Genomic DNA, 230686 nt, shown 5'->3' on the forward strand with positions numbered 1-230686 from the left:
TCCAAGGCCCGCCGCAACCAAGCCGAGCGCGGCGAATCCCTCGCCGGCCTCAGCCGCGAGGAGAAGCGCGCCCGCAGGCAGGAGGCCCGCGCCCACGACGACCGGGTCTACGCCGCGTCGAATATCCTGATGCGTGAGAACCCCGCGTACGCGCAACAGCGCATGGTCTGGATGGCGTTCATGGTGGTTGGCGTCGTGTTCATCCTGATCGCGTTCGCCCTGCTCGCAACCGTGGGTCCGCAGGCCGATACGACGTTCCAGATCATGCAGTACGGCGCCGTGGGCATCGCGTACGTAGCAGTGATCGGCGGCTTCATCTTCGATTTCGTGAAGATCCGGCCCATCCGCAACGAGGCGCGCTCCAAGGCTGAGGGTATGACGGACGCCCGCCTGGACGCGGTTCTCGAGCGCGGGGCCAAGGCCCAGGAGGCCAAGCGCGCCGCGAAGAAGGAGAAGCGCGCGAGCAAGTAAGGCGGTGGACTGCGGTGTCGTCGCAGACCCTGAGCTGTGGCGACACCGCTTGCCCACACGGCGTGCCGGGGGACGCATGCCGCAGCGGGCATCGTGCTTGCGGACCTGCGACGAGCGGCACCGTGGCCGGAGTGCGCCGCCACCGGCTCACCGCATTAAGCGCCTGCGGACCCCATCGTCAGGATCCGCAGGCAAACCCCGAAAGGATGACAGATGATCGAAGCAGCTCTGACCATCGAGGACGCGCGCAGGGGAATGAAGTCGCTTGCCCCGCAGATCGGGCGTTATGCGGACCTCATCGTGCGCAAGGGTGTTAATGTCGCACCCGGCCAGGAGGTTGTCGTGCAGTGCCCGGTTGAGCGGGCCGATTTCTGCCGGATGGTGGTGGCGCGCGCGTATGCGGCGGGTGCCTGCCATGTGACAGTGATCTGGGCCGACGACGCGGTCTCGCGCCTTGAGTATGAGAACGTGGAGACCATCTGGTTCGAGCAGGTCCCAACGTGGAAGCGCGAGCAGCTCGACGGCCTTGCGCGTGCGGGAGCATGCTTCATCTTCATCGAGGGGGCCGACCCCGAGGCCTTGAAAGGTATCGATCCGGCGAAGCCGGCTGCGGCGTCGAAGGCCCGCAACCTCCAGTGCCGCGATTTTCGCCGCGGACTCGATTTCAACGAGAACGCCTGGTGCATCGCCGGCGCCCCGGTGGCTGCCTGGGCGCGCCACGTCTTCCCCGGCTGCGATGACGAGGTCGCCGTCTACCAGCTCTGGCGTGCGATCCTCGCCGTTGCCCGTGCGGCGGGCGAGGACCCCGAGAGCGATTGGGAGCTCCACGACGCCACATTCGAGAAGAACCTGCACCTCCTGAACGATCGGCACTTCAAGGCGCTGCACTACACGGCCGCCAACGGCACGGACCTCACCGTGGGCCTCACCGACCGGCACATTTGGGCAGGTGGAAAAGGGGAGACGGTCAAGGGTCGTCCGTTCTTCCCGAACATCCCCACGGAGGAGGTCTTCACCTCGCCGCATTGCGAGCAGGTGGACGGCATCGTGCACTCGGCCCTGCCGTTGGTGCACCATGGGACGAAGATCGACCGCTTCTGGCTGCGTTTCGAGGCGGGTCGCGTGGTCGATTTCGACGCCGAGGTGGGACGCGATGCCCTGAAGAGCATCCTTGACACCGACGACGGGGCGAAGCGCCTGGGTGAGGTGGCGCTGATCTCGAAGAACACGCCGATCCGCGAGAGCGGGACCCTGTTCTACTCCACGCTGTACGACGAGAACGCCAGCTGCCATGTGGCGCTGGGCATCGGGTTCCCCGAGTGCTATGAGGGCGGCTTCGAGATGTCAGCCGAGGAGCTGCGGGCGCGCGGGGTGAACACCTCGAGCACGCACGTGGACTTCATGATCGGGACGGACGACCTCGACATCATGGGCATCTGCGCGGACGGCACCGAGGTGCCCGTGTTCGTGAACGGGCAGTGGAGCTGGGAATAGGGTTCGCTCGCGATGCCGTCTACCGCTCATGCCGGATGGCGTGCGGAGCAGCTTCCGGGCTCTCCGTGCCCGCGAGTGCTTCGCGGAACGCGTGAGCATCGGGCAGATAGATCGCCTCGAAGCGGTCTCGCGCGGTACGTAAGGTGTCAACGAGGTAACCGGGCTCATGGTCAAACTCGCGCAGACCCCGCAGATAGAAAGGCTTCAGGTCCTCGGTGACGATGAACGGGGCGCATCCGAACCTCAGGCACTCCTTGAACATGATGAGGCGTCCAACGCGCCCGTTTCCGTCAGAGAAGGGGTGAATAAGTTCGAAGTCACGGTGGAAGCGGGCGATCTCAGCGATGGGGTCACTCGCGTGTAGGGAGGATTCCCAGCGATCGACGAGGTCGTCAACGAGGGCGGGAACCTCCTCGGGGGCGGCCGTCTCGATGAAGCCCGCGCCTGAGGCGATGCCGTTGGGCGCAAGTTTGTAACCGCCGACGTTCATGACGGGTGTGGACTCGTCGGACGTGCCCCGCTTGAGTTTGCTGTGTAGGTTTCGAATAAGCTCCGGAGTGAGTGGGTCGCAGACATGGTCGAGCAGTTCGTCCACCACGCGGAAATGATTCCTCGCCTCGACGAGGTCGTTCACGGATCCGTGCCCTGCGAAAGCGCCACGCTCAAAGACGAGAACGGTCTGGTCATGTGTGAGGGTTGAGCCCTCCATGTGGTTCGAGTTGTAGGCGAAGTCGCACTGCACGGCCTTGTACACGCCGCCATCGACGTGGTGATCGCGCTGGTACTTCAGCACCTCTATCAGCCAGTCCATAGGGCCCTCCCGACGTATGACCTCGCCGCTTCATTCTACCCTGTAGGATGGACCGGGTTAGATGGTTCTCCGAACACATCGGTCTCGTGGCCTCTCCCACCCTGAGCGTCCGATTCCATGCGTTCAATAGGACTGTCGTAGTCCCCGTCATCGGCGGAGGTGCTGTGACTCGCAGGCTCCACAAGCGAGCTCTGACGCCCTCATTCCGGAACAGTACGATGAACAGGTGTTCTGAAAACGGAACAGGGCGCCCGAACGAGCGCCCTGCCTGCGGTCTTAAGGGTGGGCCGTCAGGGGATCGAACCCTGGACCTTGGGATTAAAAGTCCCCTGCTCTGCCAGCTGAGCTAACGGCCCGCGCGGTTGATTGTATCACGCACGGCGTTTGATACCGGGATCATTGCGGTTGGCGGCTGCACAGGGTCCCATGAGGCCACATATATATAAGGGCAATCGCTTTCGGGGTGGGGGTCCGACGGGATGCCCTCCGAATGCGCGGTTCCATGCCGGGCGATCGCTTCGACGGCGGGCGTCCCAGCAGGGTGCCCCCTCGATGCACGGTATTGCTCCAGGCCGTCGCGTCGCCCCAGCGGCGGGGGCCCGACGGGATGTTCCCTGGATGCACGGTTTTGCGTTGGTTGACCGCCTCGGCGAAGACTATACCGATAAGAATGCCCCCCCCCTCGATGCGCGGTTTCGCGCCGGAAGCTGTCTCGGCGATGCCCGCCACCGCAGGATGCCCCCCCTGAATGCACGGTTTTTGCGGCCACTTTGCAGGATGTCCTCCGAATGCACGGTTTTTGCCCCCGATTCGTCGGGGGATCGGGTCCGACCGTCGAGAGCACGCAGTTCGGGGCCTCGCGGGTAAAACGTCGGCGTACTTTTCAGCTGAAAAACCGTGCATTCAGGGGACATCTTGAAACAAACCCCCTGAAAAACGTGCATCCAGGGGACATCCTGCAAAAAAGCCATGCAAACCGAGCATCCAGGGGACATCTTGCAGATTCCCGGATGGGACAGGGCCGAATGCGCGGGATCTCGGACGACCCGGGGATTTCGGGATGGCGCGTCGGCCCGCCGAGAACCCGGGGTGTCGAGATAACGCGTCGGCCCGCCGAGGGGCTATGGATTGTGGGATAACGCGCCGGCCCCGGATGGGACGGGGGCGTGCGCAAGGCCACAGGCGAATAGGACATCAGCTATCTGCGCGGCGTCCCTTGCCGTATTATTAATGTGTGCGGATCGCGGGTGCCACCCACCCGCGTCTTCAGAGCAGCATGGCACTTCAACTGGCTTTCCAGCTGCGAGCGCAAACGGGCCGGCTAGGCCGCGTCGCTTTGCAGTTCGGTTTGCCCCTAGGAAAGGAAGCTCGCAATGCACGACGTCCACCAGCTCCTCAACACTTGGATCGACCACGTCAGCGACCCTGAGTTCCTCGCCGAGCTGACGGCCATGCGCGACGTGGGCGACGAGGCCACCATCACTGATGCCTTCTTCCAGGACCTCGCCTTCGGCACCGCGGGCCTGCGCGGCACCATCGGCGCTGGCACCAACCGCATGAACGTCTACACCGTCGGCCGGGCCACCCAGGGCTTCGCGAGCTACCTCACGGCGACCTTCGAGAACCCGAGCGTGGCCATCGCGCGCGATTCCCGCAACAAGGGCGAGCTCTTCGTCAAGACCACGGCATCCATCCTCGCCGCCAACGGCATCAAGACCTTCCTCTACCCGCGCATCTCGCCGGTCCCCACGCTGTCCTGGGCCGTGCGTTACCTTGCAACCTCGGGCGGCATCTGCATGACCGCCTCCCACAACCCCGCGGCGTACAACGGATACAAGGCATACGGCCCCGACGGCTGTCAGATCACCAGCGAGGCCGCGGCTGCTATCTCCGAGGCCATCGCCAGCACCGACACCTTCAACGGGGTCAAGACCATGGACTTCGATGAAGCGGTTGCGCGCGGCCTCATCGAGTGGATCGACGACGCCGTGCTCGACGCCTACTACGATGCCATCCTCGCCACCTCCGTTTCCGACCTCACGCCCGAGCAGACCGCCGAGGCCCCGCTCAAGCTCGTGTACACGCCGCTCAACGGCACGGGCCTCATCCCCGTCACGGAGGTGCTCAAGCGCGCCGGCATCACCGACATCACGGTCGTGCCCGAGCAGCGCGATCCCGATGGCGACTTCCCCACCTGCCCGTATCCCAACCCGGAGATCCGCGAGGCCATGCAGCGCGGCATCGACCTCTCCGAGCGCGTTCACCCCGACCTCCTGCTCGCCACCGATCCAGACGCCGACCGCGTGGGCGTAGCCGTCAAGAACGGCGACGACTACCTGCTGCTTTCCGGCAACGAGATGGGTGTCCTGCTGCTCGACTACATCTGCCGCATGCGCGCCGAGCGCGGCGAGGACCTCACGCGCAAGGTCGCGGTGACCACGATCGTCTCCTCGGCCATGGTCGATGCCCTTGCCGATCACTACGGTTTTGAGCTGCGTCGCTGCCTGACGGGCTTCAAGTACATCGGCGACATCATCACGGCGCTCGCGGATGAGGGCGAGGCGGATCGCTTCATCTTCGGGTTCGAGGAGAGCTACGGCTACCTCACGGGCGATCACGTGCGTGACAAGGATGCCGTGAACGCGTCGTTCCTGATCTGCCAGATGGCCCAGTATTACAAGCTGCAAGGGAAGAACCTCGCCGATGCCATCGCCGATCTGTACGAGCGCTACGGCAGCTACCTCAACAAGACGATCTCGCTGGCCTACCCGGGTGCCGAGGGTGCGGGCAAGATGGCAGCCATCATGGCGGGCCTGCGGGAGAACCCTCCGGCGGAGATCGCCGGCATGGCGGTTGAGACCGTGGTGGATTACGAGCCCGGCGTGAACGGTCTTCCGGCAGCCAACGTGATCGAGTTCGACCTCGCGGGCGGAAACAAGGCGATCGTGCGGCCGTCGGGCACCGAGCCCAAGATCAAGCTGTATGTGTTCGCGAAGGGCGAGAACGCCGCTGTAGCCGGTGCGCTGATCGAAGAGATCGAGGCGGCGGGGCGCACCTTGCTTTCATAAAATCACCCCGATTATAGTTCGGTGTAGATATTGCATAATGGGCGCTTTTAAAAAAGCGTCCATTATTTTTTCTCGCTTAAGGGACTGTGTGATTTACATCTCTTTAAATACCAGATAGGTTCACGTATGCGGGCTCAATCTCCATGTTGGATGATATAGTGTAATAAGCTATATGGAGTTGCTGTGTCTACACGATAGGAGCGAAGATGCACAACCGGAAACACACCACCACGCCTCCTAGGACACTTGTGAAGAGCGGTATCTCGCTGCTCCTCGCGATCTCGATGACCACGATGTCGTTTCCCCTGACATCGGTCGCCGCGTTCGCGCAGGATCAAACAGAGCGGGAGGCGCCCGTCGCAACGACGGAGGCCTCTTCGAACACTGCGGATAACGCCACTCCTGAGGAGCCGGCTGCCGGCGACCAGGCCGCACCCGCTGAGGGCACGGCTGAGGAGAAGGCGGATCAGGCCTCTGACAATGAGGGAGCCACCTTCCGCTCCGCCCCGGATACGGAGAGCGACGAGACGGAGACCGATGCTGCCGATCCCGCCGCGCTGACTGAGATCTGGGTCAGCTCGGAGGGTAACGACGACAACGACGGCTCTTCGGCCGATCAGGCGTTCGCCACCATGAAGAAGGCCCTTGAGGTGCAGGCGGCGAACCCCTCTGTTGCCGTTATCAACCTCCAGGGAACCTTCGGCAGCTGGGATGCGGTCACCATCCCCTCCGGCGTGACGCTCAAGGTCGCGGCGGACACGACGATCACGGGTGCTGCCAGCAAGAACGGCATCACGCTCGCGAGCGGCGCCAAGCTCACCGCTGGCGAGCACACGCTGACAATGAGCGGCTTTGCTACCGCGCTTGTTGTCAAGGCGGGCGCCGAGGTGAACGACGGCCACTATGCGCTTGATGGCAACACGGTCGGCTTCAACCTCCAGGGCTCGTTCAAGGGTACGGGCCGCGACCAGCTCGTTGTGACCGCAGTGAACACGCAGGTCAGCCCCTTCACGGGTGTCGACGTTTGGCTGGAGAACTGCACGGTCACCGTCCAGGCGAAGAACGAGGGTGGCGAGCAGTACGGCGCCATCAACCTGAAGAACGCATCCCTGACCACCCGGGGCGTGTGGTACTACGTCGACCCTTCGAACGGCAAGGGCGGCATCCACATGGATCACTCGGATTTCTATGTGTACAAGGCGACGGGGTCTAGCGCCTACAAGCAGTCCATCGCGATCCTCGGGGACTCCTATCTGAGGAACGGCTCCACGCTGACCGGCGACGGCGCGCGCATCACGCTCTCCGCGAAACTCACCGTGGATGACTCCAAGGTTGTCGTCAAGAACAGTACGCGTGGTGGGTTGAACATCAACTACAAGCCAGCCACCGCGATCTTCACTAACTCGACGCTTGAGACTTCCAACATGAGGTTCGTTCCCTCATACGGCACGGGCTATACCGACGGGCCTGCCTACATGGAGTTCCGAGGCAATAGCGTGGTGAACACTGACGCGAAGGATAAGGACGCCGACAACGGTGGTGCGCAACGCTCCAACGGCAGCACCTACGTGGTTACCGGTGGCTCCTACCTGGTCAAGTACGATCCCACCTACAACCACGATGTCACAACGCCCACCAACGGCACGGAGAACGGTGACGAGTGGCTCTCCTACTTCACGCTCGCTGACACCTCGGTGATGTCCCTGTCTCCCATCAACAAGAACGGCGACGCCTACACCTACCCGGTTGCGAATGCGTCGGCCGACGGCAAGAAGCACGTCTTCACGCCTGCCGCCACGGTGACGGTCAAGCTGAACAACGGCAACGCGACGTTCGCCGACGGCACGACGGCCGACAAGTCCTTCTCAACGATTCGCGGCTACAAGCTCCCCGATGTCGAGGGCAACGATGCCGCCGCCTCCCTCGGAACGCCCGCAGACAGCAAGGGCGTCACCTTCCTCGGGTGGTTCTACAAGGACGCCTCCGGTGTCGAGCACGAGTTTGATTACGCGAACACCGTGTTCAGCACGGACACCGAGGTCTATGCCAAATGGGACGCCAAGACGGTCGTCTACCACAACGGTGCGGGGGCGAGCTTCATCCAGAGCATCGAGTCCGATCAGGATAGCGCCACCGTGCTCTCCTTCGAGGACGTCGCGAAGGCCAACAAGGACTTCAACATCCCCGGCAAGCAGTTCTCCAAGTGGACCGCTGCGCCCGATGGCTCCGGCGACGCTGTGACCGCCGGCTCGACCCTTGCGTTCGAGAACGGCGTGACGCAGCTCGATCTCTATGCTCAGTACAACGCCGACACCTATCGCGTGGCCTTCTCGGCCAACGGCGGCACCTTCGGGGCCTCCAGTGTCTTCAAGACCAATCCGGATATCTTCACCATCGAGCAGGATCCCGTGCGCGGCGGCGAGGTGGCTGTGGTCAAGGCCGGTGCCACCTACAACCAGAAGCTCTCCGAGCTGCTCGGCAACTTCGCACGCGGGAAGATCACGCCGAAGACGGCCGCTGCAACGAAGACGGGATTTGTGCTCAACTCCGATGAATACTGGAGCGCCTCTCCCGCCCTGGGTGGAAGTGGTCTTCGCTTTGATGACTATAAGCTCTTTGGTCTGCTGACCATGTCCGGCGAGAACCCCGCTTTCACCGCCGATACCACTTATTACCTCACGTGGAAGAACGACGACAAGGTCAAGTCTTTCGATAACGAAGGCACCATGCTCGCCGATCTCTGGGGTTCTTCTGAGCTCGGTCAGGACAACAGCACCACGCTGCTCCGTCAGGGGGCTGCCGACGGCAAGACCTTCAGTCTGACGGGCGCGGTGGACGTTGCGTCCATCAAGCAGCAGATGAGCGACATCGAGTCTCAGTTCTCGGGCGTTGATCCCGCCGATATTACCCTCACGGGCACGACATCCCTCTTCAAGGCTGTGCTCACGCTTCCCGAGGGTGTCAATGCCCCATCGAAGCTCGACAAATCTCAGGTCCAGGCCACGGGCCTCGGCGACCTCTTCGAGGTCAAGGGCACCGAGGTGCGGGGCAAGAAGGTCACGGTCACCTTCGGACTCAAGAAGGCCTACACCTCTTATGAAGAGCTCAAGGCCGCTGTCCTCGGCACGGGCACGAGTGATGCTGCCAGCACCATCGCCGATGCGATCACGCTGACCGTTCCTGGGTTCAGCCTGGACAAGAGCAAGGTCTCGAACGGCCAGGAGCTCACCGTCACCGGTACGGTCGATGGTTCCTTCAACTCTGTTGCGAGCGCGGGTGAAAAGACGCTCCGCTTCAACCTCACCTGGAAGGGTACACAGGTCCCGGCTGGCAAGGATGTCCGCGCCAAGGACGATACGTCCATCCAGCAGACCATCCTCGTGAAGAAGGCTTACGAGACTGATATTCCGGCCGATATGCTCGTCTACGTGCAGCCGGATGGCGCCACGGCCGAGCAGCAAAAGCAGGCGGGAACGGACACCACCCACGGCGCTCCCGCTGGCGTCTATGCGGGCAGCACGGTGAACCTCACCGGCACCGTTGACGCCAAGACGGTCAAGCAGCAGATGGAGGCCATCGAGGGAGAGTTCGGCAATCCGACGGACTTCTCGTCCATCGCGCTCACGAAGCTGTCCTCCCCGTTCACCGCCACCTTCACGGTGCCTGAGGGTCTGACGCTTCCGGAGGACCTCTCGCCCGAGACGGTCATTCCGGCCGGGTTCGCCGATACCTTCGCGGTGACGAAGATCGAGTCCACCCCTGACGGGCGCAGCGTGTCCGTGACCTTTGCCCTCAAGGGTGGTATCGAGAACTATCAGCAGCTCAAGACCGCTGTTGATGCCCTGGATGACACCATGAAGCTCACCGTTCCCGGCATCAAGGTGAACGATGATGTGCTCGATGGAACCGAGCTTCCCATCAAGGGCACGGTCACCGGCTCGTTCGACGCCGTGGCGACCTCTGCCGACGGCACCGAGAAGGACTTCTCCTTCACCTGGACCGGTACGCAGATTCCTGATGGCAAGGACTCCAAGGCCGCTGATGACAAGGTCATCCAGCTCACGCTGGCTACGCCCGCGCCCCAGGACGCGGATCTGCCGGCCGACATGCTTTCCGGTGCCGACACCGAGCACAAGGCCGCCCATGCAGCCTTCGCCGGCTCGACGATTCCCCTCACGGGTGCCGTGCGTATCGACGGCGTCAAGAAGCAGATGGAGGCCATCGAGGACCAGTTCGGCAACCCCGACGGCACCAAGATCGCGACCGACATCAAGGGCTTCGGCTTCACGGCCACGATGACCCTCCCCGAGGGGATGGAGCTTCCCGAGGACCTCTCGAAGGATATGGTCGTCTTCGAACAGGGCGAGGGCGTGGAGACCTTCGAGGTCACGGATGTGAAGGCTGAGGGCCAGAAGGTCACGGTCAAGTTCGGGCTGAAGGACGCCTCCAAGCTCGACACCTACGCCAAGCTCAAGGAGGCCGTGGGCAAGGCGGGCGTCGAGAAGGGCACCTGGCTCAAACTCACCGTCCCCGGCGTGACGATCGTCGACACGGTTGCCGAGGGAGCCAAGCTCACCGCCGTGGGCACCGTTTCCGGCTACTTCAAGGCGGTTGCCACCTCTGAGAAGGGCACCACCAAGGCATTCTCGTTCCGCTGGAACGGCACGCAGTGGGAGGACGGCAAGGACGCCACCACACCCGCCGATGACGAGAGGATCACGTTCACGGTCCAGGTCCCCAGTGCTCCGCAGCAGAGCGACCTCCCGGCCGACATCCTCTCCGGCAACGACACCGAGCACACCTCGATCTACCAGGTGTACCCGGGCCGCACCCTCGACCTCACGGGTGCCGTGCGTATCGACGGCGTCAAGAAGCAGATGGAGGCCATCGAGGACCAGTTCGGCAACCCCGACGGCACCAAGATCGCGACCGACATCAAGGGCTTCGGCTTCACGGCCACGATGACCCTCCCCGAGGGGATGGAGCTTCCCGAGGACCTCTCGAAGGATATGGTCGTCTTCGAACAGGGCGAGGGCGTGGAGACCTTCGAGGTCACGGATGTGAAGGCTGAGGGCCAGAAGGTCACGGTCAAGTTCGGGCTGAAGGACGCCTCCAAGCTCGACACCTACGCCAAGCTCAAGGAGGCCGTGGGCAAGGCGGGCGTCGAGAAGGGCACCTGGCTCAAACTCACCGTCCCCGGCGTGACGATCGCCGACAGCGTCAAGCCCGGCGAGAAGCTCGTGGTCCGCGGCACGGTGACGGGCCTGTTCAAGGCCATCGCTACCTCGGCTTCGGGAACCACGCAGCCCTTCTCCTTCACCTGGAATGGCGTGCAATGGCCTGACGGCAAGGACGTCGACGCCGGCAGCGATGAGGCGATCCGCTTCACCGCGATGATTCCGACCGCGATGCAGCTCGGCCTTGATGCCGACATGCTGATCGGTAATGACACCACGCATGACGCCACGCCCGAGGTCACCGCTGGCTCCACGGTGGATCTCACGGGCCTGGTCAAGATCGACGGCGTCAAGCAGCAGATGGAGGCCATCGAGGCCCAGTTCAGGAACCCCGACGGCACCGCCATCAAGACGGATATCAGGGACTTCGGCTTCACGGCCACGATGACCCTCCCCGAGGGGATGAGCTTCCCCGAGGACCTCGACAAGTCCAAGGTCCGCGCCGACGGGTTCGAGGACACCTTTGAGGTGACGGGCGTCGAGGTCGACGGCCGGAAGGTCACGGTCACCTTCGGCCTCAAGGACGCCTCCAAGCTCGACACCTACGCCAAGCTCAAGGAGGCCGTGGGCAAGGCGGGCGTCGAAAACGGTACGGCGCTGACGCTCACCGTTCCCGGGGTCAAGATTGCAAGTGATCTCGAAGCGGGCAAGGTGCTCACCACCACGGGCACGGTCACCGGTGAGTTTGGGGCCGTGGCGACTTCCGCCTCCGGCAAGCGCGAACTGTTCCTCTTCACGTGGACGGGTACGCAGCTCAAGGGCGGTGAAGACAAGATCGACGCAGACGGTATCAAGCTGAGCGTGAAGGTCACGGCCGCTCCGGTCGAGACCGGAACCGTCATCGTCAAGTACGTGGACGAGAACGGCAAGGAGATCGCGAAGAGCGTCGAGCTCTCCGGCAAGGTCGGCGACGCCTACACCGCTGAGCAGCTCACTATCGACGGCTACACCTACGTGCGGCTCGCCGATGACTCCGCGCCGCTCGCCGGCACGTTCGCCAAGGATCCGCAGACGGTCACGCTCGTTTACAAGAAGAACGAGCCTGGCAAACCTGGCAAGTCCAACACCAACAAGCAGGGCAAGGGCAAGAAGAACGGCAAGACCCTGCCGCAGACGGGCGACGTGACCGCTCTGGTTGCGATCCCGACCGCGGCAACCGGCCTGGCCGCGCTCGCCGTGGCGCTGCGTCGCCGCCGCAAGTCGGGTGACGCGGAGTAACGCGCACGGAACTATCCGTTCGAGTGACGGGGCCTGTGGTGATGAGCCGCAGGCCCCGTTCTTGTTGTCGTCAAACCAAATCGCGCGACGGCCGCCCGGAAGCACATGCCAACAAGACCCCTTGACATAGTCCGAAATCAGACCATACTGAGATAGTCCGAATTCGGATAGAAGTCATAGCCGCTCCGATGGCCCCTGATGGCCCCGCCCCACGTACATCCCACGGGAACAGGAACCGCCCATGGCCCTCACCAACATCACCGCAGTCAAGGAGCTCGCCCAGCTCTACAACGCCTCCGACAGGCTCTATGCGCAGTTCGCGCGCAGCTGCGGCCTCTCGAGCTGCGCCTACTGGATGGCTTACGAACTCGTTTGCGCCGGCGGGGAGGCGCCGCTCACGGAGATCACGGCGGCGTGGGCATACAGCAAGCAGACCATCAACTCCGCGCTCAAATCCCTTGAGTCCCAGGGCCTCGTGACCCTTGCGTTCTGCGCGGGGAGCAAGAAGAACAAGCGGGCGAGCCTCACCGACGCCGGTCGGAAATTCGCTCAGGAGCAGATCGAGCCCGCCATGGCCGCCGAGCAGCGGGCGTTCGACGCGATCGCCCCCGAGGAGGGGGAGGAGCTCCTCACGCTGCTTAGATCGTACACGGCATCGCTCAACGATGAGTTCGCACGGATGACGGCAGGAGATGAGTCATGAGCCAGCAGGCCACTGCGTTGGATACGCCAAACGCAAACGAGGACGAATACCGCATGGGGGCATCGCTCACCCTGCTCGCGCGGTTCGTGCGCCCGTATGGAGAGCTGGTCGCCGCGACTCTGCTCGCCCTCGTGCTCGACCTCGGGGGCATGCTCTTCGTCCCCACGGAGCTCGCCTCGATGATCAACACGGCCCTCAATCAGGGCGGCCTCGACGAGCTGATGCGCCATGGCGCGACTATGCTCGCGGCGGCGCTCGTGGGCTCGGGCGGCGCCGTCACCACGAGCCTTCTCGCCGCGCGCCTCTCCGCCAAGGTCGGCCGCGACATCCGCGTCGCGATCTACGAGGCGTCGCTCGTGTTCTCGGGGTCGGATTTCGAGCGGTTCGGCACCGGTTCCATGATCACGCGCACGCTCTCGGACGCCACGGTCATCCAGCAGACCCTGCTCATGGCGATCCTCATGATCATGCCCGTGCCCATCATGACCGTCATCTCCGTCGTCCTCGCGTTTCGGATCGACGTCGTCATGGGCTGGATCCTGCTCGCCATCACGGGCACGGTGCTCGTCATCACGATCATCGCCGTGCGCATCTCGGCACCCATCTTCACCCGCCTCCAGGGCTTCATCGACCGCATGAACGCCCGCCTGCGCGAGGCGATCACCGGGGCCCGCGTCATCCGCGCCTTCGGGAAGGAGGCCTCCTCGCGCGAGCGCCTGGACGGTACCTTCACGGAGTACGCCGAAAACGCGATCAAGGCGAACCTCCTGTTCTCCACGGCTGATTCCATGACGTTCTTCCTGATGAACAGCGCGGAGGTGCTGATCATCTGGCTCGGTGCCGACCGGGTGGGCGCCCAGGCCATGCAGATCGGATCCATCACCGCGCTCATCGAGTACGCCCTGCTCATCATGTTCTTCATGATGATGGCCCAGTTCGCCCTGCTCTCCGTGCCGCGCGCCCTCGCCTGCCTCGAGCGGGCCCGCCAGGTGCTCGAGGTCACCCCCGAGATCGCCGATCCTGCCACCGCGCCCGGTGCGGCACGCGCCGGGGCCCCGGCGCACGGGCTCGCGGACACCTCCCAGAGCGGTGCGCCGGTGGCCGCTTTCGACCATGTGAGCTTCCGTTTCCACGATGCGAGCGAGGACACCCTGCACGACCTCAGCTTCGAGCTGCGCCGGGGAGAGGTCACGGCCATCATCGGCAACACGGGGTCGGGCAAGTCCACCATCGCGCGGATGCTGTTGCGCTTCCACGACGTCACGGAGGGCCGGCTGCTGTTCGGGGGCGTCGACGTGCGAGACCTCACCCAGGACGAGCTGCGCAGCCGGATCTCGTATGTGCCGCAGAAGGCCTGGCTGTTCTCAGGCACCATCGCCGAGAACCTGCGCCATGGCGCGGCCGACGCCACCGATGAGCGGCTCTGGCACGCGCTTGAAACCGCCCAGGCCGGGTTCGTGCGCACCTTGCCGGACGGCCTGGAGTCCCGTGTCGCCCAAGGGGGCACGAACTTCTCCGGCGGTCAGCGCCAGCGTCTCGCGATTGCCCGCGCCCTGGTGCGCGACGCCGACCTCTACGTGTTCGACGACTCGTTCTCCGCGCTGGACTTCAAGACCGACGCCGCCCTGCGCCACGCGCTCAAACCCGAGCTCGGGCGTGCGGCGACGCTCATCATCGCGCAGCGGGTGGGCACCATCCGGGACGCCGATCAGATCGTCGTCTTCAAGGACGGCAGGCTCGTGGGGTTCGGACGCCATGATGACCTGATGGACAGCTGCCCCACGTACCGGGAGATCGCGGAATCGCAGGAGCGAAAGGAGGAGAACCATGGCTGATCAGCGTGAGCACGAGGATCTGATGAATGCGAACGAGGCCGCTGTGCCTGAGGACGAGGAGCGCATCCCCGCCGGGATGGCCTGGCGTACGGCGGCGAACCTGTGGCGTGCCGCCGCGGGCATCCGCTGGCGTCTCGTGGTGGCAGTCTGCTCAACCCTGCTCTACGTGGCCTTCAGCCTCGCCGCCCCCGTCTATAGCGCGGAGATCATCGACCTCCTGTGGGGCTGTATACAGCGTTCCTTCGCGGAGGGGGTGCCCTTTGCGGTCACTCTCGAGGACGGGGGCCGGCAGATCCTGATCTACCTTGGCATCTGGACGGCGGCTTGGGCCTTCTACTCCGTGCAGGTCATGGTCATGTCGGGCTTCGCCGAGCAGCTGAACCTCGCCCTGCGCAGCCGCATCGCCGAGAAGCTCGGACGGCTGCCGCTTTCCTACTTCGACGTGCATCAGCCGGGCGATACCATCAGCCGCGCGACCAACGACCTCGACAAGGTCTCCGAGGTCCTGCAGCGCGGCCTGCTGCAGCTCATCATCGCGGTGACCACCCTGGTGGGCGCCCTCATCATGATGGCCTCCTTCAACCTGGTCCTGACCGGTGTCTTCGCCGTCAGCGTGGTGGGGGCCTTCGTCGTGACGCGGTTCGTGGCCGCGCGTACCCTCGCGGTCTCCACCGAGCGCCAGGAGGCGGTCGGCACGCTCACGACGCGCATCGAGGAGGCGTACAGCGGGCGCGCCGTCATCAAGGCGTTCGGTCGCGAGCGGGCGAGCCTGCGGGAGATGAGCGAGGCGGCCGACGCGCTCGCCCGCACGAGCGCCGTCGCGGACTTCATCACCAACGCCGCCGGGCCGGCCGTCCGCTTCCTCGTGCGCCTGTCGCTCGTGGGCATCGGCGTGCTCGGAGGCGGGATGCTCATCGCCGGCCAGCTCACCGTCGGCGTGTTCCAGGCGTTCTACCAGTACGCGAACCAGGGCAGCGAGCCGCTCACCCAGGTCTCGATGACCTACAACATGCTGCAGGGCGCGCTCGCCGCCGCGGCGCGGGTCTTCGCGCTGCTCGACGAGGACGAGGTCGTGCCCGATCCGGCCGAACCAGCGACGCTGCCGGTCGGCTCCGCGGGCCGCGTCGTCTTCGAGCATGTGCGCTTCGGCTACGATCCCGCGCACCCGCTCATGCGCGACGTGTCGTTCACGGCCGAGCCGGGGCAGAAGGTCGCCATCGTCGGCGCCACGGGCGCGGGCAAGACGACCCTCATCAACCTGCTCATGCGCTTCTACGAGATCGACGGCGGCCGGATCCTGCTCGACGGCGTGAGCACCCGCGAGCTCACCCGCGCCGACCTGCGCCGCCGCTTCGGGATGGTGCTGCAGGACACCTGGCTCTTCGAGGGGACGATCGCCGAGAACATCGCCTACGGCCGACCCGAGGCGACACGCGAGGAGGTCGCCGCCGCCGCTCGCGCGGCGCGGGTCGACTTCTACGTGCGCACGCTGCCGGACGGCTACGACACGGTGCTCTCCAACGACGCGGAGAGCATCTCCCAAGGCCAGCGCCAGCTGCTCACGATCGCCCGCGCGATGCTCTCCGATCCGGCGATCCTCATCCTCGACGAGGCCACCTCGAGCGTGGACACCCGCACGGAGCAGGCGATCGTGCACGCCATGGAGACGCTGATGTACGGGCGCACGAGCTTTGTGATCGCGCACCGGCTCTCGACGATCGTGGACGCCGACCTCATCCTGGTGATGGAGGCCGGGACCATCATCGAGCAGGGCACGCATGAGGAGCTGCTCGCGGCAGGGGGTGCGTACGCCGAGCTGTATCGGAGCCAGTTCGCCTAACCCCCGGGGTTCATCGAGATATGCTACTTTTTTAGTGTTCATTTAGTGCTACACTCGAAGCGCTACACATCGGACCGTCGGTGGGGTGTCGCCAAATCCCGACCACGCGGCCCCAAAGAGGGAGGGGTGATGTAGATGGACTGGTTGAGCGACCCGGTCATGCTCGCGCGTATCCAGTTCGCCATCACGGCGTTGTTCCACTTTATTTTCGTCCCGACGTCCATCGGCGTCGGCCTCGTCACCGCCATCATGGCGACGAGGTCCTACCGCTCGGGTGATCCCGAGGACGAGGCGGCCACCCGGTTCTGGGTGCGCCTCTACACGGTGACCTTCGCCGTGGGCGTGGCGACGGGCATCACGATGGAGTTCCAGTTCGGCACCAACTGGGCCGACTACTCCCGTTTCGTGGCCGACATCTTCGGCGCCCCGCTCGCCGCTGAGGCCCTCTTCGCCTTCTTCCTCGAGTCCGTGTTCATCGGCATCCTGATCTTCGGGCGCAACCGCGTCTCCCGCCGCATGTACATGGTGAGCTCCTGGCTCGCCTGGGGTGGCTCCGCGCTCTCCGCGCTCTGGATCATCATCGCCAACTCCTGGATGCAGACGCCTGCCGGTTTTGAGATCGTGTCCGGCCCTGAGGGCTCCAAGGCGCAGATCACCGACTTCCTCGCGGCGGCCCTGAACCCCTCCACCCTCCCGCGCTACTTCCACGTGCTCGTGGCGACCCTCATCATGGGTGCCCTCGTGTGCGTCGCCGTCGGTGCCTACTACCTGCTGCGCGGCCGTGCTGAGAAGATGGCCCGCGGCTTCGTGCGCGTTGGCGTCATCATGGGCGTCGTCTCCGTCGTGCTGATGCTCCCGGCCGCCCACTGGCAGGCGAGCACCGTCGCCCGCACGCAGACCTCGAAGCTGGCCGCCATGGAGGGCCAGTACGAGGAGGGCCCGGTCGACCTCTCCCTCTTCGGATGGGTTGATGAGGCGAATGAGCAGACCTACGCGCTCAGCATCCCGGGTGGCACCTCCTGGCTCGCCGACGGCGATCCGTCGGTCAGCTACCCCGGCCTCAACGACTTCCAGGCCAGCGAGCGCCCTGACCTCGTGAACGTGATCTTCCAGTCCTACCATGCCATGGTCGCGCTTTACGGCGTCCTGATCCTCGTGGTGCTCCTCGGCATCCTCGTGCTGCGCGGCGCCTTCTCAGGCAAGAAGTGGCCGCTCGTGATCCTGTCTCTCGGCTGGATCGCCGCCATCCTCGCGATCGAGACCGGCTGGCTCGTCACGGAGTTCGGCCGCCTGCCGTGGATCGTCTACGGCGTCTTGAAGATCGAGGACGCGGCCTCACTCGCCGTCCCGGCCGGCCAGGTGCTCGCCACGATCGTCCTCTTCCTCGCCGTCTACTGCCTGATCTTCGTCTGCTGGGTCCGCTTGCTCCGCCGCACGCTCGAGAACGGCCCCGAGGCCTTCGAGATCGGTGGCATCGAGGACGCCAAGGTCGAGGTGCACGCCCCGTCCTACTTCGGTGTCGCAGGTGATGCGGCGGCAGATGCCGCTGCCAAGAAGGGAGGCGCATCCGCATGAGTCCGCTCGCATTCATCTGGTTCCTGCTGATCGGCGTCCTGATCTCCGGATACTTCATCCTCGATGGCTTCGATCTCGGTGCCGGCGTGCTCTATCCGCTGCTCGCCAAAGACGAGACCGAGCGCGCCGTGATCCGTCGCGCGATCGGTCCGGTGTGGGACGGCAACGAGGTGTGGGTCCTCACGGCCGGCGGCGCCCTCTTCGCCGCGTTCGGCCCGGCGTACGCCACGAGCTTCTCGGGCTTCTACCTGGCCATCATGCTCGTGCTCTTCGGCCTCATCCTGCGCGCCGTCGCGCTCGAGTTCCGCGCGCACGACGCCGCCTGGTCGAGCCTGTACGACATCCTGTTCACGGTCGGCAGCTTCCTGCCGGCGCTCCTCTACGGCGTGGCCATCGGCAACGTCGTAGGCGGGGTGAACCTCAACTCCCATGGCGACTTCGCGGGCTCCTTCTTCGACCTGCTGAACCCCTTCGCCCTCTGCTGTGGCCTGCTGGGCCTCTCGCACATGCTCGTGCAGGGTGCCGGCTGGATCGCGCTGAAGGCCCCGGCCAGCTCCGATCTGGCAACCCGCGCCCGCGATCTTCGCTCCAAGCTCGCGGTTGCCGAGATCGTGATCTTCGCGCTCACCTCGGTGGTTCTCTTCGTGGCCGTCGTGCCGAGCGGGGTCGAGATCCGCGCGCTCGCCGTCATCTTCGCGCTCGTCTTCCTCGCGGCCATGATCGCGAACCTCAAGGCCCCCTCTGACCTGCTGGCTCAGATCTTCGCCTCCCTCGGCTGCGTGGGGCTCGTCGGTGTCGCCGCGTCGACCCTCTTCCCGAACCTGATTCGGGCGACCGACCCGGCGTACTCGATCACCATCTCCGGGGCCGCGAACAGCGACCTGACGCTCGCCATCATGCTGGGCATCGCCTGCATCGGCGTCCCGCTCGTTCTCGTGTACCATGTCATCGCCTACCGCATCTTCCGCGGCCGGCTTGAGCGGGAGGACCTGACCTACTAGGCCGTGGCCTGCGGGCATGGGTTCGTCCGCAGGCGCTTCCGCGCCTGAGTTCAACGTAAGGGGACCCCGTGTTCGACAGTTCGGTGTTCAAACTTCCCGGGGCGGGCAGGACGGCGGTCCTGCTCGCCTTTTTGTCACTTGCGAGTGCGCTCACGGCTGTGATCCAGGCCTGGGCCATCTGCACGGTGCTCGTTGGCCTGTGGCATGGGGAAGACGCGGGCGGTATGACCGGCNTGGTGGCGGTCGCGGTGATCGCCGTCGGTGCCATGGACATCCTCTTCGCATGTTGGCTGCTGCTCGAGCTCTTCATCTGCGTGGCTGTCGTGCCCCTGGTGGCGCTCGCCGTCGGCGCGGGCGCGCGCCTGCGCCGCAAACGGGCGACGGCCGGGCTGTATCGGAGTCTGACTGATGCCGTTCTCGGGGCTGCGGATGTGGCGTTCGCAGACCGGACCGCCGACGTGCTGGCGCGGTTCTCCCGGGAGGCAGCGGCGGTGTCTGCCGAGGATCGGCGCCTCGCCCGCCTCGATCGCGCGCAGGGGCTGCTGGTGCGGGCCGTGCTCGCCGTGGCGGCCGTGAGCCTCGTCTTCTTTGCCGCCCGGGTCCTCTCCTTCCAATCGGATGCGATCCTCGCTGCGGTGATCTGCTTCTTCCCGTTGGTGGAGGCCGTGTCGCCCGTGTCCGATGCGATGGCCCAGCTGCCTGAGCACGCGGAGGAGATCAGGCGCCTTGCCGACCTGGATGACGGCGAGGGCCGAGCCGGCACCAGTGACCAAATAGGGCCCAATGCCCCAGGTGCTGCCGGCGTCCACAGCGCCTCCGATGCTCCGGCGGTTACCGATGCTGCCGGCGTTTCGGCGGTTACCAACGTTCCGGCGACTGCCGGCACCGCGGGCGATGCCGGCTTCCAAACTGCTGCCAACATGCAGAACCCTGCCAGTGCTCCAGAGGTCTCCACGAGCAAGGCTGTCGTCGGCGGACAGGTCTCTGCCGGCGCGTCGGCCGCCGCTGGCAACGAGATAGTTCCCAATACGGAAGACGATAGAACCCCGCTTTCCCCGGACAGGGGCGTGGATTCAGATCTCGCTGGCACGGTCCCCGCCGTGCGCCTGCGTGGCGTCACCTTCACCCATGTCGGCGCTTTGCGGCCGGCGGTTGCAGGCCTGAGCTTCGACTTGATGCCTGGGGAGAAGGTGGCCCTTTTGGGGCGCAGCGGTGCGGGCAAGTCGACGCTCCTCTCCCTGATCCGGGGCGATCTCATTCCGGGCACCGGGGAGGTCGAGCTCTTCGGCGATCCGCATCCGGGAGCTGATGCCGCCTGCGGGCTCATCGGCGTTATCAATCAGGATCCGCATGTCTTCAACACGACGGTCCTCGACAATCTGCGCATCGCCCGGGCGGATGTTTCCGAAGATGAGGCATGGCGGGTCCTCGATCGCGTGGGCCTGCGCGAGCGCATCGAGCGGTTTCCCGAGGGCGTTATGAGCGTCGTCGGGGAGGAGGGCCATCTGCTGTCTGGCGGTGAGCGCCATCGGCTGGCGCTTGCCCGCATCCTACTCGCCGACACCCCGATCGTGGTCCTCGATGAGCCCTTCGTGGGCCTTGACCCGGCAACGGAGGGCTCCGTCCTCGACGCCGTCCTCGATGCGCTCGCCGATCGCAGCCTGCTTATGGTGACCCATCACCTACAAGGGGTGGAGCGCATGGATCGCGTGGCATTTTTGGAAGACGGGCAGTTTGCCCTTATGGGGATGCCGGATGACCTCGCGCGGACGAGCGCGCGCTACCGCAGGCTCCTCGCCGCCGACCGGGGCCTCGCAGGGTAAGGAGTGCCGACAGGGCGGCTTGCGTGTGAGGGCTGCCTGCTGGGGGCTGGTGTCGACCTCGCGCTCCTGCTGGATCCCGCCCACGCGCTACGGTTTTCTTCCACCGGAACGCTGGGGTGCTTTGAGCCGCTATCAAGTACCTCGGGAAAGATACGGACCTGTTTCCAGCCTGGGCGGTTCCCGGTCTGCTGATCGTCGGGCCCTCTTCGTTGCGGCTGAACCTCCCTGCTTTGGTACGGGTTGCATCCGTGCGAGGATAAACCTCGTCAGTTTGGTACAGGTTTTCGAGTATCGCCTGAGTAGAGAACAGAAATCCGATCCATTTACCTGGCATTCTCGTGTTCGATCAGACGGCTGTACTTCGCAGACCCCTGGAAACCTGTACCAAACTGTGCAAGTTTGAACGTGATCGCCCTAAACCTGTACCAATGCGGGGAGGTTTGACCAAGACAGCTGCGGTTCGTGTCTTCGCGCACGAGAACAGGCACCGGTTCATGGGGTCACGCATAGGCTGCGGCTGCGTATAGACGGCAGTACCCGCCGCAATGGCATGCAGTAGCCGGCCGGGTCCATTGTGCTGCGTTACGCCTGCGTGTCCGAGCTGTCGTCTGCAGCGCGCGTGTTCTGCGCACTGAGCTCGCGCACCAACGTGGTGAGCTCCCGCATCTGGGCTTCGAGCTCAGCGATCCGGTCCTCATTCTGCTCGATCGCCGCGCGGTTTGAGCGGCTCTCCTCGCGCACGGGGTCAGGAAGGTTCTCGTGATGCAAGCGGGCGGCGTCCGCGGCTTCGACCACGCGCTCCCCGTTGCGGCGCACCACGCGACCGGGCACGCCCACCACGGTGCTCGCGGGCGGCACGTCCTTCACCACGACGGAGTTCCCTCCGATGCGCACATCGTCGCCGATATGGATGTTGCCGAGCACCTTTGCCCCGGTGCCCACCGTGACGCGGTCGCCCAGGGTGGGGTGGCGCTTGCCGGACTCGTTGCCGGTGCCGCCGAGCGTGACGCCCTGGTAGAGAACGCAGTCGTCGCCGATGACCGTGGTCTCGCCGATCACCACGCCCATGGCATGGTCGATGAAGAACCGGCGGCCGATCTGCGCGGCGGGGTGGATCTCCACGCCGGTCATGAAGCGCGTGATCTGTGAGAGCACGCGGGCGAGGCCGCGGACGCCCCGGCGCCAGAGCCAGTGCTCGAAGGTGTGGGCCCATTTGGCGTGGAGGCCCGGGTAGGAGAGGAAGATGATGACGCCCGACTGCGCGGCGGGATCGTGCCGCTGCACCGTCTGGATATCCTCGCGTATGGTGGAAAGAACGCTCATCGCAGCCCTTCGGCGACGTGGGCCCTCACCCACGCGGACACTACGGAATGGGTTCCCATGGTAGGTCTGCCCTTCGGTAAAGTCTAGTGGTTCGCTAGGAATAATGCGGTGAGGTTACGGTCAAATCTGCCAGCCTTTTGATGCGGGTTTTGCGGCTAGCTTTCCCGGGGTCATGCCCGGCTCGGAACCTTTTCGCTTTGGTGCAGGTTTCGCGATCCCGCGATCAAACCTCTTCAGTTTGGTACAGGTTTGGAGGGCCTCGGCGAAAACCTCCTCAGTTTGGTACAGCTTTTTGCCGAGCGTCAAAGTAGATCGCTTGAGCGCGCAGCTTTGAGCGGGCGTTCTTATGGGCAGGATCCTTTGTGTGCTTGGCCGCAGATAGAAAACCTGTACCAAACTGAGGAGGTTTGCTCGCGGCGTCGCAGAANCGAGTTCTTCCTCGGCCGCGACTGGTCGGGATGGGCGCCGGAGGCGTTCATCGGGGAGCTCGGGCGCTACATAGGCTGGTACAACTCGGGCCGCCTCAAGGCGTTCCGGGGCGGGGGCCGGACCGTCTACGACACGATAGACGGCAGGAGGGCGCGGCCGGGCCTCGCGGCCTAGCCGTGTACGGAAAAACGTCCGCACCCCCAAACCTGTACCAAGGCGGGGAGGTTTTCACGTAGCGGTGAAAACAGGTGCGATGAGCCCATAGTCCATGCGATATGGCCAGGGGATCCTAGGCATTGTGAAGACTTGAGAACAACGCCCGCGAGGGTTGAGACCTCTATGAGACTTGAGAACAACGGCCGCGAGACTTTAAGACCGATGGCGGTATTCCGAAAATTGCGAAGGCCTGAAAACCAGCTCCATCAGAACAAGAAGGAGACCTTGAAGGAGCAAGAAAAAAGTGGTGGAGGTTAGGGGGATCGAACCCCTGACCTCAGGCTTGCAAAGCCCGCGCTCTCCCAGCTGAGCTAAACCCCCACGCTAGTAATAAACACCCCAGCGGCGACTCGGCTCTCGCTGGGGTGTTTATTGCGAAAGAAGTGGTGGACCTGACAAGATTCGAACTTGTGACCTCCCGGTTATCAGCCGGACGCTCTAACCAACTGAGCTACAGGTCCATCGCTCGAAAGATACTAACCTAGGAGCTCTCAGCAAGTCAACACTTTTTTCTGCGACCTCGTTCCAAAAAACGAAAAGAGGGTACTATAGCGTATCGACTCGTAACGACCCATACCAGCACAGGGAGGTACTGCATGATTCGCGTCGATATCGAGACCATCATCATGGCGGGCGGCCCTATGCCTTCTGTCATCGTGTTGCGTGAGCGCGACGACAAGTCGGCCTCTGAGGCTCCACTGCGCGCACTTTCCATTCAGACCGGCGCCTTCGAGGCGGCATCCATCGGCCGCGGTATCGATCGGCCCGCAGGTGAGCGTCCCATCACCCACGACCTCATGACCGACGTCATCTCCCGCCTCGGCGGCAAGCTCGAGCGCGTCGAGATCGACCGCGTCGACGCGCCCGTCTTCTACGCGAGCCTCGTTATGGCGCCGCCTGTTGAGGAGCCTGCTCAGGAGCCGTCCACCCCGGAATCTGAGGAGATTCGCATAGACGCCCGCCCGAGTGATGCCCTCGCCCTCGCGGTGCGCGCGAACGCGCCCATCTACGTTGAGGACGACGTCATGAACCGCGCGGGTAGCATCAGCTACCAGGCCGAGGGCGATGCCGAGGAGGAGCTTGCGCGCTTCGATGCGTTCGTCGAGAGCCTCTCGCCCGACGATTTCTAAGACGACTTCTAAAGGACGTGATCCAGATGCCGGCAGGAGCCGAACCCGATATCGTCTCACCAGAGCTCGACGCCATGGTGGGGGACCTGCTGGGGTCCCTGCTCGACGCCCTCGCAGAGGGCGAGGACCCCGGCGTGCTCCTCGCCGTCGAGGACGAGCAGGCGAACCGCTATGAGGCGTCCTTCACCGAGGACAGCATCGAGGTCTGCCTCCGCGCCGCCCAGCAGTTCGTGTCCCAGCACGCGGGCGGCGTCGCAAGCGACGGCGTCGGCGCCCTCGAGCGTTATGCGATCGCCTACCTCGGTGCCATTGAGGATGGGGATGGCGGCTACCTCGATGCCATCCTCGCAAGCTTCTACGAGCACGGTCAGGAGAGCGGGTACTCCGCCTACCTGCTCGTCGATGGCATCGGGGCGGGGGATGACTTCACCTGGGGGGATCCTGAGCCCGCCGGTGCCGAGGATCCGCTGATCTAATTCGTCTTCGCGGTCGTCATTCCATGGCAACCGTGTGGTGAGTCCCCCGCTCACCCGGCTCTCAACATCCGTTCACCGAAAACCCGCTATCATATGCACGTTTGATTCATCACATTCGCTATGCAGATACGGGGAACACCATGCGGGTAGAGAACCTTCGCGATATCGCTATCATCGCCCACGTCGACCACGGCAAGACGACCCTGGTCGATAAGCTGCTGCGCGCCGCCGGCGCCTTCCGCGCGAACCAGCAGGTCGAGGAGCGCGTGCTCGACTCCAACGACCAGGAGCGCGAACGCGGCATCACCATCCTGGCCAAGAACATCTCCATCGAGTACAAGGGCGTGAAGATCAACGTCATCGACACGCCCGGCCACGCCGACTTCGGCGGTGAGGTCGAGCGCGTGCTCCGCATGGCCGACGGTGCCCTGCTCTTGGTCGACGCCTTCGAGGGGCCCATGCCACAGACGCGCTTCGTGCTGCGCCACGCCATCGACACGGGCCTCTCCATCATGATCATCATCAACAAGATCGACCGCCCCGGCGCCGATCCCGAACGCGCCTACAACGACTGCCTCGACCTGATGGCCGACCTCGGCGCCACGGACGAGCAGCTTGAATTCGCGATGGAGCATGTTGTGTACGCGAGTGCGGTGAACGGGTACGCGCGCCTCGATCCGAACGACGGCAATGACGACATGTACCCCCTGCTCGACATGATCCTGGAGGACCTCCCCGCACCTGAGGTCGACCCCGCCGGCCCGCTCGCGATGCAGTGCGTGACCATCGACCACTCGAACTTCGTGGGCCGCATCGGCATCGGCCGCGTGTACTCCGGAACCGTGCACCACGGCGACACCATCCTTGTTGTGAAGAACGACGGCTCCACCTCCACCGCGACCGTGAAGCAGCTCTTCACCTTCGACTACCTCGGCCGCACCGAGTGCGACGAGGTCGGCGCCGGTGACATCGCCGCGGTGGTGGGCGTTGAATCCACCGATATCGGCGACGTCTACACCGACCCGGAGAACCCCGTCTCCCTCGAGCCCATCGAGATCGACCCGCCGACGCTCTCGGTCATCTTCGAGGCCTCGACCTCTCCGCTCGTGGGTCGCGATGGCGACATCGTCGGAGCACGCCAGCTTAAAGAGCGCCTTTTCGCCGAGCGCGAGAACAACGTGACAATGAAGATCGAGGAGCTCGAGGACAAAAGCGGCGTCGAGGTCTCCGGCCGTGGCATCCTGCACCTCTCCGTCCTGATGGAGACCCTCCGCCGTGAGGGCTTCGAGTTCCAGGTGGGCCGCCCGCGCGTCCTCTTCAAGAAGGACGAGGCCGGTCACACCGTGGAGCCCGTCGAGCAGGCCGTCGTCGAGTGCCCGGACGAGTACGCGGGCAAGGTCATCGAGGTCTTCGGCAACGCCGGCGGCACGATGACGAACATGACCACGGGCAAGACGGTCACGCACATCGAGTTCAAGATCCCCACCCGCGGCATCATGGGCCTCAAGAACCGCGTCCTGAACGTCACCCATGGCGAGGGCGTCTTCTACCACACCTTCCTCGAGTACGGACCCTACGCCGGCGAGATCGGCGGCCGCAACAACGGCGCGATGATCTCGATGACGACGGAGAAGGCTGTGGCCTACGCCCTCGGGACCCTGCAGGAGCGCGGCTCGCTCTTCGTGGAACCGGGCACCGAGTGCTACGAGGGCATGCTCGTCGGCGAGCGCAACCAGCCGGGCGATATGGTCGTGAACATCGCGCGCACCAAGAACCTCGGCAACCAGCGTTCGAGCACCGCGGACATCTCCGTGCAGCTCGTGCCCCCGCGCACCTTCTCGCTCGAGGAGGCCCTCGAGTACATCATCGACGATGAGCTCGTGGAGATCACGCCGAAGAACATCCGCATGCGCAAGCGTCTGCTGAACGCAACGGACCGCAAGAAAGCGGCCGTCCGCGCGATGAACGCGGCGAAGTAAATCCGCTGACCAGCATGGTTTCTGAGAGCGCCCGCGGCATCGTCGCGGGCGCTTTTCTATGGAGCGGATGATGGTCCATACGGCCGCTTGGCATAGCGTTGGGAGCTCCATGCCAAGCGTGATCAGGAAAGATCGAGGGGCGCCGCGGGCAACCAGACGCTAGCCGCGGGGCAGGGGAGGTCGGCCGCGCGGAGGATCACTCAGTCTTGATATCGATGATCGTGCGCGAGCCGGGGAGATAGGTGACCGTGGCCCAGGTCCAGCTGTCATCCCAGTTGTCGTATCGCGATTGTGAGATCGTGAACCACTGGTGCGTGCCGTCCGCCTCATCGCCGGCCAGGCTGTAGAGGACGGAGCCCTCCTCGCCCACCTCGTAGTCAACCTCGAGGTTTGTCACCCGCACGGTGGGCGGATCGAGGAAGTAGGGGATGTCCTGAAGCGGGGCGATGACGAAGAACCAGGCGCTGCTCACGACGACGAGGGCGAGCGAAACGAAGAAGAACAGCATGCACCCGATATTCGGCCTTTCCGAATCCTTATCCTTCGCAAGCGCGTAAATGGCGTAGATGAAGAACGCTGTGATGCCGATGCCGGCGGGGATGGTGAGGAGGCCGGTGATGGCCGCCGGCCATCCCTCGACGAAGCCTCCGAGGAATTTGACGAAGGCGAGTGCCAAGCTTATCAGGCAGATGGCTCCTATGATGATCTTCTTGCGTATGCCGTGGGGCCTCGAGATCGGTGAGTCAGCGGCATCGGGGTTCTCGGCCTTCCAAGCCTTGACGAGGTCCTCGAAGTTGAGCCCCTTTCCCTCGTTGCGCTTGAGGTACTCGTGGACGCTCTCTCCCGGTTTCCGTTCAAGGTCAAAGGTATCGTCTGAATCTTCGCTGCTCATAGGGACACCTCGTGGTTCTGCATGATGGTGTCTCCATCGTAGGCGAGCCTTCGCGCATCAAATGTCAGCGGACGGTAAAGCTATGACGTATGATAACGTGCGAATCCCATGATCGATCCCTCTCAGCTGCCGTGCGCCCCCCGGCCCCTCGACTGGCGGCGCAGCTCGCGGCGCCGTTTGCGACGGGTTGCCTCCTCCTGGCGCCGACGCTCGTCGATCTCGGATTGCACGCGCTCCCGCCGCTCATCAAGGGCCTTCTCGGAGCGCACCGGGGTCTCGCTGCGGGAAACGGTCTCTATGGACTTCGAGCCGATTCGCCGCAGGGGACGGGCCATGCGCTCGAGGTTCACCTCGGTGGGGGAGACGATGTTGTAACGCAGCGAGACCCATCTGAGCAGCATCGTGACCGCGGTACCGACCACGATGGAGAGCATGCGGGGGGCATGGAGGGACTCGATCATCGTGACGAAGCAGGTTGCGCCCGCCAGGCCGGCGATCGCGTAGAAATTCCCCTGCTTGAAGATGTAGGGGACGCGGTTCACGAGGACGTCTCGGAGCATGCCGCCGCCCACGCCGGTGAAGAAGCCCATCATGACGCAGGCCATCGGATCGAGGTCGTAGCGGAGGGCCTTGTCGGCGCCCATCACGGCGAAGAGCCCCACGGCGAAGATGTCGAGGATCGCGATGGCGCGGTCGGGTTTCTCGACGAGCCCGGGGAAGACGAAGACGATCGCGGCCGACGCGATGGAGATGGGCAGGGCGAGCGGCTGGTTGAGCAGGTAGACATCGCCGCGCTGGAGGATGATATCGCGCAGGAGGCCGCCGCCAAGCCCGCAGACGACGGCTATGCCGATGGCTCCGATGAGATCGAGCTGGTCCTTGCGGGCGCTGAGCGCCCCGGCCCCCGAGGCGACCACGACGGCGAGCATCTCGATGGGGAGCGGAATGTCGACAAGCGGGGGGAGTGATCCCGCAGCGACGGCCGCGATGATGATCGGGACAGCGACGCTTGAGAGCATGGGCCCATCCCTTCCTGACCGCGGCACTTGGGTTCGATCCGCTATCTTACACGGTCATGTGCGATTCCCACCAGATGGAATATCACCCTTGCGCAGGCTATCGCTTCCGGTACAATAGCCTGTGCACTTCACGGAGAGTTGTCCGAGTGGCCGAAGGAGCACGATTGGAAATCGTGTAGGCGCCAAAAGCGTCTCCGGGGTTCAAATCCCCGACTCTCCGCCAGCACTTCCTCGCGATCCCCGATCGCGTCATCCCAACGGAGGGGTGGCAGAGTGGTTGAATGCGGCGGTCTCGAAAACCGTTTACGGGTACTCCCCGTACGAGGGTTCGAATCCCTCCTCCTCCGCCAGAATCTTTGAGGTCCCCGGCTCAGCTGTGGGGCCTTTCGTTTTTTGTGCACGTGTATCAGCAGATGAGCAGTGCGGCGTTCCCGGGTTCCACCGCCCTCCGCCCTTGCATACACCGTGCTCGCTCCGACACGGCATCCGCTTGCGCAGGTAGATCGATCCGGCAGGTATTAAGGTCGGCTTAAATGACGGAATCACGGTCTTGTATGGCTGTTTCGTGGATACACTGAAGTCACTCAGCTAATGGAGGAGCGCCATGACAGAACAGACACCCGCCGGCACCGTCGAGCTCGAGCTGACGGATTCCCTGTGGACCGCCCTGAACCACGCGTTCGAGGACGCACAAGCCTGTCTCACTCGAGACGGCGGGATGATGCCGTTCACCGTCATCTGCACCTCGGATGGGTTTGAGGTGGCCGATCACCCCGGTGAGGATGTCGAGGAAACCTACAACTCGGTTAAGACCCTGCTGGCGCGGGAGCTGCCCGAGGCTTACGTCTTCTCCTATGACGGGTACCTCGACCTCGATGAGGGCCGTCGTGACGCGGTGATATGCGAGGTCGCACGCCGTGGGGATGCCGCGGCTTCGATGCTCGCCCTCCCCTATACGCGAGATCCCGAGGGGACGTTGCGGTTCGCCGAGACGTTCTCAAGCGTGGGCAGCGGCCCGGCACTGTACCCGAGCGGCACCAAACCGATCGTCTCCGGGTTGGTGCAGCTTGCCGCTGAGCGAGAGGCGGCGGCGCGGACCGCTGCCCAAGACGTGCAACCCGCCGGTTCTTCCGACGAGATTAAGGAGTAGACATGGTGTCTCAGAAACCGAGCTTCAGCGCCTCCTGGCGCCTGCTCACCCGCGACAAAGGCTGGATCAAACCTATTCTGGTACTCACCTTGGTGGGCATGGTCCCCATCGTGGGGCAGATCGCCATCCTCGGATACGGCCTCGAGTGGGCTCGACTCACCGCATGGGGCGTGGAGGCCGCGCCGAAGCAGTCGCGGGCCGACTACGGCAAGATCATGCACACGGGCTTCTTCAGCGGTCTGGTCATGCTCAGCATGTCCTTCGTCGTCGCCATCCTGGACATCATCCTGTTCGGGACCGGGATGGCCGGAGCCGCCTTCCCGATGCTGTCGGGGGTCTCCATGTTAGGCACAGACCTGCCGTTCCTGGTCATGGTGCTGGCCCTTGTGATCAACCTGTTCCTCGGCGTCTTCGTCTCCGTGGCCACCATGCGCGCCACCGTCTACGACAAGTTCTCGGCTGGTTGGCGCCTGGATCGGATCTTTGAGATGATCGGGAAGGATGTAGCCGGATTCTTCCGCATCTACCTCGTCACGTTGATCAGCGGTCTCATCGGATGGGCCTACTCCATGATCATCGGCGTTCTGACGGCGGCCGTGTTCTTCGGCAGCTTCATGGGAGCCGCTGCGGTGGGCGGGTACTCGATGATGGGCATGAGCTCTTCGTATGCCGATTCGATGATGCTCGGGAGCCTGTTCTCGATGGGCTCCGGACTTGCGATGATCGTGGTCATCTTCGGTGTGATCCTGCTGTTCATCGGTGGCGTGATCGGTACGGCGATGCAGCTGATCTCGCTGAACGCGGTGGGGCAGTGGTTCTCCCGCTTCGATGTTCAGCGCTGGGGCCTCTCCGGTGATCCGCTGCCCGACGGCGTGCCCCTGCCCATCACCGTGGATGAAAGTGGACGCCCGGTCGAGCCTCAGGCCTCCTCTGCCGCCGCACCTGAGTCGCCGGCCACGCCTGTTCCCCCGGTGGAGCCGGTGACCACCCCGATCGCCACCCCCCAGACCCCGCAGGCGGGCGAAACCGCTCCTGAGAGCCCGATCTCGGACGCCGCTCATGATGAGGCGGCAGGCCCCGTCGTGGGCGATGGGGTAGCAAGCGTCGAGCCGTACCAACCTGAGGACGCCGCGCCCGCCGCACAGGAGCCGACCCCGCTCCCCGCGGTTTCCGAGGGCAAGCCGGCTGATGAGGACGATCCTGTCTCCTCTACCTCAGATGCTGAGGTGGCAGAGAGCGACCCCGCACAGGGCGAAGATGATGAGGATGCTGCTCCGGAGCAGGATGCGCTCGAAGATAAACCTGACGCCGCGGAGGCTGAGTCATCCGTGGGTGAGGCGGGTTCGCCCGATCCTGAAGATGGCGACGCCGAAGCAGGTGACGCTGCCGACAACGCCACCTCTGAGTCAAGCAGCCTGTAAGACGCGCGGGTACGGTATCTATCTGCGGGTCTGTGAGATGACCGTCTGAGGTTCTGCCCCCGCCCGGATGGGTGAGGCAGCCCCTTCGGTCGCGATGATAACGATGCACCATGTGCCCCTGCGAGGGTCCCGGACGGTCATCCGCCCGGGGCCCTCGCCGTATGGGATCACAAAGTGCGGAGGTCCGCCATCATGAGGATCAAGTGAGTCAGCACCTGGGCACCAAGCCCTGAACATGTGTGGATCTCCCGTATCCGGTGTGCTGAGACCATGACGGTATGACTACCAAGCACGCTCTCTACCTGCGACGTTAAGAACAAGGGAGATCTCCGTGCGGATGCGCTGACATACTGCACAGCATCCCTGTCAGGTCCTGCCGATACGATGGGTACACAAGCGATATCAGGCAAGTATGGAAGTCATGAGGTCGTACCTGCGGGTTCTCTTGCGTGTGCAGGCAGGAGCATCTATACTGTCCCCCGTCTTTTCCTGCTCCGGGCGCACCTTCACGACCCGGGGCCTTATGCCCAGAGGAGGTGACACAATGAAGGCTTATGAACTGCTGTATTTTGTTGACCCGGCACTCGACCCCGAGACCCGTCTCGCGGTGATGAAGCGCATCGACACCACGATCGCTGAGGGCGCTGGCAAGGTCGACAACGTTGACGAGTGGGGCAAGCGCAAGCTCGCCTATGAGATCGACAAGCTCACCGAAGGTGACTACACCCTCATCAACTTCCATGCCGATCCGGCTATGATCGCCGAGCTCGACCGCGTGCTCCGCATCACCGACGCCGTGATCCGCCACATGATCGTCCGTCGCGACGAGGTCGCGGAGTAATCAGGCACTGAGAAGTCGGGCGCCCAGCGCCCAGAGTGAGAGGTAGTGAGTTTGTATGAGCATCAACCGAGTGGTTATCTCCGGTAACCTGACCCGCGATCCCGAGATGCGCGCTACGGCGAGCGGCACCCAGGTCATGTCATTCGGCGTGGCCGTGAACGACCGTCGTCGCAACCAGCAGACCGGTGAGTGGGAGGATTACCCCAACTTCGTGGACTGCACGATGTTCGGCACCCGCGCCGAGGCCGTCAGCCGCTATCTCTCGAAGGGATCGAAGGTCGCGATCGAGGGAAAGCTGCGTTACAGCTCCTGGGAGCGCGACGGTCAGCGTCGGAGCAAGCTCGAGGTCATCGTCGATGAGATCGAGTTCCTCTCGCGCGGCCGGCAGGCGGCGCAGGGCGGCTACGCCCCGCAGGGCGGCGGCTACGCTCCCGCTCAGCAGGCCGATCCGTACAGCGCCCCCGCCCCGCAGCCGGCACCTGCACCTGTGCAGACGCCTCCTGCGGTCGATATCTACGATGAGGACATCCCGTTCTAGCCCCCGGCTCGAACGGGCATTCATCAACACACGAAAGGTATTTTGACATGGCTAATGATTATGCAGCACGTCAGCCGCGTCGTAAGTACTGCCAGTTCTGCAAGGAGAACACCGAGTTCATCGATTACAAGGACACGCAGCTTCTCCGTAAGTACATGACCGATCGCGGCAAGATCAAGCCGCGCCGCGTCACTGGCGCTTGCACGCAGCATCAGCATGACATCGCGAACGCGATCAAGCGCGCTCGCGAGATGGCACTGCTCCCGTACACCGTCCCCGTGGTTTCCTCCCGTGGCAACCGCAACCGCGACTAGGGAAGGAGAGCAGCATGAAAGTCGTTCTTCTTGACGAGATCAAGGGCAAGGGCGGCGAGGGTGACGTCATCGACGTCGCCCAGGGATACGCCGAGAACTATCTCATCCCCAACAAGCTCGCCGTCGCTGCCACCAAGGGCAACCTGAAGCAACTCGAGGAGCGTCGTCGCAACATCGAGCGCCGTGAGGAGGTCCGCATCGCCAACGCGAATGCGACCAAGGAGGCCCTCGAGGGCAAGTCCGTCACCGTCGACGTCAAGGTCGGCGAGGAGGGCGTCCTCTTCGGTTCCGTCACCGCTCCGCTCATCGCCGACGCGATCCAGGCCCAGCTTGGCATTGAGGTTGACCGCAAGCGCGTCGAGCTCGGTAAGCCCATCAAGCTCGCCGGCACCTATCCGGTCGATATTTCCCTTTACCGCGAGATCCGCGCCACCGTGGTTGTCATGGTTGGCACCGAGGCCCTCGAGGCCGAGGAGGAGGCCGCTGCCGAGGCTGAGGAGACCGCTGAGGTCGAGGAGGCCCCAGAGGCTGAGGCCACCGCTACCGAGGAGACCGCTGAGTAACAGCATTGTCCTCGTAGGTTTTCTGGAACGGCCCGGACGTCCATGGCGTCCGGGCCGTTCCCTTTTTTGGAAAAGTTATGTCTTTCAACAGCTTTCAGCGGGGATGCCGGGAAAACGCGCTTTACAAGATCGGCTTGAAAGCGATCGACCACATGTTCGATTCACCATCAAGACGCTGCGGTTTTATAGTCTCAAGTACAGATTGAACCAATCTACCTGCTGTTTCACTGTTTCTCCATGAAATTGGGCTGAAAAGGGAGTGGGAAGGGGGTGTAAAGGAGGTGAAAAGACCCATCTCGCATCAACCTGTGGAAAACCTCGCTCGCACGGCCTGAAGATTGTGGAAAGTGTTGAAACTCACCGTTTGGGCCGTTGCGGCATGGCGAGGTTTTCCCATGCTCCCGGGAATAGCGTTTTGGGGCGCACAACCCGTTTGACGAAGTCCCAGATCACCGTTTCCAAGCAAGTTGTCAAGAGTCAGTTTTGTCATCTGGGCGGATCAATCGGATGATGGGCCGGCCTTGACAGCCGACCGAGTTACGGCATCGACCAACCGCGCCCGCGTGGCCGCATCCGCGGCTGCCGATGCGATACCATGGGAGGCCCGATTCGGCGGCCACGCGACATGCCCCCTGATGAGGGAGTACACCGATGCAACAAGGAGCGCAGATGGAGACGGTGAGCGATTACGCATGGGCCCCCTCGGGTGTGACGGAGCGCGGCGCCCGCCTGCAGCCCCCCAATAACATCGAGGCCGAGGCGACGGTGCTCGCCGCCATGCTGCTCTCAGGCGAGGTGGTCGAAGAGGCCATCGTGTTCCTCCTGGCCGATGACTTCTACCGCCCGGTGCACCGGACGCTCTTCTCTGCCATGCATGACATGTACGACCAGAGTCTCCCCATCGATTCGATCTCGCTCATCGACTACCTGAAATCCATCGACAAACTTGAGGCGGTGGGTGGTGAGGCGTACATCCTCGATCTCATCGGCAACACACTCGCCCTGGTCAACTGGCAGCATCACGCCAACATCGTGCGCCGCGACGCCATGCTGCGTGAGATCATCGGCGCGACCAACCAGATCAACGCGCTCGCCTACGATGCCCCCACCGACACGAAAGAGGTCATCGAGCGCGCCGAGAGCATGCTGCTGTCGGTCACCGCCCGCGAGGTCAGAAGCTCATACAAGCCCCTGATCGATTTCATGCGGGAGGCCTATCTCGAGGCCGAGGAGGTCGCACGGGCGGGCGGCGAGGCCCAGGGGGTTCCCACAGGCTTCCCGAGCCTCGACCGCATGCTCCTGGGCCTTCGCGAAGGGCAGCTCGTCATCATCGGTGCCCGCCCCGCCGTGGGAAAGACCTCGTTCGCCTTGAACCTCGCCCTGAACGCCGCCGCATCCGGGTACGCGGTGGGCTTCTTCTCGCTCGAGATGAGCGGCAAGGAGATCGCCCAGCGCTTCATCTGCGCCCATGCCCAGGTCAACATGTCGAACTTCCGCAGCGGCAACATCTCGCCGCAGGAGTGGGTGAACATCAACGAGGCGACCGAGGAGCTCTCCAAACTCGACATCCTGATCGACGACACGCCTGGAACCACGGTGACGGAGATCCGCGCGAAGGCGCGGCGCATGCTCCACAACAAGGAGAAGGCCATCATCATCCTGGACTACCTGCAGCTGGTGAGCCCGCCCGCGGGCCGTCGCGCGGAGTCGCGCGCCGTTGAGGTGTCGGAGATGTCGCGTGCCCTGAAGATCATGGCCAAGGAGCTCAGCGTGCCCGTTGTGTCCCTCTCCCAGCTCTCCCGCCAGGTTGAGAGCCGCACCGGGAAGCGCCCCCAGCTCTCGGACCTGCGTGAATCCGGCTCCATCGAGCAGGACGCCGACATCGTCATGTTCCTCGACCGCTCGAGTTCCGAGCAGGAGGCCGCTCGCGACGACCGTCCGGACGAGGGCATCACCCGCATCGTGCTCGCGAAGAATCGCTCCGGCCCGATCGGCGACGTGGACCTCGTGTTCATGCCCGCCTCGACGAAGTTCTTCGAGCTGGAGCGCGAGGATTAGCGCCGACCCCGTCGCGCACGAGCGGGGCCATCCGCCTCTCCTGTGCGCGGGCAGTTTGCGGTTCGGCGCCCGCCGCGCCGCGCTGTTGGTCGAAATGGGCTGGAAAACATACTCGCGACTGCCTCTCCTGGCAGAAAGCCTTCGGGACCGCCTCGAGATGATGTTTTCCTCCCATCTTATGCAGGTGGCCTGTGTTCCGGAGCCCGGTGCACCGACCTGTTGGCTCACAAGTGCCAGAGAACCTACTCTCGACCATACTTCCAGGCAGGATGCCCTTGGAGCCGCCTCGAGATGACGTTTTCCTCTCATCTCGTGCAGGCGGCCCGTGCTCCGGAGCCCGGTGTGGCGGCTCGCCGGTTCGCAAAGGGCTTTAAAACCTCTTTTCGACGGTGCCTTCATGCATATCACCTAAAAAACCGCCCCGAGAACATGTTCTGCTCTCGTCCCGTGCGTGCCCCCCATCCCACACAAATGCAAGTAACGTTAGAAACACATCGGCCTCATCCCGTGCGCACCCCCATTCTGCGTGCGCGCCTGTATCCTGCGGTGCCCCGCGACCCGGGTACGGCGACCGGGTTGATGGAGCCAACGCCGGCAGCCAACATCCGGCTACACTGCCCGGCACCACAACATCGCGCTATATCCCCTCAAGTTTGCGGCTTTTTCCCGCAGGCGCCCATCGCGGCGCGAACCCTGCCCCGACGGGCCCTTAGGGCCCTATAATGGAAATGTTGGGGAGTCGCGCCAGCGGCTTCCACGGCCTGTGCAATGAGCGAGGAGATTCCATGGCATCAACGGTATTGGTCGGGACCCAGTGGGGCGATGAGGGGAAGGGCAAGATCTGCGACCTCATCGCGCCCGAATTCGACGGTGTGGTCCGCTATCAGGGCGGAAACAATGCAGGCCACACCATCGTGACCAATGGCAGGAAGTACGGCCTCCACCAGATCCCTTCGGGCATCATGTATCCGAACTGCATCTCCGTCATCGGCAACGGCTGCGTTGTGAACCCGGCCGTCGTGATCGAGGAGATCGAGATGTTCGAGGCCGACGGTATCTCGACGGCGAATCTCAAGATCTCCGGCAACGCCCATCTCATCATGCCGTACCACATCGCGCTCGATGGCGCCTGCGAGGAGCGGCTCGGCACGAACCTCATCGGCACCACGAAGCGCGGTATCGGTCCGTGCTACCAGCACAAGATGGAGCGCATCGGCCTGCGTGTTCAGGACCTGCTTGATCCCGCCCTCTTCCGCGAGAAGCTTGACCGGGTCCTCGCCAAGGTGAATCCCGAGCTCGAGCTCCTCTACCAGAAGCCCACCTTCTCCGCCGATGAGATCTGCGCCGAGTACCTGCCCTACGGCGAGCGCCTCCGCCCCTACATCACCGAGACGGGCAAGCTCCTGAACGACATGATCGACGAGGGTAAATCCCTGCTCTTCGAGGGGGCCCAGGCGACCCTGCTCGATATCGACCACGGCACCTACCCGTATGTGACCTCGTCGAACTGCACCGCAGGCGGCGCTGTCACGGGATCGGGTGTGGGCATGAAGAACATCGACCGCGTCCTCGGCATCATGAAGGCCTACATCACGCGCGTCGGCTCGGGCCCCATGCCCACGGAGCTCGACTATGAAACGAACGAGGATGGGCGCACCCTCACCGAGGTGGGCGCCGAGTACGGCGTCACCACCGGCCGCCGTCGCCGCTGCGGATGGTTCGACGGCCCCATTGCTACCTACTCCGCCCGTGTGAACGGCCTCACCGACATCGCCCTCACGAAGCTCGACGTGCTGTCCTCGTTCAAGACCATCAAGATCTGCGTCGCCTATGACTGCGACGGCGTGCGCTACACGACCGTGCCGGAGCACGAGGGCACGTTTGCCAGCGCGGTCCCCGTCTTTGAGGAGATGCCGGGCTGGGAGTGCGACATCACGGGTTGTCGGAGCTTTGACGATCTTCCCCAGGCGGCCCGCGACTACGTGGCGCGCATCGAGGAGATCGCCGGCGCCCGCGTGTCCTTCGTGGCGGTCGGCCCTGATCGCGAGCAGACCATCAATCGATCCTGGACCCCGGTCCGTTAGCGTCCGATCACGTTAACCAGAGGAATCGACCAGAGGAGTCCCATGAGCGAGTCCAACCAGATGAACATCCTGCTGCTTGGGAGCGGCGGCCGTGAGCACGCCCTCGCCCTTGCCCTCGCTGCGAGCCCCCGATGCGCCGAGCTCTTCATCGCGCCGGGCAACGGCGGCACCGTCGAGGTGGGGGAGAACGTGGCGCTCGATGCGGAGGATCCCGCCGCGGCGGCCGAGTTCGCCCGGGAGACCGGATGCGGCCTTGTGGTGATCGGTCCCGAGGCACCGCTTGTGGCCGGAGTGGCCGACGCGGTGCGGGCCGCGGGCATCCCCTGTTTCGGACCGGGTGCCGAGGGCGCCCAGGTTGAGGGGTCGAAGCGCTTCTCGAAGGAGCTCATGGACCGCGCCGGCGTCCCCACGGCGGCGTACGCGTCCTTCACCGATGAGGGGGAGGCCCTCGCCTACGTACGCGCGCAGGGTGCTCCGCTCGTGGTCAAGGCTGACGGCCTCGCCGCCGGCAAGGGCGTGATCGTCGCCACCGGGCTCTCCGAGGCGGAGGACGCGGTGCGCTCCTGCTTCGGCGGTGAGTTCGGCGCGGCCGGCGCCACGGTGGTCATCGAGGAGATGCTCACCGGCCCCGAGTGCTCGCTCCTCGCGTTCACGGATGGCGTGACCGTGCGCCCGATGTCCACCTCGCAGGATCACAAGCGCGCCCTTGAGGGTGATCTGGGCCCCAACACCGGCGGCATGGGCGCCTACAGCCCCGTGCCCATCGTGACCGATGAGGAGCACGCCGCCATGGTCGCGGCCATGGAGCGCACGGTGGAGACCCTGGCCGCCGAGGGCATCGACTACCGCGGATGCCTCTACGGCGGCTTCATGCTCACGCCCGCCGGCCCGAAGGTGCTCGAGTTCAACGCCCGCTTCGGCGATCCCGAGACGCAGGTGGTCCTTCCCCGTCTTGAGAACGACCTCGTCGAGGTCATGCTCGCCGTTGCCGAGCGCCGCCTGTCCGAGGTCGAGCTCTCCTGGCGCGACGACTGGGCGTTCACCGTGGTGCTGACCAGCGCCGGGTATCCGGGGAGCTATGAGAAGGGCAAGGTCATCACCGGTGTCGAGCGCGCCGACGCCCTGCCGGACGTGACCGTCTACCATGCGGGCACCGCGCTCACGGATTCCGGCGACCTGGTGACCGCCGGTGGCCGCGTGCTCGCCGTCACCGCTCTCGGTCCCACGTTCGAGGCTGCCCGCGATAGGGCGTACGAGGCCTGCGAGCTCATTGATTTCGAGGGAAAGACCCTGCGGCATGACATTGGCCTGCGCGCCCTGCGGGGACGTGACGCCTGGGATGCGTAAGCGCCCGCCAGGGATTGCGCGTGCGATTCGCCTGAGAACGGGCATCGCGGGCGCGTAGCACACGGAGAAGGGATGGAAGCCATGGCTGAGGAGCACATAGACGCTGAGATCGTCGAGGACCCGCGTGGCGCGGGACAGCCGGTGGATGAGGCTGCCCTCGTGCTCGGCGACGACGATCCCGCTGACGCCGCCCTGCACGAGCGGATCCTCGGGGAGGAGCCCGCGTGGCACGGAAACATCCTCGACGTGCGCACGGTCAAGGTGGAGCTCCCCAACGGCCGTCTCACCACCCGTGACGTGGTGCGCCATCCCGGCGCCTCCGCGGTCGTGGCTCTGACCGACACCGGCAAGATCGCGCTCGTGCGCCAGTACCGCACCGCCGTCGACCGCGTGACCGTGGAGATCCCCGCCGGCAAACTCGATCCGGGCGAGGATCCCCAGGTCTGCGCCGAGCGAGAGCTACACGAGGAGACGGGCTTCAGGGCCGGCCGCATTCGCCATCTCACCAGCATCCTGACGAGCTGCGGATTCTGCGATGAGATCATCCACATCTACATGGCGACCGACCTGCGCTTCGATGGGGCCACGCCGGATGAGGACGAGTTCGTGAACGTCGACCTCGTCCCCCTGTCAGAGCTCATCGACGCCGTGCTCGACGGCAAGATCGAGGATGCGAAGACCGTGGTGGGCGCACTCGCCTGCGACGCGATAGCCCATCGGCTTGGACTCGAGACGGAGTAGCCGCGCGGCACCGGGCCGCTACTGTGAGATATAAGAAGGAGCATATGTTCAAGCGTTTCCTGTCGTATTACAAGCCTCAGCTGCACCTCTTCATCGCCGACACCGTGTGCGCCCTCGTGCTCGCCGGCATAGACCTCTCCTTCCCGATCATCCTCCGCTCCCTCACAAGCGGTCTCTTCGCGGGTCCCGCCGCGGGGATCCTCGATGCCCTGCCGTTGATCGCCGGCGGCCTGATCCTGCTCTACCTCGTGCGCACGGGCTGTCGCTACTTCGTCTCCGCCCAGGGGCACATCATGGGCGCCCGCATGGAGTCGCGGATGCGCGAGGATCTGTTCGACCAGTACGAGCGCATGAGCTTCGCCTACTTCGACCGTCATAGCTCGGGCGATATGATGAGCCGCGTCGTGAACGACCTCTTCGACATCTGCGAGGGAGCCCACCATCTGCCCGAGTGGATCATCATCTGCACGATCGAGATCGTGGGGGCCTTTGTGATCCTGTTCACGATCTCCCCGGTCCTCGCCGCCGTCATGGCGCTCATCACGGCCGTCTTCGTCGTCGTCATGGTCCGTCAGAATTTCGCGATGCGTGCCGTCTACTCCGATAACCGCGTGAAGATCTCGGGCGTGAACGCCCAGCTCCAGGATTCGCTTGCCGGAATGCGCGTCGTGAAGTCGTTTGCGAACGAGGAGACGGAGCGCGCCAAGTTCCGCCATTCGAACGAACGATACCTCTTCTCGAAAGAGGCGATGTATCAGGTCATGGGTCGCTATCAGGCCACGAGCGCGCTTATGACGGGGTCACTCTACGCGTCGATCATCATCCTCGGCGGATACCTCATCGCAACGTCCCAGATGACCGCTGTGGACCTTGCGACCTTCGCTCTCTATATCAGTCTCTTCGCCACGCCGATCGAGACGCTGGTGAACTCGACCGAGACCTTCCAAAAGGCCATCGCGGGCTTCCGCCGCATGGACGAGGTGCTCGCCACGATGCCCGATATCGTGGACGCGCCGGACGCCCGGCCGCTTGAGGTGAGCGCGGGCGCGATCGAGTACCGTGACGTGTGCTTCTCCTACGAGGATGCCGAGCCCACCGATACCGGGCGCGAGCGCCCCACCATCGACCACCTGAACCTCTCGATCCCCGCGGGGCGGACCCTCGCCCTCGTGGGCCCCTCGGGCGGGGGGAAGTCGACCACCTGCGCCTTGCTGCCGCGTTTCTACGACGTCCTCGCCGGATCTATCACGATCGACGGTCAGGACGTGCGCGCGGTCACGCAGGAGAGCCTGCGCCATGCGATCGGCCTGGTCCAGCAGGACGTGTACCTGTTCGACGGCACGATCGGCGAGAATATCGCCTACGGACGGCCCGGTGCGACCCAGGACGAGATCGAGGACGCCGCGCGCCGCGCGCACATCCACGAGTTCATCGCGAGCCTGCCCGAGGGTTACGACACCGTGGTGGGGGAGCGCGGCAGCCGGCTCTCCGGCGGTCAGAAGCAGCGCGTCGCCATCGCCCGCGTGTTCCTCAAGAACCCGGCGATCCTGATTCTCGACGAGGCCACAAGCGCCCTCGACAACGAGAGCGAGGGGGCTGTGCAGCGGGCCCTCGCCGAGCTCGCCCGCGACCGCACCACGATCGTGATCGCCCACCGGCTCTCGACGATCAAGAGCGCCCACGCCATCGCCACCGTCGAGCATGGTCGCGTGGTGGATCTGGGCACCCATGAGGAGCTCCTCGCGCACGGGGGCACGTATGCCCGGTACTATCGTATGCAGTTCGAGGGCGTGCACGCCCCGGAAGCCGAGTAACGTCGAAGGAACGCGATGGCACAGAAGCCCCACCTGACAGATGATGAGATCTCCAGCCTGTTCTCCGCGCTCGATGACTCCGGTGTGGTCAGCTCGTCGAGCCGGGGCGCTGAGGACCGCGCACGGGCGCGCCGGCTGTTCGACCCGCTCTCCTCGAACAACCCGTCGGGGTCTCATGCCGCCGAGGCCATCACGCGCACCGCGGGGGCCGTCATCATCGGCGTCCTGCTGTTCATATTGATCCTGCAGGTCGTGTACGGTGTGAACCGGCGTCTCAACACCGCGAACCTCTCCGAAACCGCCGACAAGGAGACCGTCTCGCATGCGCTCTCAAGCGGTGTGGAGTGGGGTAACGGGTTCACGCAGTTCCCTGAGACCTTCCAGGTTGAGGAGGCGGACGAGAAGACGGGTGTGGTCGAGGTCTCGGTGACGGACACGACCTCGAAAAACGAGCTCGAAGTGCTCTCGAACTCCCAGATCCAAGCCGCCGCCCTCGCGACGAACGCCCTGTTGAACGACAAGATCAATCGCGTGGTCTACAACGTCTACGTGCTCACGGACCGCAGCGGCACCTATCAGACCGACGGCCTCTTCGGCCTGATCAAGGCCTCGGGCACCCGTCGGGCGGTGCTGACCTTCGTGTGGACCAAGGAGCAGTCTGAGCACACGAGCTATATCGATTGGCAGCTCAAGATCATCGGCATGGACGACAAGACCGCGGAGAAGATCCAGGAGCAGGTGAACTCCGTGAGCTCGCTGATCGACAACTCGACGATCAAGCAGAGCGAGATCGAGGACGAGCGCGAGGAGCGGCAGCGCGAGCTCATGCTGCACGGGTCGGAGATATTCCGCGGGTCGGGCGGGACGGCGCCCACCAGCGACACCGCCGCCTCGACGACGGACGCGAGCAGCGCGACTGGGACGGATGCTGCGGCCTCCACTGCTTCATGAGTGGGATTATCCAAGTAACCCGGTGAGGTAACAGGCGGGAAACCTTGTGGCCCGCGACGGGGTACCGGCGGAGGTCGTGCTATCCTGTGCGCTTGTACGCTGGTCCATAAGTCCGCGGATGAAAGAAGGATTCCCATGTCCAACCAAATCACCAGCCAGGATTCTGCCGTTTTGTACGAACGCCAGGGAGGCTACATCCCCCGTGTCGCTGCCGTGCACGATATGTGCGGCTACGGGAAGTGCTCACTCGGAGTGGCGATTCCGGTGCTCAGCGCTGCCGGGATCGATGTCTGCCCCGTGCCCACGGCGCTCTTCAGCGCGCACACCAAGTTCCCGGTGTTCTATATGCACGACACGACTGAGATCCTGAACGACTACCTCGACGCTTGGCAGCAGGAGGGCATCGACCTCGACGGCGTGTACTCGGGATTCCTCGGGTCGGCTGAGCAGGTCGCGGTCATCAAGCGCCTGTACCGTGAATATCCACATGCCTTGCATATCGTCGACCCCGTCATGGGCGACGGCGGGCAGAAGTACCCCACCTACACCGATGAGATGTGCGAGGCCACACGTGGTCTGGTGGATGGCGCGGATGTGCTGACCCCGAACCTCACCGAGGCCTCGATCCTCACGGGCATCGCCTACGAGGGCCAGGACGTGAGCGTCGAGTTCGTGCAGAAGAATGTTGACGCCCTGCTCGAGCTCGGTGCGAAGGCCGTGGTCATCAAGGGTGTGGTGCACGAGGGCGAGGCGGTGATCCGCAACTATCTGGCTCTCGCCGACGTGGACGGCGGCAAGGTTGATGAGGTTCAAAGCGAGCTGCTGCCCTACATGCTGCACGGCACCGGCGACCTGTTCGCGAGCGGGCTCACGGCGGCGGTGTACAGCGACCGCACCCTGCATGAGAGCGTCGCGTTCGCCGGCGACCTGGTACGCGATGCGATGCGCATCACCCGTGAGCAGCCCGATTACGAGACGCGCGGTGTGAGCTTCGAGCCGGTCCTCGGCAAGGTGACCTCGCTGCTGGCGTAAGGGATCTGGTTGATACCTGGCTTCCGCCGGCATTGTTCCCGGCGGAAGCCACGTTGTCGATGCGCGGGCGAAACGTGGGGAAGCTGGTTTTTGGTATGGCTGTTGTGGTAGATGGATCAACGCCGACCAGTGCATCGGCTTCGTTTGGTGGGTTCACGCCAATTGAAGTGACGGGTGTGATAGAGACTAACCCGCCTGCCAACTGGCGCCCTGGTTACGGTAAATGACCTGGTCACGGTAAATGGCCGACGCCGTCTGGTGCAGAGGTCGCGATTGATGGGTCCATACCGGTTGGGGCCCGAGCGCGCTAGAGGTTCCATGCCGATTGAGGCGGCAGCCATGATAGATGTCTTCGCACTGTCAAACTTTAAACTACATTCGTAATTAAATTCAATATAATGAATTTAATACTTTATTTTGTAAGTATATTGGTTCATCCATTTTGGGGACTGGACTGCGATAGTAGAAAATGTCAGATCTGAGTCGCTTGGTCCCATCCCAAGCGTTCAAGTACGCCGATACCCCAAATTAAACCGTACATATCAAAATTTATGTTCATCGGAACAAGCGCAGTGACAGGCGGAGACGGCCGTGTCAGTCCCCGATGGCCTGTTTTGCGTCGTGTATGGACTCAGATCTGACATTTTCTACTAGGCACTAGCCGACAGCGCTTAGATCTCTCAAGATTGCATATATTTAATTATTCAATTTGGACGAGACCACCACACTCCTGCCAGTGTTGACAGCAGGACGGTCAGCGTGAGGGTTGGCTTGACTGCTACATGGCTCCACGGTGTCGAATGATAGAAAGCAACCCTTGATGCGCCGTGTTGCCTCAGCGTCATAATGGGATGCCGTGCGGACACCTCATGCAGGCGCCGTTGCAAGAGATGGGTCCATAACCAGCTGCATTCATATAATGAGCACCAAAATTGAATAAATATAGATCAAAGTAAGCAAATAAGGAATATTGATCTCTTTGATCAGATTCTGTGTTGAGGAACACTAGAATGCCATGCAGCCAGTCGGCCTTTAAGCCGGTACCGAGAGACCGACAAGGAGAAAAGATGGCACTGTATGATGACCTGCTCGCGAGAACGAGCAAGGGCGCTTCCGCACCCGCCGTCCTCATGTTGGAGGACGGGACCGTGTTCCACGGCCGATCCTGCGGAGCCCAGGGCACAGCGATCGGCGAGGTCTGCTTCAACACCTCGCTCGAGGGCTATTTCGAGGTCCTCACCGACCCGAGCTACGCGGGCCAGATCGTTACCATGACGTATCCGCAGATCGGCAACTACGGCATTGACCCTGCGGACACCCAGCAAAGCATTGCCCCCACCTCGCCCGCCCGCCCGCACCTTCGTGCCCTCGTGGTGCGCGACGCTTGCGCAGTGCCGTCGAACTGGCGGTCGAGCATGAGCCTCCCTGACTACCTGAGGAACAGCGGTATCGTCGCCATTGAGGGCATCGACACCCGCGCCTTGGTGCGTCACATCCGCGACCACGGGGCCTGCAAGGGGATCGTCTCAACGGAGACCTCAGATGGCGCGGCGCTCGCCCAGCGCCTCGCCGATGCGCCGAATCTGGTGGGGGAGAACCTCGTCGCCGGCGTCTCCTGTGACGCTCCGTACACCGCTTCGGCTGATGATCTGCTGGCACCCCACGCTTTCGCCTCGAAATCTCCTGCTCCCCGCACCTACCACGTGGTCGTCTACGACTGCGGCGTCAAGCGCGGCATCTTGGAGGGTCTCGCCCGCGTCGGCTGCGAGCTGACCGTGGTCCCGTGGAACACTCCCGCCGAGGACGTCCTCGCATTGAGGCCCGATGGCGTCTTCCTCTCCAATGGCCCGGGAGACCCGGAGGCGGTCACGGACACCTTCAACCAGGTGAAAGACCTGATCGGCAAGGTTCCCGTCTTCGGCATCTGCCTCGGGCACCAGATGATCTCGCTCGCCGCGGGCGCGCGCATGGAGAAGCTCGCGTACGGGCACCGCGGTGGCAACCAACCCGTCATGAACCTGCTGGCCGGCCGTGTTGAGATCACGTCTCAGAACCACGGCTTCGGCCTCGTCTGGGAGAGCATGGGCCCGCTCGTGCCCGAGCTCTCGGGAGGTGTGGCCGAGCACCCTGCCGACGGTGACCTGAGGTACTGGTCGCGTCGCCGCATCGCGCCCGTGGTCATGAGCGCCCGGTTCGGGCGTGTTCGTCTCACGCATGTCAACCTGAACGACGGAACCGCTGAGGGTATCCAGCTCCTCGATGCCCCGGCATTCTCCGTGCAGTACCACCCTGAGGCCTCACCCGGCCCTACGGACGCCCATTACTTGTTCACCGCCTTCACGCGGCTCATGGAGGGCGATCCCGACTACCTCATGATCGATATCGCCGCCGACCGTCTCGCTGGCTGGCGGTTCGCAGGCAAGGGGGCAGCTCCTTCGTATCTGGCCGGTACGCCGTCCCGGCACGCGATCCAGAATCCCACGTCCCCGGCCTGCACAACCCCCGTCGACACCGCTGCTGAGGAGGTCAGCCATGCCTAAGCGCACCGATATTCACCGCATCCTCGTCATCGGGTCCGGACCGATCGTCATCGGCCAGGCCTGTGAGTTCGACTACTCGGGCGCGCAGGCCTGCAAGGTCCTGAAGGAGGAAGGCTTCGAGGTCGTCCTCGTCAACTCGAACCCGGCCACGATCATGACCGACCCCGGCCTCGCCGACCGCACCTACGTCGAGCCCATCACCGCCAACGGCATCGACCGCGTGATCGAGCGCGAGCGCCCCGACGCCCTCCTGCCCACCCTCGGCGGCCAGACGGCCCTGAACGCCGCCGTCGAGCTCGCCCGCTCCGGCGCCCTCGAGCGCCACGGCGTCGAGATGATCGGCTGCGACCTGGCGGCGATCGAGCGCGGCGAGGACCGCAAGCTCTTCAACGAGGCCATGGCGGAACTCGGCCTCGAGGTTGCACGATCCGGCTACGCCTATTCCGTGGACGATGCCCGCGCGGTCGCCGCGCGCCTCGGCTACCCCTGCGTCCTGCGGCCGAGCTTCACCCTCGGCGGCGCGGGCGGCGGCATCGCGCACGATGAGGACGAGCTCGTGTCCATCGTCTCCCAGGGCCTGGAGCTCTCCCCGGCCCACGAGGTGCTCGTGGAGGAGTCCATCATCGGGTGGAAGGAATACGAGATGGAGGTCATGCGCGATGCGGCCGGCAACGGCATCATCGTCTGCTCCATCGAGAACCTCGATCCCATGGGCGTCCACACCGGCGACTCAATCACCGTCGCGCCCGCGCAGACCCTCTCCGACCTCGAGTACCAGCGCATGCGCGCCGCCTCACTCGCGATCCTCGAGAAGGTGGGTGTCGAGACCGGCGGGTCGAACGTGCAGTTCGCCGTCAACCCCGAGACGGGCCGCCTCATCGTGATCGAGATGAACCCGCGCGTGTCGCGCAGCTCGGCCCTGGCCTCGAAGGCGACGGGTTTCCCGATCGCCAAGGCCGCGGCGCGTCTGGCCGTCGGCTACACGCTGGACGAGATCGTGAACGACATCACCCAGGCCACGCCGGCCTGCTTCGAGCCGTCCATCGACTACTGCGTGGTCAAGGTGCCCCGGTTCGCCTTCGAGAAGTTCAAGGGCGCCGATGACACGCTCACCACGCGCATGAAGGCGGTGGGCGAGATCATGGCCATCGGGCGGACCTTCGAGGAGGCCTTCGGCAAGGCGATGCGCTCGCTCGAGGACGGGCACGTGGGCCTCACGGAGACCGGGATCGGATCACTCGAGAGCATGGACGACGCGACGCTCGAGTGCGCGGTCGCCCGCGCCGCCGACCAGCGCATCCTCCATGTCGCCGAGGCCCTGCGCCGAGGGTGGACCCTGGACCGCGTCCATGAGATCACCGGCATCGATCCCTGGTACCTCGCGCGCATCGCCGACATGATGGCCGTCCGCGGGGGGATCCGTGGTCTGCGCGTGGAGGACATCGACGCCGACGCCATGCTCCTCATCAAGCAGATGGGGGTGAGCGACGCGGAGATCGCCCAGCTCACGGCTGCGGATGAGCGGTTCGTGCGCGCGTACCGGCACGGTCTCGGCGTGCGGCCGGTCATGAAGTCGGTGGACACCTGCGCTGCCGAGTTCGAGAGCCTGACGCAGTACCACTACAAGACCTACGAGCGCGCGGTGGGGAATCAAAACGAACCGCAGCGCCCGTCCCGCGCCCTCAGCGAGGTGGCTCCCCGGACGCGTCCGAAGGTCATGATCCTGGGAGCGGGACCCAATCGCATCGGGCAGGGGATCGAGTTCGATTACTGCTGCGTGCATGCGAGCTACGCCCTCGCGGCCCGGGGTTTCGAGACGATCATGGTCAACTGCAACCCCGAGACCGTCTCGACGGATTACGACACGAGCGACCGCCTGTACTTCGAACCCCTCACCTACGAGGACGTCATGGACGTCATCGATGTGGAACGTCCCGACGGTGTGATCGTGACCCTGGGCGGCCAGACGCCGCTCAAGCTCGCCCGCGCGCTCGAGGAGGCCGGCGTGCCCATCATGGAGACGGCGCCCGAGGCCATCGACCTCGCTGAGGACCGCGAGCGCTTCTCCGCCCTCCTCGATGACCTCGGCATCATGTACCCGCCGGCGGGCATGGCGACCTCGTTTGAGGAGGCTCGCCGCGTGGCCGCCCGCATCGGCTACCCGCTGCTCGTGCGCCCGTCCTATGTGCTCGGCGGCCGCGGGATGATGATCGCCTATGATGCCGACCACCTGCGGGCGTATATGGACGAGGCTGTGCGGGTCTCACCCGATCACCCGGTCTACCTCGACCGGTTCCTCGAGGGGGCGATCGAGAGCGACGTGGACGCCCTCGCGGACGGCGAGGACGTCTACATCGGCGGCCTCCTCGAGCACATCGAGGAGGCGGGCATCCACTCGGGCGACTCCGCCACCTGCCTGCCGCCGTTCTCCTTCAGCGAGTCCCTGCAGGAGCGGCTTCGCGAGACGACGTGCCGGATTGCGCGCGCCCTCGGCGTGCGCGGCCTCGTGAACGTGCAGTATGCGATCAAGGGCGATACGATCTACGTGATCGAGGCGAACCCGCGCGCGAGCCGCACGGTGCCGTTCATCTCGAAGGCCACGGGCGTTCCGCTCGCGAAGGCGGCGGCGCGGATCATGGCGGGCGAGCGCCTGGCCGATCTCGGGCTCCCCGACGACCGGCGTGACCTCGATTGGTTCTGCATGAAGGAGGCGGTTATGCCCTGGGGCCGGTTCCCGGGGGCCGAGGTGATCCTCGGGCCGGAGATGAAGTCGACCGGCGAGGTCATGGGCATCGCGCGGAGCTATCCGGAGGCCTACGCGAAGACGCAGCTGGCGATCAGCTACCGTCTGCCCGACCCATCCGCAGGCAAGGTGTTCATCTCCGTCTGCGACCGCGACAAGCGGCATATCCTCGCCGTGGCGCGCATCCTCAAGCATCTCGGGTTTACGATCTGCTCGACGGCCGGCACGGCCCGGGTGCTCAGAGGGGGCAACGTCCCCTGTGAGCTCGTGGGGAAGATCAGCGGTCCGCACGGCGGCAGCCTGCCGAACGTGGGCGACATGATCGCCGCGGGGGAGATCGCGCTGATCATCAACACGCCGTATGGACCAGGCTCGCGCGGTGACGGGTACCTGCTCCGCACCGAGGCCATCCGGCGCGGCGTGACCTGCGTGACCGCGCTCTCGGCAGCGAACGCCCTGGTGTCGGCTGTGGAGGCGGTGCGCGAAGACGAAGACGGGCGTGCGGCGGCCGCGCCGGGTCCGGCGCGGGGGATGGAGATCGTCGCCCTGCAGGACCTTCCCCAGCTGCACCTGTAATCGGGTCATGCCCTGAGGTCACCTGCGTCGAGAGTTGTCTGCACCGGTGGCCGCCCGCGTTGGGAACTGCCTGCGCTGGCGGCCGTCCGCGATGGGAGGCGCCGCTCCGACGCCGATGCTGCTCGCGCCGATGCGTATACAGCTCCACCACCGGCGCCCGCCGCATACGAGCGGTCTATCTCGGAAGACGGAAGAGGCGCGGCTGTGGTGCGCATGCATGAGCAGACGTTGACGCTGGGCGCGGATCCCCCATCAAACGCGGGCACGGCGCAGCGCGCCGCCAACGCAGTGGCGGGCGGGACCCGAGACGCAATCCTTTTATGGAAGATGTCCTCTCGGCCCCGCGCCACGTTATGGGCGGCAGTGGGTACACGGCTATACTGTGGCCAGCATCACCTACCGCATCTCAGCGTTTGGAGGAAACATGACCGAATCCGAGAAGTCCCCGCTGGTGGGCATCATCATGGGTTCCAAGTCCGACCTGCCCGTCATGGAGAAGTGCACGGAGGAGCTCGAGGCCCTCAGCGTTCCCTATGAGCTTGTCATCGCGAGCGCCCACCGCACCCCCGATAAGGTGCATGAGTGGGCCGCCGGTGCCGCCGACCGCGGCATCAAGGTCATCATCGCCGCCGCCGGCAAGGCCGCCCATCTCGGCGGCGTCGTGGCCGCGTTCACCCCGCTCCCGGTGGTGGGCGTCCCCATGAAGACCTCCGACCTCGGGGGCATGGACTCCCTGCTCTCCATGGTGCAGATGCCCTCCGGCGTCCCGGTGGCCTGCGTCGCCATCAACGGCGCCAAGAACGCGGCCATCTACGCGGCGCAGATCCTCGGGGCCACCATGCCCGAGTTCCGCGCCGCCATTGACAACCTCAAGCGTGAGATGGCCGAGGCGTAACACCACCCCTGTGAACCCACCTGAAGGGAACCCCGATGACCCGTTTCCGCAAGACCGATGGCGCCTCGACCGGCGGCCAGGGGGGACGCCATTTCAGCTCCTCCCCGTCACCCGTCAATCCGCCCCGAGCCTCCGTTCCCCCGCAGCGCACCGTCTCCGTGCCGCGAGTGCAGCCAGTCCAGCCTGCGTATGGAGGCTCCCCGCGCGGTACGCGATTTGCGACGCCGGCCGCCGACGGCAAGGGGCCAAAGCAGAAGAAGCCGCGTCGCGCCCGCGACATCATCTCCACCGCGCTGATCATCATCGGCGTGCTGCTGCTCGTGGCCGCCGGTGGCATCTTCATCCATGCGCAGCTCGGGTATCAGGAGGCTCAGTCGACCTACAAGGAGCTCGAGCAGTACGCCGTCTCAGATGGCACGGGCGACAACGTGCCGCAGGTGAACTTCGATGAGCTGGCCAAGATCAACCCCGATGTCGTGGGCTGGGTCTACGTGCCGAACACGCCGATCAACTACCCGGTGGTGCAGACGGACAACAACGAGACCTACCTCTACAAGCTGTTCGACCTCTCGGGCAACGGCTCGGGCAGCATCTTCATGGACATGGACGACACCGCGCCCGGTATGATCGACCAGCAGACCACTATCTACGGCCATCATATGTACGACGGCAGCATGTTCAAGTACATCGATGACACCCGGCAGCAGGATGCCTTCGATACCGTGACGACGGTCTACTACATCACGCGTGATGCGACGTACAAGTGCACGCCGCTCTTCACGATGCAGGTGGAGGACACCTACAACGACGCGCGTGTGAACAACTTCACGGAGGAGGGGCACACGCTGACGGACTACCTGCGCGACGGCCTCTCGCAGGCCAAGGCCAAGGCGTCCGACGCTGAGACGCGCATCGAGTCCGCTGACAAGGTCTTCACGCTCGTGACCTGCGCGGGCGAGATCATTCCGCGTACGATGCGAGCCGGTATGGTGTGCACGATCGACGAGGTGACGCCGCGCGCCTCGTAGCACACGCTGTTCTGTCGCCGACCTCGGATCAAACGGTATCTGGGCCGGGGCCGATGAACCCTTCGGGCGTGGCTTCACAAACGCCCTGCGGGTTCATCGGCCCCGGCTCTCGCCGGTGCTCTACACTTGCCCGGATTTCGCCGCTGCCCGCTCATACCCCCCCCGCCCAGCCTTCGCCGCCGTCCCGCTCATGTCCCTGCGGGCTCATCGACGCGGTCTCTGCCTCTGATTCGCAAATGCCCGGCGGATGCACCGGGTTCAGCTCTTGTCGCCTCCATCTGCAAGCGACTCGCTCAAGAGCGGCCGTGGTGGAGTTGGACTCCCGTGCGTTTTGCGCCCGATGGCCAAAACACTCAACTTCTGGGGCATCATGGGCGCTGAAGCGAGAATGGAATGGCTTCAAATCAGCAAATTCATCGGTGAGAGTGCCTCTAATCTTCCAAGTAACTATATATACATGTGCAAATCACTGTTCAGGGAACTGATCATGCCCCAGAAGTTGATGATTTTGACCATGGCTGCGGAAATCCGTGGCATGGGGCTGAACCCACCGCGCGGCGCGCGTCGGCGTCGCCCGCGCGGCGTGGGCGACGTGGTACGGTTGTGATGCCGTGCGGTGCAGGGCACGTCTGGTGCGCCGTCAGACTCACGCACGTAGTTTGGACCGCGCAGCGCAGTTGAGATGAGGTGTTGCCAGCAGTGTAGAGGCGCTAGCACCCGAGGCGGATGGGCCTCACACGTGGTCGGCGGTGCTCACGCGGCTGGATTCGCGCGGCACGATCGTCATGCTCTGGAACCGATGCTCCATGAACGCGTTGTCGTAGTGCTCTGCGTAGAAATGCTCGATGGGCATCGTCGGCTCCACGCCCGACACCCGCTCGAACCAGCAGTCGAGGGCGCCGAGCGTCATGAGGCCGTTGACGATCATGAGGGCCGCGCTCACCGAGGTGAGGGAGTACCGCCAGCGCCAGGGGATCAGGTTGATGACCTTGAGGAGCCGCGGCAGGCAGAATCGTATCCACACAAAGCCGAGGAAGCCCCAGATGCCGGCGAACAGCGTGCTCGTGCGTCCGTCGAAGAGGACGGCCACCGGATCGGGGAAGAGCCCAAAGAGGGTCGCGTGCTTGTAGTCCCAGGCGATCGCGCCGAAGGCGAACTGCATGAACCAGCTGACCAGCACCTCGAAGCCGCCGCCGATGATGGCGCTCACCAAGAAGATCACGAGCGGGTTGGCCCGGTAGAAGCGGTTCAGGGCGATGGTCATGAGCAGGGCCCCGAACCCGTAGATCGGGGAGAACGGGCCGTAGAGCAGGCCCGCGCGATCCTGATAGACGCCGGGATCCACGACCACCATGTGCCAGATGACCTCCAGCACGAGTCCGATGACGCAGCAGACGGTGAAGACCCAGAAGAGGTTGAAGAAGTTCAGCTTGATATAGCCCTCGCCGCTGATATCGCGTCCGAGCAGGCCCTCCTCGGCGGCGACGCGATCCTGCATGTCTGACAGCCTGCGCTCAAGCTCGCGCTCCTGCCAGAGCGAGGGGTCCACGGTTGTGGTGAGCGCGGTGAGGATGACCAGCTGAACACCGGGGGCGATGAGTTCGAGGGTGATGCCCTTGACCATGATATCGGTGATGACCTGGCCGATGGTGACGACGATGAGCACGCTCGCCCACAATCCTGCGTTGCGCCGGCGGTTGCGGATGAGCGACCAGCCGAGGACGATGAGCCCAATGGCGGCGATACCCGCGAGGACGGCGCTGGTGATGCTGATGACCAGGGAGATGATGGGGTCGTTGCCGAAGTTCAGCTTATCGGGGACGGCGATGAGGGCGATGATCGTGAGGGTGTACAGAATCGCGAGGATGGGGGCGGTGATGATGCCGTCCAGCAGGCACAGCGCCCCGTAGACCTTCACGAACAGGGGTATCTTTTTCTCCTGCTCAGGGGTTGGCTTGCTGAAGTCGAGATCGTTCCCGGGGAGATCGTAATCGGGGTTGATCTGATCCATGGTGCTCCAATCCTTCCGTCCCCTGTCGTCACAGAACTAGAATAAATCAAGCTACCAGGTATTGATTATGGTCATGGGCAAGAGCAGCCTATGTGTTGAGCGGCGATTGGCCGCCGGGTGTGCGAGATGGGACGATTGAGATCTTTGGTGAGACGACCTGCGGCCTGCGCGATGCATGGACAAGAGCATGATGGATACTAAGGTAAAGAGGCTTGAAGACCTACCGGCTGCGCAACGCCTGGGCGCAGGGGTTTAAGGCAAGCGGCCTGCGTAGCGTCTGAGTGCAGAGTCGTAACGTCTGGGTACAGAGTATGAAGATGCGCGGCATGCGTGACGTATGGATGCGAGCGCGGCTCCGCTTGATCTCCCAAACCTGACGTCCAGATAGCCGCCTGACACCCGGGACGGCTCGGGATGGGGCTGGATTTCGGGATTCGGCGGCTTCAAGACCGTATTTTTTGGTGGCGTAGTAGAAAATGTCAGATCTGAGTCCCCGGGGTGTCGTGAATAACGGGACCTGTTGAGAATTGAACATATATTGATATGCATATGCCCCATAGGGAGGCAACGCGACTTCAGAATGCACATTTATTGTTGTTAGATCTATGGCAAAATCAACGGTAAATGGTGCAGATCTGACATTTTCTACTAGGCCATTGCAGCCGAGACTGGGATCAACCGCAGCCGAGAAAAAACTATGCATCATTTTGCTGTATCACCGTGTATTCATGCACTTCATGAGAGCGTCACCCGCTGCGGCGGCTTCATGCCATAATGGGTCGTCTGCCACATCATCCGGCTGAGAGGATGCCATGTCTCAGGAAACCACGCGCGCCGCTGCGCTCGCCGCCGAGCGGGCTCACGCCGTAGCGGCAACGATCGACGAGCTCGACCGCGACGAGCTGCACGAGGAGTGCGGCGTCTTCGGCGTCTGGGCGCCTGCGCGCGACGTTGCCCGCCTCACGTACTTCGGCCTGCGCGCCCTGCAGCACCGCGGTCAGGAGTCCGCCGGTATCGCCGTGGGCGACGGCGGCACGGTGATGGTCCGCAAGGACCTGGGCCTCGTGGGGCGGGTCTTCACCAACGCCGACCTGAGCGCCCTCCCCGGCGAGCTCGCGATCGGCCACGTGCGCTACGGCACCGCTGGCGCCAAGAGCTGGGAGGCCGCGCAGCCGCACCTCTCCACCATCAACGACGTCATCATCGCACTCGCGCACAACGGCACCCTCGTGAACACCGACGAGCTGCGGCGCCAGCTGATCGAACTCGGCGTCCCCTTCCTCTCCAACTCGGATTCCGAGGTGGCCGCCAAGCTCATCGGCTACTTCACCCAGCGCACCAACCACCTGCGCGAGGGCATCCGGAAAACCATGGAGCTCGTGCGCGGCGGCTATGCCATGGCGCTCATCAACGAGGAGGCGCTCTACGCCTTCCGCGATCCGTACGGTATCCGGCCCCTGGTGCTCGGCCGCCTGGTTGAGCAGGGGCTCGATCAGGTTGACCCGGCATCGGTGTCGGCGATGCCGGCCTCCGAGGGCGCCGCATCGAAGCGCTCCGTCGAGGAGACGCTCACCGTCGCCGACGGCTGGGTGGTAGCCTCCGAGACCTGCGCCCTCGACATCGTCGGCGCCGAGTACGTGCGCGACATCCGCCCCGGTGAGATCCTGCGCATCAGCTCAAAGGGCCTCGTGTCCGAGCAGGGTGTCCCCGCGGCGCCCCAGAAGGCGAACTGCATCTTCGAGCAGGTGTACTTCGCACGCCCTGACAGCATCATGGACGGCAAGTCCGTGTACGCGTGCCGCTACGACATGGGCCGTCAGCTCGCTCGGGAGGCGCCGGCCGACGCCGACCTCGTCATCGGCGTGCCCGATTCCGGCCTGCCGCCCGCGGAGGGGTTCGCGTATGAGAGCGGCATCCGATTCGGCGAGGGCCTTATCAAGAACCGCTACGTCGCCCGCACCTTCATCGAGCCCACGCAGGAGCTCCGCGCCATGGGTGTGCGCATGAAGCTGAACCCGCTGCGCGACAACATCGCCGGCAAGCGCCTCGTCGTGATCGACGACTCCATCGTCCGCGGCACCACGATGGTGCAGCTCGTCCGCATGCTCCGCCAGGCGGGCGCCCGCGAGATCCACGTGCGCATCAACTCCCCCGAGGTCATCTGGCCCTGCTTCTACGGCATCGACACCGATGTCCAATCCCAGCTCATCAGCGCGAACAAGAGCGTCGAGGAGATCCGCGAGCTCATCGGGGCCGACTCCCTCGCCTTCCTCTCGGTTGACGGCCTGCGCACCTGCCTGCCCGAGGGCGGGTACTGCGACGCGTGCTTCACGGGCCTCTATCCCGTGGCGATCCCCGAGAGCTTCGGGCGCGAGAAGTTCATGGAGGGCTATCGGCCGCGAAGTCTCTCCGAGACCCCGGCGGTCTCTGAGGACGCCGTAGCACGCAAGGACCAAGACTGCAGCTGGGAGTTGCGTCATCAGGATTAACCCCAAGCTCATATACGGTGAGCTGCCGTTTCCCATGCTAGTATGAAATCCGTCCGCACCGCGCGAAGGAGAGGCCATGACCGAGACAGCCAAGCATGTGACCTACGAGGACGCCGGGGTCGACACGGCCGAGGGTGGCCGCGCGGTCGACGCCATCAAGCAGATGGTCGCCGAGACCAGTCGTCCCGAGGTCATCGGCGGTATCGGCGGATTCGGCGGTCTGTTCTCCGTCGCCGCCCTCAAGGACATGGAGGACCCAGTCCTCATCTCTGGCACCGACGGCGTGGGGACCAAGCTCGTGCTCGCCCAGCTGCTCGACCGGCATGAGACGGTGGGCCAAGACCTCGTCGCAATGTGCGTGAACGACATCCTCGCGTCCGGCGCCGAGCCGCTCTTCTTCCTCGACTACGTTGCGATCGGCCACATCGAGGCCGCGCATATGGCCAAGATCGTGAAAGGCGTGGCCGACGGCTGCAAGCTCGCGGGCTGCGCGCTCGTGGGCGGCGAGATGGCCGAGCACCCGGGCGTCATGCGGCCCGAGGACTACGATCTCGCCGGCTTCACGGTAGGCGTCGTGGACCGCCCGCGCATGCTCGATCCCAAGAACGTGCGACCCGGCGACGTGATCCTGGGCCTGCCGAGCACCGGCATCCACTCGAACGGGTACTCGCTCGTGCGCCGCGTGATCGGTGTCGACGGCATTCTGCCGGGCACACCCGAGGCGACGGAGAAGCGCGCCGAGCTCGAGGTCCCGCTTGCTGAGCTTGGAGGCTCGTCGCTGGCGGACGCCCTGCTCGCCCCCACGCGCATCTACGTGAAACCTGTGCTCGAGCTGCTGCGTGGCGGCGCTCCGGTGCATGCGATCGCCCACATCACCGGCGGCGGCATCACCGAGAACCTGAACCGCGCGCTCGCTCCGGATGTCGATGCCCTCGTCGAGCGCGACGGCGCCTCGATGGGCTGGGATGTTCCGCCGGTCATCACCCATATCTGCGAGCAGGCCGGGCTCACCCCCGACGAGGCGTGCAAAACCTTCAACATGGGGGCGGGACTCATGATCATCGTGGCCCCTAAGGACGAGGCTGCGGTGCGTGAGGCGCTCATCGCCGCAGGTGAAAAACCGTTCCGCGTGGGTGCCTGCGTTGCGGGAAGCGGGCGGGTTCGCTACACGGACCAGGTGTAGGGCGCGCATTGAAGGCTGGCTTCGGGGGCACGCCGTGCCGCCTGAGCAGCCCGCGGCCCCTGGCTGCGGCCGGCGATGCGGCCGATGGGACCGGTTGCCCGCCGTACGGTTCGGTAGAGCCGGGATCTTCCGGTGGGCCGGCTGCGTGGGCCGGTGCGGGCCGGATCGTCCCAGCCAGGGCAATGCAAGGCATTGAAGGCACTGAAGATGGGAGCAGAGGATGACCACCCTCGACGACGAGTATCGCAGGCTGATCGAGGAGGCGGGGCTTCCGCCTGAGGCCCTGCCGAGCGACGCGTTCTTCAGCAGCGCGGCCGAGCGCGAGGTCGACCGCGCCAAGGCCGAGGCTGCGCCTGCCGCAACGACGGCCCCCCAGGCCTCCGCCCTCGAGTCCCTTGCCGCCTGGGATGGTCGCTGGGCGTCGCTTGCCGGCATTCCCGCTGGGCACCTCGACAGCAACACGCTTCAGGACGGCGTGGCGGCGCTCAGGTCGCAGGGCGGTGATCCGGGCCCGATGCCCATCGGCGTGCTCATCTCCGGATCGGGCACCAATCTGCAGGCTCTGATCGACCGCATCGCGGACAGTACGCTGAACGCCGAGATCAAGCTCGTCGTCGCAAGCCGTCCCTCGGCTGCTGGTCTCAAGCGCGCCGAGGACGCGGGCATCCAGACCCTCACGCTCTCGAAGGACATCTACGCCGACCCCATCGTGGCCGACGAGGTCATCGCGAGCGAGCTCTACCGCGCCGGCGTGGCCTACGTGGTGATGGCCGGTTATATGCGCAAGGTGCATGCGCCGCTGCTCGCCACATTCCCGAACCGCGTGATCAACATTCACCCGGCGCTGCTGCCGAGCTTCACGGGCGCGCATGGCATCGCCGACGCCTTCGAGCGCGGCGTGAAGGTGACCGGCGTGACCGTGCACGTTGCGAACGCGGCGTACGACCAGGGGCCGATCATCGCCCAGGAGCCTGTGCGTGTTGAGGAGAGCTGGTCGGTCGATGAGCTCGAAGCGCGTATCCATGAGGTTGAGCATGAGCTCTACCCGCGCGTCGTGCAGATGCTCGCCGACGGCCGCGTGACCGTGCGCGAGGATCTCACCGTGGGGATCGCGACGGCATAAGCCAGCTGCAGCTTCCCTTCGAGGTCTCGCTCCTCATGGATCTCGAGGATCTCGAACGGCGCGCTGGGCGGGGAGGGGAGGTTCTTCCTCGTGAGATCACGGCCCTGCTCAACCGATACGGGACCTCGTTTGACGAGCTTCCCCCGTATCTGCAGGAGGCGGTCGACCGCGTGGACCTGACCGAACTCTGATTCCGTTCGGTGTTTGCCATGGTCAGACTGATGCCGGTGGAGCGTTCGCAGCCCCCATGGCTGCGCCTGCGCATGGTCTGAGCGGATTCTCCGAAGAGCGCGGAGAATCCGAGCACGTTGCCCCGTGATGCGCCCTGTCAGTCACCGCACGATGGTTTTTCGGGATGTTCTCCCCGCTCATCTTGGGTTTTACAACCTGACGTCCGCGGGTGTGCGACAATACCGGGCGTATGCGTAAAATCCGAAAGGAACGTCCATGGCAAGCACTAAGCGCCCGAACAAGAAGAGCATGAAGGTCAAGCGCGAGACGGCCGAGGAAGCCGCCGTCACGCCCGGCGCACGCCGTCGCAACGCGAAGGCCCAAGCCAAGAAGACCCTCTCGAAAACGGCGAAGATCGTCCTCGTGCTGATCGGCGCCGCAGCCATGCTTCTTTCGGTGACAGCCATGGCCTGCTCGGGCGTCCTCAACCAGTGGAGCTCGAACAACAGCTCGAGCTATCAGCTGACCGGCGGCGTCGCGGCCACCGTCAACGGGGTGAATATCACCGAGGACACGGTCACCAAGCAGATCATGAGCGCCCGCACCTCAAGCGGCAGCACGGACGACGCCGCCTGGGCCCAGTACCTGGTCAACCAGGGCCTCACCCCCGAGAGCTACCGCGAGCAGGTCATCAACAGCCTGGCCCGTCAGTTCCTCCTCACCCAGGCCGTCAAGGACGAGAACATCACCGTCTCCGACGACGATATCAACAGCGCCTATGACAAGGCGGTGGAGCAGTACGGCGGCGAGGAGAGCTTCAAGAAGCTGATCACCTCCATGGGTTACACCGAGGATAGCTACCGCAGCAGCATCCGCTCAAACCTTGAGCAGCAGAAGCTCCGCGAGACCGTCGCCAACACCCAGGACCCCACCGACGAGGAGATCCTGAGCTACTTCAACGCCAACATCTCCACCTACAACGACGCCCGTCGCTCATCAAACCTGCTGATCAAGGTCGATTCGAGCGCGAGCGACGAGGACAAGGCGGCCGCCCAGCAGAAGGCCCAGGAGATCCTCGACAAGATCAACGCCGGGGAGATCAGCTTCGAGGACGCCGTCAAGGAGTACTCCGATGACACCGGCTCCAAGGGTGACGGCGGCGACGTGGGCTGGGACAAGCTCACGAGCTTCGTCACCGAGTACCAGACCGCGCTCTCTGCGCTTTCGAAGGACCAGGTCAGCGGTGTGGTTCAGACCTCGTACGGCTACCACATCATCAAGTGCACCGACACCTTCAAGCTCGATGGCGAGGCCACCTCGATCGACCAGCTCCCCTCCGAGTTCAAGACCTACATCTCGAACGTGGTGAAGACCCAGGCAACCAACACGGCGTACAACACCTGGATGGACGACTACGTGAAGAAGGCCGACATCAAGATCAATCCGATGCCCGAGAACGTCCCCTACAACGTGAGCCTCGACGGCGTGACGGCGAGCACGGGTACGTCCACCACGACCGACGCCACGGCGACGACCGACCAGAGCACCGAGTCCACCGATTCGACCAGCAGCGCGGAATAAGGAGAAGCCAGCATGAAGAGGGATGAGCTGCAGCAGCAGATGGTCGCGGCCATGAAGGCCAAGGACAAGACGAGGCTGTCCATCATCCGCCAGGTCATGGGCGAGGTGAAGAACATCGAGGTCAACGAGAGGCGCGATGCCACCGAGGCCGATGTCGACAGCATGATCAAACGTCTGATCAAGCAGACGGGCGAGACGCTCGAGATGTCCGAAAAGGCGGGCACGGATGCTGAGCGCACCGAGACCCTCGCCGAGCAGGTGCGCATCCTCGAGAGCCTGCTGCCCGAGCAGGTGTCGGGGGATGCCCTCGTGGCCTTGATCGAGCAGATCATCGCAGAGACGGGGGCCTCCACCAAACGCGACATGGGTCGTGTGATGGGCGCCCTCACCCAGGCCACGGGCGGCAACTTCGACAAGCCCGCCGCGGCCCGCGAGGTGGGTGCCCGCCTGTCGTAGGGTCAGGATGCCATCGGGCCCCCCATACGCGGGGACGGCCGGGCGTTCGCTGAGCGCGTGGGGCCTGGGCGCCAGGGGTCCTGATCGATCGGATGGGGCCCGGCAGCCCTCTTGTTGAGGCCTGCGCGCGGGGTGAGAAGCATGCGCGAGACGATTGGAACGCTCCCGCCCCCCAGCGTTACCATTTTGAGGCAGCTGGCCGTCCTGGAGACAGGGTGACCGGCTACCTTTATAATTGGGGCATCGCAAGCAAGCGTGAGAAGCTGCAACATATGTGCCACCACCCCGGGTCAGCCGCGTGCGACCATGAGCAATGCTGAGACGTAAACGGGGTAGATTTTTGTCGTGCGTCGGCGTTGTCCGTCCACCTGGCAGCGCAGCTTCAGGGAAGGAGACGAATATGGCGGATATGATCCAAATCAAGGGGTTGAACAAGTACTTCGGCGACCTCCATGTGCTGAAGGACATCAACCTCACCGTCAAAGCGGGTGAGAAGCTCGTCATCCTCGGGCCATCGGGTTCGGGCAAATCGACCCTGATCCGATGCGTTGATTTCCTCGAGGAGCCTACGACAGGCGAGGTCGTCATCGACGGCACCCCGCTCACCAAGAAGAACCACCTGGAGATGGCCCGCAAGTACTCCAGCATGGTGTTCCAGCAGTTCAACCTGTATCCCAATATGACGGTGCTCGGCAACCTCACGCTCGCGCCCATCAAGCTGCAGAAGAAGAGCAAGGAGGAGGCCACCAAGACCGCCCTCGCCGCGCTCGAGCGCGTGGGCCTCGCCCACAAGGCGGGCGAGTTCCCGCAGAACCTCTCCGGCGGCCAGCAGCAGCGCGTCGCCATCGCCCGTGCCATGTGCACCAAGCAGCCGATCATCCTCTTCGACGAGCCCACGAGCGCCCTCGACCCCGAGATGGTCCAGGAGGTCCTCGACGTCATGGTGGAGCTCGCGCAGGAGAACATCACGATGATCTGCGTCACGCACGAGATGGGCTTCGCACGGCAGGTGGCCGACCGCGTCATCTTCATGGACGACGGCCAGATCATCGAGGAGGGCACGCCCGCCAACTTCTTCGATAACCCGCAGAACCCGCGCAGCCGGGAGTTCCTGGCGAAGATCCTGCATTAGGGGGGGGGGTGCGCATGACATCATCTGATATGAAGAAGGGCGCGGCCTCACGCCAGCTGATCGCCGAGGCGCATCGTCCCGTGCTCACCCGTCGCGGGCTCCTCGGATTCGCGGGTCTCACGGCGGCGTCCGCCCTGGGCCTCACTGCCTGCGCGCAAGGGTCGTCGGCCTCCGGGTCCACCTCAGGGTCCAAACTCGCCACCATCCAGGAACGCGGCTACCTCGCGGCCGGTGTGAAGAAGGATGTCCCCGGCTACGGGTACTTCGACCCCGCCTCAGGCACGTACGAGGGCATGGAGATCGATCTGTGCTACCAGGTGGCGGCCGCGATCTTCGCGGTGAGCTACGAGGATGCGCGGGCGAACAGCCTGGTGCAGTTCACCGACGTGACGCCCAAGACCCGCGGCCCCCTCATCGACAACGACCAGCTCGACATCATCTGCGCCACCTACACGATCACCGACGAGCGCGAGAAGTCCTGGGACTTTAGCGAGCCGTACCGCACCGACTACATCGGCCTCATGGTGAAGAAGCGCGCGCAGATGACCTCGATCGCCGACCTCGACGGGAAGATCATCGGCGTATCTCAGGGATCCACCACCCAGAAGAACATCGAGCAGATGCTCGTCGACCGCTCGATCGACGCCGAGCCGGAGTTCCTCGCGTTCTCGGGCTACCCGATCATCAAGAGCTCGCTCGACGCCGGCAACATCGATTGCTTCGCCATGGACCGCTCGACGCTCTCCGGCTACATGAACGACACGGTCGAGCTGCTGCAGCCCGAGATCGAGTTCGGTGAGCAGCGCTACGGCATCGCCACCAAGAAGGGAAGCGACCTTTCCGACGTGGTCGATGCGACTGTTCTCGCCTGCCTTGACTCCGGATGGCTCGACGAGGAGATCTCCGCATGGGGCCTGGTCTAGTAGGCCGGCCGGAGAGGAAGGAACCAGATGCTAGAAGGTTTGTTTGATCCCACCCGGTGGGAAGCGACGTTTGGCGCCATGGACACGTTCTGGGCCGGTTTCGCCGTCACCTTGCAGGTGGTGGTAGCGGGTCTGGCTTTGGCTCTCGTGCTCGGCACCCTGCTTGGCGTGCTCTCAACCTCGCGCTCGCGTGCGCTGCGCGGCATCACCCGCGTGTATGTCGAGCTGTTTCAGAACACCCCACTGCCGGTGCAGGTCATGTTCATGTACATGGCTGGACCGCAGCTCCTCGCCTCGCTGACGGGTGCCGCGGATCCCGTGCGCATCGCCCCGTTCGCGCTCGGCTCGCTCGGCGTGGGCCTCTACCATGCGGCCTACATCTCCGAGGTGGTGCGCACCGGCATCGAGTCCGTGCCGCGCGGTCAGATGGAAGCGGCGCGCTCGCAGGGTTTCACGCGTCCGCAGGCCTACGCCTACATCATCCTGCCGCAGACGTTTCGGGTGATTCTCCCGCCGCTCTGTAACCAGGCGCTCAACCTCGTGAAGAACACCTCGGTGCTCGCCCTCGTGGCCGGCGGCGACCTGATGTACCGCTCTGATAACTTCGTCGCCCTCTACGGCTACCTGCAAGGTTACATCGTCAGCTGCTTCCTGTACTTCATCATCTGCTTCCCGCTCGCCCTGCTCGTGCAGTTCCTGGAGCGCCGCTCCAAGCAGCGCCCGCGTGCGAAGGAGATCCCGGGGCTCGCCGATCTGGCCGCCGCCTCGGCGGGGACCGACGGGAAGGAGGCGTAAGAAATGGAGATCTTCACCGCGACCAACCTCATCTACATCCTCGGCGGCTTCATCAAGACCATCGAGATCTCGGTGCTGGCGATCATCTTCTCGCTCATCCTCGGCACCGTCTTCGCGATCGCGAAGCAGTACGGCCCGCGCCTGCTGCGCATCGTGGCCAGCGCTTATATCGAGCTGTTCCGCTGCACCCCGAACCTGCTGTGGATCCTGTTCATCTACTTCACCGTGCAGGGTTCCGACATCTTGATCTCGGTGCTCGCGTTCACGCTGTTCACCTCGGCGGTCATGGCCGAGATTGTGCGCGGAGGCTTCAACGCCGTGCCTACGGGCCAGTTCGAGGCGGCCCGCTCGCAGGGCTTTGGCTTCTGGACCACGATGGTCTACATCGTGCTTCCCCAGACGTTCAAGACGATCATTCCCGCCCTGTTCTCCCAGTGCACGACGGTCATCAAGGACTCCTCGTACCTGGCGGGCATCAACGTGGCGGAGTTCATGTACACCACGAACGTTGTCATGGCGCACGCCGTGGACCTCAGCCAGGTGATGCTGCTGTACGGATTCGTGTTCGCCCTGTACTTCGCGCTGAACTTCGGGATCTCGCTTGCGGTTCGCGCATACCAGCGGCGTCAGGTTGCCGCATAGAAGAAGCTTCGCCGTCTACGGACGGCGTGAGGAGGTAGACATGGCACTGTTCTTCAAGAGGCGCGGGAGCGATGGAGCTGCCGGCACGCAGGCGGCGGGCAGCGCCGACCAGCCGGTGATCATCACGATCGCGCGCGATTTCGGCGCCGAAGGGCACGAGATCGGCAAGATGCTCTCGATGGAGCTGGGGATCCCGCTCTACGACAACGAGCTGCTCGTGCGCTCATCGATCAGGAACGGGGAGTCGATGGACAGGCTCGCGGCTTTTGACGAGCGCATGGCCGAGGAGTTCGTGGCCTTCCTGCCTGATCGCGTTGATTCGCGGAGCCTCTCCGACAAACTGTTCAGCTCCATGACGCAGGTGATTCACGATCTGGCGGCCACCAAGAGCTGCATCATTGAGGGGCGCCTGTCCGATTACCTGCTGCGGCGCAATCCCAACCATATCGCGGTGCTCGTGACCGCCCCGTTTGAGGACCGCGTCGAGATCGTGCGGGCCAAGCGCGGGCTGAGCCGCCGGCGCGGAGCCAAGCTCGTACGTGACATGCAGAAGGCGCGTGAGCTCTTCTACAAGCGGTACTCCGCGGGCAAGTGGAAGATGACCGACGGCAAGGACCTCGTGGTGAACCGTGCGAAGCTCGGGCGCCAAGGCTGCGTCGACGTGATCGTCGCGGCATACCGCGCGAAGCTGGCCGCGCTGGGGGTTGATGCGGATGGTGCCGGTATCAGTGGTGGCGTTGCAGGAGCTGTGGCTGGAGCGGTACCCGACGCGTCAGATGTTGTCGAGGCGCCCGCGACGACGGAAGCCTTCTTTGAGCAGCGGGAAGACTGAGCTCGAGTTGGATGCCTGCAAGTGGTACCGCAAGATGTCCCTTGGGTGTACGGCTGGACGACTGAAAGCGATCGGGATGCAAGACGCCCCCTGAATGCACGGTTTTAGAGGGTTGGTAAACAGGATGTCCCTTGGATGCACGGGCATTCAGGGGACATCCTGCATTCTGGGTCACATCGACTTGCAAACATGCAGTCCAGCGGGATGACCACATTCACAGGAACGCGGAATCGAGTCGAAATACCGTGCATCCAGAGGACATCCTGCTGGGGGACCAGCGAGGCGCTATAGGTAACGAGGCGTTACAGGTGCATGGCCCTAAAAGATGGAACCCCACCAAAAAAGCCGCCGAACGTGCATAGCTCGATGACCAAAACAGACCAGGAAACCTTTTCAACAGGTCAACTACGCGAATAAAAGAGGCCGCCGGGCACGCAGCCCGACGGCCTCAAAAAGACCAGGAAACTCCCCGGTAAACCCTACTCCGCGAGCAGCGTCTCCGTGATCGAGTGCGCGGCCTTCTTGCCGGCGCCCATGGCCAGGATGACCGTCGCGGCACCGGTCACGATGTCGCCGCCAGCCCAAACCTTGGGGTCGCTCGTCCGGCCGTCCTCGTCGGCCTCGATGAGACCCCAGCGGTTCGTCTCAACATCGGCACAGAGCGTCGCGAACGGGTTCGCGCGCGTGCCGATAGCGGTGATCGCCACGTCGCAGGGGATCTCAAACGCGGAATCCGGCACCGGAACCGGGCGACGGCGCCCGGAGGCGTCCTCCTCGCCGAGCTCCATGCGCTCGAGCTTCACGCTCGCCACGAAGCCGTTCTCATCGGCCGTGAACTCAAGCGGGTTCACGAGCTCGAGTATCTTGACGCCCTCCTCCTTGGCATGGTGCACCTCGGCCAGGCGCGCGGGCATTTCGGCCTCGGTGCGGCGGTAGGCGAGCGTCACGCTCTCGGCGCCCAGGCGCAGGGCCGTGCGGGCCGCGTCCATCGCCACGTTGCCGCCGCCGAAGACCACGACGTGCTTGCCGTGCTTGATGGGCGTGTCGTAGGTGGGGAAGTCGTACGAGTGCATGAGGTTCGTGCGCGTGAGGTACTCGTTCGCGCAGTAGACGCCCGGCAGGTTCTCACCGGGGACATACAGGAACCGGGGAAGGCCGGCACCGACGGCGAGGTACATCGCATCGAAGCCCTCCTCTTCGAAAAGCTGGTCGGCGGTGAAGAGGCGGCCGGCCACGGAGTTGTACTCGAAGTGGACGCCGAGCTGCTCCAGGCTCTCGATTTCGCGCTTGACGATCTCCTTCGGCAGGCGGAACTCGGGGATGCCGTAGGTGAGCACGCCGCCGCCCGTGAAGAAGGCCTCGAACACGGTGACCTCGAAGCCCTCGCGCACGAGCTCTCCCGCGCAGGCGATGCCGCTCGGGCCGGAGCCGATCACGGCCACCTTCTTGCCGTTCTTCGGCTTGCACTCGGGCGCCTGGCCCACCTCGTCGGCCATGTCGCCGAGCATGCGCTCGAGCTGACCGATGGCCACGGGCTCGCCCTTGCGGCCAAGGATGCAGCGGCCCTCGCACTGGTTCTCCTGCGGGCACACGCGGCCGCAGACGGACGGGAGCAGGTTGTCGCCCTTGATGGTCGAAAGCGCGCCGGCCCAGTCCTCCGCGCGGATGCGCTCGATGAACTGCGGGATGTGGATGCCGACGGGGCAGCCCTCCATGCAGAACGGGCGCTTGCAGTCGAGGCAGCGGTTGGCCTCGGTGATGGCATTCTCCTTGGTGAAACCGGTGTCAACCGGACGGAAGTCGCGGGCGCGCTCGGCGGCGGGCTCCTCGTTGGGAGCGACGCGCGGGTCGCGGCTCGGACGGTACTTGGTTACCTCTGGCATGCGCAGGACCCCTCTTCCTCATGATGATGGACGGACTCGGCTTCCTCGGGCCGGTAGGTGGCCTGCCGGCGCGCGAGGTCGTCCCAGTCGACGAGCGTGGCGTCGAAGTCGGGGCCGTCGACGCAGGCGAACTGCGTCTCGCCGCCCACCTCGACGCGGCAGCAGCCGCACATGCCCGTGCCGTCGACCATGATGGGGTTGAGGCTGGCGGTGATCGGGATGTTGTGCTCGCGACAGGTGAGGGTCGAGAACTTCATCATCGGGACGGGGCCGACGCAGAAGACGGAGTCGATCTGGTCGGTCTCACATAGGCGGCCGAGCGGGAGCGTGACCACGCCCTGCTCGCCCATGGAGCCGTCGTCGGTGGTGACGAAGAGGTTCTTGAGGGGAAGGGCGGCGAACTGCTCGAAGAGGATCATGAGGTCCTTGGAGCGGGCGCCCATGATGACGTTGACCTCTTTGCCCTCCTCGCAGGCCGTGCGCGCGACCGGGTAGGCGATAGCCAGGCCCACGCCGCCGCCGACGATGGCGACGCGGTCGCCCTCGATCTCGGTGGGTTTGCCCAAGGGGCCCGTGATGTCGCGGATGTAGTCGCCCTCGTTGAGCTCGGAGAGGCAGCGGGTGGTCTTGCCGATCACCATGAAGATGAACTCGATCCAGCCCTCCCCAGCGTCCCAGTTGGCGAAGGTGAAGGGGACGCGCTCGCCCGTCTCGTCGATACGCACCATGAGGAACTGGCCGGCGTGAGCCGCGCGGGCCATCCTCGGAGCGTGGACGCGGAACTCGAAGACCTTCTCCGAGAACTGCGTCTTCTTCAGGATTTGAAACATAAAACCCCTCTCTTGTGCCAGGGCTGGATGGCGTGCCAGGAGGTTTCCCGGTGGCCGTGCCCCACCTGCAACCCGTTGCCGCGCACCATGGCGAATGATGCACAGTAAGGGTTTAAGTATATCGCAACGGTGCAGGTGCGAGGTTGTATCGCCGGGTGGGCGGTATGGGGCCGCAGGCGGTTTTATGAGGGCGTTTGACAGGGATTATGTGGCAGAGGGGAATGGGTGGGGCATGGCTGAAACAGGATCGCAATCAGGACCACGCATGCACGCGGGCAGTCCTAGCGTATGTGGACGGCGGATGACCGCGGCGAGTCTCAGAGTGGGAATGGTGGGGCAGTTCTGGCGTATGAGGGTGGCGGGATCTGATGTGAACCGTAGTGGTTTCGCGACGGGGCAGTCCAAGCGCATACTGATGCCGGTGCTAAGCGTCTGTTGTATCTGCAGCGTGTGTGGACGGTTCCGTGGCTCGTGTTTCACGGGAAACGGGGAGATTTAAGGTACTTGGCCAGCACCGCTTCGGTTAAGCATGCGCTTCGCGCCGTTCTTCCGGTTCAGATGGGCAGGTTCTCCCACGCTCTTGAACGTGATTCTCTATTATTTGGATTTTTATGTAAATTTATCTAAATAAAGCAATCAGATAGCAAAGCGCAAAATGAAAACTTCCAGAAGTGCGGCAGTAAAATGGAATCGACTGAGTAGCCCGTGAACTTCCAAGGCGTTTTCTCAGAAAATCGGAGGCGAAATTCCGCCTCTACTGAGCAGATCCGAATTCACTGCCGCACTTCTGGAAGTTTTCAACATGGTGGAGTCTTGTATAGGGGCGAAGCTCTGCGCAAGGTGATGAGTTGTAGCGCATTCGCGGGGTAGATGCTCTGCGGCCCGATTCTGAGCAGAGAAATGCGTGGGGCTGAGCCAGCGAACCAGCTGATCCCAGCATGCAGAAGTCGCTGCTGCATACAGGGCCAGCCGGTATCTCGCTTTAGTGCTTCCCGTTGCTGCCTGCCGATCCGTTCACGTGGTCGCGGGCGAAGACCACGCCGCGCGTGACGGCCAGCGCGGCGGCCTCGGCGGCACGGGCGCAGGTGTCGGCGAACTCCTCGGCCTCCTTGGGACGGAACTGCTTGAGCACGAAGTCCGCCACGGCCATGCGCCCCGGGGGATCGCCGATGCCCACACGGACACGGCTGAAGTCACGGCTTCCGAGCTTGTCGATGATGGAGCGCAGCCCGTTGTGCCCGGCATGCCCGCCGCCGACCTNAATAAGAGACGGGTCCGCCGCTCGTGTTCATGTACGACTGCGGTTTCACGAGCCCCACGTCGCGCCGCCCGTCCTCCGCGGCGCCGTCGCGCACCCTGATGACGGCGCCCTCGGCCCCGAGCTGGGTCTTCCAATATGAGACGCCCGCCTGCCGGGCGAGCTCGTCAACCGCCTTGAATCCGGCGTTGTGGCGGGTCTCCGCGTACTCGTCGCTCGGGTTGCCGAGGCCGGCGACCAGGCGGATCGTTCCGGGCTGTGCTGCTGCCATCGCGTGCGCTTCCTTTCTGTTCGCGTGCCCTCCATCATATCCCAGCGGTCCGTCTTTGCCGGCAGGCCGCAGGATTAACGCCCCGGGCCCCGGGTATAGGTGCACAGGCGACATCTGAGAGGCGAGATACACGGCAACCGAGAGGAGGTCCCATGCAGCGGCATATCAAAACACAGGTCATCGGCCATGGGACCGTTGACGGCGCGGGCGTGAGCCTGGTGCGCGTCCTGGGCAGCGAGACCGTCCGCGAGTTCGACCCGATCCTCATGCTCGACTCGTTCGACAGCGAAGATCCCGCCGACTACACGGCCGGGTTCCCGCTTCATCCGCATCGCGGCATCGAGACCATCAGCTACGTGTACCGCGGCAAGATGAGGCACAAGGACACGCTCGGCAACGAGGACACCGTCTCAGATGGCGAGGTCCAGTGGATGAACTCCGGGTCGGGCATCCTGCACGAGGAGCAGATCCCCGCGGCGGACTGCCTGCTCGGTGTCCAGCTTTGGCTGAACCTCCCGGCCGCCGAGAAGATGAGCTCGCCCACCTATCAGGCCCTCCACGCCGAGGATATCCCCGAGGTGGAGATCGAAGGCGGTCGCGTCCGCGTTCTTTCGGGCAGCTTCGGCGAGGTCACGGGCCACGTGAGCGGGCATCTCCCCTTCACCTACTTGGACGTGCACCTCAAGGACGGCGCGGCCCTCGAGATCCCGACCGCACCCGACGACTCCTTCATGGCGTTCACGCTCAAGGGCGATGCCCGCATCGACGGCGCGCTCGTGCGCGAGAAGACCGCGGTGAAGCTCACGGACGGCGACAGCCTCGTCCTCGAGGGCGTCGGGGAGGGCTCGCAGGTGCTCGTCATGGGGTCCCGCGCCCTCAACGAGCCGGTCGCCTGGGCCGGGCCGATTGTCATGAACAGCCAAGCGGAGCTGCGAGAGGCCTTCGACGAGCTCGATCGCGGCGAGTTCATCAAAGAGGGGCTCACGATCTGAAGAACGGCCCGCCAGCCGGAGTCCCAGCTGGCGGGCCGTCGTCGCTTCATGCGCGGCGCATACCGTCCATGCGAGCGGGAGGGCCAACCGGGCCCCGGCGCTTACATCGCGAAGTCGCCGCCCACGATCTTGGAGACGGACTGCTCGTTGTACACGGCCGAGATCGCGCTCGCGAACTCCCCGGCCACGGTGATCGTCTTGATCTTGCCGCCGATCTCGACGGGGATCGCATCGGTGACCACGCACTCGACGATCGGCGCGTCGTTCAGGCGCTCGATGGCGGGGCCGGAGAAGATGGCGTGCGTGGCGCACACGTAGATGTCGCCGGCGCCCATCTTCTTGAGCTCGCGCACGCTCGCGCAGAGGGTGCCCGCGGTGTCGATCATGTCGTCGTTGATGACGCAGGTCTTGCCCTCGATGTCACCGATGATGCCCATGACCTCAGCGGCGTTGTGGCGCGGACGGCCCTTGTGCGCGATGGCCAGGCTGCAGCCGAGCATGTCGGACAGCTTCTTGGCCGCCTTGGCGCGGCCCACATCGGGGGAGACCACGACGAGGTTGTCGGTGTCGAAGTCCATGTTGTTGTAGTAGTCGGCGAACAGCGGCAGCGCCGAGAGGTGGTTCACCGGGACATCGAAGAAGCCCTGGATCTGGCCCTGGTGCAGGTCGAGCGTGATGATGCGGTCGATGCCGGCGCGCTCGAGGAGGTCGGCCACGAGGCGCGCGGTGATGGGCTCGCGCGGACCGGCCTTGCGATCCTGACGGGCGTAGCCGTAGTGGGTGATGACGGCCGTGATGGAGCGGGCGGAGGCACGCTTGGCGGCATCGGCGGCGATGAGGACCTCCATGAGCATGTCGTTCACGCGGCCGGAGATCGACTGCACGAAGAACACGTCGGCGCCGCGGATGGACTCGTCGTAGCGGGCGTAGATCTCGCCGTTGGCGAACTGCTCAAGCGTGATGGGCGCCAGCTCGACTCCGAGCTCGTGCGCGATCTTCTCCGCAAGCGGACGGTTGGATGAACCCGAGAACACGCGCAAGCTCTTGCTGATGCAGAGGTTCTTTCTGGGATCGTTTGTCGGCATAGCCCCTTCTTCTCCTTCTGGTAGGTGCCCAACTTCTTGCCGTGCGGCCGCGTTCACGACCTCGGGTCACTCCTTCGCGCGCTTCGCGTCGGCGTAGCCCTCTATGATGCGCTGCTCAGAGCGCTCGAGCGCGAGCGCCCCGTCAGGGACATCCTTGGTGATGCAGCTCGAGGCGCCCACCAGCGCCCCGGCTCCGATGCGCACGGGCGCGACCATCATCGTGTCGGAGCCGATGAAGGCGCCGTCGCCGATGACCGTCGCGTGCTTGCGCGCGCCGTCGTAGTTGCAGGTGATGGACCCGGCGCCCACGTTGACGCCGGCGCCCATGGTAGTGTCGCCGATATAGGAGAGGTGCGGAACCTTGGACCCCTCACCGATGGTCGATTTCTTGATCTCCACATGCGTGCCGGCCTTCGAGCCGGTGAGCATGTGCGTACCGGGGCGCAGGTAGGCGCGGGGGCCGCAGGTGACGTCATCCTCGAGCGCGACGTCGATGGCCACGGTCTCGTCGATGACGCAGCCGTTGCCGGCGCGGACGTTCGTAAGACGCGCGTTGGGGCCGAGCTGGCAGTCCTCGCCCACCTGGGCGCGGCCGATGAGATGCGTCTGGGGCCAGACGACGGTGTCGCGGCCGATCTGCGCATCCGGGGAGATCCAGGCCTGCGCGGGGTCGATGAACGTGACGCCCTCCGCCATGAGGCGGGCGTTCACGCGGTCGCGGGCAATGGCCGTGAGCTCGGCGAGCTGGGCGCGGGTGTTGACGCCCAGGCCGTCGCGGTAGTCGTCGCAATGGTAGATGCCCACCCGCTCGCCGGCGGCCTTCAGGATCTCCACCATGTCGGGGAGGTAGTACTCGCTCTGGGCGTTCTCGCTCCTGATCTGCCCGATGTGCCCAGCGAGGAGCGCCCCGTCGAAGGCGTAGCAGCCGGCGTTGCACTCGAGGAGGCACTCGGCCTGCTCAGGCGTGCAGTCCTTCTGCTCGATGATGCGGACGATGGATCCCTCGGCGTCGAGCTGGATGCGACCGTAGCCGAACGGGTCCGGCGGGGTCATGGTGAGGACGCTGCCTGCGACGTCGCCCTCGGCGATCGAGGAGGCGAAGCGGCGGATGGTCTCGGGCTGGATGAGCGGGAGATCGCCGTTCAGGACCACGACGGGCCCCTTGTTAATGCCGGTGGCCTCGAGGGCGATGCGCACCGCGTGGCCCGTGCCCAGCTGCTCGGCCTGCTCGACGGTCTCGACGGGGATGGGGGAGTCTGCGTACGCGTCTGCCAGCAAGGCGCGGACCTCGTCCGCGTGGCAGCCGACCACGACGACGATCCGCTCGCAAGCGGCCTCGATCGCGGCGTCCACAACCCAGTTGATCATCGGTTTTCCCAAGATGGCATGGGAGAGTTTGGCGTGCTTGGACTTCATGCGGGTGCCCTCGCCGGCGGCGAGGACGATGGCGGTTGCGTCCATATGATCCCCTCGGTGGATTTTTCAGAGTCACTCTGATGATAGCGCAGGGCCTGCAGCGGGAAGGCGGCGCAGCCCGTGCACAGTGAACGCCCACGTCGCATGTGCCGGCTGCGTGAGGACGGGCTGCGGGGACCACGTGTTCCCGGGAGGGTGCGCGGATTTGGCGGCGTTGGGGTCGGCGGCGGGCTCGTCGAGGGCGCTTGGGTGGGGTCCTCGATCACGCAGATTGGGCGGCACTGCCACCAGCTGGACGGCGCGCGGCAGCGTCCTCGACCGCACGGGCCTGGGGCCTCGTCCTGCCAACCGAGGGCTTGATGTTGAATGCGGCATGGCTGCGCGGAGTCCCGGCGTCGCCGGCCCCGGCGGGCGGGGAGGCATCGACGCTACAATGTGGGCACAGGACAGCGCACCTTCATATGAGTGCGTAGGGATGATCGGAGGCGGGATGGGCCAGGCGAGGATGGTGACGCGCCGGCAGGCGCTGCGGATCGCGGCTGCCAGCGCGGTGGCCGGCGTGGCGGTCACCACCTGTGCGGCCCGGGCCCATGCCGACGAGGCCGTCCCCGATGAGGCGTCCACGTTCACCGCGACCTATACCGCGTGGCCGGGCTACGCCAGCACCATGGCCGAGAGCCTGGTTCCCGGCGCGGTGCCGGTTGCCGCACCGGCGTCGGGCGATGAGGCCTGGCGCTTTGCGGGCGCAGAGGGGCCGATCGCTCCGCTCGCACTTCGTCAAATCGGGCAGACCACCTTTGCCTGCCTGGTTGCCGGCGGGCGGATCATGAAGGTTGATGCCGCGACCGGCACCGTGTCCGCCCAGGTCGACCTGCCGTTCCCCGCGGGAACCGCCCCCCGCGCGGTCTTTGCGGATGCCGTGCTCGTGACAGCTCTCTCCCAAGGCCGCCTCGCTGCCTTCGATGAGGACCTGAACGCGGTGTGGACGGCGTCGGACACGTTCGAAGACGGCGCCGGTGGAGATGCGGCCTCTCCTGTGCTGGCGGCGGCCGGCGGCCTGATCTACTCCGCTCTCGCGGCTGATGAGGGGGAGGCCCGGAGCATCACGCTTGCGGCGCATGCGGATTTCGATGGGGCGGCGGCCTCGTCAGCGCAGCTGGCCCTTTCGGCGTCCGGGATCGCCGCCCCGCCGCAGCTCGTAGCCCAGGACGGTGTCGTTTTGCTGAACGACGGCATCTCGACGGTGAGAGCGGTGGGGGCCGTTCGCGACTGGCTCTTCGCCGACATGCCGGCGGCAGCGGTGGCCGAGGACCCCGGTTGCCTGCGTCTCGCGAATTCGCTGTATGCGCAGGCTGGCCGCAACGTTGCATTCGGGGTGTTCTCTGACGGCAAGGCTGCTCGGGCCGTGGTGCTCGGCGGCGGGGGCGAGGCGGCCCCCGCCTCCGCAGGGCTGGTGGGGTCGCAGGACGGCTCGGCGGCCGAGGGTTCGTCGACTGCCGTAAGTTCGAGCGGTGATGCCGGCACGCCGCTGCTCGCCGTGTCGGCCTCGCTCGATCTCGGGACGGGCATCCCTGCCTGCGACCCGGTCATCTTCGCTGACCGGGCCCTCGTGGTGTTGGCGGATACGGAGGGTGCGCACACCCACCGTGCCCTGCTTCTTGCCCTGCCCGCGGCTGCGGGGGACGATCCGGTGTTCGAGGCGGAGGTTGACCTGCCTGGTCTCGCTGCCCCGCTCGCACCCGTGCCGGTGGCCACGGCCTGGGGCGCCCGTGCCTCCGAGGCCACCGCGGAGCTGCTCATCGTCGATGCCGCAGGCGGAGTCGTCTCCGTGGAGGTTGACGCGCCCGCGGGCAGCTCGCCTTCCCTGCGGGCCGCGCGGCTTCGCGACCCCGGCACCGCTTTGGACACGGCGTCTTCCCCGCTTGTCACCCGTGAGGGCACGGTGCTCCTCACGGCCCCCGGCGATGCAAGCTCCTCGGATGCGCCGTCTGTCCTCGCCCTCGCACCGGACGCATCGCGGGCTGCGGCAACGCCCGTGGGGGGAGCCGCCGGGCTTGACACCATCGGCTCCCTGCTCACCGGCGCGGCACTCCCCAACGGGGCCGGTATCGGCGTAGGAGCCCTCGTGCTGGCTGCGGGGTTCGGCGCCTATGCGTTCATACGCAACCGGGGCGGACGGGCGACGCAGGATCAGGGCCTTGATACCTGGCGGGCCCGCACCGGGGATGCGGAAGGGGCGAACTCCGCTGGTCCGCGCACCCCCGATGCCCGGGGCCGCCGATGAACGCGCCCGATCGCATCACGGCTTTCGCCACCGCCCACCCCGCGGTACCGGCGGCCTATCTCACGGTCACGCTCGGCCTCACGATGTTCAGCGTGCAGCCCGTGCTCATCGCCCTCTCGCTCGCCGGGGCCCTGGTCTACGGTTCCTGCTTGCGCGGCCTCGCGTCCGTCCTCGCGGCTCTGCGCTGGCAGCTGCCGCTGATCGCGCTGATCGCGCTCGTGAACCCGCTGTTCTCGGCGGCCGGCCTGACTGAGGTCTTCCGCATCGGGCCACGTGCGATCTACCTCGAGAGCATCTGGTACGGATGCGCGATGGGCGGCCTCTTGGTGACGAGCGCGCTGTGGTTTCAGGCCGCGGCGGAGCTGCTGCCCTTCGACCGCGTGATGGCGCTCGCGGGGAACGCGGCCCCGGTGGTGGCGCTCATGGTGTCCATGGTCATGCGGCTGATTCCCCGGTTCATGCGACAGGGGCGGTCGATCCTCACCGTGCAGGGCGTGGTGTCGCGGGGGCGGGGTTCGCTCGTTGCCTCCACGCGCTCCCGCCTGCGCGCCTCGAGCGTGCTCATGGGCTGGGCGATGGAGGATTCGCTGGAGACGGCCGACGCGATGCGGGCGCGCGGCTGGGGCGTCGCCCGCCGGCGGACCACCTATGCGCGCCATCGCTTCACCGGGGCGGATGCCTTGCGGCTCCTGGCGCTTTTGGCCGCCGCCGCGGCCATGGTCGGCCTCGCCTGGCTCGCGTCGTCGCAGTACCGGTTCTTCCCGACGATGAGCGCCCTCGTGCCCTGGTGGGGGTATGTGCCGTATGCGCTGTGGATGCTCGTCCCCACGGCGCTGCACGTCTATGAGCGGGGGAGGTTCGCATGAGGGGGGAGAACAGGGGCTCCGTGCCGCCATGCGGGCAGGTGCCACCCGATCGGAGCGGTTCCACGTCCGGGGCTGGTTTTGCGTCTCCGCACGGGCAGGCTTCCCCCATCGCGGAGCACAACGCAACGGGGGAGACGATTCACATCTCGGGCCTCTCGTTCACCTATCCTGGGGCTGCGTCCCCGGTGCTGCATGGCCTCGACTGGACGGTGCCTGCCGGTGCTTTTGCCCTGGTGGTTGGCGGGACGGGGTCGGGGAAGTCGACCCTGCTCTCACTCCTGAAGCCTGAGATCGCCCCGGCGGGCGTTCGCACGGGCGATGCGCGCGTGCTCGGGGAGCCCTTGGGTTCGCTTGCACCCGCGGCCTCGGCGTCGGGGATTGGCTACGTGTTCCAAAACCCCGATAACCAGCTGGTGTGCGAGAGCGTCTGGCACGAGATGGCCTTCGGTCTCGAGAACCTCGGCGTCCCACAGGGGGAGATGCGTCGCCTGGTGGCCGAGACCAGCTATTTCTTCGGGATGGAGGACTGGTTCCGGAGCCGGACCGACACGCTCTCGGGCGGGCGCAAGCAACTGCTCGCCCTCGCCTCCGTCCTCGTGATGCAGCCGCGCCTGCTGCTGCTCGACGAGCCCACGGCCCAGCTCGACCCCATCGCGGAGCGCACCTTCCTGCACGCGCTGTTCCGGGTGAACCGCGAGCTCGGCTGCACCGTCGTGGTGGCGACACACCGGCCGCAGGCGATGGTGCCGTATGCCACCTGCGCGTTTGAGCTTAAGGAGGGGAGGATCGGCCCGGTTGCGGACATCTCCGCGCTTGAGGAGCGACCGGCGTTGTTCGAGGGCGATAACGTGGCGCGCGGGGGCGGGCGCCAAGATGCGGCTTCTGCATGTGGGGCCGCAGACGTCGGCGCATCCTCCGTATCGGGTACCGTAGGCGCAGGCATACCATCTGCACCGGCCGCATCCAGACCGCCCGCCGCTGTGAATCCCCAGCGTTCGGAGCAGGCCTCCCCATTCCAGGCATTCGCAAACACTCGGCGGCGCGCCCAGCCGGCCGTCCGCCTCGCCCGCGCCTGGTTCCGCTATGGGCGCGATGCGGACTGGGTGCTCAGGAACCTCGACCTCACGGTGGCCCCCGGCCGCATCCATGCGCTGGTGGGTGGCAACGGGAGCGGGAAGTCCACCTTGCTCTCCCTCATGGCCGGGGCCCGAACGCTCTCCAAGGGATCGCTCTCCTGCGCGGCCTCTGCCCGGGCCCTCCTGCCGCAGGATCCGCGCGCGGTCTTTGCCGAGGAGACGGTGGCGGACGAGCTGATGGAATGGGCGCGGATGGCCGGCTGCGGGCAGCGGAGTGCCGACGCGATGGCCGACCGCATGGGCCTCGCGGACCTGATGGCCCTGCACCCCTATGACCTCTCCGGCGGTCAGCAGCAGCTGCTTGCCCTGGCGAAGCTCACCCTCACCAGGCCCGGTCTGCTGCTGCTCGACGAGCCGAGCAAGGGGCTCGATCTCGCCGCGCGCCGCACGGTCGCCCGCCTGCTCCGTGAGCTTGCCGATGCCGGCACGGACATCGTCCTTGCGACCCACGACCTCGATTTCGTGAGCCAGGTGGTCGACGACGTGTCCATGGTCTTCGACGGCGAGATCGCGTGCACGAGTCCCCGGGAGGAGTTCTTCGCAGGCAATGTCTACTACCGACCCTAACAGGGATATGCGGTGCGTTTCCGCCCGAACTTCCACCAGAGGCGGGAGCGACGCTTCTGCTCAGAACGCCGCTCGGAACGAGCAGGACCCTCCTGCCGCCGCGTGTGCTGTGAACAGGCAGGAGACCCCAGCCCCAGCTGCCTTCCTGGGTGAAAAGAGCGCCTCCGTTCCGGCTCACGCCCAGGACGTCCCGGGAGCTGTCACCCCGGCTCCCGCCCTCCTTGGCCGCACGCTGCGCGCCCTCGAGGCGCCCCTCCTCCTCGCCGTGCCTGCGGTCATGGCGGCCGCGCTCCTCACCAACGCATCGAGCGCCGCGGGGTTCATGCTCCTCGTGGTGGCCCTCGTGATCGTCTTGTTCTTCGCGGGGTACGAGTCATCGCGTCCGGCGCTCCGGCAGATCATGCCGACCCTTGTGCTCGCCGCCCTCGCCGCCGCCGGTCGGCTCCTGTTCGGGCCGATTCCCGATTTCAAACCCGTGTCGGCGATCGCCATCATCGCCGGGGCGACCTTGGGTCCCCGCAACGGCTTCATGGTGGGGGCCCTGGCGGCGTTCACGAGCAACTTCTTCCTCGGGCAGGGTATGTGGACCCCTTGGCAGATGTACGCCTGGGGCGTGGTGGGCTATCTCGGCGGCGCACTCGCACAAGCAGGGGTTTTCACGCGACGCGATGGCGACGTGAGGTTCTGGGCGCTCATGGCCTGCGGCCTCGGCTCGGGCCTCGTGTACGGGGCCGTCATCAACGCCTACGACATCATCGGGTTCGTACGGCCCCTCACGCTCCCCGGCGCCCTCGCCCGTCTCGCCGCCGCGCTTCCCTTCGACCTCACGCACGCACTTGCGACTTGCATCTTTCTGGCCGCGCTCTATGCACCCTGGGTCAGGCGGATCGAGCGTTTGGTGCGTAAATTTAACCTGCGTGGGTAGGATAAAGCCAGAGAAACTGACAAAACGCTGTTTTTGACCGCGTTTCGGCGGCCATGTTCCGTGCCGCCGCGCATCCTCGGAGGTCCTATGCACGGAGATACCGTACTGCTCATGACGTTCGTCCTCGCGCTCGTCGCCGCGTTCGTCGGCGGGCTGGTCGCCCGCATGCTGCGCCTGCCGCCCATCGTGGGATACCTGGTCGGTGGCCTCGCGGTGGGCCCGTTCACCCCCGGCTTCATCGGCGACTCAGACGCCATGAGCCAGCTCGCCGAGATCGGCGTCATGTTCATCATGTTCGGCACCGGCCTGCACTTCTCGCTCAAGGACCTGAACGAGGTCAAGGGCGTCGCCGTGCCCGGCGCCATCCTGCAGATCCTCCTCGGCACCGCCGCCGGATACGCCCTGGCACAGGCCTTTGGGTGGTCGTCTGAGGCGGGCATCATGCTCGGCCTCTCGGTGTCCATCGCCTCGACGGTCGTGCTGATCAAGAACCTCACGGATGCCGGTTTGTACCAGACCGAGGGCGGGCGCATCGCCACGGGCTGGCTTATCGTCGAGGACCTCGCCACGGTGGTCATCCTCGTGGTGCTCCCGGTGATCTTCGGCGCGCAGGAGATCGCCCCCGCCGAGCTCGCGAGCGAGATCGGTATCGCGCTGGCGAAGACCGCGGCCTTCGTCGTCCTCATGCTCGTCGTGGGATCGAAGTTCCTGCCGTGGCTTCTCGCCCGCATCGCAACCTTCTGCCCCCGGGAGCTTTTCCAGCTTGCGGTCATCGTGATCGCGCTCGGAACGGCGATGCTCGCTGCGGTGATCTTCGACCTCTCCGTGGCCCTCGGCGCCTTCCTCGCCGGCGTGGTGGTTTCGAGCTCCAAGCTCTCGCATCGCGTGGCGGCCGAGGCCATCCCCTTCCAGGACCTCTTCTCGATCATCTTCTTCGCCTCCGTGGGCATGATGGTGAACCCGCAGACGCTCATCAACAACCTGCCCCAGCTCATCGCCCTGGTGCTTCTGATCATGGTCGGCAAGTGGCTCATCAACATGGCACTCGGCGTGCTGTTCTCCGCCGGCCTCAAGACCTCGCTCACGGTGGGCGCGGGCCTCTCGCAGATCGGCGAGTTTTCCTTCATCATCGGTCAGGTGGGCATGGCGCTCGGTATTCTCACGTCGGAGCAGTACAGCCTGATCCTTGGCGGCGCGGTGGTCTCGATCGCGCTCAACTCCTTCGTGTTCAAGCTCGAGGCCCCGCTTGAGCGCGCGGTCCGCTCCGTGCCCGCCCTCGCGCACCTGTTCGAGCGCCACGTGCGCCAGTTCGATGCGCCGGATGAGGGGCTCGGCGATCACGTGGTCATCATCGGCTACGGGCAGTCGGGCGCGAACGTGGCCGAGGTGCTCAGCGACCTCGAGGTACCCGTGCTCGTGGTGGAGCGCGACCTGCTCACCGCCGAGGAGGCCGATGAGGCCGGTATTCCCGTCCTCGTGGGTGACGCGGCGAATTCCGAGATCCTCTCCCATGCTCACCTTGATCGGGCGCGGGGCCTGGTGATCACGATCGGCGCGGATAGCTCGGCCATCAAGATCGCTCAGGCGGCGCGGCAGGAGAACCCCAAGCTCTCGGTGTCCGCGCGCGTGGGCTCCGAGGACGCCATCGGCGCACTTGTTGAGGCGGGTGCGAGCGAGGTGGTGCGCCCCGAGCTCGAGGCAGGTATCGAGCTGTTGCGCCATACCCTGCTTGACCTGGGATTCAAGCCGCGGCAGATCCAGGGGTACATTGACGATCTGCGTGAAAGTGGATACGAGGCGCTGGACGAGAACGCCCGTGCCAAGCGCACGCGCGCCTTCGAGCGCATGATGACGACCCTGTCTGAGGTTGAGATGAGGTGGGCCGTGGTGGGCGAGGGCCCGGCGGTGGGCAAGACCCTCGCCGAGCTGAACCTGCGTGTCTGCACGGGAGCCCAGGCTGTGGTGGCACGGCGCGACGGCGAGATCTACCCGATCGTGGATGCGAACGCGCCCTTGCAGATCGGCGATACCCTGGGGCTCATCGGCACGGCAGACCAGACAGCTGCGGCCGAGGAGCTTCTGGAGGGTCGGGGATACGCGGCAGCTCATGGGGCGTAAGGCTGACGCCGCGCCCCTGGACCACGCGCTTTGTCACACGTCCTGTCCCAGCTCCTACGGGACGTTTTCTTATCCTCATGGACGAAGTGAAGTACCTACTGTCCTGACACAGCTCCTATGGGGCGTCTCCATGCTGACCAGGCGATCACGATTGTGAACGGTTCTACCCCAAAGCCTTGCGGGGCGCTGCTGGCGCAGCACTCCCGAGCGCTTTGCTTTCTCCTCGCGCCCTATGTTGCTCACGGGGCGTGAGGCCCTCATTCTCAATGCAAAAAAGCACATGGCGTCCGTGCCGCATCAGGATTAGCCGCCGCTTCCCCCGCATGTGTTTTCCAGGACGCGTCCAGATTTGAATGGTGTTTGGGCTTTGGTCAGGGCTCGTGTAGTAGAAAATGTCAGATCTGAGTCTATACAGGGCACCAAACACGTTTCTTGAAGCGTAGTATGGCGGGTTTTGCCCATAGCGGTGTTGTGAACAGAGCCGATTAGATACACATTTATCGTTTTTGTCATTGAATAAGCTGTTCGTCAACGCGAGGCACGGCGATTCGAAGCTTGGTTTGACGCAGATCTGACATTTTCTACTAGCGGATTCCCACGTCGAAAAACCAAGTTCCATAAAATAAAGTATAAATATCAAAAAATTTATAATAATAAATTTTAGGTAAAACGAGGCTATAGAGAAGGACTTCATCGGCTCACGGACGGGTCACCGCCCCTAGTCCGACTCTCTGCGGGCGCTGAGGAGCGATTGGTTGAGCCAATTGAGAACAGCATGCCTGTTGCGACTCTCTGTAGACATGGGGAGCAATAGGGCCGCTCGGCAGAGTAGCAGCGTGGAGCGTGGCCGGCAAAAAGCGGGCCCGCCTGAGCGCGGCCCGCTTCATTCGCACGATAGCTTCGAGCAACTGGCTACAGCTCGATCTCCAGCGTGACGGGGCAGTGGTCGGATCCGAAGATGTCACTCCTGATACCGGCCGCGCGCACCCGGTCAGCCACGGCATCGCTCACGAGGAAGTAGTCGATGCGCCAGCCGGCGTTGTTCTTGCGCGCGTTGAACCGATAGCTCCACCAGCTGTAGGACCCCTCCTCATCAGGGTGCAGGGAGCGGAAGGTGTCGGTGAACCCGGCGTCAAGCAGTTCGGTGAACTTGCCGCGCTCCTCGTCGGAGAAGCCGGCGTTGCCCCGGTTGCTCTTGGGGTTCTTGAGGTCGATCTCCTCGTGCGCCACGTTGAGGTCCCCGCAGGTGATGACCGGTTTTCCGGTCTCCTGCTCAAGGCCGCTCAGGAAGGCGCGGAAGGCGTCGTCCCAGGCCATGCGCACGTCGATGCGGGCGAGCTTGTCCTGCGCGTTCGGCGTGTACACGTCCACGAACCAGAACCTCCCGAACTCGAGGGCGCAGACGCGCCCCTCGCTCGCGGCGGCGGCCACAAGCTCGGCACCCTCATCGGCGGCATGACCGAGCACGGCGTCGGCATGGCGGACGGAGAGCGGTTCCTCGCGGGTGAACACGGCGGTACCGGAGTAGCCCTTGCGCTCGGCGTAGCTCCAGACCTGATGGTAGCCGGGCAGCTCGATCTCAACTTGGCCCTCCTGCAGCTTGGTCTCCTGCAGGGCGAGGATGTCGGCGTCGAGCTCGGTCGCGATCTCGGTGAAGCTCGGCTCTTTCTTCAGCACGGCGCGCAGGCCGTTCACATTCCATGAGGCGAAGGTGTATGTCTTTGACATGATGCTCCTTACAAGGGAGTGGGGTTCATAGACGCGTTCCATGGTACCGGAACACGCGGGTGAACAGGCAGCCCTATACTGAGGTCACCGACTGAAAGGGGCTGGCATGACCAGGGCTATCACGGAAGAGCACGAGGCTCAGCAGGCGTTGCGCGAGCTGTTCGAAGGGCACGGGCGCGTGGTCTTCTTCGGCGGAGCCGGTGTGTCCACCGCGAGCGGGATCCCCGATTTCCGCAGCGTGGACGGGTTGTATCACCAGAAGTTCGCCTACCCGCCCGAGACCATGCTCTCGCACGGGTTCTTTGAGCGCCATCCGAAGGAGTTCTTTGAGTTCTACCGCACGCGGATGATCGCGCCCGACGCCCGGCCGAACCGCTGCCACCTGAAGCTGGCTGAGCTTGAACGGGAGGGTTCTCTCGCCGCCGTGGTGACGCAGAACATCGACGGCCTGCACCAGGACGCGGGGTCGAAACGCGTCTGGGAGCTGCACGGATCGGTGAGACGCAACATCTGCCAGAGGTGCGGGGCGGTGTACGACGCCGCATGGATCCTTGCCCACGGGCATGAGGATAAGCATGGCGTGCCCCGGTGCTCGGCGTGCGGGGGCCTGGTGAAGCCGGATGTGGTCCTGTACGAGGAACCGCTCGACGAAAACGTGCTTGAGGGAGCCATCCGTGCGATCGCGCAGGCAGACGCTCTGGTCATAGGCGGGACATCACTGGCGGTCTACCCGGCGGCGGGGCTCACGGGGTATTTCCGAGGCGATGAGATCGCGATCGTGAACCGCGATGCCACGCCTCAGGACGCGACTGCCGACCTTCTCATTTCCTACGACATCGCGCGCGCGTTTGATTTCTAGCGTGTGCACCGCCGGCGACGCGGGAGCGCTGGTAGGCGCGGAGTGCGCAGAGTGGGGGCGGCACGGGCCACTTCGCCTGCTTCCGCGGGCAACGGTTGTCAGCAGATCGCCCGCGGATATACGCATTTCGCTGTGCCGGCGGGCTGTGTCGGGTGCCCCGTCGGTAAGCCGTTCGTCAAGATCGGGACGGCTGCGAGACGATGCCGCGTTCGTCGTCTATGCTCGCAGAAAACCGAGGAGGCGAGGCGATGATACGGGACACCAGGGCGGATCGCGCGTACTTCGACCGCTATATCGGCGAGAGCGAGGCCCACATCGCACAGATGGAGGCAAAGCTGGTCGCGCCTGCGAGCGAACGCGAGGGCATGGGCCTGCGCCGGGGGATCGCCTCCGACCGCCTGAACGTCATCCGCGCTCGGTATTCGCGCGGCGACGACCTCGAGGAGATCCGACCGGCCGCTCTTGAGGCAATCATCTCGCAGATCGATTTCCTGCGGAAGACGGGTTACGGGGGATCCATCGAGCTGGCGTCCATGGCGGTGCTTTTCGGGGTGGACGCTCACTGTGCCGATGCGATCGCCGGTGCGATGGGGGCGGCCGGCAATCTTGACCGGGTGACCGCGGCCATCCTGGCGTCAGTGGGGTCTGAGGTGGAGTCACCGTGGCATAACCTCGTCTGGCCGCGCGGGTTCACGGAACTCGCGGACGCCCTTGAGGCGGGGCCTGGCCCGGAGGCCATCGGCCTGATCAAGAGTTACCTCGTGGTTTGGTACCGGCGCAACCAGGGCGCGGGGTGGGCCGGGTCCCACCGCGACCTCCCCCGCATGCTCTACGCCGGCTACTGGAGCTGGGAGGCCGCGGCGGTGGCGCGAGGACTTGGCCTGGCAGGGGAGCCTTCGCTCGTCCAGTCTGTAAACTACCCAGCTGACCTTGCGGTCTTCTTGTCGATTGATCGATAGAGCCGGGTGTCACGAGATGGATATGAGAGCAGGGGAGCGCGGGGCGGAGGGCGTTTCATGAGGGATCGTAGGGCGAGCAAGGAGTATTTCGACCGCTATATCAGGGAGCATGAGGAGCGAATCGCGCGCTATGAGGCCAGGATCGCCGAGCTTGAGCAGGGCGGTGAGATCTGGGAGGGCCTGCGCTGGGGCGTGCGCACCGACCGCCTGGGGATCATTCGCGTCCGCTACTCTCGTGGCGATGACCTTGTGAAACTGCGGCCCGCCGCGGTCGAAGCGGTCTCCGCGTTCATCGGCCATCTCGGGGGCATGGACTACGGGGATTATGCCGAGGTGGTTTCCCTCGCGGCGCTTTTCGGTGCCGGTGCCGATATCGCCAATGCCATGGCGCGGGAGATGAGCGCCGCGGGAGCCCTCGATCGGCTGACGGGTACGATCCTTGCTTCCGCTGGATCGACGGTGGCGCCTCCTCTGGGCCGCGTCGAGTGGCAGTACTTCAATCCCGAGCTGTTCGAGGCCTTGGAGGCGGGTCCGGGTCCGCAGGCGATCGGCCTGGTTAAACGGTATGTCGCGCGATGGCCCCGCATGAACGTGTACGCCGGCTGGACGGGTTCCCACGGGGACCTCGAGCACACGGTCTACACCGGTTACTGGTGCTTCGAAGCTGCCGCTCTGGTGCGCGGGATGGGCCTGGCCGATGCGTTCCGTTCCATTCGATCGACGAACTTCCCAGCTGACCTGGCATGCTTCCAGCCCCTTGGATAATCCGGGGTGGGCCGGAATGGCAGATAGGGGCTGCCCGGTGCTCCGGGGCGCCCAAGGTCGTTTTTGCATTTTCTTGAGCTATACATAGGCCGGGTTGGGCCCGCTGAGTACAAAAAAGAAAACCGCAGTTCAGGGATGGTGCGTTTTTGCGAGCTATGCATAGGGGCGCTCACAGCGCGGCCCTTCCGGGCAAAAATCTATGCATAGCTCAAGAAAACGCAAAACTTGACCCGGTGCAAATGGGACCGCGCGACGAAGCCGCAATCCTCAGGCCATGACAACGTTCCCGCAACGGCCCCCACGAGGAGGTGGTCCGGCGCCCCCACCCAACCCCCAGGACATGGGAGCTTTATGGCTCCCATCTCGGCTCTTCGCAAGTCCTATACAATAGATAAGATCGGACGCGCTCGAAAGGAGCCTCATGGCGAACGACAGCAAATCATGGCGGTGCGGTAAGTACGAGCTCACCTTCGACAGGCCGCGCATCATGGGTGTGCTGAACGTCACGCCCGACTCCTTCTCAGATGGCGGCGAGCACTCGGACACCGAGGCGGCGATCGCCTACGGCCTCAAGCTGCTCGACGAGGGCGCCGACATCATCGACGTCGGCGGCGAGTCCACCCGGCCGGGCTTCACCCCGGTCACCCCTGATGAAGAGGCCAAACGCGTCCTCCCGGTGGTGCGTGCCCTGGCGCAGAAAGGCGCCATCGTCTCCATCGACACGCGCCATGTGGACGTGGCGAAGGCCGCGGTGCGCGTGGGCGCGAGCATCGTGAACGACGNGGAGCAACCGCCCCGGCCGCCCGCAGCGCCCCGGCGCCAAGCCGTCCGGCTCGGGTGGCCCGCAGCTTCCCGGCAACCCACGCATCAACCTGATCTCGCTTTTGATCGGCATCGCGCTGATCGCGTACCTGATCTACAACATGAGCGGGTCGTTCTCGTCCGGCCCGAAGCCCGTTGAGATCGCCACCAGTGACTTCATCACCGCGGTCAAGGAGGACCGGGTGCAGTCGACCACCTATACGGTGGTCACCGGCAGCGTCGAGGGCTCGCTCTGGCAGAGCGACAGCGACAAGGGCGACGCCTCGAAGCTCGTCACGTTCAAGTCCACCTACGTGGGCTCCGACTCGCTCGCAGAGCTCATGGCCGAGCACCCCGGAACCGTGTACAAGGCCGACCCCAAGGATCCGAACTTCCTCTCCGAGCTGCTCATGGCGGTCCTGCCCACGGTCCTGCTCATCGGCGTCATGATCTACTTCCTGCGCCAGATGATGGGCTCCAACAACCGGGCCATGCAGTTCGGCAAGACCAACGCCAAGACCAACGAGGCCACGCGTCCCAAGGTCAAGTTCAAGGACGTGGCGGGCATCGACGAGGCGGTCGAGGAGCTTGAGGAGGTCCGCGACTTCCTCGCCGACCCGACGCGCTACCGGTGCCTGGGCGCGAAGATCCCCCGTGGCGTCCTGCTGGTGGGGCCTCCGGGCACCGGCAAGACCCTGCTCGCCAAGGCCGTCGCCGGCGAGGCGGGCGTGCCGTTCTTCAGCATCTCAGGCTCCGACTTCGTCGAGATGTTCGTCGGCGTGGGCGCCTCCCGCGTGCGCGACCTGTTCAAGGAGGCGAAGGCCCAGAGCCCGAGCATCATCTTCATCGACGAGATCGACGCTGTCGGCCGCCAGCGCGGCGCCGGTCTGGGCGGTGGTCATGACGAGCGCGAGCAGACCCTGAACCAGCTGCTGGTCGAGATGGACGGCTTCGATGAGAGCGAGTCCGTGATCCTCATCGCGGCCACGAACCGCCCCGATATCCTCGATCCCGCGCTGCTGCGCCCGGGCCGCTTCGACCGCCAGGTGACGGTCGACCGTCCCGACGTGGCCGGCCGCGAGAAGATCCTGCGCGTGCACGCCGCCAACAAGCCGCTCGAGCCCGGCGTCAAGTTCGAGACGCTCGCGAAGCTCACGGTGGGCTTCACCGGCGCCGACCTCGCGAACCTGCTGAACGAGGCGGCCCTGCTCGCCGCCCGCCGCTCCCGCAAGGCGATCTCGATGGCCGAGATCGAGGAGTCGATGGAGCGCGTGATCGCCGGTCCGCAACGCAAGAGCCGCGTCATGACGGAGCAGGAGCGCCGGGTCATCGCCTATCACGAGAGCGGTCATGCGCTCGTGGGGCACATCCTCGACAACTCCGATCCGGTGCACAAGATCAGCATCGTGAGCCGCGGCCAGGCGCTCGGCTACACCATGCAGCTCCCCACCGAGGACCACTTCCTGAAGACCCGCGCCGAGATGCTCGACGAGCTGGCGGTCTTCCTCGGCGGCCGTGTGGCTGAGGAGCTCATGTGCGACGATATCACCTCCGGCGCCTCGAACGACCTTGAGCGGGCGACCAAGATGGCCCGCGAGATGGTCACGCGCCTCGGCATGAGCGAGGCCCTGGGCACCCAGGTGTTCGGTGAGGCCCAGCATCAGGTGTTCCTCGGGCGCGACTACGCGAACCACCAGGATTACTCCGAGGAGACCGCCCGCCGGATCGACGCTGAGGTCCAGCGCATCATGCGCGAGGCCCACGAGCGCGCCGAGCGGATCCTCAATGCCCGTCGCGACCAGCTCGACCTCATGGCCAGCGTGCTCTTGGAGCGCGAGACCGTCGAGGGCGATGCGGTGCAGGCCCTGCTCGACAACGAGTGGGATGTCTACCTCGAGCACGAGGAGGGAGCGGCGAAGGACGGCGAGGAGTCGCCGAAGCGCCGCCGCCCGATGACGCCGGAGCAGGAGGCTGCGCTGGCAGCTGAGGCGGAGGCGTACGCCCAGGCGGCGATCGCGTCCGAGGATGCAGCCGTGCGCGAGAACGCCGAGCGCGCCGGTGATGTGGCGGGCGCTGGCGACGCTGCCGGCGATTCAACGGAAGGGTAACGCACCCCTTGTAATGAGATCGCCGCAGGTCATCATGGTGCCTGTGGTGCAGTAAGCAAAAGGCCCCGCACGGATTCACCCGCGCGGGGCCTTCCCATGCCGACAGCGCGTGCCTGCCTGCAACGCGTACGTGTTGACAGCGCGCACATGCCGACAGCGCATACGTGTTGACAGCGCGTGCATGCTGACAGTGCATACATACCGGCAGCACGCACATGCCAACGCGCGCGTGTCGACAATGCATACATGCTGACAGTGCAAAATCGCGTCTTATATCGATGCACATCGTCGAATCCTGCACCGTCGACGTCCCTACCTCAGCTGACAGTGCATAATTCAGCCTTTCATTCGCTTTTAAGCCGCAATTTTGAACTGTCAGCTGGGGACCGCGGCGGGGGCAGGGAAGCATCGGAGGCGGAGCGCCGCGGACGCCAGCCCAACGTGAACCCGATTCGGTGGAAACCCAAGCCAACATGCGTTCGGCTCAACACGCGCTCGGCCCAACACGCGCTCGGCCCAACACGCGTTCAACCCCAGCAAGCATCCAGACAGTGTTTCCCCCACAATTCAGCGAAGACCCCCGCTTGCCCCTTGTCGTCGGGGCGTTATCGTAGGGTCACCAGGGTGAGGCCCGAGCCCTCGAATCGCGTGCACCCGTTCAAGACGTGCAGACGGCTCGAGCCACCTCGCACGCAGACGCGCCACCGATGCCCACACGCGAGCAACCACAGAGCAAGGAGCGGACACCATGATCAACGAGACGATGTACCAGCGGGGAGCCGAGAGCTCGGTCATCCGCGAGATCTTCTCCTACGCCTGCGCGCGCAAGGCGGAGATTGGCGCGGACCGCGTGTTCGACTTCAGCCTCGGCAACCCGAGCGTCCCAGCGCCCGATGCGGTGCGCGAGAGCATCGAGCACTCGCTCGCCGAGGTCCCCTCGATGGCGCTGCACGGCTACACGCCGGCCCCGGGGATCCCCGAGGTCCGCGCCGCCGTGGCGGACTCGCTCAACCGCCGGTTCGGCACGACGTACACCGCCGCTGACCTGTTCATGACCGTGGGCGCCGCCGCCTCGGTGTCCTGCGCCCTGCATGCGCTGGTGTCGCCGGGTGAGGAGGTCGTCGTCATCGCGCCGTTCTTCCCTGAGTACCGCGTGTGGATCGAGAACGCGGGGGCGACCTGCGTTGAGGCTCTGGCAGATCCGGAGACCTTCCAGCTCTCGATCGAGAATATCCGCGCTGCTATCACCGAGCGCACCGCCGCGATCATCATAGACTCGCCGAACAACCCGACCGGGGCGGTGTACCCGCGTGAGGCACTGGAGGGGCTCGCGAGCCTGCTTGAGGAGGAGAACAGCCATCGCGCGGAGCCCATCTACCTGATCTCCGACGAGCCGTACCGCGAGATCACCTATGGTGCCGAGGTGCCCTGGGTGCCGTCGATCTACGAGCACACGGTGGTCTGCTACTCGTACTCGAAGTCGCTGTCGCTGCCGGGTGAGCGCGTGGGCTGGGTGCTCGTGCCAAACACCATGGCGGGGGCGCCGCGCGTGATGCCAGCGGTGGCGGGGGCTGCCCGGGCGCTGGGATTTGTATGCGCTCCGGCCCTCTTCCAGCGTGTGGTTGCCGATTGCGTGGACGAGCCCTCCGACGTGAAGGCCTATCGGGCGAACCGCGACGAGCTCTGCCGCGCCCTCGATGCGGCGGGATACGCCTATGTGCAGCCGGATGGCGCATTCTACCTGTGGGTTCGGTCGCTTGAGCCCGACGCCGCCGCGTTCTGCGAGCGCGCTCGCGCCTACGAGCTCTTGCCCGTGCCGTCGGATAGCTTTGGTGTGCCGGGCTGGATCCGCATCGGCTACTGCGTGGCGCCCGAGGTGATCCGCGGTTCGATTCCCGCGTGGCAGGCTCTTGCTATGGAGTATGCGGACCGCAGGTAAGGGGTGCGGCGCCGGCCTGCTTGCAGCGTAGGCCGCGCATCCATCGGTCTGTTGCAACGCCTGGACCATGGCGCTCGAATGGCGTGAGGCGTGGCCGGCCCGATGGGCGCCGCGAGATCTGGTCTGGGCTACGGGCACCGGGTGCCGCGGGATCAACCGGTATCGCGGTACCGAGTGCCGTGGGGTTTGACTGGCGCGGCGGGTATCGGGTGTTCGGGCGCGGTCGCGCGTGGGGCGGGGGCGAGACATTGGGGATAGCGGCATCTCGACGCGGTCCCAGAGGCGATTTGCATGAAATCGCAGTCATAAGTAGGTTCTCGAGCCCCTGTCGGCCAGCGGTCCGGTGCATCGGGTTCCCGGGAGGGGGGCATCACGCATGGGATGGGAGCAAAACGTCATCTCAAGGCGATCCCAAGGGTATTTTGCCTGGAAACGTTGTCGAAAGTAAGTTTTCGGGCCCCTATATATCAGAGGACCTGCGCGCCAGGCGCCGGAGTGAACGCGTCCCGATGGACCCGCTGTGCGGCCCCATCGGAAACTGAAATTCCAACCCGTCCCGGTGGTAGACTGAAACCAGTATCTACCAGCGCTCTTCGCAGTGGCCGTTGCTGCATTAAGGGGTCATATGTATACGATTCTCGGTGATCTGCATACGCACACGCTCTACTCCCGCCACGCGTACTCGACGATCCAAGAGAATGTGACGGCCGCCGCCACGTGCGGGCTCGAGGTCATCGGCTCATCCGATCACTTCAGCTCCATGCTGTTCCCCAGCAACGACCTGCGCAACTTCCAGTTCTTCTTCAATCAGGAGATCTGGCCGCGTACCTGGGACGGCGTGCACGTGCTCCGAGCCTGCGAGGCTGATATCGAGACCCTCGACGGCGGATTGTTTGGCGAGGACATCGCGGCGACCGAAAGCATCGTGGGTCGTCCGTTCAAGATGGGCCACATCCTCTTCGAGCTCGTGACCGAGAACCTGGACTACGTGATCGCCAGCGTCCACAACGCGGATTTCACGAGGGACGCGAGCCTCGCCCAGACGACGGCCATGTACGTGGGCGCCCTTGAGAACCCGCGCGTCTTCATCCTCGGGCACACCGGCCGTTCGGGCGTTCCCTACGACATCGATACGGTGCTCACCTGTGCGAAAGAACGCCACAAGCTCATCGAGATCAACGAGCACAGCCTCGAGGGCGGGCGCGCGGGCCAGACGCATCAGGTGNGCGACCTACGGCGTCTGCCTCGGCGCGATCCAGCTCGGCGCCAACATCGTGCGCGTGCACGACGTGGCCGGGTTCACGCAGTTCCTGAACGGGTTCTGGGCCATCGCCCGCCCGCAGCCGCGTCGCGCCTTCGTTGCCCTCGGCTCGAACATGGGCAAGCGCCTGGACAACATCCGCGCCGCGAAGAACCTGATCGCCGAGATCCCCATGACCTGCGTGTCGAACTGCTCGCGCATCTACGAGAGCGAGCCGGCCTATGAGAAGCGACAGGAGCCCTTCGCCAACGCGGTCATCGAGATCAAAACCGAGCTGGCCCCGCTCATCCTCCTCGACCAGCTGCTCGAGGTGGAGAACAAGCTCGGCCGCAACCGCACCAAGAGCGCCCGCCCCAACGGGCCGCGCGTGATCGACTGCGACCTCATCTGGATGGACGGCGAGGTGCACGGCGGCGAGCGCCTGCGCCTGCCCCACCCGAACCTGGGCGAGCGCGATTTCGTGCTGGTCCCGCTCGAGGACCTCATGCACGACCCCGCCCGCTTCTTCCGCTACGAGGGCGTGGACGTGAAGGAGCCCGAGGACCGCTACGGCCATGTGGTGGGCGAGCTCGGCTCGCTGTAGGATTCGCGTGCCTCACCTTTGCTGTGTGACCATCGCTTTTCTCGCGCGAAAAGCGGCCGTTTCGCATGGCTGCGCATGATCTCGGTGCGTCATTTCGTCTGGCGGGGTAGAATTCCCCGCATAGGTGCGTATCGCACCCCAGCGCAGGCGCAAGCAACAGAGGAAGGGTTCGCATGGAGTCACAGCATCCCGACATGCAGGAGATTCTCTTCACCGACGACGACATCAAGGAGATCGTCTTCCGTCTCGGCCGGCAGATCACCGCAGACTACCAGGGCAAGGATCTGGTGCTCATCGCCGTTCTGCGCGGTGCGGTGGTGTTCATGGGAGACCTCATGCGCGCTATCGAGGGGCCCCTCGCGATCGATTTCATGGCGGTCTCGAGCTACGGCGAGGGTGCGAAGTCGTCGGGCGTCGTCCGCATCGTCAAGGACCTCGATATGGATATCAAGGGCCGCGACGTCCTGATCGTCGAGGACATCCTGGATTCGGGCCTCACCCTCAAGTATCTGATGAAGAACCTCTCGCATCGCCAGCCTGCGTCGCTCGAGGTGGCCGCCTTCCTCTGGAAGGACGTCAAGGACCGCACCACCGCCGTCAATCCTAAGTACGTCGGCGCCCACTGCCCCGACGAGTTCGTGGTCGGNGGTGCGAGCGCCGCTGCAGCGCCCGGCGCCACAGACGCCACGTCAGCGCCCGGCGCAACGGATCGGATCTTCGCCTACACCTTCGCATCGCCCCGCACCACCGTAGACGCCGCAGGCGACGCCTCCCGCTACAACAACATTTTCAATATCGTGAACCCGGCGGACCCGGTACCGAACCTCCCACTCGAGAGCTGGGGCTTCTCCCGCAACGGCGTCACGCTGAGCCTACCGTCCGTCGATGGTGCGGGGTACCAGGCGGCCCATGAGCGCATGAGCGCAGCGTTCGAGGAGCTCACGGGCGAGAGGTCAGCGTATGATCCGGAGGTCGAGCACGCGATCGGCGATTTCGTGGACGACATCTCATCCTCGGTGCCCACGGCCCAGGACCTTGTTTCGGCGGGCGGGGCGGTCTCAGTGGCTGGCGCGGTGGCGTCTCATCTCGATCCCCTCACCGTGCTCAAAGGCCACTACCCCAGCGTGTATCTGACTTGGCTGAGCGCGACGGACGGGGAGGACCTGGTCGAGGCCGCGGGGTAAGGGAACCGGCTGCTAGATTTACGGTGCCCCAGTGCTGGAGGCGCGATTTTCGCTGCGCTCAGGCAACGGGCGCTCTGGGGCGCATGGGGCGTGGCGGGAATATGCGCTGCGGCCGAGATCTCGAATCCAATTTCAGAGGCACCTTGTGCGCGTTGCGGATCAAGGTGAGCTGCAGGTCAAGTGGACAAGCGCGACCGGGGGCTTAGGACGCCGAATTCATTTCAAGGGCCTTACCCGGTGGGCCAGAGCGATCGGGGGAGGGGCTCCACAAGAGCCAGTCCAGGCAGGAAGCCCTACCCCAGATCCGCGAGCACCTTCTCGAGGAGTCGCTTGAGCGTGCGGGTGTCTCCCTGGCCGAGATTGAGGCAATCGACGAAGGCCATGGGAATCTCCGACGCCTGCTCCCGCAGCGCGCGACCGGTATCGGTGAGACGCACGATGACCCGGCGCTCGTCCTCGGCATCACGCGCCCGCGCAACCAGCCCCTGCGACTCGAGCTTTTTCAGCAGCGGCGTCATCGTACCGGAATCCAGGTAGAGGCGCTGTCCCAGCTCGTTCACCGTGACGCCGTCCTGCTCCCAGAGCGCCAGCATCGTGATGTACTGCGTGTACGTGAGGTTGAGTTTGCGCAGCAGCGGCGTGTACCGTCGCGTGACCGCGCGCGACGCGGCGTAGAGCGGGAAGCAGAGCTGGTTGTCGAGCAACAGCTGAGGGTAGGCGTCGCGTGTCTCCGCGTTCGACCTCGTCGCCTTTTGCAGTTCCTCAACCTTCACGGACCGCATCTCTATTCACCCACTATCGACATTCCGCGCAATAGATTACAACAGCCCCGCGATTGACTGTTCGACAATATCCATTTTTTCGGTGGGTTCAAAGCGAGCAACCACCGTGCCGTCGCGATCGATGAGGAATTTGGTGAAATTCCACTTGATATAGGCCTTGTCGCCGAACTCCTTGTCGACGCTCCGCTTGACGGCGCGCATGGCCAGGGCCTTCGCTCCCTTGCCGAAACTCTCGAACGGCTTCTGCGTGGCGAGGTCGGCGAAGAGCGGCCAGGCGTTGTCGCCGTTGACGTTGCCTTTCTTGAACTGGGGGAAGTCGGCGCCGAAGGTGACGGAGCAGAACTCGTGGACCTCCTCATCGCTGCCGGGCGCCTGGTTCTTGAACTGGTTGCAGGGGAAGTCGAGGATCTCGAACCCCTGGTCGCGGTACTTCTTGTAGATGGCCTCGAGGTCCTCGTACTGGGGTGTGAAACCGCAGCCGGTGGCCGTGTTGACCACGAGCAGGACCTTGCCCGCGTACTCCTTGAGGGAGACCTCGGTTCCGTCGGGTTTGATGGCGGTGTGATCGTAGATGCTCATGGGGAACCCTTTCTCCACGACCGCGGCGCATCTGCCCCGTGGCCATATCTATTAGACAATTAAATTGTACGCAATTAAAATACCGGTAGACAGAGGGAGATTGTTCTTCACCATACCTGCATGGGTCAATTGGATAAGCAGACCTACCGTACCTGCAGGAAAAAAGCTATGTTATTGCAGGGCGCCGCGGCGCTTGGACAGGTTGGGCTCAAATGCGACCGCAGTCCGCCACGCGGGGCTCAGGTGTCAGGCGTTGCCTACCAGGCGGAGAGCCCGGTGTGCGCGGCAAACGGGGTTACCCCGACACGAAAGAATGCGCATGGCGGGGGATTTCACCGATGCGCGCGGAAAACGGAGGGACATGAGGGACACGGATCGCATCCTCGACTTCATGGTGCGGCTCTCGCGCGAGGCCATCCGCAACGGGGCCTCCATCGAGTACGCGATCAGCGCCATGCGTCACATCGCGGCGAGCTACGAACTGAACGACCTGAGCGTGTTCGCCTTGAGCAGCTACATTTCTGTCTCAGCTGAGGCCCCTGGCGGCGAGCATCGCACGCGCCAGATCACGGTTCCCGAGCCTGCGATCCATCTGGCGCGGCTCTGGCGCCTGAATCGTCTCTCGCTCGATGTCTGCGAGGAGGTCCCCGACCCAGCCAGCCTCGACGGCCGCCTGAACCATGCGCTCGAGGCCCCGAGCTACCCGAAGCCGGCGGTCTTCATGGGCCAGGTTATCGCCATCTCGTGCGTATGCATGATCCTCGGCGGCACCGTGGGCGACGCGTTCGCGACCGGATGCTCCGCACTGGTTGTATGCGTCATCTTCGACCTGCTTGAGCGCTGGGGGATCGACCGCATCATCGGCAACGCGGTGGGCATGTGGGCCGCCACGAGCCTTGCGATCATGCTCGTCCGCGCCGGCATCGGCGACAGCAACAGCATGGTCGTGATCTCGGTCAGCCTCCTCATGATCCCGGGTATCCCGCTGGTGAACGCCGTGGGCAACCTGGTGCGCGGTAACGAGCTCAATGGCACCTACCAGCTCATGCGCGTGACGCTCGAGTCGCTGATGCTGGCGCTCGGCACCTATGCGGGGGTCACGATGATGGGAGGGATGGCCGCATGGTAGAGAACCTGATTCTGATCGCCCTCTCGTTTGCGGCGTCGCTCGCGTTTGGTATCGGATTTCAGATCCGCCGCGAGGACCTGGTGATCGCGGGCATCGGCGGTGCCGTGGTGCGCACGGTGAGCATCATCCTTACCGCGCTGATCTCCTCGCATTTTGTGATCGTCGGGATCTCCGCGCTGGCCGCCGGCCTTTTCGGCGGTGTGCTCGCCCGACGCCGCCGCGCCCCGTCGGCCTATTTCGTGTATCCCTCGCTGACCCCGCTCATCCCCGGCGATTTGTTCCACTACGCGCTTGCGGCCATCCTTGTGCGCGATATGGATTCGTTTACGCGGAATGGGTTGGACTGCATGATGTCGCTGCTTGCGATGGCAATCGGCCTGCTCGTGGGCTCCGCGATCTCCGCGGCGGCACGTGGAAAGACGAGCTGCCGCATCGACGAGCGTATGGGCGGCCGCACGCGGTAGCCGGGCGAGCCTGGCAGCCGGCGAGCTCGGTGGCTGGGCGTGCTCGGCAGCTGGTGAGACGGTTTCTCGGGTCTGAGCAGGGAGCATGTGGCGAGTCTCGTTATCTGTGGCCGGCCGTGCTCGACAGCTGGTGAAACAGCTTCTCGGGTCTGAGCGGGGCATATGTGGCGAGCCTCGTTGTCTGTGGCCGGGCGTGCTCGGTAGCCGGCGGGGCAAGTTTCTCGGGTTTGAACAGCGGTCATGTTCTGACGCTTGGTGTTTGTAGCCTGTAGTCCACTGCTTGCCATTCCGCGTCGTTGGTTCGCAGGGGCTTGGAAACGTACTTCCGACGGTGCTTTCATGCAGATTGCTCCCGGGACCGCCTCGAGATGACGTTTCGCTTCCCATCTTGTGCGCGACTGCGCACTGTGCCCGATGCGCCGGCCCGACGGGTGAAAGGACCTACCGGGCCGCGCCACAGGCTTACAAGGGGCCGAAACCTCCTTTCGGCTGTCTCATCATGCAGATCGCCCTCAGGACTGCCTTGAGATGATGTTTTATTCTCGTCCGGTGCAATGCGGCCGCACCATGCGGTGACGGGGGCGCGCCGAGTCCCAGGCGCTGCAATCGGCCCGATGGAGGCGGGGGGGGGTCGGTGCCAACGTTCAACGCACAGCTTGATCGATGCGAGCGTTCAACGCACAGCCTGATCGGTGCAACGCCCAGCGCGCACAGCCTGAGCGGCGGCCGCGCTTACTCAGCGAAGCGTTTTGAAGCGGCATTTGATGGACATTTGTCAGTGTTCAGAGGAGGGGTAAGCGATCGAACCGTGCCCGGCACGGGCTCGCACGAGACTGCTAGTAGAAAATGTCAGATCTGAGTCAATTCACGACGCATTTAGCATGCTTGACAGGCTTCGCGTCGATCATGGCCAGTCGCCACGCCCATATTAAACAACTACTATCAATATATGTTCGTTATGTCTATTCGTCTGAAGGCCATGGGTAGGCCGCGCCAAGTCAGAATGACGCAGATCTGACATTTTCTACTAGGAGATCGGTCGGGCCAAAAACAATGAACCGAAAAAACTTATATTTTGAATAAATAATAGGAATTTGTGAAATCAATCGAAAACGATACGAGAGAGGCCCTCGTGGACGGCTAATCCAGTCGAACGGACGGTACAAATCGGTGGGCTCGGTGCCGTCGCATGATGAGTCGTGCAGGGGGTGCGGCGCCGGCGCATAAAGAGCTGCATCCGGAGGTCACAGTTCCGTTGCACTCATCAGCTGTCAAGTCCATGAGCGCCGCGCCGCCATTTCAAACTTGCCAAGAACGTGACAAAATCCACCCCTTCTGCACCGTTAAACCGGGTGCAGGGTATAACCCCCTCGATAAGGGTGGATACCTGCAGCGCAATATTTCCAGTGTGTCCGCCCACGTTCTCATGACAAGTAGATAGGAGCGGGCAATGAAACATGGGTACGAGATCCTGTCCGATCCGTTCCTCAACAAGGGGACGGCGTTCACCATGGAGGAGCGAGAGCGCCTGGGCCTCGTTGGCCTGCTGCCCCCGCATGTCCAGACCATCGAGGAGCAGGCGGATCAGGCATATAAGGCCTACAGCGCGCAGGAGTCCGACGTCGCACGCCGTCACTACCTCATGGACGTCTTCAGCCGCAATCGCACCCTGTTCTATTACCTGTTCAGCCAGCACGTCGAGGAGTTCATGCCGATCGTGTACGATCCCACGATCGCCCAGGACATCGAGGAATACGGCAAGGCCTATCTCGAGCCGCAGCACGCCGTCTACCTCTCGATCGACCGCGACGACGACATCGAGGACGTGCTGCGCCCGCGGCCGTCACTGCTCGTCGCCCCGCGCGGGACCCCGCTCGCTGATCCCCCGCCGCCCCCCATCCGGGACGCCTCGCCCAGCCGCTCGCGGGAACTTCTCCGCGCCACTGGCGCAGCACGACCCCGACCTCGTACAATGGTGGGATACACAAGCGTGCATCACTTCCGAGGGAGGACGCAATGAAGCGCGTATTCGGCATCGACCTGGGCGGGACCACGGTCAAATTCTCCATCGTCGATGAGGCCGGTCAGATCCACGACCAGTGGGCGATCCCCACCGACGTGTCGGACAACGGCATCAACATCGCGAGCGACATGGTTGAGAACATGCGCGAGAAGATGGCCGGGCTCACCGGCGAGGACGTGCCGGTCGCCATCGGCGTGGGCGTGCCCGGCCCGATCGTGGGCGACGTGGTGGAGCGCGCCGTCAACCTCGGCTGGACGAACATGCCGCTCGGGCGCGTGCTCAAGACCGAGCTCAACATGCCCGTGGCCCTGCTCAACGACGCCAACGCCGCGGCCCTGGGCGAGGTCTGGATGGGCGGCGACCCCGGCAACACTGAGGGCAACACCGTCTTCGTGACGCTCGGCACGGGCGTCGGCGGCGGTGTGGTCATGGACGGGCACGTCATCAACGGCGATCACGGCAGCGCGGGCGAGATCGGCCACTCGCCGGTCCAGTCCGACGAGCGTCGCCCCTGCGGGTGCGGCAAGACGAACTGCCTGGAGTGCTTCGCCTCGGCCGCCGGCTTCGTGAAGACGGCGAACGAGCTGTACGCCCGGGCTGGTTCCGCGCACACGTTCACCTCGGGCAAGGAGGTCTTCGAGGAGGTCGCCGCCGGCGAGCCGATCGCCATCGAGGCTCGCGACGTGACGGTTGAGTACCTCGCCCAGGCCCTCGCGCACGTGGTGAACGTCGTCGACCCGCATGAGGTCATCGTCGGCGGCGGGCTCGCATACGCTGGCGACCTGTTGATGGGACCGCTCGCCGACCGTCTGCGCGACTACGTCTTCCCCGGCGTGCGCGATCGCTACGTGCTGCGCCGCGCCGTGCTCGGCAACGACGCCGGCGCTCTGGGCGCCGCCTACCAGGCCTTCCAGCTCCTTGCAGGTTAAATGCCCAAGGTCACCATACAGGATGTGGCACACGAGGCCGGCGTGGCCCTCGGCACCGTGTCCAACGTGCTCAACCATCCCGATCGCGTTCGCCCGGCCACGCTTGAGCGGGTGCGGGCGGCGATCGACGCGCTCGGCTATGCTCCGAACCAGAGCGCCCGCCTGCTCGCGGGCGGCGGGAGCATGACTTTCGGGCTCGTGTTGCCGCATCTGAACAGCGGGTTTGCCCTGCAGGTGGCGAACGGGGCGCAGCATGAGGCCCAACGGGCCGGGTACGGCATCCTGATCGCGAACGCGTCCGAGGACGCCGCGCTCGAGCGCCGTCACCTGCGCAACCTGGCGGGATCGCAGGTGGCGGGAATTCTGCTGCTTCCAGTGAACGGGGATGTGGACGGCGACGCTTCTGCGCCTGTGAGCATCGGTTGCGCAACTGAGTCGACGAGCACCGCGGCGCCTGCGTCCGCGGGCGGTGGCACGGTCGATCACGCGGAAGCCAGCGCGATGGCGTCATCGNAACGAGCACAGCCTCGAGGGCGGGCGCGCGGGCCAGACGCATCAGGTGTGCCGCACCATCGCCGAGCGCTGCGCGGAGCTGGGCGTCGGTATCTGCGTCAACTCGGATGCGCACCTGTCCCGCCTCATCGGCGGGTTCGACCGGGTGACGTCACTTCTCGAGGAGATCCACTTCCCTGAGGAGCTGATCATGAACCGCAACCGCGACGTGCTCTTGGACGCCCTCGCCGCGTCGGGCGTGCGCTAGGGTAGGGTGCGGCTCAAGCTAACCTTGGTGCTGTGAGCCCCATCGTGCCGGGCTGTCATTTCAAGCGCAGCCGAACACATCTGCCGCGCACGGCGCAGCCATGGCCCCCGGCTCCTAAGCGGAGTGGCTCTCGCGACCGATAGCCACGACCTACGCGGTCTCCCCATGTCAGGGCCGTCGCGGCCAATCGAGCACGCAGCCTGCATCCTTATGAAATCGTAAGGCTTTGACCTGCGAGAACAGGTTCCCTCTTGCTATCCTTTCAACCAACGCAGACAAGGAGGGGCAATATGGCGCAACAGACGGTCGCGGAGGTGCTGCGGCTCACGCTCAAACGGGTGCCGGTCGCCGTGATTGCCCTCCTGGTGATCGCCGTGACGGTGAGCGCTGTCGTCCTCGCGTGCCGCCATGAGCAGAAGCGTCGCAACGAGGGCGCCGTATCCTCGCCGGAGCCAACGCCCGCTGCCTTCGCCGAGGAGATCGGCCGGGGTCGATTCACGGCCACGATCGCCTACACGCTTTTCGGTGCAGAGTCGACGGGCGAGATCAGCTCGCGCCTGCTCTGGGACGACGCCTGGTTCACGGCATCGCCCACCACCTACAACCACGAGCTTGCCCGCGCGGCCATGCTCCTCTCCACCCTCGCGTACTCGGAGTCGGGCTACTACCAGGCGGGTTCGAGCCAGCCCGCCTACATGGAAGGCGCCCTCGCGGCACTCGGCTTCACGCGGGTCTCTACGGAGTCCTACCGGTACCGCAGCGAGGTGGTCGACGAGGTGCTCGATGCGGTCACGCAGGACGCGGACGGCGTTGCCTACACCATCGCGAGCAAGCAGGTGGAAGATGCCGACGGCGACACCCGCGAGGTCATCGCCGTCGCGGTGCGCGGCAGCTACGGATCTGAGTGGCTGAGCAACTTCAACATGGGCGACGCGGCCGATGAGCTCGAGGACGCGGAGCACCACTCGGGGTATCTCGCGGCCGCGGAGGAGATCAAAGCGGAGCTGGACACCTGGCGCTCTCAGGCGCATGAGCAGGGGAGAGAGGTGTCAGTGCTGCTCTGCGGGCACAGTCGTGGCGGAGCCGNAGCTGGCCGCCGCGGTGAGCGCCTGCCTGCCGCGTGGGCCGCGTTATCGCGGGCTTTGCCTGGGCTCCGGCGGTCGACCTTGAAATAGGTTGCGTTTTTGTTTGATATGCATAGCTCGGGCGGTCCTCCGGTCGACGAAAATTGCATTATTGCGAGCTATGCATAGGCTTTAGGAGCCATCCGGAGTAGCTTCAGAGAAACGCCAGCTCAGAGATAGTGCGTTTCTGCGAGATTTGCATAGACGGGTTCATAGCGTAGCGCTTTGCGGCCCAAATCTATTCATAGCTCGAGAAAATGCAAAAACGAAAAGCAGATATCGCTGCGGCAGGGGGTGCGGACGTTTTCCGTGCACGGTTAAGCCGCAAGCCCCAGTCGCGTTGAAGTGATCCGTTACGGCTAACTCGGGTTGCCCTTGCGGGACAGCGGCTAACGTTGCTCTTGTGGGGTAGCAGCAAACGCGCCGCCCCTTACGCCACCCAGGTTACGTTGTCTTTCCGCGGCTTAGCGGCGTGAAGCTCCTTCGCAGGGTATCCGAGGGCGCAGTGGCCAACGCCAAGCAGGCTGCCGTCGGACGGTAGGCCCCACGAGACGAGCAGCTCGCGCCCCTCCGCGCTCTCAAACTCCTCGCGGGCCCGATGGATCCAGCACGACCCAATACCCAGGCTGTAAGCGGCGTTCTGCATGTTGCCCAGGGCGAGCGACCCATCCTCAACCGCGGTCGGCACGCTTGCATCAACCAGGACGACCACGATCGTGGGCGCCCCGTAGAACGGATCACTCGATACGCCCATGATTTCCGCGTTCATCCGCGTGAGCCGCTCGCGGATTTCCTCGTTCTGAACCACGACAAACCGCACCGGCTGACGGCTCATGCCGCTGGGCGCGTATCTCCCGGCGTCCAAAATCTGCTCGAGCTTCTCGCGCTCGACCTGGCGCGGCTCGAAGGCTCGGCAGCTCCGGCGGTTGATCAGGGTTTCCATGGCGTCCATTGGAACTTCCTCTCATGTGCGGTTGGGCGTTCTGCGGATACGCTCATTTTTACCCTTTGAGACGCGCGCTATGGGCGCGTTTGCAAAGGTATGCACGATAGTATAAATATCTATAGAAATATACAATATTGTTGATCGTAAGCGTCGCAGTCGAATCGAAAACTTCCAGAAGTGCGGCAGTGAATCCGGAAAGCTCGGATAGAGCGGCAAAACAAGTGAGGAAACCCCAGGTAAGACGATCTTGAAAACGCGGATACTGACCAGTTTGTAATTCACCGCCGCACTTCTGGAAGTTTTCAACAGCACAGCCCGCATCACGGGTTGCGCCGGCATGGCAGAGCCCCGCTCCCCGCGCGTCCCGTCGTCTGCGCGCTCGAGCGTCGCATCGTAGCCGTTAGCGAACCACACTCCCCACACGCCCCGCCGTCTGTCGGCATCCTGTGTGCATGTCCGTGCGCGGGGCCGTTGCTCGACGATCTCAACCGCCCGCCTAATTCTGAAAGAAAACCGCCTCAGATGCGGGTTAATGGTAAGCAGCCGGTAAAGCTAGCGTCGAACCAACGACGCGCACACCCAAGGAGGCTCCCATGGGACTGAAGGCAGACGAGACGCTTGACGTGAATTTCGAGGAGCTCCTCGCATATCTTCGCTCCAAGACCCGGGTGTTCATGACCACGAACGATCATGACTACTACATCACCCACACCGACGGGTACTGGCGCGCGCAGGACTGCGAGGAGCTGAACGAGAAGGGCCGCTACACCGACTGCTCCGAGCTGGTGACCACCTTGTCTGAGCTCGCCGAGCTTCCGTGGCTCAACGGCAAGAGCCTGCATGATCTCACCGACCAGTCCACCTTCTATGAGTCCATCCAAGAGGGGTGGGTCCGCCCCGAATAGCGGGCGATCCCAAATCAACATGCGCGATGCAGGAGGCGGCATCGCGCTCCGCACCGCCGCGTGGGCCCGACCGCGCGCAGAGACCGTGCGGCGCATGAGCTTTGTAACGCAGTGTCAGCCGCGACGTGCGGAGCAGTTCGTGCTCGCCCGTTATCGAATCCAGATCGTCATGAAGATCCGCTCTACGCGCACCTGAGCCCTAGGGAGTACGGGGTGGTGGGCGCAGAATCGCAGCTGGCATCGCACGCACGGCGTCGCCCTCAGGCGGCGGTGATCGCCAGCCTGTACCGCTCGATCCCGTGCGCGGGTACGCGACTCACCTGCGCACGGGGTCGAATAAGCGGCCCTGCGCGATATCGAGTGAGGCGAACACCTCTCCTGCGCATGGGGCCGAATTATCGGAAACAACTCGCTGGATCGAGATGTTCCGATTTCTCTTTCTATCGACGTAAATGGTTCGGTGCAAACGCAGGAGGACTACCTTTCCTACCACCTCTCCACCTCGGTTGATCCAACTGTGGCCAGCCTCAAGGCAGACGATCTCAGCACACAGGGCGTGTTCTTCACCTGGCAGGACTCATGGGGAGAGAAGCCCGCGGACGCAGATGACTATTTCTATATCGTATGGCTCACCGACCTCCGCCGCGCGCCGAAGTCGACCCAGGCAGACACGCTCAAGATTGAGGATATAGGGGCAACGGTCGAGGACGAGGGGAAAACGGGAGAGGTCATCGGTATGAGGCCCGTTCTGGAGTTCTTCAATGACGTTCCCCACCAGGCTTATGACGCGAGATATCCGAGTATTGCGAAAAACTACGATCCAGACAAGCCAAGTATATTTCCAGTTGTAACACCAGGACCTGGTCGGAGCTCGTATACGAGCACTTACGATCTGAACGGTCATACAAAAGCGCGGTTCAACATCCTCAAGCGCTATCCCGTATCGATACTGGAAGATGCGAAAGAGAGAGGCGTAGATCTAGCGACTGACGGCCTCGAGCTTTCGAACAGCGTGCGCGTTACCGACCAATGGGCGTCGGGGAGCGAGACCTCTAGCGACGTTACAGCTAAAAACCGTGTATGTTCACGACAGCGAAGGCATGCATTTCGTCTGGAAGGAGCGCCAGTCGCACAGTGGAACACTCGGCGCCACGCTCTCCTTGCTGGAGCAAGGAGAGCCAGCCCCCTTGGTCGGGGCGGATTGGGTGCACTGGACCTACCACACCTACACCGAGATGAGCGCACCCAATACAGCGACATGGAACAAGGAGGAGAAGCGGGCTGAGCGCGATGTGCGGACGCTGCGCCTGGAGGAGGGTGACATTTACCGCACGGACAGCGTCAACCCTGAAGCAACCTTCCAAAGCGCTAAATCGAGCTTTGATAAGTTCGACGATGGGGACATTACGTATCGCGATGTATTCTTTAAACTATCCGAGTACGAAGAGCGTTACACCAGCGCGGGCGCCTGGCAGACCGACACCGCAAGCAGTTCGGACTTTTCCCGTTACCGCCCCATTGAGATCTGGACGCGGAAAGCCGGCTCTAGCGAGTACACGCACTACGGAACGGTGGCCGTTAACCCGAGCAATGGTGCGCTTAACTTCAAATCTGATGACGGCACCGTCACTCGGAATGGCGTCAATGAGCTCAATAGAATCCCGCTCCCCGAAAACACGGCCGGGCTGCGCTACGAGCACCAGAGCGACTTCGCCAAGACGAATCTCGATGCGTACACGCTACAGGTTGCGAATCCCACCGATAATATGAAGGCGCTTGCCAAGGCTTATGCGGATGGAACAGGAGCTGGCTACCCGCTTGAGGACGCCCACGCCGATGTATTCATCGGCGATGCCGCGGTGTCGTCAATTGATATGGCGAGCACGCTCATCAAGTCGATTGCTCAAAAGTGGGAGAAGCTCAGCGTTTGGAATAGCTTTGAGATCGGCCGTTATCTTGGCTATAAAGAGGATGTGCCACAGTTTGATGATGACAGCACAAACGGTCTCCAGACCATGACGGTCCGCACGCGTTTTGGCGAGAGTAATAATATATCAGACTTATTCGGGTACAAAGAGTGGCTCGCTCGAGAGGGCTTTCCCAAACGGGGAACCATATATAATCTGCTGCCCGCAGGGACAACGATTGACAAGGCTACAATCGACCTGCACAGCCATGGGCGATCTAAGGACAGTGAGACCAATCAGGCTCAGATCGCCGTCACCCCGGAGCTCATTGAGAACTGGGAGGGTTCCGGGCAGACGATGCTCAAAGTGAGCTACACGCTGCCGGATGATTTCTTTGACACGCCGTTCCCATTGTCGAGACCATATTTCGTCCTTTCCTACGACCTCCAAAACACCTATGAGAACATTGCCGATCGCGGGACGGATGTGGTGATCACGGCCGCGCTTGTTTCTGAGGATGAGGACGTCTCGATGACTCGGGGCGGTGGAAGCGGTTTCAGCAGTCTGAAAGAGAAGGATGCCTTCAAGTCGATCGAGGAGGAGGCACAGGAGGGCTTTAAGGCCCTTTACGCGCAGACGACCCTGAGCTTCAATCCCGTATCGGTGAGCGAAGCGGGGGCGACGAAGAAGGTTCGCGAGGATGGCAACGGTGGGCGCTTCGAATCGACCGCTGAGGTCCACCGAGGCGCCGGCTATACCTATCGCCTTGTCTACACAACTCAGTCGAGCACGCGCGCGGACTCGCTCGTGATGTACGACGTTCTCGAGAACGGTAACGATACCGAGGCATCAGGCTGGCAAGGGACCTTCGATTCCGTTGATCTCACGGCGCTGGAGGGGAAGGCCTCCAGCACTACGGGTAAGAACCTGAAGCCGAAGGTTTTCTACGCGACTACCGCGCCGACCGAGCTCGACGTCGACGATCGCACGGTGTGGAGCGAGACCGAGCCAGCCGACAAGTCCTCCGTCAAGGCCATCGCCATCGACCTGCGTGAGGACGTCGACGGCAACCCCTTCGTGCTCGAGAAGGGCTCGTCGGCTGTCGTCTACGTGCGCATGAAGTCCTCGACGGATAAGTCTGATGTGGGCAAAGCAGCATTGAACATGCTGCAGATCCGCCAGCGTCAGTTCTCCTCTACGACGGCGCCGGACTCGCAGGAAACAACGATGCTGAAGTCCAACGCCCAAGTGACCCTGGTGGACGCGGACGTGTCCATCTCCAAGACGGCCGACCCTGCGGGTGGCGCGGCCGAAGCTCCCGCCGCGGTGGGGAACGCGAAGGGCACCCCGATCACGTACACGGTGGCGGTGACGAGCGGGGAGTCCGACTACACCGTGAACGACGTCGTGGTCGAGGACGCGATCCCCGCAGGCCTCGCCTTCGAGCTCGGCGACCTCCGCCTGACCTCCACCGACGAATCCCGCGGCTGGGGAGAGGGCGTCGCGCTCGCCGGCGCGGCCGGCGTGACCGGCTCGTACGAGGGCGGTAAGCTCAAGGTCAAGATCGCCTCGCTCGCCCCGGGCGAGACGGTGACGTTGACGATCCCCACGAAGCTCGCCGCCGATGTGGTGAAGACGACGGACTTCGTGAACCAGGCGGCGATCACCTCGGTGCTGGGCGCGCCGACTGATATCAAGAGCGACCAAGTGGCGCACCGGGCGACGCGCACCTACACCCTGGACTACCAGGTCGCGGGCGACGACACCTACGGGGTGCCTGCGGGCGCGACCACGCCCGACTCGGTCTCGAACATCGAGTACAACACCGACCAGGCGCTCGCCGATCCGCTGACCACGACCGCCACCACGGCGACGCCCGTCGCCGACGGCGACACGGTCCCCGGCCGCTGGACCTTCTCCGGCTGGTTCGAGGCGGCCGACGGCACCGAGGCCGTCACCTCAAAAACGGTCACCTCCGACGCCACCGTCTACGGCCGCTGGACGTTCATGCCCACGCGCGACGTCACGGTGACGAAGGTCTGGGCCGACGACGGCAACCAGGACGGCATCCGCCCCGAGAACGTCACCCTGCACCTGAGCGCGAACGGCACCGATACGGGTAAGGTCACGCCGGCCCCGGTGAAGAACGGCGACACCTGGACCTACACGTATGCCGGTCTCGACGCCAACGACGCGGACGGCAACCCCATCACCTACACCGTGACGGAGGACAAGGTCGACGGGTACACCACGGCGGTCGACGGGCTCACGGTGACGAACGCCCACGCGCCCGAGACCGTCAGCATCCCGGTGCAGAAGATCTGGGTCGACAGCGGCAACGCCAAGAACCAGCGCCCCGGAAGCGTGACCGTTCAGCTCAAGGCCGACGGCGAGGACGTCGAGGGCAAGACCCTCACCCTCACGCCTGATGGCGACTGGAAGGACACCTTCAAGGGCCTGCCCAAGTACAAGGCGGGCGCGGTCAAGCAGCTGGTCGAGTACAGCGTCTCCGAGGTCACGGTGCCCGGGTACACCTCCGTCGTCTCGGGCAACCCCGATGCCGACGGCTTCAAGGTGACGAACACCATCACCGGCAAGGTCTCGGTCGCGGTCACCAAGGACTGGGCGGGCATCGACGATTCCGCGGCCCCGGCTGTCAAGGTGCAACTGTTCGCCGACGGCACGGCCACGGGCGACCCTGTGGTCCTCGACGGCAACGCCAACGACGGCTCCTGGAGCCACACCTTCACCGACCTACCGCAGTTCAAGAATGGCGCGGAGATCAACTACACGGTTGCCGAGCTCGACGCGGACGGGAACAAGATCGCCGAGGGCGGCACCCTCACGGCCGATGGCCATGAGTACACGGTCTCCACGAAGCAAGCCGAGTTCGGGACCAACTCCTGGACCGTCACAAACACGATGAAGAACCCCACGGTCAAGGTGGACGTCACCAAGATCTGGTCTGATGCCGAGAACCAGGACGGCATGCGCACCGATACCGTGTCGGTGGCCCTCAAGGCCAAGGCGGGCAACGATGATCTGACCCCGTCGCACCTGGACGGCAAGACGGTCGACCCGATCACCTTGAACGCCACAGGTGAGTGGAAGGGCTCCTTCGAGAACCTCCCCACCTACGACAGCAAGGGCCGGACGATCGCGTACACGGTCGCGGAGGACAACGTTCCCGACGGCTACACCGCTGCGGTGACCGGCACTGCCGCCACCGACTTCACGGTCACGAACACCCACACGCCGGGTAAGACCAGCGTCCAGGTCGCCAAGACCTGGGCGGACGCGGATAACCAGGATGGCATCCGCCCCGACAAGGTGACGGTCCGCCTGTACGCCGACAACGTCGACACCAACAAGACGATCGAGATCACACCCGCCGAGGACGGCACCTGGACCGGCTCCTTCACGGACCTCGACGCCAAGAAGGCCGGCAAGGCCATCGCCTACACGGTCGCGGAGGACAACGTGCCCGAGGGCTACACCGCCGCGGTCACGGGCGACGCCGCCACCGGCTTCACGGTCACGAACACGCACGACCCGACCAAGCGGGACATCACCGTCACCAAGGCCTGGGACGACGCGGACAACCAGGACAACAAGCGCCCCGGCTCCGTGACCGTGCGCCTCTACGCCGACGGCTCGGACACCGGGAAGTCCAAGGTGCTCAGCAACACCAACGGCTGGACCGCCACCTTCGACGGCCTCAATGTCAACAGGGTTGACGTCGAGACGGGCAAGGGCGGCACCGCGATCGCCTACACCGTCATCGAGGACGAGCCGGGCAACGGCTACGCCTCCAACGCAACCGCCGCCGAGCCCCTCGCGGTCCCCGCGGACGGCAAGGTCACGGTGGTGAACAGCCGCACCCCGGAGACCGTCAGCATCCCGGTTGCCAAGAGCTGGGTGGATGACGACGACGCCAAGGGTCTGCGCTCCGAGAGCGTGACGATCGATCTGCTCGCGGACGGGACCCCCGTCGCGGGCCAGGAGCTCATGCTGAGCGCCGACGGCAACTGGGCCGGTTCGTTCACCGGCTTGCCCAGGTACAAGGTCGGCGCGGTCGGCCAGCCGGTCGCCTACACCGTGGCCGAGCGGGCGGTCGAGAACTACGGCTCCGTCATCTCGGGCACTGCGGTCGACGGCTACACGGTGACGAACACCATCGAGGGCAAGGTCTCGGTGGCGGTCACCAAGGCGTGGAGCGGCATCGACGCCGACGCAGCCCCGGCCGTCAAGGTGCAGCTGCTCGCCGACGGCACGGCCGCGGGCGACCCCGTCACCCTCGACGGCAATGCCGAGAACGGCTTCTGGAGCCACGTCTTCGAGGACCTCGATCAGTACAAGGACGGCAGGGAGATCGCTTACACCGTCGCCGAGCTCGACGCGGACGGTGAGCAGATCGCCGAGGGCGGCACCCTCACGGCCGACGGCCATGACTACGCGGTCGCCGTGGCGCAGGCCGCCGACGGCTCGAACTCCTGGACGGTCACCAACACGATGGAGAACCCCGCGGTCGAGGTTGACGTGGCCAAGGTTTGGGACGACGCGGAGAACCAGGACGGCATCCGCCCCGAGACCGTGACGGTCACCCTCGGGGCCGAGGCCGGCGGCGAGGCCATGGTCCCGTCGCACCTGGACGGCACGGCGGTGGGGCCGATCGAGCTCACGGCCGACGGGTCGTGGGAGGGCTCCTTCGAGGACCTGCCCACCTACGACAGCAAGGGTCGGGAGATCACCTACACCGTGGCCGAGGAGTCTGTGCCCGAGGGCTACGAGGCCGAGGTCACGGGTGCGATGGAGGACGGCTTCACCGTCATCAACGCGCACGAGGTCGACAAGCGCGACGTCGCCGTGGCCAAGGTCTGGGACGACGCCGACAACAAGGACGGCATCCGGCCCGACAAGGTGACGGTCCGCCTGCTCGCCGACGGCGGGGACACGGGCAAGGTGCTCGAGCTCACCGCCTCGGACGGCTGGAAGGCCTCCTTCGAGGGCCTCGACGTCAACAAGGAGGGCAAGGAGATCGAGTACACGGTCTCCGAGAACGCGGTCGAGGGCTACGAGAGCGCCATCGCCGGCACCATGGCCGACGGCTTCACCATCACCAACAGGCACGAGCCCAAGCCGGTCACGGGGAAGAAGAAGTCCCTGCCGAAGACCGGCGATTCGACGGCACTCTTCGCCATCTCGGCCGCGACTGCAGGCCTGCTGGCACTCGCCGCAGTGCTGCGCCGTCGCCGCCGCGCGTAAGTGAGAAACGCGCCGGCCTCGCACCCGGGGCCGGCGCGGTCGCGGCGCCGAGGCTGGCGCCTGCCCTGCGATCTGGCTGGTAGAGAGCCTGCTCACAGTTCACCAGCTAGACCGCGGACGACAATCCACAGAGAACAAACGGGCTGCGGACGGAAACCCCATCCGCAGCCCGTTTGTTCTCGCGCACTCAATATTGGACGCATCGATGCCCCGCTCGATACCATGCGCTGCCGTTTCCCAGACGCACTCAGTTTTGACCGCGTTACTATCCACGGCGGGCGCCATACGTCGCCGTTTCCGATGTGCACCACATGTAGCGATATCTTCGGTAGGATACCATGCGCTGCCGCTTCCGATGCGCACTCAATGCCGCTAGGCTCGCCGCTCAGCCTCTGCGCCGGCGCGTTGCAGCGCTGGCGCCTCGCATCGCTGGTTAAATTGGGCCCGAAAACATACTCGCGACGACGCTCTCATGCAAAACGTCCTTGGATCTGTCTCAAGATGATGTTTTGCCCGCATTTCATGCAAAATGTCCTTGGGACCGCCTCGAGAAGACGTTTTGCCCCCATCCCGTTTCCGTGTCGGCCAGGAGGGTGTGGCTCGCCTCATGCGTAATCAAAGTTCTGGTCAAAATTATCAACTTCCGGGGCAAGTCAGCTCCAGGGTTTCTGAAACTGAATAACTATATATAGTCATCTACTTTAGTTGCACATGGATAGCTGTTTACACAATGTCATCTCGAACGGCCCCGACGAAGAGTCGTCCTAGACTGCGCCCACAGTTGCCCCGGAAGTTGATGTTTTTGACCACACCTGGAGAAATCAATAATATATAACCCCTCTTTAGGGGCAAGGAAGTGTCACGCCTCAAGCGCGCCAACCGAAAGCCCCTACGCGACGGTCCCGCTCAGCATCCGACAGCGCTTGATGCACCGGGGCACGCGTTCGCAGAGATCCTCAATGTCCTGCTCAGAGACATCATCGGCGAGGGAGAGGCGCAGCGTCCCGTGGTTCCAGCGCGGGTCGGTGATCCCTAGGGCCTGCACCACGTGCGATGGCTCGGTCGAGCCGGTTGCGCAGGCGGAGCCCGTCGCCGCCGCCACGCCCGTGCGGTCGAGGAGGACCATCAGGAGCTCGCCATCCACATCGTGACAGATAAACGAGGCGATCGAAGGCAGGCGGCGCCAGGCGGCGGTCTCGGTCGCAGTTCCTTCGCCATTCCCCGGGTCAGTAGTCCGGGCACCTGTTGCGCTATGAGACGGCCCAGCAAGCCGAGCACCGTCCCCGTCACCCCACGGCCCCGTCACCCGCACGTCGTCCACCCCATCAAGGACCGCGCGCACCAGGCGGTCCCGCAGACTGGCGACGCGCTCCGCCCGCTCGTCCAGGCCCTCGCACGACTCTTCAAGAGCCGCGACCATTCCGGCAGCCCCCGCCAGGTTCTCCGTGCCCGCCCGCTCGCCGCGTTCCTGGGCTCCGCCGACGATCAGCGGCGGGATCGAGAAGCTCTCCCGCAGGTACAGGGCACCGACGCCATGGGGGCCGTGGAACTTGTGGGCCGAGAGTGAGAGCGCCTCCACCCCGAGCTCTTCAACGGACACGGGGATATGGCCTACGGCCTGCACCGCGTCGGTGTGGAACGGGGCCTCGAAACGGTGCGCGCAGGCCGCGAGCGCCCGGATGTCCTGGACGGTGCCGACCTCGTTGTTCGCGAGCATGATCGACACGAGGGCGATGCGGTCCACTGCCCGACTGAGCGCATCTTCGAGATCTGCAACGCGTACGAACCCGCGCTCGTCGACCGGCAGGCGAACCACCTCGACGCCCTCCCGTTCGAGCGCATCGCAGCAGTGGAGCACGGCATGGTGCTCGATGGCGCTGGTGATCACGCACGGCCGGACACCTGCGCCCGCCTGGTCGCGAAACCGTTGCACGGCCCCGCGCAGCACCCAGTTGTCCGACTCGGAACCGCCGCTGGTGAGGTAGACCTCGCCCGGGCGCGCCCCCAGGAGCCCGGCCAGGCGCGACCGCAGATCGCCGAGCGCCTCGGCCGCCTCGCGCGACACCCGGTGGATCCCGCTTGGGTTCCCGAAGGTGCTGGTCAGATACGGCATCATGGCCTCGAGCGCGTGGGGGGAGAGGGGGGTGGTGGCTGCATTGTCGGCGTAGATGTAGCGGGTTTCATCGGACATGGGTGCTCCGTTGCGTGCTGTTTGACTGCTCTGCCCGGGCTGTGAGCATGCGTATGTGTGCCGCGTTGAGCTTAACGCAGATGAAGCGGGTCGACCATATGCGCGCCGGCTCTCGGTAGAAGGCGCTGCCGTCTCCATCGACGCGCAGGCGCAGCCGTGCGCGGGACTCATATCGCGGGGAATGCGGCGCAGAGTGTCCTTCTCCAGTGCTCAAGCGCAGTCGGGCCTGCCGTGCTACCTCAGGAAGAAGAACCACACGAGCGCGAGCGCGATGGAGAGCAAGACCAGAATCGCCAGCGCAAGGTGGGTGCGGCGCCGCCTGCGGTCTTGCCGGGAGGTGAAGATTGCCTTGCCAGATTGCGGCGTCAGCAGGTAGCGATCATAGTGCAACGATGATCGGCGGCGGAGGGATCCGGTTGAGCCAGGAGCCGGGGGCTCGACGCTGCGCCGACGTCCCTCCTGCGGGGTCCGCGGCAGGTAGCTCGGATCGGACGTTGCCGTGCCCATGTGCTTACGCCCGCTGCGCTGCTGTTCAAGCGTGGTGTAACGGTCGATGGTGGCGTAGTCGGCGGCCGTGTCGTCGATGGGCTCTTGCGAGATGTGTGGAGACCGCCGTTCGAACGGGACGCGGCGGGCCGGCGCGTTCTCGGGGTTGGCATCGCGCGGCGTGTTGTCGAGGTCGGCCATAAGATCCTCTAGACGGAACAGGAAAATGACGTGCCAACATTGTATGCGGGGCCTGTGCAAGTTCCAACGAGTTGCCTGTGAAAGGCGGATCGTCTCCACAGGTCAGCCCATGCGCCCAGCTCAGCGCCTCCTCGTGAGCCCATATCTAAGTAATGCTGACTTAGATTTGATGATACTATGACGCTTAGGAAATCTTCTCAAACGCGAATAGAAAAACCGCCGCAGGGCATAAACAGGACTGTCAACGAGGTCCGTAGCGCCGAAGCGCTGCGGCGCAAGAAGGAGTGATTGATATGGCAAGCTTGGTTCCGTATCGCTCAATGTTTGGTATCCGCCCGATGGTCCCCTCGTCCCTGTTCGATGTGGTGGACGACATGATGGACTTCGGCAGCACCAGTCTGGCCTCTAAGGCTTTCCCGGTAGATGTCGAGGACAAGGGCGATGCCTACGAGGTCAAGGCGTACCTCACCGGCGTGAGCAAGGAGAACATCGACGTCGAGCTCAACGAGGGCCGTCTCTCCATCTCCGTGAGCGTGGAGGAGAAGGAGGAGGACAAGGACAAGAACTACCTGCAGCGTGAGTTCACGTCCTACAGCGCCACCCGTGGCGTCTACCTGAAGGATGCTTCGAGCGAGGGGCTCTCGGCGCAGTACGCTGACGGCGTGCTGACCGTGTCCGTGCCCAAGATCGTCGAGAAGCAGAACATCACCAAGATTGCGATCGACTAACGTTCGGCAGCATCGCATGTGATCAGCGCCTCCGTTGAGTGAGGTCGCAGGAAAGCGGCTCGGGGCCACGGCTCCGAGCCGCTTTTGCGTGCCGCCCAGCCGCCCAGCCGCCCATTTTTACGGGTCGAAATGGGCTGCAACCTCGTACGGCGGTTTTCAGAGGCTAGGTGGGAGGTCGGGTCTTTCGGTTTGGTGTGGGTTTTCGTTTTTGCGGACGAGTTCTCGTCGGTTTGGTGTGGGTTTTGCCGGGAAGCCTGAGTACACCGAAGATGAGCAAGGCTTCTACCTGGTGATTCTTTGCATTGGAAGCTTGCTCTACTCGACGACGCACCTAAAACCCACACCAAACCGAAGAAAAAACTGCAGCATTTGGCAAAACCCACACCGAGCTGGATCCCTGAGCGACGTAAAGGCCCCGTGCCACCAGCGTGGCCCGCAGCGGTCGCGCGTATCGCGGTTTGCCGGCAAAGTGAAGGCCCTGCGCCCCAGCTGGCAAAACGATGTGTGCTCGGACAGCACGACAGGGGACCACTGGACGTGGGAGAGGAATCTTAGCCGTTCGCGATGGCCATAGGTGACTCTATTGAGTCGTGCATGGATGCGCGAGTGGCGTCTGCGGGCGGTGTACGACGTCGAATTCACGTCATTCGACCCGGGCGTCGGTGAAAAAACACGCCTTTGGTACAGGTTTGAGGCTGCTGCGGTGAAACCTCTTCAGTTTGGTACAGGTTTTAGCGAGACCCTCAAGTAGCGCAGGGCTGTGACACAAAGAAACAGCAGGTTGGCGCTGCGACAAAATCTGGGCTACTTCAGCATCCCGGAAAAACCTGTACCAAACTGAGGAGGTTTGCACGTCGAATCTAAAAACCTGTACCAAAGTGGCTTGGTTTGCACCCTGGACCCGAGAGGGCGAGTCAAAGTGACCGGTTCAATCCGAGGCTGCGGTCCGGAGTGGCCGGCTCGTATCCGAATCAGAGTGCGTGGGCCGAGGCAGCCTGGTATGCACCTCGGACTCGAGGCCCGGGCCAGGGCGTCCCACCGAGGGCGAATTCAGGCTGGGCACCCCACCCACTGCAACCACTCTAGCAGCGGAGTCACGCCTAAGACGTGCCCAGGGCCCATTCCGCTACCAGATAGAGATCGGGATGTTCTGCCCCGCCGCCCGAACCGAAAGTCTCGGGCCATCGCCGCGCGCCAGCGTCGCAGACGTCCCAAGCTCATCATCAAGCGACGCCCCGAGCGCCTCCGCAAGAGCGCGCACCGCAAGACTCGGGCGGTTGTTCTCCTGCGAGATGTGCATCGCAACAACCTGCTCCGTCCGGTTGAACACGAGGGAGGTCACCGCCTCGGCTGCCTGTGCATTGGAGAGATGGCCCCGCGCCGAGAGGATCCGATCCTGCAGCATGCGGGGGTAGGACCCAGTGCGGAGCATCGGGACGTCATGGTTGCTTTCGAGCGCGAGGATCCGCGCGTCGGCGAGCAGCCGCAGGGCATCGGGCGGCAGTGTACCGGTGTCCGTGGCGTAGCCGATGGCGTCGCCACCATAGGAGAACCGGAATCCCGTGGGGTTCACCACGTCGTGCGTGGTGGCGAACGTCTCAACGCGCACGCCGGCGATCTCGAGCGTCTCGCCAGGCTCGAAAGCGCAAAATGGCAGGCAGCTCAGGTACGCCCGCGTGTCGGCCGTTCCCTCGCTCGCGAACAGGGCCCCGTCGAACCGCTTGCACCAGACCGACACGCCGGAGACGTGATCCGAATGCTCGTGCGTGAGGACGAGGGCCTGAACACGGGCTTCGTCGAGGTTGAGCTCGTGCATGCGGCGCAGGACCTCACGGCGGGAGAATCCATCGTCGATCATGATGTAGCCCTCGGGCCCCTCCACGAGCGCGCAGTTGCCCTTCGACCCGCTGCCGAGGATATGGAGGTGCAGGGCGCGACCGGAGTTTCCCGATGTAGGGTCCACGCCCAGATGGGGTATGAGAGGGGTTTCTGGCATATTGGCATTGAAGGAGGGGCCGCGGGCGGCGTTGGCCTCGCGGGAAGCGCTGCGGACGGCAGCGGCGCTGTCGGGCGTGTCATCGCTAGGGGCACTGCTTCTAGGAGCATCGGCGCCAGGGACGTCTCCGTCGGAGGGCTCTCCGCCAGGCACGCCGCCGCGCTCAAGGGCGCCCCAGCCAAGCGCGTCCGCGTCAGGCCCGCCGGCGCCTCCATTGCTGCGGATGCCGTCCCCAAGTGCGCCGGCACTCCAGGGGGCGCCATCGTCGAGGGCACTGCCCCCACCGCGAAGTCCGTCTTCGCAGGTCAGATCAGAACGCGTCATCGAACGTCCAATACGTACAATAGGATGAACCAGCAAGGAGGAGCATATGCCCACGGTCGCACAGCAGCATGTGGCACGACGCGCGCAGGGGTCGGCCCCCGCCCCCGTCGCCGGTCCGGAGCGGAGCGCCCCGGTGGTGCTCATGGTATCAGGCGGCGCGGACTCAACCGCGCTTCTCCTCATGGCCTGCACCTCGACCCTCGACCTCGCGGACGGCCGCGGCCCCGCGCGCATCGCCCGCGAGCGCCTGCACGTGCTGCACGTGAACCACCACCTGCGCGGTGAGGCCTCCGATGCCGATGAGGCCTTCGTCCGCGACCTCTGCGAGCGCTTTGGGGTGCCCCTCTGCGTCGAGCACGTCTCGTTCGACAACCTGAACGGGGAGAACCTCGAGGCCGCCGCACGTGACGCCCGGTACGCCGCGGCCCGTCGTTACGTGCGCGAGCTCACCCGCGCCGCCGGGACCCCGCGCTCAGCCGCGCGTATCGTGACCGCCCACACGGCGAGCGACCGCGCGGAGACCTTCTTCATGAACGCCATCAAGGGCTCGGGTCCCGCGGGCCTCTCGAGCATTCCCCGCCGCCGGAACATCATCGTGCGCCCGCTGCTCGACAGCACGCACGAGGAGCTCACGGCCTACCTTGAGATGTCGGGCCAATCCTGGCGGGAGGACGAGACCAACCGCGACACCAGCTACCTGCGCAACTACGTGCGGCACAAGCTGATGCCGCTCGCGCGGGAGCGCAATTCCAATCTCGAGCGCGCCGTGAGCGCGGGCTGCGACATCCTGGGTGACGAGGATGCCTTCATGTCCCAGCTCGCCGCGACCGCACTCCGCTCCTGCCTGCGCCGGACGCAGGAGGGGCTCGTGGTGCTCGACGGCGCCCGCCTCGCGTCGAGTGAGATCGCCGTAGCGCGCCGGATGGTACGGCTCGCGGTGCGGATGCTCGACCCCGAGGTCAGGCTCGAGATGCGCCATGTTGAAGGAGTGCTCGCGGCCGTGGGGGTCGGGTCGGGTTCGCTCACGTTGCCCGGCGGGATCGACGCGCGGATGGAGTTCGGCGCGCTCACGCTGCGCACCGCCACGGCCCGCGAAGAGCTTGTGGCGGCGTGGCTTGGGCTGGGGGAGAGCATGGCGCTCGCCAACGGGCGCGTGCTTCGGGCTGAGTACCTGGAGGTTCCGGCGGGCGCGGACCCCGTTGCCTTTGCGCGGGAGATGTCGGGCGCATCCCCCCGCGACCTCGAGGAACCCGCCCTTCGACATCCCGTCGCATGCGTGGACACCGCCGCCCTTGGATACGATCCCCGCGACCTCGTGAGTGGTGGGGTCCGCGCCCGGTTCTGGGTCGATGCCCCGGCGCCTGGCGACGTGATCCACCCGCTGGGCATGAGCGGCCGCAGCCGCAAACTCTCCGATGTGTTTGGGTCGCGGCGCATCCCGGTCGCCGATCGCCCGGCAGTGCCGGTGGTGCGCACCGCGCCAGGCGGGTCGATCGTTTGGGCCGCCGGCATCTGCCTGGACGACCGTTTCAAGTGCACCGCGCACACTCAGGGGATCATTCGCCTCACGATGCACGAGCTCGGTGCTGAGGCGTGACGGAATGCGCTGGGCGCCGCGCCTACATGTGTCGTGCGACCACGGATAGGGCTTCTGTCAAGGTGCGGAGGAATGGAGTTCGCTCCAGGGCGCGGGGAGTGTGGAGGACCCGCACCGCGGCCCGGTGAGAAGCTGCGATCGGGCCCACGGCGCGGCGCGACGGGGCCACGAGGGATTCGGAATCCCGTCCCGCTCCATCTTGCATATTTATATCCATATAAGAGAGAATTAACAGAGAAATACTCGTTATTATGTGTCTAACGATGAAGCCCGAAATCAAAACTTCCAGAAGTGCGGTAGTAAAACGCCGATCCTTGAGTAGCCCCGCCGAAAAGTCAGCGTTTTCGCAGGGAAAACCTGTGCGGAAGGGCCGTGTACTCGACCAACGCGATTTCACTACCGCACTTCTGGAAGTTTTCAATCATGCGCCGATCCTTGGTTCTGGCAGCTCGCGTTGCGGTGTCCAGCGCTAGGTGTCATTTGCCCGCATAGGCTCAAAAATCTACTTTCAACCGAGCTCTCATGCAAATCGCCTGTGAGACCGCCTCGAGATGACGTTCTCACGCCTGCGGGGTCGCCCTGAGGTGATNCGTCGCTCACCGGCAAGGATACCAAGGTCTGCGGCTACGTGCGCGGGACGATCAACGACGCCAGCGCTGGCTACCGTTTCACGATCGAGTCGCAGGGATCCGAGATCAACGTGGTCTACGACGGCGGCCTAGACGAGAACGTGCAGGACGGCACCGCCCTGGTGATCGAGGGGAAGCTCGGCGAGGACGGGCTCTTCCACGCGGCGTCGCAGCCCTCGATCAACTCGAGCATCAAGGCGTAGGAGCCTTGGTGCGGCGGGTGCCCTGGCCGGGCGTCCACGTCCGGCCGAGTTCCGATCCGGAGCCCCGTCCGCGGACGGCCCACGTGCTATCCTCGGCGGCGTCCCGAGCTCAAGCGAGCCTCGTGCTCCGGGTGCGTTCGAACGCGCGTCCTCGCACGCCGGCGCTGCCCACGAGGCCCGCATCCGGTCCCAGACGTGCCCGAGTGCACCCCTTGCACGGCCAGGCCGACCGTGAGCACGCCCCGGCCCCGACCCGCACCCACGCTCCTGCCCGACCCCAAAGCGCCCCAGCCCCCACTCCAGCCCATACGCGCCCGCGCCGCCGGACGCCCGCATACAGAGGACGGTTCCATGGTTTCAACTCTCGGTAACGCGCTGATGATCATCGCGCTCCTCGTGTCCCTCGCCGCCGCCGGGCTCCTGCTCATCGGCGTGAAGGGCCGGAGCGAATCCTTGGTCAACGTCGGGTACCTGCTCGTCTTCGGCAACGTCCTCGCGCTCACGGCCGCCATCGGCCTGGTGCTCGTCTGCTTCCTCACCGAGAACTACAGCATCGCCTACGTGGTCTCCAACTACCCGGTCACCTCGAGCCCGCTGAAGCCGCTCTACCTGGTCTCCGCGGTTTGGGCCGGACGCCAGGGTTCGCTGCTGCTCTGGACCTGGCTGATCGCCGTCTTCGCGGCCGCGGTCGCCTGGCGTCGCCTGCACGTCACCGACGACCTCTCCTCCGTCGCCCTCGCGGCGACCGAGATCGTGGCCCTGCTCTTCGTCTGCACCCTCGCGCTCTCGGATTCCAACAACCCCTTCATGCCCACGTCGGCGCAGTACCTGAACGCCGACGGCACCCTCGCGAACCCCGTGGGCGGCATGAACCAGCTGCTCATGCACTGGGCGATGATCCTGCACCCGCCCGCGACCTTCATCGGCTACGCGGGCATGACCCTGCCCTTCGCCTACGCCATGGCGGCCCTCGTCACCGGCGACCTCTCCGCGCGCTGGGTCGAGCTCACCGACCGCCTGGCCGTGTTCAGCTTCATCTTCCTGACGATCGGCATGCTGCTCGGCGCCGTCTGGGCCTACGTCGTGCTCGGTTGGGGCGGCTTCTGGGCCTGGGATGCCGTTGAGAACGCGAGCCTCTTCTCGTGGCTGACCTCGGTGGCGATGATCCACAGCTTCACGATGTACCGCAAGCGCGGCGTGTTCAAGCGCTGGAGCATGTTCGCGGCAACTGTTACCTTCATCTTCGTGGTGCTCGGCACCTTCATCACCCGCTCGGGCCTCGTGCAGTCCGTGCACGCCTTTGCCCAGGACGAGGTCTCGACCTACCTCTTCCTCGGCATCATGGGCGCCGCCGGCCTCGCCTTCCTGATTGGCCTCATCTACCGCAGCGGCGAGATCGACGAGACGGAGGAGATCGAGTCTCTGGTGTCGAAGAACGGCTCGTACTACCTCACAAACCTCGTGATGATCGTCGCCGCGGTGCTGACGGCCTACCTCACGGTGTCGAGCGCCCTGCCCGGATGGCTGCCGCTTGGCGGGTCCGTCGTCGCGGCCGGGGCCTTCAACGCGGTGGCCCGACCCGTGGGCGTGCTCTTCTGCCTGCTCATGGCCGTGTGCCCGATGCTCGGCTGGCGCAAGACGGACGGCGCGTCCTTCTGGAGGAACATGCGCGTGCCGGCGATCCTCGGCGCGGTGGTCTTCGCGGCGCTCATGGCGCTCTTCGTGCTCAAGTTCGCGCCCGAGTACGACGAGATCGTGGCCGCCGGCGGTGATGCCGCGACGGCCCTCACCGAGCAGGGTCCGCGCCTCTACTACTTCGCCCTGACCGTGCTCGCCTTCGCGGCGGCGGCCCTGCTCTTCGCCTCCTCGGCCTACCTGCTGGGGCGCGGGATCGCGGCACGGCGGAAGAACAAGGGCGAGGGCCCGGCGCTCGCCCTCGTGAACCTCTTCCGCCGCTCCCCGGCGCAGGCCGGCGGCTACCTCACCCACCTCGGCGTGGCCATCGTGCTCGTGGGCCTCGTGGGCTCGAGCATGTACGTGCGCGAGCAGACGCTCGACCTCGCGGCCACGGCGGGGGAGAGCGGCCAGGTGGGGTCTTACGTCATCACCTATCGCGACGGGCGAGAGTACTCCGACACCGGCGACAACAAGATCAAGCAGGTCGATCTTGAGGTGACGGACGCCGCTTCGGGCACTGTGCTCGGGACGGTCTCGCCGTCGATGGAGATTGGCGCCACCAACACCGGTCAGCAGATCCTGCATGCAAGCGTGCTCACGTTCCCGAGCGAGGACCTCTTCNGCCGCCCTGCGCGCCTTCGCCTCCTGCCGAGGCGGCGCCGACCGGAGCGTGGCCGCCGTCGCTACTGGCCCGGTAGCCGTCGTTACCGATGCTAGTCCCGCCGTCCTGAGCCTTGGCGACTCCGCCCGCGCCGATGCCGAATCAAGCTCTCTCGCTCCCGCTCTGAATGCCGATCCCGGCGCCACCCCGCAAACCCCTGCTGCCTCCGTCCCCGCCGTCCTGGCCCGCGGGCTCGTCAAGCAGTTCGGCGCCCGCCGCGGTCTCGACGGGGTCGACCTCACCCTGCCAGCTGGGGCCTTCCTGTCGATCTTTGGCCCGAATGGTGCGGGAAAGACCACGCTCCTGAGCATCCTCTCCCTGCTCTCGCGACCCACGCGCGGCTCGCTCGCGCTGCTCGGCGTCGATGCCCTCGAGGAGCCCGAGGCCCTGCGCGCCCGCATCGGGCTCATCTCGCACCGCTCCATGCTCTACGGCGACCTCACCGCCCGTGAGAACCTCGCCTTCTTCAGCTCCCTCTACACCGGTGAGCCCGATGAGCAGCGAATCGATGAGCTCTTGCGCCTGGTTGAGCTCGACCACCGCCGCAACGACCTCGTGCGCACGTTCTCGCGCGGCATGCAGCAGCGCCTCTCCATCGCCCGTGCGCTCGTGAACGACCCCGCGCTCGTCCTGCTCGACGAGCCCTACTCGGGTCTCGACCCCCACGCGGCCGAGCTCCTGGACGAGCTCATCGAGCGGGTGCGACCGGGCCGGACGCTCGTCATGGTGAGCCACGACCTCGCGAAGGGCTTCGACCTCTGCACCCACGCGCTAATCCTCGCGCGCAGCCAGGTGGTGGCCTTCGTGGAGAAGGACACCGTCGACGCCGCAGCCTTCCGCGACCTCTACCTCGCGACGGTCGGAACGGGGGTGGCGTGATGGAGCCGCACCGCGCATCGGGCTTCGCGCAGTACCGGGCCCTGCTCATGAAGGACATCCGCCAGGAGCTGCGCACCCGCGAGATGCTGACGTCCATGGTGGTGTACGCGGTCATGGTGCTGACCATCTACGGGGCCGCGCTCGCGCAGGTAGGCGATACGGTGCAGGTGACGGCTTTCGCCGGCGGGCTCCTGTGGGCGCTGATCATCTTCACGAGTCTGCTTGGGCTGAATCGGAGCTTCGCGCATGAGACCGAGTCGGGCTGCCTGGAGGGTATCCTCCTCGCGCCGGTGGAGCGGCCTGTGGTGTTCCTCGCCAAGGCCACCTCGAACCTGATCTTCCTCGTGGCGGTCGAGCTGCTGGCTGTGCCCTTGTTCTTCCTGCTCTTCCTCTCAGGCGCTGAGCTCGCGTCGAGCGTGCCGATGATCATCCTGCCGCTCGCGGTGGGCACCGTGGGCGTCGCCGGCGTGGGGACCCTCCTCTCCACGATGGTGATCGACACGCGCGGCCGCGACGTGCTTCTGGCGATCCTCTTCATCCCTGTGGCGTTTCCGCTGCTCTACGCCTGCGTCTCCGCGACGACGATCGCATTCATGGGGGTCGAGGGGACCTTCGATGCCTTCTGGACCGCCTGTGCCGTGGCGGGCGCCTACGACGTGATCATGGTGGCCGCAGCCTGGGGGCTGTACGAGTTCGTCGTGAGCGCGTAGGGCGAGCGGGCGCCCACCCCCTATAATCTTGCCTCGCGCGCAGTTCTGGCCGCCCCCGCTGCGGCTCTGCCCAAGCCCCATTCGCGCCCTCGGTCGCTCCGTTGCTCTGTCCCAACCTCGCTCGCTGCCCTGGCAGATCCGCTGTGGCTATGACCTGATCGCATCCGCAGGTGCGGCTGCAACTTGTGTATCTGTTAGGTCGTTCGAGCACACGCCGGACCGGACGAATGCCGTATCGAACCAGCTGTAGCCAGCCGTCGGAACCTCCGGGCTCAAACCAGGCCAGGTTGGTACAGGTTTTCGCGCGGCCGGAGTAAACCTCCTCAGTTTGGTACAGGTTTTTGCCGTGCGTCAAAGTACACGGCGTAAGGGCAAGGCTTTTACCTGCGGGCTGCGTCTACCAGATCAGCGGTCTACTTGACCGGTCCGATAAAACCTGTACCAAACTGAGGAGGTTTGTCGTCCGGGTCGCGAAACGTGTACCAATGGCGAGAGATTTTCCCATGGGAGCTGCGGCAATGGAGCGATGGGGTACAGAACAGCGTGGTTTTCTTCGGGTTCTCCGTGAACCCGCAGCAACGAACTGCTTCGGAACCGGCCGACTGACACGATCGGAAGAGCAAGAAGAGACGGCTTAAGGCAGGGGCGCGACCGCGCCCCAGGGAGCGGGCATCATTCAATCGCGCATCAACCTTCCGCAATAGGGCGCAACTACATCACGGGAGCGGGGCGGCACCGCTTTTCAGGACGCGATGCGGTTTGGTGTGGGATTGAGCGACGAGGCGAGAAAAATCTTCGGCTTGGTGTGGGTTTTCCTACGGACGAAAAGTAGACGCGGAAATCGCGCATCGACTACCTGCGGCTTTAGTTGCATAGAAAGCCGCGCTACTCGGTGCCCTCGCAAAAAGCCACACCAAACCGACGGGAAAATGCCGCGTCGGGAGGAACTCACACCAAACCGCAGAAATCGCGGCAGGCTCGGGCTTGAGACACCAAAGCCCTGCTGGACATCCAACCAGTGGGAGACAGATCCACGCTAGATCCCATGGATCCCGTCGTCCCATAACCTGCCATGCCACGGCGGGGCAATCGACGTCCGCCGTTTCAGCCTGGCCTGCCCACCCGCGTCGCATCCTGGATCCCGAGCGTATCCGCACGCTCAAGCAGGTTGGACCACCCAGTGCGCGACCCGCTCCAACCCCACCATCCCGTAATCCGAGCCACGCGACGTGCTAGTATCGTCGTGTTCCGGTCGACGGGGAGGCCAGCGTGTCGCCCTCTGCCCTGAAAGGAGTGCCGGTGCAGCAAAAGGCTGACAGGCTCGTTCCGATTCTGCTTATCGCAGGCGTGCTGCTGGTGACGTTCGATGTGGTGTGGGCGTTCACGGTGTCCCCGCTGGTGAGGGGCGCGCAGCTCTCGGAGTCGGTTGTGATCGCAGGGCAGGTGGTCAGCTCCAAGCTGCTGCTCTCGCAGAAGATCTTCTACCTGCATGTCCCCGTGGCGATCGCCTCGTTCGTTGCCCTGCTCGCGGCCGCCTGGCAGGGCGTGCGCTTCCTCGCGACGAAGCGCCGCGCCTTCGACGTGCGCGCGAAGACCGCCATGCAGGTCACGCTCGCGCTCATCGTGGCCACCATGATCTCGGGCGACCTCTGGACCCGCTTCGAATGGGGCGTTTGGTGGGTGTGGGAGCCGCGCCTGACCACGTATTTCATCCTGATGCTGCTGGTCATCGCCTATTTCATCCTGCGCAACGCGATCGAGGACGAGGAACGCCGTGCACGGTTCTCGGCCGTGTTCGGCATCATCGCGGCGGTCGACGCGCCGATCTCGTTCATGGTGACGCGCCTGGTGCCGAGCTCCGTGCATCCGGTGGTGTTTCGCACGGACAGCGGCCTGCCTCCGAACATGCTGATTCCGTTTTTGGTAGGCATGCTGGGGATGCTGCTGGTGACCTGGGCCCTGTATAAGCTTGCACTGCGGGTGAACGAGCAAGCAGATGAGGTTGAGACCCTGAAGGAGCAGCTTGAGGAGGCTGACGGGCGCGTGCAGCGTGCGGCGGCCGACGAGGCCTTGGAGCGTCTGCGGGCTCAGGCGGCGGTTGTGACTGGTGAAGCCGCGCATGGCCCTGCGGCAGATTCAAACCACGCGCACGAAGACCAGTGAGCTAAACCGCGGGGTTGCACCGTGGGTCGAGTGAAAGAGTTCAACCCGCCGGCTGCCGCGTTCACGCGGCACTGACGGTAAGTAAGGAGAGATGACATGGACGCGATTCTGTCCGAGGTGTATTCGACGGTGCTGCCGGCAGCTCCGTTTGTGATCGCGGCATATGTGGGCGTGTGGCTGGTGATCGCGGTGTTCGTGCTGATGCTTTGGGGCAAGCAGCGCAAGACCAGCGAGGACATCGCGGCTCTGCGCGAGGCGCTGGATCGTCGTGAGCGCGAGAGCGGAGACGGGCAGAGCCGGTAAGAGGCATAGCATGGCATGGGCCCGAAGAAGCCGGCGCTGTAGCGAGATGAGATCCCGCCTTGAGCAGGTGAACCCAGGGAGATAAGCCCGCCGGCGCTGGCTAGATCGGCAAGATACGCTTGGCGAGGGTGAGGCCCAAAAGAGCAATCAGGCACCGCAGCTGAGTGCGATCCTGATGTGCCAGGCCCAGCTGCGGGGCGAGACGGGAGCGCGGGCTGTCGAGCCCACTGCAGTGCGTTCGAGTAGTTCCCAACCCCATCTCCAAACGCCTTCCACCGCGGGGCAGCTACCGTTTTCTAAACCCTGACCATGCGGTTACGGCGAGCAGTTCCGCGCATGCGAGTATGAAGAAAATCTGGTGCACTGCACCGGACTTGCTATGGTGAGCCGAGAAGCGTATTATTTTCTTCCGCGCACGAGATGCGCCCAGACATTGCGGGGTGGAGCAGTCTGGTAGCTCGCCGGGCTCATAACCCGGAGGTCGTAGGTTCAAATCCTGCCCCCGCGACCATGAACTTACAGCTCGGAGGTCCAACGGCCTCCGAGCTTTTTCTTTCTCAACCACCTAAACCGTAGGTATGAACTAAAGCAGCACGTAATCGAATAAGCAAAGCCGTCCTAGCGGGTGGCAAATGCAGAGCGCTCTCCTGGCGGCTGAGAGGATGCTAGATGTGCGCCGGGTCAAGCGGCCCGCTGCACCACAAGAGTATTCCGCTGTAGACTGTGGTTACTAGAAAATCGCGTCAGACTCCTTGTAGCGAATGATCTGCGTCTCGATTTGGTGGAGTATATCACGCTCAAGATCGGCAACGTCGATAGTCCAGACCTCACCGCGACGAGGGTTGAAGAGGCCTAGGCGCGTCACAGACTCATACTGCTTTGCGTGAACCGAATGCAGGCCCATGAGCCAGTACATGACGATTTGGAGCGTGTGATCCTTATCCGGCTTGTTCTTGTTCGTCTTGAAGTCCCACACGGTGTCCGCCGTCATGAAGTCACCGTCGCCGGTATTGACCCGTTCCGTATAGCCGCCTTGGAACGTGATGCCGTCAGCCGTCACAGGGCCATACTCCTTGAAGTTTGGCGACTACGTTGATCAGGTGACGACCTGCGATGTGGTGAACATCGACCAGGTTGATTTCACGCATATCGACTACGTGTTCACCACAGTGCCCATTGGGAAGCAGCTGCCCGTGCCGGTGCGCGAGGTCACCTACTTCCTCGATTCTGATGAGGCATACCGCGCCCGCGAGGCGCTTAGGGGCACGGTGTCCGACGTCTCGTTCGATCCCGCCCGCTTCGCCGACCCAGCCCTGTTCTTCCCGCATCTGAACATGGGCACCAAGGATGAGGTCCTGGACTACCTCATCGGGCGCGTCGAATCTCTCCGCCACGTCTCGGCGGACTTCCGCAAGCTCGTGCTGCAGCGCGAGTCCGTGCTGTCTACGGCGTTCGGCAACGACGTCGCCATACCGCATCCGCTCGAGGTGTCCTCCGGAGATCCGTTCATGTGCATTGGCCTGCTCGATGAGCCCGTTGCATGGGGCGAGGAGGGCAAGACTGTCCGCGCCGTCTTCTTGGTGTCGTTCGCTAACGAGCGGCAGGCGGAGTTCCGCTCGTTCTTGGATCGGTTCACCGACATGGCCGCCGATGCGGAGGCTATAGCGGAGCTGCTGCGCGAGCAGAGCTGGGAGGCGTTCGCGCGCCTTGTGGCTAAGAGGAGACGGACCGAGCAAGACGGGGCGTCCGAAGACCTCCGCCCATAGATCGACTTTCACCCGACAGGGTCACCTGCCATTTCCAGATTATCCATAGCGAGTTGAAGAGAGGAGGAAGAGCTATGGCAGAGGAGGAGAGCATGGAGCTTATCTCGTTCGGCATCGTCGCATCCGCTGGCCAGGCGCGCAGCATGGCGATGGATGCCATCGCCAAGGCGCGCGAGGGGGACATCGCGGGCGCCCGCGCGCTGCTCGAGGAGTCGCGCAAGGTGGGCATCGAGGCCCACGATGAGCAGACGAAGCTCCTGTCCCGCGAGGCCAACGGCGAGCACGTCCCGGTTGACGTGCTGCTGGTGCATTCGCAGGACCACCTGATGACATCGATGCTCTGCCAAGACCTGGCAGAGGAGATGATCAACCTGTACGAGCGCACCGCAAGGTGACGGCTCCGCGCATGTGCCGAAACGTTGGGGCGAGGCGCCCCGGGAAAGGAAGATGAAGATGAAGGTCCTGCTTGTGTGTGCTGCTGGCATGTCCACCAGCATGCTTATGAAGAAAATGGAGTCCTATGCGAAGGAGAACGGTATCGATGTCGCCATCGACGCCCGCAGCTTCTCAGAGCTGAAGGACCCCAAAGAGGCGGGCTATGACTGCATCCTGATCGGCCCGCAGATCGCATATATGAAGGACAAGGTCCTGAAGCGCGCGAACGGCCTGCCCTGCGACGTCATCCCCCTGAAGGACTACGGCCGCCAGAACTGCCCGGCCATCTTCGAGCTGATCGACAAGCTCCTTGCGTAAGCCATTGCCGGTTTTTGAGCTGATAGGTTGAGCCATGAGGAAGAAGCAGAGGAACAAACTCCGCCGCGCCCAGACCGCGACGCCGGACCGAGACAGCAGGCATGCCAGTGAGGCCCCACGCAAGCGGGTCCGCGCCCAGCGAGGTCCCGGCACCGAGGAGTTCAAGCACGAGCAGTCGATCAAGACGGCGAAGTGGAACCGGTACCTGCTGATCCGCTATCTGGCCGCCGGCCTGTTCTTCGTAGGCCTGTACTGGGCGTTCATGCTCCTGGTGCTGTCTCCGGGGCCCGCGCTCATCGCACCTGCCTTGGAGCTCGTCACGGCGCTCGTGGTCACGGTGGAGGTCTTCACGGTCATCTCGCGCGACGTGGAGTACCTGGTCTGGTCGCATCGCGTGCTCGTGGTTTCCTGCGCCGTCTCGGCGCTGGCGGCGGTGGCCACGGTGGCCACCGGCCCGGAGCTGCTGTTTCCCTTCTTCAGCGCCGCATGGGTCGGTGCGGCGCTCTGCCTCGCGCTCATCGTGATCAAGCTCATCATCATCGGGTGCATCCTGCGCGTGCGCGATCGTCGCGATAAGCGATACGCGCTGTACCAGCAGGCGATCAAATACAACTGACGTATTCACCAGTAGGGGGTTGACTGCCTTGTTTGATTTTCTAGAGAAGTACATCATGGGGCCGATGACCAAGCCGTCCCAGTTCCGCATGATCCGTGCGATCACCTTCGCCGGCATGACCTCGATCTCGTTCACCATCGTGGGCTCGATGTTCCTGATCCTGAACGTTCTTCCGCAGGCCTTCCCGGTGCTCGAGGGCATCTGGGCCGTGTCGTTCGATCAGATCTCAGTGGTGTACATGCTGGCCAACAGCGCCACCATCGGCTGCATCGCCGTGTACTTCCTCATCGGCACCGCGTTTGAGTACGCGCGCATCCTGGCCGAGGAGGACGAGATCGACATCAAGCCGATCAACGGCGTGCTCACGGCCCTCATGGCCATGTTCATCTGCATCCCGCAGCTCGGTATCGTCGACGGGGCCATCGCGCTCCTGAACGACCCTGAGAACGCCCTGATCAACGGATGGACCATGTCGGGCGGCCCGGCCCGCTTCGGCGCCACCGGCATCTTCTGCGCGTTCATCATCGCCTGGTTCTCGGTACGCATCTATGCGCTGTGCGTCGAGAAGAACATCGTCATCAAGCTGCCCGACGTGGTGCCCGACGGCGTCGCCCGCTCGTTCACCGCGCTGGCCCCCGGCTTCCTCGTCGCCATCGTCTGCATGCTGATCCAGGCCGTGTTTATGGCGTTCGGCACCGACTTCTACAGCTTCATCGCCATCCCGTTCGGCTTCGTGGTCAACATCGTCGACACCCTGCCCGGCATCCTGGTGATCTACTTCCTGATCCACGCCCTGTGGCTCGTCGGCATCCACGGCGCCACGATCGTCACCTCGCCGCTGCAGGCCGTCGCCCTGTCCAACCTGGTTGTGAACGCCTCCGGCGGATCCGCCATCTGGGCCGGCGAGTTCAACAACGCGTTCGTCACGGTCGGCGGTTCCGGCGCCACGCTTGGCCTCACGATCCTCATGCTCTTCCTCGCCAAGTCCGAGCAGCTGAAGGCCATCGGCAAGGCGGAGATCGTGCCTGCGTTCTTCAACATCAACGAGCCGCTCATCTTCGGCCTGCCGATCGTGTACAACCCGGCTCTCGCGATCCCGTTCATGATCGCCCCCATGGCGTCCGCGACGATCGGCTACCTGGCCATCTCCCTGCACATCATCCCGTCTGTCCTCGTCCAGATGCCCTGGCCGACCCCGGTGGGCATCGGCGCGTTCATCTCCTGCGGCGGCTCCTTCATGGCGGCCGGCGTGGCGATCGTCTGCGTCCTCGTGGCCACGCTCATCTACTTCCCGTTCTTCAAGCAGTACGACAAGCAGCTGTGCGAGGAGGAGGCCCAGAAGCTCGCCGAGGAGCAGGCCGCGGCCTAATTCTCATCAGGCGGTCAAGCTGGGCCCGGTAGGTTGGCGCGCGTCGCCAACGCGGGCGGGCTCCCCGGCGCAGGCGCGCGGCGGGGAGCCCTTTCATCAAAGACGTCAGAGCAACATTGGAGGAACCATGGCACTCAAAGACGGTTTTCTGTGGGGCGGCGCGGTGGCGGCGCATCAGCTGGAGGGCGGTTACGATCAAGGCGGCAAGGGCCTGTCCACGATGGATGTGACAACATCGGGAGATCAGACCCACAAACGGCGGTTCACCCGTGAGATCCTGCCCGGCGAGAACTACCCCAACCACGAGGCCATCGACTTCTACCATCGGTATGAGGACGACATCGCTCTTATGGCCGAGATGGGCTTCAAGTGCTTCCGCACGTCCATCGCATGGAGCCGGATCTTCCCCAACGGCGATGAAGCCGAGCCCAACGAGGAGGGCCTGCGGTTCTACGACCGCCTCTTCGACTGCTGTCTCGAGCACGGCATCCAACCCGTCGTCACCCTGTCCCATTTTGAGATCCCCCTGCATCTGGTGAATGAGTACGGCGGCTGGCGCGACCGGCGGCTCATCGGGTTCTTCGTGCGCTTCGCCACGGTGTGCTTCGAGCGCTACCGCGACAAGGTGACGTACTGGATGACCTTCAACGAGATCAACAACCAGGCCAACTACATGGAGGATTACGCGCTGCTCGCCGACTCCGGCATCGTGGCCGAACCCGGCGAGGACCGCGAGCGCACCATGTTCCAGGCGGCCCACTACGAGCTCGTCGCGAGCGCCGCGGCCATCGAGGCCGGCCGCAAGATCAACCCGGCGTTCAGGCTGGGCTGCATGATCGCCATGTGCCCGGTGTATCCGCTCACCTGTAAGCCCGAGGACATCCTCATGGCCCATAAGGCCATGGAGCGCCGCTACTATTACGCGGACGTGCATGTGAACGGGGTCTATCCTGCCAATACGCTCGCGCTGTGGCGCCGGCGCGGCTTTGATCTCGACGTGACCGATGAGGACCTGGCGCAGCTCGCGCGCGGCTGCGTCGACTACATCGGCTTCAGCTACTACATGAGCTTCGCCATCGAGCACAAGCAAGGAAATGTCCACTATGACTACCGCGAGGACACTGACCTGGTGCCCAACCCGAACCTCAAACGCTCCGACTGGGGCTGGGCGATCGACCCCATCGGCCTGCGCTATGCCCTGAACTGGTTCACCGACAAATACGCCCTGCCCCTGTTCATCGTCGAGAACGGGTTCGGAGCGTACGACAAGGTCGAGGCCGACGGCTCCATCCACGACCCGTACCGCGTGGACTATCTCCGTGCGCATATCGAGCAGATGAAACTCGCCGTGGATGAGGACGGCGTGGACCTCATGGGCTACACGCCGTGGGGCTGCATCGACCTGGTGAGCGCCGGAACCGGTCAGATGGACAAGCGCTACGGCTTCATCTACGTGGACAAGAACGATGCGGGGGAGGGCGCACTCGAGCGATCGCGCAAGGACAGCTTCGCGTGGTACCAGCGCGTCATCGCATCAAACGGCGAGGAGCTGTAAGGCCCAGGGGCTGCGGGGCGCACGGTACCGGGGCCGGGTTGCCGGCCCGGTGCCGTGCGCCTTCTGGAGACACGATGTGAGATGGGAGGATGCGGAATGACAAGGTCGCGGGTAAGCCGGGGTGACAGCGCGTTGCAGCTGCGCTATGGGGTGCTGCACGTGCTCTGGTGGGCACTCACCTGCGCATGCTGCGCCTTCGCCGCCATCTTCCTCGGCGCCAAGGGTATGTCGAGCACTGAGGTCGGCATCGTGACGGGCGGGGCGAGCGTGTGCTCCATCGTCTTCGCGCCGATGCTCGCGGCTGTGCTCACCCGCTTCAGAGGTCTGACCATCCCGCGGCTCCTGAGCGGGGTGCTGGCCCTGTCATCCCTCGCGTACCTCGCCATCTCGTTCCACCCGCTGCCGCCGCTGGTCGTGGCAGCGCTCTACCTCGTGGTGTACGCGGTGCTCGTGGCGTGCGTCCCGCTGCTGGCGCAGATTTCGATGAATTATATCCGCGCAGGTCGTGTGCTCAATTTTGGGTTGGCACGCGGGTTTGGATCCGTGTCATACGCCACCTCCGCCGTGCTGCTGAGCATGTTGGTGGCGCGTTCGGATGCCTGCGTGCTCTCGGTCGTGTTCCTCGTCTGCGCGGGGCTCTTCATGCTGGTGGTGAACACCATGCCGGCCTGCGGGGGAGCGTCCGCCCGCGGGGATGCGACCGCATGCAGCGACTCGTGCGGCATGATCGAGCTCATCCGCAGGCACCCGGTGCTCTTCGGGGTGCTCGTTGGTTTCATGTTGGAGATAGTGGCCAGTACGAGCCTCTCCATCTACCTGATCGACATCGTGGAGCATGTGGGCGGGAACACCGATATGTACGGCGTGGCCGTGTTCTGCATGGCCGCGAGTGAGCTCCCGGCCATGGCGGTCGTTCCGAGGCTCCGACGGCGGCTCTCTGCGGGGACGCTGTTCGCGGCGGCGGGCGTCGCGTACCTGCTGCGCAATGTCACCGTCGCGCTGGCGACGAGCACGGCTGCGGTGCTGGTGGGTCTGACGTTCCAGTCTATGAGCTACGGGCTGCTCACCTCGCTGCTCACGTATTTCATCGCCGAGGAGTGTGGCCCGAGGGATGAGATGACCGGCCAGATGCTGCTGGCCGTTATGACCACGGGCATCGGCGCCACCGTGGGGACGGTGGCGGGTGGGGCGCTGCAGGACGCTTGGGGGATTCAGGCCATGCTGCTGTTCTCGGTCGTGGCCACCGCCGCCGGTTCATCGCTGCTCATCTGGCTGGGGCTGCGCGACCGGGCGGTGCATCCGGCTGTGCGGGGCGTCATGCTGCCGCAGGAGCTGTCCTGCGCGCGGGGCGGCATGCTGGTCCACGAACCGTCCTGCGCGCGGGCCAATATGCTGGTCCAGGAATCACCCTGCCCCCGGCAGCGTGCTTTGAGATAGGGCGCCGGGCTGGTCTGATCTGCGCCGACTTAGTGCGTCGCGAGCTTCAGCCCCACGATCCCTGCGACGATGGCCGCCAGGCAGAGCAGCTTGATCATCGAAACGCCCTCTTGTCCCGAGAACATCGCGTACAGAATCGTGGTACACGCCCCGACACCCACCCAGATAGCGTAGCCGGTTCCTACAGGTATGTGCTTAAGCGCGAAGGCGAGGCCGGACATCGACGCCACGATGCCGATGAGGAAGACGACGCTCGGTCCCAGGCGGCTGAAGCCGTTGCTCTGCGAGAGCGCGGTTGCCCAAACAGCCTCGAAAACACCTGAGATGATGAGAACAATCCAATGCATGGGAGCTCCCTCCTGAAGTTGAGGGGCCGTCCCCGATGAGATAAAGCGCGCACGGGTCGTCCCGTGCGCGACCACTCTAGCACGCGGGCGTATAGATCCACAAAGTTGCCATTTTGCGCGCTCAAGCAAGTCATTTACTGGTGGACCCGGTATTGCCAGAGCGCCGTCGGCGCCGTCCTTCTCTGCCATGTACAGGTGCGGGCTCATGGCCGGGTAGGGGGCCGCGCTTCTCCTTCTCGTATTCTGTACGGCAGGGCTTCTACGAGCGGGCTGGATGAGCTCATGCTCATCCGTATGGCCTCGTCATTATGCTGAGGCTGTCGTTTGCGGGGCCAGCCAACGTAAGAATCGCAGAGGCTGGCCAAAAATGCCGCGAAACAGTAATTCAATGACCTGAATCGAGATCCTGTTTGCTGTCGGACGGCTGTTTTCGAAGAAGCAACCATATACAGTTATTCATCGCTTGAATTTTGTATCGATTAGTCGCGTGAAGCATGCCTCAGAATGCCCCCAGTTACTTTTTCGCGGCGTTTTTGGCCACCGGCTCCAATTTCAATAAAAAAGGCCCCCTGTAACGTTGGGAAGCAACGGAAGGACGGCATGTCCGTCATGGCTTGCAACCGTTCGGTCACATGCATGGATCGCAGAGACCGGGCAATCAAAAGGGGGCTCGGACAGATGCCCGAGCCCCCTTGCAGTTAGATCGCATTGGCCAGTCGATGATGCCTTAGAGCTGTCAAGTGGCCCCGCAGCGCCCTTACAGCACGCCGTTGAACACCTCGGTCGATGACGGGTGCGTCCAGATGCCGTCACGCAGGTCGGCAGCCGTGCCACCGAGGCGCATCACGGCCGCCACGGTGTTGATCAGCTCCTGTGAGTCCACGCAGTGCAGCGTCGCGCCGAGGATCTCATCAGTCTTCGTGTCGACCACGAATTTGGCCATGCCGGCGGGGTTCCCAAGGATCTTCGGGCGCGGCATGACGGCGATCTTGGCGATATCCGCCTTGGCGACCCGCATCTCGCGGTCCTCCTTGGCGGCCTCGTCCTCGGATATGCCCACGGACGCCAGCGGCGGGTTCAGGAACGCGCACCACGGCACGGCCACGCGGTCGTCACGCGTGCGCTTGCCTTCGCCGAGCAGGTCATCGAGGACGATCCGGTGGTCGTCGAAGGAGATGTAGGTGAACTGCGGCCCGCCGTTGATGTCGCCGACGGCGTACACGCCCGGCACGTTGGTGCGCAGGTGGTCGTCCGTCTTGATGAATNGAGCGCAGCCGCGGCCGTCGCGTTGGCCACGCGGTCGGCCCCAACTTCCGCGGGATTCGGCGCGTCAACCTGCGTGACCGACGCCGTATCGGCCCCCACCTGCACGAAGGGGACACCCAGCTCATCGGCCACCCGCTGCCAGGCGCGCAGGAGCTCGGGCACCACGCCGGCGAACGCGATGGCGCCCACCTCGGAGATCTCGCGCCCGTACATCCCGAAATACCCGAGCAGGCGCATATGGATCTCATCCTTGGTGAACGAGCGGTCGGTCGGCATGCGCCATGATCGCACCAGCTCATCGCCGTCAAACAGCCCCATGGCAGTCTGCGTGTTGCCCATGTCGATCGCCAGCAGCATGTGATCCTCCCCGATGCCCGTCAACGCTCGATTTTTCCACACCGTAACAGCGGTCATTGTATACTGGATGCCCATTAAGAGAGGGACGAACCCAAGCGTTATGGGGTGCGTATGAACAAGAAAGCGAAGCGCCGGCTCGTCGTGGTCGGCGGCATCGTCGTGATCGCCATGCTCGTGATCGTCGCCATCGTCGGATCGGGGGGCGCGGCCTCGTCGCTCGGCATCTCGGACGTTCTCGGCGGCGGCTATGAGGGCAAGAAGGTGCAGGTCAGCGGCTCGGTTGTGGCGGATTCGCTCGAGGCGCACGGCAGCACGGCAGTGTTCTCCATCGCTCCCGAGGACGGTTCGGGCACAGAGCAGCTCACGGTCAGCTACAAGGGCGCGCTTCCGGCCACCTTCGGTACTGGCGTGGTGGCCATCTGCACCGGCACCGTGGAGGACGGCACGCTCGCGGCAACCGAGATGGTCACCAAGTGCCCGTCGAAGTACGAGAGCGCCGAGGGCTCCCTCACGGTCAAGGGCCTGCTCGACCAGGCCTCGTCGCTCACCGGCAAGGATACCAAGGTCTGCGGCTACGTGCGCGGGACGATCAACGACGCCAGCGCTGGCTACCGTTTCACGATCGAGTCGCAGGGATCCGAGATCAACGTGGTCTACGACGGCGGCCTAGACGAGAACGTGCAGGACGGCACCGCCCTGGTGATCGAGGGGAAGCTCGGCGAGGACGGGCTCTTCCACGCGGCGTCGCAGCCCTCGATCAACTCGAGCATCAAGGCGTAGGAGCCTTGGTGCGGCGGGTGCCCTGGCCGGGCGTCCANGCTGGCCGGCGTGCGGCCCACGGCCACGAGCACCGCGTCGCTCACGATCTTGTGCTCGCCGGCGGCAACCACCAGCTCGTCGCCATCGGCGGAGATGCTCTCGACGCCCGCGCCGAGCATGAAGCGCACGCCCTGGCCCTCCATGGTGGCCTTGACCTCGCTCGCTACGTCCTCGTCCACGCGCGGCATGAGACGGGCACCGGGGTCGACGACGGTGACCTCGGAGCCGAACCCGTTCATCATCGTGGCAAACTCAAGGCCGATGAAGCTGCCGCCTATGATGGCCAGGCGCTTCGGGAACGGGTCAGCGTGCTGGATGGTCGTGGAGTTGTACACGTGCGGGAGGTCGATACCGGGGATCGGGGGGTGCGCCGGGAAGGTGCCCGTGTTGATGATGATGGTCTCAGCCTCGATCGAGAGCTCGGGATCGGCTCCCTCAGCGGCCCCGGGGGCGAACACGGCGACGGTGTGCGGACCGGTGAACTGGGCGCGACCGTCGAAGAGGGCGACCTTTCCTTCGAGCATGCCGTGGTTCGCGGCGCGGAGCTTGGCGATGAAGGCGTCGCGCTTCTCCACCGACTCCGCGAAGTAGGCCGCGGGATCGTCGCTGTCGCGGCGGCGCTCGGAGCTCACGATCAGCGTCTTCGTGGGAATGCACGCGACGTTGATACACGTGCCGCCGTACATCGTGGACGACTTCTCAACCAGGGCGACCGATTTACCGGCGCCCGCGAGCTTGCCGGCGAGGGTCTTGCCTGCCTTGCCCCAGCCGATAACCAGGACATCGAACCGCAACTGCTCCATGGCTCCTCCTTTGAAGGGGATGCGCGGGAAAACCGCCCAACCTTCATACCCCGCCTCGGGCCTCCGATGTGCCGCGAACGAATTCCGCTGGTGCCGCGGCGGCGCGACTGGCCAGGAGGGCGTGCGCTCATAGAGGAGGCCGCTTGATGCGAGAGGGCGGAAACGGTGTGCCTGCGCGAGCGCGTCTGCCCCGTCTGGCCCCTTGCCGAGGCCGTTGAGCGTGCGCGGGCGATGCTCCGTGGGGCGCACCGCAAGGGGTCCGCCCGCACGCCACGCTACAATGAGAGCACGCTTAGAACGCCACCGTCCCGCTATAGAAAGGCCCCGCCATGTCGCAGCGAACCACCATTGGCAACGGATCCCTCACCGCAACCATCGATGCCGCGGGCGCCCAGCTCGTGAGCCTTGCGCTCAACGGCGCCGAGTACCTCTGGCAGCAGGACCCCACCTGGTGGGACCGCTCGGCCCCCGTTCTCTTCCCGCTGGTGGGCGCCCCGGGCGTGGTGCCCCAGCAGTCGGCGGCGGGGGAGTGCCGCATCCCCAAGCACGGCTTCGCCCGTGATTTCGACCACCGGGTCATCGAGGTGTCTCCAGACGGGGACGCCGTCACCTACGAGCTCACGGATACACCTGCCACGCGGGCCCTCTATCCCTACGCATTCAACCTACGCATGACCTACGCGATCACGGGCCCCGCCACGCTCACGCAGACCTTTCGCGTGGAGAACACGGGCACCGAGCCCATGCCCTTCTCAGTGGGCGGGCACCCGGCGTTCAACGTGCCCATGCCCGGAGCCGGTACTGAGGCTTTCGAGGATTACGAGCTGCGCTTCACCGAGCCTTGGACCGCCACGTCACCCAAGATTGTCGAGGGCGGGCTCATGTCCTACGACGACCCTTTCGCGATCATCAACGACACGGACACCCTGCCGCTCACCCGCAGCTGCTTCGACTTCGACACCATCGTTCTGCGCGATGTGCCCGAGAGCACGGTTACGCTGCGCGGCCGCACGAGCGGGCACGGCGTGCGCGTCGATTTCCCCGGGTTCGACTTCATCGGCATCTGGTCGGCCCAGCCCGATGCGCCTTTCGTCGCCCTCGAGCCCTGGACCGGTCATGCTGCCCGCAACACCGACGATGACATCCTCGAGCACCGCGACAACGTCACGATCCTCGTCCCGGGCGCGGTGGACGAGCGCTCGTTCTCGGTCACGGTGTTCTAGGGCAGGTGAGGCTGAGGCTCTCGGAGGCGGAAATTGCCTGGGTTACCGACGGCATAACATCTCCAACAGGTTAAATCGCGCGCCCGAAAGCAAAAATGGCACTTTATCTTGTTGCAGCGAGTATGATAGGTCACCACGCCATCGAGGCGTGACCCGCGTGGCCTTTACACGCGGTTTCGCATAAGAAGAAGGGAGGCAGCATGGACCACCAGAGCTTTTCCATGAGTCGCCGCATATTCGTGGGCGCAGGACTCACTGCGCTTGCGGGTGTCCTCACCGGATGCCAACGCCCCTCAACGCTCCCCATCGTCGATCCGGGGACCGGCGGGGCGCGCGCCGACGTGTCAGACGAGGTACTCTCGAAGAAGCAGATCCGCATCGGCATGGAGGCGGCCTACGCCCCCTACAACTGGCAGGTTTCCGAGGCGAGTGAGTACACGATCCCCATCGACAACGTCGCCGGGGCCTATGCCGACGGCTACGATGTCCAGATCGCGAAGATCGTCTGCGATGCGTTCGGCGCGGAGCCCGTTGCCGTCAAGCAGAGCTTCTCGGGCCTCATCGATTCCCTCAACAACGGCCAGATCGATCTCATCATCGCGGGCATGTCGGCCACCGACGAGCGCCGGCAGTCCGTCGACTTCTCCGATGCCTACTTCGTCGGGTGCTTCGGCCTGTTCGTGCGTGAGGGATCAAAGTACCAGAACGCCACGAAGCTCTCCGACTTCGCCGGCGCCACGGTCCTCGGGCAGAAGGACACCATGCTCGATACGGTGATCGACGAGATCCCCGGCGTCATCCACAAGAACCCGGTGGACTCCATCCCGGTCGTCTTCAGCAACCTGCTCCAGGGCACCTGCGATGCGGTCACCTACAACACCGAGAACGAGGCCGGCTACATGGCTCAGAACCCGGGACTTGTGCCCATCAAGTTCGCCGAGGGCGAGGGCTTCAAGGAGGAGGTCACCTGCAACGTCGGCATCCGCAAGGGTTCGGCCAAGCTGCTCAAGATCGTGAACGACGCGCTCGCCGATGTCAGCGAGGATGAGCGCATGCAGATCTGGGACGCTTGCCTCGAGCGTCAGCCGTCCTAAGGGAGTGTGACCATGAACGCATTTTCGCGGCTCCGCGCATTTGAGCGGGCCGATCACCGCTACGTCTACCTCGGCACGAGCGCCATAGCCGCGGTGGGCCTCCTCGTCTCGCAGCAAAATCCCACGCAGCTCTCCGTGCTCGCGCGCACCGGCCTGTTCCAAGACGTGCTCTGGGCCGTGCTCTGGGCGTGGATCGCCCTCTCGGCGGCTGCGCTCGTGACAAAGCTCATGCACTGGCGCGATTACACGACGGCCTCGCCTTTCGCGGCGACCCCCGGCACGCCCGCGGCCGCTTGGCTGCGCCGCGGTTCGCTCGCCGTCTCGTGCATCGCCCTCGTCTTCATCCTCGACCGCGTGGTCCTGGGCACCATCGCGCTCGCGCAGGTGAGCATCGCGTCGGACGCCAACCCCACCGACTTCCTCTCGAGCCTCATCTACATGACCTCCCGGAGCGGCGATCTCTTCCTGCACGGCATCGGGATCACCATCGCGCTGGCGACCTTCGGCACGATCATCGCCTTCTTCCTGGCGCTTGCCATGGTCTTCCTGCGCATCCAGCAGTTCGACCTCATCGACAACGACGCCGTGCGCTTCCTCAAGTCCATCGGTCGAGGGTTCTCCAAGGTGTACAGCACCGTGGTCCGCGGCACGCCGATGATGGTCCAGGGCGCGCTGATCTTCTACGCGGGCTTCGGGGTGCTCCGCGCTTTCGGCCTCGACATCACCCAGGCGAACCAGATCTGGAGCGCCTTCACTGCGGGCCTTGTCACGATCTCGCTCAACTCGACGGCCTACATGATGGAGGTCCTGCGCGGCGGCATCGAGTCCATTGACCCCGGACAGGCCGAGGCCGCTCGCTCGCTCGGCCTCTCGCAGTGGCAGGCCATGCGCAAGGTCGTGTTCCCGCAGGGTGTGAAGAACGCCATCCCAGCGCTCACGAACGAGCTCATCATCAATATCAAGGACTCCTCGGTGCTCTCCATCATCGGCGTCTTCGACTTGATGTACGCCACCACCACGGTATCCGGCATGTACTACCGCCAGATGGAGGTCTACTGCGTGGCCATGGTGGTCTACCTGGTGCTCACGCTGGTGGCCGGGCGTCTGCTCGAGGCTTTCGGGCGCAAGCTCGGTGCCGAGCCCGCCGGCGAGCTCCCGAGTTCGAACTAAGGAGGCCACGATGGCTGATTCAAGAACCGCGGCCGCCGCGTCGGCCGGTGCTACCCCGCTCATCCGCGTCGAGGGCCTGCACAAGAGCTTCGGCGACCTCGAGGTGCTGAAGGGCATCGATCTCACGGTGCTGCCGGGCGAGGTCGTCACGATGATCGGCGCCTCGGGTTCGGGCAAGTCGACCCTGCTGCGCTGCCTGAACCTGCTCGAGCGGCCCGATCGCGGCCAGGTGTGGTTCCGCGACCAGGACCTCACGGCCGACCGCTGCGACGTGAACGCCCTGCGCGAGCACATCGGCATGGTGTTCCAGGGCTTCAACCTCTTCAACAACATGGACGTGCTCGATAACTGCACGCTCGCGCCGGTGACGCTCAAGAAGATGTCGAAGGCCGAGGCCGAGCAGGTGGCGCTCGGGCATCTGTCGAGCGTGGGGCTCGAGGAGTTCGCGCACGCGAACGTATCCCGGCTCTCCGGCGGCCAGAAGCAGCGCGTGGCCATCGCGCGGGCGCTCTGCATGAATCCCGAGATCATGCTCTTCGACGAGCCCACGTCAGCGCTCGACCCCGAGATCGTGGGCGAGGTTCTCGAGGTCATGCGCGGTCTCGCAGACGACGGCATGACGATGGTCGTGGTCACGCATGAGATGGACTTCGCACGGACGGTGAGCGACCGCGTGGTCTTCATGGATCAGGGCGTGATCTGCGAGGAGGGCGATCCGGAGAAGATCTTCGGCGCGCCTGAGCACGAGCGCACGCGCGAGTTCCTGGCTCGCTACCTGGAGGACTAGCATGGGCGCGGCGGACGGATCGGAGGCGTGCGCAGCGGCTTCAGGCGCAGCCGTAGAGGGGGGTGCGCACGGCGCCGAGATCGGGGTCCCTGGCGCAGCTGCATCCGCAGGCGCCTCCAGTGCGGATGCGTTGCGGAACTGCAGCGTTGCGGAGTCACCGAGTCCGCTGCCGCGGGGCGACGCGCCCACCCTGATCCCCGGCACTGCCGTCACGCGCTTCTTCGCGCATGAGGATGACTACCCAGATCTCCCTGCGGCAGCCGCCTGCGAGCGCTTGGGCCGGGTGCTCTCGTTCCCCACGGTGAGCAGCATGGACCCCGAAGCCGTTGACTGGACGCCGTTCGACGCGCTTCGGGCGTACATGCGCGAGGCCTGGTCCCGCGTCTTCACGGCGGGGGAGGTCTCCCTCATCGGCCACTCCCTGCTCATCTATATTCCCGGCTCCGACTCCAGCCTTGACCCGCTCATGCTCATGGGTCACATGGACGTGGTGCCCGTGGTCCCCGGCACCGAGGGCGATTGGACCCATGACGCCTTCTCAGGGCATGTGGATGCCGACTTCATCTGGGGTCGCGGCGCCATTGATATGAAAGATCAGGTCGCCGGCATCCTCGAAGCGGTCGAGTACGCGCTTGCCCACGGATGGGAGCTGCGCCGCGGCGTTGTGCTCGCGTTTGGCGAGGACGAGGAGGCGGCCCAGCACGGCGCCCGAGCCCTCGCGGCCGAGCTCGAGCGGCGGGGCATCCATCCGGCATTCCTCGTGGACGAGGGTGATTACCGGGTGGTCGACGGCGCCGAGTATGGGGCGCCGGGTCGCTGGCTCATGCACGCCGATCTCGCCGAGAAGGGTTACGCGGACGTGATCCTCACCGTGCGGAGCGCGGGCGGGCACTCCTCGAACCCGTTCGGGGGCTCCTCGCTCGCCGTGCTTGCGCAGGGGATCGCCGCGATCTCCGCGCTCACCTGGCCGGTCCGGTTAACGGAGCTCACCCGGGGCCTGCTGCGCGAGCTCGCGCCCTTTATGACCGAGGGCCCGCTGGCGGCCCTCGGGATCGAGTGCCCTGAGGATGTCGACGCCCACGCCGACGAACTGGCCCACGCTTGCCTCGATGCGCGCGAGCTCTACCCGCTGGTGACCACCACCTGCGCACCCACGATGATCGAGGGCGGATCCAAGGGCGCCAACGTGCTTCCACAGGACATGTGGGCGAATATCAACTTCCGGATGCTCGAGGGAACCACGGTGGAAGATGTGCTCACACGCTGCCGCGAGGCGGTGGCGGGGCTTCCCATCGAGGTGTCGCTCGGACCGGGAAGCTCGGAGGCAACGCCGTCGCCGGTGCCCGGCGGGCCGGGGCTCACGGCTCTGCGGGAGGTCGCCGCGCGCTACTTCGCGTCGGATGGCGCGCCGGTGAGCGTGCTGCCCTCAACTGTTGTGGGCGCCACCGATGCGGCGAACTACGCACGTATCTGCCCCGAGTGCCTGCGGTTCTCTGCCTTCGTGGTGGACGACGACGAGTGCGTCCGCGGCGTTCACGGCACCGATGAGCGCATCAGCCGCCGTGCCTACCTGCAAGGTGTGCGCTTCATGATCAAGTTAATCGAGAGCGTGGCGGTGCGGGCCTAAGCCGGATGCATTTGGTACGACGGTCCCAGTGCCCAAGCTGGCCAAAGCTGTTATCGAAGGCGGGCCCGGACGCCCGCCTCGTCTGCATGCGGCCCGGCTTGCTCAGAATCGGTATCAGAAGGGAGGTTAGGCAACAGCTTGGACAACAGGAAAATAGACAAATGATCTTTTATTCATTTAACTAAGTTTTATTTAGTATATTTCCGATAAAAATAATCTATGCTTTCTCTTGCTCAGGCTGGCTAGTAGAAAATGCCAGATCTGTATCACTGAGGGCCTGAAATCAGTCAGAGCGGCAGGCCCCGGCTCCCCAAATAGGCTGACAGAGTGTTAGATGCACATATTAATATATTCAATTACGTCAAGACTCTTGGAGCATGGGCGATATTTTTGAGAATCATGCCATGTATAGACTCAGATCTGACATTTTCTACTAGCACCTCGCCAGGCAGGCCGAAATTCACGTGCGAGAGCGAGGAGCCCGCTGAGCATGAGAAGCCATCAATGTGCAGAACCTTTGGCGTTCCGCAGCACTGTCGTTATATAGCCTACGCTGCCCCCAACCGGGTATACTGGAACGTCAACCATATCGCAAAGGAGAACAGGATGTCCGCGACGCTCGATAAGCTCTAGCTACGTGAAGGCGCACCGCGCTGCCCTCACGCCTACCTATCGAACGAAAGGAACCCTCCCATGCGAGATAAGCTCGAGAAACTCATCGCCGCCTACGCCGATCTGGAGAAGAAGCTCTCCGACCCGGCTGTCGTAGCCGATCAAAAGGAATACATGCGCCTCGCCAAGGAGCATGCGCACCAGGCCGATCTGGTGGCGCGCGCCCGTGAGTACATCCAGGCCCTCGATGACATCGAGGCCGCCAAGGAGATGCTCCACGAGACCTCTGACGCCGACGAGAAGGAGATGCTCCAGATGGACATCTCCGAGAACGAGGACAAGCTCCCTCGCCTTGAGGACGACATCAAGTTCATGCTGATTCCGGGCGACCCCAACGACGAGAAGAACACCATCGTCGAGATCCGGTCCGCAGCCGGCGGCGACGAGGCCGCTATCTTCGCCGGCGACCTCTTTAAGATGTACCAGCGCTTTTGTGAGAGCCGCAAGTGGAAGCTTGAGGTCTTGGACTCCAGCCCCAGCGAGGCGGGCGGCTTCAAGAGCATCGAGTTCAAGGTCACGGGAGACAAGGTCTACTCCGTGATGAAGTACGAGAGCGGCGTGCACCGCGTGCAGCGCGTCCCGAAGACCGAGAGCCAGGGGCGCATCCAGACCTCCACGGCCACGGTTGCCGTGCTGCCCGAGGCAGAGGACATCGACATCCACATCGAGCAGTCCGACCTGCGCATCGACACCTACTGCGCTTCCGGCCCCGGCGGCCAGTGCGTGAACACCACGTATTCGGCCGTGCGCATCACGCACCTGCCCACCAACACCGTCGTGCAGTCGCAGGAGCAGCGCAGCCAGATTCAGAACCGCGAGGTCTGCATGCAGATGCTCCGCGCGCGCCTGTACGAGATGGAGCTCGAGCGCCAGCAGGCCGAGCTTGGTGCCGAGCGTCAGAGCCAGATCGGGCACGGCAACCGCTCTGAGAAGATCCGCACGTACAACCAGCCGCAGGACCGCGTGACCGATCACCGCATCGGGTTCAACAGCACCTACAACAACGTGCTGCTGGGTGAGCAGCTGCCCACGGTGATCGATGCCCTCGCCGCCGCGGATCGCGCCGAGAAGCTGGCCGCTGCGGTCGACTAAGGCCCCGGCGGTGGCAAAAAAGTTGTGTCCGCACCCCGTGGTACCATGCCAACGACAGCGAATCCGGGGTTGTCCGTCAGATCCCGCATGACAGCAAGGAGTCATCCATGGCCGTGAACATGAACCAGATGATGCAGCAGGCCCGCAAGATGCAGGAGCAGATGGCCAAGGTCGAGGAGGAGCTCAAGACCACCACGGTCGACGCCTCCGCCGGCGGCGGCATGGTGAAGGTCACCGTGAACGGCGCGATGATGCTCGAGTCCATCACCATCGATCCTGAGGCGCTTGACCCTGAGGACGTCGAGATGCTCCAGGACATGATCGTCGCTGCGGTCAATGAAGCTCAGCGCGGGGTCAGCGAGATCGCCAGCCGCCGGATGGGCGCCGTCACCGGTGGGCTGAACATCCCCGGGATGCCGTTCTAGGATCGGGACCGCACGAGCATGTCCGCCAACCGCAGCCTGCAGATCCTCCTCGATGAGCTGGGCCGCCTTCCCGGTATCGGCCCCAAATCGGCCCAGCGCATCGCGTATCACCTGCTTGAGGCCGACGCCGAGGAGGCCCGCCGCCTCTCCGATGCTATCCGCATGGTCAAAGAGCAGGTGCATTTCTGCAGCCGTTGCTTTAACTACGCCACCGCCGATGAGTGCTCCATCTGCATGGACCCCTCGCGCGATGCCGAGCGCATCTGCGTGGTGGGGGAGCCGCGCGACGTGACGGCCATTGAGCGCACGGGGAGCTATCACGGGCTCTACCATGTGCTCGGCGGCGTTATCTCGCCCATGGACAAGATCGGGCCCGAGCAGCTGCACGTTCGCGAGCTCTTGCAGCGCCTGGGTACCGAGGACGTGCACGAGGTGATCCTCGCCACCAACCCCAATATCGAGGGGGAGGCCACGGCGAGCTATCTGGCGCGCACGATAAAGCCGCTTGGCGTCGAGGTGAGTCGCCTGGCGAGCGGACTGCCGGTGGGCGGAGACCTCGAGTACGCCGACGAGCTCACGCTGGGTCGCGCGATCGAGGCACGGCGAGCGGTGTAGCGTTTTCCTGGCCCTGGCCCTGGCCCTGGCCCTGGCCCTGGCCCTGGCCCTGGCCCTGGGTGTTGCTCGGATGGCGGGGCAGGGTCGGCCTGCTTTGCCACGTGTCACGACTGACCGGGCTGCCGGGATCTCTGAACCGGATGTATAGGGAGCCCTTTGGATGAATGATTTCTGAACCGGAATCTCACGATGACCCCTGGATGCACGGTTTTTGAGCTGAATTTGCAGGATGGGGGTGCGGACAAAAAGTTGGACCCACGCGGTCCGGACTTGGAGGCCCGCAACGGCCATCTCGCAGCCTCAACACCACCGTATTCGATGGAGGCCTTCCCCGCCTCAGACACCCAGGGAGGCACCAACTCCAGCCTCACCGGCCGGTCTGCATGCCGCCATCCATCAAGACGTGCTAAGGTCACTGCCCAAGGAGGTTTCCATGGCGGATTGGCTCATCACAAAGATCCTGGGCGCAGACGCTGCCGATTCCGCGCCCGCCCGCACTCGGGTGGGTCAGGCCGCGAGCCTCATCAGCATCTTCCTGAATATCGCGCTCTGCCTTGGCAAGGGAGCCATCGGTCTCGCGGCGGGATCGGTCTCCATCGTGGCGGACGCACTCAACAACCTGTCCGACGCTTCAAGCAACATCGTGAGTCTCATCGGCTTCAAGCTTGCGAGCCGCCCGGCAGACCGGGGACACCCCTATGGGCACGGCCGCTATGAGTACCTCGCGGGGATGGTTGTCGCGGTGCTCGTCGCCGCCGTGGGGATCGAGCTCATCCGCAGCTCGATCGACAAGATCCTGAGCCCCGAATCGGTTTCGGTGAGCCCCGTTCTCGTCATCGTGCTCCTGCTTTCCATCGCGACGAAGCTTTGGATGGCCGCTTTCAACCGGGCCGCCGGCCGTCGCATCGACTCCGAGACCCTCGCTGCCACGGCGACGGACTCGCGCAACGACGTCATAGCGACCACGGCGGTGCTCGTCTGCGCCGGCATCTCCGCGGCAACTGACCTCGACCTCGATGGGTGGGCCGGTGTCGCGGTGGGCGCATTCATCTTGGTGAGCGGCATCGGTCTCGTGCGCGACACCGTGGACCTCCTGCTCGGCAAGGCCCCCTCGCCGGAGATGGTGGACCATATCCGCGAGAAGATCCTGTCCTACCCCGGGGTGCTCGGCACGCACGACCTCATGATCCACGATTACGGTCCCGGTCGGCAGTTCGCCTCGGCGCATGTCGAGATGGCGGCCGAGACCGACCCCCTCGAGAGCCACGATCTGCTCGACAACATCGAGCAGGATTTCCTCGCCGAGGAGAACCTGATCATGACGCTCCACTACGACCCCATCGTCACGAACGACCCCGGCCTGAGCGATCTGCGCAACTGGGTCGCGGATCAAGCGGCCGAGATCGATCCCGATCTCACCGTGCACGACGTCCGGCGCGTTATGGGGCCCACGCACACCAACATCATCTTCGACTGCGTGCGACCCGTGGGGCTCGCCATGGAGGCCGATGAGCTGCGCCGAGCCCTCACCGAGCGCGTGCGCCGGCGTTACCCGGACGCCATCTGCAAAATCACGATCGACGAGTCGTACGTGAGCTCGGAGCAGTAGCGGTGGGGGCGCCGGCGACGGTGCGCTGTTGGCGGGATGCCGCCGTGTGCTCCCACGCCCCCGAGCCCACACGTTTCAGATGCGTTTAGGCCCCGCACGTCCGTATGCGCTTGGGCTCCGCCGGCGGCTCCGGCCTCGCGCTCATCTGCTCCAACCGCCGCCCGCAGCGCTTGGGTGCCGTGCGCACCCACGCCCCCATGCGCCCACGCGCTGACAGTTCAAAACCCCGCCTTTCGCGCGGCTTTGAACCAGAATCTTGAACTGTCAGCATCGGTGTCACTGCGCGAGAGTTCAAGATTCGCCCTTTGAAGCGTTTGAAAGCCTCAATTTCGACCTCTCAGCACCTACCTGCAAGAGCGGGTAGGTCGAACGTGCCCCTGCACGGTTCCGGCACATTTCCACCACCCGGCCACCACCCGCACGGCCGTCCCCGCGTCCTTTTCGCCCGGTACGCGATCGGCTCAGTCGCACACCCCCGCTTGTGCGTATTTCCACACCGTCCCACGCGAGGGCGCGTTACAATATTTCAGATGGATACTTACATCCAAAAGGCGTCCTCGCCGGGGCGCCGTGCACGTACACCCAACTTGAGAGGAGAGGGGTATGGCGCGTAAGTTCAAGTCCATGGACGGAAACGAGGCCGCAGCATACGTATCGTATGCCTACACCGAGGTGGCGGGGATCTACCCCATCACACCGTCCAGCCCGATGGCTGACCACGTTGACCTGTGGTCCGCTCAAGGGGTGAAGAACATCTTCGGCACGCCGGTGAACGTGGTGGAGATGCAGTCCGAGGCCGGCGCAGCCGGTACGGTGCACGGCTCGCTGGGTGCCGGCGCCCTCACCACCACCTACACGGCCTCCCAGGGCCTGCTGCTCATGCTCCCGAACATGTATAAGATCGCCGGCGAGGGACTGCCCTCCGTGTTCCACGTGAGCGCGCGCACCGTCGCCACCCATGCGCTCAACATCTTCGGCGATCACTCCGACGTCATGGCGGCCCGTCAGACCGGCTTCGCCATGCTCGCCGAGGGCAACGTCCAGGAGGTCATGGACCTCTCGCCGGTGGCCCACCTCGCCTCCATCGAGGGCTCCCTGCCGTTCATCAACTTCTTCGACGGCTTCCGCACCTCGCATGAGATCCAGAAGGTCGCCACCTGGGATTACGAGGACCTCAAGGAGATGTGCAACATGGAGGCCGTCCAGGCCTTCCGCGACCACTCCCTGAACCCCGAGCGCCCCTCCGCGCGCGGCTCGCACGAGGACGGCGACGTCTTCTTCCAGCACCGCGAGGCCTGCAACCCCGCCTATGACCGCCTCCCGGCTATCGTCGAGAAGTACATGGGCAAGGTCAACGAGAAGCTCGGCACCGATTACGGCCTGTTCAACTACTACGGCGCCGCTGACGCCGACCGTGTCGTCATCTGCATGGGCTCCTTCTGCGACACCCTCGAGGAGGTCATCGACTACCTGAACGCGCACGGCGAGAAGGTCGGCCTCGTGAAGGTCCGCCTGTTCCGCCCGTTCTCGATCGACCGCTTCGTCGAGGCGCTCCCCGAGACCGTCAAGAAGATCGCCGTCATGGACCGCACCAAGGAGCCGGGCTCCATCGGCGAGCCGCTCTACCAGGACGTCGTCACCGCCCTCTATGAGGCCGGCAAGACGGGCATCACCGTCGTGGGCGGCCGTTACGGCCTGGGTTCCAAGGACACCACGCCCGCTTCCGCTTTCGCCATCTACGAGGAGCTCAAGAAGGACGCCCCGCGCCGCGAGTTCACCGTGGGCATCGTGGACGACGTCACCAACCTCTCCCTGCCCGAGGATCCGGCCGCGCCGAACACCTCGACGCCCGGCACCATCGAGTGCAAGTTCTGGGGTCTCGGCGGCGACGGCACCGTCGGCGCCAACAAGAACTCGATCAAGATCATCGGCGACAACACCGACAAGTACGTCCAGGCCTACTTCCAGTATGACTCGAAGAAGACTGGCGGCATCACGATCAGCCACCTGCGCTTCGGCGACAGCCCGATCCACTCCTCCTACTACGTGACCAAGGCCGACTTCGTCGCGTGCCACAACCCCAGCTACATCGTCAAGGGCTTCAAGATGGTCCGCGACGTCAAGCCGGGCGGCACCTTCCTGGTCAACTGCCAGTGGACGCCCGAGGAGTTCTCGCAGCACCTGTCCGCTGAGGCCAAGCGCTACATCGCCGAGAACAACGTCAACGTCTACCTCATCGACGCCATCGACCTCGCTGAACAGGTCGGCATGGGCAAGCGCACCAACACGGTGCTGCAGTCCGCGTTCTTCGCCCTCTCCGGCGTGCTGCCCCTCGACGAGGCGCTCCAGCACATGAAGGACGCCGCCACCAAGTCCTACTCCAAGAAGGGCCAGGCCATCGTCGAGGCGAACCACAAGGCCATCGAGGCCGGCGCCACGGCGTTCAAGAAGTTCGAGGTGCCCGCGAGCTGGATCGACGGCAAAGACGTCGAGACCGAGTGGGACAAGGTCGAGGACGAGGCCACGGAGCTCGACGACGACGCCCGTTCCGCCATCGCCAAGCAGGTCCGCGAGATCATGGAGCCGATCTCCCGCATGGAGGGCGACAGCCTGCCCGTGTCCGCGTTCGTCGGCCATGAGGACGGCCAGTTCGCCGTCGGCGCCTCCCAGTACGAGAAGCGCGGCGTCGCCGTGTGGGTGCCGCATTGGGACGAGACCAAGTGCATCCAGTGCAACCAGTGCGCCTACGTCTGCCCCCACGCGTCCATCCGCCCCTTCGCCCTCACCGACGAGGAGCTCGCGGCCGCGCCCGAGAACATGCGCTCGATCGAGATGCGCAACCCCAAGGGCAAGGGCCTGCACTTCGCCATCTCCGTCAGCCCGCTCGACTGCATGGGCTGCACGAACTGCGCGAAGGTCTGCCCGAAGGACGCCCTCACGATGACCCCCACCGAGGAGGAGCTCGACCAGCAGCCGGTCTTCGACTACAACGTCGCCAAGGTGACCGAGAAGGAGCAGCTCATCAACTCCACGCTGGTGGGCACTCAGTTCAAGAAGCCGCTGCTTGAGTTCTCCGGCTCCTGCGCCGGCTGCGCCGAGACCGCGTACGCGCGCCTCGTGACCCAGGTCGCCGGCGACCGCATGTTCATCTCCAACGCCACCGGCTGCTCCTCCATCTGGGGCAACCCGGCTGCCCGCTGCCCGTTCACCACGGATGCGAACGGCCACGGTCCGGCTTGGAACAACTCGCTGTTCGAGGACAACGCCGAGCATGGTCTGGGCCTCGCCCTCGGCCATGAGGCGGTCAAGAACAAGCTCGTGGTCGCTGCCCGCGCCCTCGCTGAGTCCGATGAGTCTTCGGACGAGCTGAAGGCGGCCGCCGAGGAGTGGATCGGCGCCAAGGACGACGCCGACGGCAGCAAGATTGCCGCGGCCAAGCTGATCACCGCCTGCGAGTCCTCCGATGCCCCCGAGGCCAAGGAGATCCTCGCCGACCAGGCCTACCTGACCAAGAAGTCCTTCTGGATCTTCGGCGGCGACGGCTGGGCCTACGACATCGGCTTCGGCGGCCTGGACCACGTCCTCGCCTCCGGCCATGACGTCAACGTCTTCGTGTTCGACACCGAGGTGTACTCCAACACCGGTGGTCAGGCCTCCAAGGCGTCCAACCTGGGTCAGGTCGCCCAGTTCGCCGCCTCCGGCAAGGCCACCAAGAAGAAGAGCCTCGCCGAGATCGCGATGAGCTACGGCTACGTGTACGTGGCGCAGGTCGCCATGGGCGCCAACCCAATCCAGACGCTCAAGGCCATCAACGAGGCCGAGGCCTATCCCGGACCGTCCATCATCATCGGCTACAGCCCCTGCGAGATGCACTCCATCAAGAAGGGCGGCATGCAGAACTGCCAGGCGGAGATGAAGAAGGCCGTCGAGTGCGGGTACTGGAACCTCTTCCGCTTCAACCCGGACGCGCCCGCGGGCAAGCGCTTCGCGCTTGACTCCAAGGAGCCGGCCGGCGGGTATCAGGACTTCCTGATGAACGAGGCGCGCTACGCGAGCCTGACCCGTTCGTTCCCGGAGCGTGCCGAGGAGCTGTTCGCCGAGAGCGAGCAGGCTGCTATGGAGCGGTACCAGCACCTGGTGCGGCTGAAGGCGCTCTATAACGAGGCGTAAACTCGGGTTCGCTTCCCATCGGAAGGCCCGGGAGGTCCTCCGGCGGATGTGTTCGGCGCTGCGCGCCTCAGAACATCCGCCTGGAGGCCTCCCGGGCCTTCCTGTGCTTACCCGGTTGGTACGGGGGAAGGGGGGCGTGGTTGGGGCTCGGCTTCGTCCCGGCGCTCGCCGCTGCGCGGCTTGCGGGACTTGGTTGAGTGCGGGGTCGTTGCCTTGTCGGGTCCCTGTCGCTCGCCGCTGCGCGGCTTGCGTTTTCTGGTCGAGGTCGTGGGTCGCGACCTTTCCTGGTCCCCTCTCGCTCGCCGTTGCGCGGCTTGCGGGACTTGGTTGGAGTTGTGGTCCGTGGCCCCTCCTTGTCTCGGCGCTTGCTGCTGCGCGCCGGAACCTGCCGTCTCGCAGCGTTGGTTCACATGGGCCCCCGGAAGCCTACTTTCGAACGCCCTCTCATGCAAATCGCGTTCGGGGTCGCCTCGGGAAGACGTTTTGCTTCCATCCCGCGCGTGTCGCCGTGCCCCGGCACTCGATGCGTCTGTCCTTCGGCTCGCTGTCTCACAAGGGCTCGAAAACCTATTTCCCACTGCATTTCCTGGCAGAATGCCCTTGGGAGCTCCCCGAGATGACGTTATTCTCTCATCCCGTGCAGGTTGTCCTGGCAACCGCCTTAAGATGACGTTTTGCTCCCATCCCGTGCATGTGGTCGCGCTCTGGAACCTGATGCGCCAGTCCGCCTGTTCACTTTGGCCCGAAAACGTACTTTAGAACGTCTCTCCAGGCAAATTGCCCTTGGGAGCGCCTTGAGATGATGTTTTCCTCCCGGCCCGTGCAGATCGTCCTCGCAGCTGCCTCGGGAAGACGTTTTCTCCCATTAAACGCCTCTAGGCCAAGAGACCCCACAACACACGGCCCACAGCTCATCCCTATGCACCCGCCCGATCTCGCCGCTCCCGTGCATCCGCGCCAGGCACCGCCCCCGCTCCCTGAGTCCACGCGGCGTCAGTAGGCGTGTCGTCCCTGCCCCTGAGCCTGCGTGGTGCCAGCGGGCACACTACGCCTGCCGCATTAAACAACCCTTGCCCCGTTGGATGAGCCATATTTCACAACCGCGGTCCGTGGGATTGGAAAAATAGCTCATAATAAGCTGCTCATTGCGTGGGGGCGCGGGTGTCGGTTGGGGAGGGGCTTTGATGGGCCACGGTTCGCGAAGGCGTACGCTGCGGTTTCATGCGGCGTTGCTTGCTTCGAAGATGACGATGGCCGCCTTGCGGGTGGCTCGGCGTGCCGGTGGGCAGCTGCCAGGGGTGGTCGCTGAGAGCATCTGCCCGGGGTTCTTGGGGCAGCTTGAACAGCCGAAGCAGATGGTCATGGTGACGGGCACCAACGGCAAGACCACGACCACCAACCTCATCGCCGACCTGCTGGTGGCGAATGGGCGCGAGGTGGTCACCAACCGGAAGGGCGGCAACGTCGCCGCGGGCATCGCGAGCACGTTGATCCGCAACGCCACGTTGACGGGGCGTCCCCGGTGCGAGACGGCGGTGCTCGAGCTCGACGAGCGGAGTGCCCGCCTCGTATTTCCGCATATCACCCCCGACGTGCTCACCATCACCAACCTGTATCGCGACACCTTCACGCGCAACGCGCATGTGTGGTACGTGTTCGACATCCTCTCGCAGGCCATTCCCGGCGAGTCGCGGCTCGTGCTCAACGCCGACGACCTCATCAGCGCCCGGCTCGCCCCCGAGAACACCCATCGCTCGTATTACGCGATCGGCCGTCTGCCGGAGGATGGGGCCGAGCGAGAGGGCATCGTGAGCGATCTGCCGGCCTGCCCGGACTGCGGCGGGCATCTCACGTACGAGTACGTCCACCTCGGCCACATCGGGCGGGCGACCTGCGACTGCTGCGGGCGCACCAACCCCGCTCCGCAGTTTGAGCTCGTGGACGTCGACCGGGAGGCCTCGATGATCACGGTTCGCGAGCAGGGGGACGTCCCGTCAGAGCAGCGCTACCGCATTTCCGCCGGCTCCATCACCGACCTCTACAACCTGCTCGCGGCGATCGGCACCGCGCGCCTGCTCGGCCTTGAACCCGCTGAGATCGCCCGGGCGCTCGAGGGAGGCGTCGGCGTCGTGGCCTGCCGGTACAGCGAGGTGGAGGCGCGCGGCAGGCGGCTCGTGCGCATAGCCTCCAAAGGGGAGAACGGCATGGCCTGCTCGCGCGGCTTCGCGAACATCAAGCGCGAGCCCGGGAGCAAGGCGGTGGTCCTCATGCTCGAGGATTACTACCTGGCGAAAGACCCCACATCCACAGAGTTCATCGGCTGGCTCTACGAGACCGACTTCGAGTACCTGAACGACCCGAGCATCAAGCAGGTCGTTATCACGGGCGTCCGCTCGGAGGACATGCTGCTTCGCGTCCTGCTCGCCGGCGTCGATCCGCAGCGGGTCACCTGCGCGAGGGACGGGCTTGAGGCGGCGCGCGTCGTCGACTGGCGCGGGACCGACGCGGTGTTCTACTCCCACGCCATCCACAACGAGCATGTGGCCGAGGAGAGCCGCGAGGCGCTTCGCCGCCTCATCGAGGACGAGGGGGAGGTGGCGTAGATGGACCGCATCGTGATCGAGAGCCTGTTCCCGGAGTTCAGCAGTCAGGGCGGCGACAATGGAAACATCATGTACCTGCGCGAGAGCCTGCCGGATGCGGAGATCATCGAGACGCGTTTCACGGACGAGCCGGCCTTCGCCAGCCGCGATGTGTCGATGATCTACCTCGGCTACATGACGGAGGCCGAGCAGGAGCAGGTCGCCGCGAAGCTCATGCCCTATCGTGACCGTCTCCGCACGCTCGCCGACACCGGCTGCGTGGTGCTCTTCACCGGAAACGCGGCGGAGATTCTCGGCCGTGCGATCGTGCGCGATGACGGCCGCACCATCGCGGGGCTCGGGCTTTTCGACTTCACGACACGTTTGAGCTATCGGCATCGGCGGACCGAGGTCTTCCTCGGCGAGCTGGTTGACGGACCGGGGGAGGAGCCCCTGGAGGTCGCAGGCTATCAGATACGGTTCACCGAGGTGGACGGCGACAACAGCGCGGAGCCGCTCTTCCGCACCGTGGTCGGTCGCGGCCTTGGCGCGGAGGGCGGATTCGAGGGTTTCCGTCGCGGGACCCTGTTCGCCACGTGGCTCGCAGGCCCCGTGCTCCCGCTGAACCCGCTTTTCACGGAGTACCTGATCGGCCTGCTCGGGTCGACCGCGCCGGCTGCGTATCGCGCCGTCGCCCTCGACGCGTACCGGAAGCGCCTGGAGGAGTTCCGCGTACCGGGCATCAGGATGCCCATCTGAGCGCCCGCGGCCGCAGCTGTTGTGCCCGCGCCCGGCCCCCATCCCGCTCACCCGTGGCGCACGCGGAGGCGAGCGCCTGGTCGGCGGACCCGTCAACCGCGTTTCGGTCCATCCGCGGCGCGCGGCGGAGAGCCCCTGCGGTTCGCCGGCTCAGGATTTCACGCCCCTTCCAACCCGAACCATCCCGGTAAAACAGCTCGTGAGCGTGTGGGCCGCATGGTTGGCTTCTTACAGTTCTGACACCTTGCGGGGGCAATCCGTCTCTGGCCTGCAGGTTCTCCCCAGGCGCACAAAGCCCCAGTTCATCGGCGGTTGAACAATATGAACCATCCCGTATACTTATCTTGATTTACGGACCTATAAAGGTGGTTTTATAAATATGGGGACATCACCTCGCTTCCTCTTGGGGCTGGCCGCCGCCAAGGCGAGCATCGCGGCCCTGAGGGTCACGCGCCACTCCGGCGGGCAGGTGCCCGGTGTCGTTGCTGAGGCGATCGACCGCACGTTCCTCGCGGATATGCCCAAGCCCGCGCGCATTGCCTTCGTCTCCGGCACCAACGGCAAGACGACCACCTGCAACCTGCTCGCCGACCTGCTGCTGGATAACGGGGTCGACCTGGTGACCAACCGTGCGGGCGGCAACATCGTCACCGGTATCGAGAGCACGCTCATCAAGAACGCGACCATCACCGGGAAGCCGCGGGTGGATTGCGCCGTCATGGAGCTAGATGAGATCTCGTTCCGGACGGTCATGCCCCATGTCGATCCCGAGCTCCTGCTGGTCACGAACTTGTACGGGGACACCTTCACGCGCAGTGCCGATCCCGCCTACGTCTTCGACGTCATGTCCGCGCACATCCCGGCGCGCACGCGCCTCGTGCTCAACGCAGACGACCTGATCAGCTGCCGCCTGGCGCCGCACAATACCAACAAGGTGTTCTTCTCCATCGGGCGCATGCCCTTCGACACGGCGGAGCCCGAGGGCATCGTCTGCGACCTCACCGCGTGCCCAGACTGCGGCGGTCGCCTGGAATACGACTACTGCCATCTGCGCCATCTTGGTCGCGCCCATTGCGCGGTCTGTGGGCTTGAGAGCCCCGCACCCGATTACGAGGTGGTCGAGATCGATCGGCAGGCCCGCACCTTCACCGTGAAGGAGCACCTGCATCCCGGCACCCCGCAGTTCACCTACCCGCTCTCGGTGCACTCGGTCGCCAACATCTACAACGTGCTCGCCGCCGTCGTCACCGCGCGAGAGATGGGTCTCACGGGTGAGCAGATCGTCGCCTCGCTCGCAGGCGGCGTGAGCGTCACGGCAGCACGGTTTCAGGCGCGTGAGGCGGGCGGCAAACGGATCCTCACGATTGCCTCCAAGGGCGAAAACGCCACTGCGGCATCGGTCGCCTTCAACACGATCCGCAAGGAGCCGGGAACCAAGGCCGTGGCCGTCATCATCTCCGATAGCCACATGGCCGAGGTTCCCGAGGACGTCGAGTACACGGGCTGGTACTACCAGGCCGATTTCGAGTACCTCAACGATCCCCAGATCAAGCAGGTTATCGTATACGGAGCCACGAGCGACGACATCATGCTGCGCCTCGCCACAGCGGGGGTGGACCCCGCGATCACCAAGGTCGCGCGCAGCGAGGCCGAGATCGCGGACCTGTTTGACCTCGATGCGGTGGATGGCGCCTACATCGCGCACTGCGTGACGAACGTCGGGATCTCGCACCGCGTGGCGGACAAGCTGGTTGATCGAGCGAGGAGGACCGCGCATGTCTGAGGTCGAGAGCACGCGCGCCGTGATCGAGGTGCTCTTTCCCGAGTACGGCAACCAAGGCGGCGACAACGGGAACGCCCTGCTGCTGCGCCAGAGCCTTCCCGGAGCCACCTTCATCGAGACGCGTTACGGGGACGAGCCCTACTTCGTGCGCAACGAGCCCTCGCTGATCATCATGAGCTCGATGCCCGAGATGCAGCAGGAAAACGCCCTCAAGGTGCTTCTGCCGCGCCGCGACCGCCTGGCCGCGCTCGTAGACGCGGGTGTGCCCATGCTCGTGACCGGCAGCGCCTGTGACCTGCTGTGCCAGCGGATCGTGAGTCCTGGCGGAACCGCCATCGAGGCCCTTGGGATCGTCGACGCCGTGTGCAGGCGCAGCGAGCCGCACCGTTACCTCGACGTGAACCTCGGCACCTTCGACCCGGCCGACGGCACGCCCCCCATCGAGCTCGTGGGCTTCAAGATCCAGTTCACCCAGATCGAGGGGGACAACAGCACCTCGTACTTCAGCAGGAACGAGGTTGGCTTCGGCCTGCGGGAGGGCATGCAGCTCGAGGGTTTCCGCAAGCGGAACCTGCTCGCGACCTGGATGCTCGGCCCGATCCTCCCGCTCAACCCCGATTTCACGGCTTGGCTGCTGCGCCTGGTCACCGGCCGGGACATCCGCCCGGCGCATGAGGCCCTGTCGCGCGCGAGCCACGCGGCGCGGGTGAAGGAGTTCCGCATCAAGGGCGCGGGCATCCACGTGTAGGGAGCGGGTCTGGCCTGACCTGGTCGTGGTACAGGGCCGTTACGGGCACCCCGCGCAATGCGGCCCCCGCGAACAGGCGCCCCTGTGCGGGAACCCTGCGCCGCTCGCTCGCCCGGCCCGCGTGGCCGACCACATGCGCCCCGATCATGTTGTAAGGAGGTGGCGGACCGCATGGCCGCGAAGAAGTTCTCGCTCACCGGGGTGGTGCTGTCCGTCATCTGCGTGGTGCTCACCATCGAGGCTGCGGCACCCGCCGCTGCCATGGGGAACGTCCAGTTCTTCTGGTGGGGCCTCCTCATCATCACGTTCCTGATCCCGTACGGCCTGGTGGTGGCCGAGCTTGGAACCACCTACGACTCGGAGGGCGGTCTCTACGACTGGGTGCGCACGGCCCTGGGAGACACCTGGGCGGCGCGGTGCGCCTGGTGCTATTGGGTGAACTTCCCCCTCTGGATGGCGAGCCTTGCCTGCATCTTTCCCGGCATCATCGGCCTGATCGTCGGCATGCCGGTGCCGTTGCCGCTGGCGCTCGCCATCGAGCTCGCTTTCGTGTGGATCGTCACGCTCCTGTCCTGCTCCCCGCTCTCCGAGGCCGAGTGGATCCTGAACGGCGGCGCCATCGTGAAGGTGGCCATCTCCCTGGTGGTGGGCGGACTCGGCATCTGGTTCGTCTGGACCCACGGGTTTGCCAACGACATGGCCCCCGCCACCTTCCTCCCCGACCTCACCGATCGGATGTCGCTCACCCGCCTCTCAGTCATCCTTTTCAACTTCATGGGCTTCGAGGTCGTGGCCACGTTCGCGGGTTCGATGAAGCGCCCCGCCCGCGACATCCCCCGGGCCATCGTGGCCGGTGGATTGGCGGTTGCTGCGATCTACCTTCTCTGCGGCGTTGGCATCGGGGCTGCCGTTCCGCGCCATCGGCTCTCGATGGACTCCGGCATCATGGATGCGGTCGGGGCCATCCTCGGCCCGGGGCATCCGGTCGCAGTCGCGGTCGGCGCGGCCTTCCTCCTCACGTTGTTCGCGAACATGGCGGGCTGGTCCTTCGGGGTCAACTCGGTGGCCTGCCGTGCGGCGGGTCACGGCAACATGCCGCGTGCCTTCGCGGTGCGCTCGCGGCGGACCGGCATGCCCAACGGCTCCGCGCTGTTAAACGGCTCCGTCGCCAGCGCGGTGCTGCTTCTGCAGATCCCGCTGGGCCCGGGTTCCCGTGCGTTCTGGGCTCTGTTCTCGGCCAATATCGTCTTTCTCCTGCTGAGCTACATCCCGATGTTCCCGGCGTTCTGGCGTCTGCGTCGCCATGACGCGCGGCTCCGCGTGTTCCGCGTCCCCGGCGGCGACAGGCTCCTCATGGCGATCCTGGCCGTTCCGGCTGCCGAGATTGTGCTCTCGGTCATCGCGACGACGGTGCCCCTGGGATCTGCCCCGGGGGAGCTTGCCAAGGTTCCGGTGCTCGTGGGGGTTGCGGCCCTGCTCGTCATCGGCGAGGCGGTGCGGATTGCCTCAAAGCACGGCCGCTCCGTTGATCATCCCGGTATCGCGCGGCGCCCGCGCGCAGAGGGCTGACCGGGCCCTACGCGCCGATGTGGTCGAGGAGCCCCTGCATCGCCCTTGCGCGGCAGCCGGCCACGGCCTTCCAGACGCTGATCGGCAGACAGTCCCTGTGTTGCCCCCGCACGGAGGGCTGACCGCCCCCGTCCTGTCGGCCACGTGTCGGTGACGTTCGGGTCGGGTTCTCCCATAGTTGCATAATAAGCACAATACGCCGAATGGGAAAAATCGTATCGACCTGTTTTACCACTTTGGTGCATCAAAGCGAAACTGCGCTGTTTGCCAGTCGCTTTAGTGAATCTACATAGTTTTTGCCCGTTGCCGGCTCAGTGCTACCGTTCGGCGGAACGTTGGCCTGGAGTGTATAGAAATCTCTCTAGGGAGAATATACAATCAACTCGACTTGCGCGGCGCCGCCCGCAAGCGAACCAGGTTATGACGGGGATCCAATCAGTCAGAAAGGGGACTCCTATGTCCAAGCCCATCGGCAAGCCCGACCGCATCGTCGTCGCCCTCGGCGGTAACGCCCTCGGCGACACCCCGGCCGAGCAGATCGAGAAGGTCGGCGACGCCGCCCACGCGCTCCTCGGCCTCATCGAGCAGGGCAACGAGATCATCATCACCCACGGCAACGGCCCGCAGGTCGGCATGATCCAGAACGCGTTCGCCGCCGCCCACGACGCCATCGGCACCCCGTCCATGGACCTGCCCGAGTGCGGAGCCATGAGCCAGGGCTACATTGGCTACCACCTGCAGCAGGGAATCGGCCGCGAGATGCACCGCCGCTACAAGCGCTGGCACGCCGCCACGGTCGTCACCCAGATCGAGTGCGATCCGGACGATCCGGCGTTCGCCAACCCCACCAAGCCCATCGGCCCGTTCTACACCGAGGAGCAGGCCAAGCAGATCATGGCTGAGAACCCCGAGATGACCTTCGTCGAGGACTCCGGTCGCGGCTGGCGTCGTGTGGTCGCCTCCCCGCAGCCCAAGAAGATCGTCGAGGCCGACTCCATCCTGAACCTGCTCGACAACGAGTTCATCGTCATCGCCTGCGGCGGCGGCGGCATCCCCGTGGTGCGCGACTACAACGACAAGGGCTGCTACAAGGGCGTGGCCGCCGTCATCGACAAGGACATGGGCGGCGAGCTTCTCGCTGAGGACTGCGGCGCCGACGTGCTCTTCCTCCTCACGGCCGTCGAGCATGTCGCCATCAACTTCGGCAAGCCCAACCAGCAGGAGCTCGAGGAGCTCACGGCTGACGAGGCCGAGAAGCTTGCTGACGAGGGCCAGTTCGGCAAGGGTTCCATGGAGCCCAAGGTCCGCGCCGCCATCAAGTTCGCACGCTCCCGCAAGGGCCGCACCTGCATCATCGGCGCCCTGGATAAGGCCGCCGAGACCATGGCCGGCCTCTCTGGCACGCGCATCGTCGGCTAAACCGAGACCGTAAACGCGCTCTCTCCTCTCAAGGCGCCCTGTCCCTTCCGGTGGCAGGGCGCTTTTTCTATGAGCGGAGACCCATGGCCTACCTCCTGTGCCTGTCGTTTCGTTCCATCGGCCAGGATCTGCCGGAAACATACCTGCGACTGCAATCCCACGACTACGGATCCGCGTCATTGACTCATATGGGCCTGAAAACATACTTGCGGATTCGGTCTTATGCAGATTGCCTCTGCAACTGCTTTGAGATGACGTTTTGCTCCCAGCCTGCGCATGCAGGCGCACTTTGGCGCTTGGAGCGTCTGCCAGATAAATGTCCCGAGGCGCACCCCGCCCCGGGGCGTCTCACCGTCCGGATACAGCATTTGGGTTGCAGGGGCGTGAGCCGACGCCAACGCCCCGTGCGCAGCCTCGTCCCGTAGGCGATGATCAATCACAATGGCCTTGGCGTAAAAAACCGCCGTGCTGGCCAAAAATGCCGCGAAACAGTGTTTGGTAACGCCGCGTGGCGTCCGCCGCCTCGGCATTGCACAAGTATAAATATTCAACTCGGTTGCGTGGACGTGTCTGCAGAACGAAATCCCTTGTGGTTGGGCTATGCAAGGGGAGCCAATTACTTTTTCGCGGCATTTTTGGCCAGAGGTGGCAAATGTTAGCCGTGCAGCACCCCTTATATGGGTCGGGTGAGTTCGGCGATGCAACCGGAGCGGACCATCGAGGTCACGAGATTGGCCCGAGCCAATGCGGCGGGCCGTCGGCATGCGCATGCAGCGGTGCCGAGGCCATATCGAGATGGCCTCGGCACGAAAAATCACCGTGCTGGCCAAAAAGCGCATTGAGGATGTACTTTGAGGACATGTGAGACTGCCGTATATGGCAAATTGAACACTTATACCTATGCAGTTTGGTCGTGTGACGATATACAAGGTGCCTAAATGGCCTAGAGCGGCCCAAGCGCTGCAGGTGAAATACAGCCTCAACCAGATTTTTGGCCACGAAGACAAAAAAGCGCCGATTCAGCCGGCCGTAAATCATTTGATCAACCGGGCCAGCAAAGGGAGCAGACAAGAAAAAGCGCGGCCAAACACCGTTTGGTCGCGCTTCGCAAGGTGGACGTGGGCCCTCATGTGTCATATCGGATCGCCGCGCCGACTGACAACGGCAAGCGTCACCGTCCGCTAATCCTCCTCGGTGCAGATCTCCGATTCATCGAGGGGGCGCCCCGAGTAGTTCAGCCGGCGGGTCATCTCCACCATGTCATCGCCGGCGATGAAGCGGGCCGCCGCCTGCTCGTAATCATCGAGCGCCCGATCGAAGACCTCGGGGAAGGACTCGGTCGACGGCTCCCCGGTGAAGGGGTTCTCCCAGGTGATATGTGAGAGGTTCCCGGCGCGGGCGGGTGTCTCGGTGGTGACGCGGTGCGCCAGCGCGCCGAGCAGTGAGTAATCGCTGAACAGGCCCTCGAACGCGGCGAGTCCGCTGCCGATGCGCGATCCCGCGGGTTCGAGCAGGCGGTACGCGAGCTTCATATCGGCGACGGCCCCGGCGTACTCGCCGGCACCCACGGGGATCCCGTAGGTGCTCGCCGCGACGTGGCTCATCAGCACGCCGGCGATCTTGCCCACGCGCTCATTGGAGACGAGCTCGCCCTCGGGCGGATAGTTCGCCGTGGTCGCGCCGCCGCGTTTGCGCTGGAGCATCAGCACATCGAGGTCACCCTCGATGACCGCGTGCACCTTGCTGCCCGAGTCGGCGAGCGTGGGGTCCGTCTTCTGGATTCCCCATTGCTGGGCGTACACGTACGGGTGCGCGTTGCGGTCGAGCACGTAATGGGAGAGCAGGCCGAGTGCGAAGGCCCGTCCGGTGGACGCGTCGTGGGGGAGGAGGCGCTGCGTGCCGTCTCGCAGTGCGGCGAACTGCCGTGAGATCAGGGAGCGGTGCATCTCCTGCCCAAACCGGATACAGTCCCTGAGATGCGGTGTGCGCACGCGGAAGAAGAAGGGGTCGGGGCCCTGGTTGGCGATCAAAAAGGCGATCCGGTCATCCTCGGTGGCGATGAGGTCGGCGGGAAGGCGCTCCATGCTCTCCTCGCCGAAAAGGTGATGGGTTATCAGCGCTGGCATGATGGTCCTTTCTGAGGGAACAGCTCTGCCCATTATTCCCGAACCGCAGGCAAACTTGCGGGGTGGAGCTGGGGATCTGTGCGAAAACCAGGGTTCGGAGATACCGTCAGGGCACGGGGCATGGGACCACGGCCCGGCGCCGGTTTCGCCGGCAGCAACAGCTGCGCTCGGCCCTCGAACGCAAGGCATGGGGCCAGGCAAACACCAGATCCAAGGCACGGCCGCAGCCTGCCGAGCCGCAGCCTGCCGGGGGCGGCTCTTGCGCCAGGTGCCGACGACCCCGGGCGAGGCCCCGATCCTTGCCAGAACGTTTACACCTGTCCCGAGCAGTCCTGTCGTACCATAGAAAGGCCACCGCGACTGAGGGGAATGCATGAAGTACACCAAACTCGAGCGCAACTGGGTCATGTACGACGTCGGGAACTCGGCGCTCGTCCTGCTCAGCACCTCGGTCGTCCCGATCTACTTCAACGCGATCAACACCGGGGCATCCTCGGCGGAGCTCGTCGCCGCGTGGGCGAACGCCCAGACCGCGGCCTCGCTCGTCGTGGCCCTGCTCATGCCGATCCTGGGCTCGCTCGCCGACTTCGCGGGCAACAAGATCAAGTTCTTCATCGGCTTCTTCCTCACGGGCCTGGTCCTCTGCTTCGCGCAGGCCATTCCCATGAGCGCGTTCGCCTTCCTCATCGTCTACGTGCTCTGCACGATCGGGCTCAACTCGTCCATGACCTTCTACGACGCGATGCTCTGCGACGTCACGGAGGATGACCGGATGGACGCCGTCTCAAGCTCCGGCTACGCCTGGGGTTACGTGGGCTCCACCATCCCGTTCATCATCTGCCTCGCCGTCATCTTCGGCGGCCCGGCACTCGGCCTCGACACCATGTTCTGCACGCGCCTCTCCTTCGTGATCACCGGCCTCTGGTGGCTCGCCTTCACCCTGCCGCTCATCCGGACCTACCGGCAGCGCTTCGCGAAGGAGCGCCAGCCGGGCGACACCCTGACTTTGATCGTCATAAGCTCCTTTCGCGGCCTCGGCACCACGATGCGCGCGATCGCCCACAACAGGGCCATCCTCATCTTCATGGTCGCGTTCTTCTTCTACATCGACGGCGTGCACACGGTCATCTCCATGGCGACGAGCTACGGCTCGGCGCTCGGCATCGACTCCACGCAGCTCATCCTCGCGCTCCTCACCACGCAGTTCGTGGCCTTCCCGTCGGCCATCGCCTACGGCCGCCTTGCCGGGCGCTTCGGGACGCTCCGCATGATCCTCGTCGCGGTCATCGCCTACGTCGTGATCGTGCTCTTCGCCTCCTTCTTCCTCCAGACGGCCACCGAGTTCTGGATCCTCGCCATCATGGTGGGCCTCTTCCAAGGTGGCATCCAGGCGCTTTCCCGCAGCTACTTCGGCCGGCTCATCCCCAAGGAGCGCTCGAACGAGTACTACGGCTTCTTCGACATCTTCGGCCGCTACGCCTCGGTCATGGGAACTCTGCTAGTATCTCTCGTGACGTCGCTCACCCGGAATCCTTCTTTAGGAGTGCTTTCCATCGGGATCCTGCTCATCGTGGGCCTCGTTATGCTAGTAAAGCTCTCCCGTGTCGAGGGCGCCGCCGTCTAGGGGCGCGCACCGACTCCCCGGGCCGTGCGCCCGGGCGCTCCTGCGGCATCGTGCCGCCGCGGGACGGACGGGTTTTGCGAGCATGAAGCAAACCCTCGTCTCGAAAGGTACTCCCTGATGAACGCTCATTACGTCGCCCGCGTGGGTGTCATCGCCGCCCTGTACGCGGCCTGCACCTTGGTGTCCCTGCTCTTCCTCGGCAGCCTCGCCTGGGGTCCCGTCCAGTTCCGCGTGTCGGAGGCCCTGTGCGCCCTCGCGCTCATCACCCCAGCCGCGATCCCCGGCCTGACCCTCGGCTGCGTGATCGCCAACGTCGCGAACATCGTGCTCTCGGGCACCGGCGCCCTCGGCCTCCTCGATGTCGTCTTCGGCTCGCTCGCGACCTTCATCGGCGCGACCATCACCTGGCGGCTGCGCTCGCGCCCGGTCCTGGCCCTCGCTGGCCCCGTCATCGCGAACGCCCTCATCGTCCCCGCGTATCTGCCGATCCTCCTCGAGGGCATCGGCTTCTACACGATTCCCTTCACGAGCGTGAGCCTCGACGGCGCCTGGGGCCCCATGTACCTGTTCGGCGTGGTGAGCACGGGAATCGGCGAAGCGGTTATCATGTACGTGCTGGGGCTCCCGCTCTTCCGCGCGCTCGCGCGGACCTCGTTCGCAGGGGAGAGGGACGCCTCCGGTCACGTGGGCGACTAGCGGGCACGCCCTTCAGGGCCGCTCACGGGGGGGGCACGGCGACATCGCCTGCCAGCTCAGACGGCCGCGTGATGGGAAGGTGCGAGATGAGACCCACTCTGGTGATACCGTCCTATTGGGAGGGCGACGCGCACGATTCGCCCGCGACCGCCTCATACGATCACACCACGAGCCTGAACGCCCCCACCTATGAGCTCGACCGCTGCCTCGCCTCGCTCGAGCAGGTCCGCGGCATCTCACGCATCATCGTCCTCGTGGTCTGCCCGCTCTCGGTCACTGCGGCCGTCACCCAGCGCGTCGAGCGGATCTGCGAGGTCCACCCATCGCTCAAGGTCACCCTGGTCACCAACGACGAGGCCACGCGCATCATGGACCGCGTCTCCCAGCTCGCCCCGCACGCGTCAGGCGAGGGCGTCTCGCTGCGCGGCTACGGGGCCATCCGCAACATGGGGCTCGCCGTGGCGAGCATCCTCGGGCACGACGCGGTGGTCTTCCTCGACGATGACGAGGTGGCCCTCGGTCCGGACTTCATGGAGAAGGCCCTGTTCGGTCTCAACCAGGAGACCCGCCAGCGCCTGCCCATCATCGCGAAGTCGGGGTTCTTCTACGACCGCGAGGGCTCACCCCTGGCCGACACGACGAAGGCCGGGATCACGCACCGCTGGTGGACGAAGCGCATCGAGTTCAACCGGTGGATGAAGCGGGCCCTCGCCGGCACGCGCATCTCGCGCTCCAACCACGTGTGCGGCGGCTGCCTGGCGCTCTCCGCGCGCGCCTCGATGCGGGCTGCCTTCGACCCGTTCATCACGCGCGGCGAGGATCTCGACTACCTGTTCAACCTGCGTCTGCTTGGCTATGAGATGTGGTTCGACAACCAGTGGTCCGTGCGTCACCTCCCGCCGCGGTCGACCGAGCGGTCCGGGCGCTTCCTCCAAGATGTGCACCGTTGGTACTATGAGCGGGCGAAGCTCGCCTTCGCGGCGCGCCTGAAGGAGTACAACCAGGTCACGCCCGCCTCGCTCATGCCCTACCCGGGTCCGTGGCTCACCGGCCAGCTCGATGAGCGCGTGCGCAAGACCGCCCTGGTGCGCGCCGTGTTCACACATGAGCACCGGGAGTACTGGGCCGTCTGGCGCCGTGGCCGCGCGGACGCGGAGCGCTACGCCCGCGAGAACGCGCACCGCTACTTGCAGTTCCAAAGCTTCTGGCCGAGTATCATGAACGGGCTGTGGGCCGATGCGGAGCTCGCCGCCATGCTTGAGAGGAGAACATGAGCGATCACACCTGGGATATGCACGACTCAGGGTCGGAGGGCGCCGAGATCCTGCGGGTCCTGGGCGCGATCTGCCTCGTGTGCGCCATCGGCCTCCTCATCTACCTCACTTACGGCTTCATCGCGAAGGTGGACGCCGTCAGCCTGTTCGTGGGCTGCGCGCTCCTGGCGGTCTTCGTCGCCCTCTTCACCTACCTGCTAGTCAGTCCCGACCCGCTGCGGTCGGGCTACACCGAGCGCTCGCTCGCCGTCGCGTCCGAGATGCTCGAGGACATCCGCGACGGCCTCACGTACGAGGGCGCCCTCTCCATCTGCCAGCGGCTCCTCTCCGAGACCCACGCGATGACGGTGGCCGTGACCGACACCGAGAGCGTGCTCGCCAGCGCCGGCTCCCTCGCGTCCGACTTCCCGCCGGGCTCGCCCATCCACACCCCGGCGACGCATTACGCGATCGAGCACGGCATCGCCCAGTCCTTCACCCACGGCGTGTACGCGAGCCCGGAGACGGGGCGCACCAGCGAGATCCCCGCGGGCATCGTGGCGCCGCTGCGCGTGCGCGACACCTCCATCGGCGCCCTCAAGTTCTACTTCCACCACGCCCGCGACGTGGATCGCACGCAGTACGCCCTCGCCTCGGGGTACGCCGAGCTCATCTCCACGCAGCTCGCGATCCACGAGCTCGAGCGCCAGGACGAGCTCGTGGCCCGCGCCGAGCTCCGCGCCCTCCAGGCCCAGATCAACCCCCATTTCCTGTTCAACACCTTGAACACCATCGCCGCGCTCACGCGCACCGACCCGCTGCGCGCCCGCGGCCTGCTCCGCGAGTTCGCCACCTTCTACCGCTCGACGCTCGACACCTCGGGGTCCCTGATCCCGGTCTCGCGCGAGATCGCGCAGACCAAGCGCTACCTCCTGTTCGAGCGGGCGCGGTTCGGGGATGATCGGATCATCGATGAGATGGACATCGCCGAGGGCGCCGAGGACGCGCTCGTGCCCGCCTTCGTGATACAGCCCCTGGTGGAGAACGCGGTGCGGCACGCCATGCGCGACGAGGGCCCCCTGCACATCCGGGTGTCCGTGCAGCTCACCGGCGACGACGTCATCGACATCGAGGTCGTCGACGACGGCGTGGGCATGGATGCGGGGACGGCCGACCGGCTCTTCGCGCGCACGCTCGGACCCGCCGAGGCCGACCAGTCGCAGAGCGGCGGCGCCGGCATCGCCATGCACAACATCCACGAGCGGATCAAGCGGTTCTACGGCCCGCGTTCCTCGGCCCGCGCGGTCTCGAAGCCCGGCTCCGGCACCACGGTGACGCTCCATCTGGATTTGCGGGGCAGTATCTTCGCTTAGGGTAAAATAGGGTTGTGTGGAGCAGTCGCCCCTCCCCGTGAGATTCGTAGCCACTTCCGAAGGGATTTCTGTATGCTGCGTGCGATGATCGTCGATGACGAAGCCCCAGCGCGGTCCGAACTCCGGTATCTGCTTGAGCAGACCGGGGAGATCGGGTCCGTCACAGAGGCGTCGAGCGTGCGCTCGGCCATCGAGACGCTCATGAACAGCCGCGTCGACGTCGCCTTCCTCGATATCTCGATGCCCGGTGCCTCGGGCATGCAGCTCGCCGAGGCGCTGCGCAAGCTCAAGACCCCGCCCGCCGTCGTCTTCGTGACGGCCTACAGCGACCACGCCCTCGAGGCCTTCGAGGTGGACGCCGTCGACTATCTCATGAAGCCCGTCGAGGAGGATCGCCTGGCCCGCGCCATCGAGAAGGTGCTCTCGCGTGTCAAGCCGCTGCCTGAGACCAAGGCCACCTCGGTCGAGCGCATCCCCGTCGAGAAGGGGGGCCGCAAGGTCCTGATCCCGGTGGAGCAGATCCGCTACATCATGGCCAAGGATGACTACTCCTGCATCTTCACGGACGACGACCGCTTCCTCTCCACCACCTCGTTGGCCCAGTTCGAGTCCAAGCTGTCCGAGTTCGGGTTTTTTCGGGTGCACCGCCGCTACATCGTGAACCTGGCGAACGTGGAGGATGTCGAGACCACTCCGTCTGGGGCCATCCAGCTCGGTATCGCCGACATGGAGGACCGGGTTCCGGTGTCCCGCCGCCGCGTGGTGCCCCTGAAGAAGGCGTTGAGCCTCTGATGGCGGGCGCGGCCGATCCAACATCCGGGGCCAAGCGCGTCGACATCATCTCCGACACGCACGGGTACCTCGCGCCGGCGCTCCTCGATGCGCTCGAGGGCGCCGACCTCATCATCCACGCCGGCGACATCACCTCCGAGGCGGATTGGGAGCATCTGCGCACGATCGCGCCGATCAAGGCGGTGCTCGGCAACAACGACCACTATTACGAGTACGGACCCGAGGTCGTCGCCCTGAACCGGTTCTCCTTCGAGGGCCTCGAGTTTGCCGTCGCGCACTACCGGGAGGACTTGCCGGTGGGCTCCGTCGACATCGCGGTCTGCGGCCACACGCACCGGGCCCGCATCGTGGAGCTGGGGCGCACGACGGTGATCAACCCCGGTTCGGCCTCGTACCCACGCGGCATGCGCGGGCCGACGATCGCCCGCCTCCTCGTGGCGGACGGGCGGATCCGCTCGCTCGAGATCATCGACCTGTAAGCGGGCCGTATGCCGGACGGGCACGCCGAGCGGTGCCGCCGGGGCGCAAAAAGCAGCCCTGCACTGCCAGACTGAACCGCCCATGGGCTCGTTGCGCAGTGCAGGGAGGGTTTTTTCATATATAGTACCCACAGGGTATGTGAATATCGGATGCCGTACAATCGGAGAACTTATGGGCAGCACAAAACGGTTTATCTCGGCTCTACTTGCAGCACTGCTTATGGTGCAGATGGCGTTTCCCGCGGCTTCTGCCATGGCAACTGAGCAGGGGGGGGGTATCTAAGTTCCCCTGCTCCTATGGAGCAGCCAGCGGATGACGCTGGCGATTCCGCCTCCGCACCAGCGTCTGAGACAGACGAGGCATCGCCCGAGTCTGCGACAGATGAGGCAACGTCCGATACGGTCCCGTCGCAACCCGCTGAATCCGACGCTCATGTTCTAGCCGCCGCAGCAGAAGATCGCGCTGCCACCCCGGCGAACCAGCCCGTCATAGAGGCGAGCCTGGTGTCCACAGATGGCAAAACCAACTACGGATCGTTGAGCGATCCCAAGACCCTCATCTCCCTTCCGAAGGGCCAGCAATTCAAGCTGCGCCTCCATGCGGTGTTCCCCTCCGCGTCCGATAAGTCCATCGACGTGGCCTTGCCCTACGGCATGGATTGGAACGACTCGAGCTTCAAATTCGATACGACGGCGGGCTGGTACGGAGAGCTTCAGAAAGACGGCATCATCATACCGAGCAAGCAGACCGAGGATTCCAAGAAGCCCGTTTCGGTGTACAACTGGAAATCCGCAGGCACGCTCACGATGAAGTTCCAGGACACCACCCAGGAAGTCACCTTCGACGTGCCCATGGGCCTTCAGACCTACGATACGGGCCTTGCATCCATCTCCGATGCCATCACCGTCACCCAGAACTACACCAAGGAGGGCGATGCTCCGACCGCATCCCGACTCGGCACCGATATCGAGGTTACCAAGCGGCCCGAGCTTACCAAAATCGGCTTCTGGGGGAATTACTCCGAGCTCTTGAACAAAAACGGCAATATCGAAGTGGGTTTGGATGACGCTCGGGGCACCGGCCACAATGTGTCCTGGATGGCCAACCTGGACGACGGCTGGGGCGTAAGGCGCGTGCTCGAAGACTACTTCTATGCGATGCTCGTCCCGGAGAAGGCGGAGTATCTCGGTCGTAATGCCCCCGATGAGTACGGGGGCGTACAAGAGAAAGATCTCAAGATTCTGAGCCCGGGCGAGAAGTTCACCATGAGCACCGGCGCCGAATATACCGTTCCTGCCGGCAAGAAACTCTACGTGTGGGAGCGCAAAGAGAACATCACCACTGCGGTCATCGCCGATCAATACGAATTCAACCCCATGTGGCGCTTCCCCAAAGAGGACTTCCCCGTAGGGAGCATCGCGGAGATCAGCCAGTTCGATGTAGGGGTGAAGTACTACGATCCGACGGGCCAGAGTGCCTACCTGCCCTACGACGCAAGCCGTCTTAAGACGATGAAGTACGAGATCGTCGAACCCAAGGAAGATGTGTATGCAAACAGCACGCTCGTCGCTAAGGATACCAATCTAGAGCGGTGGGAAGGCTATATCGCCGATAACGAGGTATACCTGGGAGCTCCTGGCTTCGAGCACACGCAAGAGCGCACCCTCGGTTACTTCACGGTTGGAAACCGCGGCTCGGGAAATAGCCGGAACAAGACCATCATCATCGATTACGACGTCAACGACACCAAGATCGCCGGCGTGACAGCACAGGCGCTCCCGCTCATCTCACGCCAGAAGAAGGATGGCACCCCTGCCACCCAGGTGAGCGATTTCAAGGTCACCCTCTGGAACAGCAAAACCGACGAGACCACGGACTATACGATCGACGCCTCGAAGCTCAAACAGCGTTTCCGCGTGGAAGACGTATTGGGCAAGCACGTCGAGGGTATGTATATCAAGCATATCGAATACAAGATCGACACCATCCCTTCTAAAACTGCGCTGACTGCTTGGGACAGGGGTCTGGCCGGCGAAGAAACCGAATTTGAGGACAGCTCCCTGTATTTCTTCGGCAACGTCCTTACCAACGACGTGCGTGAAAAGGGTCGCTGGGGAGACGATCCCTCCCTGTTCAAGACCGTCATCCGTATCGAGAACACGGGTGCGGAAGAGCCGGATTGGGCGTATCGCAATCAATACAAGTGGGACTTCGGCGACGGCAGGGGTGAAGTTGTGTTCCAATATCCCAGCCGCTCGGCGGATCATGTGACCATCGGCCACACCTTCACCGCATTCACGGGCAAGAGCTTCATCCAGGGTCATGGCCCGACGACCGCTTTCCATGACGGAACGGCGTATCCGCTGAATTTCGTGGTGGGCGATACGGTTCGCGACAAGGGCTTCGATTACTTCACGCCGACCTGGGACGGCAGCGCGAGGGGCATCGAGACGTTCAAGGTTATTTACTACATCAGCCCCTTGGGCGATGACCTGAGCTTCAATATGACCTATCGTTCCGTCGGCTCCAAGGATGCGTGGTTGCAAAAGAGCGCCGATCCGAACAACATGAGCCTCAAGCAGCCCGACGTGTCGGAGGTGCCGGCATCAGACGCCCTGAAGGCGGTCTATCCCAAGGCGAAAGTTTATAAGCTCGATTTCTCCAAGCTCACGTCCGACCAAGACATATACGATACGCGCGCCTACGGTCCGTCGGTGTACTGGAAAGAGTCTGCCGAGGCGATCCCCTACGCCATCAACGCGGGGTACTGGGCGTATACCGCTGACTGCGCGTTGCATGTAAGCTTCGCCTCCGATCCGTCGAAGGACGTGCCGGGCGAGTACACCGAGCTTATGTGGTTCGAATACGACACCGATACCGACGAAGATCTCGTCTATGGTTCGGGCATGGCCAAAGACAAGTGGGATCTGAACGGCAACGGCAGCACGGAAGACATGCTCGGCCGGCCCATGGGAAGGTGGGTCGTCAACGCCCCGACCGATCTGGTCGTGCGGTCTGCCGCCAAGATGGCGACGCAGCCCGATACGTCGTATGTCACCTACGACGGCATGTCCAAGACCTTGATCGGCGCCAACAGCACCGTCGACTATCGTTTGGTCGCGAACAACCCCACGCCGTCGGACGCCAACGGCCTGATGATATACTGGCCGGTGCCGAAAAAAGACCAGAACTGGGGCAAGGCGCTCCAGCCCAACGGCGCCTTCCAGTTCGACCTGTTCCTCAACGGCGGGATCCAGAGCGAGCTGCCCGAGGGCTATACCGTCTCCTATGCGAGGAACGTGAAGCCGACTTCGCAGGCGCTTGATTGGGATAGTTTCGCGTGGACCGAGGAGAGCGATACGGCTTCTTGGACGCAAGAAGACTGGGACGCCGTCAATTTCGTCCGCATCTCTTCTCCTGAGGACCGCGCCTTCAAAGCCGGTGAGAGCCAAGAGTTCAAGTTCAATTTGACCCTTCGCGACGTTGCCCCAGAGGATTTCAAGAAGAACCTCATCGACGTCTTCACTCCAGCCTATCTGCGTGACCTCGGCTCAGGCAAGGGCTACCGGTACGGCCAGCCCGTGGCGATGACCCCCACCCCTGGCATGCTCAAGGGCGTCGCCTGGATCGATGCGGATTTCGACGGCACGATGGACGAGGACGAGAAATCCCACGTCGTGCCTGGCTTGGAGCTCGAGCTGTACGATTCAGCCGGCAAGCTGGTGAACACCGCCGTCACGGACGAGACGGGAACCTATGAGTTCAAGGGTCTCAAGGACTGGCCCTCGACGGCATCTGGTGAGCTCGAGGCCTTTACCGTCAAGGTGAAAAACCCCACCGACCCTCAGTCTGCGGAGGCCGGCACCTTCGTGCGCTTCTCGCCCACCAAGGGCGACATGGTCATGACCGCTTCCGACGACCAGACTTCGGCCAGCGTGGAAGGGGTAGCCATAGATAATCCGAAGGCGCTGGCCCTCAACATCGGGCTCACGCGGGTTACCAAGGTTGACGTGCAGAAGACCTGGGTCGAGGGCAAGAACGCGGACGGCACGGATGGTGCCGGGATTGCCCACGATCCGGTCGAGGTGGCGCTTCTCATGGATGACGCCGATGGCGAGAAGGTGGCCGCTCAAGACATCGATGGCAAGGCGGTTCCCGCAGCCAGCCTGTCGAATGAAAACGACGGCTCCTGGAAAGCCTCCTTCACCAATTTGCTGGTGAGCAATCCTGCCACCAATGCCGCTGCCGCGTACACGGTTAAGGAAGCATCTGTCCCTGAGGGGTACGTTGCTTCGTATGCATACGAGACCAAGGAATCCAAGGATGCGCGCACGGGTGATACGCTGAGCTATACCGTGGCAACCGTTACGAACACGCGCATCCACGGCAGCATCGAGGTTTCCAAGACGGACAAGGCGGATGCCAAGAAACTTCTGCCAAACACCAGCTTTGAGCTCAGGAAAGACGGTGTCAAGGTGCGCGGGGGCACTACTGACGAGAAGGGCGTGCTCACCTTTAGCGATATTCCGTATGGCACCTACGAGGTGGTGGAGACCGCCGCGCCCGAGGGCTATGTGCTCGTTTCAACGCCGCATGCCGTAAAGATCGAGACCCAGGATCAGGTTGTTAAGCTCGCCGTTGATAACGCGCAGGTCAAGGGCACGGTTGTGGTGACCAAGACCGATGCTGAGGACGGGGATAAGCCGCTTTCCGGTGCGAAGTTCGAGCTGCGTCGGGGCGATAAGGCTGTGGACACCCAGACCACGGGAGACGACGGCATGGCTACGTTCGAGGACGTGCTGTACGGCTCCTACACGGTGGTGGAGACCGAGGCCCCCGAGGGGTACGTGCTGGATAAAACGGCGCATGAGGCAAAGGTCGACACCCAAGACCAGGTGGTCAAGCTCGCCGTGGCCGACGCCAAGATCAAGGGAGCCATTCTCGTTTCTAAGGTCGATGCTCAAAACCAGAGCAAGAAGCTCCCCGGTGCCACCTTCGAGCTGCGCCAGGACGACAAGGTCATCGAGAAGGCCACCACGGGAGCCGACGGAACCTTGACCTTTGAGCATGTTCTCTACGGCTCCTACACGCTGGTGGAGACGAAGGCCCCCGAGGGCTACGAGCTTGATCAGAAGCCCCTTGCCGTCAAGGTTGTCGAAGACGGTGCACTGCTCACGTTTGAGGTGAAAAACACGGCTCTGCCAGCCAAACCGACACCGGTGGAGCGCGAGCTTCCCAAGACCGGCGATTCGGCTGCTCAGGCTGCTCCCGCGCTCTTCGTCGGCGTGGCGCTCAGCTCCCTCGCCCTGGCTCTTCATAGGAAGAGGAACCAGGTGAGGTAAGCGCAGCGGGCATATGCTGAGATGTGACGAGCCGTCGGAGTCGCATCCGACGGCTCGTCTTTTGATCCGTACGCGTTTGTATGGCCAGAGGGGGCCGTGATCCCCCTCCAGACGCCTTGGCCGCCGCCTGCACGCCTCGCGCACGCGCATACGGCGACGCAGCGGCTCCGCCCGCCCATGGTTCGGCTATACTCGGAAACGCATGCAAAGAAGTTGAACGTGTAGGTCTGTAGTTGTCCAGAGCTGGGCATACGTTGTCATTTCCGTATAAGGAGGCACACATGGGACTGTTCGATGCGTTTAAATCTTTTAGGAAGCCTGTTGAGGTTGATCAGGCAAAGAGCGATGACACCAAAGCCCGCATGCGTGCCCTTTTTGATGCGCAGGTTGAAGAAGGTCCCAGCTACCAGGTGGCCTATGGCTTCTCGGAGGATATACGCGGGGCAAACTTCGGCTTCGGCCGCACGCTGTCGTATACGTATCAGAACTTCATCCTGGGCTTTCGCGATGCGGACACCGCCTTGGTGCTTTTGCCCGTCAGCCCCGACCTCTCTGAGTCCGGCGAGCTGATACGCTACACGCCCGAGACGGTGAAAAAGACCAACTACATCGCCATGACCGACCAGTATTACCTGCAGTACGGGAGCTCGTTCAAGAAGGAGTTCTTCAATCTGACGGTACCGAAGACGCTGGATGATATCGTCTCACTTGATTTCTATGACGAGGACAGCTTCTCCTATGTAGATCAGGAACAGGAAGCGGCGGCGTGGGCGGACTTCTGGCGGCAATTCAGCAAGTGACGCTCGGGGCGCACGGTGCCCAACAGCTCGGGAAGGGGACGGAACAGGAGATGACCAGCATGCTTCCCACCTATGTGCTGGCCGCCATGTCCGGAGGGTTTCTCGTCTTCTGCTTCGTCCGCGTCTTCGTGCGGAAGGCGCAGGTGGCCCCGGTGGCTGGCGGCGCGTTCGCGCTTGGCATCCAGGTGCTTCTCGCACTCGTTGTGTTCGGGATGTCGCTGTGGAGCATGGTGAGCGGCACGCCCCTCCAGGAGATTCAGTACCGCGTCACGCAGCTCCTGCATTAGCGGCCGTGCCCGTGGCGGACCGAGGCTCTTTTGCAGCGCGCCCCGCTCGTCACCGCCGCGTTTTTCACCCCTTCAAGGGTGGACGGCAGCCTGCTCAACCTGCCGTCCACCAGCCGCCATCCATCGCCGAAGTTTCTCGAAAAAACATCTTGCGCCCGTGTCAGGCATCTGTGTATACTAGCTCTCGCAGCACTGACTGCATGGGGAGTTAGCTCAGCTGGTTAGAGCGCCGGCCTGTCACGTCGGAGGTCGCGGGTTCGAGTCCCGTACTTCCCGCCATCGCATTGAAATGCCTCACTTCGGTGGGGCATTCTATGTTTATTGTCACCTCCGCGCCCACATATCTTGCATCCCAGTTCCGCGGTGTATAGTTGGGCGGCAAATGTCATTTCATTCGCATTCTTGTCGCCGGATGCGAACACCTGTCTGCGGTGGCGCACCGACGGGTGCGCCGGGCATGAAGGGGCTGTCCATGGACATCACGAGGAAGACCGACTACGCGCTCCGCATGCTCTCCATGCTCGCGACGGACGAGGCGGAGCTTCTCTCGGTGCGCACGGCCGCGGAACTCGGCGATGTGCCGTACTCCTTCGCTCGGTCCATCCAGCACAGACTGGCGCAAGCGGGGATCATCGAGAGCCTGCGCGGCGTGCACGGCGGCATGCGCCTCAAGCTGGATCCCAAGCAGGTTAGCCTCTGCGAGATCGTCGAGGCCGTGCAGGGGCCCATCGTCGTGAACGAGTGCGCGGGCCCCGACGGGTTCTGCCCGCGCTCGGGAAGCTGCTGCTATCATCCCATCTGGATCGGCACGCAGGAGCTCGTCAAGAGCTACCTGAACTCCGTGACCCTGTACGACGTGGTGTACGGGCAGAAGTTCCCCTCGGTGGACGCCAAGTTCTCCGACCCCGACCGGTTCGTGGAGTACGTCGGCTGCGGGAGCCTGCCGGGCTGCTGCCCGAGCGCATAGGGGGCGGGGCGGACGCTCCGCGTTCTTACGGGATACAGAGGGGGAGGGCGCCATGGTGGCGAATTCGTTTCGCATGCTGGTGAGAGCCGAGGGCGCTCGCCTCTACCGGGACCTCCCGTGGCGCAACACGCGGGACCCCTACGCCATCTGGATATCGGAGGTCATGCTCCAGCAGACCCAGGTGCCCCGGGTGCTCACGCGCTGGGACGCCTGGCTCGAGCGCTTCCCGAGCGTCTTCTCCCTGGCCGAGGCCAGTGCGCACGACGTGCTGAGCGCGTGGCAGGGGATGGGCTACAACCGCCGCGCCCTCGCGCTCAAAGCGGCGGCGGAGACCGTGGCCTCCGCCTACGACGGCGTGTTCCCGCAGGATACCCGCGAGCTCTGCGCCCTGCCGGGCATCGGTCCGGCCACGGCCCAGGGCATCCGCTCCTTCGCCTTCAACCTCCCCGGAGTCTACCTCGAGACGAACGTGCGCACGGTCTTCCTCCACCACCTGTTCCCCGATGCTCCCGCCGTGCCCGATCGCGAGCTGATCCCCCTGGTCGAGGCGGCCTGCCCGGGGACCGAGGCGCCGTTCGCCGAGCCCCTCGACGAGGATGACACCCCGCGGGCCTGGTACTACGCCCTGCTCGACTACGGTGTCCTGCTCAAGAAGACCGTTCCCAACCCGTCGCGGCGGTCGAGCACGTACGCGCGGCAGTCGAAGTTCGAGGGGTCGCGCCGGCAGAAGCGCGCGGAGGTCGTGCGGATCCTGCTCGCCGCGCAGGCCGAGGGCGGCGGCCTGGATGCGGGGGAGATCCGCGGACGGCTCACCGCGTTCGAGCGCGAGGCGGGGCGTGCGGCGGTCGATGCGGAGTTGGTGGACGGCATCCTCACGGACCTGGCAGGCGAGGGGTTCTGCGTGGAGCGGGACGGGATCTGGGCGATCGCCTAGAGATCGCCTAGGCGCCCAAATGAATCGAACCAAGTGGACGTGCCTGTAAAAAAGTATGCCAAGGGTAATTTGCTGTAAATATGTCGCATTTGTGCCGATTGCCTTCGGGTGGTTCATCCGATGACAAGATATGAGGAGGTACAGGCTTTGCAGCGCCCATAACAACCCGTTTTATCTGCGAGATTGCCCAGAAGATCCTTATTAGGAATGAGTTACAATAGGCATACCGGCGCAGAGGGGCGCCGAATGTACACCGTGTCGTCAGGAGGGAATCACTATGGATTTCGAGAACTCTCAGACAAAGAAGAACCTCGAGACCGCTTTCGCCGGCGAGTCGCAGGCCCACACCAAGTATCGCTACTACTCTTCGCGCGCCAAGAAGGACGGCTACGTCCAGATCTCCAACATCTTCCTGGAGACGGCCATGAACGAGTCCGAGCATGCGAAGCTCTGGTTCAAGTACCTGCATGGCGGCGAGGTCCCCGGCACCCTCCAGAACCTGAAGGACGCTGCCGCTGGTGAGAACTACGAGTGGACCACCATGTACAAGGAGTTCGCCGAGACCGCCGATGAGGAGGGCTTCAAGGAGATCGCCGCGAAGTTCCGTGGCGTCGGCGCCGTCGAGAAGGCCCATGAGGAGCGCTACCTCAAGCTCGCTGAGCGCGTTGAGAAGGGCGAGGTCTTCAACCGCGAGGGCGTCAAGGTCTGGAAGTGCCTGAACTGCGGTCACCTGCATGTCGGCCCCACCGCTCCGCAGCTCTGCCCGGTGTGCATGCACCCGCAGTCCTACTTCGAGGAGCATGTCGTCAACTACTAAGGTTGATTCCCAGGGGGAGTGAGAGCGCCGACGTTCGCGTCGGCGCTCTTTTTATATGAGCTGAACATCGGCAAGCGGCAAAACCGGCCCGACCCCTCCGGCGCCACCGATGGGGACGGGCCTGCTTATTGGCGTAACATTATCGGAGGCCATAGAGCACGTTGGTCGTGCTCCCCATGGAGTGGTCTTATGGGGCGTCACCCTATATTTCTCGACGCCGCGTGCATTGCGTGTTCGGAAAGGAGTACGCCATGGGCCAGCACTCCTTATCTTCCTTACGAATGTCGTAATATTCAGATTTATAGATATTCTTTTGACGATTTAGATATTTTCTGAGCGCAGTTTTCAAACGCGCGGTGGAGCTAGTAGAAAATGTCAGATCTGCGTCATCAGAGGATCGAGCGACCCCGTAAAGCCGCTATGCCGGAAGAAAATAGACTACGAAGCTATATAGATCGTAGTTTTTTCGGAGTACCACAACCGCATGAGGGACGATGCGCAAGCCAAAGAACCCAACCGGAGGGTTGAACACGCGATGAATAGACTCAGATCTGACATTTTCTACTAGGAGGGCAGCGCGGGCCGTCCACCATGCCCCCAAACCGACGCCCCGCGCGCCGTACCCTCAGTGACCCGCTGTCAAAATGGCCGTCCCCTCTTGTAGGTGACCTTGCAAACGATAGATCTACCAGCGTGAACGCGATCTGAAATCGCCGATCAATTCTTCTCGCTCGCGGGATCACGCCCAAAGTTCCCGCCCGAGGGCGCATAATAGATATGATTCACGCGGCCCCTCATACCTGCGATTCGCCGTTGCGAGGCGGGGCCGCGTCGTTGCTGTGGAGGCGCGGTGTGCCATGGGCCACCGCCGAAGAAGGGGAGGTGTTCGAATGGCAGTGCAGGAAAAGACTGCGCGCGCATCGCTCGATGACCGCCTTGAGGCGCATGGCTTCACCCGCCGTGATTTCCTCAAGTATTGCGGGAGCCTTGCCGTGATGCTCGGTCTTTCCCAGGCCGCAGCGCCCCAGATCGCCGAGGCGCTCGTGACCGGTGCCGAGTCGGGCAAGCTGCTACCGGTCATCTGGATGGAAGGCGGCTCATGCTCGGGGTGCACGGAGGCCCTGGCTCAGACCAACACGCCCGACATCCCGGAGCTCGTGCTCGAGACGATCTCGCTCAACTACAGCGAGACCCTCTCCGCTGCGGTGGGCTTCTCGATGGAGCAGGCCCGTAAGGACACCATCGAGGCGGGGGGTTATGTCCTCGTCTACGAGGGCGCCGTCCCCACGGCATTCGATGGCAACGTGCTCCTCGTCGGCGGCGAGAAGGGCATCGACTCCCTCGCCGAGACCGCCGAGCACGCCGACGCGGTCATCGCGCTCGGTTCCTGCGCGTGCGACGGCGGCTGGATGGCCTCCCGTCCCAACGACGCGCACGCCATGGGCGTCCAGAAGTACCTCGCCGACCGCGGTATCGTGACGCCGGTCGTGAACATCCCGTGCTGCCCCGCGAACCCCGAGTGGCTCGTGGCCGTCATCGTCGAGTACGCCCTCATGGGGCGCCTGCCCGAGCTGAACTCCAAGAACGAGCCGGTGCAGATGTTCAACCAGACGGTGCACGACAACTGCCCGCGCCGCGGTCATTTCGAGAATGGCGAGTTCGTCTACCGTTTCGGCAGCGCTGAGGAGGCCAAGGGCTACTGCCTCTACCCGCTCGGCTGCCGCGGACCGCAGACCTTCACCAACTGCCCCATCACCCGGTGGAACCGCTCAATATCCTGGTGTGTGGAAGCCGGTGCCCCCTGCATCGGCTGTGGCGCCATCAACCCGCTGCACCCGCAGCGCAACTGGGTCGATGAGAGCACGCCCTTCCTCAAGCGCCACCGCAACATCTCGCTCGGCGACTTCCACTTCCAGCCCCCGGTGGCGGCCCTCGCGCTCACTGGCCGCGTGGTGGCCGCCCTCGGGGTGCATGGCGTGGGGATGAAGGTCGCCGGCCGCGTGGACGGCGGCGCCGACTTCGAGCCCGAGCGCCGATGGGACGTCAAGCACGGTGACGAGGCCGCCCATGAGGCGGGTCGCCGCGCCGCGAAGCTGTACGAGGAGCTTGACGCCCGGGGCATCGAGCCCAAGAACGACCACCGTTTCCGCAAGATGCGCGAGGCCAAGCGAGCCCGTCAGCAGGAGGCCGACGCCCGCGCGGCGGCGGCGCGGAAGACGGACGACCCATCCGGGAAGGGAGGGGATGAGTGATGGCGCGCTCCACCGTTGATCCCATCACCCGCATCGAGGGCCACCTCTCCATCGAGATGGAGGTCGAGGACGGCAAGGTCGTTCAGGCATGGTCCTCGGGCAACCTGTACCGCGGCCTCGAGAATGCGCTCACCGGCCGCACGCCCTACGATGCGGCGCTCATCTCCGAGCGCATCTGCGGCGTGTGCCCCGTCTCGCACGTGCACACGTCCTGCCTAGCCGCCGAGGACGCCTACGGCATCAAGGCCCCTGAGGGCGCGCGCCTCGTGCGGAACCTCGCGGAGGGCGGGCAGATCCTGCACTCCACGATCCTGTGGTTCTACAACCTCGCGGGACTGGATTACATCAACCCGCTGAACGCCGTCAACGCCAACGCGGCTGACGCCTATGACGTCTGCAAAACCTACGGCACCTCGGGTACGGATTTCGAGGCCCTGCTCACGCGCCTCAAGGCGTTCGCGGAGAACGGGCAGCTCTCCATCTTCTCCGGCAACTGGTTTGACGTGCTGGACACGGATGGCTCCTCGGCCTTCCACCTCACGCCCGCCGAGGACCTGGTGGGGACCGCCCACTACTTCGAGGGCATCGAGAACCAGGCCAAGGCCTCGCAGATCTGCGCCCTCATCGGCGGCAAGATGCCGCATATCATGACGTCCATCCCCGGCGGCACCTCGTTCGTGCCCACGCCCGAGAAGCTCGATGAGATCATCTACCGGATCACCGAGCTCAAACAGTGGATCCACGGGACCATGATTCCCGATCTGTACATGATCGTGGCCAAATACCCCAACCTCGTCGGCATGGGCAAGGGCGACGGGCACTTCGTGTCCTTCGGCGTGCTCGACGCCGAGAGCCGGGAGATGAACGACCGCTACCTGCCCGCCGGTATCGTGACCCTCGATGCGGACGGCACGCTCCATATCGACAACGTGGACGCCGACCTCATCACCGAGGACGTCACGCACGCCTACTACCAGAACCACGCGCCGCTGAACCCGCAGGACGGCGTCACCGTGGCGCAGTGGCCAAAAGAGGGCAAGGACTTCAACAACAAGTACACCTGGTGCAAGGCGCCGCGCTACGACGGCAAGCCCCTCCAGGCCGGCGGCATCTCGCGCATGCTCGCCGGGTACGCGCGCGGGGTGGAGCCCATCGTCAGGCTCATCGACGACGCCCTGGAGAAGACCGGCCTCGCCCTCACCGACCTCGACTGCGTGGCCGGGCGCCTCTTGACTCGCGTACTCGAGGCAGCCTACGTGGTGGACAAGATGGAGGACGACTTCAACGAGCTCGTCGCCCTGATGAAGGACGGCAAGGCTGAGTATTACACGCCGGCCGCCACCACGACGGGCAAGGGCCTCGGCCTCTGGGAGGCGCCGCGCGGCGCGCTGCTGCATACCGAGACGGTTGAGACCGATGTGATCACCCATTACCAGGAGATCATCCCATCCACCTGGAACCTGTCGCCCATCGACGGCGACGACCAGCCCGGACCGCTCGAGTCCATGCTGCTGAACACGGACGTCACCGATATCGAGAAGCCGCTCGACGCCGTGCGCATCGTGCACAGCGTCGACCCGTGCACGGCTTGTGCCTGCCATGTGAGCGAGCCCAAGACCGGCAAGACCTTCAGCGTGGTCACGTCTCCGTGGGGGGTGGAGTAGATGGCGCATATGGCTCACTACCGCGAGGCGCATCCGCTGCCGTTCGTGGTGACGCACTGGGTCAACCTGATCGCGATGATCTTCTTGATCTGCACGGGGTTCTACATCCACTACCCGCTCTTCGGCGGCGTGATGTCCATCGCCCGCGGCCTGCACATCTTCTTCGGCATCGTTTTGATCTTGAACTGCCTGGTCCGTGTGATCCTCGCGTTCTTCATCAAGAGCGCCCCGGCCCCGGGCACGCGCGAGACGGTGCTCGACGTCAAGACCTGGCTGCCGCAGTGCGACAACCGCCATCAGCTGTGGGCGTGGATCAGCTACTACCTGTTCCTTAGGCGCGAGCACCCCATCGCGGCGAAGCTCGGTGTGCCGCAGAAGATCGTGTACCTGCTGATCCCCGTGCTGATCCTCTTCACGGGGTACACCGGGTTCTGCCTGTGGGGGACCACGGCGGGGATGCCGATCTTCGCTGCCGGTCTCGACTTCCTCGGCGGCCCGATGAAGGTGCGCATCCTGCACTACTTCATGATGTGGGTCTTCCTGGGCTTCATGTGCATCCACGTGTACCTATCGCTGATCGAGGGCGTGAGCCCGGCCAAGCTCATCTTCTTCTGGAAGGAGACGCCCGGCCTGGTGTACGACCCCGAGACGATGAACATCGTGGGCTTCGATGGCATGGGTGAGGAGCCCGACTGCGGGGAGACGTTCAAGGAGGAACGAGGGGAATAGGCGCTCGCGCGGCTGCTTGCTGTTGATTGCGGGCCCTGCGATCTCTGATCGCCCGCGGAGGTCATAGCATCGATCTTTCTGGAGGTCCCGGTATCCGTATGGTGCCGGGGCCTCCGCTTTTATGTGGAGGTCGGCTTGAGCGTGCGCTTTCGAGATCGGTTGCGCTGTGGTCGCCCCGCTCCGTCCGGACGCGCCTTGGTCGTCCCCTGCCCCGACCGGGTACGCTGTGCCGACCCAGCCCCGATCGTGCACACCCCGCCCGTCCTGCTCCGCCCAGGTGCGCCGTGTTCGCCCCGCTTCGCGCGAAAATGCTTTGGAGTACGTTTTCCGATGCGTTCGTCTCACCCCGATCGGGTGCACCTCGCCTGTCCTACCCCGCCCCGCCTAGGTGCGCCGTGCCCGCCCCGACCAGGTGCACCTCGCTCGCTCTGTCTTGCGCGAAAATGGTTTCAAAATACGTTTCCGATGCGTTCTCTTCGCGTCTGTAGCACCCCGCGTATGAAAGCGGCTCCAAAGTATGTTTCAGGCAGCGTCTCTCGGGCATTTTGCCTGGACGTAGCCTCTAAAGTACGTTTTTCTCGCCAACACCCAGGCGTCCCTGCCTCACGCGTGGAGCACGTCTAGCGCCGCCGACGGCCGTCATCAGACCGCTGAGCCGTCTTCCCCGTGAGCGTTGTCGAACGTATGATATAAACTAGCATATAAATATTTATACGATCGTTTAATCTGCAGGTACAGAGCGACGATGAGCACATTGAGGAGCATGTAAGCATGGCGAAGGTGAGCGTCCGCGAGATCAGCCGGGTCACGGGGTTTTCCCCGGCCACCGTCTCAAATGCCCTGAACCGCAAACGCAGCGTCAGCGAGGAGACGGCGCGCATCATCCTCGAGACCGCGCGGTCCATGGGCTACCAGCAGCCGCAGCAGCTCGACACCATCCACTTCGTCGTCGCACGTAAGAACGGCAAAATCGTGGATGAGAGCACCTTCCATCCGGCGGTCATCGAGGGGGTGGAGCGCCAGGCCCGTCGCTTCGGCATGAGCACCTCGTTCGTATCCATTGACTTTTCAGACCTTGAGACGGCCCGTGAGGAGGTCGCGCAGCTGACCTCGGATCCCGCGGCGGCGATCGTGCTGCTTGGCACCGAGCTGGGGGAGGAGGACTACGAGTTGTTCGCCAATGCGGTGGCGCGGGTGATCGTCCTTGACGGATGGAGCGACCGCCTCGATTTCGACTCGGTGGTCATCTCAAATGCCGACGCCTCGCTTCGCGCGGTGAACTACCTCATCGATCAGGGGCATGAACGGATCTTCTACCTCGCGGGGGATTTCCGCATCCAGAATTTCAAGGCGCGCGAGCGCGGGTATCGGCAGGCATTGGGCGAGGCCGGCATCGTGGCTGCGGACACCTGGTGCGTGCGCCTGGGAACCACGCTCGAGACCGCGTACGAGGATATGGCCGCCTGGCTCGATCGCACGCCGCGCGCCGAGCTCCCAACGGCCTTCTTCGCCGACAACGACGTGCTCGCCGTCGGCTCGATGCGCGCTCTCACGGAGCACGGGCTCAAGGTGCCCGAGGATGTCTCGATCATCGGCTTCGACGACCTCTCCCTGGGTGCGTTCTCCAATCCGCCGCTCACGACCGTGCACGTGCTCAAGCACGAGGTGGGGGAGATCGCCGTGCGCCGCCTTGTTGGGAATATCCGCAATCCGAAGAGCTACACCTGCAAGACGCAGGTGAACACCTATTTTGTGGAGCGTGAGAGCGCGGTTGCGAGGTAGCGGGGCTGCCGCCTCGTGGGGTATAAGTGCGTTCATACAGGTCAAGAAGATGCTTACCGATTTTGATGCAGCTCAAAAAGATTGTTTCTGCTAACTTTGAGCGCTCGTGTGAAAACGCACGATCCGGAGCTGGCTGAGGTCCAGTGTGAGAGCACACGCGCGGAATCGACCGAGGGTCAACGCGAGGCGGCCTGAGAGCGAGGTTTTTCTGTTGCGGCGGGGCAGTGCGGCGGTGTTTTCGGCTGCTGCTCCAGCTCCGCCAGTCGTCTTCCTTGCACCCAAATGACGCCTGCTATCTGATATTCTATATTTCAAGATATTTAACAATAATATTTAAATATTTGAGTCAATTAGAAACGGGCGATTTCAAAACTTACAGAAGCGCGGCAGTGAATTCAGATTGGTCGAGTAGAGGCCGGATTTCGCAGCCGTTTCCGCAGGAAACACCCTGGCAAAAACGGGCCTACTCGCGGAATCGAAAATCACCGCCGCACTTCTGGAAGTTTTCAACATACGCGAATCGGAATCGGCGAGGGCCAGGTGGGCAAGCTGGGGCCTCGTTGTCTGAAGTACGTGTTACGGCTGCCCGAAATCGCCTGCACGGTAGAAGCAGGGAGCGTGCTTGCTTTGGAGGGGTGCCCGCCTTGTGCCCAAGGGTCGATTCACCTGGCTCCAGGCGTGGGCCGACGCGGCGGGGTGCCCGCCTTGTGCCCAAGGGTCGATTTCACGGTGATAACACCGGACACAGCGCGCACAGGTACCCGTCTTGTGTTCAAGGTCCGCAAGGTCCGGTTGCTGGCGTGAAGAACGTTCAGTCGTTCAAGGTTCGATTGCTGGCATGAAAAGCGCTCAGTCCGCCCGATGGAGCCCGCCTTGCGATTACGGGTCGGTTTCCCCCATCGCACAAAAGATAAACAAGTTCAATTACGTTTACAGACGATAATCTACCGTTTACGGCATCTTTTCCAAACAAACCCTAAACAATGATATAAACATTTAGTAAACATTGTCAGGCCCATGGAGCCATGGGGAAGGGGAGATATGGATACCGTCAAACTGGGTTTCGTGCCCACCCGGCGCAGCATCTTCAGTGCTCCGGACGCCATCAAGTACCGCAGACTCACCGTTGACCGCTTGCGCGAGCTCGGTGTCGACGTCGTTGACATCGACGACATCAACGACGAGGGCCTGCTCTTCGACGACGCCAACATCCAGCCGATTCTGGACAAGTTCCGCGCGGCTGAGGTGGACGGCATCATGCTCGCACACTGCAACTTCGGCACCGAGTACCTCTGCGCCCGACTCGCTCGCGAGCTCGGAAAACCCGTGCTCCTCTGGGGCCCACGCGACGAGCGCCCCGAGCCCGACGGCACCCGCCTGCGCGATTCGCAGTGCGGCCTCTTCGCCACGGGCAAGGTTCTGCGCCGCTTCCGCGTCCCCTTCACGTACATGACGAACTGCCGCATCACCGACCCTGAATTCGAGCGCGGCGTCTGGGACTTCCTCGCGGTGTGCAACGTCGTCCGCACGTTCAAACACACGCGCATCCTGCAGATGTCCACACGGCCCTTCGATTTCTGGTCGACGATGTGCAACGAAGGTGAGCTGCTCGAGCGGTTCAACATCCAGCTCGCGCCCATTCCGATGACCGAGCTCATCGAGGAGGTCCGGGCTGCCGAGCGCGATGAGCCCGCCCTCGCGGCGATGCTCGCCCACGTGCGCGAGAGCTTCGAGATCAAGATGCCCGAGGAGAAGGTGCCCACCGTGGCCGCCCTCGCCCTCGCGATGCAGCGCCTCGTCGATCGCTATGGCTGCAACGCCGGGGCCATCCAGTGCTGGAACGCGCTGCAGGCGGAGCTCGGCATCATGCCCTGCGCGGCCAACGCGATCCTGAACGAGATGGGCATCCCGATCGTGTGCGAGACGGACATCCACGGCGCCATCACGGCGCTCCTCGTGGAGGCGGCGGACCTGGGCCGGCACCGCGGCATGTTCGCCGATTGGACCGTGCGCCATCCCGATAATGAGAACGGCGAGCTCCTGCAGCACTGCGGCCCCTGGCCGTGCTCGGTCGCCTGCCAGAAACCGGTCCTCGGCTATCCGCTCGCGTTCGATCATCCCGGCTCCCTCACGGCCGAGGCGCGCCACGGCGAACTCACCCTCGCGCGCTTCGACGGCGACAACGGCGAGTACTCGATGCTGCTCGGCCGGGCCTGCGGCATCGACGGCCCCCGGGGCATGGGCACCTACCTGTGGGTTGAGGTTGAGAACCTCAAGCGCCTCGAGGCGAAGATCGTCGAGGGCCCCTACATCCACCACTGCGTGGCCATTCACGCCGACGTGGTCCCCGTCCTCTACGAGGCCTGCAAGTACCTCGGTATCCAGCCTGATCTCTACGATCCGATCGAGGAGGAGGTCAAGGCCTACCTGCGGGGCGAGTAACGGCGCACGGCAACGTCCCGCTCGATCGGCGGACGTCCGTTGATCGCCGGGCAGCCGCGTTCAGTTTGACCTGAGCTTGCACCCATCAAACTACGGTTCGATCAGAAGCAACCCGAAAGGAGCTACCGTGCAGACACTCGAGGACCTTGACCGGTTGCGGTGGGATCTCCGCCGCGACTGCGTCGACATCATCATGGCCGGGGGCGGCGGGCACATCGGTGGTGACATGAGCGTCATCGACGCGCTCATGGTGCTCTACGCGCGCCACCTCCGCATCTCGCCCGCAACGGCGAACGATCCCAATCGAGACCGGTTCGTCCTCTCCAAAGGGCACGCCATGGAAGCCTACTACGCGGTCCTCTGCCACGAGGGCTTCCTCGACCTCGCCGACGTGAAGGCCCGGTTCTCGAAGTTCGACAGCCCCTACATCGGCCATCCCAACAACAAGCTCCCGGGGATCGAGATGAACTCCGGTTCGCTTGGGCACGGGCTCCCGGTGGCCGTGGGCATGGCGCTCGCGGCGCGCATGGACGGACGTCCGACCCGGGTCTACACGATCATGGGCGACGGCGAGCTCGCTGAGGGATCCGTTTGGGAGGGCGCCATGAGCGGCGCGACCTACGGGCTGGACAACCTCTGCGCCCTCGTCGACCGCAACCGCCTGCAGATCTCGGGCTCGACGGAGGATGTCATCAGACAGGATGACCAGGAGGCGCGTTGGGCTGCCTTCGGGTGGAATGTCATCTCCATCCCCGGCAACGATATCCGCGCCGTCGACGAGGCCCTGGGCCTCGCCGCGCGCACCGCGGGCAAGCCCACCGCCATCATCCTGAACACCACCAAGGGATACGGCTCCCCGCTCATGGAGGACAAGGCCGGATGGCACCATCATCTGCCAAACCAGGAGGAGTACGAGCAGATCATCGCCGATTTCTCCGCGCGCAAGGAGGCCTGCCATGCCTAACACGATCGCGAACCGCGCCGTCATCTGCAAGTCACTGCTCGAGCGCGCGGCCACAGACGGGGACCTCGTCGTGCTCTGTTCCGATTCCCGTGGGTCGGCCTCCCTCACGCCGTTCTTCGAACAGTTCCCCGATCAGGCCGTCGAGGTGGGCATCGCCGAGCAGGATCTCGTGGGCATCGCCGCCGGCATGGCCGCCATGGGGAAGCGTCCCTTTGCAGCGAGCCCGGCGTGCTTCCTGACCACGCGCTCCTATGAGCAGTGCAAGGTCGACGTGGCCTATTCGAACACCAACGTGAAGCTCATCGGCATCTCGGGCGGCGTGAGCTACGGGGCGCTCGGCATGAGCCACCACTCGGCCCAGGACATCGCGGCCATGAGCGCCATCCCGAACATGCGCGTCTACCTGCCGAGCGACCGACATCAGACGGCGCGGCTGATGGCGCCCCTGCTTGACGACGACAAGCCCGCCTACATTCGCGTGGGGCGCAACCCGGTGGAGGACGTGTACGCCGAGGACGACTGCCCGTTTGAGATGGACCGCGCCACCTGGGTGCGCCGGGGCACGGATGTGGCGATTGTGGCGACGGGCGAGATGGTCCGGCCCGCGCGCGACGCCGCCGACCTTCTGGCCGCGCAGGGTATCTCGGCCACGGTGCTCGACATGTACTGCGTGAAGCCGCTCGATGCCGAGGCCGTCGTTGAGGCGGCCGCCGGTGCCCGTGCCGTGGTGACGGTCGAGGAACACGCGCCCTTCGGTGGTCTCGGGTCGCGTGTGGCCCAGGTGGTGGGGGAGCGCTGCCCCCGGCCGGTGAAGTGCTTGAGCCTGCCGGATGCGCCGGTGGTCACGGGCACCTCGACCGAGGTCTTCGCCCACTATGGACTCGACGCGGCGGGCATCGCCGCATCCGTTCGCAGCCTGCTGGGGTAGTTCTGGGCAGAGGGGCCTCGAGCACGGTCCGATGCTTCCAGAATGTGCCGGCTGCTGTTCTCGCGCCGTTCTCTATGATCAGCTCCAATCTGTCCGGAGGTCCGCTATGGCCCGCTACATCATCAGTATCGACCAGTCCACACAGGGCACCAAGGCGCTGCTCGTGGACGATGCTGGCCGCCTGGTCAACCGTGCGGACCGTTCGCATCGGCAGCTCGTGAACGAGGTGGGATGGGTGAGCCACGACCCGCGCGAGATCATGGAGAACGTGCTGGCGGTGGCCCGTGCGGTGGTTGAGGAGGCGGGGGTCGCGCCGGCGAGCGTCGCGGGCATTGGGATCTCGAACCAACGCGAGACCACCGTGGCCTGGGACGCGGAGACGGGCGAGCCAGTGTGCGACGCCGTGGTCTGGCAGTGCGCTCGTGCACAGGATGTCTGCGAGCGCGTGGCGTTGATACCGGGTGCCGCCGAGCTGGTGCGCGAGCGGACGGGCCTGGTGCTCTCGCCGTACTATCCAGCCGCCAAGATGGCGTGGATCCTGGAGAATGTTCCCACTGCCCGCGCGGCGGCCTCGCGCGGGACGCTTCGCTTCGGCACTGTGGACGCCTGGTTGACCTGGTGTCTGACCGGTGGTGCAGCCTTCCGCTGCGATTACTCGAACGCCAGCCGCACCCAGCTCTTCAGCCTGCGCGATCTTGCGTGGGACGCCGAGGCCTGCGCGCCCTTCGGCATCGACCCTGCCTGGTTGCCCGAGGTCACCGATTCTGATGCGGACTTCGGCAGCACCGATCTCGCCGGCTTCCTGCCCGCGCCCGTCCCCATCCACGGGGTGCTTGGCGACTCGCATGCGGCCCTCTTCGCTCAGGGCTGCTTCGAGCGGGGTATGGCCAAGGCGACGCTCGGCACGGGGTCATCGGTGATGATGAACGTGGGCAAGGCCTACGTCTCCAGCGGGCACGGGCTCTCGAGCTCGCTCGCCTGGCGCTTGGAGGGCTGCACCGAATATGTGCTCGAGGGCAATGTGACCTACGCCGGGGCGGTCAAGACCTGGCTCCGCGACGACCTGGGTCTCGTCGCAGGCCCCGAGGAGGTCACCGAGCTCGCCCTCGCGGCGAACCCTGAGAGCCGCGTCTACCTGGTGCCGGCGTTCACCGGCCTCGGGGCCCCGTACTGGGAGGCCGATGCTCAGGCGGCCGTGTTCGGCATGACGCGGGCCACCGGGCGCGCGGAGCTTGCGCGGGCGGCCGAGGAGGCAATCGCCTTCCAGGTGTTCGATATCATCGATGCGATGCGCGAAGACAGCGGAACGGCTCTCTCCGAGCTGCGCGTCGATGGCGGCCCCACGCGCGACGCCCTCCTGATGCAGTTCCTCAGCGACCTGATTGAAGCGCCGGTGCGCATCGCGCGCAACGATGAGATGAGCGGTCTGGGGGCCGCGTGGGTTTGCGGGATCGCGTTAGGTCTGTTCGGTCGCGAGGTGGTCGATGGCTGTGGGATACGCGGTGTGGCACGGCCAGCGATGCCGGCTGCAGAGCGCGCCGAGCGCATTGCCGGCTGGCGCCATGCGGTCGAGGCGGCGATCGCGTACGCGGGGTAGGGCGTCGTCCCGCGGGTTGGCCCGCGGAACGACGCCAACTAGAGCGTGGCCCGCGGGTTGCTCGTAGCGCCACCGCCAACATGCTCTTTCCCCTGGCCGACCGCCGCAGTTTTGCATTTCTTGGAGCTATGAATAGTCCGTCGGGACGCCTCCATCTACGCGCTACAAACACGCAGGCAGACGGCGTGCATTTTTCGGATTACCGGGGCGACATGTTCACAGCTCGAGGTCCGAGGCCCGAAATCTATGCATACCTCAAGAAAACGCAATAGAAGGCGGAGCGCTCTTCGGCGGTCATCGTGCGCGTGCGGAGCGTAGCGCGTGATGCTAGCCTCGCTTGCCGCGACGGGTGTGGTAGCGCGCGCGGAGCGTAGGGGGTTGCATCCCATCCGTGCTTCGCAAAGAAAACTAAAATTTGCAAAAGAATCTAAAACTTGCAAAGAAAACTAAAACTTGCAAAACTAACTAAAGAGGCGCGCGAAGGGACCGAGGAGGCACACATGGTCGAGCTACGAAATCCATTCACGCCAACGTTTGGCATCGTCCCACCCTTCATGGCGGGACGCAGCCACCTCATCGACGACATCCTTCGTGCTCTCGACAGCGGACCCGGAGACCCAAATCTCTCCACCATGTTCATCGGCGCACGTGGAACGGGAAAGACCGCATTGCTCTCGTATCTTGCCACCGAAGCGCTCGGGCACGGTTGGATTGCGGTGAGTGTTGCTGCTACGCCGGGCATGTTGGAAGACATCTACGAGCAGACGTGCGAGGTGGCGGCCGAATATGTGGATCGCGAGGACCTCCCGCGCATTAAGGGTATGAGCCTCGGCAGGATTCTCAGCGTCGAATGGGAGTCGCCCCGACCTGACGAGGGAAATTGGCGCACGCGCATGACAAGGCTACTCAAGGCGCTGGAGGCATACGAAATAGGCGTGCTGTTCACGGTCGACGAAGTCTCCGCCTCGTCGGATGAGATGATCGCATTCGCATCGACATATCAGATGCTCGTGCGTGAGGGGAGACGCGTCGGCTTGCTGATGGCAGGCCTACCTCATCAGGTTTCAGGGTTGCTCAGAAACGAGTCGGTCTCATTTCTCAGACGCTCGGTTCAGCACAGCCTAGGCAACATCCCAGATCAGGAGATTGCTTTCGCGCTGCAGCGGACAGTGGAGGGCGGCGGACGCCATGTCGACGACGATGCGCTGAATATAATGGTGAGCGCTGTCGGAGGTTTTCCATACATGATGCAGCTTGTCGGCTTTCGCGCTTGGGGGATAGAACCGGACAGCCCGTCTATCACCCCACGTGCGGCTCAACAAGGGGTCGAGCTTGCCCGCGGCGATATGGAGCAGCGCGTCTTCGCTCCAACATATTACGAGCTGTCCGAGGGGGACCTGCGTTATCTTCGGGCGATGCTGAAGGATGAAGGCGTCAGCCGCACATCCGATATCGCGCGCCGCATGGGCGTGACGAGTAATTATGCCTCGCAGTACCGGCTTCGTCTCGTGGAGCAGGGAGTGGTGGGGGAACGGGGCCGTGGTAAGGTAGCCATCGAGCTTCCGTATTTCAAAGAATACCTGAAGAAGCGATTGAACGACTAGGTGAGCCCCGCTCGCTCATCAGTGTGCGGAAATCAAAGGTCTCAAAAGGTCTCAGCTGCTGCAGCGTGCCATGGGCTGCCAGCGGAAAGATGTGTCGAATCGCCCTCCACCGCTTGAGCGCGACCCCCGGGGTGCCCCATACTAATTGAAAGCACCTGCAGCTTGCACGCCCCGGATGCAGGCTCCAGACGAAAGGACGAACCATGGGTTTCCGCAGTGACTTTCTATGGGGCGGCGCCACCGCCGCGAACCAGTGCGAGGGCGCGTTCGACGAGGACGGCCGCGGCCTTGCCAACGTCGACGTGATGCCGCACGGCCCCGAGCGGTTCGCGGTGGGCGCTGGCGACCGCAAGATGCTGTCGTTCGAGGACGGCTACTACTATCCCGCGCAGACCGGTATTGACTTCTACCATCACTACAAGGAGGACATCGCCCTCCTCGCCGAGATGGGGTTCAAAACCTTCCGCATGTCGCTGGCCTGGACGCGCATCTTCCCCAACGGCGACGAGGCAGAGCCCAACGAGGCCGGGCTCGCCTTCTATGAGGACGTATTCCGCACCTGCCAGAGCTACGGTATCGAGCCGCTTGTCACCATCACGCACTTCGATTGCCCGATCCACCTGATCAAGGAGTACGGCGGCTGGCGCAACCGCAAGCTCATCGGCTTCTACAAGAACCTCGCGACGGTCATCTTCAACCGCTATAAGGGTCTGGTCAAATACTGGCTCACCTTCAACGAGATCAACATGATCCTGCACCTGCCGTTCATGGGGGCCGGTTTGGTGTTTGAGGAGGGCGAGGACAAGGCCGCGGTCGAGTACCTGGCAGCCCACAACGAGCTGGTCGCCAGCGCCTGGGCCACTAAGATCGCCCATGAGATCGATCCCGAGGTGAAGGTCGGCTGCATGCTGGCTGCCGGAACGTACTACCCGTTCTCCTGCCGTCCGGGGGATGTGCGCGAGGCGCAGCTCAAGAACCAGGACAACTACTTCTTCGTCGACGTGCAGAGCCGTGGGTACTATCCGGCGTACGCCCTCAAGGCGCTCGAGCGCAAGGGTATCGACGTCGGTATGACCGATGAGGACCGTCGGATCCTTGCTGAGAACACGGTGGATTTCATTTCGTTTAGCTACTACTCCACGCGGTGCGCGGCCGGTGCGGACAACCCTGATGTTGAGCCTACCCGGGGCAATGCCTTTGCGGGCGCCAAGAACCCGTATCTGCAGGAGAGCCAATGGGGCTGGGCGATCGATCCGCTCGGCTTCCGCATCACGCTGAACGACCTCTACGATCGGTACCAGAAGCCGCTGTTCGTGGTGGAGAATGGTCTTGGTGCGCGGGATGTGGTGGAGCCCGACGGTTCCATCAACGACGACTACCGCATCGACTACCTGCGCCAGCACATCCAGGCCATGCGCGATGCCGTGACCGAGGACGGCGTTGACCTGCTGGGTTACACGACCTGGGGCCCGATCGACCTGGTGAGCGCTGGGACGGGCGAGATGAGCAAGCGCTATGGCTTCATCTACGTGGACCGCGATGACGAGGGCCACGGCACGCTTGCGCGCTCCAAAAAGAAGAGCTTTGACTGGTACAAGCACGTGATCGAGACGAACGGCGAGGATCTCGGGTAGGTTGCGGGGCAGTGTGCTGCTGCCCTCGTCCTTTTCGATAGGGAGTACGGCGCCCCTCAGCCTCAGGCACGAGGGGCGTTTTGCTTGAAAGCCCATGTATGCATAATTTTAAATTTAATTGACTATTTTAGTCTGTGCATCATGAAACCAGGACCGAACGGCGACAGGGGTCTAGTAGAAAATGTCAGATCTGAGTCAATTCAGGGGTGCTTCGCGATGTTTTCCCACCGACTCGACGTCCGCGACGGGAGGAGCACTTTTAAAATGCCAGGATAATTGATCGAGCTTGGCCATAGAGGGCGGCTTGCAAGATTGTTCTCTGTCCGGAGGGCGCTTTACGGGCAGTGCATACCGGCCCCCCGGACTCAGATCTGACATTTTCTACTATTACGATCCTCATAGTAAAATCAATGAAATAAAATATTGAAAATATAAACTAAAAAATAAAATATTTAAGTATATCTAACCATGAGTCCTTAAAAGAGATTACTTTTAAGTAAACCAGGCGCGCCAATGCCGGAGCGCTTGATTACCAGGACAGGATTTACGGAGCTCTGGAGCGGCCAACATTGAAGCTGGCAGAGTACGCCATGCCAAATGAAACCCAGGTACCTGCCAAGATCCAGGAGCGGGCTCTTCCATACGAAGAAGGCCCTCTCCGCCATCTGACGGAGAGGGCCCGTGTTGAACTCATCCGGGCAGGCACCAATGAGGGGCTGACGCCAGCGATATGGGAATGTAACGAGCTTCGACCAGAACTGAACCGATCGCAGCTACCGAATCTTCTCCTCGATGTACATGATGTTGCCCTCGCCGCCATCGATGCGGGCGCGAGAGACCGGGTCGACGGCCTTGGCCATCAGCGTTTTCATGCCGGCGAACTCCGCCGGGAACGCATCATCCTCACATGCCATGATGAGTGAGCAGAGCTCGATGTTGGTGCTGAGAATACTCTTGGGCGACTCGCAGGTTCCGTGCTGCCGCAGGACCCGATCCCATAGCCCCTCGTGTTGCTTGAAGGCAAGCAGACTCTCGCGATATTCCGTGACGGTCGATGCCTCCTCAAACACGATGAGCGTCCCGACGCCGCAGGCATCGCCAAACAGGGCGACGCGCTCCTCGAGCACCACGGGAACCATCATGCCTTGCGTATGCCCAGGAACATGAAAGAGGCAGACGGTTAGATCGCCGAGATTGAACGTTTGGCGATCTTCGAGTGGGAGGAAATCGCTTCGTGTTGGGACGAACGCGTCATCCGATATGTCTGCTATGAGTTCTGCCGAGGTGGTGGAGAGCATAGCACGGCGAAATTCGATGGTGGTATGCCGCACATTGAGTTCAAGATCAGCAGGATGCATATACGCGGTGTCAAATTCGGCCGCGCCTGCAGCATGGTCAACATGGCCGTGGGTGATGACCACGTCATACGGTTTGCCTTGCAGTAGCGATTCCACATAGGAGCGCAGGCCTCTAAATCCGTATCCCGTGTCTACGAGCAAGGCACGTTTATCGCCCACAACCAGATAAGTGCATACGTCGCTTCCGTCTGAGAGGCGCATTATTCGATCGGTGATGGGTGTTGATGCATATGCGATGGTCATAAGGTTCCTTTCCTGGGGCGCCCGATGTCGTCCATTTTGCAAGGGCCGCACTTGTTGTCAGATTTAGTGAACCGTGCTGTCTCACTGCAGCGAACGTATATAACGTTCTTTTTGTTGTAAAAATCAGGGGCGCTCACCCACCGGGCCATGTTCAATCTCATCCTTGGTGAACCCGAAGAACCAGGTCACGATGAATCCGGCGACAAACCCGGCGGCGGCAGCGATGCACGCGTTGACCAGGTTGGCCGTGCCGCCCCCCACGTAGATCAAAATATTCAGGACGTTTGCAGCTCCGCCAGGGATATAGCAGGTGAGGCCGAGCGCTCCGCCTACAAGCCCGGCAACCGCGGCGCCCAGGATGCTGCAGACGATAAGGCGACGATAGCGGAACATCATACCGTAGATGAAGGGCTCGCCCACGCCGCCGATCCACTGCGCGACAATGTATCCGAGAGTCATCTCCTTCTCGTGCGGGTCTTTCAGCTTAAGCACCGTGGCGAGTTGTACACCATATGCAGCCCAGAGGCCAATTGTTGTATTGGCGAGCACAAAGTTGTCGTAGCCCACCGCAGCGAAATTTGCGATGGCGATCATGATGATCGCAACATGCATTCCGGTGATCACAAGAGGTAGCCAGACTGCCGCAAGGAGCGCAGCGCCGATCACCGTCACGATGCCGCCTTCTGAACCAAGGAAGCCGAATACGACGGAGAGTCCTGTGCCTGCCCAGTATCCGAGGGGCCCGAGGAGGCAGAGGGCGAGCGGCACCGCGATGGCCATCGTGAGGAACGGCGTGAAGACCGTCGACAGCGCATCAGGCATGATCTTCTTCAGTCCACCCTCAATGAAACGCATAGTGAAGACGGACAGGAGAATCGGGATGGCCGTCTGCGCATATAAGCCCGGCGTGGCGGGAATGCCGTAGACCGAGAACGAGGCCCCTTCGGTCGCCATGGAGACAAAGGAGGGCTCGATCATGATCCCGCCCATGAAGGCTCCGAGGATGGGCGTCACGCCGAGGCACTTCGCAGCATTGAATCCAAGGTAGATAGGCAGGAAATAGAAAGCAGCGTTGTACAGCATGTTCATGAGCACAACGAGATCGCTCTCGTCGCTCATGAGGTTCAGCATGGTTGGGCCAACGACGACCCCGATCGTCTTGAACAGGCCGGCGCACATGAGCAGGGGGATCAAGGGGGTCATGGATCCGGAAAGGTAGTTCAGGATGTTGTTTCCGATGACCGCCGGCGTGAGCTTTCGCCTCTCGCCATCAAGATTCTCATCGATGGCGTCTTGCTTGGCAAAGCCGCCGAGGGTGCACAGCTCGTCGTACACCTTCAGGACGTTCTGCCCGATGATGACCTGCAGCTGCCCGCCGCTTTCCTGAACGCCGATCACCCCGTTGATTGTCTTGACGCGGTTAAGGTCAACCACGGACCGGTCTTTCAGGTTGAAGCGAAGCCGGGTCATGCAGTGGGTTACGAAGGTGACGTTGGCGCTTCCACCCACGGCATTGAGCACGTCGGACGCGATCTGCTTGTTGTTCGCCACGACTACTCCTTTTCTCGATTTGCTGCCTGGAGATAGCAGGCAGCCTACGGATATGCCTATGCCCTGGACGACGTGCGCGCGGTGCCGCCCCCGGATAGCTGCTGGCCTACATGGCTCACGTGGTTGTGGATGCTGAGCACATGCGGTTGATATGGAGGATCAGGTAGAGCCTCTCCTCCTCAGTGAGGTCCTGTCCGTATGCCTCTTCAATGAGCGCGGCGATGCCGTCGACGCATTGGGCGGCGAGCGGGTTATCTGTAGAAGCTGAGCGGTACAGCTCCAAGTTGGCGCTCTCAAGGTGCTCGCCCGATGCCACCCGGCGCAGAAGATACTGCATGTGCGTTGCGAACCGGGCGAATCCGAAGCCGTCGCGGTCAACGGAGCTCTCCGTGACTCGCTCGATAATTCTGACGGCCTGATCGATCATGTTCTCATCGTTGACGGCGCCTTCAGTCCGGGCGGCACCGGCGCTGGCGTATGCTCCGTTGATGATGCACATGGCGATCCCCGCCATCTCGCTGGTAGGAAGGGCGATGCCGAGCTGCGTCTTGATCCGCTTCAAAGCAAAATCGGCGATCTTGCATTCGACCGGGTAGTTCTGCTGAAGGTCGTAGGCGAGCGGGGCCTGTACGTAGAGGCCCTTTTTCGACCGCACGATGGCGAACGCGACGTGATCGGCCAAGGCGATATCAAGGTTGGGGCTGAGCTCGTAGGGAAGCAGGCTGCGGGCTGCATCCGCCACGGAGGCGGCGAGCTCGAGGCAGTCCTCGGGGAGATCGCGTATAAGCTCGACATAGCGGGGATCGATGTCGTAGAAGGTTCGATCGACGAGATCGAGATCGAGCTCGCTCCCCACGGGCACCGCGCTGATGCCGCAGCCGAGGGCGACGACCTGGTTGCCGCCTCCATCAATGCAGAGCACCGCGTTGTTGTTGATACGCTTGATCACGTTCATGCGGGCTCCCCTCGGCAAGAAAAAACTCTCGGACAGACATACTACGGCCGATAATGGCGCGGCCGCGTTCAGTCTGCCTCGAGAGCTCAGCTCGAGTTACACCCTGAAGGTGGTTGGAATCGTAGTCCAATCGAAAAACAGCGTCAACAGATGCGGGGCACCTACCGTTTACGGTGAATTTCAGGCCGTTTGAGGAGCAGGGTCGAATGCCGTGCTCGGCAACCTCCTAGGAATTTTTATTCCATCCGAACCGTACCGTACGCAAATCAGTTTCGTACGGTACGGTTCAGACGCAAACGGGGATCATGCTCTATGATGTGCGCACCAACCGCTGTGACCAGCGAAAACCCGCCGTTTATCGCCGCTGATGCGCGGTCCACTCCCACAGCCCAACGGGCTCGCCGTCGAGCATCACGTTCGTGCCGTCGAGCTCCGTGCGGCAGAAGTCGTTATACACGTGGATCCAGACCCCGTGGCTGAACACCTGCTTGGGTGCTCCGTCTGCCTCGCGGTAACGGCCGGTGAGATCCTCCACATGGTCGAAGTAGGTGAGGTGCACCGGTGCCTCAACTTCGTGCAGGCGATGATAAAGGGGAAGCACGGTCTCAGCGGGGTTCACGGCCTCGTCTCCCTTGGCGTGCACGAACCATAGCGGCGTCTTGGCGAGCGCCCCTATCACCTTGGGCGTCTGGTTCTCGTCGAAGAACGGCGCGCAGACCGGGACGCCCGCGGCGAAGAAATCCGGGTGGTCGGCGCACATGCGAACGGTCATGAACCCGCCGTTTGAGAGTCCGCCGATGATGATGCGGCTGGTGTCGACGCGATCCGCATGCGCGGTGATGAACTCATCGATGAGCGCCTTCAACGGTTCGCTGTAGATGCTCACGTTGGATCGGCCGAGCTGCTCCACGCCGTCGTCCATCCAGAACGTCGGGCACTGCGGCACAACCACCCAGGCGGCCCCACCAAAGTACCCCTGGATCTTCTCCTGCGAGAGCGCGGTCACGCGGTTGCCGGTGTAGGCCCGCTCAACTTCGTCCCCGCCCTCGCCAGCGCCGTGCAGCCAGACGATGAGGGCGGCGCGCTCGGGTTTTTGCACCTGCCGCTTAAACGGTCCCGCAGGCGCCTCCCCCTGGCTGAAATCGGGTTCAAAGAAGCCGTACGAGAGCTGGATCCCGTTGACCGCCTGCGCCATGCGCGCCTCATGCCAGCCCGTAAGCGCGGGGCAGAGGCGCTCCGTGCGCTCTGTGTACACGAGCCCGCAGGTGGGATCGGGCTCGCCGGGGAGGGGAGCCGTCTGGGTGATCCGGAAGCGGTGCTCAACGAAACGGCCCTGCATGACGGTGCCCTCGATCGTCTTCGTCAGGCGGCATTCGGGAAGGACGAGGGCCACATGCCCCCCCTCGGGGAGTCGGTGCCCTGCGGCATCGCAGGGATAGGCGTTAAGGACAGGGAGGTAGCCGCGGGAGGGAACCGCGCGGTCAGCCCCGCGCTCCGTGCGCATCAGGATGCCCCCGGACGTCTCATGCCGCTCGACGTACACGTTGAACGGGACGGGGTCGAGATCGGCATCGCGTACGGGCGCAGGGAGCTCGAGCACCGCAGTTGAGATCCACGGACCAAAGTCTCCCAATTCGGTGACGGTCGCGAATGTTGGATGGAAGGAGCCCATGCAGATCACCTGATTCTCTTGAAGGTGGTTAAACATGTTTAGTATACCGAAATCAAGGAGAAGAGGAGGATTCAGCAGAGTGCGACGGAGAGCCGCGAAACAGCAAAAGAGGTTCAAGATGCGGTAAATCGCGAGGTAAAGGCAACAATACGGGATACTAGCCAGCTGCAGCATCCTCGGTTCCCGCATATGTAAACACGCGTTTAGTAACGTTCACCGCTGCTTTCCTACCGTTTACGGGGAAACCCTTAGGAATCTGTTCACTCTGACGTAGGATACATGATATAAACGTTCAGTAAACACATATGAGGTTTGCTGAAAAGACGCGGACGGGCAGAAAACCGCCCGGCACCGCGGATACGAAAGGGAGGGCCCATGGCCGACAACAAACAGATCGCCACCGATGTCCTCGCGTTGGTGGGCGGCTCCGGCAACGTGAGCACCGCGACACATTGCATGACCCGTCTCCGCCTGACGCTGCGCGACTGCTCCCAGGCCGATGCCGATGAGATCAAGAAGGTCAAGGGTGTCCTCGGCGCGCAGTGGTCGGGGTCGCAGCTCCAGGTCATCGTGGGCCAGAACGTGCCAAAGGTCCTCGACGAGTTCGTGGCCATCTCAGGTGTCACGCGCGGCGAGGCCGTGGACGAGAACCTCGACGCCCCGAAGGAGAAGCTGACGCCGGCCGTCATCGGCAACCGGATCCTCGACTACCTCTCCGGCTCCATGACCCAGCTGATCCCCCTGCTCATGGCCGGCGGCCTCTTCCGCACCTTCGCGGTCGTCCTCGGCCCGCAGATGTTCAACCTCATCTCCGAGACCGACCCGACCTATACCTTCTTCTACACGACCCTCTACGAGGCGACCTTCTACTTCCTGCCGATCTACCTCGGGTATGCGGCGGCGAAGAAGCTCGGCGCCAGCCCCGTGCTCGGCATGCTGACCGGCGGCCTGCTCATCGCGCCGAGCATCGTGGCGGCGGCGTCTGACGGCGGCAGCGGCATCGTGAGCGTCTACGGCATTTCGATCGCCGCGGCGAAGTACGGCCAGAGCGTGCTGCCGATCCTCCTCACCATCCCGGTGCTCTACGTGGTGGAGAAGTTCTTCAAGAAGCACATGCCCGACGTGCTCTCGACCGTCTTCACGCCGTTCTGCACGATGATCGTCACCGTGCCCATCGCCCTCATCGTCCTCGCGCCCGTCGGCAACGAGATCGGCAACGTCATCGCCGGGGCCCTGTTCGGCCTCGCCGACATGGGCGGCATCGGCATCCTTGTGGTCATGGCCGTGCTCGGCGCCTTCTGGCAGCTGTTCGTCGTTGCCGGCATGCACATGCCGGTGATCCTCCTCGCCCAGGTGCAGATCGTCGCCCAGGGTTACGACCCCTTCGTCTTCGTGGCCACGAACTGCGCGATGGTCGCTGTGTGGGGCTGCGCCTTCGGCTCCTTCCTGCGTATGCGCAACAAGGAGGAGAAGTCGCTCGCGATCGGCTACGTGATCGCGGCCATCGCCGGCGGTGTGACCGAGCCCGCGCTCTTCGGCATCCTCATGCGCTTCCGCAAGACCATGCTCGGCATGTTCATCGGTGGCGCCATCGGCGCGGTCGTTTCCGGTATCCTTGGTGTCACGTACTACCTCGCCGGCGGCGCGTCCAACTTCATGGTCATCCTCAACTACTTCCAGGGCGGCCAGATGAACATCGTCTACGCGATCGTTGGCATGGCGATCTCCTTCGTGATCGCGACGCTCGCGGTGTACTTCACGGGCTTCTCCGAGAAGGATCTTGCGGAGATGGACGAGGCGTAATCCTCAGGTACGCGGAGGATCGTTGTACGCCCCGGGTTGCCACGCGCACGTTGGCTGCCCGGGGCGTGCGTCTTAGTGAGTTCGGTACCACGATGGACGTGTCGGAGCGCACCAGCTGAAAGGAGCTGCTCTATGAGCCTGGGAACGTTGACGGTGAACGACGCGAAGGACGGCTTCCTGCTCGATGGACGGCCGTGGTTCTGGCTCGCGGACACCTGCTGGAGCGCCTTCACGAGCGTCTCGCTCGAGGACTGGGACTACTACCTGGCGCGCCGTGCCGAGCAGGGTGTGAACGTCCTGCAGGTGAACACCCTGCCGCAGTGGGACCGCTGCCGTCCCGATCTCGGGATCTACCCGTATGCGAGCGAGGACGGCACGCGGTTCGACTGGGGGAGCCCGAATCCTGCGTACTGGGAGCGCGCCCGCACGATGGCGGAGATGGCCGAGGCCCACGGCATCCGGCTCGCCCTCGTGCTGATCTGGTGCAACGTGGTCCCCGGCACCTGGGGTGCGGCCATCGCGGAGAAGACCGGCTCGAGCCTCATGCCGGTTGAGGGGGCGTGCGCGCATGTGCGGCGCGTCGTCGCCGAGCTCGGCTCCTTTGATCCCGTCTACATTGTGAGCGGGGACACCGACTTCAAGTCTGAGGAGACCATCGCCTACTACGACCGCGTGCTCGATGAGGTTTGCGATGCCGCGCCCGGCGCCCTTCGCTGCCTGCATATAAACCGCGGGAACCGCACGATCCCCGAGGGGTACCTTGATCGGCTCGACTTCTACCTGTACCAGCCGGGTCACAATTACGCGGCCCAGTACGAGGCATGGCGCCTGCCCGAGGATCTGCGGGGAACCTATCCCAAGAAACCTATGCTCAACTCCGAGCCCTGCTACGAGCAGATGGGCGCCAGCCGGAACGTCTACTGGCGCTTCAGCGCCCATGACTGCCGGGCGAGCGCGTGGGCGGGCATCCTCGCGGGCGCCTCGGCAGGTGTGACCTACGGGGCCCACGGGGTCTGGAACTGGCAGACGAGCGCGAGCGCCGGAAGCGTGCTGGGGGAGGGCTTCGACGCGCCCTTCCGCTGGCAGGAGTGCCTGCAGTTCCCCGGTGTCTGGGACTTCGGGCTGATTCCCGAGATCCTGCGTGGCCTCGGCCAGGGGGAGGCTCCCTCGGTGCGTCCCGCCCAGGAACTGCTCGATGATGCCCGAGAGCAGATCCGCGTCGGCGCGGTTGGCAACAGTATCGTCGCCTATCTGCCGTTCGCAACGAAGCTCAAGCTCAAGGGCCTCGACGAGGTGCTGCCGGATGCAGCAGCCTGGAGCGCCACGGCGTTCGACCTCGAGACCAAGCGCCTCGCGCGGCTGCAGGTGGAGGCAGATTCAGAGGGCGATTGCCTCTCGGTTCCTCAGCATCCGTTCGAGCATGATGCGCTGGTGGTGGTTGAGGGGTTGCCCACTGAGCGGTCGTGACGGCATTGTGTAAATAGACATCTGTATTGCTCAGGCTGCTGCTCGCTTCGTAATCGGGGACAATGTGGTTCAGAGATGAGAACCACCCTGCAGCTCGTCTCAAGAGCCGGCTCGTGACTCGCCGGCGCCGAACCCGGACGTCTCGGAAGCGTCCGGGTTTTTGGTGTAGGGTGGATACGCGTCTGCCCTGATGATGTCGGCGGTGCGGCGTGATCGGTCGTCGCGCGGCGATTGGTGAGGCGCATGCGCGCCGTCCGCCGGCGGTCACGAGACCTGGTCCGTTGCGAGGGGAGGCCCATGGAGGTCGCGGTCATCTGCATTGGCAACGAGTACCAGCTCGACGACGGTTTCGGCCCCGCCGTCGCCCGCCACCTTCTGGAGCATTTCGTCTTTCCCAAGAACGTGCGGGTCCTCGACCGCGCCGTCATGGGGTACGCCATCATCCCCGACCTCATGGCGTGCGACGCTGCCGTGGTGGTGGACGCCTTTGACGGCACCGGTGCAGCCCCGGGAACCGTGCTCTCAATCGATGCGAATGACCTGGCGATATCGAACGAGATGATGTCGCTCCACCAGGTGCGTTTTACCGACGTCCTGTCATCGGCGCAGTTCATGGGGGCGCGATGCAAGACCGGCCGCTGTTTCGGCGTGCAGGTGGTGGACCTCGGCGCAGGGGCTTTGGAACGGGGGCTTTCTGAACCGGTTGCCGCAGCGGTGAAGCCATGTGCCGAGGCGGTTGCCAGGTACCTCCGTGATGAGTTGGGCTGCGAGGCTCGCCGCGCTTGAGGTTGCGCCGAGCCCTTGACGGTCGGTCCGCCTCCGGGCATGATGTCAGCACCCCCTTCACGCGCGCCTCCTGCGAGGAGGTTGCGTCATGGATCTATTTCTGGAAACCCCGCAGCAAGCTGCCGATCGCGAACGCCGCAGGATGCGTGCGCAGGCCTGGTCGGCGGACGGCGCCCCGTTGCCGGAGCTCTTTCGTCCGCAGCCGGTTTTGGACGGTGCGGGGTGCGACAAATGCCCGGATGCCACCGGTGGCGATCCTGGCGCTGTGCGTTCGCAAACAGCTGCAGACACCGCTCAAGTTCCCGTTCACGAGGCATACCGGGCGGAGATCGCCTTCGACCGCCAGCGGACACGGCGTCGGCTGCTGACGAACGTCGCCCGTATCGCGCTGATGGTCCTCCTCTTCCCGCTGCTGCTCGCGGCGGTGTTCCTCGCCTCCTACACCCTGACGCTCGTCGTGAACGGGGCCTCGCCCGATGAGGTCATGCAGCAGATCACCTCCCTGGCCGCGCGATTCGAGGGCTTCATCGGCACCGTGGCGGCCATGGTCTGGTAGGGAGTGGCGCCCCGATCGCGGCGATGCGCGTAAGATGGGCGGGGAGGTACGGGGTCAGAGAGGCCCTCAGCATCATGGAGGGGCGGCATGGCGAGTACGGTTACCAAGGTCGGGAGTTCGGACGACAGCGGGTTCACAGGGCCTCGGGGCGCGGAGATGGATGCTCCCTGCGGGGACGGCGTTCGGCCCCCCAAGCCGGCCCCGGGAAAGCGCCTGGTGGGGTACTGCCGCTCCTGCCGTTGTTTCCAGGAGCTCGACGCCTCCTGCCGGGACCACCTGCGCCATGACCGCCACCAGATGGCGATCATCTTGGAGCTTCCCCTCGATCGGCCGCTCTACCGCATCCCGGCGTTCAACTGGGGAGCCTTCCTGATGCCCCCTATCTGGGGCGCGGGCCACGGCCAGGTCTTCGCGGTGGTGCTCTACCCCGTCTGGATCATGGTGGACAACCTGATGTGGGCGGCGGTGCACGGGCAGGGGAGCCCGGTGCTCGCCGGCATCGCCCTCGCAGGGACCCTCGCGTTCATGTTCTTCTACGCGCGGACGGCCAACTACGTGGGATATATGCGTGTGGTGACGACGAAGTCCCCCGATGAGTACGTGGCGGGGGAGCGCCGGTGGGCCGTGGCGATGGGCGTGCTCGCGGCGGCGATGGTTGCCTTCGCCACCTGGTACAACCTTACGGTGCGGGCGTGAGGCTCGGCCGGCGCGTTCGGGGCGGGCGTATTGTGTCCGCACGGCTCCGTATAATGGTGCCGGTAACCACAAGGGAGGAAGTCAATGGACACAACCGTGATCATCCTGATCGTCGCGCTCATCGGGGCCGTGCTCGCGGCTGTTGCCGCCCTGCTCGCGGCACGGGCCCAGGCTGCGGCCGCTGAGCAGCGGGCTCAGGCCGAGCGGCTCCTGTCCGCGCTGGACGAGGCCAATGCCGCCCTCACCGCGCTGGGTACCGGGGTCACCCAGGCGCGGGATGACCTCGGCGGTATAGCGCGGCGGCAGGCCGCTGAATCAGCCGCCAGCCAGCAGCGCCACGAGGCCGCGCTTCATCAGGCCGCGCAGGTGGCAGACCGGACGGACTCCCTCCGCCGGGAGACGGAGGGCAGCCTCGCAGCCAGCCGCGACGCCCTGAACGCCCAGCTCACCGAGATGCGGGGCGTGGTCGACACCAAGCTCGCCGGCACCCTCGCCCGTCAGTCGAGCGAGCTCCGGGATCAGCTGGGCAAGTTCGACGAGCGCTTCAGCGGCTTCCAGACGCAGATCCAGGGCTTCCAAGACCAGGTCACCCAAGGTCTGAAGGCAAGCTCCGATGCCGCCACCAAGAGCCTGGAGGAGGTTCAGCAGACCGTCGAGCGCCAGCTCACCACCATCAGGAATGACAACGCCGCCCAGCTCGACCGCATGCGCGAGACCGTCGACGAGAAACTCTCCAAAACCCTGAACGAGCGCCTGAGCACCTCATTCAAGCAGGTGAGCGACTCGCTCGAGGTGGTCTCCCAAGGGCTCGGCGAGATGCGCACCGTCGCCTCGGGAGTGGGCGATCTGAAGCGCGTCCTCTCCAACGTCAAGACCCGCGGCATCTTAGGCGAGGTGCAGCTCGGGGCCATCCTGCGCGAGATCCTCTCGGTCGATCAGTACCTCGAGGACGTCGCCACGGTCCCTGAGAGCTCGGAGCGGGTCGAGTTCGCCGTCAAGCTGCCGGTTGAGGGCGGGGATCCCATCCTGCTGCCCATCGACTCAAAGTTCCCGGGAGACGCCTACGAGCACCTGCGCCAGGCGCTCGACGAGGGCGACGCCGAGGCCGCGTCCTCGGCCCGCAAGGTGCTTGAGCGCCAGATCAGGGCCGAGGCCAAGGATATCTCCGAGAAGTACCTGAGCGTGCCTGCCACCACGAGCTTCGGCATCATGTTTCTGCCCTTCGAGGGGCTCTATGCCGAGGTCGTCAACATGCCCGGCTTGGTGGAGCTGCTGCAGCGAGACTACCGGGTGAATGTCGCGGGTCCGAGCACCATGGCGGCGATCCTGAACAGCCTCCAGATGAGCTATCAGACCTTCGCCTTCCAGAAGCGCGCCGATGAGATCCAGAAGGTCCTCTCGGCGGTGAAGGCGGAGTTCCCCAAGTACCAGAAGGAGCTCGGGCGCGCGCTCAAGCAGCTCCAGACCGCGGAGAAGACGGTGAACGGCATCATCAACACGCGCACCAACATGATGGAGCGCAAGCTCAAGAGCGTCGTGGCCCTCGATGATCCGGCCGAGGCGGCTGCGCTCCTGGGTTTCAACGACGCTCCCGAGGTCGAGTTCGAGTCTGACGAAGATGTCGATGACGCCTTCGACGCCGAGAGCGAGGAGTAGCCATGCCACGTGAGTCAAACGCCGCGAAGCGCGAGCGGGGCGTCGAGTTCTGCGAACGCCTGAACCGCCGTTACGGGCCGGTCGCCGCCTTCCTCGACCATTCGAGTCCGTTTCGTCTGGTCATCTCGGTCCTGCTGTCCGCACAGACCACCGATGCGCAGGTGAACAAGGTCACCCCTGAGCTCTTCCGCCGCTGGCCCACACCGGAGGCCATGGCCGGCGCCACCGCGGAGGAGGTGGCCGAGGTCATCAAGTCACTCGGCTTCTACAAGACCAAGGCGAAGCACGCGGTCGAGGCCGCGCAGATAATCGTCGCGGATTTCGGCGGCGAGGTGCCCCGCACCATGGCGGAGCTCACGCGCCTGCCTGGTGTGGGCCGCAAGACGGCCAACATCGTCCTCAATGTGAGCTTCGGCATCGTGGAGGGCATCGCGGTTGACACACATGTGAATCGCATCGCGCATCGGCTGGGGCTCTCGCCCAAAACCCACGAGAAGGAGCCGCTCAAGACGGAGCAGGATCTCCTCAAGATCCTCCCCCACGAGTACTGGGAGAACGTCAACCACCAGTGGATCAGTTTCGGGCGCGAGATCTGCCATGCCCGTGCACCGCTCTGCGGCGAGTGCCCCATGACGGACATCTGCCCGAGCGCGCGGCTGGGGTAGCAGGGTTCTGAAGGCCCCCGGGGCCCTGCAGTCTCGCGCCCGCTCGAGCGGCTATGCGCGTCGATCCTGCGCAGGGCGCACCACGGTGTCGAGGTACGAGAAGAAGTACGGGTGCTGTCGCGATTCCGAGTACTCAAACATGATCCCGTTTGAGTCGTATGACTGGCTGCGCACCACGGCCACGGCGGGGAGCGAATCGGGCGGGGCGAGGAGGCGCCGGTCGTCCTCCGTGGCCGCCTCGATCATGATGGAGCGCTTGCTCGTCACGATCTTGAGGCCGAGCACCCCTTCAATGTATGCGTATGTGGAGCTCGCGGCGATCTCGGGTGTGAGACCGGGGATCTCACGGTCGAGCATGTAGGCCAGGTCGGTGGTCACAGGCACGCCGTCCGCCAGGCGCCGCCTGAAGATTCGCACCACCTCCTCGCCAACGGGGAGGCCGGTCGTCTTCGCCAGGCGGCCCATGACAGTGAGGCGCTCGAAGGCGAGCACCTCGGTTGATCCGTTGAACCCCATGCGGTCGGCCTGCTCAGAGAAGGACTCAAGGGAGACGCGCGACCACGTGGCGTCCTGCTCCTCATCCGGGTGCCAGATCACGCGTACGCCTTTGCCCTGTATGGGCTGAACGTATCCATCTTGGGCGAGTTCGGAGAGGGCGCGGCGGATCGTCGAGCGCGAGCAGCTGTACTGTTTCGCGAACTCGTTCTCCGACAGCAGGAGCGATTGGTACTGCATCGCCCCGCTCTCGATGCTGCGTTTGATATCCGAGTATATGGATTGAAACACCGCTTTCGGCATGTCGACTCCTCTGCGCGCATGCTTGTTCGAACATCATACCCAATAGGCTTCACGGGCTTGGTACGTTCACCGAGGGATTCCTACCGATCACCGTACACGCCCCGCTTCAAACCTTAACTTGTTCGAACAAGATGGCAAGATACATTCGAAACTTGTACGAACAAGTTAGCGGTATCTCAAGGCGCCAGGAGATGTTTACCGCTCGTTCGGACGGGTTCCGCCGTTGCCGCTTCGGAGGGAGGCGGCACAAGGGAAAGGGGATCTCCTGCCATGATGCAGAAAATCCAAAAGTTCGGTGGGGCGATGTTCACGCCCGTGCTGCTCTTCTCGTTCGCGGGCATCACGGTCGGCCTGGGCACGCTCTTCACCACCGAGGTCATCTTCGGCGCGCTCGCCGCGCCCGGAACGCTCTGGTACCAGTGCTGGAACGTCGTGCTTCAGGGCGGTTGGACGGTCTTCAACCAGCTGCCGCTCCTGTTCGCGGTCTCGCTTCCCATCGGCATGGCGAAGAAGCAGAACGCCCGTGCCTGCATGGAGGCGCTCGTCACGTACCTGACCTTCCACTACTTCGTGAACACCATCCTCACGCAGTGGGGCGGCTCGCTCGGGTTCCCCGATTTCGCGGACATGGAGGTCGGCGCGGACACGGGTCTCGCCCAGATCGCCTCGATCAAGACGCTCGACATGGGCATGATCGGCGCCCTCGTCATCTCCGGCATCACGATCGCCATACACAACCGGTTCTTCGACACCGAGCTCCCCGAGTGGCTCGGCACCTTCTCGGGCTCGACCTTCGTCTACATCATCTCGTTCTTCGTGATGATCCCGGTCGCGGCCATCGCCTGCATCGGCTGGCCCCATGTCCAGGACGGCATCCGCGCCTTCCAGGGCTTCATCATGGGCACGGGTCTCGCGGGTGTCTGGGTCTTCGTCTTCTCCGAGCGCGTGCTCATCCCCTTCGGCCTGCACCACCTGCTCTACAGCCCCTTCTTCTATGACAACGTAGTCGTCCAGGGCGGCATCTACGCCGCGTGGGCGAAGGCCCTGCCCGAGCTCGCCGCCTCGTCTGCGCCCCTGAATGAGCTGGCTCCCTGGGCCGCCTACACCGCCACCGGCTGGTCCAAGATGTTCGGCTGCACCGGTATCGCCCTGGCTTTCTACGCCACGGCCAAGCCGGGTAAGCGCCAGCAGCTCTTCGCCATGCTCATCCCCATCACGCTGACGGCCATCGTCTGCGGCATCACCGAGCCCATCGAGTTCACCTTCCTGTTCATCGCCCCGCCGCTGTTCGTGGTCCACGCGGCCCTCGCGGCGGCCCTCTCCACGGTCCTGAACGCCCTCGGCGTGGTGGGTGTCTTCTCCGGCGGCCTCATCGAGATGGCCTCGCTGAACTTCATCCCGCTCGCGGCCTCCCATGGCATGAGCTACCTCATCGCGCTCCTGGTTGGCCTGGTGTTCGTCGGCATCTACTTCGTGGTCTTCCGCTTCCTGATCCTGAAGTTCGACTTCAAGACGCCCGGTCGCGAGGACGACGAGGACGACATCGAGTTCAAGTCCAAGGCCGACTACCGTCGCCAGCAGGAGGAGCTCGGCGGCAAGGCGGCGTCCGCCGCGGCGGCCAAGGAGGCCGGCGTCTCCAAGAACGCCATCCTCGCCGAGAACGTGCTCGACCTCCTCGGCGGCAAGGACAACATCAAGGATGTCACCAACTGCGCCACCCGCCTGCGTGTGAACGTGATCGACGAGACCCTCGTGGCGAGCGATGCCGACTTCAAGGCGATCGGCACGAGCGGCGTGTCCAAGAACGGCAAGTCCATGCAGGTCATCATCGGCCTCAAGGTCGCCATGATGCGCGACGAGTTCGAGCAGATGCTCTAAACCGCCCGTCTGCCCGGGGCCTCGCGCCCCGGGCCCGGCTCACGGGGCACCGGTCATCCCGCCCCGCCGCTTTCGGTACCAACCGGACGCCGTACAAGGTCGCGGCGACGTCCTCAACAGGTATGCGGCCAGATTGAGAGGAACGTCATGTCTAAGAAGAGCTATGCGGTCACCATCGCCGGCGGCGGGTCCACCTTCACGCCCGGCATCGCCCTGATGCTGCTCAAGGAGCACGACCGCTTCCCGGTGGACAAGGTCGTCTTCTACGACAACAACGCCGAGCGCCAGGAGATCGTCGCCAAGGCCTGCGAGATCTACTTCAAGGAGAACGCCCCCGAGCTCGACTTCTCCTACACCACCGACCCGAAGGAGGCCTTCACCGGCATCGACTTCGTGCTGGCGCACATCCGCGTGGGCCTCTACGCGATGCGCGAGCAGGATGAGAAGATCCCGCTGAAGTACGGTTGCGTGGGCCAGGAGACCTGCGGCGCGGGCGGCATCGCCTATGGCATGCGCTCCATCGGCGGCGTGATCGAGATCCTCGACTACATGGAGAAGTACAGCCCCGACGCCTGGATGCTCAACTACTCCAACCCGGCAGCCATCGTTGCCGAGGCCTGCCGCGTGCTGCGCCCGAACTCCAAGATCATCAACATCTGCGACATGCCGATCGACCTCATGGACAAGATGGCCGTCATGTGCGGCATCAAGGACCGTCGCGAGCTGCAGTACAGCTACTACGGCCTGAACCACTACGGCTGGTTCACCGCCATCCACGACAAGGACGGCAACGACCTGATGCCGACCATCAAGGAGCACATGGCGAAGAATGGCTACCTCGACGGCATCGAGCGCGAGGAGGGCAAGGAGCAGCATATCGACGAGAGCTGGATCCACACCTTCGGCAAGGCCAAGGACGTGTACGCCGTCGATCCCGAGACCATCCCCAACACCTACCTCAAGTACTACCTCTTCCCCGACTACGTGGTCGAGACCTCGAACCCCGATTACACCCGTGCGAACGAGGTCATGGACGGCCGTGAGAAGCACGTCTTCGGCGCCTGCCGCAAGGTCGTTGAGAACGGCACCGCCGAGGGTGCGGGCTTCGAGGCCGACGCGCACGCCACCTACATCGTGGACCTCGCCTGCGCGCTCGCCGAGAACACGATGGAGCGCTTCCTGCTGATCGTCCCGAACGACGGCGCGGTGTCCAACTTCGACGAGACCGCGATGGTCGAGGTTCCCTGCATCGTGGGCAAGAACGGTTACGAGAAGATCTGCCAGGGCAAGGTCCCGCAGTGGCAGAAGGGCATGCTCGAGCAGCAGGTGTCCGTTGAGAAGCTCGTGGTCCAGGCTTGGGCCGAGGGCAGTTACCAGAAGCTCTGGCAGGCGCTGTCGCTCTCCGCGACGATTCCGTCGGCCCGCGTGGCGAAGCTCATCCTCGATGATCTGATCGAGGCCAACAAGGGGTACTGGCCCGAGCTGAAGTAGTATTGGTTCGTATGCCCGGGGCCCGTCGGCGCATGTCGGCGGGCCCCTTTTTTTGATTGAGAGGGGAGAGCGCCATGGCGAAGAGGAAGCGGGCCCATGCGGCGAGGCGCGGGACGAAGGCGGACCCGGAGCGGACCGAGCGGGCCGCTGAGGAGGTCCGTGGGAGTGCGACGTCCCATGGCGGCGCCCTGGGCGCGGAGGACGGGATCCCGGCGCGCTATGACACGCCGCGCGAGCGCCTCACGCGTCGGATCTTCATCGCCGTCGAGGTCGTGCTCGTGCTCATCCCCCTCGTGCACCTGGGGCTTGCCGGGGTGCTGAACGCCGGCGCTGCCGCGATGGAGAGCCTGCGGGTGATGATCGAGCAGAACCCGGCGTTCCTGGTGACCTCCATCGCAGCGCTGCTGCAGCCGTTCGTCGCCTACCTCATGCGGATCGCGTACCGCCATTACCTGAGGGACGAGGCCGGCTACACGGCGGCGAATCTGGTGGTCCTGCTCTGCGCCGAGGTGGCGCTGCAGAACATGGTTGGCATCGTGGGCATGGCGGTGCTGCTCTGGCGCATCTGGGGTCGCGCGTCTGACGACCTGGGCCCGTGGGCGTCGAGCCGCCGCGTGGGCGGCGTGCTCGCGGACATCTCGGGACCGCTGGTGGTCTTCGCGCTCGCCGCGCTCTGCGCGTACGCGAACATGCGGATCGGGGTTTAGCGCGGAGGTGGGCGCGGGGCTTTGAGCGCCTGGAGCATTGCCACGTGCCCGGGCCTCGTGCCGCATCGGGGGCCGGGCGCCGTCTGGTCGCCAGAGGGGGGGCTGGTCTAGGGGAGTCGCCTACGGGTCCTCACATAAAACGGCCTAGGAAACGTCATCTCGACGCGTCTTGCAGGCGAGGGATACGGGGGGCTTGCGCGAATGGCCTCGGGAACGTCATCTCGATGCCGGCCCCTGGCAAATCCCCTTAGTAACGCCATCCAAAGTACGTTTTCGACATCACTTCGGCACGCGGAGCCTGTGTCCCGTGTACGAGGCCGACATGGCGAAAAGGAAAACGTCATCTCGACGCTTCGTCCTGGCAACAGGGGCGGGGTGTGCGCCTATGGTCCAGAGAGTGCCACCTCGACGTCTCATGTGAACAGGGGATACGGGGGGCTTGCGCCAAAGCCCAGGGAAACATCATCTCGACGGTATCCTCAGGCAAATCCGCCTCGAAGTGCCCCCCAAAGTACGTTTTGGACGGCCGTTCCTGCGCCCCTTTGTATGCGGGGTCGTGTCCGATGCGCTCGGGACCGGCGACCAAAGACTTGAGGAAACGTCATCGCGATCTCGAGCCCGTTCTCATGCAGATCTTCGTCAAAGCGTCCTCCAAAGTACGTTTTGGACGGCCTTTTTGTCGGCCTGCTGACTCGCAGTGCCCTGCATCTAGGTGCACGCGGGGCCTGTGTCGCACGTTGCAATGCCGTTCCGGACGCTCAGGTCCGTGCCTGGATTCGCGCGCGGCCTGCCCCAGCTTCTACGAATCGCTCCGTTGTATCCTGCACCCGGATGCGTGCGTGGCCTGTGTCAAAGGCCCTGAAAAACGTCATCTCAACGGTGCTTACAGGCAAAAGCCTTTACCAGCGTCCTCCAAAGTACGTTCTTAGCGCTCATTCAGTGCGCATGGCCCGTGTCCCGTGCGCGGCCCCCTTCCATCTGAAACGGGATAGAGGTGGAGCCAGGTCTCGTTCGTGGGCTCGCATAGGGGAGGAGGCCTCAGAACGTCATCTCGATGCCAGCCTCATGCAAATCGGCCCCGAGCTGCCGTCCAAAACATACTTTGGAGGACTTCCCAGCCAGGTCAGGAGGACTTACCAGCCGAGCGGCCCCACAGCCGCCGCCCTCAAGACGAGTTCGCACCAAAGGCTTCAAAACGTCATCTCGACGCCTGTCTTAGGCAAATCGGCTTCAGAATGCCGAGTAAAACATACTTTGAAGGGATTTTCAGCCAAGCACCCTTCCAGCCAAGCGGCCTTGCAACCAGGCGATCCTGCGGCTGCCGCTTCCGGACGGGACCGCTCCAAAACCCGCCCGAACACGCCAGACCCGTGGAGCCAACCTAAACCAGCCCCGTGTCGCGCCACCGTTCTGTCCGCACGCTACGCTACAATGCCGTCAACAACCAAACCCGCGTCTGAACCCGTGCAGCCTGCCTGAACGGGTCTTTCGCGTTGGCGAACGGGGCGGACCGTGCCCGCTCCGATCACCCATCCAACAGCATCTGAGAAGGAGACCACGTGCTCATCCATCGCATCGCCGCGCAGCTCTACACCGCCGAGGCGCCGTGCATCGTCGAGGAGGCGCTCGCGTCCGGGCAGGACGCCACGCTCGCCGTATCGCAGTCGGCGCGCACGCTCATGGTGGCGGCGCAGTTCGCCCGGCACCCGCGCCCGGTGGTCTACATCGTTTCCGGCGAGGATGCCGCCGCCCGCGCGGCTCGCTCCCTCATCGCCTACCTGGGCGTGGAGCACGTGGCGCACTTTCCGGAGCGTACGGACCTTCCCTGGAGCGACAAGGCCGCCGACGATGCGGTGATCGCAACGCGCTCGGCGGCCCTCGGCCGCGTGGCCCGTGGCGAGGCCTGTGTGATGGTCGCCTCCGCACGCGCCCTCCTGCGATGCGTTCCGCCGCGCGCGAGCCGGTACTGGGAGTCCACATCGTTTTCGCTTCACGAGGAGTTTCCCTTTGAGGAAGTCTCCCGGCGGCTCGTGGGCATGGGCTACACGGCGGGCGACGCGGCGGACGCCCCCGGCCTCTTCCATGTGCACGGCGACACGGTTGACCTCTGGCCCGCTCAGGAGAAGGCCCCGGTCCGGCTCGAGTTCTTCGGCGACGAGATCGACCGCATCCGCCGCATGGTGGCCTCCACGGGCCAGACCATCGGCGATCTCGAGTCCGTCGAGGTCTACCCCTGCCGTGAGCTCGCGCTCGCCGACGACGCGGTGGCCCGCATCAGCCGCGCCCTCTACCAGCCCGCTCAGGATGACACGCAGCTCGCAGCCCTGCTCGAGCTCGTGCAGCAGCGCATCGCGACGCCGGAACTCGACCGCTTCTTACCGCTCCTCTACGAACGCACCGCGAGCCCGCTCGCGCATCTCGCCAACGATGCCCTTGTGATCCTCTCCGAGCCCCGCTCCCTGTTCGATGACTGCACCCGCGCCTACGAGGATCTCGAACAGCGCTCCGCGAACGCGAAGGTGGGCCATCTCGACGGGCTCTACGTGCGTCCGGCGGAGCTCGACTTCGGGGCCCAGCAGCGCTTGAACTACGTGAGCATCATCCGGGCGGGAGGCGCCGTCACCGCCGAGCTCAAGGTCGAGCAGACAGCCATCGCGGGATCGAGCTCGCGTTTCATCTCGCGCGTTCAGGAGGTTGTGGCCAACCGGTACGCCTGCGTCTTCGCGATCCCCGACCGCGGCGCCCGCGAGTCCATGGAGCTCACCTTCACCGATGAGTCGATCCCGTTTGAGGAGTCGCTCACCGCAGCACCTGAGAATATGGGCATGGTAGGGGAGAACGTCGAGGTCACCCTGCTCAAGCGCGATGCTGACGCCCTGAACGCCCGTGGCCTCGCCGAAGGGGCGGCCGGTCCCGCCGTGCCCACCAGCATGCGCGGCCGCGTGACCTTCGTGGACGCGGCCCTACCGGCGGGCACGGTGATCCCCGAGGCGCACCTCGCCGTCTTCTCCATATCCGACCTGAACGCCCGCATGGACGCGCGCCGCGCCCGCGGCCGCTCGCAGCGTCGACGGGTGGACGTGACGGAGGTCACCTTCCCCTTCAAACCGGGCGACTACGTGGTCCACGCCACCCACGGCGTGGCCCTGTTCGCCGAGATCGCACGGCAGGAGGTGGCCGGCCGCGAGCGGGACTATTTCCTGCTTGAGTACGCCGACGGTGACAAGCTCTACGTCCCGCTCGAGCAGGTGGACCGCATCACGCGCTACGTGGGCCCCGACGGCGCGAACCCGCGGCTCACGCGCCTGAACACCGCCGACTGGTCGCGGGCGACGACGAAGGCGCGCGCATCTGCCAAGAAGCTCGCGTTCGACCTGGTCGACCTCTACACGCGCCGCTCCTCGGTGACGGGCTTCGCCTGCCCGCCCGACACGCCGGAGCAGATTGAGATGGAGGAGAGCTTCCCCTACGAGCCCACCACCGACCAGCTGGACGCCATCGCCGACATCAAGGGCGACATGGAGAGCAGCCGTCCGATGGATCGCCTGCTCTGTGGCGATGTGGGCTTCGGCAAGACCGAGGTGGCCCTGCGCGCAGCCTTCAAGTGCGTGGACAGCGGCCGGCAGGTCATGGTCCTCTGCCCGACGACCATCCTCGCCCAGCAGCACTACCAGACCTTCTTCGATCGCTTTGCCCCCTTCGGCATCGAGGTGGAGGTGCTCTCGCGTTTCCGCACACCGGCGCAGCAGCGCCGGGCGCTCGCTGCGTTCACCGAGGGGAAGGTCGAGGTGCTCGTCGGCACGCATCGCCTGCTCTCGGCTGATGTGAACCCCGCGAACCTCGGCCTTGTGATCATCGACGAGGAGCAGCGGTTTGGCGTGCAGCACAAGGAGCAGCTCAAGAACCTGCGCGAGCAGATTGACGTGCTCACGCTCTCGGCCACGCCGATCCCGCGCACGATGCAGATGGCGATCTCGGGTGTGCGCGACATGAGCCTCATCACCACGCCGCCCACGGGGCGCCGGCCCGTCGCGGTGCACGTGGGGGAGTACGACCCCGACGTGGTCTCTGCGGCGATCCGCCTGGAGATGGGTCGCGGCGGCCAGGTGTACTACGTGAGCAACCGCGTGAAGAGCATCGATGACGCGGTGGACCGCGTGCACGAGGCCGCGCCCGAGGCCCGGGTGGGCGTGGCCCACGGCAAGATGAGCCCGCGCGAGGTGGAGGACATGATGATCGCCTTCGCGGCGCACGAGATCGATGTCCTCGTGGCCACTACCATCATCGAGAGCGGCATCGACAACCCGCATACCAACACGCTGCTGATCGAGGACTCGCAACGCCTGGGCCTGGCTCAGCTCTATCAGCTGAAAGGCCGTGTGGGCCGCTCGGCGGTGCAGGCCTACGCCTACTTCATGTTCCCCGGGGAGCTGCCGCTCACCGAGGAGGCCACCGAGCGCCTGACCGCGCTCTCCGAGTTCCAGGATCTCGGCAGCGGCATGCGGATCGCCATGCGCGACCTCGAGATTCGCGGCGCCGGTTCCCTGGTGGGGGCGGAGCAGCACGGCAACCTGTCGAGTGTGGGCTTCGACCTGTTCACGCAGATGCTCGGCCAGGCCGTGGCGGAGGCGCGCGGCGACGCCGGGGGAGCGGTGGAGGCGAGTGCGCTCACCCTCAACCTGCCTGATGACTTCTACCTGGATGAGGAGTACCTGCCGGCGGTGGACAAGCGCGTGCTCGTGTACCGGCGGCTTGCGGCCGCCGAGGATCTGGCCGCGGTAGACTCCGTGCAGGAGGAGTGCGAGGAGGAGTTCGGCCCGCTGCCCGACGCGGCGCGAAACCTCTTCGACCGCACGCGCCTGCGAATCCGCGCGGGGCGTCTGGGGCTCGAGAGTGTGAGCCTCACCGGCGGCAAGATCGTCTTCCAGGGTGTGGATGTTCCCAAAGACGTGGCGTTTGACCTGCGAGGAAAGCTGGGGGCGATCAACTTTCCGAAGAGCCGCAAGTTCACGGTGCCCTATCGTGCCGGAGCGGGCGCGGGCAGCGGCCTCGGCCGTGGGATCGACGCGAGCGCCGAGGGGGCGGGCGTGGTGCAGGTGGCCCTCGCGCTCACGGTGCTGCTCGGCGAGAGCGATGATGAGTAGGGGGCGGGTTCGTGGGCCAATGCGGGCATTTGAGCTGCCGGCGGCGCGTCCGGAGGGGACGGGGCGCAACAGTGCGCTCGGCCCGGTGCGGGCATTTGAGTTGGCGGTGGTGCCCGCGCTCTGTCCCAACCTCTCGGAAAACGTCAGCTCGAGTCTGTTTTCAGGCAAATACGTCCCAGGGGCCCGTCGAGATGACGTTTTGCACGGGCTCCATGCACCCCTGCCCACCCGGCCTTCTAAAACGTCATTTCAAACCTGTCCTCATGCAAAAGCGCTGAAGACCTGCGTCGAGATGACGTTTTGCGCGCCCCATGTGAGCCTCAGCTCACCGTCCGCCCCACTCTCACATCGACACCCCAAGACCCGCCCCTTCACCACCCAAACGCTCTGAATCTTGCACGCTCAGTGAGGCCCAACCGTCCGAGCGCCAACTGCGTTATGATGGCCGCGATGGCGGTTCTTAGAGAGAGGGTGCCGTGGCGATGGAAGAGGCTGCCGAGCCCGTGCAGAGCGCAGGGGCCGACGAGGTCGTCCCTATGTCGGGGTGCCAGACCAATGAGGAGGCCGAGCGCGCCCGACGCCTCGCTGAGAAGCGCAGCTCAAAACCGGGCCGCACCCGCTTCCTGATCACCCTCAACATCGGCATCATCCTCACCGCGATCGCGATCGTACTGTTCAAGGCGCCCAACGGTTTCGCCTTCGGCGGCACCTCGGGTCTGTCCATCGTGCTTTCGAAGATCTTCCCCACCATGCCGGTGAGCGCGTTCATGTGGGTAATCAACGCGATCCTCGTTGCGCTCGGGCTGGTCTTCCTGCCGCGACGCGCCGTAGGCTGGAGTGTGGCCGCGTCGTTCCTGCTCTCCCTGTACGTATCGTTGTTTGAGTGGATCTTTCCCTCGGGCATCACGATCACCGGTGACATGTGGCTCGACCTCTGTTTCGCGGTGATCCTACCGTCGCTCGGCAGCGCCATCGTATTCGATATCGGTGCGTCGACCGGCGGCACAGACATCCTCGCGATGATCTTGAACCGGCGCTCGAGTCTGGAGATTGGCAAGGCCCTCATGGCCGTCGACGTCGCGATCGTGGTCGTGGCCGCGATCCTGTACGGTCCGCGTGTCGGCCTCTATTGCATACTCGGCCTGTTTGCGAAGACGCTTGTGGTCGATGGCGCGATCGAGAGCCTGCATCTGCGGAAGGTCTGCACCGTGATCTGCAAGGACCCTCATGCGGTCGAGCGCTACATCGTGAAGACGCTGAATCGAAGTGCCACGATCACCCCAGGGTACGGGGTGTATTCCGGCCGGCGCGTGATGCAGATCATGAGCGTCCTGTCACGTCGCGAGGCAAGACGGCTGCGGCTCTACGTGCGCGAGATCGACCCGGATGCGTTCATGACGATCGTGAACAGCTCGGAGATCATCGGGCGCGGGTTTCGGGGTCTGAACTAGGGGCCGACGTCTTCGCGGATGTAAGGTTGATCCTGTTGATGCCGAGCGGCGCATGGCGGATTGAAAAAGGCCATGCGCTTGTTTTGCGGCGCATCCGGAGAGAGCAAAAACAGCGCGATATCTGCGAGTTTATGCTGTCTCGGACGCCTTCACGTTCAGGATTGCGCAGACATGCGCCGGAAAACGCTGTCTGAGCGGAAGCGTCTCAGTCGCTCCCGGGATCACGGGGGCAAGAAAACACCCGGCACCTGGACTTCCGGGTGCCGGGTGTTTCAGCTGGCCGACGCAATGCCTGCCCGCGAAGCTATCTGATCTGCCGTTACTCCACGCCGACGATGACGTCGGTGGCTTTGACGATAGCGACGGCCTTGCCGCCCTCCTTGAGACCGAGGTTCTCGATGGCCTCGTTGGTGATGGAGCCCATGATGCCGCCGCCGTCGGCGAGCGTCAGACGAACGTGGCCGTTGACCGCGCCGATCTTCACGCTCTCGACGGTGCCGATGAGCTGGTTGCGCGCGGAAATGCCGGAGATGGGCTGGTCGCCGGCGGCGAACATGACATTCGTGGCCTTGATGATGGCGTATGCCACCTTGCCCTCGGCGAGGCCGAGAGACTCGATAGCCTCGTTGGTGATGTCGGCCTTGACGGTGGTCTCGCCGAGGTCGATGGCGACGACGCCGTTCACAGCGCCCTTGGTGACCTTGGTGATCGTGCCCTTGAGCTGGTTGCGAGCTGAGATCTTCATACGGTTCTCCCATTCAGAGATCGGTTGGTTGCAGAGCTATCCTTCCCGCTTGAGCGCCATGGTTTCGGTGTGGAGGCGTGCACACAAAACCACCTCAGGGCTGGATGGGCCTCATAGCGCTTGAGGGCCTGGACCAGCGTCCAGCCCAAGCCCTGCCCCAGCTAGTTCGATGCCCTTGGTATACAGCGCGCGCACCACGATGACGCGGCGTGCGGCCTTCTTGGCAAAGTAGGCTGAAATCAGTCATGGCCGCCGACGGAAGCTTGCAGTGCACGTTGCAGTGGAGCTACACAGCCGCACATGGCGGATGAGGGGGGGGTGGCGCGGGCAAGTGACAAGCGCATCGCGTTACCGCGCATGGCGGAGGGGAGGCGTGGAAGACCGAGCTGCATTGCGACGGTGCGCATCGCGGGCGGCGTGGAAGACCGAGCTACGCCGCGGCAGCGCGCATCGCGAGCAGAGGACCGGACCGCCCTTCGTCGCCTTTTGTCCGCGTCGGGTCCTATCCTTATACTTGTCAGATCGAATGATGGCGAGGGGAGGGCGGCATGGCTTTGCGGCAGGATGAACAAGCAGGGAGAACGGTGTTCACATGCGAACCCACGCCAGGCGAGACCGAGCCGCCGCCAGCATGCGCCGCCGCATCGCACACTTCCCCCGCGCCCGCCGACGGCCCTGCTCCCTCTGCCACCCAACTGCGCACCGCTGAGGCTCCTGCACGCACATCTCGTGTCCGACCTCACGCTCCCATCTCCCCTCACCGCGCTGCCCCCTCACCCGCCCTCGATGCCCTCGCCCGCTACTTCGGCTACACCTCCTTCCGGCCCGGCCAGGACCGCATGGTCTCCGCCATCCTCTCCGGGCGCGACGCCCTGGGCGTCATGCCCACCGGCGCCGGCAAGTCCATCTGCTATCAGGTGCCGGCCCTCATGCTCGGTGGCCTCACCCTCGTGGTCAGCCCGCTCGTCTCCCTCATGGGCGACCAGGTGCGCGCTCTCAAAGCCGCTGGGGCCCGCCCGTCCTACCTCAACTCCTCGCTCACGCCGGCCCAGCAGAACACCGTGCTCAAGCGGGCCGCCGAGGGCTGGTACCAGATCATGTATGTGGCTCCCGAGCGCCTGGCCGACCCCCGCTTCGTCGCCTTCGCCCAGGCCATCACCGCACCCGGCGGCATCGGCATTCCGCTCGTGGCGGTTGACGAGGCCCACTGCGTCTCGCAGTGGGGTCAGGACTTCCGCCCCTCCTATCTTGAGGTTTCCCGGTTTATCGCCTCTCTGCCCGTTCGCCCCGTGGTGGCTGCCTTTACCGCCACGGCCACCGATCGTGTTCGGACTGACATCGTCGGCATGCTGGGGCTCAGGAATCCGGTCACCGCTGTCACGGGCTTTGACCGGGCGAACCTCTACTTTGGCGTCGAGGAGCTGGGCGACAAGGCGAAGGCCGCGTGGATCGCCCGTTACGTGCGCGAGCACGCCGACGAGAGCGGGATCATCTACGCCTCCACGCGCCGCGCGGTTGACGAGCTTTCCGCGGCACTCTCCCTCGAGCTCATGCCCCTCGGCATCTCGGTGGGCCGCTACCACGCGGGCATGGCAGACGCTGATCGCCGCGCGAGCCAGGATGCCTTCATCGAGGATCGGGTCCCCATCATGGTGGCCACCAACGCCTTCGGCATGGGCATCGACAAGCCCAACGTGCGCTACGTGATCCACAACAACGTGCCCGAGAGCATCGAGGCCTACTACCAGGAGGCAGGTCGCGCCGGCCGCGATGGCGACCCGGCCAGCTGCTACCTGCTTTGGAACGGGAACGACTTCCGTCTGCGCCGCTATCTGATCGACCGCGACCCCGACGAGGACGCTACGGGGGGCGCCGAGCAGCGCGAGCGTTCACGCCAGAACCGGTACCGCCTGCTCGCCCAGATGGAAGGCTACTGCCAGACGACGGAATGCCTGCGTGCCTACATCCTGCGGTACTTCGGCGACGAGGGGACGCTCGGGGCACATGGCGCAGCCGGGCCCACGGGGGAGGCCGGCTGCGGAAATTGCGGGAGCTGCCTCACGAGTTTCGAGGTGGAGGATGTGACCATGACCGCGCGGGCGGCGGTGCGCATGGTTCGCGTGCTGAACGGCCGCTTCGGCAAGTCGCTCGTGGCCGATGTCTTGCACGGGGCCAATACGGAGCGCATCCGTCAGATGCACCTGGATGAGTCGGAGGGGTACGGCGAGCTCGCGGACGTCCCCTCGGTGCGCATCAAGGCCGTGATCGACCAGCTTGTGGGCTGCGGGCTTCTTGCGCAGAGCCAAGGGCAGTATCCCACAGTGGGACTCGGTCCCCGCGCGGTCGAGGCCCTCGAAGACGAGGGATTCTCGTTCTCGGTGCGCCGTCGGGCGGCCCGTGGGTCCGCTTCGGCGCGGGTGCGCCGGGCCGTCGATATGGTCCGCGACGGGGGAGATTCCGCCCTCGGCTCCTCACATGAGGACGATGCTGAGCTCTTCGAGGCGCTGCGCGCAGTGCGAACCGAGATCGCGCGCGAGCGCCAGTGGGCCCCGTACATGGTCTTTTCCGACAAAACTCTGCGCGCCCTCTGTCGGCTCCGCCCGCATGACCGGGAGGAGCTGCTCGCCGTGCCGGGCATCGGGGAGAAGAAGGCCGACGACCTCGGAGAGCGCGTGCTCGCGGAGATCGCGGCGATCGAGGACGGCCGTCGCGTCTAAACGGATGCGCGCAACCGGCTGGTTCCCGTGCCGGCGGACGGTGAGGCAGCTGCTGAGATGCGGGTTTGAGCGGCGATTTCTGGGGAAACGGTTTGAAGCAGCGAACGGCGGGGCGCATGAGCATGTGGCGACTCGGGGCTCGGCACTTCGATGCCCTGGGAACTCGGTGACCACGAGGTGATGCTAGCCGCTGCTACTCAAGAATGCGTGGCAGCGAGAGAAGGTCTGAGCTGCTGGGCGGAATACGACGTCTCAGCGTGTCCTGGGGCTCAAGGAAAGAAATGAGATTGAGGTCGCGGCAGACGCGCGATAAAACTCGTCGCTTTGGTACAGGTTTGGAGGGCCCCGACAAAAACATCCTCAGTTTGGTACAGCTTTTTGCCGAGCGTCAAAGTAGATCGCTTGAGCGCGCAGCTTTGAGCGGGCGTTCTTATGGACGGGGTCCTTTGTGTACTTGGCCGCAGATAGAAAACCTGTACCAAACTGAGGAGGTTTGCTCGCGGCGTCGCAAAGCCTGCGCCAAACTAGGTATCTTTACCCGTTGAGAGCCAACATCCGCACGAAACCGCTCAGGTTTCCCCGTGGAGGCGAAAATCGCGCCGCCATCCGCCCTTGAGACCCTACGCGGATGTAAGCCCATACCCATATTTGTAAGAGTCATTCAACAGTTTTTCGTCGCTTTTCAACATCGTGTCGCACTTGCGTCAAGCATTTGTCAGCCTCGGTCAGCCAACTGTAATCGAGCCCGCACGCCATCTTCCGCACACACCGCCCGCCCTACGATGCCCCTTGTGTTGAAGCCCACAAGAGAGGCCTCGCACCCGGTCGTCGGATCCCCGAGCCGGACGTGTTCCTGGAAGGAGAACATGGTGTCAGAATCGGTCAAGCGGCCCCTGTCCCGCCGCGCATTCCTCTCGGTCGCCGGCAGCGCCGCTGCGGTGTTCGGCCTCGGCCTTGTTGGGTGCGGAAGCACTTCAAGCACGGGCGGCGCCGCAACCTCCGGCGCCACAGATGCTGCCGCATCCGTCGACAAGATCACGATGGTGTGGCTCCCCAACGAGTCCTCCGCCGAGTTCGACGCCGGTCGCGAGGCATTCGGCAAGGTCCTTGAGGAGGCCGCGGGCGTGCCCGTCGAGCTCATGACGACCACCGACTACAACGTCGCCATCGAGGCCATCGCCTCGGGCAAGGCCCAGCTCGCCAACATGGGCGCCCAGGGCTTCATCGAGGCCCAGAAGAAGAACTCCGCCGTCCAGCCCCTGGTCACCACCTCCGACCCGGACGGCACGCTCGAGGGCGCCAAGTACTTCAGCCGCATCTGCGTCGCCGAGGACCAGATGGACGCGTACCGCGACTCCTCCGAGTCCACCGGTTTCTCGATCGCGAACATCAAGGGCAAGAAGATGTCCTTCGTGTCCCCGACCTCGACCTCCGGCTTCAAGGTTCCCTCCAACGCCATCATGAAGGCCTTCCCCGACGACGTGAAGTCCTCCGACGAGCTCACCCAGGCCGGGTTCTTCTCGCAGGTTCTCTTCGGCAACTCCCACCCCGGCTCCGCGGTGAACCTGCTCCAGGGCGACGCCGACGTGGCCGCCTTCGACGACATTGACGTCGACACCTACCTCGACGTGCCCGATGGCGACCGCGACGCCGTGAACAGCGCCGGCGCCGTCTACAAGGTGAAGGACGGCGCTCCGCAGCCCTTCGACCGCGTCCAGGGCAAGAGCTTCGGCATCATCCAGTCCACCCCGGTCTTGAACGGCCCGATCGCCGTCAACACCGAGGCGCTTCCGGACGAGATGGTCAAGAAGCTCCTCAAGGGCCTCACCTCCGATGAGACCTCGTCCAACGAGCTGCTCTTCGCCCCCGAGGGGACCGATGACAACGGTGCCATCTGGAGCAAGGAGGATTCCGCCGGCTTCATCGCCGTCGAGGACTCCTGGTACGACCCCATCCGTCAGCTCTCCTAATCGCCATTTCCCTGCGCACGGGGCCGGGTCGCCGTAGGCGCTCCGGCCCCGTTGCGTGTGCAAGCGCTCCAGATAGGAGGAAGACATATGGAACGTGCTGACGAGCTGCTCGTTATCAAGGGACTTGGTAAGAGCTATGAGGCCCGCCGCGGCTCCCGCGCGACGGGAAAGGCCCTGAACGGCATCGACTTCACCGCGCGCCCCGGCGAGCTCATCTCCGTGATCGGCCCCTCGGGTGCGGGCAAATCGACCTTCCTGCGCTGCATCAACCGGCTGATCGACCCCACCGAGGGCTCGGTCTCCTTCTGCGGCCAGGACATCGCGCATCGCTCGCGCGGCTCGCTCCGCTCGCTCCGCGAGGTGCGCCGCCAGATCGCGATGATCTTCCAGGGATACAACCTCGTCTACCGCCTGACCGCGATCCAGAACGTCCTGCACGGCCGTCTTGGCTACAAGAGCGTGCTGGCGGGGTCGCTTGGCCTGTACAGCGAGGAGGAAAAGATGCGCGCCTTCGAGCTCCTCGACGAGGTCGGTCTCGGCGCCTTCGCCTACCGTCGCGCCGACCAGCTCTCAGGAGGCCAGATGCAGCGCGTCGGCATCGCCCGCGCCCTCATCCAGGAGCCGAAGATCATCCTCGCCGACGAGCCCATCGCAAGCCTCGATCCCAAGAGCAGCCGCATGGTGATGGAGCACCTGCGCCGCGTCACCCGCGAGCACGGGATCACCTGCATCGTCAACCTGCACCAGGTCGACTTCGCCCTCGAGTTCTCCGACCGCATCATGGGCCTGCGCTTCGGCGAGAAGGTCTTTGAAGGCGCCCCGGCCGACCTAACCGAGGAGGCCATCGAGCGCATCTACGGCGGAATCGGATCGGGGGAGGAGACGGTCGATGTTCCAGTCGCACTTCACAGCGGGTCCGCGGTTCCGGTCGCGACCACGGTCGCCGCAGCCGTGGCGCAAGCGACCGCGGCAGCGCCCCTGGCTGCTGCCGTTCCGGCCGCTGTCGCCGTCGCACCGGTGGTCACCGAGGTGTCCGTCGAGGCCGATGCCGCATCGGTGGTGCCCGAGCTCGCGGGTCCCGCGCCCCTGCCGCTGACGACGGAGGCTCCGGTTGCGGGTGATCAGCTGTGAGCGCCGGTGAGGCCAGCCTGACCGCATCCGCGGCGTATGATCCGAGCTGGTTCCGTCGGCGGGCGCTCCGCACCGCGGCCGCCGTCGCGGGTCTCGTGGCGATCTTCGTGATCGCGGCCATCATCTGCGATTTCAACATCGTCTACGCGATCGGCTCGATCCCCGCGGCTTTCAGCTGGCTCTTCGTCAACTTCGCCCCCACCGCCGCGTCATTGGAGCAGCTCCCCACCATCCTCACGGAGACCGTCTCGACGGCCCTGGACTCGGTGGCGGCCACGGTAATCGCCGCGATCCCCGGGATCGCCCTCGGCGTCCTCGGCTCGCGCACGGTCGGTGTGGAATCGGCGGCCGTGCGGGGCCTGATCCGCGGGGTCGCCAGCGTGGTCAGGAACATCCCGATGATCGCCTGGGCCCTGCTCCTGCTGCTCTCGTTCAAGCAGAACGAGTTCACCGGCTTCCTGGCCCTCTTCCTCACGACCGTCGGGCAGCTGCTCCGGTTCTTCCTCGACACCTTTGACGAGATCTCAACCGGCCCCATCGAGGCGCTCCGCTCCTGCGGCGCCTCCTACTGGCAGGTGGTCTTCCAGGCGGGGATCCCGCTCGCCTCGGCGAGCCTCATGAGCTGGATGCTCTACATGGTCGAGACGAACATCCGCTCAGCGACCCTGATCGGCCTGCTCACCGGCACCGGAATCGGCTTCTCGTTCCAGATCTACTACAACTCGATGCGCTACGACGCGGCCGGGTTGGTGGTCGTCGTGACCGTCATCCTCGTGATCCTGATCGAGCTCATCTCGAACCATGCGAGGAGGTCGATGATCTGATGGAGGCCACGATCCGACTCAGCCGCGCCACCGCGGAGACCGTCGAGCGCGCCATGGGCCGCATCCGGCTCACCTCGCGCCGCGCCCGCAACCTCGCCATGCCCGTGACCCTCGGCGTGCTCGCGGCCCTCACCCTGGTCACGTTCACGCGCATGCGCATGGGGGAGGTCGACCTCGTCCAGGCCTCGGCGCAGGCGCTTTCTGACTTCTGGGCCATGATGGCCGAGCCCGCCCTCGACCCGCCCCTCGGCGCCGGGCACTTCACCTGGGAGACCGTCGGCTACTCGATGCTGAGCACCGTGGCCATCTCCGTGGTCTGCACCATGCTCTCCGCGGTGGTCTCCTTCCCGCTCGCGCTGGCGGCCTCCCAGAACCTCTCGAACCCCACGGCCTCCTACATCGTCAAAGGCTTCGTTGCCGTGATCCGCGCGGTGCCGACGATCCTCTGGGTCCTCGTGTTCACCGTGGCGATCGGCCTCGGTGCGGAGGCCGCGGTCCTCGGCATCTCGTTCCACTCGATCGCCTACCTCACCAAGAGCTACTCGGAGAGCTTCGAGGAGATCGACGGCGGCGTCATCGAGGCGCTCCGCGCGAGCGGGGCGAGCTTCTGGCAGGTGGTGTTCCAGGCCATCTGCCCGGCCACGGTGCCGCAGCTGCTGTCGTGGACCTTCATCCGGTTCGAGATCAACTTCACCAACGCGGTTGCCGTGGGAGCCTTCGCCGGGGCCGGTGGCATCGGCTACCAGCTCTTCCAGGCAGGATCGCGGTATTACAACCTGCACGAGGTGGGCGTCATCGTCTACGCGTGCCTGCTCGTGACCTTCCTGCTGGAGTTCGTCTCCGTGCGCCTGCGCCGCCGCTACATCCTTGAGGCGCGCTAGGTCCGCGTGGTCACATCTAGAGAGAAATGAGGCAGTTGAACATGATGTCGAGAAGGGAGCGGACGCGGATCCTGGCCGAGGGGCCGGAATCGGTGGCCGTTGAGCTTGCCGCGCTGATCGGGCGCGGCCATAAGGTGGACGAGGTGCACCCGCCCCGTCAGGGCCTGGTCATGTGCGAGGTGCGCGAGACGGCCCGGGGGTCGCGGTTCTACCTCGGAGAGGCCCTGATGACGGAGTGCCGGATGCGCGTCGGCGACACCGAGGGCCTCGGCGCCGTGCTGGGCGCCCGTCCGGAGCTCGCCCGCGCGATGGCGGTCCTCGATGCGGCGCTCTCGCAGCCCTTCGCCCTGCCTGAAGCCGAGGAGATCGAGCGGCGTCTGCGCCGCGCGGCCGAGGACCTCGATCGCGAGGCCGCGCGGGAGCAGGGCCGAGTGCTCGCCTCGCGGGTGTCCTTCGACACCATGGAGGGTCAGGACATGAGCGTGCAGGCGGTGGTCAAATGAGCGGGTACACGCCGACTACGACGGGTGTCACGAAGCAAGCCCGGCAGACATCCCCTGCGGCCACGTCCGAGGTTCTCGAGCGCGACGCCGTGGCCGATGAGCGCGCGTTCTACCTGCAGGCCGCCTTCCGCGCCCTGCTTGACGCGATGGCGCGTCCCGGCGAGGTGACCAGCCTGCCCGCCGCACCCGCCTCGGCGCAGGACGCGGCGGCCCGAAGCGGCCTCACCTCCGAGACGGTCATCCTCTCCGACGTCCTCCTGGACGCCGCGACGAGCTTCGCCGTGGCGGGGGAGGATGCCGAGGCGACCACCCGTGCCCTCGCCCGTCGCACCCGCGCCTCCATCCTTCCCGTCGAGGAGGTGGCCTTCCTGATCATCGGGCGCGAGGTTCGCGGCGAGGCTGCCGCCGAGGTCGTGCGCGCCGCGCAGGCGGGCACCCTGGAGGAGCCCCATCGCGGGGCGACCCTGATCGTCGAGTGCGGGACCCTCGTCGGCGTGGACCGCAACGGTGCCTTCACCGGGTCCGCCGCCGGATCCTGCCAGTCCGTAGCCTGGGAGCTCTCCGGACCCGGTGTGGACGGGGAGGCGCGCATGGCGTCCGATCGGTCCGATGTCGTCGCGGCCCGCAACGACCGCGCCGACGAGTTCCCCTGCGGCATCGACCTCGTGCTCGTCGACGGGGCGGGCCATGTCTGCTGCGTGCCGCGGTCCTCGGCGTGCGTGCCCACCGCGCTGGAGGGCATGGAGACGGAAGGAGCCCGCTCATGGGATATGTAGCCGTTTCCGGTGGCAAGCAGGCGATCGACGCCTCGCTGTCCCTGCTCGACCTCTCGCGTCTCGCCGCACATCGCACCATCGATCCCGCGCTCATCGTCGACACCCTGCCCGACCTGGTCGAGCAGGTGGAGTCCGAGGGCTCGCTCTGGGCCCCCGAGGTGGCGGCGACGGCGCTCAAGCAGGCGTCCGGCTCCGTCGAGGAGGCCGTCTTCCTCGTCCGCGCCTTCCGCTCCACACTCGAGCNATCGCGCCGCCGAGACCGACCTCGACGCCGTCCCCCGCGTCCTCGACTTCCTCCGCGAGATCGGCATGGTGCGCGCGGTCGAGCCGGACGACACCGAGCCAGTGGACATCACCAAGACGCCCCTTGCCTTCCCGGCCGCCCGCAGCACCATCCTGCAGGCGCTCTCCCGCGGCCTCACCCAGGCGGTCGTGGCCATCGGCTACGCGGCCATCCGCGGTTTCGGCCTCTCGCACCCCACGGTGGGCGAGCTGCGCCGCGGCCTCGTGGCCGTGGAGATCGATCCGCCGGGAGCGGCCGGGTCCGATCCCGAGGACGCCTACTATCTCGGTTCGATCGCGATCACCGAGGTGGAGAGCCTGATCCCGGCCGACGTCGAGGAGGAGGGCGAGCACCGCACGGCCCTCGACGTGGGGTATGGCTGCGTGATGGGCGGCAACGAGAGCAAGGCGATCGCCATGAGCGTGCTCGATCACTCGCTGCGCCAGGACGACGTCAGCTATCCCACGCAGGACCAGGAGTTCGTGCTCTACCACATCGACTCCGTCGAGGCGACCGGCTTCATCAGCCACCTCAAGCTGCCGCATTACGTGACGTTCCAGAGCAAGCTCGACGCGTGCCTGCGCTCGTGGCACCGGAAGGGGGGTGAGGCGGATGCGTAGGATGTACAACTTCGCCTACCTGGACGAGGGCTCGAAGCGCGAGATCCGCCGCGCCATCCTGAAGGGCGTGGCGATCCCGGGGTACCAGGTGCCCTTCGCGAGCCGCGAGATGCCGATCGGCCGCGGCTGGGGCACGGGCGGCCTGCAGATCACGCTCGCATGCATCGGCCCCGATGATGTGCTCAAGGTCATCGACCAGGGATCCGATGCGAGCGTGAACGCCGTGTCCATCCGCGACCTGGTGCATGAGACCACGGGGGTCGAACTCACCGAGCGCACCCAGGAGGCCACGCTCATCCAGAGCCGTCACCGCATCCCCGAGCGCACCCTCACCCGCGATCAGCTCATGGTCCTCCAGGTGCCCATGCCCGAGCCCCTGCGCACCTACGAGCCGCGCGAGACGGTGACGCGCCGCCTGCACGCCGAAGCCGAGTACACGGGCGCCTACCTGGAGCTCTTCGAGCAGATCGTCCGCTACGGCACGGCCACGACCGGTGCCGACCACCCGGTCATGGTGGGGGACCGCTACGTGATGGCCCCGAGCCCGATCCCGCGCTACGACAACCCCCGGCTGAACGACGCCGACAATCTCTTCCTGCTCGGCGCCGGCCGCGAGAAGAAGATCTACGCCGTCCCGCCGCACACCAAGGTGGAGTCGCTGGCCTTCGACGACTTCCCGTTCGCACGCGAGGACTTCGACGGCGCCCACTGCTGCCGCTGTGGCGGCACCGGGGCGCACATGACCCAGACCACCCTGCCCGACGGCACCGTGGCCTGGCAGTGCTCCGACACCGACTGGTGCGATCAGCGCCTCGCCTCGGCTGCGGAGGCCGGCGCTGCGGAGGCTCCGGCTGCAGATGGCGAGGCCCTGAAAGGAGGTGCCCTCCGATGAGCGGCATCGCTGTTGAGGCCGGCCAGATGGCGCCGGCCCAGACCGTGACCCATGAGTTTCGCGACGAGGCGCCGGTCCTCTCCGTCACCGGGCTCACCAAGCGCTTCGGGGCTGGCTGCTCCTACTGCCTGGATCCCGAGGCTGAGCTCGAGCGCAACATCTGCCCGCGCTGCGGCGCCGTCCACGCCGTGCGCGGCGTGTCGCTCGACGTGCACGCCGGCGAGATCCTCGGCATCGTGGGCGAGTCCGGTTCGGGCAAGTCGACGCTGATGCAGTGCCTCTACTTCGACCAGGAGCCCACCTCCGGCGACATGCGCGTGTCCGCCTACGACGGGGGCGCCGGGAACTGCCTCGAGCTCTCCCGCCAGCAGAAGCGCTTCATCCGCAACACGATCTTCGGCATGGTCTACCAGAACCCCTACCTGGGTCTGCGCATGGGCTTCTCGAGCCTCTCGAACATCGCCGAGAAGCAGATCGCCGCGGGCTCGCGCAACGTGGGCCGCATGGTCGAGCGCGGGGAGGAGCTGCTCTCGCGTGTGAGCATCCCGCTGCGCCGCCGGCAGGACCCGCCGCGCGCCTTCTCGGGCGGCATGCAGCAGCGCGTCCAGATCGCCAAGGCCCTCTCGAACGAGCCCCCGATCCTCTTCCTCGACGAGGTGACCACGGGCCTCGACCTCTCGGTGCAAGCCCGCGTCCTCGACCTCATCCTCTCGCTCAGGCGCGACCCGGGCGTGTCCATGGTGGTCGTCAGCCACGATCTCGGTGTCATCCGCCTGCTCGCCGACCGCACCATGGTGATGCTCGACGGGCGCGTGATCGAGTGCGGCCTGACCGACCAGATCATGCAGGACCCCCAGCACGCCTACACCCAGGAACTCGTCTACTCCCTGCTCTAGCCCACCGCTTGAGCGCTTCGCAACCCGTATGTGAGGAGAACCGCATCCATGTACGTCATTCGAAACGGTGTCATCGTCCAGCCGGACCGCCTGCTGTTCGGCTATGAGCTCGTGGTCGAGCAGGCTCGCATCGCCGCGATCCAACGCCAGGGGACCCTCGACGCCGAGCGCGCCCGTGCCGGCATCATCGACGCCCACCGCGGCTACGTGACCCCCGGTCTCGTGGACATCCACTCGGACTACATCGAGACGGTCATCTCGCCCCGCTCGACGGTCCTCATGGATTTCCAGACGGCCTTCCTCGAGGCCGAACGCGAGCTGCTGGCCCACGGCATCACGACCATGTTCCACTCCCTGTCCGCCTATGGCCGCGACATCATGGACGTCAAGCCCGTGCGGCAGTGGGAGAACACCGAGAAGCTCATGGCCCTCATCAACGCCGCCAAGCAGACCGAGGGCCACAACGCCCACCTGATCCGCCACCGCCTCCACCTGCGCCTGGAGCTCGACAACGTCAACCTCGTTGATCAGGTCGCCGACCATCTCAAAGCCGGTGAGATCGACGAGCTCTCCTTCATGGACCACACGCCCGGCCAGGGCCAGTACCGCGATATCGAGGTCTTCCGCGCCTCCGTGCGCAGCGATCATGAGCTGACGATCGAGGAGGCGCGCCAGATCGCCGCCGAGCAGGCCGCCGCTCCGAAGATCACCCTCGACCAGCTGGTGGAGCTCTCCGCCCTCGCCCGCGAGAACGGGGTCGTCATGGCGAGCCACGACGACGACTCCGTCGAGAAGGTCGCCCTGATGCGCGAGCTCGGCTGCACGATCTCGGAGTTCCCGGTCGATCTCGAGGTCGCCCGCGCCGCCGTGGACGCGGGGATGGAGACGATCATGGGGACGCCGAACATCCTGCTCGGTAAGAGCCACTCGGGCAACCTCTCCGCCCGTGAGGGCGTGGCCAACGGGGTCGCCACCTGCCTCTGCTCCGATTACTATCCCACGGCGATGCTGCAGAGCGCCTTCGCCCTGCACCGCGACTTCCGCCTGCCGCTTGAGCAGGCCTTCGCGATGCTCACGGTGAACCCCGCCCGCGCCGTGGGGATCGACGGCGAGATCGGCAGCCTCGAAGAGGGAAAGAAGGCCGACATCCTCGTGGTCCGCGAGGTCGAGGAGGCCGGGCGCAGCCACCCGGTCATCACCGCGACGCTCGTGGACGGGCGCGTGGTCTCGCGCATGTGGTATCCGTCGCTGCCGAGCGGGAGCGCGCGGTTCGCGACGGACGCGGCGGGCGATGAGGCGCTCTTCGCAGGTGCTGAGGAGGTGCGCTGAGATGACGGGAACCGTGATGGAGGCCGCTGCGCGCACGGAGGCCGCCGCGCGTCCGATGGCGGACGACCTGCTTCTTGATATCCGCGGGCTCACGAAGGGCTTCACTCTGCATGCCGCCAACCGGCGGGTGCGTGGCTGCGAGGACATCGACCTCTCGGTTGCCCGCGGCGAGTTCGTGGGCGTGACCGGGCGCTCCGGTTCCGGCAAGTCGACGATCCTGAAGTGCCTCTACCGCACCAACCTGCCCGAGTCCGGCGAGATCTGGTACGACTCCGAGGCCTTCGGTTGCGTGGACCTGGCCCGCATCGACGAGCGTCGTATGATTCACCTGCGGAACTACGAGATCGGCTACGTCTCGCAGTTCCTGGACACCGTGCCGCGCACCTGCGCCCGCGACATCGTGCTGCAGAGCGCGGCCGAGGCCTTCGCCGACCCTGCCGTCGCCGAGGCGGAGACCGATCGGATGCTCACGCACTTCGATTTTCCCCGTCCGCTCTGGGACCTCTTCCCCAACACCTTCTCAGGCGGCGAGAAGCTTCGTTTGAACATCGCGCGGGCCATGGTGAAGCGCCCGCGCCTGCTCCTGCTCGACGAGCCGACGGCGAGCCTCGATAACGCGAGCAAGCTCAAGGTGCGCGATCTGATCGAGCAGCTCAAGGTCTCGGGGACCACGATGCTCGGGATCTTCCACGACCTTGAGTTCATGGAGGGTGTCTGCGACCGTGAGTACAGCATGCAGCGCGGCGGGTTCGTGGCATAAGCGCGTCGGCTCCGCACGTGTATGATGCGGGCACGGGCGCGGGGCGCCCGGGGCCCGGAGAAAGGAAGGC

Annotated in this window: 168 protein-coding genes, 7 tRNA genes and 8 pseudogenes; 150 read left to right on the top strand and 33 right to left on the bottom strand. The window is 64.5% G+C overall.

Going from position 1 to position 230686, the window contains the following annotated elements; all coding sequences use genetic code 11:
* Both CAP13_RS09955 and CAP13_RS06290 read left to right on the top strand, forming a co-directional pair.
* Positions 1-471, top strand: a 471-nt coding sequence (locus CAP13_RS09955; protein WP_085830781.1) for a hypothetical protein, incomplete at its 5' end; no start/stop codon positions are given.
* A gap of 213 nt (positions 472-684) precedes the next feature.
* The gene (locus tag CAP13_RS06290) at positions 685-1965 is read left to right on the top strand and encodes an aminopeptidase (protein WP_085830782.1); all 1281 of its coding nucleotides are present in this window, start codon (positions 685-687) and stop codon (positions 1963-1965) included.
* A gap of 19 nt (positions 1966-1984) precedes the next feature.
* Here the strand turns inward: CAP13_RS06290 and CAP13_RS06295 are convergent, their stop codons facing one another.
* Positions 1985-2776 (bottom strand): Fic family protein, encoded by a 792-nt coding sequence (locus tag CAP13_RS06295; RefSeq protein WP_085830783.1) that lies wholly within the window; start codon positions 2774-2776, stop codon positions 1985-1987.
* Between the two features lie 283 nt (positions 2777-3059).
* Positions 3060-3132, bottom strand: a tRNA-Lys gene (locus tag CAP13_RS06300).
* A 1017-nt stretch (positions 3133-4149) separates the two neighbouring features.
* On the opposite strand from CAP13_RS06300, the gene CAP13_RS06305 reads away from it, so the two are divergent.
* The 8 genes from CAP13_RS06305 to CAP13_RS10505 all read left to right on the top strand — a co-directional run bounded on the left by CAP13_RS06305 (position 4150) and on the right by CAP13_RS10505 (position 21076).
* Complete coding sequence (locus CAP13_RS06305) at positions 4150-5844, top strand: phospho-sugar mutase (protein ID WP_085830784.1); 1695 nt, start codon at positions 4150-4152, stop codon at positions 5842-5844.
* 206 nt (positions 5845-6050) lie between these two features.
* Entirely contained in the window at positions 6051-12299 is a 6249-nt protein-coding gene (locus CAP13_RS06310; RefSeq protein ID WP_085830785.1) for a MucBP domain-containing protein, read from the top strand.
* A 241-nt stretch (positions 12300-12540) separates the two neighbouring features.
* Positions 12541-13002, top strand: coding sequence for a MarR family winged helix-turn-helix transcriptional regulator (locus CAP13_RS06315; RefSeq protein ID WP_085830786.1), 462 nt, complete (start codon positions 12541-12543; stop codon positions 13000-13002).
* A 53-nt stretch (positions 13003-13055) separates the two neighbouring features.
* The gene (locus CAP13_RS06320; protein ID WP_143764919.1) at positions 13056-14837 is read left to right on the top strand and encodes an ABC transporter ATP-binding protein; all 1782 of its coding nucleotides are present in this window, start codon (positions 13056-13058) and stop codon (positions 14835-14837) included.
* On the top strand, positions 14830-16677 hold the full coding sequence (locus CAP13_RS06325; protein WP_085830788.1) for an ABC transporter ATP-binding protein: 1848 nt from the start codon (positions 14830-14832) through the stop codon (positions 16675-16677). The genes CAP13_RS06320 and CAP13_RS06325 overlap by 8 nt, the downstream gene beginning before the upstream one ends.
* Positions 16678-16812: 135 nt before the next feature.
* Positions 16813-18252, top strand: coding sequence for a cytochrome ubiquinol oxidase subunit I (locus CAP13_RS06330; RefSeq protein ID WP_085830789.1), 1440 nt, complete (start codon positions 16813-16815; stop codon positions 18250-18252).
* Entirely contained in the window at positions 18249-19253 is a 1005-nt protein-coding gene (cydB, locus tag CAP13_RS06335) for a cytochrome d ubiquinol oxidase subunit II (protein WP_085830790.1), read from the top strand. Before CAP13_RS06330 ends, cydB begins: the two co-directional genes overlap by 4 nt.
* Positions 19254-20173: 920 nt before the next feature.
* A complete protein-coding gene (locus CAP13_RS10505) occupies positions 20174-21076 on the top strand; it encodes an amino acid ABC transporter ATP-binding/permease protein (RefSeq protein WP_425429844.1) in 903 nt (300 codons plus the stop codon).
* A gap of 582 nt (positions 21077-21658) precedes the next feature.
* Here the strand turns inward: CAP13_RS10505 and cysE are convergent.
* The 3 genes from cysE to CAP13_RS06360 form a co-directional block, all read right to left on the bottom strand.
* Positions 21659-22399, bottom strand: coding sequence for a serine O-acetyltransferase (gene cysE, locus CAP13_RS06345; protein ID WP_085830792.1), 741 nt, complete (start codon positions 22397-22399; stop codon positions 21659-21661).
* An 890-nt stretch (positions 22400-23289) separates the two neighbouring features.
* A tRNA-Ala gene (locus CAP13_RS06355) sits at positions 23290-23365 on the bottom strand.
* Positions 23366-23428: 63 nt separating this feature from the next.
* A tRNA-Ile gene (locus CAP13_RS06360) sits at positions 23429-23505 on the bottom strand.
* A 135-nt stretch (positions 23506-23640) separates the two neighbouring features.
* Between CAP13_RS06360 and CAP13_RS06365 the strand changes: the two genes are divergently transcribed.
* The 3 genes from CAP13_RS06365 to typA all read left to right on the top strand — a co-directional run bounded on the left by CAP13_RS06365 (position 23641) and on the right by typA (position 26629).
* On the top strand, positions 23641-24174 hold the full coding sequence (locus CAP13_RS06365) for a bifunctional nuclease family protein (RefSeq protein WP_085830793.1): 534 nt from the start codon (positions 23641-23643) through the stop codon (positions 24172-24174).
* 26 nt (positions 24175-24200) lie between these two features.
* Positions 24201-24650 carry a hypothetical protein gene (locus CAP13_RS06370; protein WP_085830794.1) on the top strand — a complete coding sequence of 150 codons (450 nt, stop codon included), beginning with the start codon at positions 24201-24203 and terminating at the stop codon, positions 24648-24650.
* 140 nt (positions 24651-24790) lie between these two features.
* Positions 24791-26629, top strand: a complete 1839-nt coding sequence (typA, locus tag CAP13_RS06375; RefSeq protein WP_085830795.1) for a translational GTPase TypA — start codon at positions 24791-24793, stop codon at positions 26627-26629.
* A gap of 196 nt (positions 26630-26825) precedes the next feature.
* On the opposite strand, the gene CAP13_RS06380 is transcribed toward typA, so the two are convergent.
* Both CAP13_RS06380 and CAP13_RS06385 read right to left on the bottom strand, forming a co-directional pair.
* Positions 26826-27521: a hypothetical protein gene (locus CAP13_RS06380; RefSeq protein WP_085830796.1), complete on the bottom strand. Its 696-nt coding sequence runs from the start codon at positions 27519-27521 to the stop codon at positions 26826-26828.
* Positions 27522-27643: 122 nt separating this feature from the next.
* Positions 27644-28540 (bottom strand): trimeric intracellular cation channel family protein, encoded by an 897-nt coding sequence (locus CAP13_RS06385; RefSeq protein ID WP_085830797.1) that lies wholly within the window; start codon positions 28538-28540, stop codon positions 27644-27646.
* A gap of 132 nt (positions 28541-28672) precedes the next feature.
* On the opposite strand from CAP13_RS06385, the gene CAP13_RS06390 reads away from it, so the two are divergent.
* The 20 genes from CAP13_RS06390 (at position 28673) to CAP13_RS06485 (ending at position 51783) form a co-directional block, all read left to right on the top strand.
* Positions 28673-28763, top strand: a tRNA-Ser gene (locus tag CAP13_RS06390).
* A 36-nt stretch (positions 28764-28799) separates the two neighbouring features.
* A tRNA-Ser gene (locus CAP13_RS06395) sits at positions 28800-28890 on the top strand.
* Between the two features lie 254 nt (positions 28891-29144).
* Positions 29145-29690: a hypothetical protein gene (locus CAP13_RS06400; protein ID WP_085830798.1), complete on the top strand. Its 546-nt coding sequence runs from the start codon at positions 29145-29147 to the stop codon at positions 29688-29690.
* 2 nt (positions 29691-29692) lie between these two features.
* Complete coding sequence (locus CAP13_RS06405; RefSeq protein ID WP_085830799.1) at positions 29693-31111, top strand: DUF4013 domain-containing protein; 1419 nt, start codon at positions 29693-29695, stop codon at positions 31109-31111.
* Between the two features lie 544 nt (positions 31112-31655).
* Entirely contained in the window at positions 31656-31952 is a 297-nt protein-coding gene (gene rpsF, locus CAP13_RS06410; protein ID WP_085830800.1) for a 30S ribosomal protein S6, read from the top strand.
* 55 nt (positions 31953-32007) lie between these two features.
* Positions 32008-32490 carry a single-stranded DNA-binding protein gene (locus CAP13_RS06415; RefSeq protein ID WP_085830801.1) on the top strand — a complete coding sequence of 161 codons (483 nt, stop codon included), beginning with the start codon at positions 32008-32010 and terminating at the stop codon, positions 32488-32490.
* A gap of 47 nt (positions 32491-32537) precedes the next feature.
* Complete coding sequence (gene rpsR / locus CAP13_RS06420) at positions 32538-32804, top strand: 30S ribosomal protein S18 (RefSeq protein ID WP_085830802.1); 267 nt, start codon at positions 32538-32540, stop codon at positions 32802-32804.
* 14 nt (positions 32805-32818) lie between these two features.
* Positions 32819-33367 (top strand): 50S ribosomal protein L9, encoded by a 549-nt coding sequence (gene rplI, locus CAP13_RS06425; protein WP_085830803.1) that lies wholly within the window; start codon positions 32819-32821, stop codon positions 33365-33367.
* Positions 33368-34036: 669 nt separating this feature from the next.
* A complete protein-coding gene (dnaB, locus tag CAP13_RS06430; RefSeq protein WP_085830804.1) occupies positions 34037-35425 on the top strand; it encodes a replicative DNA helicase in 1389 nt (462 codons plus the stop codon).
* Positions 35426-36210: 785 nt separating this feature from the next.
* A complete protein-coding gene (locus CAP13_RS06435) occupies positions 36211-37509 on the top strand; it encodes an adenylosuccinate synthase (protein WP_085830805.1) in 1299 nt (432 codons plus the stop codon).
* Between the two features lie 42 nt (positions 37510-37551).
* Positions 37552-38856, top strand: a complete 1305-nt coding sequence (purD, locus tag CAP13_RS06440) for a phosphoribosylamine--glycine ligase (RefSeq protein ID WP_085830806.1) — start codon at positions 37552-37554, stop codon at positions 38854-38856.
* 81 nt (positions 38857-38937) lie between these two features.
* On the top strand, positions 38938-39597 hold the full coding sequence (locus CAP13_RS06445; protein WP_085831149.1) for an NUDIX domain-containing protein: 660 nt from the start codon (positions 38938-38940) through the stop codon (positions 39595-39597).
* Between the two features lie 44 nt (positions 39598-39641).
* A complete protein-coding gene (locus CAP13_RS06450; protein ID WP_085830807.1) occupies positions 39642-41411 on the top strand; it encodes an ABC transporter ATP-binding protein in 1770 nt (589 codons plus the stop codon).
* 15 nt (positions 41412-41426) lie between these two features.
* Positions 41427-42362 (top strand): hypothetical protein, encoded by a 936-nt coding sequence (locus tag CAP13_RS06455; protein WP_179184981.1) that lies wholly within the window; start codon positions 41427-41429, stop codon positions 42360-42362.
* 135 nt (positions 42363-42497) lie between these two features.
* On the top strand, positions 42498-43394 hold the full coding sequence (locus CAP13_RS06460) for a PfkB family carbohydrate kinase (protein ID WP_085830808.1): 897 nt from the start codon (positions 42498-42500) through the stop codon (positions 43392-43394).
* Between the two features lie 1067 nt (positions 43395-44461).
* Positions 44462-45934 carry a glutamine-hydrolyzing carbamoyl-phosphate synthase small subunit gene (carA, locus tag CAP13_RS06465; protein ID WP_179184982.1) on the top strand — a complete coding sequence of 491 codons (1473 nt, stop codon included), beginning with the start codon at positions 44462-44464 and terminating at the stop codon, positions 45932-45934.
* Positions 45927-49253, top strand: coding sequence for a carbamoyl-phosphate synthase large subunit (gene carB / locus CAP13_RS06470; protein WP_085830810.1), 3327 nt, complete (start codon positions 45927-45929; stop codon positions 49251-49253). Before carA ends, carB begins: the two co-directional genes overlap by 8 nt.
* Positions 49254-49677: 424 nt before the next feature.
* A complete protein-coding gene (gene purE / locus CAP13_RS06475; protein ID WP_085830811.1) occupies positions 49678-50148 on the top strand; it encodes a 5-(carboxyamino)imidazole ribonucleotide mutase in 471 nt (156 codons plus the stop codon).
* A gap of 35 nt (positions 50149-50183) precedes the next feature.
* Positions 50184-51176 (top strand): class B sortase, encoded by a 993-nt coding sequence (locus CAP13_RS06480; RefSeq protein ID WP_245798938.1) that lies wholly within the window; start codon positions 50184-50186, stop codon positions 51174-51176.
* 340 nt (positions 51177-51516) lie between these two features.
* Positions 51517-51783, top strand: a complete 267-nt coding sequence (locus CAP13_RS06485) for a hypothetical protein (protein ID WP_085830812.1) — start codon at positions 51517-51519, stop codon at positions 51781-51783.
* A gap of 126 nt (positions 51784-51909) precedes the next feature.
* Here CAP13_RS06485 and CAP13_RS06490 read toward each other — a convergent pair whose 3' ends face one another.
* A complete protein-coding gene (locus CAP13_RS06490; protein WP_085830813.1) occupies positions 51910-53187 on the bottom strand; it encodes a putative ABC transporter permease in 1278 nt (425 codons plus the stop codon).
* A gap of 812 nt (positions 53188-53999) precedes the next feature.
* Between CAP13_RS06490 and CAP13_RS06495 the strand changes: the two genes are divergently transcribed.
* The 11 genes from CAP13_RS06495 (at position 54000) to CAP13_RS06540 (ending at position 64514) form a co-directional block, all read left to right on the top strand.
* Positions 54000-55676 carry an amidophosphoribosyltransferase gene (locus CAP13_RS06495; RefSeq protein WP_085830814.1) on the top strand — a complete coding sequence of 559 codons (1677 nt, stop codon included), beginning with the start codon at positions 54000-54002 and terminating at the stop codon, positions 55674-55676.
* Positions 55677-55752: 76 nt separating this feature from the next.
* The gene (gene purM / locus CAP13_RS06500) at positions 55753-56859 is read left to right on the top strand and encodes a phosphoribosylformylglycinamidine cyclo-ligase (RefSeq protein WP_085830815.1); all 1107 of its coding nucleotides are present in this window, start codon (positions 55753-55755) and stop codon (positions 56857-56859) included.
* A 220-nt stretch (positions 56860-57079) separates the two neighbouring features.
* Complete coding sequence (gene purN / locus CAP13_RS06505; protein ID WP_085830816.1) at positions 57080-57982, top strand: phosphoribosylglycinamide formyltransferase; 903 nt, start codon at positions 57080-57082, stop codon at positions 57980-57982.
* A 35-nt stretch (positions 57983-58017) separates the two neighbouring features.
* The gene (locus CAP13_RS09960) at positions 58018-58173 is read left to right on the top strand and encodes a hypothetical protein (RefSeq protein ID WP_179184983.1); all 156 of its coding nucleotides are present in this window, start codon (positions 58018-58020) and stop codon (positions 58171-58173) included.
* 256 nt (positions 58174-58429) lie between these two features.
* Positions 58430-59734: a peptidylprolyl isomerase gene (locus CAP13_RS06510; RefSeq protein WP_085830817.1), complete on the top strand. Its 1305-nt coding sequence runs from the start codon at positions 58430-58432 to the stop codon at positions 59732-59734.
* A 12-nt stretch (positions 59735-59746) separates the two neighbouring features.
* Positions 59747-60190, top strand: a complete 444-nt coding sequence (locus CAP13_RS06515; RefSeq protein ID WP_085830818.1) for a GatB/YqeY domain-containing protein — start codon at positions 59747-59749, stop codon at positions 60188-60190.
* A gap of 400 nt (positions 60191-60590) precedes the next feature.
* Positions 60591-61322: an amino acid ABC transporter ATP-binding protein gene (locus tag CAP13_RS06520; protein WP_085830819.1), complete on the top strand. Its 732-nt coding sequence runs from the start codon at positions 60591-60593 to the stop codon at positions 61320-61322.
* 14 nt (positions 61323-61336) lie between these two features.
* Positions 61337-62245, top strand: coding sequence for a transporter substrate-binding domain-containing protein (locus CAP13_RS06525; protein WP_085831151.1), 909 nt, complete (start codon positions 61337-61339; stop codon positions 62243-62245).
* A gap of 27 nt (positions 62246-62272) precedes the next feature.
* Positions 62273-63040, top strand: a complete 768-nt coding sequence (locus CAP13_RS06530) for an amino acid ABC transporter permease (protein WP_085830820.1) — start codon at positions 62273-62275, stop codon at positions 63038-63040.
* 3 nt (positions 63041-63043) lie between these two features.
* A complete protein-coding gene (locus CAP13_RS06535) occupies positions 63044-63682 on the top strand; it encodes an amino acid ABC transporter permease (RefSeq protein ID WP_085830821.1) in 639 nt (212 codons plus the stop codon).
* 40 nt (positions 63683-63722) lie between these two features.
* Entirely contained in the window at positions 63723-64514 is a 792-nt protein-coding gene (locus CAP13_RS06540; RefSeq protein ID WP_085830822.1) for a cytidylate kinase-like family protein, read from the top strand.
* A 479-nt stretch (positions 64515-64993) separates the two neighbouring features.
* On the opposite strand, the gene gltA is transcribed toward CAP13_RS06540, so the two are convergent.
* The 3 genes and pseudogenes from gltA to CAP13_RS06555 all read right to left on the bottom strand — a co-directional run bounded on the left by gltA (position 64994) and on the right by CAP13_RS06555 (position 68756).
* Positions 64994-66397, bottom strand: a complete 1404-nt coding sequence (gene gltA / locus CAP13_RS06545; RefSeq protein WP_085830823.1) for an NADPH-dependent glutamate synthase — start codon at positions 66395-66397, stop codon at positions 64994-64996.
* Positions 66385-67227, bottom strand: coding sequence for a sulfide/dihydroorotate dehydrogenase-like FAD/NAD-binding protein (locus CAP13_RS06550; RefSeq protein ID WP_085830824.1), 843 nt, complete (start codon positions 67225-67227; stop codon positions 66385-66387). Before CAP13_RS06550 ends, gltA begins: the two co-directional genes overlap by 13 nt.
* A 982-nt stretch (positions 67228-68209) precedes the next feature.
* A pseudogene (locus CAP13_RS06555) lies at positions 68210-68756 on the bottom strand (aminoacyl-tRNA hydrolase).
* A 152-nt stretch (positions 68757-68908) separates the two neighbouring features.
* Between CAP13_RS06555 and CAP13_RS06560 the strand changes: the two are divergent.
* On the top strand, positions 68909-69748 hold the full coding sequence (locus CAP13_RS06560; protein ID WP_085830825.1) for a pirin family protein: 840 nt from the start codon (positions 68909-68911) through the stop codon (positions 69746-69748).
* A gap of 101 nt (positions 69749-69849) precedes the next feature.
* Here CAP13_RS06560 and CAP13_RS06565 read toward each other — a convergent pair whose 3' ends face one another.
* Positions 69850-70833 carry a ribose-phosphate diphosphokinase gene (locus CAP13_RS06565; protein WP_085830826.1) on the bottom strand — a complete coding sequence of 328 codons (984 nt, stop codon included), beginning with the start codon at positions 70831-70833 and terminating at the stop codon, positions 69850-69852.
* A 66-nt stretch (positions 70834-70899) separates the two neighbouring features.
* Positions 70900-72294: a bifunctional UDP-N-acetylglucosamine diphosphorylase/glucosamine-1-phosphate N-acetyltransferase GlmU gene (gene glmU, locus CAP13_RS06570; RefSeq protein ID WP_085830827.1), complete on the bottom strand. Its 1395-nt coding sequence runs from the start codon at positions 72292-72294 to the stop codon at positions 70900-70902.
* A gap of 445 nt (positions 72295-72739) precedes the next feature.
* Between glmU and CAP13_RS06575 the strand changes: the two genes are divergently transcribed.
* The 5 genes from CAP13_RS06575 (at position 72740) to CAP13_RS06595 (ending at position 80145) form a co-directional block, all read left to right on the top strand.
* Positions 72740-74533 (top strand): PQQ-binding-like beta-propeller repeat protein, encoded by a 1794-nt coding sequence (locus CAP13_RS06575; RefSeq protein WP_143764920.1) that lies wholly within the window; start codon positions 72740-72742, stop codon positions 74531-74533.
* Positions 74530-75399, top strand: coding sequence for an energy-coupling factor transporter transmembrane component T (locus tag CAP13_RS06580; RefSeq protein ID WP_085830829.1), 870 nt, complete (start codon positions 74530-74532; stop codon positions 75397-75399). The genes CAP13_RS06575 and CAP13_RS06580 overlap by 4 nt, the downstream gene beginning before the upstream one ends.
* On the top strand, positions 75396-77102 hold the full coding sequence (locus CAP13_RS06585) for an ABC transporter ATP-binding protein (protein ID WP_085830830.1): 1707 nt from the start codon (positions 75396-75398) through the stop codon (positions 77100-77102). Before CAP13_RS06580 ends, CAP13_RS06585 begins: the two co-directional genes overlap by 4 nt.
* A gap of 109 nt (positions 77103-77211) precedes the next feature.
* Positions 77212-78027 carry an ECF transporter S component gene (locus CAP13_RS06590; protein WP_245798939.1) on the top strand — a complete coding sequence of 272 codons (816 nt, stop codon included), beginning with the start codon at positions 77212-77214 and terminating at the stop codon, positions 78025-78027.
* Between the two features lie 87 nt (positions 78028-78114).
* Positions 78115-80145 (top strand): monovalent cation:proton antiporter family protein, encoded by a 2031-nt coding sequence (locus CAP13_RS06595; RefSeq protein WP_085830831.1) that lies wholly within the window; start codon positions 78115-78117, stop codon positions 80143-80145.
* A 912-nt stretch (positions 80146-81057) separates the two neighbouring features.
* Here CAP13_RS06595 and CAP13_RS06600 read toward each other — a convergent pair.
* Positions 81058-81873: an exodeoxyribonuclease III gene (locus tag CAP13_RS06600; protein ID WP_085830832.1), complete on the bottom strand. Its 816-nt coding sequence runs from the start codon at positions 81871-81873 to the stop codon at positions 81058-81060.
* Positions 81874-81979: 106 nt separating this feature from the next.
* On the opposite strand from CAP13_RS06600, the gene CAP13_RS06605 reads away from it, so the two are divergent.
* The 9 genes and pseudogenes from CAP13_RS06605 to hpt form a co-directional block, all read left to right on the top strand.
* On the top strand, positions 81980-82732 hold the full coding sequence (locus tag CAP13_RS06605; RefSeq protein WP_085830833.1) for an NAD-dependent protein deacylase: 753 nt from the start codon (positions 81980-81982) through the stop codon (positions 82730-82732).
* Between the two features lie 248 nt (positions 82733-82980).
* Complete coding sequence (locus CAP13_RS06610) at positions 82981-83691, top strand: PoNe immunity protein domain-containing protein (protein WP_179184984.1); 711 nt, start codon at positions 82981-82983, stop codon at positions 83689-83691.
* 57 nt (positions 83692-83748) lie between these two features.
* On the top strand, positions 83749-84456 hold the full coding sequence (locus CAP13_RS06615; protein WP_085830835.1) for a PoNe immunity protein domain-containing protein: 708 nt from the start codon (positions 83749-83751) through the stop codon (positions 84454-84456).
* A gap of 421 nt (positions 84457-84877) precedes the next feature.
* Positions 84878-85237 (top strand): annotated as a pseudogene (locus CAP13_RS06620) (dihydropteroate synthase); the annotation flags it as partial.
* Between the two features lie 103 nt (positions 85238-85340).
* Positions 85341-87365, top strand: coding sequence for an ATP-dependent zinc metalloprotease FtsH (gene ftsH, locus CAP13_RS06625; RefSeq protein WP_281248997.1), 2025 nt, complete (start codon positions 85341-85343; stop codon positions 87363-87365).
* A gap of 748 nt (positions 87366-88113) precedes the next feature.
* Entirely contained in the window at positions 88114-89304 is a 1191-nt protein-coding gene (locus CAP13_RS06630) for a pyridoxal phosphate-dependent aminotransferase (protein ID WP_085830836.1), read from the top strand.
* Between the two features lie 625 nt (positions 89305-89929).
* Positions 89930-90268 (top strand): annotated as a pseudogene (locus tag CAP13_RS10295) (PHP domain-containing protein); the annotation flags it as partial.
* A gap of 310 nt (positions 90269-90578) precedes the next feature.
* Positions 90579-91148, top strand: a complete 570-nt coding sequence (folK, locus tag CAP13_RS06640) for a 2-amino-4-hydroxy-6-hydroxymethyldihydropteridine diphosphokinase (protein ID WP_245798940.1) — start codon at positions 90579-90581, stop codon at positions 91146-91148.
* A gap of 173 nt (positions 91149-91321) precedes the next feature.
* A pseudogene (gene hpt / locus CAP13_RS06645) lies at positions 91322-91792 on the top strand (hypoxanthine phosphoribosyltransferase); the annotation flags it as partial.
* An 833-nt stretch (positions 91793-92625) separates the two neighbouring features.
* Here the strand turns inward: hpt and CAP13_RS06650 are convergent.
* Positions 92626-93105 (bottom strand): MarR family winged helix-turn-helix transcriptional regulator, encoded by a 480-nt coding sequence (locus CAP13_RS06650; RefSeq protein ID WP_281248998.1) that lies wholly within the window; start codon positions 93103-93105, stop codon positions 92626-92628.
* A gap of 45 nt (positions 93106-93150) precedes the next feature.
* Positions 93151-93693, bottom strand: coding sequence for a glutathione peroxidase (locus CAP13_RS06655; protein ID WP_085830839.1), 543 nt, complete (start codon positions 93691-93693; stop codon positions 93151-93153).
* A gap of 361 nt (positions 93694-94054) precedes the next feature.
* On the opposite strand from CAP13_RS06655, the gene CAP13_RS06660 reads away from it, so the two are divergent.
* The 7 genes and pseudogenes from CAP13_RS06660 to CAP13_RS10510 all read left to right on the top strand — a co-directional run bounded on the left by CAP13_RS06660 (position 94055) and on the right by CAP13_RS10510 (position 100173).
* Positions 94055-94822: a threonine/serine exporter family protein gene (locus CAP13_RS06660; protein WP_179184985.1), complete on the top strand. Its 768-nt coding sequence runs from the start codon at positions 94055-94057 to the stop codon at positions 94820-94822.
* Complete coding sequence (locus CAP13_RS06665; protein WP_085830841.1) at positions 94816-95286, top strand: threonine/serine exporter family protein; 471 nt, start codon at positions 94816-94818, stop codon at positions 95284-95286. Before CAP13_RS06660 ends, CAP13_RS06665 begins: the two co-directional genes overlap by 7 nt.
* Before the next feature lie 1450 nt (positions 95287-96736).
* A complete protein-coding gene (locus tag CAP13_RS06670; protein WP_085830842.1) occupies positions 96737-97306 on the top strand; it encodes an NAD-dependent malic enzyme in 570 nt (189 codons plus the stop codon).
* Entirely contained in the window at positions 97303-98238 is a 936-nt protein-coding gene (locus tag CAP13_RS06675) for an ROK family protein (RefSeq protein WP_085830843.1), read from the top strand. The genes CAP13_RS06670 and CAP13_RS06675 overlap by 4 nt, the downstream gene beginning before the upstream one ends.
* A pseudogene (locus tag CAP13_RS10300) lies at positions 98239-98376 on the top strand (LacI family DNA-binding transcriptional regulator); the annotation flags it as partial. It abuts the gene before it with no gap.
* A 421-nt stretch (positions 98377-98797) separates the two neighbouring features.
* On the top strand, positions 98798-98998 hold the full coding sequence (locus CAP13_RS09965) for a PHP domain-containing protein (protein ID WP_179184978.1): 201 nt from the start codon (positions 98798-98800) through the stop codon (positions 98996-98998).
* A 695-nt stretch (positions 98999-99693) separates the two neighbouring features.
* The gene (locus tag CAP13_RS10510; RefSeq protein WP_425429845.1) at positions 99694-100173 is read left to right on the top strand and encodes a lipase family protein; all 480 of its coding nucleotides are present in this window, start codon (positions 99694-99696) and stop codon (positions 100171-100173) included.
* A 379-nt stretch (positions 100174-100552) separates the two neighbouring features.
* Here CAP13_RS10510 and CAP13_RS06690 read toward each other — a convergent pair whose 3' ends face one another.
* Together CAP13_RS06690 and CAP13_RS10090 are read right to left on the bottom strand one after the other, a co-directional pair.
* Entirely contained in the window at positions 100553-101074 is a 522-nt protein-coding gene (locus tag CAP13_RS06690) for a nitroreductase family protein (RefSeq protein WP_085830846.1), read from the bottom strand.
* A 12-nt stretch (positions 101075-101086) separates the two neighbouring features.
* The gene (locus CAP13_RS10090; protein ID WP_218775321.1) at positions 101087-101482 is read right to left on the bottom strand and encodes a hypothetical protein; all 396 of its coding nucleotides are present in this window, start codon (positions 101480-101482) and stop codon (positions 101087-101089) included.
* A 179-nt stretch (positions 101483-101661) separates the two neighbouring features.
* Between CAP13_RS10090 and CAP13_RS06695 the strand changes: the two genes are divergently transcribed.
* From CAP13_RS06695 to CAP13_RS06700, 3 genes are all read left to right on the top strand, one after another.
* Positions 101662-101973 carry a CDP-alcohol phosphatidyltransferase gene (locus tag CAP13_RS06695; RefSeq protein WP_085830847.1) on the top strand — a complete coding sequence of 104 codons (312 nt, stop codon included), beginning with the start codon at positions 101662-101664 and terminating at the stop codon, positions 101971-101973.
* A 19-nt stretch (positions 101974-101992) separates the two neighbouring features.
* Entirely contained in the window at positions 101993-102169 is a 177-nt protein-coding gene (locus CAP13_RS09970; RefSeq protein ID WP_179184986.1) for a hypothetical protein, read from the top strand.
* 904 nt (positions 102170-103073) lie between these two features.
* Complete coding sequence (locus tag CAP13_RS06700; protein ID WP_085830848.1) at positions 103074-109145, top strand: Cna B-type domain-containing protein; 6072 nt, start codon at positions 103074-103076, stop codon at positions 109143-109145.
* Positions 109146-110034: 889 nt separating this feature from the next.
* Here the strand turns inward: CAP13_RS06700 and CAP13_RS06705 are convergent.
* Positions 110035-111336 carry a cysteine desulfurase family protein gene (locus CAP13_RS06705; RefSeq protein WP_085830849.1) on the bottom strand — a complete coding sequence of 434 codons (1302 nt, stop codon included), beginning with the start codon at positions 111334-111336 and terminating at the stop codon, positions 110035-110037.
* 234 nt (positions 111337-111570) lie between these two features.
* On the bottom strand, positions 111571-112023 hold the full coding sequence (locus tag CAP13_RS06710) for a hypothetical protein (RefSeq protein ID WP_085830850.1): 453 nt from the start codon (positions 112021-112023) through the stop codon (positions 111571-111573).
* Between the two features lie 293 nt (positions 112024-112316).
* Here CAP13_RS06710 and CAP13_RS06715 point away from each other — a divergent pair, with 293 nt between their 5' ends.
* Positions 112317-112751: an Hsp20 family protein gene (locus CAP13_RS06715; protein WP_085830851.1), complete on the top strand. Its 435-nt coding sequence runs from the start codon at positions 112317-112319 to the stop codon at positions 112749-112751.
* Between the two features lie 1126 nt (positions 112752-113877).
* Here CAP13_RS06715 and CAP13_RS06720 read toward each other — a convergent pair.
* Positions 113878-114747: an MBL fold metallo-hydrolase gene (locus tag CAP13_RS06720; protein ID WP_085831154.1), complete on the bottom strand. Its 870-nt coding sequence runs from the start codon at positions 114745-114747 to the stop codon at positions 113878-113880.
* Between the two features lie 370 nt (positions 114748-115117).
* Here CAP13_RS06720 and tilS point away from each other — a divergent pair, with 370 nt between their 5' ends.
* The 8 genes and pseudogenes from tilS (at position 115118) to CAP13_RS06760 (ending at position 124404) form a co-directional block, all read left to right on the top strand.
* Positions 115118-116668: a tRNA lysidine(34) synthetase TilS gene (tilS, locus tag CAP13_RS06725; RefSeq protein WP_179184989.1), complete on the top strand. Its 1551-nt coding sequence runs from the start codon at positions 115118-115120 to the stop codon at positions 116666-116668.
* Between the two features lie 610 nt (positions 116669-117278).
* Positions 117279-117500, top strand: a pseudogene (locus tag CAP13_RS06730) (cytochrome c maturation protein CcmE domain-containing protein); the annotation flags it as partial.
* A gap of 378 nt (positions 117501-117878) precedes the next feature.
* Positions 117879-119894: a heme lyase CcmF/NrfE family subunit gene (locus CAP13_RS06735; RefSeq protein ID WP_425429846.1), complete on the top strand. Its 2016-nt coding sequence runs from the start codon at positions 117879-117881 to the stop codon at positions 119892-119894.
* Entirely contained in the window at positions 119848-120717 is an 870-nt protein-coding gene (locus CAP13_RS06740; protein ID WP_179184979.1) for an ABC transporter ATP-binding protein, read from the top strand. Before CAP13_RS06735 ends, CAP13_RS06740 begins: the two co-directional genes overlap by 47 nt.
* Entirely contained in the window at positions 120717-121427 is a 711-nt protein-coding gene (locus CAP13_RS06745; RefSeq protein WP_085830855.1) for a heme exporter protein CcmB, read from the top strand. Before CAP13_RS06740 ends, CAP13_RS06745 begins: the two co-directional genes overlap by 1 nt.
* A 1299-nt stretch (positions 121428-122726) precedes the next feature.
* Positions 122727-123590, top strand: coding sequence for a cytochrome c biogenesis protein CcsA (ccsA, locus tag CAP13_RS06750; RefSeq protein ID WP_245798941.1), 864 nt, complete (start codon positions 122727-122729; stop codon positions 123588-123590).
* Between the two features lie 96 nt (positions 123591-123686).
* Entirely contained in the window at positions 123687-123893 is a 207-nt protein-coding gene (locus tag CAP13_RS06755; protein ID WP_085830856.1) for a hypothetical protein, read from the top strand.
* Positions 123894-124327: 434 nt separating this feature from the next.
* Positions 124328-124404: transfer RNA gene (locus tag CAP13_RS06760), tRNA-Met, on the top strand.
* 219 nt (positions 124405-124623) lie between these two features.
* Here the strand turns inward: CAP13_RS06760 and CAP13_RS06765 are convergent.
* Complete coding sequence (locus tag CAP13_RS06765) at positions 124624-124953, bottom strand: hypothetical protein (protein WP_143764922.1); 330 nt, start codon at positions 124951-124953, stop codon at positions 124624-124626.
* Between the two features lie 13 nt (positions 124954-124966).
* Between CAP13_RS06765 and CAP13_RS06770 the strand changes: the two genes are divergently transcribed.
* The 7 genes from CAP13_RS06770 (at position 124967) to CAP13_RS06800 (ending at position 131389) form a co-directional block, all read left to right on the top strand.
* A complete protein-coding gene (locus CAP13_RS06770) occupies positions 124967-125659 on the top strand; it encodes a PTS sugar transporter subunit IIA (protein WP_218775322.1) in 693 nt (230 codons plus the stop codon).
* 74 nt (positions 125660-125733) lie between these two features.
* Positions 125734-126054, top strand: a complete 321-nt coding sequence (locus tag CAP13_RS06775; RefSeq protein ID WP_085830859.1) for a PTS lactose/cellobiose transporter subunit IIA — start codon at positions 125734-125736, stop codon at positions 126052-126054.
* Positions 126055-126112: 58 nt separating this feature from the next.
* Positions 126113-126412 carry a PTS sugar transporter subunit IIB gene (locus tag CAP13_RS06780; RefSeq protein ID WP_085830860.1) on the top strand — a complete coding sequence of 100 codons (300 nt, stop codon included), beginning with the start codon at positions 126113-126115 and terminating at the stop codon, positions 126410-126412.
* A 34-nt stretch (positions 126413-126446) separates the two neighbouring features.
* Complete coding sequence (locus CAP13_RS06785; protein WP_085830861.1) at positions 126447-127028, top strand: hypothetical protein; 582 nt, start codon at positions 126447-126449, stop codon at positions 127026-127028.
* A 28-nt stretch (positions 127029-127056) separates the two neighbouring features.
* Complete coding sequence (gene celB / locus CAP13_RS06790) at positions 127057-128397, top strand: PTS cellobiose transporter subunit IIC (protein ID WP_085830862.1); 1341 nt, start codon at positions 127057-127059, stop codon at positions 128395-128397.
* 127 nt (positions 128398-128524) lie between these two features.
* Positions 128525-129952 carry a 6-phospho-beta-glucosidase gene (locus tag CAP13_RS06795; RefSeq protein ID WP_085830863.1) on the top strand — a complete coding sequence of 476 codons (1428 nt, stop codon included), beginning with the start codon at positions 128525-128527 and terminating at the stop codon, positions 129950-129952.
* Positions 129953-130048: 96 nt separating this feature from the next.
* Positions 130049-131389 carry an MFS transporter gene (locus CAP13_RS06800; protein ID WP_179184991.1) on the top strand — a complete coding sequence of 447 codons (1341 nt, stop codon included), beginning with the start codon at positions 130049-130051 and terminating at the stop codon, positions 131387-131389.
* Positions 131390-131418: 29 nt separating this feature from the next.
* Here CAP13_RS06800 and CAP13_RS06805 read toward each other — a convergent pair whose 3' ends face one another.
* The 3 genes from CAP13_RS06805 to CAP13_RS06815 all read right to left on the bottom strand — a co-directional run bounded on the left by CAP13_RS06805 (position 131419) and on the right by CAP13_RS06815 (position 133434).
* Positions 131419-131736, bottom strand: coding sequence for a DMT family transporter (locus tag CAP13_RS06805; RefSeq protein ID WP_085830865.1), 318 nt, complete (start codon positions 131734-131736; stop codon positions 131419-131421).
* 757 nt (positions 131737-132493) lie between these two features.
* The gene (locus CAP13_RS06810; RefSeq protein ID WP_218775323.1) at positions 132494-132835 is read right to left on the bottom strand and encodes a hypothetical protein; all 342 of its coding nucleotides are present in this window, start codon (positions 132833-132835) and stop codon (positions 132494-132496) included.
* On the bottom strand, positions 132814-133434 hold the full coding sequence (locus CAP13_RS06815) for a type III pantothenate kinase (protein ID WP_425429842.1): 621 nt from the start codon (positions 133432-133434) through the stop codon (positions 132814-132816). Before CAP13_RS06815 ends, CAP13_RS06810 begins: the two co-directional genes overlap by 22 nt.
* Before the next feature lie 36 nt (positions 133435-133470).
* On the opposite strand from CAP13_RS06815, the gene CAP13_RS06820 reads away from it, so the two are divergent.
* Positions 133471-134139 carry a cytochrome c maturation protein CcmE domain-containing protein gene (locus CAP13_RS06820; protein ID WP_085830867.1) on the top strand — a complete coding sequence of 223 codons (669 nt, stop codon included), beginning with the start codon at positions 133471-133473 and terminating at the stop codon, positions 134137-134139.
* A gap of 47 nt (positions 134140-134186) precedes the next feature.
* On the opposite strand, the pseudogene CAP13_RS10305 reads toward CAP13_RS06820, so the two are convergent.
* Positions 134187-134981 (bottom strand): annotated as a pseudogene (locus tag CAP13_RS10305) (FAD-dependent oxidoreductase); the annotation flags it as partial.
* A gap of 329 nt (positions 134982-135310) precedes the next feature.
* Between CAP13_RS10305 and CAP13_RS06830 the strand changes: the two are divergent.
* The 16 genes from CAP13_RS06830 (at position 135311) to arcC (ending at position 158325) form a co-directional block, all read left to right on the top strand.
* Positions 135311-136204, top strand: a complete 894-nt coding sequence (locus tag CAP13_RS06830) for an aldose 1-epimerase family protein (protein ID WP_085830869.1) — start codon at positions 135311-135313, stop codon at positions 136202-136204.
* A gap of 200 nt (positions 136205-136404) precedes the next feature.
* On the top strand, positions 136405-137298 hold the full coding sequence (locus CAP13_RS06835; protein ID WP_085830870.1) for a transporter substrate-binding domain-containing protein: 894 nt from the start codon (positions 136405-136407) through the stop codon (positions 137296-137298).
* Between the two features lie 12 nt (positions 137299-137310).
* The gene (locus CAP13_RS06840) at positions 137311-138468 is read left to right on the top strand and encodes an amino acid ABC transporter permease (RefSeq protein WP_085830871.1); all 1158 of its coding nucleotides are present in this window, start codon (positions 137311-137313) and stop codon (positions 138466-138468) included.
* 10 nt (positions 138469-138478) lie between these two features.
* Positions 138479-139255, top strand: coding sequence for an amino acid ABC transporter ATP-binding protein (locus CAP13_RS06845; RefSeq protein ID WP_085830872.1), 777 nt, complete (start codon positions 138479-138481; stop codon positions 139253-139255).
* Between the two features lies 1 nt (position 139256).
* On the top strand, positions 139257-140882 hold the full coding sequence (locus CAP13_RS06850; RefSeq protein ID WP_085830873.1) for a M20/M25/M40 family metallo-hydrolase: 1626 nt from the start codon (positions 139257-139259) through the stop codon (positions 140880-140882).
* A gap of 693 nt (positions 140883-141575) precedes the next feature.
* Entirely contained in the window at positions 141576-142646 is a 1071-nt protein-coding gene (gene prfA / locus CAP13_RS06855; protein WP_085830874.1) for a peptide chain release factor 1, read from the top strand.
* A gap of 107 nt (positions 142647-142753) precedes the next feature.
* On the top strand, positions 142754-143071 hold the full coding sequence (locus CAP13_RS06860; RefSeq protein WP_085830875.1) for a YbaB/EbfC family nucleoid-associated protein: 318 nt from the start codon (positions 142754-142756) through the stop codon (positions 143069-143071).
* 18 nt (positions 143072-143089) lie between these two features.
* On the top strand, positions 143090-143686 hold the full coding sequence (recR, locus tag CAP13_RS06865) for a recombination mediator RecR (RefSeq protein ID WP_085830876.1): 597 nt from the start codon (positions 143090-143092) through the stop codon (positions 143684-143686).
* Positions 143687-144119: 433 nt separating this feature from the next.
* Positions 144120-145295, top strand: coding sequence for a cation diffusion facilitator family transporter (locus CAP13_RS06870; RefSeq protein ID WP_085830877.1), 1176 nt, complete (start codon positions 144120-144122; stop codon positions 145293-145295).
* 603 nt (positions 145296-145898) lie between these two features.
* Positions 145899-149465 carry a pyruvate:ferredoxin (flavodoxin) oxidoreductase gene (gene nifJ / locus CAP13_RS06875; RefSeq protein WP_085830878.1) on the top strand — a complete coding sequence of 1189 codons (3567 nt, stop codon included), beginning with the start codon at positions 145899-145901 and terminating at the stop codon, positions 149463-149465.
* 1250 nt (positions 149466-150715) lie between these two features.
* On the top strand, positions 150716-152068 hold the full coding sequence (locus CAP13_RS06880; RefSeq protein ID WP_245798942.1) for a DUF1727 domain-containing protein: 1353 nt from the start codon (positions 150716-150718) through the stop codon (positions 152066-152068).
* The gene (locus tag CAP13_RS06885; RefSeq protein WP_085830880.1) at positions 152069-152806 is read left to right on the top strand and encodes a hypothetical protein; all 738 of its coding nucleotides are present in this window, start codon (positions 152069-152071) and stop codon (positions 152804-152806) included.
* Positions 152807-153185: 379 nt separating this feature from the next.
* Positions 153186-154589 (top strand): MurT ligase domain-containing protein, encoded by a 1404-nt coding sequence (locus CAP13_RS06890; RefSeq protein ID WP_085830881.1) that lies wholly within the window; start codon positions 153186-153188, stop codon positions 154587-154589.
* Positions 154582-155337 (top strand): glutamine amidotransferase, encoded by a 756-nt coding sequence (locus CAP13_RS06895; protein WP_085830882.1) that lies wholly within the window; start codon positions 154582-154584, stop codon positions 155335-155337. Before CAP13_RS06890 ends, CAP13_RS06895 begins: the two co-directional genes overlap by 8 nt.
* A gap of 171 nt (positions 155338-155508) precedes the next feature.
* Positions 155509-156906, top strand: a complete 1398-nt coding sequence (locus CAP13_RS06900; RefSeq protein ID WP_097677692.1) for an APC family permease — start codon at positions 155509-155511, stop codon at positions 156904-156906.
* 456 nt (positions 156907-157362) lie between these two features.
* Positions 157363-158325 (top strand): carbamate kinase, encoded by a 963-nt coding sequence (gene arcC / locus CAP13_RS06905; protein WP_085830884.1) that lies wholly within the window; start codon positions 157363-157365, stop codon positions 158323-158325.
* 1181 nt (positions 158326-159506) lie between these two features.
* Here the strand turns inward: arcC and CAP13_RS06910 are convergent.
* Entirely contained in the window at positions 159507-160451 is a 945-nt protein-coding gene (locus tag CAP13_RS06910; protein ID WP_085830885.1) for a zinc dependent phospholipase C family protein, read from the bottom strand.
* 373 nt (positions 160452-160824) lie between these two features.
* Here CAP13_RS06910 and CAP13_RS06915 point away from each other — a divergent pair, with 373 nt between their 5' ends.
* From CAP13_RS06915 to CAP13_RS07025, 23 genes are all read left to right on the top strand, one after another.
* A complete protein-coding gene (locus tag CAP13_RS06915) occupies positions 160825-162075 on the top strand; it encodes an MFS transporter (protein ID WP_085830886.1) in 1251 nt (416 codons plus the stop codon).
* A gap of 117 nt (positions 162076-162192) precedes the next feature.
* Entirely contained in the window at positions 162193-162771 is a 579-nt protein-coding gene (locus CAP13_RS06920; RefSeq protein ID WP_085830887.1) for a QueT transporter family protein, read from the top strand.
* A gap of 86 nt (positions 162772-162857) precedes the next feature.
* Positions 162858-164045 (top strand): glycosyltransferase family 2 protein, encoded by a 1188-nt coding sequence (locus tag CAP13_RS06925; RefSeq protein ID WP_085830888.1) that lies wholly within the window; start codon positions 162858-162860, stop codon positions 164043-164045.
* Complete coding sequence (locus CAP13_RS06930) at positions 164042-165397, top strand: histidine kinase (RefSeq protein WP_245798943.1); 1356 nt, start codon at positions 164042-164044, stop codon at positions 165395-165397. The genes CAP13_RS06925 and CAP13_RS06930 overlap by 4 nt, the downstream gene beginning before the upstream one ends.
* A gap of 72 nt (positions 165398-165469) precedes the next feature.
* A complete protein-coding gene (locus CAP13_RS06935; protein ID WP_085830889.1) occupies positions 165470-166189 on the top strand; it encodes a LytR/AlgR family response regulator transcription factor in 720 nt (239 codons plus the stop codon).
* Entirely contained in the window at positions 166189-166668 is a 480-nt protein-coding gene (locus tag CAP13_RS06940) for a YfcE family phosphodiesterase (RefSeq protein WP_085830890.1), read from the top strand. The genes CAP13_RS06935 and CAP13_RS06940 overlap by 1 nt, the downstream gene beginning before the upstream one ends.
* A 504-nt stretch (positions 166669-167172) precedes the next feature.
* Positions 167173-172011, top strand: coding sequence for a SpaA isopeptide-forming pilin-related protein (locus CAP13_RS06945; protein WP_179184992.1), 4839 nt, complete (start codon positions 167173-167175; stop codon positions 172009-172011).
* Positions 172012-172292: 281 nt separating this feature from the next.
* Positions 172293-172811, top strand: a complete 519-nt coding sequence (locus tag CAP13_RS06950; RefSeq protein ID WP_085830892.1) for a hypothetical protein — start codon at positions 172293-172295, stop codon at positions 172809-172811.
* A 50-nt stretch (positions 172812-172861) separates the two neighbouring features.
* A complete protein-coding gene (locus CAP13_RS06955; protein ID WP_085830893.1) occupies positions 172862-173098 on the top strand; it encodes a hypothetical protein in 237 nt (78 codons plus the stop codon).
* Positions 173099-173300: 202 nt separating this feature from the next.
* A tRNA-Asp gene (locus CAP13_RS06960) sits at positions 173301-173377 on the top strand.
* Between the two features lie 193 nt (positions 173378-173570).
* A complete protein-coding gene (locus CAP13_RS06965; RefSeq protein WP_179184993.1) occupies positions 173571-174065 on the top strand; it encodes an RrF2 family transcriptional regulator in 495 nt (164 codons plus the stop codon).
* 73 nt (positions 174066-174138) lie between these two features.
* Entirely contained in the window at positions 174139-174999 is an 861-nt protein-coding gene (locus CAP13_RS06970; protein WP_425429843.1) for an HhH-GPD family protein, read from the top strand.
* 277 nt (positions 175000-175276) lie between these two features.
* Positions 175277-175816 (top strand): rubrerythrin, encoded by a 540-nt coding sequence (gene rbr / locus CAP13_RS06975; protein ID WP_085830896.1) that lies wholly within the window; start codon positions 175277-175279, stop codon positions 175814-175816.
* 890 nt (positions 175817-176706) lie between these two features.
* Positions 176707-178068 carry a hydrogenase small subunit gene (locus CAP13_RS06980; RefSeq protein ID WP_085830897.1) on the top strand — a complete coding sequence of 454 codons (1362 nt, stop codon included), beginning with the start codon at positions 176707-176709 and terminating at the stop codon, positions 178066-178068.
* A complete protein-coding gene (locus CAP13_RS06985) occupies positions 178068-179732 on the top strand; it encodes a nickel-dependent hydrogenase large subunit (protein ID WP_085830898.1) in 1665 nt (554 codons plus the stop codon). The genes CAP13_RS06980 and CAP13_RS06985 overlap by 1 nt, the downstream gene beginning before the upstream one ends.
* Positions 179733-180461, top strand: a complete 729-nt coding sequence (locus tag CAP13_RS06990; protein ID WP_085830899.1) for a cytochrome b/b6 domain-containing protein — start codon at positions 179733-179735, stop codon at positions 180459-180461.
* Positions 180462-181232: 771 nt separating this feature from the next.
* Positions 181233-182243: a LacI family DNA-binding transcriptional regulator gene (locus CAP13_RS06995; RefSeq protein WP_085830900.1), complete on the top strand. Its 1011-nt coding sequence runs from the start codon at positions 181233-181235 to the stop codon at positions 182241-182243.
* Positions 182244-183284: 1041 nt separating this feature from the next.
* Positions 183285-184685 carry an L-fucose/L-arabinose isomerase family protein gene (locus CAP13_RS07000; protein ID WP_085830901.1) on the top strand — a complete coding sequence of 467 codons (1401 nt, stop codon included), beginning with the start codon at positions 183285-183287 and terminating at the stop codon, positions 184683-184685.
* 127 nt (positions 184686-184812) lie between these two features.
* A complete protein-coding gene (locus CAP13_RS07005; protein ID WP_085830902.1) occupies positions 184813-185649 on the top strand; it encodes a transketolase in 837 nt (278 codons plus the stop codon).
* Positions 185642-186577 (top strand): transketolase family protein, encoded by a 936-nt coding sequence (locus CAP13_RS07010; protein WP_085830903.1) that lies wholly within the window; start codon positions 185642-185644, stop codon positions 186575-186577. Before CAP13_RS07005 ends, CAP13_RS07010 begins: the two co-directional genes overlap by 8 nt.
* 106 nt (positions 186578-186683) lie before the next feature.
* Positions 186684-188174: an FGGY family carbohydrate kinase gene (locus tag CAP13_RS07015; RefSeq protein WP_085830904.1), complete on the top strand. Its 1491-nt coding sequence runs from the start codon at positions 186684-186686 to the stop codon at positions 188172-188174.
* 500 nt (positions 188175-188674) lie between these two features.
* Positions 188675-189778 (top strand): Archaeal ATPase, encoded by a 1104-nt coding sequence (locus CAP13_RS07020; RefSeq protein ID WP_085830905.1) that lies wholly within the window; start codon positions 188675-188677, stop codon positions 189776-189778.
* 203 nt (positions 189779-189981) lie between these two features.
* The gene (locus tag CAP13_RS07025; protein ID WP_085830906.1) at positions 189982-191412 is read left to right on the top strand and encodes a 6-phospho-beta-glucosidase; all 1431 of its coding nucleotides are present in this window, start codon (positions 189982-189984) and stop codon (positions 191410-191412) included.
* A gap of 773 nt (positions 191413-192185) precedes the next feature.
* On the opposite strand, the gene CAP13_RS07030 is transcribed toward CAP13_RS07025, so the two are convergent.
* The 4 genes from CAP13_RS07030 to CAP13_RS07045 all read right to left on the bottom strand — a co-directional run bounded on the left by CAP13_RS07030 (position 192186) and on the right by CAP13_RS07045 (position 197227).
* Entirely contained in the window at positions 192186-193013 is an 828-nt protein-coding gene (locus tag CAP13_RS07030; RefSeq protein WP_085830907.1) for an MBL fold metallo-hydrolase, read from the bottom strand.
* Positions 193014-193136: 123 nt separating this feature from the next.
* Positions 193137-194564: a PTS transporter subunit EIIC gene (locus CAP13_RS07035; protein WP_085830908.1), complete on the bottom strand. Its 1428-nt coding sequence runs from the start codon at positions 194562-194564 to the stop codon at positions 193137-193139.
* Positions 194565-194679: 115 nt separating this feature from the next.
* Entirely contained in the window at positions 194680-195519 is an 840-nt protein-coding gene (locus CAP13_RS07040) for a PRD domain-containing protein (protein WP_085830909.1), read from the bottom strand.
* A gap of 355 nt (positions 195520-195874) precedes the next feature.
* Positions 195875-197227, bottom strand: a complete 1353-nt coding sequence (locus CAP13_RS07045; RefSeq protein WP_245798944.1) for a prolyl oligopeptidase family serine peptidase — start codon at positions 197225-197227, stop codon at positions 195875-195877.
* A gap of 339 nt (positions 197228-197566) precedes the next feature.
* Between CAP13_RS07045 and CAP13_RS07050 the strand changes: the two genes are divergently transcribed.
* From CAP13_RS07050 to nth, 7 genes are all read left to right on the top strand, one after another.
* Entirely contained in the window at positions 197567-198994 is a 1428-nt protein-coding gene (locus CAP13_RS07050) for a PTS transporter subunit EIIC (RefSeq protein ID WP_085830910.1), read from the top strand.
* Between the two features lie 132 nt (positions 198995-199126).
* Positions 199127-200461 (top strand): glycoside hydrolase family 140 protein, encoded by a 1335-nt coding sequence (locus tag CAP13_RS07055; protein ID WP_085830911.1) that lies wholly within the window; start codon positions 199127-199129, stop codon positions 200459-200461.
* Between the two features lie 297 nt (positions 200462-200758).
* On the top strand, positions 200759-201247 hold the full coding sequence (locus CAP13_RS07060) for a hydrogenase maturation protease (RefSeq protein ID WP_179184994.1): 489 nt from the start codon (positions 200759-200761) through the stop codon (positions 201245-201247).
* A gap of 88 nt (positions 201248-201335) precedes the next feature.
* Positions 201336-201803, top strand: a complete 468-nt coding sequence (locus CAP13_RS07065; protein WP_085830913.1) for a hypothetical protein — start codon at positions 201336-201338, stop codon at positions 201801-201803.
* A gap of 87 nt (positions 201804-201890) precedes the next feature.
* Entirely contained in the window at positions 201891-202499 is a 609-nt protein-coding gene (locus CAP13_RS07070) for a hypothetical protein (RefSeq protein WP_085830914.1), read from the top strand.
* Positions 202500-202583: 84 nt separating this feature from the next.
* Entirely contained in the window at positions 202584-204155 is a 1572-nt protein-coding gene (locus tag CAP13_RS07075; RefSeq protein WP_085830915.1) for a DNA recombination protein RmuC, read from the top strand.
* 2 nt (positions 204156-204157) lie between these two features.
* The gene (nth, locus tag CAP13_RS07080) at positions 204158-204820 is read left to right on the top strand and encodes an endonuclease III (RefSeq protein ID WP_085830916.1); all 663 of its coding nucleotides are present in this window, start codon (positions 204158-204160) and stop codon (positions 204818-204820) included.
* A 51-nt stretch (positions 204821-204871) separates the two neighbouring features.
* On the opposite strand, the gene CAP13_RS07085 is transcribed toward nth, so the two are convergent.
* On the bottom strand, positions 204872-205618 hold the full coding sequence (locus tag CAP13_RS07085; RefSeq protein ID WP_085830917.1) for a UTRA domain-containing protein: 747 nt from the start codon (positions 205616-205618) through the stop codon (positions 204872-204874).
* A gap of 270 nt (positions 205619-205888) precedes the next feature.
* On the opposite strand from CAP13_RS07085, the gene CAP13_RS07090 reads away from it, so the two are divergent.
* The 5 genes from CAP13_RS07090 (at position 205889) to CAP13_RS07110 (ending at position 216289) form a co-directional block, all read left to right on the top strand.
* A complete protein-coding gene (locus CAP13_RS07090) occupies positions 205889-207496 on the top strand; it encodes an alpha-glucoside-specific PTS transporter subunit IIBC (protein WP_085830918.1) in 1608 nt (535 codons plus the stop codon).
* 147 nt (positions 207497-207643) lie between these two features.
* Positions 207644-208987 (top strand): 6-phospho-alpha-glucosidase, encoded by a 1344-nt coding sequence (locus CAP13_RS07095; RefSeq protein WP_085830919.1) that lies wholly within the window; start codon positions 207644-207646, stop codon positions 208985-208987.
* 74 nt (positions 208988-209061) lie between these two features.
* The gene (locus CAP13_RS07100; protein WP_085830920.1) at positions 209062-209694 is read left to right on the top strand and encodes a hypothetical protein; all 633 of its coding nucleotides are present in this window, start codon (positions 209062-209064) and stop codon (positions 209692-209694) included.
* Between the two features lie 1559 nt (positions 209695-211253).
* Positions 211254-214838 carry a transcription-repair coupling factor gene (gene mfd, locus CAP13_RS07105; protein WP_085830921.1) on the top strand — a complete coding sequence of 1195 codons (3585 nt, stop codon included), beginning with the start codon at positions 211254-211256 and terminating at the stop codon, positions 214836-214838.
* A 482-nt stretch (positions 214839-215320) separates the two neighbouring features.
* Positions 215321-216289, top strand: coding sequence for a YitT family protein (locus tag CAP13_RS07110; protein WP_245798945.1), 969 nt, complete (start codon positions 215321-215323; stop codon positions 216287-216289).
* Positions 216290-216608: 319 nt separating this feature from the next.
* On the opposite strand, the gene CAP13_RS07115 is transcribed toward CAP13_RS07110, so the two are convergent.
* Positions 216609-217034 carry a TOBE domain-containing protein gene (locus tag CAP13_RS07115; RefSeq protein WP_085830922.1) on the bottom strand — a complete coding sequence of 142 codons (426 nt, stop codon included), beginning with the start codon at positions 217032-217034 and terminating at the stop codon, positions 216609-216611.
* A 749-nt stretch (positions 217035-217783) separates the two neighbouring features.
* Between CAP13_RS07115 and CAP13_RS07120 the strand changes: the two genes are divergently transcribed.
* From CAP13_RS07120 to CAP13_RS07175, 13 genes and pseudogenes are all read left to right on the top strand, one after another.
* Positions 217784-219751 carry a RecQ family ATP-dependent DNA helicase gene (locus CAP13_RS07120; RefSeq protein WP_281249006.1) on the top strand — a complete coding sequence of 656 codons (1968 nt, stop codon included), beginning with the start codon at positions 217784-217786 and terminating at the stop codon, positions 219749-219751.
* 866 nt (positions 219752-220617) lie between these two features.
* Complete coding sequence (locus tag CAP13_RS07125; RefSeq protein WP_085830924.1) at positions 220618-221721, top strand: phosphate/phosphite/phosphonate ABC transporter substrate-binding protein; 1104 nt, start codon at positions 220618-220620, stop codon at positions 221719-221721.
* 87 nt (positions 221722-221808) lie between these two features.
* Positions 221809-222852, top strand: coding sequence for a phosphonate ABC transporter ATP-binding protein (phnC, locus tag CAP13_RS07130; RefSeq protein ID WP_085830925.1), 1044 nt, complete (start codon positions 221809-221811; stop codon positions 222850-222852).
* Positions 222849-223676 carry a PhnE/PtxC family ABC transporter permease gene (locus tag CAP13_RS07135; RefSeq protein ID WP_085830926.1) on the top strand — a complete coding sequence of 276 codons (828 nt, stop codon included), beginning with the start codon at positions 222849-222851 and terminating at the stop codon, positions 223674-223676. The genes phnC and CAP13_RS07135 overlap by 4 nt, the downstream gene beginning before the upstream one ends.
* The gene (locus CAP13_RS07140; RefSeq protein WP_085830927.1) at positions 223676-224557 is read left to right on the top strand and encodes a PhnE/PtxC family ABC transporter permease; all 882 of its coding nucleotides are present in this window, start codon (positions 223676-223678) and stop codon (positions 224555-224557) included. Before CAP13_RS07135 ends, CAP13_RS07140 begins: the two co-directional genes overlap by 1 nt.
* Positions 224558-224598: 41 nt before the next feature.
* Positions 224599-225060: a phosphonate C-P lyase system protein PhnG gene (gene phnG / locus CAP13_RS07145; RefSeq protein ID WP_179184995.1), complete on the top strand. Its 462-nt coding sequence runs from the start codon at positions 224599-224601 to the stop codon at positions 225058-225060.
* A complete protein-coding gene (gene phnH, locus CAP13_RS07150; protein WP_085830929.1) occupies positions 225057-225836 on the top strand; it encodes a phosphonate C-P lyase system protein PhnH in 780 nt (259 codons plus the stop codon). The genes phnG and phnH overlap by 4 nt, the downstream gene beginning before the upstream one ends.
* Positions 225824-226018 (top strand): annotated as a pseudogene (locus tag CAP13_RS10515) (carbon-phosphorus lyase complex subunit PhnI); the annotation flags it as partial. The gene phnH and the pseudogene CAP13_RS10515, both read left to right, overlap by 13 nt.
* 127 nt (positions 226019-226145) lie before the next feature.
* Positions 226146-226739: a carbon-phosphorus lyase complex subunit PhnI gene (locus CAP13_RS10310; RefSeq protein ID WP_245798947.1), complete on the top strand. Its 594-nt coding sequence runs from the start codon at positions 226146-226148 to the stop codon at positions 226737-226739.
* Complete coding sequence (locus CAP13_RS07160) at positions 226732-227631, top strand: alpha-D-ribose 1-methylphosphonate 5-phosphate C-P-lyase PhnJ (RefSeq protein ID WP_085830930.1); 900 nt, start codon at positions 226732-226734, stop codon at positions 227629-227631. The genes CAP13_RS10310 and CAP13_RS07160 overlap by 8 nt, the downstream gene beginning before the upstream one ends.
* Positions 227628-228527: an ATP-binding cassette domain-containing protein gene (locus CAP13_RS07165; RefSeq protein ID WP_218775326.1), complete on the top strand. Its 900-nt coding sequence runs from the start codon at positions 227628-227630 to the stop codon at positions 228525-228527. The genes CAP13_RS07160 and CAP13_RS07165 overlap by 4 nt, the downstream gene beginning before the upstream one ends.
* Before the next feature lie 48 nt (positions 228528-228575).
* Positions 228576-229856 carry an alpha-D-ribose 1-methylphosphonate 5-triphosphate diphosphatase gene (locus CAP13_RS07170; protein WP_085830931.1) on the top strand — a complete coding sequence of 427 codons (1281 nt, stop codon included), beginning with the start codon at positions 228576-228578 and terminating at the stop codon, positions 229854-229856.
* A 1-nt stretch (position 229857) separates the two neighbouring features.
* The gene (locus CAP13_RS07175) at positions 229858-230616 is read left to right on the top strand and encodes a phosphonate C-P lyase system protein PhnL (protein WP_245798948.1); all 759 of its coding nucleotides are present in this window, start codon (positions 229858-229860) and stop codon (positions 230614-230616) included.
* Positions 230617-230686: the final 70 nt, after the last annotated feature.

The organism is Collinsella vaginalis (genome assembly GCF_900176655.1).
GTDB lineage: Bacteria > Actinomycetota > Coriobacteriia > Coriobacteriales > Coriobacteriaceae > Collinsella > Collinsella vaginalis.

Excerpts from the sequence above, each read along its gene's own strand:
- CAP13_RS06290 (WP_085830782.1), top strand. The coding sequence starts at position 685 with ATGATCGAAGCAGCTCTGACCATCGAGGACGCGCGCAGGGGAATGAAG.
- CAP13_RS06295 (WP_085830783.1), bottom strand. The coding sequence starts at position 2,776 with ATGGACTGGCTGATAGAGGTGCTGAAGTACCAGCGCGATCACCACGTC.
- CAP13_RS06305 (WP_085830784.1), top strand. The coding sequence starts at position 4,150 with ATGCACGACGTCCACCAGCTCCTCAACACTTGGATCGACCACGTCAGC.
- CAP13_RS06310 (WP_085830785.1), top strand. The coding sequence starts at position 6,051 with ATGCACAACCGGAAACACACCACCACGCCTCCTAGGACACTTGTGAAG.
- CAP13_RS06315 (WP_085830786.1), top strand. The coding sequence starts at position 12,541 with ATGGCCCTCACCAACATCACCGCAGTCAAGGAGCTCGCCCAGCTCTAC.
- CAP13_RS06320 (WP_143764919.1), top strand. The coding sequence starts at position 13,056 with ATGGGGGCATCGCTCACCCTGCTCGCGCGGTTCGTGCGCCCGTATGGA.
- CAP13_RS06325 (WP_085830788.1), top strand. The coding sequence starts at position 14,830 with ATGGCTGATCAGCGTGAGCACGAGGATCTGATGAATGCGAACGAGGCC.
- CAP13_RS06330 (WP_085830789.1), top strand. The coding sequence starts at position 16,813 with ATGGACTGGTTGAGCGACCCGGTCATGCTCGCGCGTATCCAGTTCGCC.
- cydB (WP_085830790.1), top strand. The coding sequence starts at position 18,249 with ATGAGTCCGCTCGCATTCATCTGGTTCCTGCTGATCGGCGTCCTGATC.
- CAP13_RS10505 (WP_425429844.1), top strand. The coding sequence starts at position 20,174 with ATGCAGAACCCTGCCAGTGCTCCAGAGGTCTCCACGAGCAAGGCTGTC.
- cysE (WP_085830792.1), bottom strand. The coding sequence starts at position 22,399 with ATGAGCGTTCTTTCCACCATACGCGAGGATATCCAGACGGTGCAGCGG.
- CAP13_RS06365 (WP_085830793.1), top strand. The coding sequence starts at position 23,641 with ATGATTCGCGTCGATATCGAGACCATCATCATGGCGGGCGGCCCTATG.
- CAP13_RS06370 (WP_085830794.1), top strand. The coding sequence starts at position 24,201 with ATGCCGGCAGGAGCCGAACCCGATATCGTCTCACCAGAGCTCGACGCC.
- typA (WP_085830795.1), top strand. The coding sequence starts at position 24,791 with ATGCGGGTAGAGAACCTTCGCGATATCGCTATCATCGCCCACGTCGAC.
- CAP13_RS06380 (WP_085830796.1), bottom strand. The coding sequence starts at position 27,521 with ATGAGCAGCGAAGATTCAGACGATACCTTTGACCTTGAACGGAAACCG.
- CAP13_RS06385 (WP_085830797.1), bottom strand. The coding sequence starts at position 28,540 with ATGCTCTCAAGCGTCGCTGTCCCGATCATCATCGCGGCCGTCGCTGCG.
- CAP13_RS06400 (WP_085830798.1), top strand. The coding sequence starts at position 29,145 with ATGACAGAACAGACACCCGCCGGCACCGTCGAGCTCGAGCTGACGGAT.
- CAP13_RS06405 (WP_085830799.1), top strand. The coding sequence starts at position 29,693 with ATGGTGTCTCAGAAACCGAGCTTCAGCGCCTCCTGGCGCCTGCTCACC.
- rpsF (WP_085830800.1), top strand. The coding sequence starts at position 31,656 with ATGAAGGCTTATGAACTGCTGTATTTTGTTGACCCGGCACTCGACCCC.
- CAP13_RS06415 (WP_085830801.1), top strand. The coding sequence starts at position 32,008 with ATGAGCATCAACCGAGTGGTTATCTCCGGTAACCTGACCCGCGATCCC.
- rpsR (WP_085830802.1), top strand. The coding sequence starts at position 32,538 with ATGGCTAATGATTATGCAGCACGTCAGCCGCGTCGTAAGTACTGCCAG.
- rplI (WP_085830803.1), top strand. The coding sequence starts at position 32,819 with ATGAAAGTCGTTCTTCTTGACGAGATCAAGGGCAAGGGCGGCGAGGGT.
- dnaB (WP_085830804.1), top strand. The coding sequence starts at position 34,037 with ATGGAGACGGTGAGCGATTACGCATGGGCCCCCTCGGGTGTGACGGAG.
- CAP13_RS06435 (WP_085830805.1), top strand. The coding sequence starts at position 36,211 with ATGGCATCAACGGTATTGGTCGGGACCCAGTGGGGCGATGAGGGGAAG.
- purD (WP_085830806.1), top strand. The coding sequence starts at position 37,552 with ATGAGCGAGTCCAACCAGATGAACATCCTGCTGCTTGGGAGCGGCGGC.
- CAP13_RS06445 (WP_085831149.1), top strand. The coding sequence starts at position 38,938 with ATGGCTGAGGAGCACATAGACGCTGAGATCGTCGAGGACCCGCGTGGC.
- CAP13_RS06450 (WP_085830807.1), top strand. The coding sequence starts at position 39,642 with ATGTTCAAGCGTTTCCTGTCGTATTACAAGCCTCAGCTGCACCTCTTC.
- CAP13_RS06455 (WP_179184981.1), top strand. The coding sequence starts at position 41,427 with ATGGCACAGAAGCCCCACCTGACAGATGATGAGATCTCCAGCCTGTTC.
- CAP13_RS06460 (WP_085830808.1), top strand. The coding sequence starts at position 42,498 with ATGTCCAACCAAATCACCAGCCAGGATTCTGCCGTTTTGTACGAACGC.
- carA (WP_179184982.1), top strand. The coding sequence starts at position 44,462 with ATGGCACTGTATGATGACCTGCTCGCGAGAACGAGCAAGGGCGCTTCC.
- carB (WP_085830810.1), top strand. The coding sequence starts at position 45,927 with ATGCCTAAGCGCACCGATATTCACCGCATCCTCGTCATCGGGTCCGGA.
- purE (WP_085830811.1), top strand. The coding sequence starts at position 49,678 with ATGACCGAATCCGAGAAGTCCCCGCTGGTGGGCATCATCATGGGTTCC.
- CAP13_RS06480 (WP_245798938.1), top strand. The coding sequence starts at position 50,184 with ATGACCCGTTTCCGCAAGACCGATGGCGCCTCGACCGGCGGCCAGGGG.
- CAP13_RS06485 (WP_085830812.1), top strand. The coding sequence starts at position 51,517 with ATGGCCAAAACACTCAACTTCTGGGGCATCATGGGCGCTGAAGCGAGA.
- CAP13_RS06490 (WP_085830813.1), bottom strand. The coding sequence starts at position 53,187 with ATGGATCAGATCAACCCCGATTACGATCTCCCCGGGAACGATCTCGAC.
- CAP13_RS06495 (WP_085830814.1), top strand. The coding sequence starts at position 54,000 with ATGTCTCAGGAAACCACGCGCGCCGCTGCGCTCGCCGCCGAGCGGGCT.
- purM (WP_085830815.1), top strand. The coding sequence starts at position 55,753 with ATGACCGAGACAGCCAAGCATGTGACCTACGAGGACGCCGGGGTCGAC.
- purN (WP_085830816.1), top strand. The coding sequence starts at position 57,080 with ATGACCACCCTCGACGACGAGTATCGCAGGCTGATCGAGGAGGCGGGG.
- CAP13_RS09960 (WP_179184983.1), top strand. The coding sequence starts at position 58,018 with ATGGATCTCGAGGATCTCGAACGGCGCGCTGGGCGGGGAGGGGAGGTT.
- CAP13_RS06510 (WP_085830817.1), top strand. The coding sequence starts at position 58,430 with ATGGCAAGCACTAAGCGCCCGAACAAGAAGAGCATGAAGGTCAAGCGC.
- CAP13_RS06515 (WP_085830818.1), top strand. The coding sequence starts at position 59,747 with ATGAAGAGGGATGAGCTGCAGCAGCAGATGGTCGCGGCCATGAAGGCC.
- CAP13_RS06520 (WP_085830819.1), top strand. The coding sequence starts at position 60,591 with ATGGCGGATATGATCCAAATCAAGGGGTTGAACAAGTACTTCGGCGAC.
- CAP13_RS06525 (WP_085831151.1), top strand. The coding sequence starts at position 61,337 with ATGACATCATCTGATATGAAGAAGGGCGCGGCCTCACGCCAGCTGATC.
- CAP13_RS06530 (WP_085830820.1), top strand. The coding sequence starts at position 62,273 with ATGCTAGAAGGTTTGTTTGATCCCACCCGGTGGGAAGCGACGTTTGGC.
- CAP13_RS06535 (WP_085830821.1), top strand. The coding sequence starts at position 63,044 with ATGGAGATCTTCACCGCGACCAACCTCATCTACATCCTCGGCGGCTTC.
- CAP13_RS06540 (WP_085830822.1), top strand. The coding sequence starts at position 63,723 with ATGGCACTGTTCTTCAAGAGGCGCGGGAGCGATGGAGCTGCCGGCACG.
- gltA (WP_085830823.1), bottom strand. The coding sequence starts at position 66,397 with ATGCCAGAGGTAACCAAGTACCGTCCGAGCCGCGACCCGCGCGTCGCT.
- CAP13_RS06550 (WP_085830824.1), bottom strand. The coding sequence starts at position 67,227 with ATGTTTCAAATCCTGAAGAAGACGCAGTTCTCGGAGAAGGTCTTCGAG.
- CAP13_RS06560 (WP_085830825.1), top strand. The coding sequence starts at position 68,909 with ATGCAGCGGCATATCAAAACACAGGTCATCGGCCATGGGACCGTTGAC.
- CAP13_RS06565 (WP_085830826.1), bottom strand. The coding sequence starts at position 70,833 with ATGCCGACAAACGATCCCAGAAAGAACCTCTGCATCAGCAAGAGCTTG.
- glmU (WP_085830827.1), bottom strand. The coding sequence starts at position 72,294 with ATGGACGCAACCGCCATCGTCCTCGCCGCCGGCGAGGGCACCCGCATG.
- CAP13_RS06575 (WP_143764920.1), top strand. The coding sequence starts at position 72,740 with ATGGGCCAGGCGAGGATGGTGACGCGCCGGCAGGCGCTGCGGATCGCG.
- CAP13_RS06580 (WP_085830829.1), top strand. The coding sequence starts at position 74,530 with ATGAACGCGCCCGATCGCATCACGGCTTTCGCCACCGCCCACCCCGCG.
- CAP13_RS06585 (WP_085830830.1), top strand. The coding sequence starts at position 75,396 with ATGAGGGGGGAGAACAGGGGCTCCGTGCCGCCATGCGGGCAGGTGCCA.
- CAP13_RS06595 (WP_085830831.1), top strand. The coding sequence starts at position 78,115 with ATGCACGGAGATACCGTACTGCTCATGACGTTCGTCCTCGCGCTCGTC.
- CAP13_RS06600 (WP_085830832.1), bottom strand. The coding sequence starts at position 81,873 with ATGTCAAAGACATACACCTTCGCCTCATGGAATGTGAACGGCCTGCGC.
- CAP13_RS06605 (WP_085830833.1), top strand. The coding sequence starts at position 81,980 with ATGACCAGGGCTATCACGGAAGAGCACGAGGCTCAGCAGGCGTTGCGC.
- CAP13_RS06610 (WP_179184984.1), top strand. The coding sequence starts at position 82,981 with ATGATACGGGACACCAGGGCGGATCGCGCGTACTTCGACCGCTATATC.
- CAP13_RS06615 (WP_085830835.1), top strand. The coding sequence starts at position 83,749 with ATGAGGGATCGTAGGGCGAGCAAGGAGTATTTCGACCGCTATATCAGG.
- CAP13_RS06630 (WP_085830836.1), top strand. The coding sequence starts at position 88,114 with ATGATCAACGAGACGATGTACCAGCGGGGAGCCGAGAGCTCGGTCATC.
- CAP13_RS06655 (WP_085830839.1), bottom strand. The coding sequence starts at position 93,693 with ATGAGCATCTACGATCACACCGCCATCAAACCCGACGGAACCGAGGTC.
- CAP13_RS06660 (WP_179184985.1), top strand. The coding sequence starts at position 94,055 with ATGAGGGACACGGATCGCATCCTCGACTTCATGGTGCGGCTCTCGCGC.
- CAP13_RS06665 (WP_085830841.1), top strand. The coding sequence starts at position 94,816 with ATGGTAGAGAACCTGATTCTGATCGCCCTCTCGTTTGCGGCGTCGCTC.
- CAP13_RS06670 (WP_085830842.1), top strand. The coding sequence starts at position 96,737 with ATGAAACATGGGTACGAGATCCTGTCCGATCCGTTCCTCAACAAGGGG.
- CAP13_RS06675 (WP_085830843.1), top strand. The coding sequence starts at position 97,303 with ATGAAGCGCGTATTCGGCATCGACCTGGGCGGGACCACGGTCAAATTC.
- CAP13_RS06690 (WP_085830846.1), bottom strand. The coding sequence starts at position 101,074 with ATGGACGCCATGGAAACCCTGATCAACCGCCGGAGCTGCCGAGCCTTC.
- CAP13_RS06695 (WP_085830847.1), top strand. The coding sequence starts at position 101,662 with ATGGGACTGAAGGCAGACGAGACGCTTGACGTGAATTTCGAGGAGCTC.
- CAP13_RS09970 (WP_179184986.1), top strand. The coding sequence starts at position 101,993 with ATGCGCGATGCAGGAGGCGGCATCGCGCTCCGCACCGCCGCGTGGGCC.
- CAP13_RS06700 (WP_085830848.1), top strand. The coding sequence starts at position 103,074 with ATGCATTTCGTCTGGAAGGAGCGCCAGTCGCACAGTGGAACACTCGGC.
- CAP13_RS06705 (WP_085830849.1), bottom strand. The coding sequence starts at position 111,336 with ATGTCCGATGAAACCCGCTACATCTACGCCGACAATGCAGCCACCACC.
- CAP13_RS06710 (WP_085830850.1), bottom strand. The coding sequence starts at position 112,023 with ATGGCCGACCTCGACAACACGCCGCGCGATGCCAACCCCGAGAACGCG.
- CAP13_RS06715 (WP_085830851.1), top strand. The coding sequence starts at position 112,317 with ATGGCAAGCTTGGTTCCGTATCGCTCAATGTTTGGTATCCGCCCGATG.
- CAP13_RS06720 (WP_085831154.1), bottom strand. The coding sequence starts at position 114,747 with ATGCCAGAAACCCCTCTCATACCCCATCTGGGCGTGGACCCTACATCG.
- tilS (WP_179184989.1), top strand. The coding sequence starts at position 115,118 with ATGCCCACGGTCGCACAGCAGCATGTGGCACGACGCGCGCAGGGGTCG.
- CAP13_RS06745 (WP_085830855.1), top strand. The coding sequence starts at position 120,717 with ATGGAGCCGCACCGCGCATCGGGCTTCGCGCAGTACCGGGCCCTGCTC.
- CAP13_RS06755 (WP_085830856.1), top strand. The coding sequence starts at position 123,687 with ATGGACGCGATTCTGTCCGAGGTGTATTCGACGGTGCTGCCGGCAGCT.
- CAP13_RS06775 (WP_085830859.1), top strand. The coding sequence starts at position 125,734 with ATGGCAGAGGAGGAGAGCATGGAGCTTATCTCGTTCGGCATCGTCGCA.
- CAP13_RS06780 (WP_085830860.1), top strand. The coding sequence starts at position 126,113 with ATGAAGGTCCTGCTTGTGTGTGCTGCTGGCATGTCCACCAGCATGCTT.
- CAP13_RS06785 (WP_085830861.1), top strand. The coding sequence starts at position 126,447 with ATGAGGAAGAAGCAGAGGAACAAACTCCGCCGCGCCCAGACCGCGACG.
- CAP13_RS06795 (WP_085830863.1), top strand. The coding sequence starts at position 128,525 with ATGGCACTCAAAGACGGTTTTCTGTGGGGCGGCGCGGTGGCGGCGCAT.
- CAP13_RS06800 (WP_179184991.1), top strand. The coding sequence starts at position 130,049 with ATGACAAGGTCGCGGGTAAGCCGGGGTGACAGCGCGTTGCAGCTGCGC.
- CAP13_RS06805 (WP_085830865.1), bottom strand. The coding sequence starts at position 131,736 with ATGCATTGGATTGTTCTCATCATCTCAGGTGTTTTCGAGGCTGTTTGG.
- CAP13_RS06820 (WP_085830867.1), top strand. The coding sequence starts at position 133,471 with ATGAACAAGAAAGCGAAGCGCCGGCTCGTCGTGGTCGGCGGCATCGTC.
- CAP13_RS06830 (WP_085830869.1), top strand. The coding sequence starts at position 135,311 with ATGTCGCAGCGAACCACCATTGGCAACGGATCCCTCACCGCAACCATC.
- CAP13_RS06835 (WP_085830870.1), top strand. The coding sequence starts at position 136,405 with ATGGACCACCAGAGCTTTTCCATGAGTCGCCGCATATTCGTGGGCGCA.
- CAP13_RS06840 (WP_085830871.1), top strand. The coding sequence starts at position 137,311 with ATGAACGCATTTTCGCGGCTCCGCGCATTTGAGCGGGCCGATCACCGC.
- CAP13_RS06845 (WP_085830872.1), top strand. The coding sequence starts at position 138,479 with ATGGCTGATTCAAGAACCGCGGCCGCCGCGTCGGCCGGTGCTACCCCG.
- CAP13_RS06850 (WP_085830873.1), top strand. The coding sequence starts at position 139,257 with ATGGGCGCGGCGGACGGATCGGAGGCGTGCGCAGCGGCTTCAGGCGCA.
- prfA (WP_085830874.1), top strand. The coding sequence starts at position 141,576 with ATGCGAGATAAGCTCGAGAAACTCATCGCCGCCTACGCCGATCTGGAG.
- CAP13_RS06860 (WP_085830875.1), top strand. The coding sequence starts at position 142,754 with ATGGCCGTGAACATGAACCAGATGATGCAGCAGGCCCGCAAGATGCAG.
- recR (WP_085830876.1), top strand. The coding sequence starts at position 143,090 with ATGTCCGCCAACCGCAGCCTGCAGATCCTCCTCGATGAGCTGGGCCGC.
- CAP13_RS06870 (WP_085830877.1), top strand. The coding sequence starts at position 144,120 with ATGGCGGATTGGCTCATCACAAAGATCCTGGGCGCAGACGCTGCCGAT.
- nifJ (WP_085830878.1), top strand. The coding sequence starts at position 145,899 with ATGGCGCGTAAGTTCAAGTCCATGGACGGAAACGAGGCCGCAGCATAC.
- CAP13_RS06880 (WP_245798942.1), top strand. The coding sequence starts at position 150,716 with ATGGCCGCCTTGCGGGTGGCTCGGCGTGCCGGTGGGCAGCTGCCAGGG.
- CAP13_RS06885 (WP_085830880.1), top strand. The coding sequence starts at position 152,069 with ATGGACCGCATCGTGATCGAGAGCCTGTTCCCGGAGTTCAGCAGTCAG.
- CAP13_RS06890 (WP_085830881.1), top strand. The coding sequence starts at position 153,186 with ATGGGGACATCACCTCGCTTCCTCTTGGGGCTGGCCGCCGCCAAGGCG.
- CAP13_RS06895 (WP_085830882.1), top strand. The coding sequence starts at position 154,582 with ATGTCTGAGGTCGAGAGCACGCGCGCCGTGATCGAGGTGCTCTTTCCC.
- CAP13_RS06900 (WP_097677692.1), top strand. The coding sequence starts at position 155,509 with ATGGCCGCGAAGAAGTTCTCGCTCACCGGGGTGGTGCTGTCCGTCATC.
- arcC (WP_085830884.1), top strand. The coding sequence starts at position 157,363 with ATGTCCAAGCCCATCGGCAAGCCCGACCGCATCGTCGTCGCCCTCGGC.
- CAP13_RS06910 (WP_085830885.1), bottom strand. The coding sequence starts at position 160,451 with ATGCCAGCGCTGATAACCCATCACCTTTTCGGCGAGGAGAGCATGGAG.
- CAP13_RS06915 (WP_085830886.1), top strand. The coding sequence starts at position 160,825 with ATGAAGTACACCAAACTCGAGCGCAACTGGGTCATGTACGACGTCGGG.
- CAP13_RS06920 (WP_085830887.1), top strand. The coding sequence starts at position 162,193 with ATGAACGCTCATTACGTCGCCCGCGTGGGTGTCATCGCCGCCCTGTAC.
- CAP13_RS06925 (WP_085830888.1), top strand. The coding sequence starts at position 162,858 with ATGAGACCCACTCTGGTGATACCGTCCTATTGGGAGGGCGACGCGCAC.
- CAP13_RS06930 (WP_245798943.1), top strand. The coding sequence starts at position 164,042 with ATGAGCGATCACACCTGGGATATGCACGACTCAGGGTCGGAGGGCGCC.
- CAP13_RS06935 (WP_085830889.1), top strand. The coding sequence starts at position 165,470 with ATGCTGCGTGCGATGATCGTCGATGACGAAGCCCCAGCGCGGTCCGAA.
- CAP13_RS06940 (WP_085830890.1), top strand. The coding sequence starts at position 166,189 with ATGGCGGGCGCGGCCGATCCAACATCCGGGGCCAAGCGCGTCGACATC.
- CAP13_RS06950 (WP_085830892.1), top strand. The coding sequence starts at position 172,293 with ATGGGACTGTTCGATGCGTTTAAATCTTTTAGGAAGCCTGTTGAGGTT.
- CAP13_RS06955 (WP_085830893.1), top strand. The coding sequence starts at position 172,862 with ATGACCAGCATGCTTCCCACCTATGTGCTGGCCGCCATGTCCGGAGGG.
- CAP13_RS06965 (WP_179184993.1), top strand. The coding sequence starts at position 173,571 with ATGGACATCACGAGGAAGACCGACTACGCGCTCCGCATGCTCTCCATG.
- CAP13_RS06970 (WP_425429843.1), top strand. The coding sequence starts at position 174,139 with ATGCTGGTGAGAGCCGAGGGCGCTCGCCTCTACCGGGACCTCCCGTGG.
- rbr (WP_085830896.1), top strand. The coding sequence starts at position 175,277 with ATGGATTTCGAGAACTCTCAGACAAAGAAGAACCTCGAGACCGCTTTC.
- CAP13_RS06980 (WP_085830897.1), top strand. The coding sequence starts at position 176,707 with ATGGCAGTGCAGGAAAAGACTGCGCGCGCATCGCTCGATGACCGCCTT.
- CAP13_RS06985 (WP_085830898.1), top strand. The coding sequence starts at position 178,068 with ATGGCGCGCTCCACCGTTGATCCCATCACCCGCATCGAGGGCCACCTC.
- CAP13_RS06990 (WP_085830899.1), top strand. The coding sequence starts at position 179,733 with ATGGCGCATATGGCTCACTACCGCGAGGCGCATCCGCTGCCGTTCGTG.
- CAP13_RS06995 (WP_085830900.1), top strand. The coding sequence starts at position 181,233 with ATGGCGAAGGTGAGCGTCCGCGAGATCAGCCGGGTCACGGGGTTTTCC.
- CAP13_RS07000 (WP_085830901.1), top strand. The coding sequence starts at position 183,285 with ATGGATACCGTCAAACTGGGTTTCGTGCCCACCCGGCGCAGCATCTTC.
- CAP13_RS07010 (WP_085830903.1), top strand. The coding sequence starts at position 185,642 with ATGCCTAACACGATCGCGAACCGCGCCGTCATCTGCAAGTCACTGCTC.
- CAP13_RS07015 (WP_085830904.1), top strand. The coding sequence starts at position 186,684 with ATGGCCCGCTACATCATCAGTATCGACCAGTCCACACAGGGCACCAAG.
- CAP13_RS07020 (WP_085830905.1), top strand. The coding sequence starts at position 188,675 with ATGGTCGAGCTACGAAATCCATTCACGCCAACGTTTGGCATCGTCCCA.
- CAP13_RS07025 (WP_085830906.1), top strand. The coding sequence starts at position 189,982 with ATGGGTTTCCGCAGTGACTTTCTATGGGGCGGCGCCACCGCCGCGAAC.
- CAP13_RS07030 (WP_085830907.1), bottom strand. The coding sequence starts at position 193,013 with ATGACCATCGCATATGCATCAACACCCATCACCGATCGAATAATGCGC.
- CAP13_RS07040 (WP_085830909.1), bottom strand. The coding sequence starts at position 195,519 with ATGAACGTGATCAAGCGTATCAACAACAACGCGGTGCTCTGCATTGAT.
- CAP13_RS07045 (WP_245798944.1), bottom strand. The coding sequence starts at position 197,227 with ATGTTTAACCACCTTCAAGAGAATCAGGTGATCTGCATGGGCTCCTTC.
- CAP13_RS07050 (WP_085830910.1), top strand. The coding sequence starts at position 197,567 with ATGGCCGACAACAAACAGATCGCCACCGATGTCCTCGCGTTGGTGGGC.
- CAP13_RS07055 (WP_085830911.1), top strand. The coding sequence starts at position 199,127 with ATGAGCCTGGGAACGTTGACGGTGAACGACGCGAAGGACGGCTTCCTG.
- CAP13_RS07060 (WP_179184994.1), top strand. The coding sequence starts at position 200,759 with ATGGAGGTCGCGGTCATCTGCATTGGCAACGAGTACCAGCTCGACGAC.
- CAP13_RS07065 (WP_085830913.1), top strand. The coding sequence starts at position 201,336 with ATGGATCTATTTCTGGAAACCCCGCAGCAAGCTGCCGATCGCGAACGC.
- CAP13_RS07070 (WP_085830914.1), top strand. The coding sequence starts at position 201,891 with ATGGCGAGTACGGTTACCAAGGTCGGGAGTTCGGACGACAGCGGGTTC.
- CAP13_RS07075 (WP_085830915.1), top strand. The coding sequence starts at position 202,584 with ATGGACACAACCGTGATCATCCTGATCGTCGCGCTCATCGGGGCCGTG.
- nth (WP_085830916.1), top strand. The coding sequence starts at position 204,158 with ATGCCACGTGAGTCAAACGCCGCGAAGCGCGAGCGGGGCGTCGAGTTC.
- CAP13_RS07085 (WP_085830917.1), bottom strand. The coding sequence starts at position 205,618 with ATGCCGAAAGCGGTGTTTCAATCCATATACTCGGATATCAAACGCAGC.
- CAP13_RS07090 (WP_085830918.1), top strand. The coding sequence starts at position 205,889 with ATGATGCAGAAAATCCAAAAGTTCGGTGGGGCGATGTTCACGCCCGTG.
- CAP13_RS07095 (WP_085830919.1), top strand. The coding sequence starts at position 207,644 with ATGTCTAAGAAGAGCTATGCGGTCACCATCGCCGGCGGCGGGTCCACC.
- CAP13_RS07100 (WP_085830920.1), top strand. The coding sequence starts at position 209,062 with ATGGCGAAGAGGAAGCGGGCCCATGCGGCGAGGCGCGGGACGAAGGCG.
- CAP13_RS07110 (WP_245798945.1), top strand. The coding sequence starts at position 215,321 with ATGGAAGAGGCTGCCGAGCCCGTGCAGAGCGCAGGGGCCGACGAGGTC.
- CAP13_RS07115 (WP_085830922.1), bottom strand. The coding sequence starts at position 217,034 with ATGAAGATCTCAGCTCGCAACCAGCTCAAGGGCACGATCACCAAGGTC.
- CAP13_RS07125 (WP_085830924.1), top strand. The coding sequence starts at position 220,618 with ATGGTGTCAGAATCGGTCAAGCGGCCCCTGTCCCGCCGCGCATTCCTC.
- phnC (WP_085830925.1), top strand. The coding sequence starts at position 221,809 with ATGGAACGTGCTGACGAGCTGCTCGTTATCAAGGGACTTGGTAAGAGC.
- CAP13_RS07140 (WP_085830927.1), top strand. The coding sequence starts at position 223,676 with ATGGAGGCCACGATCCGACTCAGCCGCGCCACCGCGGAGACCGTCGAG.
- phnG (WP_179184995.1), top strand. The coding sequence starts at position 224,599 with ATGATGTCGAGAAGGGAGCGGACGCGGATCCTGGCCGAGGGGCCGGAA.
- phnH (WP_085830929.1), top strand. The coding sequence starts at position 225,057 with ATGAGCGGGTACACGCCGACTACGACGGGTGTCACGAAGCAAGCCCGG.
- CAP13_RS10310 (WP_245798947.1), top strand. The coding sequence starts at position 226,146 with ATGGTGCGCGCGGTCGAGCCGGACGACACCGAGCCAGTGGACATCACC.
- CAP13_RS07160 (WP_085830930.1), top strand. The coding sequence starts at position 226,732 with ATGCGTAGGATGTACAACTTCGCCTACCTGGACGAGGGCTCGAAGCGC.
- CAP13_RS07165 (WP_218775326.1), top strand. The coding sequence starts at position 227,628 with ATGAGCGGCATCGCTGTTGAGGCCGGCCAGATGGCGCCGGCCCAGACC.
- CAP13_RS07170 (WP_085830931.1), top strand. The coding sequence starts at position 228,576 with ATGTACGTCATTCGAAACGGTGTCATCGTCCAGCCGGACCGCCTGCTG.
- CAP13_RS07175 (WP_245798948.1), top strand. The coding sequence starts at position 229,858 with ATGACGGGAACCGTGATGGAGGCCGCTGCGCGCACGGAGGCCGCCGCG.